148 protein-coding genes, 1 pseudogene and 1 riboswitch are annotated in these 173,128 nt (G+C 70.7%); of the genes and pseudogenes, 112 read left to right on the forward strand and 37 right to left on the reverse strand.

Annotated features, from left to right (window positions below):
- Positions 1–205: 205 nt before the first annotated feature.
- The 4 genes from secD (at position 206) to relA (ending at position 6,623) form a co-directional block, all read left to right on the forward strand.
- On the forward strand, positions 206–1,951 hold the full coding sequence (gene secD / locus ACZ7L6_RS36940) for a protein translocase subunit SecD (protein ID WP_471931751.1): 1,746 nt from the start codon (positions 206–208) through the stop codon (positions 1,949–1,951).
- Between the two features lies 1 nt (position 1,952).
- Positions 1,953–3,074, forward strand: a complete 1,122-nt coding sequence (gene secF, locus ACZ7L6_RS36945) for a protein translocase subunit SecF (RefSeq protein ID WP_471931753.1) — start codon at positions 1,953–1,955, stop codon at positions 3,072–3,074.
- Positions 3,071–3,619 carry an adenine phosphoribosyltransferase gene (locus ACZ7L6_RS36950; RefSeq protein WP_471931755.1) on the forward strand — a complete coding sequence of 183 codons (549 nt, stop codon included), beginning with the start codon at positions 3,071–3,073 and terminating at the stop codon, positions 3,617–3,619. Before secF ends, ACZ7L6_RS36950 begins: the two co-directional genes overlap by 4 nt.
- Before the next feature lie 466 nt (positions 3,620–4,085).
- A complete protein-coding gene (gene relA / locus ACZ7L6_RS36955) occupies positions 4,086–6,623 on the forward strand; it encodes a GTP pyrophosphokinase (RefSeq protein ID WP_471931757.1) in 2,538 nt (845 codons plus the stop codon).
- 98 nt (positions 6,624–6,721) lie between these two features.
- Here the strand turns inward: relA and ACZ7L6_RS36960 are convergent, their stop codons facing one another.
- Positions 6,722–7,951 carry a DUF349 domain-containing protein gene (locus ACZ7L6_RS36960; protein ID WP_471931759.1) on the reverse strand — a complete coding sequence of 410 codons (1,230 nt, stop codon included), beginning with the start codon at positions 7,949–7,951 and terminating at the stop codon, positions 6,722–6,724.
- Positions 7,952–8,086: 135 nt separating this feature from the next.
- Positions 8,087–8,914, reverse strand: coding sequence for a peptidylprolyl isomerase (locus tag ACZ7L6_RS36965; RefSeq protein WP_471931761.1), 828 nt, complete (start codon positions 8,912–8,914; stop codon positions 8,087–8,089).
- Positions 8,915–9,094: 180 nt separating this feature from the next.
- On the opposite strand from ACZ7L6_RS36965, the gene ACZ7L6_RS36970 reads away from it, so the two are divergent.
- From ACZ7L6_RS36970 to nusB, 19 genes are all read left to right on the forward strand, one after another.
- Positions 9,095–9,802: an MBL fold metallo-hydrolase gene (locus ACZ7L6_RS36970; RefSeq protein ID WP_471931763.1), complete on the forward strand. Its 708-nt coding sequence runs from the start codon at positions 9,095–9,097 to the stop codon at positions 9,800–9,802.
- A 12-nt stretch (positions 9,803–9,814) separates the two neighbouring features.
- Entirely contained in the window at positions 9,815–11,077 is a 1,263-nt protein-coding gene (gene hisS, locus ACZ7L6_RS36975; RefSeq protein WP_471931765.1) for a histidine--tRNA ligase, read from the forward strand.
- Between the two features lie 187 nt (positions 11,078–11,264).
- Positions 11,265–11,921 carry a vitamin K epoxide reductase family protein gene (locus ACZ7L6_RS36980; protein ID WP_471931767.1) on the forward strand — a complete coding sequence of 219 codons (657 nt, stop codon included), beginning with the start codon at positions 11,265–11,267 and terminating at the stop codon, positions 11,919–11,921.
- Positions 11,922–11,969: 48 nt separating this feature from the next.
- Positions 11,970–13,325 carry a replication-associated recombination protein A gene (locus ACZ7L6_RS36985; RefSeq protein ID WP_471931769.1) on the forward strand — a complete coding sequence of 452 codons (1,356 nt, stop codon included), beginning with the start codon at positions 11,970–11,972 and terminating at the stop codon, positions 13,323–13,325.
- Between the two features lie 302 nt (positions 13,326–13,627).
- Positions 13,628–14,242, forward strand: coding sequence for a 30S ribosomal protein S4 (gene rpsD, locus ACZ7L6_RS36990; protein ID WP_433037720.1), 615 nt, complete (start codon positions 13,628–13,630; stop codon positions 14,240–14,242).
- 200 nt (positions 14,243–14,442) lie between these two features.
- Positions 14,443–14,880 (forward strand): DUF948 domain-containing protein, encoded by a 438-nt coding sequence (locus ACZ7L6_RS36995; protein ID WP_398827775.1) that lies wholly within the window; start codon positions 14,443–14,445, stop codon positions 14,878–14,880.
- A 16-nt stretch (positions 14,881–14,896) separates the two neighbouring features.
- The gene (locus ACZ7L6_RS37000; protein WP_471931771.1) at positions 14,897–15,244 is read left to right on the forward strand and encodes a hypothetical protein; all 348 of its coding nucleotides are present in this window, start codon (positions 14,897–14,899) and stop codon (positions 15,242–15,244) included.
- Positions 15,244–17,916 (forward strand): alanine--tRNA ligase, encoded by a 2,673-nt coding sequence (gene alaS / locus ACZ7L6_RS37005; protein ID WP_471931773.1) that lies wholly within the window; start codon positions 15,244–15,246, stop codon positions 17,914–17,916. The genes ACZ7L6_RS37000 and alaS overlap by 1 nt, the downstream gene beginning before the upstream one ends.
- A gap of 35 nt (positions 17,917–17,951) precedes the next feature.
- Complete coding sequence (gene ruvX, locus ACZ7L6_RS37010) at positions 17,952–18,416, forward strand: Holliday junction resolvase RuvX (RefSeq protein WP_126399301.1); 465 nt, start codon at positions 17,952–17,954, stop codon at positions 18,414–18,416.
- Positions 18,417–18,540: 124 nt separating this feature from the next.
- Positions 18,541–20,238: an endolytic transglycosylase MltG gene (mltG, locus tag ACZ7L6_RS37015; RefSeq protein WP_471931775.1), complete on the forward strand. Its 1,698-nt coding sequence runs from the start codon at positions 18,541–18,543 to the stop codon at positions 20,236–20,238.
- On the forward strand, positions 20,219–21,058 hold the full coding sequence (locus ACZ7L6_RS37020) for a shikimate dehydrogenase (protein ID WP_471931777.1): 840 nt from the start codon (positions 20,219–20,221) through the stop codon (positions 21,056–21,058). The genes mltG and ACZ7L6_RS37020 overlap by 20 nt, the downstream gene beginning before the upstream one ends.
- 73 nt (positions 21,059–21,131) lie before the next feature.
- Positions 21,132–21,551 carry a hypothetical protein gene (locus ACZ7L6_RS37025; RefSeq protein WP_471931779.1) on the forward strand — a complete coding sequence of 140 codons (420 nt, stop codon included), beginning with the start codon at positions 21,132–21,134 and terminating at the stop codon, positions 21,549–21,551.
- Positions 21,552–21,735: 184 nt separating this feature from the next.
- Entirely contained in the window at positions 21,736–22,920 is a 1,185-nt protein-coding gene (gene aroC / locus ACZ7L6_RS37030) for a chorismate synthase (RefSeq protein WP_471931781.1), read from the forward strand.
- Positions 22,917–23,435: a shikimate kinase gene (locus ACZ7L6_RS37035; protein WP_471931783.1), complete on the forward strand. Its 519-nt coding sequence runs from the start codon at positions 22,917–22,919 to the stop codon at positions 23,433–23,435. The genes aroC and ACZ7L6_RS37035 overlap by 4 nt, the downstream gene beginning before the upstream one ends.
- The gene (gene aroB, locus ACZ7L6_RS37040) at positions 23,432–24,523 is read left to right on the forward strand and encodes a 3-dehydroquinate synthase (RefSeq protein ID WP_471931785.1); all 1,092 of its coding nucleotides are present in this window, start codon (positions 23,432–23,434) and stop codon (positions 24,521–24,523) included. The genes ACZ7L6_RS37035 and aroB overlap by 4 nt, the downstream gene beginning before the upstream one ends.
- A gap of 168 nt (positions 24,524–24,691) precedes the next feature.
- Positions 24,692–25,618, forward strand: a complete 927-nt coding sequence (locus ACZ7L6_RS37045; RefSeq protein ID WP_471931787.1) for an AAA family ATPase — start codon at positions 24,692–24,694, stop codon at positions 25,616–25,618.
- Positions 25,619–25,811: 193 nt separating this feature from the next.
- Positions 25,812–26,918 (forward strand): aminopeptidase P family protein, encoded by a 1,107-nt coding sequence (locus ACZ7L6_RS37050; protein ID WP_471931789.1) that lies wholly within the window; start codon positions 25,812–25,814, stop codon positions 26,916–26,918.
- Between the two features lie 51 nt (positions 26,919–26,969).
- Entirely contained in the window at positions 26,970–27,536 is a 567-nt protein-coding gene (efp, locus tag ACZ7L6_RS37055; protein WP_285511385.1) for an elongation factor P, read from the forward strand.
- 2 nt (positions 27,537–27,538) lie between these two features.
- On the forward strand, positions 27,539–27,973 hold the full coding sequence (gene nusB, locus ACZ7L6_RS37060) for a transcription antitermination factor NusB (RefSeq protein WP_398827753.1): 435 nt from the start codon (positions 27,539–27,541) through the stop codon (positions 27,971–27,973).
- A gap of 174 nt (positions 27,974–28,147) precedes the next feature.
- Here nusB and bldD read toward each other — a convergent pair whose 3' ends face one another.
- A complete protein-coding gene (bldD, locus tag ACZ7L6_RS37065; protein WP_004002691.1) occupies positions 28,148–28,651 on the reverse strand; it encodes a transcriptional regulator BldD in 504 nt (167 codons plus the stop codon).
- Positions 28,652–28,903: 252 nt separating this feature from the next.
- Here bldD and pyrR point away from each other — a divergent pair, with 252 nt between their 5' ends.
- From pyrR to ACZ7L6_RS37135, 14 genes are all read left to right on the forward strand, one after another.
- The gene (gene pyrR / locus ACZ7L6_RS37070; protein ID WP_398827751.1) at positions 28,904–29,473 is read left to right on the forward strand and encodes a bifunctional pyr operon transcriptional regulator/uracil phosphoribosyltransferase PyrR; all 570 of its coding nucleotides are present in this window, start codon (positions 28,904–28,906) and stop codon (positions 29,471–29,473) included.
- Between the two features lie 152 nt (positions 29,474–29,625).
- Positions 29,626–30,612, forward strand: a complete 987-nt coding sequence (locus ACZ7L6_RS37075) for an aspartate carbamoyltransferase catalytic subunit (protein WP_471931792.1) — start codon at positions 29,626–29,628, stop codon at positions 30,610–30,612.
- 5 nt (positions 30,613–30,617) lie between these two features.
- Positions 30,618–31,904 (forward strand): dihydroorotase, encoded by a 1,287-nt coding sequence (locus tag ACZ7L6_RS37080; protein ID WP_471931794.1) that lies wholly within the window; start codon positions 30,618–30,620, stop codon positions 31,902–31,904.
- Entirely contained in the window at positions 31,901–32,482 is a 582-nt protein-coding gene (locus ACZ7L6_RS37085; protein ID WP_471931796.1) for a PH-like domain-containing protein, read from the forward strand. The genes ACZ7L6_RS37080 and ACZ7L6_RS37085 overlap by 4 nt, the downstream gene beginning before the upstream one ends.
- Positions 32,479–33,636, forward strand: a complete 1,158-nt coding sequence (gene carA, locus ACZ7L6_RS37090; protein ID WP_471931798.1) for a glutamine-hydrolyzing carbamoyl-phosphate synthase small subunit — start codon at positions 32,479–32,481, stop codon at positions 33,634–33,636. Before ACZ7L6_RS37085 ends, carA begins: the two co-directional genes overlap by 4 nt.
- The gene (carB, locus tag ACZ7L6_RS37095) at positions 33,629–36,937 is read left to right on the forward strand and encodes a carbamoyl-phosphate synthase large subunit (RefSeq protein ID WP_471931800.1); all 3,309 of its coding nucleotides are present in this window, start codon (positions 33,629–33,631) and stop codon (positions 36,935–36,937) included. The genes carA and carB overlap by 8 nt, the downstream gene beginning before the upstream one ends.
- Before the next feature lie 75 nt (positions 36,938–37,012).
- Entirely contained in the window at positions 37,013–38,128 is a 1,116-nt protein-coding gene (locus ACZ7L6_RS37100) for a quinone-dependent dihydroorotate dehydrogenase (protein WP_471931802.1), read from the forward strand.
- The gene (pyrF, locus tag ACZ7L6_RS37105) at positions 38,125–38,970 is read left to right on the forward strand and encodes an orotidine-5'-phosphate decarboxylase (protein ID WP_471931804.1); all 846 of its coding nucleotides are present in this window, start codon (positions 38,125–38,127) and stop codon (positions 38,968–38,970) included. Before ACZ7L6_RS37100 ends, pyrF begins: the two co-directional genes overlap by 4 nt.
- 289 nt (positions 38,971–39,259) lie before the next feature.
- Positions 39,260–39,583 carry an integration host factor gene (locus tag ACZ7L6_RS37110; RefSeq protein WP_003977346.1) on the forward strand — a complete coding sequence of 108 codons (324 nt, stop codon included), beginning with the start codon at positions 39,260–39,262 and terminating at the stop codon, positions 39,581–39,583.
- Positions 39,580–40,200, forward strand: coding sequence for a guanylate kinase (gene gmk / locus ACZ7L6_RS37115; protein ID WP_471932004.1), 621 nt, complete (start codon positions 39,580–39,582; stop codon positions 40,198–40,200). The genes ACZ7L6_RS37110 and gmk overlap by 4 nt, the downstream gene beginning before the upstream one ends.
- 84 nt (positions 40,201–40,284) lie before the next feature.
- Positions 40,285–40,557 (forward strand): DNA-directed RNA polymerase subunit omega, encoded by a 273-nt coding sequence (rpoZ, locus tag ACZ7L6_RS37120; protein ID WP_003988945.1) that lies wholly within the window; start codon positions 40,285–40,287, stop codon positions 40,555–40,557.
- 105 nt (positions 40,558–40,662) lie between these two features.
- On the forward strand, positions 40,663–41,865 hold the full coding sequence (coaBC, locus tag ACZ7L6_RS37125; RefSeq protein ID WP_471931806.1) for a bifunctional phosphopantothenoylcysteine decarboxylase/phosphopantothenate--cysteine ligase CoaBC: 1,203 nt from the start codon (positions 40,663–40,665) through the stop codon (positions 41,863–41,865).
- A gap of 239 nt (positions 41,866–42,104) precedes the next feature.
- A complete protein-coding gene (metK, locus tag ACZ7L6_RS37130; RefSeq protein ID WP_471931808.1) occupies positions 42,105–43,313 on the forward strand; it encodes a methionine adenosyltransferase in 1,209 nt (402 codons plus the stop codon).
- Between the two features lie 144 nt (positions 43,314–43,457).
- The gene (locus ACZ7L6_RS37135; RefSeq protein ID WP_471931810.1) at positions 43,458–45,641 is read left to right on the forward strand and encodes a primosomal protein N'; all 2,184 of its coding nucleotides are present in this window, start codon (positions 43,458–43,460) and stop codon (positions 45,639–45,641) included.
- 167 nt (positions 45,642–45,808) lie between these two features.
- Here the strand turns inward: ACZ7L6_RS37135 and ACZ7L6_RS37140 are convergent, their stop codons facing one another.
- A complete protein-coding gene (locus tag ACZ7L6_RS37140) occupies positions 45,809–46,351 on the reverse strand; it encodes a hypothetical protein (RefSeq protein WP_471931812.1) in 543 nt (180 codons plus the stop codon).
- A gap of 412 nt (positions 46,352–46,763) precedes the next feature.
- On the opposite strand from ACZ7L6_RS37140, the gene fmt reads away from it, so the two are divergent.
- Entirely contained in the window at positions 46,764–47,696 is a 933-nt protein-coding gene (gene fmt, locus ACZ7L6_RS37145; protein ID WP_471931814.1) for a methionyl-tRNA formyltransferase, read from the forward strand.
- 176 nt (positions 47,697–47,872) lie between these two features.
- The gene (locus tag ACZ7L6_RS37150; RefSeq protein WP_471931816.1) at positions 47,873–49,291 is read left to right on the forward strand and encodes an RsmB/NOP family class I SAM-dependent RNA methyltransferase; all 1,419 of its coding nucleotides are present in this window, start codon (positions 47,873–47,875) and stop codon (positions 49,289–49,291) included.
- 285 nt (positions 49,292–49,576) lie between these two features.
- Here the strand turns inward: ACZ7L6_RS37150 and ACZ7L6_RS37155 are convergent, their stop codons facing one another.
- On the reverse strand, positions 49,577–51,724 hold the full coding sequence (locus ACZ7L6_RS37155) for an MMPL family transporter (RefSeq protein WP_471931818.1): 2,148 nt from the start codon (positions 51,722–51,724) through the stop codon (positions 49,577–49,579).
- A gap of 168 nt (positions 51,725–51,892) precedes the next feature.
- Here ACZ7L6_RS37155 and rpe point away from each other — a divergent pair, with 168 nt between their 5' ends.
- The 3 genes from rpe (at position 51,893) to ACZ7L6_RS37170 (ending at position 54,113) form a co-directional block, all read left to right on the forward strand.
- A complete protein-coding gene (rpe, locus tag ACZ7L6_RS37160) occupies positions 51,893–52,579 on the forward strand; it encodes a ribulose-phosphate 3-epimerase (RefSeq protein WP_471931820.1) in 687 nt (228 codons plus the stop codon).
- A gap of 78 nt (positions 52,580–52,657) precedes the next feature.
- A complete protein-coding gene (locus ACZ7L6_RS37165; protein WP_433037660.1) occupies positions 52,658–53,701 on the forward strand; it encodes a sugar-binding transcriptional regulator in 1,044 nt (347 codons plus the stop codon).
- Between the two features lie 91 nt (positions 53,702–53,792).
- Entirely contained in the window at positions 53,793–54,113 is a 321-nt protein-coding gene (locus ACZ7L6_RS37170) for a barstar family protein (protein ID WP_471931822.1), read from the forward strand.
- Between the two features lie 403 nt (positions 54,114–54,516).
- On the opposite strand, the gene ACZ7L6_RS37175 is transcribed toward ACZ7L6_RS37170, so the two are convergent.
- On the reverse strand, positions 54,517–55,020 hold the full coding sequence (locus tag ACZ7L6_RS37175; protein WP_471931824.1) for a GNAT family N-acetyltransferase: 504 nt from the start codon (positions 55,018–55,020) through the stop codon (positions 54,517–54,519).
- 480 nt (positions 55,021–55,500) lie between these two features.
- Between ACZ7L6_RS37175 and ACZ7L6_RS37180 the strand changes: the two genes are divergently transcribed.
- The 23 genes from ACZ7L6_RS37180 (at position 55,501) to ACZ7L6_RS37290 (ending at position 80,140) form a co-directional block, all read left to right on the forward strand.
- Positions 55,501–56,436 (forward strand): fatty acid desaturase family protein, encoded by a 936-nt coding sequence (locus ACZ7L6_RS37180; protein ID WP_471931826.1) that lies wholly within the window; start codon positions 55,501–55,503, stop codon positions 56,434–56,436.
- Positions 56,429–57,364: a class I SAM-dependent methyltransferase gene (locus tag ACZ7L6_RS37185; protein WP_471931828.1), complete on the forward strand. Its 936-nt coding sequence runs from the start codon at positions 56,429–56,431 to the stop codon at positions 57,362–57,364. The genes ACZ7L6_RS37180 and ACZ7L6_RS37185 overlap by 8 nt, the downstream gene beginning before the upstream one ends.
- Positions 57,365–57,405: 41 nt before the next feature.
- The gene (locus tag ACZ7L6_RS37190) at positions 57,406–58,344 is read left to right on the forward strand and encodes a glycosyltransferase (RefSeq protein WP_471931830.1); all 939 of its coding nucleotides are present in this window, start codon (positions 57,406–57,408) and stop codon (positions 58,342–58,344) included.
- An 85-nt stretch (positions 58,345–58,429) separates the two neighbouring features.
- Positions 58,430–59,680, forward strand: a complete 1,251-nt coding sequence (locus ACZ7L6_RS37195) for a nucleotide sugar dehydrogenase (RefSeq protein WP_471931832.1) — start codon at positions 58,430–58,432, stop codon at positions 59,678–59,680.
- Positions 59,677–60,624: a sugar phosphate isomerase/epimerase family protein gene (locus tag ACZ7L6_RS37200; RefSeq protein WP_471931834.1), complete on the forward strand. Its 948-nt coding sequence runs from the start codon at positions 59,677–59,679 to the stop codon at positions 60,622–60,624. Before ACZ7L6_RS37195 ends, ACZ7L6_RS37200 begins: the two co-directional genes overlap by 4 nt.
- Complete coding sequence (locus tag ACZ7L6_RS37205) at positions 60,617–61,816, forward strand: DegT/DnrJ/EryC1/StrS family aminotransferase (protein ID WP_471931836.1); 1,200 nt, start codon at positions 60,617–60,619, stop codon at positions 61,814–61,816. The genes ACZ7L6_RS37200 and ACZ7L6_RS37205 overlap by 8 nt, the downstream gene beginning before the upstream one ends.
- On the forward strand, positions 61,813–62,853 hold the full coding sequence (locus tag ACZ7L6_RS37210) for an NAD-dependent epimerase/dehydratase family protein (protein WP_471931838.1): 1,041 nt from the start codon (positions 61,813–61,815) through the stop codon (positions 62,851–62,853). The genes ACZ7L6_RS37205 and ACZ7L6_RS37210 overlap by 4 nt, the downstream gene beginning before the upstream one ends.
- Complete coding sequence (locus ACZ7L6_RS37215; RefSeq protein ID WP_471931840.1) at positions 62,850–64,085, forward strand: DegT/DnrJ/EryC1/StrS family aminotransferase; 1,236 nt, start codon at positions 62,850–62,852, stop codon at positions 64,083–64,085. Before ACZ7L6_RS37210 ends, ACZ7L6_RS37215 begins: the two co-directional genes overlap by 4 nt.
- Positions 64,078–65,013 (forward strand): GNAT family N-acetyltransferase, encoded by a 936-nt coding sequence (locus ACZ7L6_RS37220; RefSeq protein WP_471931842.1) that lies wholly within the window; start codon positions 64,078–64,080, stop codon positions 65,011–65,013. Before ACZ7L6_RS37215 ends, ACZ7L6_RS37220 begins: the two co-directional genes overlap by 8 nt.
- Positions 65,010–65,693, forward strand: a complete 684-nt coding sequence (locus tag ACZ7L6_RS37225; protein ID WP_471931844.1) for a WbqC family protein — start codon at positions 65,010–65,012, stop codon at positions 65,691–65,693. The genes ACZ7L6_RS37220 and ACZ7L6_RS37225 overlap by 4 nt, the downstream gene beginning before the upstream one ends.
- On the forward strand, positions 65,690–66,433 hold the full coding sequence (locus ACZ7L6_RS37230) for a PIG-L deacetylase family protein (RefSeq protein ID WP_471931846.1): 744 nt from the start codon (positions 65,690–65,692) through the stop codon (positions 66,431–66,433). The genes ACZ7L6_RS37225 and ACZ7L6_RS37230 overlap by 4 nt, the downstream gene beginning before the upstream one ends.
- 3 nt (positions 66,434–66,436) lie before the next feature.
- Positions 66,437–67,891, forward strand: coding sequence for an aldehyde dehydrogenase family protein (locus ACZ7L6_RS37235; protein ID WP_471931848.1), 1,455 nt, complete (start codon positions 66,437–66,439; stop codon positions 67,889–67,891).
- Between the two features lie 112 nt (positions 67,892–68,003).
- Positions 68,004–69,086: an LLM class flavin-dependent oxidoreductase gene (locus tag ACZ7L6_RS37240; protein WP_471931850.1), complete on the forward strand. Its 1,083-nt coding sequence runs from the start codon at positions 68,004–68,006 to the stop codon at positions 69,084–69,086.
- A complete protein-coding gene (locus ACZ7L6_RS37245; RefSeq protein ID WP_471931852.1) occupies positions 69,083–70,252 on the forward strand; it encodes a LuxE/PaaK family acyltransferase in 1,170 nt (389 codons plus the stop codon). The genes ACZ7L6_RS37240 and ACZ7L6_RS37245 overlap by 4 nt, the downstream gene beginning before the upstream one ends.
- 41 nt (positions 70,253–70,293) lie before the next feature.
- Positions 70,294–71,196, forward strand: coding sequence for an alpha/beta hydrolase family protein (locus ACZ7L6_RS37250; protein WP_471931854.1), 903 nt, complete (start codon positions 70,294–70,296; stop codon positions 71,194–71,196).
- A 5-nt stretch (positions 71,197–71,201) separates the two neighbouring features.
- Positions 71,202–72,002 (forward strand): class I SAM-dependent methyltransferase, encoded by an 801-nt coding sequence (locus ACZ7L6_RS37255; protein WP_471931856.1) that lies wholly within the window; start codon positions 71,202–71,204, stop codon positions 72,000–72,002.
- Positions 72,003–72,058: 56 nt separating this feature from the next.
- The gene (locus tag ACZ7L6_RS37260; protein ID WP_471931858.1) at positions 72,059–73,609 is read left to right on the forward strand and encodes an alpha/beta hydrolase; all 1,551 of its coding nucleotides are present in this window, start codon (positions 72,059–72,061) and stop codon (positions 73,607–73,609) included.
- The gene (locus ACZ7L6_RS37265; RefSeq protein ID WP_471931860.1) at positions 73,606–75,216 is read left to right on the forward strand and encodes an MFS transporter; all 1,611 of its coding nucleotides are present in this window, start codon (positions 73,606–73,608) and stop codon (positions 75,214–75,216) included. Before ACZ7L6_RS37260 ends, ACZ7L6_RS37265 begins: the two co-directional genes overlap by 4 nt.
- A gap of 28 nt (positions 75,217–75,244) precedes the next feature.
- Positions 75,245–75,784: a flavin reductase family protein gene (locus tag ACZ7L6_RS37270; protein ID WP_471931862.1), complete on the forward strand. Its 540-nt coding sequence runs from the start codon at positions 75,245–75,247 to the stop codon at positions 75,782–75,784.
- Positions 75,785–75,915: 131 nt separating this feature from the next.
- Positions 75,916–77,358: a GuaB1 family IMP dehydrogenase-related protein gene (locus tag ACZ7L6_RS37275; RefSeq protein WP_471931864.1), complete on the forward strand. Its 1,443-nt coding sequence runs from the start codon at positions 75,916–75,918 to the stop codon at positions 77,356–77,358.
- A gap of 90 nt (positions 77,359–77,448) precedes the next feature.
- Positions 77,449–77,946 (forward strand): GNAT family N-acetyltransferase, encoded by a 498-nt coding sequence (locus ACZ7L6_RS37280; protein WP_471931866.1) that lies wholly within the window; start codon positions 77,449–77,451, stop codon positions 77,944–77,946.
- 231 nt (positions 77,947–78,177) lie between these two features.
- Positions 78,178–79,677, forward strand: coding sequence for an amino acid permease (locus ACZ7L6_RS37285; protein WP_471931868.1), 1,500 nt, complete (start codon positions 78,178–78,180; stop codon positions 79,675–79,677).
- 10 nt (positions 79,678–79,687) lie between these two features.
- Positions 79,688–80,140, forward strand: a complete 453-nt coding sequence (locus tag ACZ7L6_RS37290; protein ID WP_433037648.1) for an Lrp/AsnC family transcriptional regulator — start codon at positions 79,688–79,690, stop codon at positions 80,138–80,140.
- Positions 80,141–80,217: 77 nt separating this feature from the next.
- Here ACZ7L6_RS37290 and ACZ7L6_RS37295 read toward each other — a convergent pair whose 3' ends face one another.
- Positions 80,218–80,679 (reverse strand): hypothetical protein, encoded by a 462-nt coding sequence (locus ACZ7L6_RS37295; RefSeq protein ID WP_471931870.1) that lies wholly within the window; start codon positions 80,677–80,679, stop codon positions 80,218–80,220.
- A 290-nt stretch (positions 80,680–80,969) separates the two neighbouring features.
- Here ACZ7L6_RS37295 and ACZ7L6_RS37300 point away from each other — a divergent pair, with 290 nt between their 5' ends.
- Positions 80,970–82,169 (forward strand): MFS transporter, encoded by a 1,200-nt coding sequence (locus tag ACZ7L6_RS37300; protein ID WP_471931872.1) that lies wholly within the window; start codon positions 80,970–80,972, stop codon positions 82,167–82,169.
- On the opposite strand, the gene ACZ7L6_RS37305 is transcribed toward ACZ7L6_RS37300, so the two are convergent.
- A complete protein-coding gene (locus ACZ7L6_RS37305) occupies positions 82,138–82,680 on the reverse strand; it encodes a Repetin (protein WP_471931874.1) in 543 nt (180 codons plus the stop codon). The two genes, ACZ7L6_RS37300 and ACZ7L6_RS37305, sit on opposite strands and share 32 nt — an antisense overlap.
- 296 nt (positions 82,681–82,976) lie before the next feature.
- Here ACZ7L6_RS37305 and ACZ7L6_RS37310 point away from each other — a divergent pair, with 296 nt between their 5' ends.
- Both ACZ7L6_RS37310 and ACZ7L6_RS37315 read left to right on the forward strand, forming a co-directional pair.
- Positions 82,977–83,765 (forward strand): carbon-nitrogen hydrolase family protein, encoded by a 789-nt coding sequence (locus tag ACZ7L6_RS37310; RefSeq protein WP_471931876.1) that lies wholly within the window; start codon positions 82,977–82,979, stop codon positions 83,763–83,765.
- A gap of 56 nt (positions 83,766–83,821) precedes the next feature.
- A complete protein-coding gene (locus tag ACZ7L6_RS37315; RefSeq protein WP_471931878.1) occupies positions 83,822–85,522 on the forward strand; it encodes a flavin monoamine oxidase family protein in 1,701 nt (566 codons plus the stop codon).
- Between the two features lie 65 nt (positions 85,523–85,587).
- On the opposite strand, the gene ACZ7L6_RS37320 is transcribed toward ACZ7L6_RS37315, so the two are convergent.
- Together ACZ7L6_RS37320 and ACZ7L6_RS37325 are read right to left on the reverse strand one after the other, a co-directional pair.
- Positions 85,588–86,517, reverse strand: a complete 930-nt coding sequence (locus tag ACZ7L6_RS37320; RefSeq protein WP_471931880.1) for an LLM class F420-dependent oxidoreductase — start codon at positions 86,515–86,517, stop codon at positions 85,588–85,590.
- A gap of 82 nt (positions 86,518–86,599) precedes the next feature.
- Positions 86,600–87,286 (reverse strand): DUF5995 family protein, encoded by a 687-nt coding sequence (locus ACZ7L6_RS37325; RefSeq protein ID WP_471931882.1) that lies wholly within the window; start codon positions 87,284–87,286, stop codon positions 86,600–86,602.
- 190 nt (positions 87,287–87,476) lie between these two features.
- Here ACZ7L6_RS37325 and ACZ7L6_RS37330 point away from each other — a divergent pair, with 190 nt between their 5' ends.
- Together ACZ7L6_RS37330 and ACZ7L6_RS37335 are read left to right on the forward strand one after the other, a co-directional pair.
- Positions 87,477–88,604, forward strand: a complete 1,128-nt coding sequence (locus tag ACZ7L6_RS37330; protein ID WP_471932006.1) for a glycoside hydrolase family 6 protein — start codon at positions 87,477–87,479, stop codon at positions 88,602–88,604.
- A 91-nt stretch (positions 88,605–88,695) separates the two neighbouring features.
- Positions 88,696–89,154, forward strand: a complete 459-nt coding sequence (locus ACZ7L6_RS37335) for an acyl-CoA thioesterase (protein WP_471931884.1) — start codon at positions 88,696–88,698, stop codon at positions 89,152–89,154.
- Here ACZ7L6_RS37335 and ACZ7L6_RS37340 read toward each other — a convergent pair.
- Positions 89,114–90,325, reverse strand: coding sequence for an MFS transporter (locus tag ACZ7L6_RS37340; protein ID WP_471931886.1), 1,212 nt, complete (start codon positions 90,323–90,325; stop codon positions 89,114–89,116). The two genes, ACZ7L6_RS37335 and ACZ7L6_RS37340, sit on opposite strands and share 41 nt — an antisense overlap.
- A 117-nt stretch (positions 90,326–90,442) precedes the next feature.
- Here ACZ7L6_RS37340 and ACZ7L6_RS37345 point away from each other — a divergent pair, with 117 nt between their 5' ends.
- Positions 90,443–91,747 (forward strand): ROK family transcriptional regulator, encoded by a 1,305-nt coding sequence (locus ACZ7L6_RS37345; RefSeq protein ID WP_471931888.1) that lies wholly within the window; start codon positions 90,443–90,445, stop codon positions 91,745–91,747.
- 532 nt (positions 91,748–92,279) lie between these two features.
- Here the strand turns inward: ACZ7L6_RS37345 and ACZ7L6_RS37350 are convergent.
- Complete coding sequence (locus ACZ7L6_RS37350) at positions 92,280–93,035, reverse strand: SDR family oxidoreductase (protein WP_471931890.1); 756 nt, start codon at positions 93,033–93,035, stop codon at positions 92,280–92,282.
- A 103-nt stretch (positions 93,036–93,138) separates the two neighbouring features.
- On the reverse strand, positions 93,139–94,026 hold the full coding sequence (locus tag ACZ7L6_RS37355; RefSeq protein WP_471931892.1) for an RNA polymerase sigma-70 factor: 888 nt from the start codon (positions 94,024–94,026) through the stop codon (positions 93,139–93,141).
- Between the two features lie 276 nt (positions 94,027–94,302).
- Positions 94,303–94,433: riboswitch (FMN riboswitch) on the forward strand.
- Between the two features lie 146 nt (positions 94,434–94,579).
- Here ACZ7L6_RS37355 and ACZ7L6_RS37360 point away from each other — a divergent pair.
- The 9 genes from ACZ7L6_RS37360 (at position 94,580) to ACZ7L6_RS37400 (ending at position 102,099) form a co-directional block, all read left to right on the forward strand.
- A complete protein-coding gene (locus ACZ7L6_RS37360; protein ID WP_471931894.1) occupies positions 94,580–95,197 on the forward strand; it encodes a riboflavin synthase in 618 nt (205 codons plus the stop codon).
- A complete protein-coding gene (locus ACZ7L6_RS37365; RefSeq protein WP_471931896.1) occupies positions 95,194–95,835 on the forward strand; it encodes a nicotinamide mononucleotide transporter family protein in 642 nt (213 codons plus the stop codon). Before ACZ7L6_RS37360 ends, ACZ7L6_RS37365 begins: the two co-directional genes overlap by 4 nt.
- Positions 95,832–97,196, forward strand: coding sequence for a bifunctional 3,4-dihydroxy-2-butanone-4-phosphate synthase/GTP cyclohydrolase II (locus ACZ7L6_RS37370; protein ID WP_471931898.1), 1,365 nt, complete (start codon positions 95,832–95,834; stop codon positions 97,194–97,196). The genes ACZ7L6_RS37365 and ACZ7L6_RS37370 overlap by 4 nt, the downstream gene beginning before the upstream one ends.
- A gap of 27 nt (positions 97,197–97,223) precedes the next feature.
- Positions 97,224–97,709, forward strand: a complete 486-nt coding sequence (gene ribH / locus ACZ7L6_RS37375; RefSeq protein ID WP_398827677.1) for a 6,7-dimethyl-8-ribityllumazine synthase — start codon at positions 97,224–97,226, stop codon at positions 97,707–97,709.
- Positions 97,710–97,743: 34 nt separating this feature from the next.
- Positions 97,744–98,016 carry a phosphoribosyl-ATP diphosphatase gene (locus ACZ7L6_RS37380; protein ID WP_031486114.1) on the forward strand — a complete coding sequence of 91 codons (273 nt, stop codon included), beginning with the start codon at positions 97,744–97,746 and terminating at the stop codon, positions 98,014–98,016.
- A gap of 75 nt (positions 98,017–98,091) precedes the next feature.
- Positions 98,092–98,943 carry an ATP phosphoribosyltransferase gene (gene hisG, locus ACZ7L6_RS37385; protein WP_471931900.1) on the forward strand — a complete coding sequence of 284 codons (852 nt, stop codon included), beginning with the start codon at positions 98,092–98,094 and terminating at the stop codon, positions 98,941–98,943.
- A gap of 19 nt (positions 98,944–98,962) precedes the next feature.
- Positions 98,963–99,466, forward strand: coding sequence for a PH domain-containing protein (locus ACZ7L6_RS37390; protein WP_471931902.1), 504 nt, complete (start codon positions 98,963–98,965; stop codon positions 99,464–99,466).
- A gap of 222 nt (positions 99,467–99,688) precedes the next feature.
- Positions 99,689–101,014, forward strand: a complete 1,326-nt coding sequence (locus tag ACZ7L6_RS37395) for a hemolysin family protein (protein WP_471931904.1) — start codon at positions 99,689–99,691, stop codon at positions 101,012–101,014.
- Positions 101,011–102,099: a hemolysin family protein gene (locus tag ACZ7L6_RS37400; RefSeq protein ID WP_471931906.1), complete on the forward strand. Its 1,089-nt coding sequence runs from the start codon at positions 101,011–101,013 to the stop codon at positions 102,097–102,099. Before ACZ7L6_RS37395 ends, ACZ7L6_RS37400 begins: the two co-directional genes overlap by 4 nt.
- A gap of 101 nt (positions 102,100–102,200) precedes the next feature.
- Here the strand turns inward: ACZ7L6_RS37400 and ACZ7L6_RS37405 are convergent, their stop codons facing one another.
- The gene (locus ACZ7L6_RS37405) at positions 102,201–104,066 is read right to left on the reverse strand and encodes an AAA family ATPase (RefSeq protein WP_471931908.1); all 1,866 of its coding nucleotides are present in this window, start codon (positions 104,064–104,066) and stop codon (positions 102,201–102,203) included.
- Positions 104,067–104,694: 628 nt separating this feature from the next.
- Positions 104,695–105,315 (reverse strand): uridine kinase family protein, encoded by a 621-nt coding sequence (locus ACZ7L6_RS37410; protein WP_471932008.1) that lies wholly within the window; start codon positions 105,313–105,315, stop codon positions 104,695–104,697.
- A 264-nt stretch (positions 105,316–105,579) separates the two neighbouring features.
- On the opposite strand from ACZ7L6_RS37410, the gene ACZ7L6_RS37415 reads away from it, so the two are divergent.
- From ACZ7L6_RS37415 to ACZ7L6_RS37435, 5 genes are all read left to right on the forward strand, one after another.
- Positions 105,580–106,533 carry a hypothetical protein gene (locus tag ACZ7L6_RS37415; RefSeq protein WP_471931910.1) on the forward strand — a complete coding sequence of 318 codons (954 nt, stop codon included), beginning with the start codon at positions 105,580–105,582 and terminating at the stop codon, positions 106,531–106,533.
- 36 nt (positions 106,534–106,569) lie between these two features.
- Positions 106,570–108,111 (forward strand): amino acid permease, encoded by a 1,542-nt coding sequence (locus ACZ7L6_RS37420; RefSeq protein ID WP_471931912.1) that lies wholly within the window; start codon positions 106,570–106,572, stop codon positions 108,109–108,111.
- Positions 108,112–108,352: 241 nt separating this feature from the next.
- Positions 108,353–109,726: a peptidase C39 family protein gene (locus ACZ7L6_RS37425; protein ID WP_471931914.1), complete on the forward strand. Its 1,374-nt coding sequence runs from the start codon at positions 108,353–108,355 to the stop codon at positions 109,724–109,726.
- A gap of 46 nt (positions 109,727–109,772) precedes the next feature.
- On the forward strand, positions 109,773–109,916 hold the full coding sequence (locus tag ACZ7L6_RS37430; protein ID WP_471931916.1) for an SCO1431 family membrane protein: 144 nt from the start codon (positions 109,773–109,775) through the stop codon (positions 109,914–109,916).
- Between the two features lie 146 nt (positions 109,917–110,062).
- Positions 110,063–110,734, forward strand: a complete 672-nt coding sequence (locus ACZ7L6_RS37435; RefSeq protein ID WP_471931918.1) for a TetR/AcrR family transcriptional regulator — start codon at positions 110,063–110,065, stop codon at positions 110,732–110,734.
- A 98-nt stretch (positions 110,735–110,832) separates the two neighbouring features.
- Here ACZ7L6_RS37435 and ACZ7L6_RS37440 read toward each other — a convergent pair whose 3' ends face one another.
- Complete coding sequence (locus ACZ7L6_RS37440) at positions 110,833–112,071, reverse strand: glycoside hydrolase family 18 protein (protein WP_471931920.1); 1,239 nt, start codon at positions 112,069–112,071, stop codon at positions 110,833–110,835.
- A 348-nt stretch (positions 112,072–112,419) separates the two neighbouring features.
- Between ACZ7L6_RS37440 and ACZ7L6_RS37445 the strand changes: the two genes are divergently transcribed.
- From ACZ7L6_RS37445 to ACZ7L6_RS37455, 3 genes are all read left to right on the forward strand, one after another.
- Positions 112,420–113,592, forward strand: a complete 1,173-nt coding sequence (locus ACZ7L6_RS37445) for an acyl-CoA dehydrogenase (RefSeq protein WP_471931922.1) — start codon at positions 112,420–112,422, stop codon at positions 113,590–113,592.
- Positions 113,593–113,942: 350 nt separating this feature from the next.
- The gene (locus tag ACZ7L6_RS37450) at positions 113,943–115,052 is read left to right on the forward strand and encodes an Rv3169 family protein (RefSeq protein WP_471931924.1); all 1,110 of its coding nucleotides are present in this window, start codon (positions 113,943–113,945) and stop codon (positions 115,050–115,052) included.
- Between the two features lie 55 nt (positions 115,053–115,107).
- Positions 115,108–116,202, forward strand: a complete 1,095-nt coding sequence (locus ACZ7L6_RS37455) for a phosphotransferase family protein (protein ID WP_471931926.1) — start codon at positions 115,108–115,110, stop codon at positions 116,200–116,202.
- Positions 116,203–116,254: 52 nt separating this feature from the next.
- Here ACZ7L6_RS37455 and ACZ7L6_RS37460 read toward each other — a convergent pair whose 3' ends face one another.
- Positions 116,255–116,689 carry a hypothetical protein gene (locus ACZ7L6_RS37460; RefSeq protein ID WP_471931928.1) on the reverse strand — a complete coding sequence of 145 codons (435 nt, stop codon included), beginning with the start codon at positions 116,687–116,689 and terminating at the stop codon, positions 116,255–116,257.
- A gap of 268 nt (positions 116,690–116,957) precedes the next feature.
- On the opposite strand from ACZ7L6_RS37460, the gene ACZ7L6_RS37465 reads away from it, so the two are divergent.
- The 4 genes from ACZ7L6_RS37465 (at position 116,958) to fxsA (ending at position 121,317) form a co-directional block, all read left to right on the forward strand.
- Positions 116,958–117,398 carry an Lrp/AsnC family transcriptional regulator gene (locus ACZ7L6_RS37465; protein WP_039932055.1) on the forward strand — a complete coding sequence of 147 codons (441 nt, stop codon included), beginning with the start codon at positions 116,958–116,960 and terminating at the stop codon, positions 117,396–117,398.
- Positions 117,399–117,568: 170 nt separating this feature from the next.
- A complete protein-coding gene (locus ACZ7L6_RS37470) occupies positions 117,569–119,182 on the forward strand; it encodes an amidohydrolase (protein ID WP_471931930.1) in 1,614 nt (537 codons plus the stop codon).
- A gap of 576 nt (positions 119,183–119,758) precedes the next feature.
- Positions 119,759–120,577: a polyprenol monophosphomannose synthase gene (locus tag ACZ7L6_RS37475; RefSeq protein WP_471931932.1), complete on the forward strand. Its 819-nt coding sequence runs from the start codon at positions 119,759–119,761 to the stop codon at positions 120,575–120,577.
- Between the two features lie 185 nt (positions 120,578–120,762).
- Positions 120,763–121,317, forward strand: a complete 555-nt coding sequence (gene fxsA / locus ACZ7L6_RS37480; protein WP_471931934.1) for an FxsA family membrane protein — start codon at positions 120,763–120,765, stop codon at positions 121,315–121,317.
- 177 nt (positions 121,318–121,494) lie between these two features.
- On the opposite strand, the gene ACZ7L6_RS37485 is transcribed toward fxsA, so the two are convergent.
- From ACZ7L6_RS37485 to yczE, 4 genes are all read right to left on the reverse strand, one after another.
- Entirely contained in the window at positions 121,495–121,869 is a 375-nt protein-coding gene (locus ACZ7L6_RS37485) for an RNA polymerase-binding protein RbpA (RefSeq protein ID WP_003977404.1), read from the reverse strand.
- Between the two features lie 278 nt (positions 121,870–122,147).
- Positions 122,148–123,551 carry an MFS transporter gene (locus ACZ7L6_RS37490; RefSeq protein ID WP_471931936.1) on the reverse strand — a complete coding sequence of 468 codons (1,404 nt, stop codon included), beginning with the start codon at positions 123,549–123,551 and terminating at the stop codon, positions 122,148–122,150.
- A gap of 55 nt (positions 123,552–123,606) precedes the next feature.
- A complete protein-coding gene (locus ACZ7L6_RS37495; RefSeq protein ID WP_471931938.1) occupies positions 123,607–124,377 on the reverse strand; it encodes a glycerophosphodiester phosphodiesterase in 771 nt (256 codons plus the stop codon).
- A complete protein-coding gene (yczE, locus tag ACZ7L6_RS37500; RefSeq protein WP_471931940.1) occupies positions 124,374–125,117 on the reverse strand; it encodes a membrane protein YczE in 744 nt (247 codons plus the stop codon). The genes ACZ7L6_RS37495 and yczE overlap by 4 nt, the downstream gene beginning before the upstream one ends.
- Positions 125,118–125,181: 64 nt before the next feature.
- Between yczE and ACZ7L6_RS37505 the strand changes: the two genes are divergently transcribed.
- Positions 125,182–126,684 carry an SCO1417 family PLP biosynthesis transcription factor gene (locus tag ACZ7L6_RS37505; protein ID WP_471931942.1) on the forward strand — a complete coding sequence of 501 codons (1,503 nt, stop codon included), beginning with the start codon at positions 125,182–125,184 and terminating at the stop codon, positions 126,682–126,684.
- A gap of 81 nt (positions 126,685–126,765) precedes the next feature.
- Here the strand turns inward: ACZ7L6_RS37505 and ACZ7L6_RS37510 are convergent, their stop codons facing one another.
- The gene (locus ACZ7L6_RS37510) at positions 126,766–128,400 is read right to left on the reverse strand and encodes an ATP-binding protein (RefSeq protein ID WP_471931944.1); all 1,635 of its coding nucleotides are present in this window, start codon (positions 128,398–128,400) and stop codon (positions 126,766–126,768) included.
- Positions 128,401–128,441: 41 nt separating this feature from the next.
- Entirely contained in the window at positions 128,442–128,636 is a 195-nt protein-coding gene (locus ACZ7L6_RS37515) for a hypothetical protein (RefSeq protein ID WP_004002760.1), read from the reverse strand.
- A gap of 318 nt (positions 128,637–128,954) precedes the next feature.
- Between ACZ7L6_RS37515 and ACZ7L6_RS37520 the strand changes: the two genes are divergently transcribed.
- The 5 genes and pseudogenes from ACZ7L6_RS37520 to ACZ7L6_RS37540 all read left to right on the forward strand — a co-directional run.
- The gene (locus tag ACZ7L6_RS37520) at positions 128,955–129,347 is read left to right on the forward strand and encodes an ankyrin repeat domain-containing protein (RefSeq protein ID WP_471931946.1); all 393 of its coding nucleotides are present in this window, start codon (positions 128,955–128,957) and stop codon (positions 129,345–129,347) included.
- Positions 129,348–129,648: 301 nt separating this feature from the next.
- Positions 129,649–131,067 carry a HEAT repeat domain-containing protein gene (locus ACZ7L6_RS37525; RefSeq protein WP_471931948.1) on the forward strand — a complete coding sequence of 473 codons (1,419 nt, stop codon included), beginning with the start codon at positions 129,649–129,651 and terminating at the stop codon, positions 131,065–131,067.
- A 287-nt stretch (positions 131,068–131,354) separates the two neighbouring features.
- Complete coding sequence (locus ACZ7L6_RS37530; RefSeq protein ID WP_471931950.1) at positions 131,355–132,485, forward strand: glycosyltransferase family 4 protein; 1,131 nt, start codon at positions 131,355–131,357, stop codon at positions 132,483–132,485.
- Positions 132,482–133,642 (forward strand): glycosyltransferase, encoded by a 1,161-nt coding sequence (locus ACZ7L6_RS37535; RefSeq protein ID WP_471931952.1) that lies wholly within the window; start codon positions 132,482–132,484, stop codon positions 133,640–133,642. Before ACZ7L6_RS37530 ends, ACZ7L6_RS37535 begins: the two co-directional genes overlap by 4 nt.
- Positions 133,639–134,478, forward strand: a pseudogene (locus tag ACZ7L6_RS37540) (SGNH/GDSL hydrolase family protein); the annotation flags it as partial. The gene ACZ7L6_RS37535 and the pseudogene ACZ7L6_RS37540, both read left to right, overlap by 4 nt.
- A gap of 340 nt (positions 134,479–134,818) precedes the next feature.
- Here ACZ7L6_RS37540 and ACZ7L6_RS37545 read toward each other — a convergent pair.
- From ACZ7L6_RS37545 to ACZ7L6_RS37565, 5 genes are all read right to left on the reverse strand, one after another.
- The gene (locus ACZ7L6_RS37545; RefSeq protein ID WP_471931954.1) at positions 134,819–135,688 is read right to left on the reverse strand and encodes a 5-oxoprolinase subunit C family protein; all 870 of its coding nucleotides are present in this window, start codon (positions 135,686–135,688) and stop codon (positions 134,819–134,821) included.
- The gene (locus ACZ7L6_RS37550; protein ID WP_471931956.1) at positions 135,685–136,302 is read right to left on the reverse strand and encodes a 5-oxoprolinase subunit B family protein; all 618 of its coding nucleotides are present in this window, start codon (positions 136,300–136,302) and stop codon (positions 135,685–135,687) included. Before ACZ7L6_RS37550 ends, ACZ7L6_RS37545 begins: the two co-directional genes overlap by 4 nt.
- Positions 136,299–137,057, reverse strand: coding sequence for a LamB/YcsF family protein (locus tag ACZ7L6_RS37555; protein ID WP_471931958.1), 759 nt, complete (start codon positions 137,055–137,057; stop codon positions 136,299–136,301). The genes ACZ7L6_RS37550 and ACZ7L6_RS37555 overlap by 4 nt, the downstream gene beginning before the upstream one ends.
- 155 nt (positions 137,058–137,212) lie before the next feature.
- On the reverse strand, positions 137,213–138,064 hold the full coding sequence (locus tag ACZ7L6_RS37560; protein WP_471932010.1) for a putative hydro-lyase: 852 nt from the start codon (positions 138,062–138,064) through the stop codon (positions 137,213–137,215).
- 29 nt (positions 138,065–138,093) lie between these two features.
- Entirely contained in the window at positions 138,094–139,392 is a 1,299-nt protein-coding gene (locus ACZ7L6_RS37565) for an MFS transporter (protein WP_471931960.1), read from the reverse strand.
- 133 nt (positions 139,393–139,525) lie between these two features.
- On the opposite strand from ACZ7L6_RS37565, the gene ACZ7L6_RS37570 reads away from it, so the two are divergent.
- From ACZ7L6_RS37570 to ACZ7L6_RS37590, 5 genes are all read left to right on the forward strand, one after another.
- Positions 139,526–140,221, forward strand: a complete 696-nt coding sequence (locus ACZ7L6_RS37570) for a GntR family transcriptional regulator (RefSeq protein WP_471931962.1) — start codon at positions 139,526–139,528, stop codon at positions 140,219–140,221.
- A 128-nt stretch (positions 140,222–140,349) separates the two neighbouring features.
- Entirely contained in the window at positions 140,350–141,876 is a 1,527-nt protein-coding gene (locus tag ACZ7L6_RS37575; protein WP_471931964.1) for a hypothetical protein, read from the forward strand.
- 31 nt (positions 141,877–141,907) lie between these two features.
- Positions 141,908–142,789 carry a hypothetical protein gene (locus ACZ7L6_RS37580; RefSeq protein ID WP_471931966.1) on the forward strand — a complete coding sequence of 294 codons (882 nt, stop codon included), beginning with the start codon at positions 141,908–141,910 and terminating at the stop codon, positions 142,787–142,789.
- A 65-nt stretch (positions 142,790–142,854) separates the two neighbouring features.
- Complete coding sequence (locus ACZ7L6_RS37585) at positions 142,855–147,531, forward strand: coiled-coil domain-containing protein (protein WP_471931968.1); 4,677 nt, start codon at positions 142,855–142,857, stop codon at positions 147,529–147,531.
- Between the two features lie 125 nt (positions 147,532–147,656).
- Positions 147,657–148,061 carry a hypothetical protein gene (locus ACZ7L6_RS37590; protein WP_471931970.1) on the forward strand — a complete coding sequence of 135 codons (405 nt, stop codon included), beginning with the start codon at positions 147,657–147,659 and terminating at the stop codon, positions 148,059–148,061.
- A gap of 107 nt (positions 148,062–148,168) precedes the next feature.
- Here the strand turns inward: ACZ7L6_RS37590 and ACZ7L6_RS37595 are convergent, their stop codons facing one another.
- The gene (locus ACZ7L6_RS37595) at positions 148,169–148,705 is read right to left on the reverse strand and encodes a hypothetical protein (RefSeq protein WP_471932012.1); all 537 of its coding nucleotides are present in this window, start codon (positions 148,703–148,705) and stop codon (positions 148,169–148,171) included.
- Between the two features lie 421 nt (positions 148,706–149,126).
- On the opposite strand from ACZ7L6_RS37595, the gene ACZ7L6_RS37600 reads away from it, so the two are divergent.
- From ACZ7L6_RS37600 to ACZ7L6_RS37620, 5 genes are read left to right on the forward strand one after another with little or no spacing between them, the layout of a single operon-like run.
- Positions 149,127–151,976: a nitrate- and nitrite sensing domain-containing protein gene (locus ACZ7L6_RS37600; protein ID WP_471931972.1), complete on the forward strand. Its 2,850-nt coding sequence runs from the start codon at positions 149,127–149,129 to the stop codon at positions 151,974–151,976.
- Positions 151,973–152,410, forward strand: coding sequence for a roadblock/LC7 domain-containing protein (locus tag ACZ7L6_RS37605; protein WP_471931974.1), 438 nt, complete (start codon positions 151,973–151,975; stop codon positions 152,408–152,410). The genes ACZ7L6_RS37600 and ACZ7L6_RS37605 overlap by 4 nt, the downstream gene beginning before the upstream one ends.
- A gap of 9 nt (positions 152,411–152,419) precedes the next feature.
- Positions 152,420–152,815 (forward strand): DUF742 domain-containing protein, encoded by a 396-nt coding sequence (locus ACZ7L6_RS37610; RefSeq protein ID WP_471931976.1) that lies wholly within the window; start codon positions 152,420–152,422, stop codon positions 152,813–152,815.
- A 24-nt stretch (positions 152,816–152,839) separates the two neighbouring features.
- Positions 152,840–156,502 (forward strand): hydantoinase B/oxoprolinase family protein, encoded by a 3,663-nt coding sequence (locus tag ACZ7L6_RS37615; RefSeq protein WP_471931978.1) that lies wholly within the window; start codon positions 152,840–152,842, stop codon positions 156,500–156,502.
- Positions 156,483–157,088 carry a GTP-binding protein gene (locus ACZ7L6_RS37620; protein ID WP_471931980.1) on the forward strand — a complete coding sequence of 202 codons (606 nt, stop codon included), beginning with the start codon at positions 156,483–156,485 and terminating at the stop codon, positions 157,086–157,088. Before ACZ7L6_RS37615 ends, ACZ7L6_RS37620 begins: the two co-directional genes overlap by 20 nt.
- Positions 157,089–157,154: 66 nt before the next feature.
- Here ACZ7L6_RS37620 and glpK read toward each other — a convergent pair whose 3' ends face one another.
- From glpK to ACZ7L6_RS37645, 5 genes are all read right to left on the reverse strand, one after another.
- Positions 157,155–158,666, reverse strand: a complete 1,512-nt coding sequence (gene glpK, locus ACZ7L6_RS37625; RefSeq protein ID WP_471931982.1) for a glycerol kinase GlpK — start codon at positions 158,664–158,666, stop codon at positions 157,155–157,157.
- Between the two features lie 22 nt (positions 158,667–158,688).
- Complete coding sequence (locus tag ACZ7L6_RS37630) at positions 158,689–159,414, reverse strand: MIP/aquaporin family protein (RefSeq protein WP_471931984.1); 726 nt, start codon at positions 159,412–159,414, stop codon at positions 158,689–158,691.
- A gap of 482 nt (positions 159,415–159,896) precedes the next feature.
- Entirely contained in the window at positions 159,897–161,549 is a 1,653-nt protein-coding gene (locus tag ACZ7L6_RS37635; RefSeq protein ID WP_471931986.1) for an EAL domain-containing protein, read from the reverse strand.
- A 178-nt stretch (positions 161,550–161,727) separates the two neighbouring features.
- A complete protein-coding gene (locus ACZ7L6_RS37640; RefSeq protein WP_471931988.1) occupies positions 161,728–162,918 on the reverse strand; it encodes a lipid-transfer protein in 1,191 nt (396 codons plus the stop codon).
- A gap of 4 nt (positions 162,919–162,922) precedes the next feature.
- Positions 162,923–163,339, reverse strand: a complete 417-nt coding sequence (locus tag ACZ7L6_RS37645; protein ID WP_471932014.1) for a Zn-ribbon domain-containing OB-fold protein — start codon at positions 163,337–163,339, stop codon at positions 162,923–162,925.
- A gap of 156 nt (positions 163,340–163,495) precedes the next feature.
- Between ACZ7L6_RS37645 and ACZ7L6_RS37650 the strand changes: the two genes are divergently transcribed.
- The gene (locus ACZ7L6_RS37650; protein WP_471931990.1) at positions 163,496–164,302 is read left to right on the forward strand and encodes a M15 family metallopeptidase; all 807 of its coding nucleotides are present in this window, start codon (positions 163,496–163,498) and stop codon (positions 164,300–164,302) included.
- A gap of 50 nt (positions 164,303–164,352) precedes the next feature.
- The gene (locus tag ACZ7L6_RS37655; protein ID WP_471931992.1) at positions 164,353–164,889 is read left to right on the forward strand and encodes an NUDIX domain-containing protein; all 537 of its coding nucleotides are present in this window, start codon (positions 164,353–164,355) and stop codon (positions 164,887–164,889) included.
- 2 nt (positions 164,890–164,891) lie between these two features.
- Here ACZ7L6_RS37655 and ACZ7L6_RS37660 read toward each other — a convergent pair whose 3' ends face one another.
- On the reverse strand, positions 164,892–167,258 hold the full coding sequence (locus ACZ7L6_RS37660) for a glycoside hydrolase family 31 protein (RefSeq protein WP_471931994.1): 2,367 nt from the start codon (positions 167,256–167,258) through the stop codon (positions 164,892–164,894).
- 213 nt (positions 167,259–167,471) lie between these two features.
- On the opposite strand from ACZ7L6_RS37660, the gene ACZ7L6_RS37665 reads away from it, so the two are divergent.
- Together ACZ7L6_RS37665 and ACZ7L6_RS37670 are read left to right on the forward strand one after the other, a co-directional pair.
- The gene (locus ACZ7L6_RS37665) at positions 167,472–169,436 is read left to right on the forward strand and encodes an acetoacetate--CoA ligase (protein WP_471931996.1); all 1,965 of its coding nucleotides are present in this window, start codon (positions 167,472–167,474) and stop codon (positions 169,434–169,436) included.
- 117 nt (positions 169,437–169,553) lie between these two features.
- The gene (locus ACZ7L6_RS37670) at positions 169,554–170,447 is read left to right on the forward strand and encodes a hypothetical protein (RefSeq protein WP_471931998.1); all 894 of its coding nucleotides are present in this window, start codon (positions 169,554–169,556) and stop codon (positions 170,445–170,447) included.
- 68 nt (positions 170,448–170,515) lie between these two features.
- On the opposite strand, the gene ptsP is transcribed toward ACZ7L6_RS37670, so the two are convergent.
- Both ptsP and ACZ7L6_RS37680 read right to left on the reverse strand, forming a co-directional pair.
- Positions 170,516–172,186, reverse strand: coding sequence for a phosphoenolpyruvate--protein phosphotransferase (gene ptsP / locus ACZ7L6_RS37675; protein ID WP_471932000.1), 1,671 nt, complete (start codon positions 172,184–172,186; stop codon positions 170,516–170,518).
- 80 nt (positions 172,187–172,266) lie between these two features.
- On the reverse strand, positions 172,267–172,716 hold the full coding sequence (locus ACZ7L6_RS37680) for a PTS sugar transporter subunit IIA (protein WP_471932002.1): 450 nt from the start codon (positions 172,714–172,716) through the stop codon (positions 172,267–172,269).
- Positions 172,717–173,128 lie beyond the last annotated feature (412 nt).

The following is a 173,128-nucleotide window of genomic DNA, read 5'->3' on the forward strand; positions in this document are numbered from 1 at the left end:
GATGCTTGGCCCGCGAAGAGGAGGAGGAAAGAGAAACAGAAAAGAACCGCTGACCCCCCCACCACAACTCACCCCTCTCCCGCTCCCCCCAGCCCCCCCCCCCCCGCCCCCGGGCATGCCGATCTCGCACGGGGATCCCGACACCATGTCATGGCCGCCCGCCCGCTGATCCGGCGCGAGGCGGCCCGAGAGGGAGTACGAGAAGGTGGCAGCACCTAAGAAGGGCCGGAACGCGAGCGCCCAGAGCAAGCCAGGGCGCTCGCTGGCCCTGATCCTGATCGCCATCGCGGCGCTCACCGGGGGGATGTTCGCCTCGGGGCACACCACTCCGCGTCTTGGCATCGACCTGGCAGGCGGCACGAGCATCACGCTCCGCGCGGAAGCCGAGCCCGGTCAGGAATCCGCGATCAACAAGACCAACATGAACACCGCGGTCCAGATCATGGAGCGCCGTGTCAATGGTCTGGGTGTCTCGGAAGCGGAGGTTCAGACCCAGGGCGACAAGAACATCATCGTCAACATCCCCAAGGGCACGAACTCCAAGGAAGCCCGGGCACAGGTCGGCACCACCGCCAAGCTGTACTTCCGTCCGGTGATCGCCACCGAGGTGTCCGGCGGCGGCGCGACGCCCACCCCGTCGCCGAGCGCCTCCAGCAGCGCGTCGGGTGACTCCACCGACAAGGCCACCTCCTCCGCGTCCCCCTCCGGCAGCCCCTCGCCGAGCTCCACCACGCAGGGCCGCGCCGTCAGCGACGCCCTCAAGGCCGACTCCACGCCGTCCGCGAGCGCCTCGTCCAGCGCCTCCCCGTCCGCGAGCAGCAGCCCCTCGGGCGACGGCGCGAGCAGCAAGCTCGAAGCGCAGTACGCCGCGCTGGACTGCCGGAAGGAAGCAGTCCGCGCCAAGGCGGGAGAGAACGCCAAGCCCACCGACTACACGGTCGCCTGCGGTCAGAACTCGTCGGGTCAGTGGCAGAAGTACATCCTCGGCCCCGCCGAGGTCGACGGCACGGACGTCGACGACGCCAAGGCGGTCTTCGACACCCAGGGCGGTGCCGGCTGGATCGTGACCATGAAGTTCACGGACACGGGCAGCAAGAAGTTCGCCTCCATCACCGGCAAGCTGGCCAAGAACCAGCAGCCGCAGAACCAGTTCGCCATCGTCCTGGACGGCGAGGTCGTCTCCGACCCGTACGTCAGGCAGGCCCTGACCGGTGGCAGCGCCGAGATCTCCGGCAACTTCGACCAGGAGTCGTCCCAGAGCCTCGCCAACATGCTGTCGTACGGCGCCCTGCCGCTGACCTTCAGCGAGGACAGCGTCACCACGGTGTCCCCGGCGCTCGGCGGTGAGCAGCTGAAGGCCGGCCTGATCGCCGGTGCGATCGGTCTGGCCCTGGTCATCATCTACCTGCTGGTCTACTACCGCGGCCTGTCGTTGATCGCGATCCTCTCGCTGCTGGTCTCCGCGGCCCTGACGTACACGATCATGGCGTTGCTCGGCCCGACCATCGGCTTCGCGCTCAACCTGCCGGCCGTCTGCGGTGCCATCGTCGCCATCGGCATCACCGCGGACTCGTTCATCGTCTACTTCGAACGCGTCCGCGACGAGATCCGCGAGGGCCGTTCGCTGCGCCCCGCCGTCGAGCGGGCCTGGCCGCGCGCCCGGCGCACCATCCTGGTCTCCGACTTCGTGTCGTTCCTCGCCGCCGCAGTGCTGTTCGTCGTCACCGTCGGCAAGGTCCAGGGCTTCGCGTTCACGCTCGGCCTGACCACCCTCCTCGACGTGGTCGTGGTGTTCCTGTTCACCAAGCCGCTGCTGACGATCCTGGCGCGCAGCAAGTTCTTCGCGAGCGGGCACAGCTGGTCGGGCCTCGATCCCAAGCGACTGGGTGCCCAGCCGCCGCTGCGTCGCACCCGCCGTCCCTCCGCCCCCATCGAGACGAAGGAGGCGTGAGATGTCGAAGCTCGGCAACCTCGGCGCCCGACTGCACCGTGGCGAGGTCGGCTACGACTTCGTCGGCAACCGCAAGATCTGGTACGGCATCTCGATCCTGATCACCATCACGGCCATCGTCGGCCTGGCGGTGCGCGGCCTGAACATGGGCATCGAGTTCCAGGGCGGAGCCGTCTTCAACACCCCGAGCACCGTCTCGGTGGCCCAGGCGCAGGAGTACGCGGAAGAGGCGTCCGGCCACGACGCGATCGTCCAGAAGCTCGGCAGCGGCGACAAGGCCACGCTTCGCATCCAGGTCGCGGGCATCGACACCACCGAGGCCAACAAGGTCTCCGCACAGCTGGCCAAGGACCTGGGTGTCGCGGAGAAGGACGTCACCGGCGAACTCGTCGGCCCCAGCTGGGGTGAACAGATCGCCAACAAGGCCTGGCAGGGCCTCGGCATCTTCCTGGTCCTCGTGGTGATCTATCTGGCGATCGCGTTCGAGTGGCGCATGGCACTCGCCGCGTTCGTCGCCCTGATCCACGACATCACCATCACGGTCGGCATCTACGCCCTCGTCGGCTTCGAGGTCACGCCGGGTACGGTGATCGGTCTGCTGACGATCCTCGGTTACTCGCTCTACGACACGGTCGTCGTCTTCGACAGCCTCAAGGAGCAGACGAAGGACATCACCAAGCAGACCCGCTGGACCTACAGCGACATCGCCAACCGCTCGATCAACAGCACCCTGGTCCGCTCGGTCAACACCACGGTGGTCGCCCTGCTGCCGGTGGCCGGCCTGCTGTTCATCGGTGGCGGTTTCCTCGGCGCCGGCATGCTCAACGACATCTCGCTGTCGCTGTTCGTCGGCCTCGCGGCCGGTGCGTACTCCTCGATCTTCATCGCCACGCCGCTCGTCGCCGACCTCAAGGAGCGCGAGCCGCCGATGAAGGCCCTGAGGAAGCGCGTGCTCGCCAAGCGCGCCCAGACCGCGGCGCAGGGCGAGTCGCCGACCGCGCAGGTCACCGGCGAAGTGGACACCGACGAGCAGGATGACGCAGCCCCCGCGGTCGTCGGCCCGCGCAATCAGCCCGCGTCCCGCGGCCGGGGCCGTGGCCGACCCTCGGGGAAGCGCCGATGACCGAGCTCGCAGACGTCACGACGCTCCTGCTCAGCCGTATCCGTGACGTGGCCGACTATCCGGAGCCGGGCGTGATGTTCAAGGACATCACGCCGCTCCTGGCGGACCCGGCGGCGTTCACGGCGCTCACCGACGCACTGGCCGAGATCGCCGGGAACACCGGCGCCACGAAGATCGTCGGCCTGGAGGCCCGCGGCTTCATCCTCGGCGCCCCCGTCGCCGTCCGCGCGGGCGTCGGCTTCATCCCGGTGCGCAAGGCGGGCAAGCTTCCCGGTGCGACGCTCAGCCAGGCGTACGACCTGGAGTACGGCTCCGCGGAGATCGAGGTGCACGCCGAGGACCTGACGTCGGATGACCGCGTCCTGGTCATCGACGACGTCCTGGCGACGGGCGGCACCGCCGAGGCCTCGATCCAGCTGATCCGCCGGGCCGGCGCCGAGGTGGCCGGCTTGGCCGTCCTGATGGAACTCGGCTTCCTCGGCGGCCGGGCCCGCCTGGAACCGGCCCTGGCCGGAGCCCCCCTGGAGTCACTGCTCAAGGTCTGACCCAAGGCGCTTCGCATCACACGGGGCATTGACACCGCAACGTATGCCGCGCACCTCGCTCCGAGGCGCGCGGCATACGCATGTCCGGGACGCTCCGCCCGCGGGGTGGGCGAGTGTCACGCCTGGGACGTGAGGGTCTGCGTCACGCGCCAGGTGAGCACCACCCGTGACGCGCATTGATGCAACACTTGTGAGAGAGCCACCACCTGGCTCGAAATACGCGCCGCCCGCGCCGCATGCGCCGCCCCCGTGGAACGTGTGCAACCCCTGCGACAGCCGCAAGCAACGCTCGCGCCACCTCTGCCCCACCGCCCCGTCAGCGCCGCAGGAATCCCACCGCAGCCCCTCGCGTTTCACGGGTAGACGGCCCTCACATCGGCCTGAAGGCGATCCTGGGGCCCAGGATCGCTACCATGGGGTCTCCGGAGCCTGACCGGGGGACCCGGATCGCGCACGAGGAGCCCTCTTGCCAGACGAGGCCCAGCACCTGACCGCCGCCAAGCCCGAGTCCGCCTCGGCGCCCGCGGCGAAGCCCGCGCCGAACGCGTCGCACGCGAAGAACGACCCGCGCGGGACGGTCGAGCATGCCCAGTCCGCGCCCGTCGACAAGCCCGCCGAGCAGGCCCGCCCCAAGCCGGCACCGCCCGAGCGCTCCGCGACCCCACCGGTACGCCCTAACACCGGCCAGCCCGCCCGCACCGGCTCCTCCAACCGCGTCCGCGCCCGCCTCGCCCGCCTCGGCGTCCAGCGCTCCAACCCGTACAACCCGGTGCTGGAACCGCTGCTGCGGATAGTCCGCAGCAACGACCCGAAGATCGAGACGTCGACGCTCCGCCAGATCGAGCGCGCCTACCAGGTCGCCGAACGCTGGCACCGCGGCCAGAAGCGCAAGAGCGGCGACCCGTACATCACCCACCCGCTCGCGGTCACCACCATCCTCGCCGAGCTGGGCATGGATCCCGCCACCCTGATGGCGGGCCTGCTGCACGACACCGTCGAGGACACCGAGTACGGCCTCGACCAGCTCCGCCGCGACTTCGGCGACTCGGTCGCCCTGCTCGTGGACGGCGTCACCAAGCTGGACAAGGTCAAGTTCGGCGAGGCCGCGCAGGCCGAAACCGTGCGCAAGATGGTCGTAGCCATGGCCAAGGACCCGCGTGTCCTGGTCATCAAGCTCGCCGACCGCCTGCACAACATGCGCACCATGCGCTACCTCAAGCGCGAGAAGCAGGAGAAGAAGGCGCGCGAGACCCTGGAGATCTACGCGCCCCTCGCCCATCGCCTGGGCATGAACACCATCAAGTGGGAGCTGGAGGACCTCGCGTTCGCGATCCTCTACCCCAAGATGTACGACGAGATCGTCCGGCTGGTGGCCGAAAGGGCACCGAAGCGTGACGAGTACCTGGCCATAGTGACCGACGAGGTCCAGCAGGACCTGCGCGCCGCCCGCATCAAGGCGACCGTCACCGGCCGCCCGAAGCACTACTACAGCGTCTACCAGAAGATGATCGTCCGCGGTCGCGACTTCGCGGAGATCTACGACCTGGTGGGTATTCGTGTACTTGTCGACACGGTCCGCGACTGTTACGCCGCCCTCGGCACCGTGCACGCGCGATGGAACCCGGTCCCCGGCCGGTTCAAGGACTACATCGCGATGCCCAAGTTCAACATGTACCAGTCGCTGCACACGACGGTCATCGGCCCCAACGGCAAGCCCGTCGAACTCCAGATCCGTACGTTCGACATGCACCGCCGCGCCGAGTACGGCATCGCCGCGCACTGGAAGTACAAGCAGGAGGCCGTCGCCGGCGCCTCCAAGGTCCGCACCGACGCGCCCAGGTCGTCCGGCAAGGGCAAGGACGACCACCTCAACGACATGGCGTGGCTGCGCCAGCTGCTGGACTGGCAGAAGGAGACGGAGGACCCGGGCGAGTTCCTGGAGTCCCTGCGCTTCGACCTGTCCCGCAACGAGGTCTTCGTCTTCACCCCCAAGGGCGATGTCATAGCGCTCCCGGCCGGCGCGACCCCTGTCGACTTCGCGTACGCCGTCCACACCGAGGTCGGCCATCGCACGATAGGCGCGAGGGTCAACGGACGTCTGGTCCCGCTCGAATCCACCCTGGACAACGGCGACTTGGTCGAGGTCTTCACCTCGAAGGCGGCCGGCGCGGGCCCCTCGCGCGACTGGCTCGGCTTCGTCAAGTCGCCGCGTGCCCGCAACAAGATCCGGGCGTGGTTCTCCAAGGAGCGCCGCGACGAGGCGATCGAGCAGGGCAAGGACGCGATCGTCCGGGCGATGCGCAAGCAGAACCTGCCGATCCAGCGCATCCTGACCGGCGACTCGCTGGTCACGCTGGCGCACGAGATGCGCTACCCGGACATCTCCGCGCTGTACGCGGCGATCGGTGAGGGCCACGTCTCCGCGCAGAACGTCGTACAGAAGCTCGTCCAGGCGCTCGGCGGCGAGGAGGCCGCCACCGAGGAGATCGACGAGGCGGTCCCGCCGACCCGTGGTCGCAGCCGCAAACGCCGCTCCAGCGCCGACCCGGGCGTCATCGTCAAGGGCGTCGAGGACGTGTGGGTCAAGCTGGCCCGCTGCTGTACACCCGTACCCGGTGACCCGATCATCGGCTTCGTCACGCGCGGTAGCGGAGTATCGGTTCACCGCAGCGACTGCGTGAACGTGGAGTCACTGTCCCGTGAGCCCGAGCGCATCCTCGAGGTCGAGTGGGCACCCACCCAGTCCTCGGTCTTCCTGGTCGCCATCCAGGTCGAGGCCCTGGACCGCTCCCGGCTCCTGTCGGACGTCACCCGCGTCCTGTCCGACCAGCACGTCAACATCCTCTCCGCGGCCGTCCAGACCTCCCGCGACCGCGTCGCCACCTCCCGCTTCACCTTCGAGATGGGCGACCCGAAGCACCTCGGGCACGTCCTGAAGGCGGTCAGGGGCGTCGAGGGCGTGTACGACGTGTACCGCGTGACGTCGGCGCGCAGCCGGTCGTAAGGCAGACTACGAGGCAGCCGGCCAAGGCATACGACGAGAAGGGCCCCGTACACGAGGTACGGGGCCCTTCTCGTCGTAAAAGGCTGTCGTCCGGGCTGTCAGCCGCCGAACTCCTGCAGACCCTTCAGCGCCTGGTCAAGCAGCGCCTGGCGGCCCTCCAGCTCACGCTCCAGCTTGTCGGCCTTGGCGTTGTTGCCCTGGGCGCGTGCCTGCTCGATCTGGCCCCTCAGCTTGTCCACGGCGGCCTGGAGCTGACCGGTCAGACCCTCGGCACGCGCGCGTGCCTCCGGGTTGGTCCGGCGCCACTCGGCCTCCTCGGCCTCCTGGATGGCCCGCTCCACGGCGTGCATCCGGCCCTCGACCTTCGGCCGGGCGTCGCGCGGCACATGGCCGATGGCCTCCCAGCGCTCGTTGATCGAGCGGAAGGCGGCGCGTGCGGCCTTCAGGTCGCCGATCGGCAGGAGCTTCTCGGCCTCCTCGGCCAGCTCCTCCTTCAGCTTCAGGTTCTCCGCCTGCTCGGCGTCGCGCTCGGCGAAGACCGAGCTGCGGGCGGCGAAGAAGATGTCCTGGGCGCCGCGGAAGCGGTTCCACAGGTCGTCCTCGTGCTCACGCTGGGCGCGGCCCGCGGCCTTCCACTCCGACATCAGCTCGCGGTAGCGCGCCGCCGTCGGACCCCAGTCCGTCGAACCGGACAGCGCCTCGGCCTCCGCGACCAGCCGCTCCTTGGTCTTGCGGGCCTCCTCGCGCTGCGCGTCCAGCTGCGCGAAGTGCGCCTTGCGACGCTTGGAGAACGCCGACCGGGCGTGCGAGAAGCGGTGCCACAGCTCGTCGTCCGACTTGCGGTCCAGCCGCGGCAGACCCTTCCAGGTGTCCACCAGGGCCCGCAGCCGCTCACCGGCGGCCCGCCACTGGTCGGACTGCGCCAGCTCCTCGGCCTCGACGACCAGCGCCTCCTTGGCGTGGCGCGCCTCGTCCGACTGCTTCGCCCGCTGCGCCTTGCGCTCCTCGCGGCGCTTCTCGACGGTCTCGACCAGCTTGTCCAGGCGGGTCCGCAGGGCGTCCAGGTCGCCGACCGCGTGGTGGGCGTCGACCTGCTCCCGGATGTGGTCGATCGCTGCCTGGGCGTCCTTCGCCGACAGGTCGGTGGTCTTCACTCGCTTCTCGAGGAGGCCGATCTCGACAACCAGGCCCTCGTACTTGCGCTCGAAGTAGGCCAACGCCTCCTCGGGGGAGCCGGCCTGCCAGGAACCGACGACCTGCTCGCCGTCGGCCGTACGCACGTACACGGTCCCCGTCTCGTCGACGCGGCCCCACGGGTCGCTGCTCACAGCGCCTCCTCCACATGATGCCTGCGAGGGGCTTGTGTTCCCCCGGGCATCGTCCACAGTTTCGTCACGGCCAACATAGGCGACCGGCGGGTTGCCTGTCCGCATCCCGCGCGACCGAAATTTCCCAGCTGGCGGTCAGGATTTGGTGACCGTCGCCTTGTTGATCACGACCGTCGCGTTGGGTGCGGTGTTCTGGGTCGTGGGGTCGGCAGGCTGGGCCCCGGCGTCCGCAATCTTCTTGAGTACCTTCATGCCGGATTCGGAAACGGTACCGAACGGTGTGTAGCTCGGCGGAAGCTGACTGTCCTGGTAGACGAGGAAGAACTGGCTGCCGCCGGTGTGCTTCTGGCCGGTGTTCGCCATCGCGACGGTGCCCGCGGGGTAGATGTTGCCCTTGAGGCTTTTGTCCTTCAGGTTCTCGTCCGGAATCGTGTACCCGGGACCACCCGTGCCGGTGCCCGTCGGGTCGCCGCACTGCAGCACATAGATCTGGCTGTCGGTCAGCCGGTGGCACTTGGAGTGGTCGAAGTAGCCCTTCCCGGCGAGGAAGTTGAACGAGTTGACGGTGTGCGGCGCCGCCGACGCCTTGAGCGCGATGTCTATGTCACCGCATGTCGTCGCCAGCTTCATCGTGTACTTCGCCGACTTGTCGATGGTCATCTCCGGCTCCTTCTTCCAGGTGGCCTTCTTGACCTTGCCCGCGGCTGGCTTCTCGCACGGGTCCGGGGCCTTGCTGGTCGCGCTGGGCGTGACCTCCGCGTTCGCGTTCGTCTTGCTGTCGTCGTCGCCCTTGAGGACCCCGGTCGTGTACAGCGCGAGGCTGCCGATGATGACCACCGCGAGCGCCGACGCGATCGCCGCGTTGCGCGTGCGCGCCTTGCGCCGCGCGGCCGTGCGCCGCTGCTGCTGCCGCAAGAACTTCTCCCGGGCGAGCTGACGCCGCCGCTGTTCCTGGCTGACCACCGGGTTCTCTCCTCATGCGTCGTGTGTGTCGACCGGTACGCGTGCGCCCAATGAGCCGATCGCCCGCGTGTGCCCCGTACCGTATATGGGTTCGCTGAGGAATCGGCAGCGCCGGTAGGCTCTGACGACAGGCGGAGCCCGCCGACAACCCACCTGTGTCGACACAAACGAAGGACGATCGTGCTCATTGCCGGGTTCCCCGCCGGGGCCTGGGGGACGAACTGTTATCTCGTCGCCCCCGCCGCCGGTGAGGAGTGCGTGATCATCGACCCGGGCCACGAGGCGGCCCCAGGAGTCGAGGAAGCGCTGAAGAAGCATCGGCTCAAGCCCGTCGCCGTCGTCCTCACCCACGGCCACCTCGACCACGTGGCCTCGGTCGTCCCGGTGTGCGGTGCGCACGACGTACCGGCCTGGATCCACCCCGAGGACCGGTACATGATGAGCGACCCGGAGAAGGCGCTCGGCCGCTCCATCGGGATGCCGTTGATGGGCGAGCTGACCATCGGGGAGCCGGACGACGTCAAGGAGCTGACCGACGGCTCGAAGCTGGAGCTGGCCGGACTGGAGCTGACCGTCGCGCACGCGCCGGGCCATACCAAGGGGTCGGTGACCTTCGGCCTCCCCGAGGCGGCGGACATCCCGCCGATCCTGTTCTCGGGCGACCTGCTGTTCGCCGGCTCCATCGGACGCACCGACCTGCCCGGCGGCGACATGGCCGAGATCCTCGACTCGCTGGCACGCGTGTGCCTGCCGCTCGACGACTCGACCGTGGTGCTGTCCGGCCACGGCCCCCAGACGACCATCGGCCAGGAGCGCGCCACCAACCCGTATCTGCGGCAGGTGGCCGCCGGCCAGGGAGCTCAGCCGGCTCCCCGACGAGGAATGTGACGAGAGACCTCCGTGAGCACCTTTCAGGCCCCCAAGGGCACGTACGACCTGATCCCGCCGGACTCCGCCAAGTACCTGGCCGTCCGTGAGGCGATCGCGGCACCGCTGCGCAACTCCGGCTACGGCTACATCGAGACGCCCGGCTTCGAGAGCGTCGAACTGTTCGCGCGCGGCGTCGGCGAGTCCACCGACATCGTGACCAAGGAGATGTACGCCTTCGAGACCAAGGGCGGCGACAAGCTCGCCCTGCGCCCCGAGGGCACGGCCTCGGTCCTGCGCGCGGCGCTGGAGGCCAACCTGCACAAGGCGGGCAACCTTCCGGTCAAGCTCTGGTACTCCGGCTCCTACTACCGCTACGAGCGCCCCCAGAAGGGCCGTTACAGGCACTTCTCCCAGGTCGGCGCCGAGGCCATCGGCGCCGAGGACCCGGCGCTGGACGCCGAGCTGATCATCCTGGCCGACCAGGCCTACCGATCGCTCGGCCTCAGCAACTTCCGGATCCTGCTCAACAGCCTGGGCGACAAGGAGTGCCGCCCGGTGTACCGAGCGGCGCTGCAGGACTTCCTGCGCGGCCTGGACATCGACGAGGACACGCGCCGTCGCGCCGAGATCAACCCGCTCCGCGTCCTGGACGACAAGCGCGAGTCGGTCCAGAAGCAGCTCGGGGACGCCCCGCTGCTGCGCGACTACCTCTGCGACGCCTGCAAGGCGTACCACGAGGAGGTCCGCGAGCTGATCACGGCGGCGGGCGTCTCCTTCGAGGACGACCCGAAGCTGGTGCGCGGCCTGGACTACTACACGCGTACGACCTTCGAGTTCGTCCACGACGGTCTGGGCTCCCAGTCCGCGGTGGGCGGCGGCGGCCGCTACGACGGTCTGTCCGAGATGATCGGCGGCCCCGCCCTGCCGTCCGTCGGCTGGGCCCTCGGCGTCGACCGCACCGTCCTCGCCCTGGAGGCGGAGGGCGTGGAGCTCGAACTCCCGGCGTCCACCAGCGTGTTCGCGGTACCGCTCGGCGAGGAGGCCCGCCGGGTCCTGTTCGCCAAGGTCACCGAGCTGCGCAAGGTCGGCATCGCGGCGGACTTCTCCTACGGCGGCAAGGGCCTCAAGGGCGCCATGAAGAACGCCAACCGCAGCGGCGCCCGCTACACGATCGTCGCCGGCGAACGCGACCTCGCCGAGGGCGTCGTCCAGCTCAAGGACATGGAGTCCGGTGAGCAGACGGCCATCGGCGTCAACGAGATCGTGGCGGAACTGGAAGCCCGATTGGGCTGAATTCCCACAAGGAGGGGGACCGGGCCGGGTCCCCCTCCTTTGCTGTTCCGAGAGTGTCCTGAACCGAGCGCCTTCACGCGATCGCGCGTATTTCCTTATGCCCAGTGAACGGCGGGCACGCGTGCGTGTACGGCACAATGTGCCGTGCCCGGAGAAGGTCCAACTCTCAAGTGACGGAATCGGCGTGATGAGCAAGACGACAGTCAAAGACGTCTCCACCGAACCCGAGCCGGAGCGTGCCGAGCCCGCGTCCGGTTCGGTGGGCGGCAGCCGTGCGTTCGCCCTGATGCTGGTGATCACCGGCGCGGCGGGGCTTCTTGCTGCGTGGGTCATCACGATCGACAAGTTCAAGATCCTCGAGGCCAAGGTCGAGGGCAAGACCTTCACGCCCGGCTGCAGTCTCAACCCGATCGTCTCCTGCGGCAGCATCATGGAGAGCAAGCAGGCGTCCGTCTTCGGGTTCCCCAACCCCATGCTGGGCCTCGTCTGCTACGGCATCGTCATCTGCGTCGGCATGAGCCTGCTCGCCCGCGCCCGCTTCCCGCGCTGGTACTGGCTGACCTTCAACGCCGGCACGCTCTTCGGTGTCGTCTTTTGTACGTGGCTGATGTTCCAGTCGCTCTACCGCATCAACGCGCTGTGCCTGTGGTGCTCGCTCGCCTGGGCCGCGACGATCACGATGTTCTGGTACCTGACCTCGTTCAACGTCCGCAACGGTTTCCTGCCTGCCCCGCGTCCGCTGAAGAACTTCCTCGCCGAGTTCACCTGGGTGCTGCCGGTGACGCACTGCGGCGTCATCGTCATGCTGATCCTCACCCGCTGGGGCAGCCAGCTCTGGGCCTGACGACCCGCTCCGGCGTCGATGTCAGTGCCGTGATTTAGGGTTTCCAACGTGGAGCCCGACCTGTTCACCGCCGCCGCAGAAGAACGCCAGGAGAAGGACCCCGCCGGCAGTCCCCTGGCGGTGCGCATGCGCCCGCGCACCCTGGACGAGGTCGTGGGCCAGCAGCACCTGCTCAAGCCGGGCTCGCCCCTTCGCCGACTGGTCGGCGAGGGAGCCAAGGGCCCGGCTGGGCCGTCGTCGGTGATCCTCTGGGGCCCGCCCGGCACCGGCAAGACCACCCTGGCGTACGTCGTCTCCAAGGCCACCAACAAGCGCTTCGTCGAGCTGTCCGCCATCACCGCCGGGGTGAAGGAGGTCCGCGCGGTCATCGACGGCGCCCGCCGCGCCACCGGCGGTTTCGGCAAGGAGACCGTCCTCTTCCTCGACGAGATCCACCGCTTCAGCAAGGCCCAGCAGGACTCCCTCCTCCCGGCCGTCGAGAACCGCTGGGTGACCCTGATCGCGGCGACCACCGAGAACCCGTACTTCTCGGTCATCTCCCCCCTGCTGTCCCGCTCCCTCCTCCTCACCCTCGAACCCCTCACCGACGACGACCTGCGCGGCCTGATCAAGCGCGCCCTCACCGACGAGCGAGGTCTGGGCGGCTCCGTCACCCTCCCCGAGGACACCGAGGCCCACCTGCTGCGCATCGCCGGCGGTGACGCCCGCCGCGCCCTGACCGCCCTGGAGGCCGCCGCCGGGGCCGCCCTCGACAAGGGCGAGTCGCAGATCGCTCTCCAGACGCTGGAGGAGACGGTCGACCGGGCCGCCGTGAAGTACGACCGCGACGGCGACCAGCACTACGACGTCGCCAGCGCCCTCATCAAGTCCATCCGGGGCTCCGACGTCGACGCCGCCCTGCACTACCTGGCCCGCATGATCGAGGCCGGCGAGGACCCCCGCTTCATCGCCCGCCGCCTGATGATCTCCGCCAGCGAGGACATCGGCCTCGCCGACCCCAACGCGCTGCCCATAGCCGTCGCCGCCGCCCAGGCCGTCGCCATGATCGGCTTCCCGGAGGCCGCCCTCACCCTCAGCCACGCCACCATCGCCCTCGCCCTCGCCCCCAAGTCCAACGCCGCGACCACCGCGATCGGCGCCGCCCTGGACGACGTACGCAAGGGACTGGCGGGCCCCGTCCCGCCCCATCTGCGCGACGGGCACTACAAGGGCGCCGCCAAGCTCGGGCACGCTCAGGGGTACGTGTATCCGCACGACCTGGCGGAGGGCATCGCCGAGCAGCAGTACGCGCCGGACGCCCTCAAGGACCGCGAGTACTACACCCCGACCCGGCACGGCGCCGAGGCGCGGTACGCGGACGCCGTGGAGTGGACCAGGAAGCACCTCCGTCGCAGGCGGTCCTGAGCAGCCTGTAGACTCGCTCGAAGTGCTGTGTCCCGTGCAGTCAGAACGGGACGGTCAGCCGGAGCTCCGGTCCTCGGACCGGCTCCAGGAGCGTCGCGCACCGTTCGAATGGTGTCGCGGGCAGCCCACCACCACTCGTCGCACGACGGGAATGGTCGGTGGGCCACTCGCGTGCTGCACGTATGTGCCCAGACCAGGGGAGCGGCTGCCCGGAGGGTCCCCAGTGGACCCGATGGGTTTCCCCGGCTGCGGATGCGACCTCCCTCAACCCTGACAAGCCGAACACTGAGAAATGAGAGATTGTGGCGAACCAGTCCCGCCCCAAGGTCAAGAAGTCGCGTGCCCTCGGCATCGCGCTGACCCCGAAGGCCGTCAAGTACTTCGAGGCCCGTCCCTACCCGCCGGGTGAGCACGGCCGTGGCCGCAAGCAGAACTCGGACTACAAGGTCCGTCTGCTGGAGAAGCAGCGTCTGCGCGCGCAGTACGACATCTCCGAGCGCCAGCTGGTCCGCGCCTACGAGCGCGCGTCCAAGGTTCAGGGCAAGACCGGTGAGGCCCTGATCGTGGAGCTCGAGCGCCGTCTCGACGCCCTGGTCCTGCGTTCGGGCATCGCCCGCACCATCTACCAGGCCCGTCAGATGGTCGTTCACGGCCACATCGAGGTCAACGGCCAGAAGGTCGACAAGCCGTCCTTCCGCGTCAAGCCGGACGACGTCGTGATGGTCCGCGAGCGCAGCCGCGAGAAGACCCTCTTCTCGATCGCCCGCGAGGGTGGCTTCGCCCCCGAGGGTGAGACCCCGCGCTACCTCCAGGTGAACCTCAAGGCCCTGGCGTTCCGCCTGGACCGTGAGCCGAACCGCAAGGAGATCCCGGTGATCTGCGACGAGCAGCTCGTCGTCGAGTACTACGCCCGTTGATCCTTCAGCGGTCGTAGGACTTCTGCGCCTGAGCCCGTCGTCTCCCCCGCCCTTCCGGGTGGGGGAGGCGGCGGGCTTTCGCATGCTCGTAATGCGGTACGGAGCGCTGCGCCCGGCGCGATAGGCTCAGCCTCGGAACCAGGTTCAATACTAGGTTCAGAACCCAGGTTCAATGACAGGTACAGACGCTTAGGGAGCGGGTGCACACAGTGTCCGGTGGAGAAGTTGCCGGGATCCTGGTGGCTGTCTTCTGGGCGATCCTGGTCTCCTTCCTCGCCGTCGCCCTGGTGAGGCTGGCCCAGACGCTCAAGGCGACCACCAAGCTCGTAGCCGACGTGACCGATCAGGCCGTCCCGCTCCTGGCAGAGGCCTCCACGGCGGTGCGCTCCGCCCAGACCCAGATCGACCGGGTCGACGCGATCGCCTCCGACGTCCAGGAGGTCACGTCGAACGCCTCCGCGCTGTCGACCACCGTCGCCTCCACCTTCGGCGGCCCCCTGGTCAAGGTCGCGGCCTTCGGCTACGGCGTGCGCCGGGCCCTCGGCGGCCGCAAACAGGAGGACGCGCCTGCCGACTCTCCCCGGCGTACCGTGATCGTGGGCCGGACGGTCCCTGCCGCACGACGCAAGCGGAAGTAAGGACTGAGACCGAGCGATGTTCCGCCGTACGTTCTGGTTCAGCACGGGTGTCGCCGCCGGTGTGTGGGCCACCACCAAGGTCAACCGCAAGCTCAAGCAGCTCACCCCGGAGAGCCTTGCCGCCACCGCCGCGAACAAGGCCCTGGAGACGGGACAGCGGCTGAAGGACCGCGCGGTGGGCTTCGCCCTCGATGTCCGCGACAACATGGCCCAGCGGGAGGCCGAGTTGGAGGACGCGCTCGGCATCAAGGAGAGCCCCGAACTCCCCGCGCCCCGGCGGCACGCCGCCATCGAGAACGACCGAAGCAACCCGAAGTACATCGAGAACCCGACGTACTCGTACAACCGGAATGAGGACCACTGATGGAGTCGGCCGAGATTCGCCGCCGCTGGCTGAGCTTCTTCGAGGAGCGCGGGCACACCGTCGTCCCTTCGGCGTCGCTCATCGCGGACGACCCGACTCTGCTCCTCGTCCCCGCCGGCATGGTGCCCTTCAAGCCGTACTTCCTGGGTGAGGTCAAGCCGCCCTACCCGCGCGCCACCAGCGTGCAGAAGTGCGTGCGCACGCCCGACATCGAAGAGGTCGGCAAGACCACCCGGCACGGCACGTTCTTCCAGATGTGCGGCAACTTCTCCTTCGGCGACTACTTCAAGGAAGGCGCCATCAAGCTCGCCTGGGAGCTGCTCACCAGCCCCCAGGACAAGGGCGGTTACGGCCTCGACCCCGAGCGTCTGTGGATCACCGTCTACAAGGACGACGACGAGGCCGAGCGCATCTGGCACGAGGTCGTCGGTGTGCCCATGGAGCGCATCCAGCGCCTCGGCATGAAGGACAACTTCTGGTCCATGGGCGTCCCGGGTCCGTGCGGTCCCTGTTCCGAGATCAACTACGACCGCGGCCCGGAGTTCGGCGTCGAGGGCGGCCCCGCCGTCAACGACGAGCGGTACGTGGAGATCTGGAACCTCGTCTTCATGCAGTACGAGCGCGGCGAGGGCACCGGCAAGGACAACTTCGAGATCCTCGGCGACCTCCCGAGCAAGAACATCGACACGGGCCTCGGCCTGGAGCGACTCGCCATGATTCTGCAGGGCGTGCAGAACATGTACGAGATCGACACCTCCATGGCCGTCATCAAGAAGGCCACCGAGCTGACCGGTGTCGCCTACGGCGACGCCCACGCCTCGGACGTCTCCCTGCGCGTGGTCACCGACCACATGCGTACGGCCACCATGCTCATCGGCGACGGCGTCACCCCCGGCAACGAGGGCCGCGGCTACGTCCTGCGCCGCATCATGCGCCGCGCCATCCGCAACATGCGCCTGCTCGGTGCCACCGGTCCGGTCGTCAAGGACCTGATCGACGTCGTGATCGGCATGATGGGCCAGCAGTACCCCGAGCTCGTCACCGACCGCGAGCGCATCGAGAAGGTAGCCCTCGCCGAGGAGAACGCCTTCCTCAAGACGCTGAAGGCCGGCACCAACATCCTCGACACCGCCGTCACGGACACGAAGGCCGCCGGGTCGACCGTCCTTCCCGGCGACAAGGCGTTCCTGCTCCACGACACCTGGGGCTTCCCGATCGACCTCACCCTCGAGATGGCCGCCGAACAGGGGCTGTCCGTGGACGAGGACGGCTTCCGCCGTCTGATGAAGGAGCAGCGGGAGCGCGCCAAGGCCGACGCCCAGGCCAAGAAGACCGGCCACGCTGGCGCCGGTGCCTACCGTGAGATCGCCGACAAGGTCGGCGAGACCGACTTCATCGGCTACACCGACACCGAGGGCGAGTCCACCATCGTCGGCATCCTCGTCGACGGCGCCTCCTCCCCGGCCGCCACCGAGGGCGACGAGGTCGAGATCGTCCTCGACCGCACGCCGTTCTACGCCGAGGGCGGCGGCCAGATCGGCGACACCGGCCGCATCAAGGTCGACTCCGGTGCCGTCATCGAGATCCGCGACTGCCAGAAGCCGGTCCCCGGGGTCTACGTCCACAAGGGCGTCGTCCAGGTCGGCGAGGTGACGGTCGGCGCCAAGGCGCACGCCTCCATCGACGACCGGCGCCGCAAGGCCATCGCCCGCGCCCACTCGGCCACGCACCTCACCCACCAGGCGCTGCGCGACGCCCTCGGCCCGACGGCCGCCCAGGCCGGTTCCGAGAACCAGCCCGGCCGCTTCCGCTTCGACTTCGGCTCCCCGTCCGCCGTTCCCACGGCCGTGATGACCGACGTCGAGCAGAAGATCAACGAGGTCCTGGCCCGCGACCTCGACGTGCGCGCCGACGTCATGGGCATCGACGAGGCCAAGAAGCAGGGCGCCATCGCCGAGTTCGGCGAGAAGTACGGCGAGCGCGTGCGCGTCGTGACCATCGGCGACTTCTCCAAGGAACTGTGCGGCGGCACGCACGTCCACAACACCGCCCAGCTGGGCCTGGTGAAGCTGCTCGGCGAGTCGTCCATCGGTTCCGGTGTACGCCGTATCGAGGCCCTCGTCGGCGTCGACGCCTACAACTTCCTCGCCCGCGAGCACACGGTCGTCGCCCAGCTCCAGGAGCTGATCAAGGGACGCCCGGAGGAGCTCCCGGAGAAGGTCTCCGCCATGCTCGGCAAGCTGAAGGACGCCGAGAAGGAGATCGAGAAGTTCCGCGCCGAGAAGGTGCTCCAGGCCGCCGCCGGTCTCGCCGAGTCCGCCAAGGACGTCCGCGGCATCGCCGTCGTCACCGGCCGGGTCCCGGACGGTACGACCCCCGACGACCTGCGCAAGCTCGTCCTCGACGTGCGCGGCCGCATCCAGGGCGGACGGGCTGCCGTGGTCGCCCTCTTCACGGTCAACAACGGCAAGCCGCTCACGGTCATCGCCACCAACGAGGCCGCCCGCGAACGCGGCCTCAAGGCCGGCGACCTGGTCCGTACGGCCGCCAAGACCCTCGGCGGCGGCGGTGGCGGCAAGCCCGACGTCGCCCAGGGCGGCGGCCAGAACCCGGCCGCCATCGGCGACGCCGTCGAGGCCGTCGAGCGGCTCGTGACGGAAACGGCCAAGTGAGCGACGCCACACAGGCGAGTGGCGACGGCCGGGGCATGCGCCGCGGCCGCCGCCTCGCGATCGACGTCGGCGACGCCCGCATCGGCGTCGCCTCGTGCGACCCCGACGGGATCCTCGCCACACCGGTGGAGACCGTCCCGGGCCGGGACATCCCGGCAGCTCATCGCCGCCTCAAGCAACTCGTCGAGGAGTACGAGCCGATCGAGGTCGTCGTCGGACTTCCTCGCTCCCTCAAGGGAGGCGAGGGCCCGGCCGCGGTCAAGGTCAGGGGCTTCGCCCAGGAGCTCGCCCGCATGATCGCGCCCGTACCGGTCAGACTCGTGGACGAGCGGATGACGACCGTGACGGCCAGTCAGGGACTGCGCGCCTCGGGCGTGAAGTCGAAGAAGGGCCGGTCGGTGATCGACCAGGCAGCTGCCGTGATCATCTTGCAGCAGGCGCTCGAATCCGAACGGGTGTCAGGTAAAGCTCCCGGCGAGAGCGTCGAAGTGGTTATCTGATCGCGATACGGTAACGTTCCGCGCGATGCGCCGGTATTCGAACAGCCGGGGCACAGAGAGAGGCGGGACGGTAGCCGGATCTTCAGCAGCCGCGTGACCGCCGCCTCGCGGCTCTAGGGGATCGATGACTGAGTATGGCCGGAGCCCAGGCTCCGAACCGTGGCATCCCGAGGACCCGTTGTTCGGGGACGGCGGATGGGAAGGGCAGCAGGCCCCTTCGGGCGGGCAGGCTGCCTACGGCGGCCAGCCGCAGCACTATCCGGAGCAGCCGCAGCAGCCACAGCACTACGGCGACTGGGGCAACGGCCAGCAGGCCGCATACGGTCAGGCGCAGCAGCAGTACCCGCAGCAGGGCCAGAGCCAGCAGTACCAGCAGCAGTACGACCAGCAGCAGTACGGGGGCCAGGCGCAGCAGTCGTACGACAACAGCGGCTGGGGGACCGGCAACCACGGACACGTCCAGTACCCCGATCCGGGGGACCCCTACGGGCAGCAGGCCGCGGCGTACGGCGGTGGGCAGCACGACTACTACGGCACGCCCGAGGCCTATCCGCCGCCCGAGCCGCCGAGCCGGCGGCAGACCGAGCCGGAGCCACCTCAGACCGACTGGGATCCCGGGCCCGACCAGGGTGAACACGCGTTCTTCGCCGGTGGCGACGATGATGATGACGACGACTTCGACGACGAGTCGGGGAACGGCCGGGGGCGCGGCGACCGCCGGGGCAGGGGCGGCAAGCCCAAGAAGCGCCGCAGTGGATCCGCCTGTCTGGTCGTCGCGCTGGTGTTCGCCGGAGGCGTCGGCGGCGTCGGATATTTCGGGTACCAGTTTTACCAGGATCGTTTCGGCGCCGCGCCCGACTTCGCCGGCGAGGGCACCAGCGAGACGGTGACCGTCGAGATCCCCAGGGGCGCGCTCGGATCCGAGATCGGCCGGCTGCTGAAGGCGGCGGGTGTCGTGAAGAGCGTCGACGCCTTCGTCGCCGCGCAGCAGGACAATCCCGACGGGGGCAAGATCCAGGCGGGCGCTTACCTGCTCAAGAAGCAGATGTCCGCCGCGAGCGCGGTCGAGATGATGCTCGACCCGAAGAGCCAGAACAGCGTTCTGGTGAGGCCGGGCGACCGCAATGTGGCCGTCTACACGGCGATCGATAAAAAGCTCGAACTGTCGTCCGGCGCAACCAAGAAGATCGCTGAGGAGAAATACAAGAGCCTCGGACTTCCGAGCTGGGCGAACGACAACAGCAAGATCAAGGACCCGCTGGAGGGCTTCCTCTACCCGGGCACCTATGCCGCCGCCAAGGGCATGAAGCCCGAGGCGATCCTCAAGGAAATGGTGACCCAGGCCGCGAACAAGTACGAGTCGCTGGATCTGGAGGCCAAGGCCAAGGCGCTCAAGCTGGACAGCCCGCTGCAGGTCATCACGGTCGCCAGCCTCGTGCAGGCCGAGGGCAAGACCGACGACGACTACCGCAAGATGGCGGAAGTGGTCTACAACCGTCTCGACCTCGCGAATCCCGAGACCTACGGTGCTCTGCAGTTCGACTCGACCTTCAATTACCTGAAGGGGCAGAGCAACATCGACATCAGCGAGTCGGAGATCAAGAGCAACCCGGACCCGTACAACACGTACTACCACAAGGGTCTGCCGCCCGGCCCGATCGGAAACCCGGGGGACGGCGCGATCAAGGGAACGCTGAACCCGACCGACCAGGGCTGGTACTACTTCGTGGCGACCGACGGTGTGAACAAGACCGAATTCGCCAAGACCCACGATGAATTCCTCAGGCTCAAGGACAAGTTCAATGAGAGCAGGGGCAACTGACGCCCGCCGGGCCGCCGTCCTGGGCAAGCCCATCACCCACTCCCTCTCTCCGGTGCTGCACCGCACCGCATACGAGGAACTGGGGCTCGTGGACTGGTCGTACGACCGGTTCGAGATCGACGAGGCGGCTCTGCCCGGGTTCCTCGCCGAACTCGGGCCCGAGTGGGCGGGGTTGTCGCTGACCATGCCGCTCAAGCGGGCTGTCATTCCGCTGCTCGACGAGATCAGCGATACGGCGGCCTCGGTCGAGGCGGTCAACACGGTCGTCTTCACCGAGGACGGCCGCCGCGTCGGTGACAACACCGACATCCCCGGGATGGTCGCCGCCCTGCGGGAGCGCGGCATCGAACAGGTCGACTCGGCGGCCATCCTCGGCGCGGGCGCCACGGCGTCCTCCGCGCTGGCCGCGCTCGCACGCATCTGCACCGGCGAGGTCGTGGCGTACGTGCGCAGCGAGGCGCGTGCCGCCGAGATGCGGCAGTGGGGTGAGCGGCTGGACGTCGAGGTGCGGACAGCGGACTGGGCCGACGCGGACCGGGCGCTGCGCGCGCCGCTGGTCATCGCGACCACCCCGGCCGGCACGACCGACGCCCTCGCCGCCGCCGTACCGGAGCGCCCCGCCACCCTCTTCGACGTGCTCTACGACCCTTGGCCGACCGCTCTGGCGGCCCGCTGGTCCATGTTCGGCGGAGCCGTCGTCAGCGGCCTCGACCTGCTGGTGCACCAGGCGGTGCTGCAGGTGGAGCAGATGACCGGCCGTGCCCCGGCGCCCCTGGACGCCATGCGAAAAGCGGGAGAGCGCGCCCTCGCGGCCCGCTAAGATCCGCTGAGTTCCGCAGGGGCGGAGCAAGGTTCCGCAGGGGGCGGAGAAAGACAGAGGGGGAGCACGAACCGTGTCCACTGGTGTGCCGCTGGCGTCCGGCAAGAGCGAGATATTCGAGGTCATCCTGCAGTTCATGCCGGACTGGGTGCAGATCCCTGTGCTCGTTCTCATCGTGCTGCTCGTCGTCGGGTCGTGGGTCTTCAAGCTGAAGCGCAAGATCGCCCAGCGGCGCGCAAGGCGTCAGGGTCCGGCCGTGCAGGCCGCGGCGCAGACCGGGCAGGGACGGGGTGCCGACTACCTGGGTCCGTACGCTCCCCAGCAGCCCGCGCAGCAGCCGAGCGGTGCCGACTACCTCGGCTCCTACGCCCCTCAGCAGGCGCAGGCCACGCAGCAGCAGGCGCACGCCGTGCAGCCCGGCGCTCAGGGCAGCGGCGCCGACTACCTCGGCTCCTACGCCCCGCAGCAGGCGCAGGGCAGCGGCCCCGCGTGATCACTTCCGGCGCCCGGCACCGTCCATCGGCCGTCCGCTTGGTGGACCGACGGCCGGGCCGCGCCGCCGGACGTGGGAGGATCGGAGTTGGCGGGCCGGGGCCGCGCACCCGGTCGCGCCGTCGCCGTACGCGAGGACACGCGTACGCAGGGCAGTACCAGGGCGCGAGCATCGAGGAGCACCGTTGAGCAGGTTGCGCTGGCTGACCGCGGGGGAGTCCCACGGCCCCGCACTCGTCGCGACGCTGGAGGGTCTTCCCGCCGGCGTGCCGATCACCACGGAGATGGTGGCGGACCACCTGGCCCGGCGCCGTCTCGGTTATGGACGCGGTGCGCGCATGAAGTTCGAGCGTGACGAGGTCACGTTCATCGGCGGTGTGCGGCACGGTCTGACCCTGGGCTCCCCGGTCGCGATCATGGTGGGGAACACGGAGTGGCCCAAGTGGGAGCAGGTCATGGCGGCCGACCCGGTCGACCCGGAGATCCTGGCCGGGCTCGCCCGTAACGCGCCGCTGACCCGGCCGCGTCCCGGTCACGCCGACCTGGCGGGTATGCAGAAGTACGGCTTCGACGAGGCCCGGCCGATCCTGGAGCGTGCCTCCGCCCGTGAGACGGCGGCGCGGGTGGCGCTGGGTGCGGTGGCCCGGTCGTATCTGAAGGAGACGACCGGGATCGAGATCGTCTCCCATGTGGTCGAGCTGGCTGCGGCGAAGGCGCCGAAGGGCGTGTACCCGACGCCGGCCGACGTCGAGAGGCTGGACGCCGACCCGGTGCGCTGCCTGGACGCGGACGCGTCGAAGGCGATGGTCGCGGAGATCGACCAGGCCCACAAGGACGGCGACACGCTCGGTGGCGTGGTGGAGATCCTGGCGTACGGCGTGCCGGTGGGCCTGGGCTCGCATGTGCACTGGGACCGCAAGCTGGACGCCCGCCTCGCCGGTGCGTTGATGGGCATCCAGGCGATCAAGGGCGTCGAGATCGGGGACGGCTTCGAGCTGGCCCGGGTGCCCGGCTCCAAGGCGCACGACGAGATCGTGAAGACCGACGAGGGCATCCGGCGTACGTCGGGCCGCTCGGGCGGCACCGAGGGCGGTCTGACCACGGGTGAGCTGCTGCGGGTGCGGGCGGCGATGAAGCCGATCGCGACCGTGCCGCGGGCCCTGCAGACCGTGGACGTGACCACGGGTGAGGCGACGCAGGCCCACCACCAGCGCTCGGACGTGTCCGCGGTGCCGGCGGCCGGCATCGTCGCCGAGGCCATGGTGGCGCTCGTCCTCGCGGACGCGGTGGCGGAGAAGTTCGGCGGCGACAGCGTGGCCGAGACCCGCCGCAACGTGACCTCCTACCTCGACAACCTGGCCATCCGATGAGCGCAGCGCCTGTCGTCGTGCTGGTCGGGCCGATGGGGGTGGGCAAGTCCACCGTCGGTCAGCTGCTGGCCGAGCGGCTCGGGGTCGGTTACCGGGACACCGACGACGACATCGTCGCCGAGCAGGGCCGGACCATCGCGGAGATCTTCGTCGACGAGGGCGAGGGTGCCTTCCGGGCGATCGAGAAGCAGGCCGTCCACCGGGCGCTCGCCGAGCACGACGGCATCCTGGCGTTGGGCGGCGGCGCGATCCTCGACGCCGACACCCGCGCACTGCTCGCCGGACAGCGGGTCGTCTACCTCTCGATGGACGTCGGGGAGGCCGTCAAGCGCACCGGCCTGAACGCCGCCCGCCCGCTGCTCGCGGTCAACCCGCGCAAGCAGTGGCGGGAGCTGATGGAGGCCCGCCGTCACCTGTACGAAGAGGTCGCCACGGCGGTCGTGGCCACCGACGGGCGTACCCCCGAAGAAGTGACCCAAGCGGCCCTGGACGCACTGGAGTTGAAGGACGCATGAGCGAGGCAGTGACGCGGATCCAGGTCGGCGGCACCGCGGGATCCGACCCGTACGAGGTCCTGGTGGGCCGTCAACTCCTCGGCGAGCTGGGCGGGTTGATCGGCAACAAGGCCAAGCGTGTCGCCGTGATCCACCCCGAGGCGCTGGCCGAGACCGGCGAGGCGCTCCGTGCGGACCTGGCCGGGCAGGGCTTCGAGGCGGTCGCCATCCAGGTGCCGAACGCCGAGGAGGCGAAGACCGCCGAGGTGGCCGCCTACTGCTGGAAGGCGCTGGGTCAGTCCGGGTTCACCCGCAGTGACGTCATCGTCGGCGTCGGCGGCGGGGCGACCACGGATCTGGCCGGGTTCGTGGCCGCGACCTGGCTGCGCGGTGTGCGCTGGATCGCGATCCCGACCACGGTGCTGGCCATGGTGGACGCCGCGGTGGGCGGCAAGACCGGCATCAACACCGCCGAGGGAAAGAACCTCGTCGGCGCCTTCCACCCGCCGGCCGGTGTGCTGTGCGACCTGGCCGCGCTGGAGTCGCTGCCGGTCAACGACTACGTGTCCGGCCTCGCGGAGATCATCAAGGCCGGCTTCATCGCCGACCCGGCGATCCTTGAGCTGATCGAGGCCGACCCGCAGGCCGCGCGGACCCCGGCAGGCCCGCACACGGCCGAGCTGATCGAGCGGTCCATCCGGGTCAAGGCCGAGGTGGTCTCGTCGGACCTGAAGGAGTCGGGTCTGCGGGAGATCCTCAACTACGGCCACACGCTCGGTCACGCCATCGAGAAGAACGAGCGCTACAAGTGGCGGCACGGTGCCGCGGTCGCGGTGGGCATGCACTTCGCCGCCGAACTCGGCCGTCTCGCCGGGAGGTTGGACGACGCGACGGCCGACCGTCACCGCACGATCCTCGAATCGGTCGGCCTGCCGCTGCACTACCGCTACGACCAGTGGCCCAAGCTGCTGGAGACCATGAAGGTCGACAAGAAGTCCCGCGGCGACCTGCTGCGCTTCATCGTCCTGGACGGTCTGGCCAAGCCGACCGTACTGGAGGGACCGGACCCGGCCGTGCTCCTCGCCGCGTACGGCGAAGTCGGCCAGTAAGTCCAGCGAACCACCCTTCCGTCCGATTCGCCTGTGGCGATGGGCACTTCAGACCGCCACCGGCCGTTCACCAAACGGCGGCCGGTGGCGGTACCGTTCGGTAGCGAGGCGGGTTCGTGCCCGCTGCCAGCGCCAATGGCCATGGAAGACGAGACGGAGTGGCACCGGATGCAGCACGCAGTGGGTTCTCCGCTGCCGCCGCCCCACCAGTCGGGGCACGGCTGGTCACCGGCCGCACACCACCCGGGTCCGCATCACCCGGGCGCGCCCCAGGGACCCGCACCGCATCCGGGCCCTGCCCAGCATCCGGGCCCTGCCCAGCATCCGGGCCCTGCCCCGCACCAGGGGTCCGCCCCCGTGCCCCCTCCTCCTCCACCTCCGGCGCCGGGCTTCGCGCCCCCCGGCCCGGTCCCGCACACGCCGCACCAAGTCCCGGCCCCGCCGGCGCCTGAGACCACGGGCCACGTACAACTGCCACCCGGCGGCCCCGTCGGCATGCCGAGCACCCCGCCCGCCACCGCGGCGCCCGATCCGACGACCACGACCCTCGCGGTGCTGCTCATCGGACCGGCGGGCGCCGGCAAGACGAGCGTCGCCAAGTACTGGGCGGACCACCGCCGCGTCCCCACGGCCCACATCAGCCTCGACGACGTCCGCGAATGGGTCCGCTCGGGTTTCGCCGACCCACAGTCCGGCTGGAACGACCACTCCGAGGCCCAGTACCGCCTCGCCCGCCGCACCTGCGGCTTCGCCGCGCGCAACTTCCTGGCCAACGGCATCTCGTGCATCCTCGACGACGCGGTCTTCCCCGACCGCCCGGTGGTCGGCCTCGGCGGCTGGAAGCGCCATGTGGGCCCCGGCCTGCTCCCGGTGGTCCTCCTGCCCGGCCTGGAGATCGTCCTGGAGCGCAACGCCGAGCGCTCGGGCAACCGCCGCCTCACGGACGAGGAGGTGGCCCGCATCCACGGCCGCATGGCGGGCTGGTACGGCTCGGGCCTCCCGATCATCGACAACTCCCAGCTGGACGTCCCACAGACGGCCCAGGTACTGGACGACGTACTGGCCCGCTCAATCGCAAGCCCCCCGAACTGGTAGCCAACGGGGGTGGGGGTACCCAAGGGGCGCGGGGAACTGCGCGACCAACCCCCCACCGGCCCGCAGACGGCTGACAACCTCCGGTGGCACCCCGCTCCCCGAAACGGCACCTCACCAACCCGTACAATCCGGACACCGCCCACTCAGACGCCCTCAACCGGCGCCAAACCGGCGGAGCCCATACGCTCGGGTCATGTCAGAGGTGTACGCCGCCCGCCGGACCCGCCTACGTGAACGCTGCCAAGCCAGCGGCAGCGCCTCCGCGGTCGTCTCCCGCCCCGCCAACGTCCGCTACCTCGCGGGCGCCGCTCCGCAGGGCGCCGTACTGCTCCTGGGCAAGAGCGAGGACCTGCTGGTCTGCTCCGGCCCACTGGAGGACCGGCCGGCCGAGGGCCGCCCCGACGAGGCACTGCGGATCCACACCCTCCCCGGCGCCGGAGGCGATCCCGCCGTCGCCGCCGCCGACCTGGCGGCAGCGCAGGGCGGGGACTCCCTGGCCGTGGAGGAACACCACCTCACCGTGGCCCGCCACAGAGCCATCCGCTCGGTCGTCCCCCGACTGCGCCTCACCGACCTCGGCGGAGCCGTGGAGCAGCTCAGAGTGGTCAAGGACGAGGAGGAGATCTCCTGCCTCAGGATCGGGGCCGAGATCGCCGACCAGGCACTCGGGGAGCTCCTCGAATCCATCCTCGTCGGCCGCACCGAGCGCCACCTCGCCCTCGAACTCGAACGCCGCCTGGTCGATCACGGCGCCGACGGCCCGGCCTTCCCCACCTCCGTCGCCACCGGCCCGAACGCCGGCCGGCGCGCCCACCGGCCCACGGACCGCCGTGTCGAGGAGGGCGACTTCCTCTCCGTCTGCCTGGGTGCGACGTATCGCGGCTACCGGTGCGAGATCGGCCGGACCTTCGTCATCGGTACGTCCCCCGCCGACTGGCAGATCGAGTTGTACGACCTCGTCTTCGCCGCTCAGCGGGCTGGACGGGAGTCCCTGGCACCCGGCGCCGCCTACCGTGACGTGGACCGCGCCGCACGTCAGGTGCTGGATTCCGCCGGGTACCACGAGGGCCTGCCACCCCTCACCGGCCATGGTGTCGGGCTCGAAATCGACGAGGACCCGCAATTGGCTCCCGCGGCCATGGGTAAACTGGACGCTTGTGTGCCGGTCACCGTCGAACCGGGGGTCCACCTCCCGGGCCGGGGCGGCGTCCGGATCGATGACACGCTCGTCGTCCGCCCCGAGGCGGACGGCGGACCCGAGCTACTCACCATCACGACCAAGGAGCTGCTCGCCCTTTAGACAGGAGCGTGCGCCGGGGTCGTCCACGTCAGTCCAGGAGATTCCGCAACCGTGGCTTCCACGAACGACCTCAAGAACGGCATGGTGCTCAAGCTCGAAGGCGGCCAGCTCTGGTCCGTCGTCGAGTTCCAGCACGTCAAGCCCGGCAAGGGCCCGGCCTTCGTGCGCACCAAGCTCAAGAACGTGCTCTCCGGGAAGGTCGTCGACAAGACCTTCAACGCCGGCGTGAAGGTCGAGACGGCCACCGTCGACAAGCGCGACATGCAGTTCTCCTACATGGACGGCGACTACTTCGTCTTCATGGACATGGAGACGTACGACCAGCTGATGGTCGACCGCAAGGCCGTCGGTGACGCCGCCAACTTCCTGATCGAGGGCTTCACCGCCACCGTCGCCCAGCACGAGGGCGAGGTGCTCTTCGTGGAGCTCCCGGCCGCCGTCGAGCTGACCATCCAGGAGACCGAGCCCGGCGTCCAGGGCGACCGCTCCACCGGCGGCACCAAGCCCGCCATCCTGGAGACCGGTCACCAGATCCAGGTCCCGCTCTTCATCACCACCGGTGAGAAGATCAAGGTCGACACCCGCACCAGCGACTACCTCGGCCGGGTGAACAGCTAACCGTGGCTGCCCGCAACACGGCCCGCAAGCGCGCCTTCCAGATCCTCTTCGAGGGCGACCAGCGCGGCGCCGACGTCCTGACGGTCCTCGCGGACTGGATCCGGCTCTCCCGGGACGACACCCGGCAGCCGCCGGTGAGCGAGTACACGATGCAGCTGGTCGAGGGCTACGCGGAGCGCGCGAAGCGGATCGACGAGCTGATCGCGCAGTACTCGGTCGGCTGGACGCTCGACCGGATGCCGGTCGTGGACCGCAACATCCTGCGCCTCGGCGCGTACGAACTGATCTGGGTCGACGAGACCCCGGACGCGGTCGTGCTCGACGAGATGGTGCAGCTGGCGAAGGAGTTCTCCACGGACGAGTCGCCCTCGTTCGTGAACGGTCTCCTCGGCCGGCTCAAGGACCTGAAGCCCTCGCTGCGCCGAGAGGAAGCGTAAGGGCTTTCAAAGACGCCGGAGGGCCCGCAGCGGGGATGCTGCGGGCCCTCCGGCGTCTTGGTACTCATGCGGCCCTCGAGGCCCGTAGAAAGCCGCCGGGGTGGCCGGAACCGCATAGTTCCGGCCACCCCGGCGGCACGTTTCTGCTAAGTGGGGCGAACCCGTGGGGAGCGCTCAGCTCTCCTCTGCGTGGGAGACCGCGCGACGTGCGTCCGCGTCCAGCACACCCCAGCTGATCAGCTGCTCGGTGAGGACCGACGGCGACTGGTCATAGATGACGGCGAGTGTGCGCAGGTCGTCCTGGCGGATCGAGAGCACCTTGCCGTTGTAGTCACCGCGCTGCGACTGGATCGTCGCGGCGTACCGCTGCAGCGGACCCGCCTTCTCGGCCGGCACGTGGGCGAGCCGCTCCAGGTCCAGGACCAGCTTCGGCGGCGGCTCGGCGGCACCGCCCGGCGTGGTGCCCGGCAGCAGTTCCTGCACCGGAACGCCGTAGAAATCCGCCAGCTCGGCGAGGCGCTGCACGGTCACGGCACGGTCGCCGCGCTCGTACGAACCGACCACGACGGCCTTCCAGCGTCCCTGGGACTTCTCCTCGACACCGTGAAGGGAAAGGCCCTGCTGGGTGCGGATGGCCCGGAGCTTGGCCCCGAGCTGTTTGGCGTATTCGCTGGACATATAGCTCCCCGGCACTGGGTCGACGGCCTGGTGTGGGTTCCATGCCGCGCGGTTGGTAACTCACTGTGAGGTTACGCAGCGTTACTCTGGCGCGTCAAGCCGAATGGTCCACACCGACGCTTCCGTGCCGACGGTGGCCGATTGGGCCAAGGGGGTGAACGGTGCCGCGTCGCGGGCCTGCTACGGTGGATGGCGCAAACCAGACGTCCTTTAAGGTCCGTCCCGTGAGGCGGAGAAGGAGGTCCCTTTCGTATGGACAGGCAACAGGACACGCAAGCGTCCGATGCCCGGCCCGTTCTCGAAGGCCCTGACATCGCGCGGGTATTGACCCGCATCGCCCACGAGATCGTCGAACGCGCCAAGGGCGCCGACGACGTCGTGCTCCTCGGCATTCCCACCCGCGGCGTCTTCCTCGCCCAGCGGCTTGCCACCAAGCTCGAGCAGATCACCGAGCGCAAGATCCCGGTCGGCTCGCTCGACATCACCATGTACCGCGACGACCTGCGCATGCATCCCCCGCGTGCGCTGGCCCGCACCGAGATCCCCGGTGACGGCATCGACGGCCGCCTCGTCGTCCTCGTCGACGACGTGCTCTTCTCCGGCCGCACCATCCGTGCCGCCCTCGACGCCCTGAACGACATCGGTCGTCCGCGCGCGGTCCAGCTCGCGGTCCTCGTCGACCGCGGCCATCGCGAACTGCCCATCCGCGCCGACTACGTCGGCAAGAACCTCCCCACGTCGCTGCGGGAGACGGTCAAGGTCCAGCTCGCCGAGGAGGACGGTCGCGACACCGTGCTGCTCGGCGCGAAGCAGCCCCAGTAGCACGCAGAAGGCGTATGGCGCTGCCGTACGCCCGCTCGGTGCGCCTCCACGCGCGCGTGCCGAATGTGCCTTCCGGGGCCGTGACACAAGCGGCTACCGCCGCGGGCCCCAGACCCCGATCCCGACCTGAACTGCCTTACGGAGCCTGACAGATGCAGCGTCATCTCATCTCGGCCGCCGACCTCACCCGCGACGACGCCGTCCTGATCCTCGACACCGCCGAGGAGATGGCCCGGGTCGCCGACCGGCCGATCAAGAAGCTGCCGACCCTGCGCGGCCGCACCGTCGTGAACCTCTTCTTCGAGGACTCCACGCGCACGCGTATCTCCTTCGAGGCCGCCGAGAAGCGGCTGTCCGCGGATGTGATCAACTTCTCCGCCAAGGGGTCGAGCGTGTCCAAGGGCGAGTCCCTGAAGGACACCGCCCAGACCCTGGAGGCCATGGGCGTCGACGCCGTGGTCATCCGGCACGGCGCCTCCGGAGCCCCGTACCGCCTGGCCAACTCCGGCTGGATCGACGCCGCCGTCATCAACGCCGGCGACGGCACCCACCAGCATCCCACCCAGGCCCTGTTGGACGCCTTCACCATGCGCCGTCGCCTGGTCGGCCGGGACGCCGGGATAGGGCAGGACCTGTCCGGCAAGCGCATCACGATCGTCGGCGACGTCCTGCACAGCCGCGTGGCCCGCTCCAACGTCGACCTGCTGCACACCCTCGGCGCCGAGGTCACCCTGGTGGCCCCGCCGACGCTGGTGCCGGTCGGCGTCGAGACCTGGCCGTGCGAGGTGTCGTACGACCTCGACAGCACCCTTCCGAAGTCCGACGCGGTGATGATGCTGCGCGTCCAGCGCGAGCGCATGAACGCCGCCTTCTTCCCCACCGAGCGCGAGTACTCGCGGCGCTACGGCCTCGACGGCGACCGCATGGCGCGCATGCCCGAGCACGCCATCGTGATGCACCCCGGTCCCATGGTCCGCGGCATGGAGATCACCGCCGGGGTCGCCGACTCGGAGCGCTGCACCGCCATCGAGCAGGTCGCAAACGGAGTCTCCATCCGGATGGCCGTTCTGTACCTGCTGCTCGGTGGCAACGAACCCGCCGTCACCCACACCCGCCCCACCGGCTCCGAGGAGAAGTAAGACAGATGAGCAAGATCCTGATCCGTGGTGCGAAGGTGCTCGGCGGCGAGCCGCAGGACGTCCTGATCAACGGTTCCGTCATCGAGGCCGTCGGTGCCGGGCTCTCCGACGAGGGCGCCGAGGTCGTGGAGGCCGCCGGAAAGGTGCTGCTGCCCGGGCTCGTCGACCTGCACACGCACCTGCGTGAGCCGGGCCGCGAGGACTCCGAGACCGTGCTGACCGGCACGCGCGCGGCGGCGAGCGGCGGCTACACCGCGGTGTTCGCCATGGCCAACACCTTCCCCGTCGCCGACACCGCCGGTGTCGTCGAGCAGGTCTACCGGCTCGGGCAGGAGCACGGCTACTGCGACGTGCAGCCCATCGGCGCCGTCACCGTCGGCCTGGAGGGCAAGAAGCTCGCCGAGCTGGGCGCCATGCACGAGTCGGCCGCCGGCGTCACCGTCTTCTCCGACGACGGCAAGTGCGTCGACGACGCCGTGATCATGCGGCGCGCGCTGGAGTACGTGAAGGCCTTCGGCGGCGTCGTCGCCCAGCACGCGCAGGAGCCGCGGCTGACCGAGGGCGCCCAGATGAACGAGGGTGTCGTCTCCGCCGAGCTGGGTCTCGGCGGCTGGCCCGCGGTGGCCGAGGAATCGATCATCGCCCGGGACGTCCTGCTCGCCGAGCACGTCGGCTCCCGCGTCCACATCTGCCACCTGTCGACCGCCGGGTCGGTCGAGATCGTGCGCTGGGCCAAGTCCCGCGGCATCGACGTCACCGCCGAGGTCACCCCGCACCACCTGCTTCTCACCGACGAGCTGGTGCGGACGTACAACCCGGTCTACAAGGTCAACCCGCCGCTGCGCACCGAGCGTGACGTGCTGGCGCTGCGCGAGGCCCTCGCCGACGGCACGATCGACATCGTGGCCACCGACCACGCCCCGCACCCGCACGAGGACAAGGACTGCGAGTGGGCCGCGGCCGCCATGGGGATGGTCGGCCTGGAGACCGCGTTGTCAGTGGTGCAGGAGACCATGGTGGACACCGGGCTCCTCACCTGGGCCGGGGTCGCCGAGCGCATGTCCTTCAAGCCCGCCGAGATCGGGCAGGCGAAGGGCCACGGCCGTCCCGTCTCGGCTGGTGAGCCCGCCAACCTCACGCTCGTCGACACGGAATACCGTGGGTCCGTGGACCCCGCGGGCTTCGCCTCGCGCAGCCGCAACACTCCGTACGAGGGGCGTGAGCTGCCGGGCCGTGTCACGCACACGTGGCTCCGGGGCAAGGCCACGCTCGTCGACGGGAAGCTCACGTGACACCTGCAACACTGCTCGCAGCCGGGATCGCCGCCGAGAAGAAGTCGGCGGAGGTGACCGACTGGGCCGCCCGCGTCGGCTGGGTCGTCGGCCTCCTCCTCTTCGTCGCGCTCGTCTACTGGCTGATGCGCGAGGGCTGGAAGTGGCGCGGCACGCTCCAGGGCGACCTGCCCGAGCTGCCCAGCGCGCCGGACGACCCCGGCCCGGCGAGACTGAGCATGAGCGGCCGCTACCACGGCTCGACCACCGCAGGGCAGTGGCTGGACCGCATCGTGGCGCACGGCCTGGGCACCCGCAGCCGGGTCGAGCTCACGCTGACGGCCGCGGGACTGGACGTCGTACGCCCCGGGGCGACCGATTTCTTCGTACCCGCCGCCGCGCTGCGCGAGGCCCGGCTCGACAAGGGCATCGCCGGCAAGGTCCTCACCGAGGGCGGTCTGCTCGTCGTGACCTGGGCGCACGGCGAACGGCTGATCGACTCCGGGTTCCGCTCGGACCACGCGGCGGAGCACAACGAGTGGGTCGACGTCATTAACTCCATGATCAACACCAACAGCACGGAAGGCGCCGAACGATGACGACCTCCATCCAGGGGACCGCCTCGAAGAGGCACAAGGCGGCTCCCGCCGTACTCGTCCTGGAGGACGGCCGGATCTTCCGGGGCCGCGCCTACGGGGCCGTGGGGGTGACCTTCGGCGAGGCCGTGTTCTCCACCGGCATGACCGGCTACCAGGAGACCCTCACCGATCCCTCGTACCACCGCCAGGTGGTCGTGATGACCGCCCCGCACGTCGGCAACACCGGCGTCAACGACGAGGACCCGGAGAGCAAGCGCATCTGGGTCGCCGGATACGTCGTGCGCGACCCCGCGCGCGTGCCGTCCAACTGGCGTGCCAAGCGCTCGCTGGACGAGGAGCTGCGCCACCAGGGCGTCGTCGGGATCTCCGGCATCGACACGCGCGCGCTGACCCGCCATCTGCGTGAGCGCGGCGCCATGCGCGTCGGCATCTTCTCCGGCAACGCCCTGCCCGACGAGGGCACCATGCTCGCCGAGGTGTGCCAGGCCCCCGAGATGAAGGGCGCCGACCTCTCCGCCGAGGTCGCCACCAAGGAGGCGTACGTCGTCCCGGCGATCGGCGAGAAGAAGTTCACGGTCGCCGCGGTCGACCTGGGCATCAAGGGCATGACCCCGCACCGGATGGCCGAGCGCGGCATCGAGGTGCACGTGCTACCGGCCACGGCGACCGCCGACGATGTGTACGCCGTCAACCCGGACGGCGTGTTCTTCTCCAACGGCCCGGGCGACCCGGCCACCGCCGACCACCCGGTCTCCGTCATGCAGGCGGTCCTGGAGCGCGGCACCCCGCTCTTCGGCATCTGCTTCGGCAACCAGATCCTTGGCCGCGCGCTCGGCTTCGGCACCTACAAGCTCAAGTACGGCCACCGCGGCATCAACCAGCCCGTGCAGGACCGTACGACCGGCAAGGTCGAGGTCACCGCGCACAACCACGGCTTCGCCGTGGACGCCCCGACCGACAAGGTCTCCGACACCCCCTACGGCCGCGCTGAGGTCTCCCACGTCTGCCTGAACGACAACGTGGTGGAGGGCCTCCAGCTCCTCGACAAGCCGGCTTTCAGCGTCCAGTACCACCCCGAAGCAGCCGCGGGTCCGCACGACGCCGCCTACCTGTTCGACCGCTTCGTATCCCTGATGGAGGGCCAGCGTGCCTAAGCGCACCGATATCCAGTCCGTCCTGGTCATCGGCTCCGGCCCGATCGTCATCGGCCAGGCCGCCGAGTTCGACTACTCCGGCACGCAGGCGTGCCGCGTCCTGAAGTCCGAGGGCCTGCGGGTCATCCTCGTGAACTCCAACCCGGCGACGATCATGACCGACCCGGAGATCGCCGACGCCACCTACGTCGAGCCGATCACCCCGGAGTTCGTCGAGAAGATCATCGCCAAGGAGCGCCCGGACGCGCTCCTGCCCACCCTGGGCGGCCAGACGGCCCTCAACACCGCGATCTCGCTGCACGAGAACGGCGTCCTCGACAAGTACGGCGTCGAGCTGATCGGGGCCAACGTCGAGGCGATCCACAAGGGCGAGGACCGCGACCAGTTCAAGCTGGTCGTCGACGCGGTCAACGCCAAGATCGGCCACGGCGAGTCCGCCCGCTCGGTCATCTGCCACTCCATGGACGACGTCCTCGCGGGCGTCGAGACGCTCGGCGGCTACCCGGTCGTCGTCCGCCCCTCCTTCACCATGGGCGGCGCCGGGTCCGGCTTCGCCCACGACGAGGAGGAGCTGCGCCGCATCGCCGGTCAGGGCCTCACGCTCTCCCCGACCACCGAGGTGCTCCTGGAGGAGTCCATCCTCGGCTGGAAGGAGTACGAGCTGGAGCTGATGCGCGACAAGCACGACAACGTCGTGGTCGTCTGCTCCATCGAGAACTTCGACCCCATGGGCGTGCACACCGGTGACTCCATCACCGTCGCCCCGGCGATGACTCTCACCGACCGCGAGTACCAGATCCTGCGCGACATCGGCATCGCCGTCATCCGTGAGGTCGGCGTCGACACCGGCGGCTGCAACATCCAGTTCGCGGTGAACCCCGAGGACGGTCGCGTGATCGTCATCGAGATGAACCCGCGCGTGTCGCGCTCGTCGGCCCTCGCCTCCAAGGCGACCGGCTTCCCGATCGCCAAGATCGCCGCCAAGCTGGCCGTCGGCTACACCCTCGACGAGATCCCGAACGACATCACGCAGGAGACCCCGGCCTCCTTCGAGCCGACGCTCGACTACGTGGTCGTGAAGGCCCCGCGGTTCGCCTTCGAGAAGTTCCCGCAGGCCGACTCCACGCTGACCACCACCATGAAGTCGGTCGGCGAGGCCATGGCCATCGGCCGCAACTTCACCGAGGCCTTCCAGAAGGCGCTGCGCTCGCTGGAGAAGAAGGGCAGCCAGTTCACCTTTGTCGGCGAGCCCGGCGACAAGGAAGAGCTGCTGCGCGAGGCCGTACGGCCCACCGACGGCCGGATCAACGCCGTCATGCAGGCCATCCGCGCGGGCGCCACGCCCGAGGAGGTCTTCGAGTACACGAAGATCGACCCCTGGTTCGTCGACCAGCTCTTCCTCATCAAGGAGATCGCCGACGAGATCGCCGAGGCGCCGGAGCTCACCCCCGACCTGCTGGCCGAGGCCAAGCGGCACGGCTTCTCCGACCAGCAGATCGCCGAGATCCGCGGCCTGCGCGAGGACGTCGTGCGCGAGGTGCGGCACGCGCTCGGCATCCGCCCGGTCTACAAGACGGTCGACACCTGCGCCGCCGAGTTCGCGGCGAAGACGCCGTACTTCTACTCCTCCTACGACGAGGAGACGGAGGTCGCTTCTCGTGAGAAGCCGGCCGTCATCATCCTGGGCTCGGGTCCCAACCGCATCGGCCAGGGCATCGAGTTCGACTACTCCTGCGTCCACGCCTCCTTCGCGCTGAGCGACGCCGGGTACGAGACCGTGATGGTCAACTGCAACCCGGAGACCGTCTCCACGGACTACGACACCTCCGACCGCCTGTACTTCGAGCCGCTGACGCTGGAAGACGTGCTGGAGATCGTCCACGCGGAGTCGCTCGCCGGTCCGATCGCCGGTGTCGTGGTCCAGCTGGGCGGCCAGACCCCGCTGGGCCTGGCGCAGGCGCTCAAGGACAACGGCGTGCCGATCGTCGGCACGTCCCCCGAGGCCATCCACGCCGCCGAGGACCGCGGCGCCTTCGGCCAGGTCCTGCAGGAGGCCGGCCTCCCGGCCCCCAAGCACGGCACCGCCACCACCTTCGCCGGGGCCAAGGCCATCGCCGACGAGATCGGCTACCCGGTCCTGGTGCGGCCGTCGTATGTCCTCGGCGGGCGCGGCATGGAGATCGTGTACGACGAGGCCCGCCTCGAGTCGTACATCGCCGAGTCGACCGAGATCAGCCCCTCGCGGCCGGTCCTTGTCGACCGCTTCCTCGACGACGCGATCGAGATCGACGTCGATGCCCTCTACGACGGCGAAGAGCTCTACCTCGGCGGCGTCATGGAGCACATCGAGGAGGCCGGCATCCACTCCGGCGACTCGGCGTGCGCCCTGCCCCCGATCACGCTCGGCGGCTTCGACATCAAGCGCCTGCGCGCCTCCACGGAGGCCATCGCCAAGGGCGTCGGCGTCCGCGGCCTGATCAACATCCAGTTCGCGATGGCCGGCGACATCCTGTACGTCCTGGAGGCCAACCCGCGCGCGTCCCGTACGGTCCCCTTCACCTCGAAGGCGACCGCGGTGCCGCTGGCGAAGGCAGCCGCCCGGATCTCACTGGGCGCCACCATCGCCGAACTCCGTGCCGAGGGGCTGCTTCCGGCCACCGGCGACGGCGGCGAGCTCCCGCTCGACGCGCCGATCTCCGTCAAGGAGGCCGTCATGCCGTGGTCGCGCTTCCGTGACATCCACGGCCGTGGCGTCGACACGGTCCTCGGCCCGGAGATGCGCTCCACCGGCGAGGTCATGGGCATCGACAGCGTCTTCGGCACGGCGTACGCCAAGTCGCAGGCCGGCGCCTACGGCCCGCTGCCCACCAAGGGCCGCGCCTTCATCTCGGTCGCCAACCGCGACAAGCGCTCGATGATCTTCCCGGCGCGCGAGCTGGTCGCCCACGGCTTCGAGCTGCTCGCCACCTCCGGCACTGCCGAGGTCCTCAAGCGCAACGGCATCAACGCCACGGTCGTGCGCAAGCAGTCCGAGGGCACCGGCCCGGGCGGCGAGAAGACCATCGTCCAGCTCATCCACGACGGCGAGGTCGACCTCATCGTCAACACCCCGTACGGCACCGGCGGCCGCCTCGACGGCTACGACATCCGTACGGCGGCCGTGGCGCGGTCGGTCCCGTGCCTGACGACGGTTCAGGCGCTCGCCGCCGCCGTCCAGGGCATCGACGCCCTCAACCACGGTGATGTGGGCGTCCGTTCGCTCCAGGAACACGCGGAACACCTGACCGCGGCCCGCGACTAGCAGCCCTGAGGGGGACACCGGAAACGGTGTCCCCCTCTTCATGAGGGTGACGAGGCTTCAAGAGGACACTGACTGATGTACAAGCTTTTCTTCCGTCTGGTTTTCAAACGGATGGACCCGGAGCAGGCCCACTATCTGGCGTTCCGCTGGATCCGACTCGCCGTCAGGATCCCCGTGCTGCGCACCTTCGTCGCCGCCGCGCTCGCGCCGCGCTACAAGGAACTGCGCACGGAGGCCTTCGGTCTGCGCATGCACGGCCCCTTCGGGCTCGCCGCCGGATTCGACAAGAACGCGATCGCCATCGACGGCATGTCGATGCTGGGCTTCGACCACGTCGAGATCGGCACGGTCACCGGGGAGGCGCAGCCGGGCAACCCCAAGAAGCGGCTCTTCCGGCTCGTGCAGGACCGGGCGCTGATCAACCGCATGGGCTTCAACAACGAGGGCTCGCTGGCCGTCGCCGCCCGCCTGGCGTCCCGTACACCGGTCTTCAAGACCGTCGTGGGCGTCAACATCGGCAAGACCAAGGTCGTCCCGGAGGAGGAGGCCGTCGGCGACTACGTGAAGTCGACGGAGCGGCTGGCGCCGTACGCCGACTACCTGGTGGTCAATGTCTCCTCGCCGAACACGCCCGGCCTGCGCAACCTGCAGGCCACCGAGGCACTGCGCCCGCTGCTGACCGCCGTGCGCGAGGCCGCCGACCGCACGGTCGCGAACCGCCGCGTCCCGCTCCTGGTGAAGATCGCGCCCGACCTCGCCGACGAGGACGTCGACGCGGTCGCCGACCTGGCCGTCGAGCTCGGCCTGGACGGCATCATCGCCACGAACACGACCATCGTGCGCGAGGGGCTCGGTTTGAAATCCGAACCCTCGCTGGTGAAGGAGACCGGGGGGCTCTCGGGGGCGCCGCTGAAGAAGCGCTCCCTGGAGGTTCTGCGGCGCCTGTACGCGCGCGTGGGCGACCGGATCACCCTCGTGGGCGTCGGCGGCATCGAGAACGCCGAGGACGCCTGGGAGCGCATCCTGGCGGGCGCCACGCTGGTCCAGGGATACAGCGCCTTCATCTACGAGGGGCCCTTCTGGGGCCGTGCCATCCACAAGGGCCTCGCCGCCCGCCTCCGCACCAGCCCGTACGACACCCTCGCCGACGCGGTCGGCGCCGACGTCAGGAAGGCAAGGAAGACCGCATGAGCCCTCTGGAACCCTTTGGCGCACGACTTCGCCGGGCCATGGACGAGCGTGGCCCGCTGTGCGTCGGCATCGACCCGCACGCGTCCCTGCTCGCCGAGTGGGGCCTGAACGACGACGTGACCGGCCTGGAGCGGTTCAGCCGCACCGTCGTCGAGGCGATGGCCGACCGGGTCGCCGTGCTCAAGCCGCAGAGCGCGTTCTTCGAGCGCTTCGGCTCGCGCGGCGTCGCCGTCCTGGAGAAGTCGGTCGAGGAGGCACGGGCGGCCGGGGCGCTGGTCGTGATGGACGCCAAGCGCGGCGACATCGGCTCGACCATGGCCGCGTACGCCGAGTCTTTCCTCAGGAAGGACTCCCCGCTCTTCTCGGACGCACTGACCGTCTCGCCGTACCTCGGCTACGGCTCGCTCTCACCTGCCGTCGCGCTGGCCCGGGAGAGCGGCACCGGCCTGTTCGTGCTCGCGCTGACCTCCAACCCGGAGGGCGGGGAGGTCCAGCACGCGATCCGCGCGGACGGCCGCACCGTCGGCGCGACGATGCTGGGGCACCTGGCCGTCGAGAACGCGGGGGAGGAGCCGCTGGGCTCCTTCGGGGCGGTCGTCGGCGCCACCCTTGGCGACCTGTCGACGTACGACCTGGACATCAACGGCCCGCTCCTCGCGCCCGGCATCGGCGCGCAGGGAGCCACGCCGGCCGATCTCCCCCGGGTCTTCGGCGCCGCGGTGCGCAATGTCGTCCCCAACGTCAGCCGGGGCGTGCTGCGACACGGACCCGACGTCGTCGCGCTGCGTGAGGCCGCGTCACGCTTCGCCGACGAAGTCCGGGTCGCTGTGTCGGGCAGCTGACCGCCGTCAGGGGTGTTCGAGGTGGTCGCACGAGACCTCCGATGAGTGACTCCGGGCCGACTTGAGTCTGAATACATCCTCAAATCCGGGGCATTATGTCCTAAATGTCCGGCCTGACGGAGGCTGACCAGGACTTTTCCGCTGTTCTCGCTGACTCTGGCGGACTTGGCCGCTAGTCTCCGACGCAGAGTGAACGGGCAAGCGTGTTGCTCGTGGCTCCCCAGGTGTGGGGCGACTAGGTTCCTCACCGGTCCGTATCCGACAGTTCGACATCCGAGGTGACGTAGGCGTGGCTCTTCCGCCCCTTACCCCTGAACAGCGCGCAGCCGCGCTCGAAAAGGCCGCCGCGGCTCGCCGGGAGCGGGCCGAGGTCAAGAATCGACTCAAGCACTCCGGCGCCTCCCTGCACGAGGTCATCAAGCAGGGCCAGGAGAACGACGTCATCGGCAAGATGAAGGTCTCCGCCCTGCTCGAGTCCCTGCCGGGCGTGGGCAAGGTCCGCGCCAAGCAGATCATGGAGCGACTCGGCATCTCCGAGAGCCGCCGCGTGCGCGGTCTCGGCTCGAACCAGATCGCTTCCCTGGAGCGTGAGTTCGGCAGCACCGGCTCCTGAGTCCGGGTCCTCCGGACCGGGAGTCCCGGGCACTCCGGGATTGCTGGAATAATCGCTGCATGAGTGAACGTCCGCGGCTGACCGTGCTCTCCGGCCCCTCCGGGGTCGGCAAGAGCACGGTCGTCGCCCATATGCGCAAGGAACACCCCGAGGTCTGGCTCTCGGTGTCGGCGACGACCCGCAAGCCCCGCCCCGGCGAGCGGCACGGAGTCCACTACTTCTTCGTCACCGACGAGGAGATGGACAAGCTGATCGCCAACGGCGAGCTGCTGGAGTGGGCCGAGTTCGCCGGCAATCGCTACGGCACGCCGCGTGCGGCCGTGCTGGAGCGGCTGGAGGCGGGCGAGCCCGTGCTCCTGGAGATCGACCTCCAGGGCGCCCGGCAGGTCCGTGAGTCCATGGCGGACGCCCAGCTGGTGTTCCTGGCTCCTCCCTCCTGGGAGGAGCTGGTGCGCAGACTCACCGGACGTGGCACCGAGCCGCCCGAGGTGATCGAGCGCCGCCTGGACGCGGCGAAGGTCGAGCTGGCGGCCGAGCCCGAGTTCGATGTGACCTTGGTCAACACCTCCGTCGAGGACGTGGCGCGCGAGCTGCTAGCCTTGATGGACGTTGTGTGATCGTGGCTGATCGTCCAAGTTTGATCGTTTCGCTCAAACTTGATCATTCACACTGAATCTTTCCCATCCATCGGAAGGTAGAGCGTGTCCTCTTCCATCTCCGCGCCCGAGGGCATCATCAACCCGCCGATCGACGAGCTCCTCGAGGCCACCGACTCGAAGTACAGCCTCGTGATCTACGCGGCCAAGCGCGCCCGCCAGATCAACGCGTACTACTCGCAGCTCGGCGAGGGTCTCCTCGAGTACGTCGGTCCGCTCGTGGACACCCACGTTCACGAGAAGCCGCTCTCGATCGCCCTGCGCGAGATCAACGCGGGTCTGCTGACGTCCGAGGCCGTCGAGGGCCCGGCGCAGTAAGTACGATTTGCAGCTTGCAGCTGACTTTTCCACAGGCCCGGCAGCGCGACTGCCGGGCCTGTGGTGTGTAGTGGAGTCGTACGTTGCCGAGTCCGGGGAGAGACGGTGGACAAGCCGAAGGTCGTTCTGGGGGTCAGCGGTGGCATCGCCGCCTACAAGGCCTGTGAGCTGCTGCGACGGCTGACGGAGTCGGGCCATGACGTCCGCGTCGTCCCGACGGCCTCCGCGCTGCACTTCGTGGGCGCCGCCACCTGGTCCGCCCTCTCCGGCAACCCCGTCTCGACGGAGGTGTGGGACGACGTCCACGAGGTCCCGCACGTCCGTATCGGCCAGCAGGCCGACCTGGTCGTCGTCGCCCCGGCCACGGCCGACACGCTCGCCAAGGCCGCGCACGGCCTCGCCGACGACCTGCTGACCAACACCCTGCTCACCGCCCGCTGTCCGGTGGTCTTCGCCCCCGCCATGCACACCGAGATGTGGGAACACCCGGCCACGCAGGAGAACGTGGCGACGCTGCGGCGGCGCGGCGCGGTCGTCATCGAGCCCGCCGTCGGCCGTCTCACCGGCGTCGACACCGGCAAAGGCCGGCTGCCCGACCCCTCCGAGATCTTCGAGATCTGTCGCCGGGTCCTCGCCCGCGGCGTCACCGAGCCGGACCTCAAGGGCCGGCACGTCGTCATCAGCGCCGGCGGCACCCGCGAGCCCCTCGACCCCGTCCGCTTCCTCGGCAACCGCTCCTCCGGCAAGCAGGGATACGCCCTCGCCCGCACCGCCGCCGCACGGGGTGCCCGCGTCACCCTGATCGCGGCGAACACCGGGCTGCCCGACCCGGCAGGCGTGGACGTCGTGCAGGTGGGCACGGCCGTGCAGCTGCGGGAGGCGGTCCTCAAGGCGGCCGCGGAAGCCGACGCTGTGGTGATGGCGGCGGCGGTAGCGGACTTCCGCCCGGCGACGTACGCCGCCGGAAAGATCAAGAAGAAGGACGACCAGGACCCGGAGCCCATCGTTCTCGTGCGGAATCCGGACATCCTCGCGGAGATCTCGACCGACCGCGCCCGTACCGGCCAGGTGGTCGTCGGCTTCGCCGCCGAGACGGACGACGTCCTGGCCAACGGCCGCAGGAAGCTGGAGCGCAAGGGGTGCGACCTCCTCGTGGTGAACGAGGTGGGCGAGCGCAAGACGTTCGGCTCCGAGGAGAACGAGGCGGTCGTCCTGGGCGCCGACGGCAGTGAGACACCCGTGCCGCACGGACCCAAGGAAGCACTGGCCGAAATCGTGTGGGACCTGGTGACGCGGCGACTGGTGTGAATGTTTGATGCGCTGCGGCTCTCTCCTGAGCATCGCTCGATTCGGGTGTGGCGCCCCTGGCCAAGGGCGCGTGGCATTGGGCAGAATGCCCGTGCCGCAGGTCACAGCGCTCCCGAGAGGCGAGACAGGGGGTCCGTGACCGAGCACGACAGATAAACTGTCCTCGGACGACGCCGGGCGCAGCCCCCGTCCCGTCCACAAATGATCAGCCAGCAGCCGCTGCAACCACAGGGAGCGTTGTGTCCCGTCGCCTGTTCACCTCGGAGTCCGTGACCGAAGGTCACCCCGACAAGATCGCTGACCAGATCAGCGACACCATCCTCGATGCGCTTCTGCGTGAGGACCCGACCTCCCGGGTCGCCGTCGAGACCCTCATCACCACCGGCCTGGTGCACGTGGCCGGCGAGGTCACGACCAAGACGTACGCGGACATCGCGACACTGGTCCGCAACAAGATCCTCGAGATCGGCTACGACTCCTCGAAGAAGGGCTTCGACGGCGCCTCCTGTGGTGTCTCTGTCTCGATCGGCGCGCAGTCGCCGGACATCGCCCAGGGCGTGGACACGGCGTACGAGACCCGGGTCGAGGGCGACGAGGACGAACTGGACCGCCAGGGCGCCGGTGACCAGGGCCTGATGTTCGGCTACGCCTCGGACGAGACGCCGACGCTGATGCCGCTGCCGATCTTCCTGGCGCACCGCCTGTCCAAGCGCCTGTCCGACGTCCGCAAGAACGGCACGATCCCCTACCTGCGCCCCGACGGCAAGACGCAGGTCACCATCGAGTACGACGGCGACAAGGCCGTACGCCTGGACACCGTCGTCGTCTCCTCGCAGCACGCGTCCGACATCGACCTGGACTCCCTCCTGGCGCCCGACATCCGCGAGTTCGTGGTCGAGCCGGAGCTGAAGGCGCTCGTCGACGACGGCATCAAGCTGGACACCGACGGCTACCGTCTGCTGGTCAACCCGACCGGCCGTTTCGAGATCGGCGGCCCGATGGGTGACGCGGGTCTGACCGGCCGGAAGATCATCATCGACACGTACGGCGGCATGGCCCGCCATGGCGGCGGCGCGTTCTCCGGCAAGGACCCGTCCAAGGTGGACCGTTCGGCGGCTTACGCGATGCGCTGGGTCGCCAAGAACGTCGTCGCGGCCGGTCTGGCCTCGCGCTGCGAGGTGCAGGTGGCGTACGCGATCGGCAAGGCCGAGCCGGTGGGCCTGTTCATCGAGACCTTCGGCACGGCCAAGGTCGACGCCGAGAAGATCGAGAAGGCCATCGACGAGGTCTTCGACCTCCGTCCGGCCGCGATCATCCGCGACCTGGACCTGCTCCGCCCGATCTACGCCCAGACCGCGGCGTACGGCCACTTCGGCCGTGAGCTGCCGGACTTCACGTGGGAGCGGACGGACCGCGTGGAGGCGCTGCGGAAGGCTGTGGGGCTGTAAGTCCCGGCGATACGGCTTCGCCGAGGCCCGGTTCCCTTCGGGGGCCGGGCCTCGTCGTTTGTCAGTCCGGAGGAGGGTGCGTTCCGTCGCCGTAGGGGACTCGGGCGGCGTCGGCTGTCAGTGGTGTTTGGTAAGAATGCAAGCGTGAGCAGCGAGAACGGGCAGACGGGTGGTGGGGCCGAGGGGGCGCCGCCCGAGCAGCTTGCGCTCATTCGGGAGAGCGTGCGCAAGGCGAAGGTGCCCAAGGCCAAGCCGCGGACGTGGCGCGGGTCCGCGCTGGCCAGGGAGCTGCCTGTCGCGCGGGTGCTGGTCGACAAGGGTGTGCTGCATCTTGACCGGTACTTCGACTACGCCGTGCCCGAGGAGCTCGACGCCGACGCGCAGCCCGGGGTGCGGGTGCGAGTGCGGTTCGGGGCCGGCCGGCATCGGGTGCGGGAGGGGCGGCGTGAGGGTGGGGGGCTCATCGACGGGTTCCTCGTGGAGCGGCTTGCGGAGTCGGACTACTCCGGGCCTCTGGCGGCTCTCGCGCAGGTCGTGTCGCCCGAGCCGGTCTTGAGTGAGGAGTTGCTGGGGCTTGCGCGGGCCGTTGCCGACCGGTACGCCGGAGGGCTGGCCGATGTGTTGCAGCTGGCCGTGCCGCCGCGGAGTGCCCGGGCCGAGCAGCGGCCTTCGCCGGAGCCGTTGCCGAGGCCCGGTGCTCCTGAGGCGGGGTCCTGGGGGCGGTATGAGCAGGGGCCCGCTTTTCTGGCGGCACTGGCTTCCGGGAGTGCGCCGCGGGCCGTGTGGAATGCGCTGCCCGGCCCCGAGTGGAGTGAGGAGCTGGCCCGGGCCGTCGTGGCGACGCTGGCCTCCGGGCGCGGGGCGCTCGTCGTGCTGCCGGACGGAAGAGCTGTTGCGCGCGTTGACGCTGCCCTGACCTCGCTCATGGGGGAGGGCCGGCATGCGGTGCTGACCGCCGACGCCGGGCCCGAGAAGAGGTATCGGGAGTGGCTCGCGGTGCGGCGGGGCAGCGTACGGGCGGTCGTGGGGACTCGTGCTGCCATGTTCGCGCCCGTGCGGGATCTCGGGCTGGTCGCCCTCTGGGACGACGGCGACGACAGCCACAGTGAGCAGCATGCCCCACAGCCCCATGCGCGGGAAGTTCTCCTGCTGCGCGCCGCGCAGGACAAGTGCGGCTTTCTGCTGGGGAGTTGGAGCTGCACCGTCGAGGCCGCCCAGCTCGTGGAGAGCGGATGGGTCCGGCCCCTGGTCGCCGGGCGGGAGCAGGTGCGGGGTGCGGCTCCGCTCGTACGGACCGTGGGGGACGGGGACCTCGCGCGGGACGAGGCCGCTCGGGCCGCTCGGTTGCCCACGCTGGCATGGCAAGCGGTGCGCGAGGGGCTGCGGCACGGGCCGGTGCTCGTGCAGGTGCCTCGGCGCGGGTACGTGCCGCGGATGGCCTGCGCCAACTGCCGGGCGCCTGCTCGGTGCCGGCACTGCTCCGGGCCGTTGGAGGCGCAGGGCTCCGGGGCTGATCTGCGGTGCGGGTGGTGCGGGCGTGAGGAAGGTGCGTGGCACTGTCCGGAGTGCGGTGGGTTCCGGCTGCGGGCTCAGGTCGTGGGGGCCCGGCGGACCGCCGAGGAGTTGGGGCGGGCGTTCCCATCGGTTCCGGTGCGGACCTCCGGGCGCGAGCATGTGCTGGACACCGTGCCGGGGACGCCTTCGCTGGTCGTGAGCACGCCGGGGGCCGAGCCCGTCGCCGAGGGCGGGTATGCCGCGGCCCTGCTGCTGGACGGCTGGGCCATGCTGGGGCGGCCCGATCTGCGGGCGGGTGAGGACGCGCTGCGGCGGTGGATCGCGGCTGCCTCGCTGGTACGGCCGCAGGGTGCCGGGGGAACGGTGGTCGTTGTCGCCGAGCCCACGCTGCGGCCCGTGCAGGCGCTCGTGCGGTGGGATCCCGTCGGGCATGCGGTGCGCGAGCTCGCCGAGCGAGCCGAGCTCGGATTTCCGCCGGTGTCCCGGATGGCCTCCGTGGCCGGGCCGGGGGAGGCGGTCGCCGAGTTCCTCCGTGCCGTCGAACTGCCGCCGGAGGCCGAGGTCTTGGGGCCCGTGCCCTTGCCTGTCACGCCGGTGGGGCGGCCGCGGCGGACGGGGGCGCCGCCGCCGGGGGAGCACTGGGACCGGGCGTTGATCCGGGTGCCGCCGGGGCGCGGGGCCGCGCTGGCGTCCGCGTTGAAGGCGGCGCAGGCGGCGCGGATGGCTCGTGGGGCCGGGGGCGGGGGCGGCAACGGAGGCGGGGAGGCCGTGGTTCGCGTGCGGGTTCGGATTGATCCGCCTGATATTGGGTGAGCCGGGTGCCCGGTGCCGGTGCCGGTGCCGGTGCCGGGGCTCGGGTGAGTGGCGTGTGCGTGGTGTGCAGGCCCAAGCCGGTCCGCTGCCCGTGCGGTCGGCTCTTCCGGATCCCGGCATGGCTCTGCCCTCCCGGGTGCGCTCCGGGAGGGCAGAGTGATGGGGTGTCAGCCGTTGCGAGGGCCGGGGAAGGCCGTGGGCCTGGCCTCGTCGCGAAGGCCGGGGCTGCCTGCCGTCGGCTGTGTCGGCATCGAGCGGGCCGCGGGGACCGTAGGAACGGTGGGGATGGCGGTGGTGACGTTGACCGAACGGCTTCCCGAGGGCTCGGTCGTACGCTCGGTCTCGGCTGCCGCCTGGGCGGCGGCGCGGCGTGCGCCGTAGCGGCGGTGGACCGCCTGCTTGGTGACGCCGAGGGCCGAACCGACCGCGTCCCAGGAGAAGCCGAGTGAGCGGTCGAAGTCCACGGCCGCCGTGACCAGGGTCTCGACACTGTCCCGCAGCTCCTGGGCGAGACGGACCGTCGGGGCGGGGGCGCGTCCGTAGACGACGAAGCCCGTGGAGGGACCGGAGCGGCGCGGGCGGTAGACGTTGCCCAGTTGCGCGGTGAGCGTGCGCAGTGCGTCCACCTGCCGGCGGACCCGCTCGATGTCCCGCACCAGCAAGTGCAGGCTGGCCCGAGCCTGGGCGTCGTGGGTTGCGTGGTCGGCCATGAACAAGCCTCTCGAACCGGCGTGAAAAGGAGTGGGCCGCGAGTACGGCGGGTGCGGCCCGTTGTGGTCAACTCTTTCTTGACCAACGCGGGATCGCTCCGCGGGTCACGCATTGGGGGCGTGTGGGCATATGCCTACGCTCCCTGTGTGGGGGTGTGCGCCTCGGCCGTCGGCCTCGGGTGCTTGCCCGCCCTCGCACGACCCGTTTCCAGTCGGCCACGAGGCTGGGCTCTCCCGTGGCGGTTGCTCGTCGTCGGCGGCTCTCCGTCCGTGGGCATGGCTTGCTGTCGTTCGTGGCTTCCGGGACCTGCGCCCCGCCCGCGCGCGCATGTACCGCGCAGCCCTCGACCGCGGCCACATAAACTTGTGCGTTGCCCGCAACAACCCCCGCCCGAGAGGCCCGAACCCACCCATGAAGCTTGTCTTCGCCGGTACCCCCGAGGTCGCCGTTCCCGCTCTGGACGCTCTGATCGCCTCCGGGCGGCATGAGGTGGCCGCCGTCGTCACGCGGCCCGACGCGCCGGCCGGGCGTGGGCGCAGGCTGGTGGCGAGTCCGGTGGCCGAACGGGCCGAGGAGGCCGGGATCGAGGTGCTCAAGCCCGCCAGGCCGCGGGACCCCGAGTTCCTCGAGCGGCTCAGGGAGATCGCGCCCGACTGCTGTCCCGTCGTCGCCTACGGCGCCCTGCTGCCGCGCGTCGCCCTCGACATTCCGGCCCACGGCTGGGTCAACCTGCACTTCTCGCTGCTGCCCGCCTGGCGGGGGGCCGCGCCCGTGCAGCACGCCATCATGGCCGGTGACGAGATCACCGGGGCCTCCACCTTCCTGATCGAGGAAGGGCTCGACTCCGGCCCCGTCTACGGCACCGTCACCGAGGAGATCCGGCCCACCGACACCAGCGGCGACCTGCTGACCCGGCTCGCCTTCGCGGGCGCCGGGCTGCTGGCCGCGACCATGGACGGGATCGAGGACGGCACCTTGAAGGCCGTTCCGCAGCCGTCCGATGGGGTCACCCTGGCCCCCAAGGTCAACGTCGAGGACGCCCGCATCGACTGGAACGCGCCCTCCCTGCGCGTCGACCGTGTCGTGCGCGGGTGCACCCCTGCCCCGGGTGCCTGGACGACCTTCCGCGGTGAGCGGCTCAAGCTCATCCACGTGCAGCCGGTGCCCGGGCGGGACGATCTCGCGCCCGGTGCGCTCTCCGTCGGGAAGAACAATGTGTACGTCGGGACCGGGTCGTACGCCGTCGAGTTGCTGTGGGTGCAGGCTCAGGGCAAGAAGCCGATGCGGGCGGCCGATTGGGCGCGGGGTGTGCGGATCGCCGATGGTGAGGTCCTCGGCGTCTGATCGGCCGACTGTCGCTGTCGCTTGCTGACTGCCCGAATGCCGGGTGCGTGGAGGCCGGCTGCCGGGTGGTGTGCGGCTGGCCCCTGCGCTGATCGCCGGACCGCCCTGCGCGGCGGGTGCCCTGTGCGACGTACGCTGTGTGCATACCTCATCCAGCAATCCGGAGCACCTTTTTCGTGAGCGACACCTCCCGTCGGCCCCGCAAACCCGGCAAGCCGTACCGACGGCCCCAGAAGGACCCCGTCCGCATCCTCGCCTTCGAGGCGTTGCGTGCCGTGGACGAGCGGGACGCGTACGCCAACCTCGTTCTGCCGCCGCTGCTGCGCAAGGCGCGGGAGAAGGGTGACTTCGACGGGCGGGACGCCGCGCTCGCGACCGAGCTGGTGTACGGGACGCTGCGGCGGCAGGGGACGTATGACGCCGTCATCTCCGCCTGTGTGGACCGGCCGCTGCGTGAGGTCGATCCGCCGGTGCTCGATGTGCTGAGCCTCGGTGTGCATCAGCTGCTCGGGACGCGGATTCCCGCGCATGCCGCGGTGTCCGCGTCCGTCGAGCTGGCTCGTGTCGTGCTCGGTGACGGGCGGGCCAAGTTCGTCAACGCCGTGCTGCGCAAGGTCGCGCAGGACGATCTCGACGGGTGGATCGAGCGGGTCGCGCCGCCGTACGACGAGGATCCCGAGGACCATCTCGCCGTCGTGCACTCGCATCCCCGGTGGGTCGTGTCGGCGCTCTGGGACTCGCTCGGTGGTGGGCGGGCCGGGATCGAGCGGTTGCTGGCGGCCGACAACGAGCGGCCCGAGGTGACTCTGGTCGCGCGGCCGGGGCGGGCCACGACCGAGGAACTGCTCGGTGAGGAGGCCGCCGTGCCGGGGCGCTGGTCGCCCTTTGCCGTGCGGCTTGCCGAAGGCGGGGAGCCGGGGGCGATCGAGGCCGTGCGGGAAGGGCGTGCGGGGGTGCAGGACGAGGGGAGTCAGCTGGTTGCCCTCGCCCTCGCGAACGCTCCGCTGGACGGGCCCGATGCGCGGTGGCTCGACGGGTGTGCCGGGCCCGGGGGCAAGGCGGCGCTGCTCGGGGCGCTTGCCGCCGAGCGGGGGGCCGTGTTGCTCGCCTCCGAGAAGCAGCCGCATCGGGCCGGGCTTGTGGCCAAGGCGCTGGAGGGCAATCCGGGGCCGTATCAGGTCATCGCTGCCGATGGGACGCGGCCGGCCTGGCGGGCCGGCAGCTTCGACCGGGTGCTGGTGGATGTTCCGTGCACCGGGTTGGGGGCGTTGCGGCGGCGGCCTGAGGCGCGGTGGCGGCGGAGGCCGGAGGATCTGGAGGGGTTTGCGCCTCTGCAGCGGGGGTTGTTGCGGGCGGCTCTTGATGCTGTGCGGGTGGGTGGGGTGGTGGGGTATGCCACCTGTTCGCCGCATCTTGCTGAGACGCGGGTGGTTGTCGAGGACGTGTTGAAGCAGCGGGGGGACGGGGAGCTGGTGGATGCCCGGCCCTTGTTGCCTGGGGTGCCGGAGCTGGGGGAGGGGCCTGATGTGCAGTTGTGGCCTCATCTGCATGGGACTGACGCGATGTACTTGGCGCTGATTCGGCGGGTGGGCTGACGGGGGCTGCGACCGGCTGTCGGGCGTCTGCCGGCGGGTGGTGGGGTGCCGTTGTGGTTCGCCCCCGCCGCCCCTACCCGTCGCATCCCCAGGGGCGCTGCCCCTTCGGCCCCGCCAGGGGGCTCCGCCCCCTGGACCCCCGTCGGCCCTGAAGGGGCCTTGTCCTCAAACGCCGGACGGGCTGGGATGCCCGGATCGGCGTCGTGAGGTGGCCGCCCCCTGTGGGTGGGTGGGGGACAGGGATGGCTGTATGGCCGGCGTGGCCGCCACCCCGCCGAACCTCGCTCACCCGGTGCGCTTCGCGACGCTTTCCTCCCGCGCCAGGCTGTGGGGCCACCACACCCGCGGTCCCACGTCCAGGAACAGCGCCGTCACCAGTACCGAGCGCACTATGAACGTGTCCAGCAGGACTCCCAGGGCGACCGCGAAGCCGATTTCCGCGAAGGCGACCATGGGGAGGGTGCCGAGGGCGGCGAAGGTGCCGGCGAGGACCAGGCCCGCCGAGGTGATCACGGCGCCTGTTGCCGCGAGGCCCGTCACCACACCTGGGCGGGTGCCCTGGTGGGCTGCCTCCTCGCGGATGCGGGTCGTGAGGAAGATGTTGTAGTCGATGCCCAGGGCGACGAGGAAGACGAAGACGAACAGGGGGAAGTCGGTCGACTCGCCCGCGTAGTCGAAGAGGTGGCGGAATGCCAGAGCGCTGATGCCCAGGGCGGCCGTGAAGGACAGGATCACCGTGCCGATCAGCAGGAGCGGGGCGATCAGGGCGCGGAGCAGCGCGCACAGGATCAGCAGGACCACCAGCAGGACCAGCGGGATGATCAGTACGTTGTCGTGCGTCGTCGCCCTGTCCATGTCCAGCAGGGCCGCTGTACCGCCGCCCACCTGCGCGTCGGCGTCCGGCACCGCGTGCACGGCGTCGCGGACCCGTTCGACGGTCTGCTTCGCGGCCTCGCTGTCGGCCGGAGCGGTCATCGTCGCCTCGAAGAGGACCTTGCCGTCGTACGACGGTTTCGTGCCCGGCGGCAGGCCCAGGGAGTCGGCGACCACGCCTGGTGTCCCGGCGACCGCGCGGCCCACCTGCTGAGCCTGTGCCTGGTTGCTGACGATGACCAGCGGGTCGCCGCTGCCGGCCGGGAAGTAGCGGGCGGAGACCTCCTGGCCGGTGATCGAGTCGGGTTTGTCCGTGAACGCGTCCGCGTTGCTCAAGCCCTCGGCGCGCAGCTGGATCAGGCCCAGGGAGCAGACCGCGAGGGCGATCGCCGTCACGGCCCAGACCATGCGCGGGCGGTGGGCGATACGGCGGCCCATGCGCGCCCAGATGCCTCGCTTGTCCGGGTTCTCGGTACCCAGGTGCGGGATCACCGGCCAGAAGATCCAGCGGCCGACGATGACGAGGAGGGCGGGGAACAGGGTCAGCATCGCCAGGAGGCCGACCGCCACGCCGATCGCCGCCACCGGGCCGAGGCCGCGCGTCGAGTTCATCTCCGCCGCCAGCAGCACCAGCATGCTCAGGACGACGGTCGCGCCGGATGCGATCACTGCCGGGCCCGCGCGGTGCAGGGCCAGGGCCATCGCCTCGTGGCGGTCCTCGTGACGGCGTAGTTCCTCCCGGTAGCGGGCGACCAGCAAGAGGGCGTAGTCGGTGCCCGCGCCGAAGACCAGGACGGTGAGGATGCCTGCGCTCTGGCCGTTGACGGTCAGGCCCGCGTGCTCCGCCAGGAGGTAGATGAAGGCCTGCGCGGTGAACAGGGCCGCGATCACGGAGAGGAGGGGGATCAGGAGAAGGGTCGGGCTGCGGTAGGTGAGGAGGAGCATGACGATGACCACCGTCATCGCCGAGAGCAGCAGGGTGGAGTCGATGCCCTCGAAGGCCTCCGAGAAGTCCGCGGACGTGCCGCCCGGGCCCGTGATGTGCACGGCGAGTCCGCCGCCGCCCTCACCCACGACGTCCCGGATGGAGTCGACGGCGGGCGCGATGCGCTCCCAGCCCTTCTCGTCCATCGTGATCGGGACCTGGACCTGGGCGGCGCGCGGATCCACCTCGCGGTCGAGGACCGGGCCCCGCGTCTCGGCGCCCCGGATGCCGTGGTCGGTCAGCTGCTTGAGCCGGCCCACGTCCTCGGTGATCGCCGCCCGGTCCTGTGCCGTCAGGCCGCCGTCACGGGCGTAGACGACGACCGCGGGGATCTGTTCCGGCCTGAAGTTCTCGGAGATCTCCAGGACTTGAGTGGATTCAGCGGACCCCGGCAGCCAGGAGGCCGCGTCGTTGTCCTGCGCGTCGGTCAGCTTCTGGGCGAACGGCGCCGTCACGAACAGCACCACCAGCCACAGGACGAGCACCACCCACTTGGCGCGTCGCCCGCAGACCAGATGCGCCACGCCCCGCTGTCCCGATGGCGTCTGCCGCTTCTTCTCCTGGATCTCCGTCATGGCCACCCCCGCAGCCGAACAACGATCCGGTCAACCAGTACAAAAGATCCGGTCAACCATCCGGTCGGCCGCCCAGCATGGCACGCGCGAACCGGACACAACATCCGATGAACGTCTTAGGTCTGTACCGGCGCGAACATTCGTGCTCCGGCATGGCAGTCTTGGGTCATGGCCGTGCAGATCAACCCCAGCATCCTGTCCGCCGACTTCGCCCGCCTCGCGGACGAGGCGAAGGCGGTCGAGGGAGCCGACTGGCTCCACGTCGACGTCATGGACAACCATTTCGTCCCGAACCTCACGCTCGGCGTGCCGGTCGTAGAATCCCTGGCCCGTGCGACGGACACCCCGCTGGACTGCCATCTGATGATCGAGGCCCCCGATCGGTGGGCACCCCAGTACGTCGAAGCGGGGGCCTCCTCCGTCACCTTTCATGTCGAGGCCGCCGCGGCACCCGTGCGGCTGGCCCGGGAGATCCGGGCCAAGGGCGCCCGTGCCTCCATGGCGCTCAAGCCCGCGACGCCCATCGAGCCGTACGAGGATCTGCTCCCCGAACTCGACATGCTGCTGATCATGACCGTCGAGCCGGGCTTCGGTGGTCAGGCGTTTCTCGACATCATGCTTCCGAAGATCCGTCGCACCCGCGAGTTGATCAGCAAGCACGGCCTGCAGCTGTGGCTCCAGGTGGACGGTGGCGTCGCCGCTTCCACCATCGAGCAGTGTGCCGAGGCGGGCGCCGATGTCTTCGTCGCCGGTTCGGCGGTGTACGGGGCCGAGGACCCGGCCGAAGCGGTCCGAGCGCTGCGTGCTCAGGCGGAGGCGGTCACGAAGACCGCAGCCTGGGCATGCGACCACTGAGCCAAGACAACGTGAACGGCGCCCATCAGGGCGGATCAAGAGCGCCGGATCTGCAAGGATGAACGGCGAATCCAGAGTGTGAACAGCAGTGAGGAGATCGCCGTGTCGGGTATGTCGGCGGGCCGGTCAGCCATGCGGATGGGACCCGCTGAGCTGGTGCAGGCGGCGGCCATGGCCCGCCGCTTCTACCTCGAGGGCAAGTCCAAGATCCAGATCGCGGAGGAGTTCGGCGTCAGCCGCTTCAAGGTGGCCCGGGTCCTGGAGACCGCTCTCGAACGGGATCTGGTGCGCATCGAGATCCGTGTGCCGGCCGAGCTGGACGCCGAGCGCTCGGACGCGCTGCGTGCCCGGTACGGCCTCAGGCATGCCGTCGTGGTCGAGTCGCCGGCCGAGGCCGAGGAGACGCCCGACCCCGAGAACCTGGGAGAAGTGGCCGCCGACCTGCTCGGCGAGCTGGTGAACGAGGGCGATGTGCTGGGCCTGGCGTGGGGCCGGTCAACCATCCACATGGCGGCCGCCCTCGACCGGCTGCCGCCCTGCACCGTGGTGCAGCTGACGGGCGTGTACGACGCCGGGACCGCCGAGCGCGGTTCGGTCGAGGCGGTGCGCCGTGCCGCGCAGGTCTCCGGCGGCGACGCGCACCCCATCTACGCGCCGATGCTGCTGCCGGACGCGGCCACCGCGGCGGCGCTGCGCCACCAGACCGGGATCGCCCGGGCCTTCGAGTACTTCGACAAGGTCACGGTCGCCTGCGTCTCCATCGGCTCCTGGGAGCCGGGCATCTCTACGGTGCACGACATGCTCAGCGACGAGGAGCGGGCGCACTACGCCTCCCTCGGCGTCGCCGCCGAGATGTCCGCGCACCTCTTCGACGCCGAGGGACGCCGGGTCGGGCGGGACCTGGGGGAGCGGTGCATCACCGTCAAGGCCGACCAGCTCCGCCGTATCCCCGAGGTCGTCGCCATCGCGGGCGGGGCGCGCAAGGCGTCCGCGATCGACGCGGTGCTGCGCTCGGGGCTCGTCACCAGCCTGGTGACGGACACCTCGGCGGCGGACGTCCTGATGACGGCGGGGCCGACTCCGAAGCCCGCGCTCAACAGGGCGGATCCTGACGGACACTGACGGAGACTGACAGGACGTCAGGAGGGGGCGGCCACGGTGCCGTCCCCTCCTTTCTTTCATCGACGATCACTACGACCTGGGCGGTACCGAGATGACGGAACTCGTGGTCACGCTGGACCTCGACGGGGTCGCGGACAAGGCGGGCCTGATGGACCGCTGTGTCCAGGCCCTGGAGCTGCCCGACTGGTTCGGCCGCAACTGGGACGCCCTCGCCGACAGCCTCGCCGACCCCTCCGTGTGGCCCGCCGAGGCTGCGGACGGACTCCTGGTCGTCGTACGGAACTGGCAGCCGTACGCGAAGGCGCGGCCGGAGGAGTGGGAGATCGCCCAGGAGGTGTTCTCCGCGGCTGTGGACCGGGCACCGTCGCTCACCGTGATGCTCGCTCTGGGAGGACCGGGCGCCGGGCGGTGAGCCGCCAGGACAGGCCGTGACATGCCGCGGCGCCCCCGCCAGGGTCCTCTCCTCGCGGGGGCACCGCCGTGTCGTGCGGGCTCCGTGTCACGCGACCCGTTCCGCCTCGGCCGACGGCAGCAGCCGTAGCACCGTCCGTCCGACTGCCCACCCATGACCGTGCCGCTCACCAAGCGCCGGCAGCCCGCTGCGCTCGACGGGCCACCGGCACGGCAGCGCACCGAGCGCGCTTCGGCCGGCACGACGCCTCAGGGGCGTCGGCGGGCCCCATGAGCCCGATGGGCGGTCACGGCGACGCGATGCGCCGGACTCGCCGCAGGGCACCCCCGCTGTGCTCACGAGACCGTGTCGTCACACTGCCGGGCATGCGGGAATGTGACGACACGGCCTGAGGCGCGGCTGTTCAGAGTTCCTTGCGCATGCAGGCCCGCGGCCACCTGTCCAGTCCGTGCGCGGCTTCCGCGGCCCGGATTTCGCGGAGTCCCGCAGTCCACTCCGTCTCTGGCAGCAGTCGGAATCCGAGCTTCTCGTAGTACGGCCCGTTCCAGACCACCTCGGTGAACGTGGTGAGGGTGAGTGCCGGGGCACCCTGCGCTCTGGCCCATTCCGCGGCATGGTCGATGAGCGCCTTCCCGATCCTCTTCCGGGCGTGGCCGGGGTGCACGGACACCTGCTCGACGTGTCCGTTGCCGTCCACCAGTTCCGCGATCAGGTAAGCGACGGGGAGATCGCCGTCGGCCGCCCATACCCATGCCCGCCCGTCCCGCTCGTACTCGCCGAGGACCTTGAGCGACGGCGGCTCGTCCTCCGCGACCGCGACCATGCCGATGTCGGCGAAGACCTTTCCGGCTGCGCGCTCGATGTCCTGCAGAATCGGCAGCTCCGCCGCTCTGGCCAACCGGATCATGACTCTCCCTCGTCCAGCCCGTGTGGTCGTGGAACGCAGCGTAGCCGCCCGTGGCCGAGCCGACCTGACCTTGGTTGGACAACGTCCAATCAGCAGAAGTGAGTAGTGACTACTCAGGCGGCCCGTCGGCCCTCGTGCTCTGCTTGCCGTCAGGTGAACGAGCCGCGCAGGAAGTGTGAGCGCGACGAGGTGCGAGTGCCTTCGTCGGCTGCTCAACGGGGGATTCAGGGATATCGGGGGCTTTTAGGGGGGGCGGGGGTTTCTGGGGATTCCCGGGTTGCGGGGGATTCTCATGTCTTGATCGCTGTCGCGATTTCCGGAGTGGGCCCCTGCTGCGGCCCCACCGGAAAGGCCCACGACTTCGGACGGCCCACAACAACGGGACGGGCTCACAACAAAGGGCGGGAAGAATTAATGGACTCGGCAACGGGCGGAACCCGGCGGAAGGGGAATCCGGGGTCCCCCCACCTACCGTCGATCGTGTCCGAGGACGGCGTACGGTGGGTCGACTACCGCAAGACGCTGCAGCCGCGCTACGGAATCGTGTGGCGTGACATCGGCTTCTGCTATCTGTTCCTGGCCGTCGGCCTCCTCGCCGTTCCGCTCACGTCGCAGGCGCTGTCCGCGCGAGCGGCCGCCGTACTCGTCGTCCCCGCGGCCTGCTGGACCGGGTTCTGGCTGCACTCGCTGTTCCTGTTCGGCCACGAGGCCGCGCACGCCAACCTCGCGCCACGCCGCAAGGTCAACGACCGGCTGGGTGACTGGTTCGTCTGGATCCTCTACGGCTCCACGACCGTCAACTACCGCTACACGCACATGACGCACCATGCTCACCTCGGCGACCACGAGGACACGGAAACCACCTACCACCTCTGTCTTTCCGTACTGAACATGCTGAAGGCGGTCACCGGAATCCACGTGTTGGAGGTCCTGCTCCGCAACCGGGGGCACAGCGACGGACGGAAGAAGTCCAGTCGTACGTCCAGCGGTCTGCTGGCCTCCCTGCGCTCGTTCGCCGTCCACGCGGCGATCGTCGCCGGGCTGATCGTGGCCGGCTCCGGGCTCGGCGCACTGACCTGGGTCATCGCAGTAGGAGCGGTGTTCCCGCTGCTGGCGACCGTACGAACGATCGTCGAGCACCGGCACCTCGATGCCCCCTGCGACGTCGACTTCTCGGTCGAACTGCACGGGCCGGTGAACCGGTTGTTCGGCACGGGACCGGTGTCGCGGACCTTCGGCTCGGCCGGCTTCAACCAGCACCTGCTGCACCACTGGGATCCGGCGATCTCGTACACCCGCTTCGCGGAGATGGGGGAGTTCCTGTCCCGTACCCCGCTCGCCGCGGAGATGGAGGCCAGTCGCACCGGATACGGCGCGGCCATCAGGACGCTGATAATGGAGGCCCGTCATGGCTGAGAATTTGATGGCTTGTCCGGTCTGCGGGGAAACCGCGGTCGAATTGTTCGCCAAGGCGTACGACAAGGAATACTTCACCAGCGACAAGGAATACAGCTACGCGCAGTGCCCCTCGTGCACCGCGGTCTATCTGGACTCGCCGCCGGCGGACCGACTCGACGAGATCTATCCGCCCAACTACTACTCCTACGGCGGCATCGCCGAGTCGACCACCTTCACCGAGCGCATCAAGGAATGGCTGGACGGGCGCATGCTCGCGAAGCTGCTGAAGGCCATTCCCGGCGAAAAACTGCGGGTGCTCGACGTCGGCGGCGGTGCCGGCTGGCTGCTCACCACCGTGCGCCGGGCGGACAAGCGGGTGACGGAGACCCACGAGGTCGATCTGCAGGCCGCGGCCGCACCGCTGGCCGAAGCGGCGGGACACGTCTACCACTGCATGCCCATCGAGGAGTTCACGTCGGACGAGCCGTTCGACCTGATCCTGATGATGAGCATCATCGAGCACGTGCCCGACCCGCGGAAGGTCATGGCCGCGATGGCCGGCCTGCTGTCGGAGAACGGCGTCCTGCTGATGAAGACGCCCAACACCGCCACCGTCGACGCCCGTATCTTCCGGCACCGCAACTGGGGCGGACTGCACTGCCCCCGCCACTTCGTGCTGTTCACCGAGCCGGGACTGGACCGGCTCGGCTCCGAGGTGGGTCTCACCAAGGCGGACAGCTACTACACCCAGGGTGCGCCCCAGTGGGCGATCAGCGTGATGGCGTGGCTCAGCGACCGCGGCTGGATCAAGGTCAGCCCGCAGCGGCCCGCCTACATGAACCGCGTGTACGAGCCGCTGACCGCGTTCTTCGCCGGCATCGACTTTCTGCGCGCCAAGTTCAGCCCCACCGCCCAGATGATGATCAGTTTCAAACGAGCCGCCTGACGGCGGAGGCCGTCAGAGCGGGCCACGACCTTAGGGACAACATGAGCCGCACACTCGACGAGCACCACACCGACTCCGCCGACAGCGTCGACCTCAGCTTCGTGATCCCCATGTACAAGGAGGAGGCCATCGCCCGGGAGGCCGTGGAACGGGCGGTGCGGGTCGGCAAGAACTGGGGCCGTTCCTTCGAGGTGCTCGCCGTCGACGACGGCAGCACGGACTCCACCCCGCGCATCCTCGCCCAACTGCGGGCCACCACGCCGGAGTTCCGCTGGGTCCAGCTGCGCCCGAACTGCGGGCAGCCCGCGTCGAGCAAGGCGGGCATGCTCGCCGCTCGCGGCGCGATGGTCTGCGTGCTCGACGCCGATATGCAGACCCCGCCCGAGGTGGTACCGCAACTGGTCGCCGCGCTGGAGCAGGAAGGGCCCGAGGTCGCCGCGGTGTTCGGCGTGACGTCCACCCGCAAGCGCGACGATCCGGCGCGGCTGCTGGTCGGCCAGGCGGTCTTCTACTTCCTGGAGACCCGGTTCGGCCGGCACCCGATCCCGCACGGTGCCAGTTCGTTCTTCGTGATGCGCCAAGACGTCGCCCGCAGACTGGGCGACCTGACGTTCACCAAGGGCAATGTCGGCGCGATCATGGCCGCGCTCGGGCTCGGCATGCGCACGGTCACCTACGTCAAGCCCAAGAGCTACCGCGACGACTCCCGGCTGGGCCTGCGTGGCCATGTCGAGGAGGCGGTGGGCTCGCTCGCGCTCACCGGTGTGCTGAGCCGGTTCGGTGTGGCGGGCGGGGCGGTCGCCGCGCTCGCGGGCGCCCGGTCCGGGTCGCGATGGTTCCGCGTGGCCGCCGGGCTGGCGGCGGCGACGTCCCTGGGGTCGGTGGTCGCCGCGGAGCGGTTCAACCGGCGCTCCCTGCAGGTTTCCACCACCGAGCTGCCGATCTTCGAAGGCGATGCGGCGGTCGCGGAGCAGGTCTGAACACCCGGAAGTCCACCACGGGCAGTGCCCTCGCCACGTCCAGGGCCGGACGCTGCCACAACCGATTACGACGAAAGGGGGGAACGTGCGAGTCGCAGCCATCGGGCAGGGGTACGTAGGTCTGCCGCTTTCCATCGCCATCGCGTCCTCGGGCCACACCCTGTACGCGGTCGAGATCGATCCCGCCCGGTACGAGTCACTGCGGGCCTGCCGGTCGTACCTCGTCGACGTCACCGACGAGGAACTGCGCAGAGAGACGGAGAACAACCGCTACCTGCCGGTGTCGGACCTGGCCGACGTGCCGGAGGTCGACATCTACGTGATCTCCACGCCCACTCCGCTGACCGAGGAGAAGAGGCCCGATCTCACCTACCTCGACCGGGCGCTGGCGCAGGTCGCCGAGGTCGCCAGGCCGGGAGCCCTGGTCGTGATCGAATCGACGATCTTCCCCGGCGCGACACGCACGCACATCGCACCGCTCTTCGAGCGGCTCTCCGGGCTGAAAGCGGGCGTCGACGTGTTCTTCGCCTACAGCCCGGACCGGGTCGACCCCGGCCGCGACGCCGTGCTCAGTGACGTGCCCAAGCTGGTCTCCGGCCTCGACGCCCAGTCCCTGGAAGCGATCAAGAATTTCTACGGGACGGTCTTCAAGGAGGTCGTACCGGTCTCCAGCTGCGAGGTGGCCGAGTTCACCAAGCTCTTGGAGAACACCTTCCGCTATCTGAACATCGCCTTCGTCAACGAGCTGAGCAAGGCGACGTCGGAGATGAACATCAGCCTGCGCGAGGTGATCTCCGCCGCCTCGACCAAGCCGTTCGGATACATGCCGTTCCACCACGGTCCCGGCGTCGGCGGGCACTGTCTGCCCAACAACGTGCACTACCTCAACCACGCCCTGAGCTCCGCGGGACACAAGAGCGAGCTGCTCAACGCGGCGGCCGAGATCAACGACTCGATGCCGCGGCATGTGATGCAGCGCTTGGCCGCGTCACTGGAGCGGCAGGGCAAGAGTCTGCAGGGCGCGACCGTGCTCATCCTCGGTGTCGCGTTCAAGTCGGGCGTGGCGGACTCGCGCAACTCGCCGGCGTTCGCCATCGCCGCCGAACTGGTCAGCATGGGCACCACGGTCAAGGTCACCGACCCCTGGCTGGGCATCGACATGGTCTCCGACACGTACACCGCCGTCGAGCTGACCGCGGAGGAATGCCGCGGCGCCGACGCCGTACTGCTGGTGACCGACCACGAGGAGATCGACTACGAGACGGTGCTCGCCTCGTCGAATCTGATCTTCGACTGCCGGGGCATGCTCAACGCGGCGGAGGTCGAGCAACTGTGAGCGGCGCACCTGCGACGCTGCGGCTGACCTTCGACGGCCTGCGGCGCGCACAGATCGACACGCAGTGGGCCCGCGAACTCGGCGGGCTGGAGGCCTACGTCTTCGACGGCGACGACATCGCGGACGAGGACCAGTGGCGGGTGCTGGGCGAGAACCTGCGCCACGCCCTCGACATCGGCGCACGGGCGCTGACCATGCATTTCCCGACGGAGAACGCTAACTGGGTCGCCGACCGGGCCGCCTACGACCGACTGCGCCGGTTCTGCGACCTGGCCGCCGAGGTGGGTGCGCGCGGGGTCGTGCTGCACGCGAACCAGTTCGTCTCCCTGGACGACTGGCCCGCGTTCGATCTTCCCGGGGCCCGAGCCAGGGTGGTGGACCGGGTCGCCGAACTCGACGATCACCTGGGCGACGCGCCGATCTGGATCGGTGTGGAGAACATGCCGATCATCGGTGCGCAGGGGATCGACTTCGACTCGGTGTTCGTGCGGCCGGAGGACTTCGCACCGCTCGCCGACCTCGGTTCGCGCCGCATCGGGGCCACTTGGGACGTCTGCCACTGGGCGGTGTCGTACTCGACGCTCACCGCGATGGCGCGGCTGGAGCAGCGAGCGGACCCCGTGCCGCCGTTCGAGCTCCCCGCCCTGCCGATCAAACACGTGCACTTCGCGTCCTTCTCCGGGCACGCCATGCCGACCTGGCCGGGGGAGTGCCTCGAAGGCGTGCCGCCGGTGGCCGGCGACATCTCGCCCGACCTGCTCGCGGGCATGCTCGCCGCCGCACTCGACGCGGCGACCGCCGCCGGGGGAGAGGTCGGAGTCGTCCTCGAGGTGCAGGAGAGCGACTACGAGAGCCGGAAGAACTGCTGGGCGACCTACGACTGGCTGGCGTCCGAACCCCGACTGGCCGCGCGGCTCGACTGTACGAGGAGGGCCGATGTCTGAGCCCGAACTCCCCTACGCCCGCCCCCACTGGGACGCCGAGGAAGCCGCGGCCCTGATGACGACGCTGGAGTCCGGGTTCTGGACCAACGGCAGCCAGGTGCTGCGGTTCGAGGCGGAACTCGAGCGGGTGACCGGCGCGCCCACGGTCACGCTGTCGAGCGGAACGGCCGCGGTCTTCGCGCTGCTGCACGCGCTGGGGCGTTCGGTGCCCGGGCCGAAGCTGCTGGTGTCACCGGCACTCAACTTCGCCGCGGCGCCCGCGTCGGCAAAGCTGCTCGGCTGGGACGTGGCCCTGTGCGACGTGTCCGCCGACGACCTCACCGTGTGCCCCGCGAGCCTCGGTGAACTGCTGGACCGCGTACACCGCGACTACGCCAGGATCGTGGTGCTGCCCGTGCACTACGCGGGCCACAGCGCCGACATGCCCGCGCTGTCGGCACTGTGCGGGCGCTACGGGGCGGACCTCGTCGAGGACGCCTGCCACGCGGTCGGCGGCACCTACGACGGCACACTGCCGGTGGGCTCCTGGCCGGACTCCCTCGCGGCGTACTTCAGCTTCCATCCGACCAAGCCGATCGCGACAGGCGAGGGCGGCGCGGTGAGCACGGCGGACCCGCGTCTGCTGCGGGAGCTGCGCGGGCTGCGCAACCACAACATGTCGCCGGTCGAGTCACACACCGGCGATCACGATCCATGGCCGTACTCGATCCCGGAGCCCGGCCTGAACCTGCGCCTGTCGGAGTTCCACGCGGCCGTCGGGGCGGTGCAGGCGGGCAGGACGGAGGAGTCCCGGCGGGAGCGCGCCCGGCTGGCCGCCCGCTACCACGACCGGCTGCAAGGACTGCCGTTCGTACGCGCCGTGCCCGCGCGGCAGCGCGCCGGGTCCGCGCACCATCTGTTTCCCGTCGTGTTCGACGTCGACGGCCTGAAAACGTCCAAGAAGGATCTGCTGGCCGCTTTTCTCACCCGGCGGATCCGGTGCCAGGTGCACTACACGCCGCTGCACCGGCTGCCCGCGTTCGCCGGCATCGCCCCACGGCTGACCACGTCGTTCACCACCGTGGACGCCGCCCTGCCCGGGCTGGTCTCGCTGCCGCTGTGGCGCGGGATGACCGACGACGACTGCGACCGGGTCATCGACGCCGTCGCCGGCATCGTGCACGGATCGACTCACGCGAGGGGGAGGGCATGAGCAACGGGCACACCGCGCCGCGCACTTTGATCACCGGGGGATTCGGCTTCCTGGCCACCTGGGTCGCCGCCGGCCTGGTCCGGTCGGGCCACCAAGTGGTGCTGGTCGACAACCGGGAGCCCGAGGGCACGCCCGTGTGGCTGTCGGGGCTGCTGGGCGAAGCCGCTGTGCAGACCGGCAGGGCCGACATCACCGAGCGCGGGTCGCTCGACCGGTTCGGCGAGGTCGACCACGTGATCCACGCCGCGGCGCTGCTCGGCGTGAACAAGGTGCGCAGCGCGCCCCGCGAGACCCTGCGGGTCAACGTGGACGGCACCGCCGTCGCCCTGGACTACGCCGCCCGCAATCCGCGCCTGCGCCGCTTCCTGCTGCTGAGCACCAGCGAGGTGTACGGCAGCGAGGCCAAGGGCGCCGAGGAGGGCGAGTGGCTGTCGGTGCGCACCGACGACCCGCGCTGGTCCTACGCCGTCAGCAAGGTCACGGCCGAGTCGATGACCGCGGCCTGGGGCACCGAGGACGAGCTGCCGTTCGCGATCGTGCGGCCCTTCAACGTCTACGGTCCGCTGCGCACCGGCGCCTACGCGGTCGGGGCCCTGGCGGCACAGGCCGTGGCCGGGCGGCCGATCACCGTGCACGGCGACGGCTCGCAGTCGCGGGCATGGTGCCACGCCGAGGACTTCGCCGCAGGCCTGGTCCGCGCGCTGCACGCGCCGGCGGCCGTCGGACAGGCCTTCAACATCGGCGACGACACCAACGACGTGACCGTGGCGGAACTGGCCAGGCTGACCCGCGACATCAGCGGCTGCCAGGCCGGCATCCGGCAGATACCGCACACCGGCCCGGACATCCAGTCGCGCAAGCCGGACCTGACCAAGGCCCGCACCCTGCTCGGCTACCGGCCGCGCCGCGACTTCCGGACGGGACTGCAGGAGACGATCGAGTGGGTTCGCGGGGGCTGCGGCGAACTGCCGCTGCGCCTGGAGCGCACCGACTGGCCGCAGTGGACCGGCGACATGGCGGGGGCACGGCAGCCGTGATCCTCGACCAGACCGAGCTGTCCGACCTGTGGTACGCGCCCCCGCCGCGCCGCCCGGTGGGCTACCTCCACCCGTCGCGCATGGCGGCGGGCCGCTTGGCCGCGACCGTGTGCGCGGCGGCCCGCCCGCGGCGCACCCGGACGGGCCTCGCCGCCCGGCTGCGTGAGCACGCCGGACGCAAACGGTGCGTGCTGACCGCGACCGGACGCGCCGCGCTCGCGCTCGCGGTGCGGCAGACCGGCGCGGACGAGGCCGTGCTCTCCACCTTCAACTGCCCGGCCGTGGCGGACGCCGTCCTGGCGGCGGGTGCGCGGCCGGTGCTGGTCGACGCGGACCCCGTGCGGGGCCCCGCGTTCACCTCGGTCGACCTCACCGGCCGCGCGGTGGTGCTGACCAACGGGCTGGGCCTGGACGAGTGGTCGGCCCACGCGGCGCGGATCGCCGAGCGCGGCGGCACGGTGGTGCTCGACCTGGCCCAGGCCAGTGTCTCGCCCGCGGTGCTGCGCCGGTTCCGCGAGGCCGGCTGCCCGATCGTGCTGAGCTTCGGCGAGGGCAAGCCGCTCGGCGGACTCGGCGGCGGCGCGCTGCTCACCTCGGCGCCGGTCGCCGACACGGGAGGGCTGCGGCACGGCGGGGAACTCGCCCCCCTGCGGCGGGCGGTGGCCTCGCGGCTCGTGGCTCACGCGCCGGGTGCCGTCCGCGGCGCGGTACAGCGCGCCCAGACCCGCACGCCCGGCTGGTCGTACACCAAGGCGGACCATCTGCCGACCGAGGCGGGCCGGGTGCGCCAGGACGATCCGTCCCGCTGGGAGGTCGCGTCGGCGGCCGCACTGCTGCGCACCGCGTCCGGTGTGGCGGAGGATGCCGCGGCCCTGCACGAGCGGGTCCGCGCCGCGGTGTCAACGAAGCTGACCACTTGTCAGCCAGTCGCTGCCGACCCTGACTTGGGGCCCGGTATCGAGCTGCTGTTCCGGCGGCCCGGACAGCGGTTCCTGTTCGCGCGGGCGCTGGCCGAACAAGGGGTGCCCAGCACATGGAACTACTACCCGCTGCACCGGCTCGCCCCGTACGCCCGGTTCGCGCCCGGGCCGATGCCGGCCGCGGACGCGCTGTGGCCGCGGGTGCTGACGGTGGCCAAGCAGCCGCAGCCGCGGCTGACGGCAGGGCTGTTGGTGAACGCGCTGATCGCGGCCGACCGGTCGGTGCGGGACCAGGAGGCCGATCGTGGCTGAACTGCGGGAGAAGGCCACCGTGTCGGTGCTGTCGGAGTCCGCGTGGGACGCTCGGCTGGCGGCCGCGCGGGCGGCGCTGCCGTTCGCGCAGCGGCGCTGGCTCGCCCTGGGACTGGCGGACGCGCCACAGCTGCGGTTCGTGCCGACGGCGGTGCGGTGGGGCCAGGCGGACGAGGTGCTGGTGCCGTTGTGCGTATCCGGCCGGCGGGCGCAGATCGGCTGCTACGGCTACGGGGCGCCGGCCGGGTCCGCCATCCGGCGGGGCGGGCCGGTCGGTTTCGCCGAGCTGGCCGAGGCCGTGTGCCGCGACCAGGGACTGGCGGAGCTGACCACGCTGCTGCCGCCGGCCGGCGCTTGCCCCGACTTGGAGCGGCAGATCGGGCACTGGCCCACCCGGCCCGGCCGGGATACCTACCTCCTGCGCCTCGCCGAGGGCGCGCAGGCGTTGTGGCAGGCGGCCAGGGGCAGTTGCCGGACGGCCGTCCGGCGGGCGGACGCGCTCGGTCTCGTCGCGTCCCCCGCGGCGGACGGGCACGAGGCCGACCTGCTGCGGCTGCACCGGCAGACGCTGGCACGGCACGGCGTGGAGTCGGCCGTGAGCGCCTCGGACCTGGCCTTCCTCATCGGCGGCGACCACGCCGTCACCACGGTGGTCGCCGACGACGACGGGGTCCACGCGGCATCGGTGTTCGCCGTGGGCGGGACGGGCGCGTTCCACATCATGCAGCTGACCTCCGAGCGCGGGCGCAGCGCCAACGCAGGACACCTGGCGTTCTGGTCGGCGGTCACCGAGCTGGCCGACCGCGGCGTCGGCACGGTCGATCTCGGCGCGGCGGCCGGCGAGGGCCACAAGAGGTTCAAGACGGGCTGGGGTGCGGTGCCCGCGGCGGCACGCGCCGTCCACTGGCGGAACGGGGCGGCCCGATGATCATCAGCGCACATCAGCCGGCCTACCTGCCGTGGCTGGGCTACTTCGCCAAGATCGCCCGCTCGGACCTGTTCGTGCTGCACGACCGCAGCCGGATCGGCCGGCGGAACATGCTCAACCGCAACAAGATCGGCGGCCCGTGCGGCGAACTCCTCCTGACCATTCCCCTCGCCCATGAGGACCTGCGGGCCGAGCGGCCGATCGACGAGGTGCGGCTGGTCGACGACGGCTGGCGGCGCAGGCACTGGAAGGCCGTCCAGATGGCCTACCGCCGGTCCCCGTACTTCCGGCTGCACGCGGACTTCCTGGAGACCTACTACGCAACGGAGTTCGCCACGCTCAACGACGTGTGCCTGCCGTTCATCGACTACTGCCTCGACCAGCTCAAGATCGACTGCCCGGTGCACCGGATCTCCCGGCTTCAGCTGCCCGAGTTCGATCGCCAGACGATCATCCCGCTGCTGTGCGAGAAGTTCGGCGCCGACACGTTCATCGCGGGGCCACAGGCGGTCAACTACCTGGATCCCACAGGTCTGGAGGGCATCCGGATCGACTACTTCCACTACGCGCACCCGGTCTACCCGCAGGCGGGCGACAGCTTCCTCTCACATCTGTCCGTGCTGGACCTGTTGATGAACTGCGGGCCGGAGAGCGCCGACATAGTCAGGGGGACGCCATGAGCACGGTGCTCGCCGTCGTCGCGCACCCCGACGACGAGGTGATCGGCCCGGGCGGCACGCTGGCCCGGCACGCCGAGGCAGGCGACGAGGTCCACGTACTGATCCTCGCCGAGGGCAAGACGTCGCGGACCGACGACCCCGATCCCGAGGCCAGCGCGGCACTGTCGGCCCAGGAGACGGCACAGTCCTGCGCGGCCCTGGGCGGCACCGCCGTTCACCGGCTCGACCTTGCCGACAACCGGCTCGACACCTACCCGCTGCTCACCCTGGCGCAGCAGGTCGGCGCGCTCGTCGAACGGCTCGCCCCGCACACCGTCTACACCCACCACAGCGGCGACCTCAACATCGATCACGAGCTGACGGCCCGCGCCTGCATGATCGCTTGCCGGCCGCACGCGAGTCCGGTGCGCTGGCTCCTGGGCTTCTCCACGCTGTCGGCGACCGACGCCGGCTACGCGGGCCGCGACCCGTTCGTGCCCGCGCTCTACAGCGACATCACCGACACGCTGGAGCGCAAGCTCGACGCGATGCGCTGCTACGCGTCGGAACTACGGGACTTCCCGCACCCGCGCTCACTGAAGGCGATCGGTCTGCAGGCCGAACTCTTCGGCGCGCACGCCAACACCGCCGCGGCGGAGGCATTCAGCGTGCTGCGCGGCACCTGGGACCCGCACCGCGGCGGTTGGGACCCGCCCAGCGGCACCTCGGGACCACACATCAGTCAGTCGAAGGAGGTGTGACCTGTGATCGGTCACGCGGCGCCGGTGGCGCCGACGAAGGTGAAGAACCATCCGTTCATGGTGTGGGGGGAGCGTGTCGAGCCCGACGCCGACGCCCGCGTACTGGAATTCCCCAACGGCGCGAAGACCGCGATCCCGCGGCTGACCCCGGCGCTCGCCGACCGGCTGCACCGCCCTCCGACCGACCTCGCCGAGACCCCGCTGCAGGAGATCGTCGCCTACCTCAACCGGATCGGTCACCTGTGGAACAACGAGGAGTACGCGCGCCGCAGGCTCTACATCCGCGAGCTCAAGCGGATGCACGGCTACTCGCAGCAGATGGCCGACGCCGAGGCCGACCTGATCTCGGCGACGCTGCGGGCCCACGGACACCTGCACGACATGGTGGCCGTGGAGCTGGGCCACCGGCAGATCATGGACCGCTGGATTCCCCGTGAGGACGCCGAGGTGCGGGCCTATCCGCGCGGTCGCAGCGTGCACATCCTGCCGGGGAACGTGCCGTACTCGACCACGGTTTCGCTGGTCCGCGCGCTGCTGACCAAGAACACGTCGGTGCTCAAGTACGCCGCGGGCGAGCCCGTCACCGCGGTGGTGCTGGCGCAGAGCTTCACCGACATCGACCCTCAGCACCCGGTGACCCGGTCGGTGAGCGCGGTGTTCTGGGAGCGGGACAGCGAGTTGGGCCGGCAGGTCCTCGCGGACGCCGAGGTGATCTGTGCGTGGGGCGGTGCCGAGGCGGTGAACGCGGCCTACCGGAACTGCTCGCCCGAGGCGATCGTGGTCCCCTACGGCCCGCGGCGCAGCTTCACCGTCGTCGGCAAGGACGCCGACCTGGCGCGGGCCGCCCGCGGCATCGCGCACGACGCGTCGATGTACGAACAGCGCGCCTGCTTCTCCACGCACCAGGTGTTCACCGACGCCGACCCCGAGGAGTTCGCCGACCGGCTCGAGAGCGAACTGGTGCGCTACGAGGACATGCTGCCGCGCACATCGGTCACCCCCGACGAGGCCGCCCAGGCGTCGATGGAGGTCGCCGCCCAGCAGTTCCTCGGACAGCGGGCCCGTACCGGCTCCTGGGGGTCGATCCTGATCACCGACCCGGCCACGGTCACCGAACTGCCCAGCGCCCGCACGGTGTTCGTGCATCCGGTGGCGGACCTGGCCGAGGTGGCGCAGTGGGTCGATCCGACGGTGCAGACCGTCGGTCTGGCCCCGTGGTCGCTGCACGAGCGGCTGCGGGACGAGCTGGCCCGACGCGGCGCGTGCCGATTCGTCGAGGCCGGGCTGTCGCCGCTGTTCCGGCTCGGCGGCTCGCACGACGGCCTCCAGCCGCTGCAGTTGATGACCCGGATGGTCTCGGTCGAGGCTCCACGACTCGACTACGGCAAGGGGATGGTCGTGCCGATCGACCAGTCGGAGTTCCTCGAGCACCGCCGGCTGCGCGATCTGCTGATGTGACGGACCACATCCAAGTCCCGCCCGCACGCAGCCGGTTCATGCCCTTCCACAGGCCCCTTCCCGGCCCTTTCGAGGGCCCTTTCCACGGACGACTGACCAGAGGAGAAAAGTGATGGACATCGGTGTGATGCTGACGACGGCCCACCCCGACCACTGGACCGAGACCGAGGTCTTCGACAACTCGATCGACTTCGCCGTAGCGGCCGACGAGCTCGGCTACCAGTCGGCGTGGCTCCTGGAGCACCACTTCACCCGTTACGGCCTGTGCCCGAACACGCTGACCATGGCCGGCTACGTGCTCGGCAAGACCAAGCAGATCAAGGTCGGCACGGCGGTGGTCATCCTGCCGCTCGACCACCCCATCCGGATCGCCGAGCAGACCAACATGCTCGACCAGCTCAGCCACGGCCGGTTCATCCTGGGTGTGGGGCGCGGTTACTTCCCGAAGGACTTCGAGGCCTTCGGCGTCGACCCGGCCAAGTCGCACGTCCTGCAGACCGAGTACGTCGACGTCATCCGCAGCATCTGGGAGACCGGCAGCGCCAAGTGGGAGGGCCAGGAGATCACCCTGCCCGACGTGACGCCGTACCCCACGCAGTACACCCGGCCGAACCCGCCGATGTACGGCGTGGGCCAGTCCCCGTCGACGATCGAGTGGGCCGCCTCCCGCGGACTGCCGCTGATCATGCCGGTCATCGGGACGTACGAGGCGATGCGCTCCATCCTCGACCTCTACAACGAGACCGCGGACAGCCACGGCATCGACCCGACCACCGTGCCGCACGCCATGTGCACCGTCGCCCACGTCGCCGAGACCACCCAGAAGGCGCGGGACGAGATCTGGAAGCACATGTGCTGGTGGGAGCAGGAGCACGACGACGCCGCGTTCACCATGGAGCAGCTCCAGAAGCTGCCGAACTACCGGTTCCAGTACGGCGAGTGGCAGGCCGCCGCGCTGCGCGGCGACCGCACCAACGCCGACTTCACCAACTACATGCTGGACAACAGCATCGTGGGCAGCGTGGAGGAGTGCGTGGACCGCATCGGCCGCACCATGGAGGCCACCGGTGTGCGCAACTTCCAGCTCGGCGTGGAGGCCACCCTCAACCACGACCGGATCATCGAGAACATGAACATGTTCGCCGAGGAAGTTCTGCCCCGGATCGGCTGGAAGCCGAGCGGAGCCGCCTCGTGACCACCCCGACCGGCGCCGGGCCGCGCCCGGCCGGCCCCCTGACCGGCTCCGAGTTCGCCGAACTCGACCGGCTGGTCTTCGAGGAGGACGACTGGTGGGCGATGTCCAGCGCGGAGCAGGCCGCGCTGCGCCACCGGTTCATCACCGCGGCGGTGGCGCACCACCTGGAGCACAACGCGGACTACCGTCGGTTCGCCGAGGCCGCTGGGTTCACCCTCGCGGACCTCGGCGACCCCGCCGCCCTGCCGCGCGTGCCGCAGTTCCCGACCCGGATGTTCAAACGCGCGGAGATCCGCAGCGTGCCCGCGCACGACTGCGACGTCTTCAAGTCCAGTGGCACCAGCGGCATCCAGAGCATGGTCTGGCGGGACGAACCGTCCCTGGAGCGGCTGGCCGGCTCGCTGCGTCCCGAGGGGGACATCTGGCGCACCCTCTACGGCGACATCGATCTCGACGACGACGGCGAGATGGTGCACCTCGGTCCGCACCGGCACGAGGCCGACGGCGTGTGGATCAGCTACCTCATGACGCTGGTCGAGATGTTCGCCGCCACCCGCTCCTACGTTCACGACGGGGTGCTGCGGCTGCAGGACGCCGTCCACGACGTGAGCAGCTCACTGGCCGACGGCCGGTTCGTCTGTGTGGCGGGTCCGCCGGTGTTCGTGGCCGAACTGCTGCGGCACATGTCGGACAACAGCATCAAGCTGTCCGCGGGCGAGAGGATGGCGGTGATCACCGGCGGCGGCTGGAAGAAGAACGAGTCCACCAAGCTCGACCCGGACGAGCTGCGCTCGCTCGCGATGGACACTTTCGGGCTGGCCTCGGCGTCCCAGGTGCGCGATGTGTTCAACCAGGTCGAGCTGAACACGGCGTTCATCGAATGCGAGTACCACCGCAAGCACGTGCCGCCGTGGGTCGAGGTCATCGTGCGCGACCCGTACGACCTGTCCCCGGCCCCCGCCGGGCAGGTCGGTCTCATGTCCTATCTGGACCCGACGGCGCGCAGCTACCCGTGCTTCCTGCTGGCGGAGGACTTCGGAACCGCCGAGACCGACACCTGCCCGTGCGGGCGCAACGGCACCACGGTCGACATCCACCGCAGGATGCGGACCTCCAGCCACCACGGCTGTGCCCTGCGCCTCGCCGAGACGGTGCGGACCGCCTGACCGGCAGGACGGACAACCCACACATCAACGGAGGGAGAGCCATGTCGACCGAGTGCTTCGACGTGAAGACCAAGGACGGCCGGACCGTCGCGGTATGGCGGGACAGCCCGCCGGACAAGGACGCCACCGGGCCCGTCGTCGTCATGGCGCCGGGGTTCGGCCAGCGGATGCGCAGCTCCGGGGTGCTGGCCCTGATGCTCGTGTACAACGGCGCCACCGTGTACCGGTTCGACGCGCTGGACCACGTCGGGCTCAGTGACGGCGAGATCGTCGACTACTCCATCACCCAGCTGATGGAGGCCCTCACGGCCGTGGTCGACACCGTGTGCGCACGCGAGGGGGTGGAGTCCGTCTCGATGGTCGCCACCAGCCTGTCGGCACTGCCGGTGCTGCAGCTCGCGGCGGACAAGAAGTGCGCGGACAACATCGCGCTGATGCTCGGCGTCGTCAACGGCAGGCAGACCCTGGTCAAGGTGCTCGACGTCGACTACCTGGACTGGGAGTTGGACGCGCTGCCCGCTCGGGTGCAGATCGACAAGCACTCGGTGGACCCGCGCCCGATCGTCGCGGAGACCAGGACCGTCGACTGGTGGGAACTGTCCGCCACGATCGACGCGCTGTCGGTGCTCAACGTCCCGGTGCGCAACTTCGTCGCCGCCGACGACGACTGGGTGGACATCGCAGACGTGCGCAAGGCGTTCGAGGCCGCGGGCCTCGACCAGCACCACATCGTCGAGGTCGCGGTCTCGGGCCATGCGCTGCTGCGCAACCCGGTGGCACTCAAGGCGTTGCTGACGGACGTCACCCGCAGCCTGGTCGGCGGTGACGACGAGCCGGTCATGCCGAGCTTCGAGGAGATCGTGTCGCTGCGCGGCTCCGAACGCGAGCTCGAGCGCCGCCATCTGGCCTCCCGCACCGGCGGCCGGACAGAACCCACGGAGTAGGGCTGATGAAGGTGGATCCGGCAACGCATGACGGCGGCGGGACGGCGGCCGACCCGGCAGGAGACTCGACCCTCATGGATGCCGCGTACAGCGGTGTCTACGGCGAGATCTACCGTACCCACTGGTGGTGGCGTGCTCGCGAACACCAGGTGCTGCACTACGTCGGCAAGCACGGCCGGTGGAACGGCCGCCGCGCGAAGATCCTCGACGTCGGTTGCGGCGACGGGTTCATCTGGCGGCGGCTGGAACCCTTCGGCGACCTGGAGGGGATAGAGCCGGACCGCGTGCTCGTGGCGCCCGATTCACCGCGGCGCGACCGCATCGAGGTCGCGGACTTCGTGCAGGGGCGGCCGCGCGGCGCCGACCACGACCTGGTGCTGATGCTCGATGTGCTGGAGCACATCGACGACCAGGGCGCGGCGCTGCGCAGGGTGGCATCCCTGCTCGGCCCCGACGGCCGGGGCGTCATCACCGTCCCCGCGCTCATGGCGCTGTGGAGCGAGTTCGACGAACTGAGCGGCCACTTCCGGCGCTACACCCGCGCATCCCTGCGGACCGCGCTGGAGAGCGCGGGGCTGCGCGTGCTGGAACTGCGCTACTACTACGCGTGGACGGTGCTGCCGCTCTTCCTGCGCCGGCTGTTGTTCAAGGCGGACGCCTCGGAGCACAGCCACTTCGTGAAGGCCCCGGCGCGGCCGGTCAACCAGCTGATGTACCGGCTGAGCCGCATCGATCACTGGCTCACCCGCCGACTGCCCGCGCCCGCCGGCAGCTCACTCATCGCCGTGGTCGCCAGAGCCCGCTGACACCGGATCCGGGAGACGGCGAACCGATGAAACGACACAAGGACGAAGGAACAGACATGTCCGAAGAACCTGTGCGGTGGTCCCGGCGCGTCCGGGCGGTCACCGTCGCGGCGTGCACCGCCGCACTCGCAGTGGTGCTGCCGGGTTCGGCCGGGGCCGAGGAGCCGAGCGCTGCCACCGCGGAGGCTATCGCCTGGGCCGACTGCGGCGAGGGATCGGTGCCCGGCGCCCAGTGCGCGGCGATACAGGTGCCGCAGGACTGGACGAAGCCCGACGGGAGGAAGATCACCCTCGCCCTCTCCAGGCTCCCCGCCCGGGACCAGGAGAACCGGATCGGCCCGCTGCTGTTCAACCCCGGCGGTCCGGGAGGCTCCGGCGCGGCCGTGGTGGCCTACAGCGACCTGCTCACCGCCGCTCCCGAGTTCGAGGCGCTGCGGGACCGGTTCGACCTGATCGGGTTCGATCCGCGCGGCGTCGGTCGGAGCACGCCGCTCACCTGCCCGAAACCGCTGCACGACCCCGCGGTCAGCAAGTTCCCGCGCACCCGCGCCGCGTTCGAGGAGCTGAAGCGGTTCAACCGTACGGCGGGGCAGGCATGCCGTGACGCGACCGGCCCGCTGATCGACCACGTCGACACCGCGAGCGTCGTCTCCGACGTCGAGGCCCTGCGCCAGGCCCTCGGCGCCGAGAAGATCTCCTGGCTGGGACTGTCGTACGGGACCGAGATCGGCTCGCTGTACGCCCAGCGCCATCCGGACCGGGTCCGGACGATGGTGCTCGACGGCGTCGTCGACCACAGCCGGCCGGCCCGCCTGGCCGCGGTCGACGAGGCCCGCGCCACCGAGAAGGCGCTGCGGCGCTTCGCCGACTGGTGCCGGGGCGACGGGAGTTGCGCACTGCGCGGCACCGACGCGGTCGCCGTGTACGACGCGGTCATGCACCGGGCCGGGACATCGGGCATTCCCGCGGCGGCCCTCGGCCGCGACGCCAACGCGGAGGAACTCGCGGCCGGCGCGTACACCTACCTGACCCAGCCGTCGACGTGGCCGCACCTGGCCGGTGCGCTCGCGGCAGCTTCAGGACAGGCCGGGGCCGCCGACGCCACGAACCTGGTGGCCCCCGCGTCGTTCCTCCAGCCGGAGTACCCCGCGTACCGGACCGTGGGCTGCCACGACTTCGCGCCGAACACCCGCGGATTCCTCGACATGCGGACGCAGGCCGCCCACCTGCGGGCGATCGCCCCGCACACCTGGCGCTACTCGGAGTTCTGGGACTGGACCAGCGGCTGTCTGGACTGGCCGGTGGCCGCCGCCAATCCGCCCGCCCCGCTGAAGGTCCGCGGCGCACCGCCGATCCTGCTGGTCAACACGCGGTTCGACCCGGCAACCCCGTACCGGTGGGCCCAGCGGGTCGCGGCGAAGATCGACGGCGGCCGGCTGCTCACCGTCGAGGGCGACGGCCACACCGGCATCCTCAACTCCGCCTGCGCCCGCGCCCACGAAGCCGAGTACCTGCTGACCGGGAAGACGCCCGCGGCGGGTACGACGTGCGCCGCGTCGCAGTCGGCCGCGGTCACCCGGGCGATCACCGGAGGCGGTCCGCGGTGACCGGGACCCCCGGCGCACCCTCCGCCCGAGATGCCGAGGTCACGCACGGCAAGGCCACGCACGAGGAGTGGCTCGGCCTCGTGGTGATCGTGCTGTGCTGCGTGCTCGTGGCGATGGACATCAGTGTGCTGTTCTACGCGGTGCCCTTTGTCGCGGCCGATCTCGCCCCCACCACCTCCGAGGTGCTGTGGGTGATGGACATCTACGGATTCCTGCTGGCGGGCCTGCTGATCACGATGGGTGCGCTGGGGGACCGGATCGGGCGGCGCAGACTGCTCCTGTTCGGGGCGGCCGGGTTCGGTGTCGCGTCGGTTCTCGCGGCCTACTCGAGCAGTCCCGGACTGCTCATCGCCAGCCGGGCCCTGCTGGGGGTGGCCGGCGCGACGCTGGCGCCGTCCACGCTGTCCCTGATCCGCAACATGTTCCACGACGAGGGACAGCGCCGCGCGGCGATCGGTCTGTGGACCGCGGGGTTCGCCGCCGGCGCGATGCTCGGCCCGATCACCGCCGGCCTGCTCCTCGAGCACTTCTGGTGGGGCTCGGTGTTCCTCATCAACGTGCCGGTCATGCTGCTGGCGATCGTGCTCGGCCCGATCCTGCTGCCGGAGTACCGCAGCCCCAGCCCGGAGCGGTTCGACCTGCTCAGTGCGGCACTGTCGCTGGCGGCGGTCCTCCCCGTCGTCTACGGCGCCAAGCGGTTCGCCGAGGGCCACCTCGACGGGAGGGCGGTCGTGGCGGTCGTCGCCGGATTCGCGGTCGGGGTGCTGTTCATCCGCCGCCAGCGCCGCTCACCCGACCCGCTCATCGACACCAGGCTGTTTCGTGACCGTGCGTTCAGCACCGCCATCGCCACCACCACGGTGGTGCAGTTCGCGATGCTCGGCATGATGATGCTCACCTCGCAGTACGCGCTGTCGGTGCTGGGGCTGCGGCCCTTGGTCGCGTCCCTGTGGCAACTGCCGGCGGTCGCCACGCTGTTCCTCGGGCTCACCGCGGCGGGAGTGCTGGCCCAACGGCTGCGGCCGGTGTTCGTGATGTGCACCGGTCTCACCCTCGCCGGTGCGGGCTTCGCGGTGATGAGCCTGGTGGAGTCGGACGACGGGCTCGCCGTCATCGTGACCGGCGCGAGCATCATGACCTTCGGCGTGGGCATGGTCGTCCTGCTCGCGACCGATGTCGTGGTCGCCACCGCGCCACGGGAGCGCGCGGGGTCGGCGTCGGCACTGTCGGAGACCAGCAACGAGTTCGGCGGCGCCGTCGGCATCGCGATGCTCGGAAGCATCGCGCTGACGGTGTACCGCCGCGAGGTGACGGACGTCATCCCTCCCGGTCTGCCGCCCGAGGCGGCTGAGGCGACGCGCGCCACGCTGCAGGCGGCGGTGAAGGTCGCCGAGACCCTGCCGGACCCGGCGGGCGCGGCACTGAGGCAGGGCAGCATCGAGGCGTTCACCGACGGCTTGCAGGTCGCGGTGCTCACCGGATCGGCGATCTTGCTGGTGGTCGCGGTGGCGGCAGCGATCGCACTGCGACCGGTGCACATCGACGCGCACCGACGGCAGGAGGACGCGCACCAAACCAAGGAAGTCGCGCACCGACCAGAGGAATGACGAGGAACGACATGAACGGGACCCGGCCATGACCATCGACGGGACGGCCCTGCGTACCGCCCTGCGACCCTACGCATCAGGGGTCGCGGTGCTCACCGCCGCGGACTCCGCCGGCCCCGCAGGGGTGACCGTCACCTCGCTGACGTCGATCAGCACCGAACCCGCACTGGTCTCCTTCGCCCTGGCCGACACCTCCTCGACCTGGCACCGGATCAAGGACAGCCGCTGGTTCGCCATCCACATCCTGGCCGGGGACCAGGTGGAGCTGGCCAGACGCTTCGCCGCCCGCGGCGTCGACCGGTTCGCCCTTCCCACCCGCTGGCACACCGGGCCCCATGGCGTCCCCCTCCTCGACGACTGCCTGTCCTGGCTGGTCTGCTCCCGCTACGACCGCATCCGGCTGGGAGACCACCACCTGGTCGTGGGCGCCGTGGACCACGCGCAGAGCGGCGCGAGCGGGGACAGCCTGGTCCACCTCCATGGGGCCCTGCAGCCGGTCGCCCCTGTCGCCCTCACCGAGGCGAGCGTTCTCGCCCGTCCCGCCTCCCCGCTTGGAGGTTCCTCCTAACGCACCTCTGACCTGCTCGTATGAAGCGACCGTGCATCGCATTCCGGTCAGCATGGGACAATGAAGTACGTGCTCTTCCCCCTGGCTGACCTGTCCGGGGGCCACCTCTGATCGACTGGGATGTGCAGCACGTGCGTTTCCTCAATGACATCCAGCCCGCGTACGACCTGACGTACGACGACGTCTTCATGGTCCCGAGCCGCAGTGCGGTCGGCTCGCGGCAGGGCGTGGACCTCAGCTCCCCGGACGGCACGGGCACCACGATCCCGCTGGTCGTCGCCAACATGACCGCCATCGCCGGCCGCCGTATGGCCGAGACGATGGCCCGGCGCGGCGGCCTGGTGGTCATCCCGCAGGACATCCCGATCGACGTCGTCACGGACGTCATCTCCTGGGTGAAGAGCCGCCACCACGTCCTCGACACCCCGATCGTGCTGGCCCCGCACCAGACCGTCGCCGACGCGCTGGCCCTGCTGCCCAAGCGCGCGCACAACGCCGGTGTGGTCGTCGACGAGGACTTCAAGCCGATCGGCGTGGTCACCGACTCCGACCTGTCCGGCGTGGACCGCTTCACCCAGCTCGAAGTGGTCATGTCCCGTGACCTGCTGCTCCTCGACGCGGACCTCGACCCGCGCGAGGCCTTCAACACCCTCGACCACCACAACCGGCGCTACGCCCCGGCCGTCGACAAGGACGGCCGCCTCGCGGGCATCCTCACCCGCAAGGGCGCCCTGCGCGCCACGCTGTACACGCCCGCCGTCGACGCCAACGGCAAGCTGCGCATAGCGGCCGCCGTCGGCATCAACGGCGACGTCGCGGGCAAGGCCAAGCAACTGCTCGACGCGGGCGTCGACACGCTCGTCATCGACACCGCGCACGGCCACCAGGAGTCGATGATCTCCGCGATCAGGACGGTGCGCGCGCTCGACCCGCAGGTGCCCATCGTCGCCGGCAACATCGTCGCCGCCGAGGGTGTCCGGGACCTCGTGGAGGCCGGCGCCGACATCATCAAGGTCGGTGTCGGACCGGGCGCCATGTGCACGACCCGCATGATGACCGGCGTCGGCCGGCCGCAGTTCTCGGCGGTGCTGGAGTGCGCGGCCGAGGCGAAGAAGTACGGCAAGCACGTGTGGGCCGACGGCGGTGTCCGGCACCCGCGTGACGTCGCCATGGCGCTGGCCGCCGGTGCTTCCAACGTGATGATCGGGTCCTGGTTCGCGGGCACGTACGAGTCGCCGGGCGACCTTCAGCACGATGCCCAGGGGCGCGCGTACAAGGAGTCCTTCGGTATGGCCTCCGCGCGTGCCGTGCGCAACCGCACCTCCGAGGAGTCCGCCTACGACCGCGCCCGCAAGGCGCTGTTCGAGGAGGGCATCTCCACCTCCCGCATGTTCCTCGACCCGGCCCGGCCGGGCGTGGAGGACCTGATCGACTCGATCATCGCGGGCGTGCGGTCGTCCTGCACGTACGCGGGTGCGGGCTCCCTCGAGGAGTTCGCCGAGAAGGCCGTCGTCGGCATCCAGAGCGCGGCCGGGTACGCGGAGGGCAAGCCGCTGCACGCCAGCTGGAGCTGATGGCTCAACGCCCTTGGAAACGGCCCCCGTTGACCCGCTCGCCGGGAAAGCCGGGGGCCGTTTCGCATGCCCAGGCCCTACGGTCGGGGCATGGAGATCACCGTCTGTACCGCCCCGGATGTCGCCCTGCTCGACCGGCACATGGGCTCGCCCGGCAGGACCTCGTTCCACGCCCGGCGATTCGCGCGCCAGGAGGTGGGAGAGTGCACGTATCTCGTCGCCTGGCTGGACGGGCGTCCGGTGGGGCACACCGAGATGCGCTGGATCGGCTGCGACGCTCCCGAAGTGCGCGAGGTACGGCCCGGATGTCCTGAGATCGGCGGGCTGGCCGTCTGGCCCGAGGAACTCCGCTCGCGAGGTATCGGCAGCGAACTGATCCGAGCAGCCGAGGGCCTGGCCCGGGAGCGAGGTCTGGCGCAAGCCGGTATCGGCGTCGCGGTGGACAACCCGCGAGCAGCCGCCCTCTACGCCCGCCTCGGTTATCGGCCCCTGATCGAGTACCTCGACCGCTACTCGTACGAGGACGTCGACGGCGCGACCCGTGAGTGCGTCGACCCCTGCACGTTCCTCGTCAGAGAACTTCGCTGAGCACCCTGTATGCAACGGTCGAAAGTCACCGCGCAACGAACCCCCACCCAGCCCCGATGAACGCAATGATCTTGCGGGCACACGCAAGGTTGCTGCATTACAACGGCAACGCCCCTCCTCATAGGCTGTCGCCTCGTACGTGGCGTGGCGGGAACCCCGCTCGTGGGTTCCTGCTCGCAGGGATGCCGTCGGTTCCCGCCGCCCTGAATGGCAGCGATAAGGAGCCAGCGCGTGCTCGACCAAGGCGCACCCCCGCAGAACAGAAGCCAGACCGCCGCCCCCGCGTCCCCCGGCGTCGGCGCGCGCCTGATGCGTCGCAAGCCCGTGGAACACCTGGTCGCAGAGGGTGGCCAGGGCGAGGGAGGGTCCCTGCGGCGCTCCCTGGGCCTGTGGCAGCTCACCATGATCAGCATCGGTGCCACGCTCGGCACCGGCATCTTCGTCGTCCTCGGCGACGCCGTCCCCGAGGCCGGCCCCGCGGTCACCCTGGCCTTTGTGATCGCCGGTCTCACCGCGCTGTTCTCGGCCCTGTCGTACGCCGAGCTGGCCGGCAGCATCCCGGTCGCCGGCTCCTCGTACTCGTATGCGTACGCAACGATGGGCGAGCTCGTCGCCTGGGTCTGCGGCTGGTGTCTGGTGCTGGAGTACGGCGTCTCGGTGGCCGCCGTCGCCGTCGGCTGGGGCGAGTACCTCAACGAACTGCTCGACGGGACCATAGGCGTCACCATCCCCTCCGTGCTGTCCTCGGCGCCCGGTGAGGGCGGCATCATCAACCTGCCCGCCCTGATCGTCGTCCTGCTGGCGATGGTGTTCCTGCTCGGCGGTGTCCGCGAGTCCGCCCGCGCCAACACGATCATGGTCGCGGTGAAGATCGCCGCGCTCGTGCTGTTCTGCGCCGTCGGCTTCATGGGCTTCAAGTCCGGCAACTACGCCGACTTCATGCCGCTCGGCATGGCGGGCGTCAGCGCCGCGGGCGCCACGCTCTTCTTCTCCTACATCGGCTTCGACGCCGCCTCCACCGCCGGTGAGGAGGCGAAGGACCCCAAGCGGGACCTGCCGCGGGCGATCATGCTGTCGCTGATCATCGTGACCGCGCTGTACGTGCTCGTCGCGGGTGTCGCCGTCGGTGCCTGGAACTGGAAGAAGTTCGAGGGCTCCGAGGCCTCCCTCGCCGCGATCATGAATGACGTCAGCGGCAAGTCCTTCTGGGGCACCCTGCTCGCCCTCGGCGCGGTCATCTCCATCGCGAGCGTCGTCCTCACCGTGCTCTACGGCCAGACCCGCATCCTCTTCGCGATGTCCCGCGACGGCCTGGTGCCCAAGGCGCTCGGCAAGGTCAACGCGAAGACCGGCGCGCCCCGCCTCAACACGGTGATCGTGTCCCTGTTCTGCGCCGCGCTCGCTGCCCTCATCCCGCTGGGCAAGCTCGTCGACGCCACCAGCATCGGCACACTGTTCGCCTTCGCGCTGGTCAACATCGCCGTCATCGTGCTGCGTTACAAGCGGCCGGAGCTCGAGCGCACGTTCAGGGTGCCGTTCGGGCCGGTGCTGCCGGTGCTGGGCTTCCTGTTCTGCGCGTACAACATGTTCAGCCTCGACACCGTCACCTGGGTCGTCTTCGGGTGCTGGATGGCCGCCGGTCTCGTGTTCTACTTCCTGTACGGCTATCGCCGGTCCCGTCTTGCCGCGGCAGACGCAGCAGACGTACCAGTCGCATCAGAAGTGAAGTGAACCACCCGCAGTGCTGAACGATCTCGACGAACGCATCGTGCACGCCCTCGCCGAGGACGCCCGCCGCTCCTACGCGGACATCGGGCAGCTCGTCGGCCTGTCCGCGCCCGCCGTGAAACGGCGCGTGGACCGGCTGCGCGCCACCGGGGCCATCACCGGCTTCACCGTACGGGTGGACCCGTCGGCCCTCGGCTGGGAGACCGAGGGGTTCGTCGAGATCTACTGCCGGCACAACACCTCTCCCGACACCATTCGGCGGGGGCTGGAGCGCTATCAGGAGGTCGTGGCCGCGTCCACCGTCACCGGGGACGCGGACGCGATCGTGCAGGTCTTCGCCTCCGACATGCGTCACTTCGAGCGGGTCCTGGAGCGGATTGCGGGGGAGCCGTTCGTGGAACGGACCAAGTCGGTGCTCGTGCTGTCGCCGTTGCTGCGGCGGTTTTCTTCCGGGTCGCCGACGTAGTGTTTTGTCCGCGGGCTGGTGGGGGCTTGTCGCGCCCGCGCGGCGGTAGCCGCATATTCAATGCAGCCCCGCGCCCCTCATAGGGCGCTGTCCGACCGCAGCCGTTTCAGCATGCGGCGTACGAGCACTGCGTGGCCGCCCGTGCCGATGACGAGCCGTCGGTACACGGCTCCCGCCGGGCCGGGAAAGCTTGCCCGGGTCTCGGCCCGCACCCGGGTTCGTCCGGGGCCTGCCTCGTCCAGGCGGAAGACCAGGGCGTACGACGAGAAGCGGTGACCTCCCACGAGGGCCAGCTCCCGGCCCGGGTCCGCCACGGCCACCCGGAAGCCGCGCAGAGTCGATCCCACGGCCAGTGGGCGGGGTCCGGAGGGCGTGCGGTCGGCGCAGCCGAGCCAATGCACGACGCCCACGGATCGTCCGCGCGAGAAGGTGCGGTCCATCATGTCGGCCAGCTCCCGCCACACCTTGTCGGCGTCAGAGGCGACGACCGTCGTGTGCTCGTCGACGAACGGCAGGGCGGGGATGTCAGTGGCGTCCATGCGGGTCCCTTCGGCAGGCGGGTGGGGCTTCCGATCGGCAGTCTTGTACGCGGACACGGGCGACGGCCTCCTTCGCCGGGCCGATGCTCGTCGCCGCTCGGCGGAGCCGTGCCTCCTCCCCGGCGGAGGGCGCCAGGGCGGACGGCCCCCGATTTTCCCTGCACAGCCGAGCCCCATCCGCCTACCATCGGTGTCATGACCTGGCGACATTGATCCACCAGCCGTGCCTCCCGAGGGCCGCCTCGGATGCCGTACCTCCGGCGTCCGAACCGCCCTTACGGGAAGGCCTCATGACACTCTCACCTGCACGCGTGCCCACCGCCGGAGTCCGGCGCCTCGCGGCCACGCTGTACGGCTACATGTTCCTGGACGACTTCGTCCTGCTCTACCCGGTGTACGCGCTGCTCTTCACCGACACCGGACTGTCGCTCTGGCAGATCTCCTCGCTGTTCGCCCTGTGGTCGATCACCGGCGTCCTGCTGGAGGTGCCCTCCGGCGCCTGGGCCGACGCCGTCTCGCGCCGGCTGCTGCTGTGGCTCGGCCCGCTGCTCACCGCCGTGGGCTTCGCCCTGTGGGTGCTGGTCCCGTCGTACTGGGCCTTCGCGGTCGGCTTCGTCCTGTGGGGCGCGCGGGGCGCCCTGGGTTCCGGTGCGCTGGAGGCCCTGGTCTACGACGAGCTGGACCGGCTCGGCGCGGCCGGGCAGTACGCGCGCGTCATAGGCCGGGCCAGGGCGGCGGGCCTGATCGGCGTCATGGCGGCGATGGCCGCCGCCGGGCCGGTGTTCGCCTTCGGCGGCTACCCGGCCGTGGGCGCGGCCAGTGTGCTGGCCTGCCTCTCGACGGCGGCGATGGGCGCTCGCTTCCCGGAGAACCGGGGTTCGGCGAGTGAGGGCGACGGGGAGGACTGGGCCGCGACGCTGCGGGCCGGACTCGCCGCCGCCCGGGGTGACCGCTCCCTGCGGGGAGCGGTGCTGCTCGTGCCGGCCGTCGGCGCCGTATGGGGCGCGCTCGACGAGTACACGCCGCTCCTGGTGCGGGAGACCGGCGTGACCGACGGACTGGTTCCCTATCTGCTCCTGCTGATCTGGACCGGAGCCACGGCCGGTGGTCTGCTGGCCGGTCCGGCCGAACGCCTCAGTACCGGCGGACTGGCGTGGCTGCTCACGGCCGCCGCGCTCGCCCTGGCCATGGGCGCCCTGTCCGGTACACCGGTCGGCATCGGCCTGGTGGCCCTCGCCTTCGGCGGCTTCCAGCTGGCGACCGTCCTCGCCGACGCCCGGCTCCAGCACTGCATCGAGGACACCGGCCGGGCCACGCTCACCTCGGTCGCGGGGCTGGGCACCGAGCTTGCGACGGTCGCCGTGTACGGCAGCTACGCGGTCCTCGGCGGAGCGGCCGCCCACGGCACCGTGTTCGCGCTGCTCGCGGTGCCCTACCTGCTGACCGCGCTGCTGCTGACTAGAGCTCGGGACGCCAAGGCACGACCGTGAAGTCACCCGTCCCCTTCTCGACCTTCTCGAAGGGGGCGGAGCTCACGCACTTGGGCGGCTCCTGCCCGGCGCCGGGACGGCCCGTCGCGGCCCAGCTGTAGCCGAGCCGGTCATGGCGGCCGAGGTCGTGGACGGTGACGCCGACCCGCTTGCCCTTGGCGCCCGGCAGGTCGGAGTCGGTGATGACACCGGAGACGACGGCCACCTTGCCGCCGGTGATCAGGCAGTCGACCTCGGCCCTGGCCCAGGCGCCGAAGTCGTCCCGGTAGTGGCTGAACTCGAAAGTGCCGGCGGCCTTCATCGGGTCGCCGGTGTCCTTCGCCGCCAGATGCGCATCGAAGGAGAACGTGATGTCGTCCCCGGCCGAGCGGTACAGCTCGGCGGTGCCGGTGAGGGCCGCCGCCTCCCGCTGCTGCGGCCCGTCCGTCGCGGTGGCGGCGGGGCCGACGGTTCCGGCGGTGAGCAGCAGCAGCGCACAGCAGAGCACGACAGTCCTCGTACGGCGGTTCATGGCGGTCCTTTCCGCAGGTCAACCGGACAGTCACCACTGTCGCGGCAGCGCGCCCCGGCCACATCGCACCGAGGACGGGACCCCGCCTCCGCCGTACGGCGGGGACACCCGCGCGCCCCTCCGCTGCGAGGAGGACCGGACCTCCGCCCGAGGGCGCGCAACGAATCACCGCCGGACGCATGACCGACGCAACAAACCGCTCACCGGCGCGCAACGGCTCCTTCTTGTCCGGCCTGGTCAGCCGCCCGTACCTTCTAGATGGCTCCCCAACCACTTCCGCCCGGTGAGGATCACGCATGCGCACCGCCCTGCTCCAGAGCTCCGGCCGCCCCGGCTCGACCGTCGAGAACCTCAAGGTCCTCGACGAGGCCGCGGGACGGGCCGCCGCCGCGGGGGCCGGGCTGCTGGCGGCGCCGGAGATGTTCCTGACCGGGTACGCGATCGGCGACGACATCCGCCGCCTCGCCGAGCCCGCCGACGGGGACTCCGCGGACGCGATCGCCGCCATCGCCTCCCGGCACGGCCTCGCGATCGCGTACGGCTACCCCGAGCGGGCCGGCGACACGGTCTTCAACTCGGCCCAGCTGGTCTCCGCCGACGGCGACCGCCTCGCCAACTACCGCAAGACGCACCTCTTCGGCTGCTTCGAGCGGGACCACTTCACGCCGGGGGACCAGCAGGTGGTCCAGGCCGAGCTCGACGGCCTCCGCGTCGGCATCCTGATCTGCTACGACGTCGAGTTCCCGGAGAACGTCCGCGCCCACGCCCTCGCCGGCACCGACCTGCTGGTCGTGCCGACCGCGCAGATGCACCCGTTCCAGTTCGTCGCCGAGTCGATGATCCCGGTGCGGGCCTTCGAGAACCAGATGTACGTCGCGTACGTCAACAGGGTCGGCCAGGAAGGGGAGTTCGAGTTCGTCGGACTGTCCACGCTGGCCGGCCCCGACGGGGTCGCCCGCACCCGCGCCGGCCGCGGTGCGGAGCTCGTCCTCGCCGACGTCGACCCCGCCTTCCTCGCCGCCTCCCGCGAGGAGAACCCGTATCTGAAGGACCGCCGCCCCGGTCTGTACGGGTCCCTGGTCTGAAACCCCCTGAGCCTCCCCCCGCTTTCTTTGTCGCAGTCGCAAGGAGTCCGTACCCCATGACGTCCACCGTGCCCAACGCCGTCGAGCACGCCGACTCTCAGCAGCCGCCGATCACCATGTTCGGCCCGGACTTCCCGTACGCGTACGACGACTTCCTCGCCCACCCGGCGGGGCTCGGCCAGATACCCGCGACCGAGCACGGCACCGAGGTCGCGGTCATCGGCGGCGGGCTCTCCGGCATCGTGGCCGCCTACGAGCTGATGAAGATGGGCCTCAAGCCGGTCGTGTACGAGGCCGACCAGATCGGCGGGCGACTGCGGACCGTCGGCTTCGACGGCCAGGGCACCGAGGGTCTGACCGCCGAGATGGGCGCGATGCGCTTCCCGCCCTCCTCCACGGCCCTCCAGCACTACATCGACCTCGTGGGGCTCGAGACCCGTCCCTTCCCCAACCCCCTTGCCGAAGCGACGCCTTCGACCGTCGTCGACCTCAAGGGCGAGTCGCACTACGCCGAGACGATCGACGACCTCCCGCAGGTCTACCGCGATGTCGCCGCGGCCTGGAACAAGTGCCTCGAAGAGGGCGCCGACTTCTCCGACATGAACCAGGCCATGCGCGAGCGCGACGTGCCGCGCATCCGCGAGATCTGGTCCAAGCTCGTCGAGAAGCTCGACAACCAGACCTTCTACGGCTTCCTCTGCGACTCCGAGGCCTTCAAGTCCTTCCGGCACCGCGAGATCTTCGGTCAGGTCGGCTTCGGCACCGGCGGCTGGGACACCGACTTCCCGAACTCCATCCTGGAGATCCTGCGCGTCGTTTACACCGAGGCAGACGACCACCACCGCGGCATCGTCGGCGGCTCCCAGCAACTGCCGCTCAGGCTGTGGGAGCGCGAGCCGGAGAAGATCGTCCACTGGGCCTACGGCACCTCGCTCGCGAAGCTGCACGAGAACGGCGCGCCCCGCCCGGCCGTGACCCGGCTGCACCGCACGGCCGGCCACCAGATCACGGTGACGGACGCGAACGGCGACATCCGCACCTACAAGGCGGCCATCTTCACCGCCCAGTCCTGGATGCTGCTGTCGAAGATCGCCTGCGACGACTCGCTCTTCCCGATCGACCACTGGACGGCGATCGAGCGCACCCACTACATGGAGTCCTCGAAGCTCTTCGTCCCGGTCGACCGGCCTTTCTGGCTGGACAAGGACGAGGAGACCGGCCGGGACGTCATGTCGATGACCCTGACGGACCGGATGACGCGCGGCACCTACCTGCTCGACGACGGTCCGGACAAGCCCGCGGTGATCTGTCTGTCGTACACCTGGTGCGACGACAGCCTGAAGTGGCTGCCGCTGTCCGCGAACGAGCGGATGGAGGTCATGCTGAAGTCGCTCGGCGAGATCTACCCGAAGGTCGACATCAGGAAGCACATCATCGGCAACCCGGTGACCGTGTCCTGGGAGAACGAGCCTTACTTCATGGGTGCGTTCAAGGCCAACCTGCCCGGCCACTACCGCTACCAGCGACGCCTGTTCACGCACTTCATGCAGGACCGGCTGCCCGAGGACAAGCGCGGCATCTTCCTCGCCGGTGACGACATCTCCTGGACGGCCGGCTGGGCCGAGGGTGCCGTCCAGACGGCGCTGAACGCGGTCTGGGGCGTGATGCACCACTTCGGCGGGGCGACCGACGCGACCAACCCGGGTCCGGGTGACGTCTACGACGAGATCGCGCCGGTCGAGCTGCCGGAGGACTGAGCCCGCAAGGGCTGCGATCAAGGGCTGCGCTCAAGGACTGCGATCAAGGGCTGCCCCAAGGGCCCTCACAGCCCGGCGGCCCGTGCCTTCTCGTACACCTCCGCGGCGACGTCCTTGAGTTCCCGGGCGTCGCGTGGAGTGGTCTGCAGGTCGAGCAGGACCTCGTCCATGCCGACCTCGGCGAGGGCCGCGAGGTCCTCCACGAGCTGCTCGGCGTTGCCCTGGTACGGCTGGCGGTCGGCCCCGTCGTACGCCTTGGCCGAGTACAGGGCGTTCACCCGCGGCACCCGCTCGATCGGCTGCGCCCGGCCCCGCTCGGCGGCGATGTCCTGGAGCCGCTGCCACCCGTCGGCGTACGCCTGCGCGCCCATGGCGACCGGGATCCAGCCGTCGCCGTGGTCCACGACCCGCGTCATCGCCTTCTTGCCCGACGCGGCCACCAGGATCGGGATCGGCCGCGCGGGCTTGGGACCGACCACGGCCGCGTCGATCTTCGTGGTGCGGCCCTCGTACGACACCGGGTCCGGGCCCCACACCGCCCGGCACACGTCGATCACCTCGTCCAGCGCCTCGCCGCGCTCCTCGTAGGGCCGTGCGGCCGCGGCGGCGAACTCGTCGGTCGACCAGCCCGGCCCCAGCCCCGCGATCACCCGCCCGCCGCTCGCCGCGTCCAGCGTGGCGAGGGCCTTGGCGAGCTGGGCGGGCCCGTGCAGCGGCGCGACCACGATGCCGGTGCCCAGCCGGACCCGTTCGGTGACCGCCGCGGCCAGGGTCAGCGTGACCAGTGAATGGGCCATGCCGCGGTACCAGTCCGGCCAGGGCAGGCCCGGGATGCCGTACAGGCCCTGGGACGGGGACTCCGGGACCAGCAGCCGCTCGTACACCCACAGGCTGTCGTAGCCGATCTGCTCGGCGGTACGGGCCACGTCCGTCACGTCCTTGGCGAGGTCGTACTGCCGGAGCTGGGGAAGACCGAGTCCTAGACGGATGGCCATGACTGCGCGCTCCTTCGCGATCGGTGTCCGCCCCCACCGGCCAACGTACTGCGAGCCCGGGGAAGTGCCAGTCGGATCCGGATCAGTCCGGCAGCGGCGTGAGCAGCATGCGTCCCGCGAACCCCACCGCCGCGTCCAGCCGCTCCGTGAACTCCTCGGCGACGTCCGGCAGTCGGCGCAGCGCCCACAGCGCCCGCGCCGCCGACCAGGTCGCGTCGCGGGCCCGCTCCAGGCTCCAGGAGCCGAGCAGATGGGTGAGCGGGTCGGCGATCTGGAGCAGGTCGGGACCCGGCATCAGATCTTCGCGGATGCGCTCCTCCAGCGAGGCGAGGAGATCACCCACCCGATCGAACTCGTCCTCCAGCTCGGCGGGTTCGCAGCCGAGGCTACGACAGGCGTCCACCACGGCGAGCGCCAGATCGTGCCCGATGTGCGCATTGATGCCCGCGAGCGCGAACTGCAGCGGTCGTACGCCGGGATGCCGGCGCATCTGGAACAGGGGCCGCCAGCAGGCCGGCGGGCGCCGCTCGTCCTCGGCCGTCTCCACCGCCGCGAGATACCGCTCCGCGAACCGCACGTCCAGCGTGATCGCCGCCCCCGCGTCCGGGAACCGGCCGCCGTCGATGTGCCGGTCCACCGCCTCCGTGACAGTGAGGTAGACGCGGTTGAAGACCGCGACTCCGTCGCCTTCGGGCAGGGCCGCGTCGAGGGCGCGCATACGGGAGACGACCGCGTCCACGGCTGTGGTGAATTGTTCGCATTGCGCCATGGGGGCAGAGTCCCAGCTTTAGGCTGGCCGGAGTGTCGGCGGGCCCGGCGCTTCCCCAGAACGGGGGAATGCGCTCGCTGTGGGGGCGGGGCTCGCCGTGGGGAGGGGGAGCAGGACCGTGGCAGGCTTACGTGCCCAGCGACTGGCCGCGCGCAGGTCCGCGCGCAGGAAGGCGGCCCGGCGCCATGCGATGGTCGTGGCGGCCTCGGTGGTGGTCGCCGTCGGCAGCGCGACCGGCATGATGTCCGCGCTCGACGACGGACGCGGCTCCGACGAGGCGAGGCCGCCCGAGGTGACGCGTTCGCCGGGCCTGGAGACCCTGCCGCTCGTGCCTTCGCCCTCCGCATCCACGACGAAGTCCCCTGCGCCCACGCCTTCGCCGACTCCGAAGAAGAAGGCGAGCCCCACGTCCTCGCCGACGAAGACGGAGAGGAAGCAGCAGTCGGCCGTGGTGTCCGCCCGTCTCTACCGCCACCCCGACTCCCAGGTCCTCGACTGGGTCCGTGACCACGCCGGCGACCCGCGTCATGCCGTCATAGAGTCCCGGATCGCCGCCCAGCCGGCCGCGGTGTGGTTCGCCGACTTCACGCCGGACACCATCACCGCGCGGGTCCGTGCGGTGACTTCGGGTGGGTCGGCGCTCGGCCGGGTGCCGGTCGTCGTGCCGTACGCGATCCCGGACCGCGACTGCGGCGGGGCCTCCCAGGGCGGGGCGCCCGACCTCGACGCCTACGACGCCTGGATCGACAGGTTCGCCGCCGGGCTGGGCTCCGGCGACGTCATCGTCGTCCTGGAGCCCGACTCCGTCGCCCAGTCCGAGTGCCTCTCCGACCGTGAACGCGCCGACCGCTTCGCCTCGCTGGCCCGCGCGGGCCGCGCCTTCAAGGCCGCGAACCCCAAGGCGCGCGTCTACTACGACGCCGGGCACTCCGGCTGGCACGCGCCCGGAAAGCAGGCGGAGTGGCTGCGGCAGGCAGGCGCCGCCTCGACCGCGTCCTCCGACGGCGTCTTCAGCAACGTCTCCAACTTCCACACCACGGCCAACGAGATCGCCTACGACCGCCAGGTCCTGGACGCCCTCGGCGGTCCCGCGAGCCTGGGTGCCGTCATCGACACCAGCCGCAACGGCGCCGGGGCCCCGGCCGACGGGCAGTGGTGCGACCCGGCCGGGCGCAAGCTGGGCCGGGCGCCGACGCTCAGCACGGGAGAGGCGCGGATCGACGGCTATCTGTGGGTGAAGCTGCCGGGGGAGTCGGACGGGTGCAAGGGTGAGCCCGGCACCTTCACGGCGTCGTACGCCTACGAGTTGGCGCGCTGACCCTCGCTGTCGTGGGAGGGCTCGTCGTAGGCGGGGTGAGCGACCGCTTAGCATGGTCGTCCGTACTTCAACCGTCCCAGGAGCCCCACCCGTGACCGCCGAAGCCTCCCTCGCCCCCGCCGTGTCGTACGGCCGGCTGATCCCCGTCACCGTCCACTTCGACGACCTCGACGCGCTCGGGCTGCTCCACAACGCCCGCTACCCGCTCATGGTCGAGCGGGCCTGGACCGAGCTGTGGCAGGAGCACGGCGTCGGCTTCGCCGGGGACTGGGTCGCCGCGGGCGATGCCTGCAACGCCGTCAAGGAACTGCGCATCAGCTACGAGGCGCCGGTCACCGCACCGGGCACCTACGCCGTGCACCTCTGGCTGGAACGGCTCGGCAACACCGGGCTCACCTACGGCTTCCGGTTCTGCTCGGCGGACGGTGCGGTGACGTACGCCCACGGCACCCGGGTGCTGGTCCGGCTGGATGCCGGGACGCTGCGGCCGGCGCCGTGGAGCGACGGCTTCAGGGCCGTGGGTCGGGAACTGCTGCGTCCGGTCGGCTGATCTTCGGGCGGTCGTGGTCGGCGGTGCGCAGGACGCGCGCGAACACGGCGACCCCCGAGGCCAGCACGGTGACCAGGCAGAAGGACACCGTCAGGCTCGTGGCCTGGGCGAGCCCGCCGATCGCGCTCGGGGCGATCAGCCCCGAGGTGTACGTGATCGTCGCGACGCCCGCGATGGCCAGCGAGGGGTTGGAGCCGCTGCGGCCCGCCGCCGCGAAGCACAGCGGGACGACCACCGCGATGCCCAGGCCCAGCAGGGCGAAGCCTGTCATCGCTACGGCCGGATGTCCCGCGACGACGATCAGCAGGCCGCCGAGAGCGGCCAGGACACCGCCGAACCGGACGGACCGGACGGCGCCGTACCGGTCCACCACCTTGTCGCCGACGAGCCGGGCGAGAGCCATGGTGACCGTGAAGCCGGTCGTGCACGCGGCCGCGAGGCCGGCGGACGTGTCCAGCTGGTCGCGCAGATAGACCGCCGACCAGTCCAGGCTCGCGCCCTCGGCGAACACCGCGCAGAACCCGACCGCGCCGATGAGCAGCGCCGACCGGGGCGGCAGGGCGAACCGGGGCGGCGGCTCCTCGTCCTCGGCCGGCTGGAGGTCGAGCACCCAGGAGCAGGCGGCCACGCCCAGCACGGTCAGGACCGCGGCCGCCAGGGCGTGGTGCAGGCGGGCGTCCGCGCCCAGATGGGCCGCGAGTGTGCCGCCGAGCGAGCCGGCCACGGTGCCCACGCTCCACATGCCGTGCAGGCCGGACATGATCGACCGGCCCAGGCGGTTCTCGACCTCGACGCCGAGCGCGTTCATCGCCACGTCCGCCATGCCGGCCGTGGCGCCGAAGGCGAACAGGGCCAGGCAGAGCGTCAGCAGGTTCGGGGCGAGCGAGGGCAGCGTGAGGGCGATCGTCCACAGGGCGATCAGTCCGCGCAGTGCGTTGCGGGCGCCGAACCGGTGGCTGATACGGCCCGCGAGCGGCATGGCGACGGAGGCTCCGAGCGCGGGGAAGGCGAGCGCCAGCCCCAGCTGGCCGGCGCTGACCCCGGCGTGGTCCTGGATCCAGGGCACGCGGGTCGCGAACGAGCCGGTGACGGCGCCGTGCACGGCGAAGACGGCGGCCACGGCGTACCGGGCCCGCCTCACCTCGCGCTGCTCGTAGACCACTGCGCTCATTCTGCGGCCCCCCCTGCCTCTCGGTCCCCTGTCGGTTCCCTGCGGTCGTCGCGCGGTAAACTATCAGGAACCCTGCCTGATAGATAGCGGATAAACCAGCCGTGGGAGGATCCCGGCATGCCCGCATCCCCGAGCACCGCCCGGGCCATCAACGACCGGCTCGCCCTGCGCCTGCTGCAGCAGGAAGGCCCGCTGACGGCAGGGCAGTTGAAGCAGCTGACCGGCCTGTCCCGCCCGACCGTCGCCGACCTCGTCGAACGCCTCTCCGCCGCCGGTCTGATCGCGGTGGTCGGCGAGGCGGGGGAGCAGCGGCGCGGACCGAACGCCAAGCTGTACGGCATCGTCGCCGACCGCGCCCATCTTGCCGCGCTCGACGTCCGCACCGAGGGCGTCTCCGTGGTGGTGTCCGACCTGGTCGGGGCGGTGCTCGCCAAGGCGTCCGTACCGATCGGCGGCGACACGGGGACGGGGCCCGCGGTGGAGCAGGCGGTGGCGCTGGTGGAACGGGTCGTGAAGGAGGCCGGCGCCGACCGGCTCCATACGGTCGGCATCGGCGCCCCGGGCCTGATCGACCCGGCGACCGGGGAGCTGCGCAACTCCACGGGCCTGCCCGCATGGCACCGCCGCCTGGTGGCGGCCCTGCAGGAACGGCTCCCCGAAGCCCGCGTCAGCGTCGAGAACGAGACCAACCTCGCCGCCCTCGCCGAACAGCGCGACGGGGTGGCCCGGGACCGGGACACCTTCGTACTGCTGTGGCTCGGCCACGGCACGGGGGCGGCCGTCGTCCTCGACGGCGCACTGCGCCGCGGGGCCTCCGGCGGGACCGGCGAGATCGGCTTCCTGCCGGTGCCGGGGACGACGGGGCTGCCGTCGGCGGTGGACTGCGAGGGCGGCTTCCACTCGCTGGCGGGGTCGGCGGCGATCGTGGAGCTGGCGGGGGCGTATGGGTTGGCCACCGAGGGCGTCGCAGCGCACGAGCCGCTTGCGGCGGGGATCGTCGGGCGGGCCGCGGTGTCGGTTGCGGGCGAGGAGGGGGCGGGCAATAAGGGGGCGGGGAGAGGCGCGGCGCGGGAAGGGCCGACACAAGCTTCAGCCGCCCACGTCGACGCGGCACCCGCCGGCCCGCCCCAGGCTGCGGAGCCCGCCGACCGTTTCCTCGACGCCCTCGCAGATCGCCTCGCCGTAGGCGTCGCCTCCGTCGTCGCCGTCCTCGACCCCGGCTGTGTGGTTCTCGGTGGCGAGGTCGGGCAGGCCGGCGGAGAGGTACTCGCCGGGCGGGTGGAGGAGCGGGTCCGGCGGATGTCGCCGTTGGCGACCGTGGTGCGGCCCAGCAGCCTGGGCGGCGATGCCGTCCTGCGCGGAGCGCTGCTGACCGCGAGGGACGCGGCGCAGGACGAGCTGTTCGCGCCGCCGGAGCGCTGACCGAGCGGTCGCCCTGAGCGGTCCGGCTTGTCCGGGCGACTGGTCGCCCTCCCACCCGGCGCGGCGAGCCCCTTCCGGCGTTCGAGGACGGGGCCGCAGCCGCAGCCGCCCCTGACCCTCGCCGCCCGGCAGGGGGCTGCCATGTCTCGACGCGGGTCCAGGCAACTCGGTCTGTTCGGCATTTGCGGACAAGACCGCAACCCTCCCTAACCCCCACCCACCCGCGGAGGGATCCGCCTCACGGCACCAGGCGGTCACCTCTCGACGCCGGTCCGCATTCTTCAGCCCGTCCGGCGTTTGAGGACGAGGCCCCTTCAGGGCCGAAGCGGGGGTCTGGGGGCCGCAGGCCCCCAGGGGTGCGGGGTCGAAGGGGCGGCAGCCCCTGGAGGACGGGACGGGTAGGGGCGGCGGGGGCGAGAAAAGCAAGCGCTCAGAAAAAGTGCCGCAAGAGTCAGACCCCCCAACGGCCACCCTGGACGTACGTCCACCGGGCCACCCGGTTCACCCGGCCGCCCCCCCGCAGACCCCGCGGTCAGACGCCCCGCCCGCCCCCGACCCGCCGCCCCAGGTACTCCTCGAACGTCCCCTTGCCCACCGCATGCCCCGGCGCCAGATGGCCGCCCGAGCGGAAGCCCGCGTACGCCTTCCCCCGCAGCGGCACGCTGACCACGAGCCGCCTGCGACCCGTCGCCTTGAGATACGCGCGGGCCAGCGAGTCGAGGGTCCGCACCTCGGGACCGCCCATGTCCTCGACCCGCCCGGCCGGGGCGCCCGGGGCCAGCTCGGCGAGCCGGGCCGCGACCTCCGCCACCTCCACCGGCTGGTCCTTCACGCGGGCCGGCAGCAGCATGACCGGCGACTTGGACAGGATCCCCAGCACCCGCACGAGCAGGTCGTGGAACTGCGTCGCGCGCAGCACGGTCCAGCCCAGCCCCGACTCCTCGATCAGCTTCTCCACGGCGAGCTTGGTCCTGTAGTAGCCGAACGGCACCCGGTCGATGCCGACGATCGAGATGTACACGAGGTGCCGTACGCCTGCCGTCCGCGCCGCCGCGATCAGACGCGCCGCCGCCTCCTCGTCACCGCCGCCCGTGGACGTCGCGCAGTGCACGATCGTGTCCACGCCCTCCATCGCCGCGTCCAGACCCGGGCCACCCTTGCGCAGGTCGACGGCGTACGGCTGGGCGTGCCGGCTGAGCACCCGCACCTCGTGCCCGTCCGCGCGCAGCCGCTCGGTGACGAGCCGGCCGAGCGTTCCGGTGCCGCCGGTCACCAGGATCGTGGTCATGTCGTTCAGTCCCTTCGGACGCCGGGCACTCCCGGGCGGAGCGCCCCTCGTCAGCTGGGACCGAATACCCGGTGCGGAATGTGACAGACAGCCTCGGGATCTTCTACGCCCCGGCCAGCTGACGGCCCGCGAACGCCAGTTTGTCCGGGTTCACCACGGCTCGGACGTGCACGACGAGACCGTCGCCCAGTTCGAGCGCGACCACGCCGAGGAGCGTGTCGCCCGCCCATGCGGCCACCCCCGGCTCGCCGTTGACCTCGGCCGACGTGAAGTGCACGCCCTCCATGAACCGCTCCACCAGACCCACCAGGAAACGGGACACCTTCTCGCGGCCCTCGACCGGCCGCCGGGCCGCCGAGACCTTGCCGCCGCCGTCGCTCGACCAGACCACCTCGGCCGCCAGCAGCTTCTCCAGCCGGGCCAGATCACCGTCCCGGGCCGCGGCGACGAAGGACGCCACGAGCTCCTCCTGCCGCTCGGGAGCCGGCTCGAACCGCGACCGCGGCTCACCCACGTGCTGAGCCGCCCGCCGGTACAGCTGCCGGCAGTTGGCCTCGCTCAGATCCAGCACCTCGGCGATCTCCCGGTGGCCGTACGCGAACGCCTCCCGCAGCACGTAGACGGCTCGCTCGGTCGGTGTGAGCCGCTCCAGCAGCACCAGCATCGCCATGGACACGGCGTCCCGCTGCTCGGCGGACTCCAGGGGCCCGAGTGCACCGTCCGAGGTGACCACGGGCTCCGGCAGCCAGGGGCCGACGTACCGCTCCCGGCGGGCCCTGGCCGAGGTCAGCCGGGTCAGGCAGAGGTTGGTGACGACCTTGGCGAGCCAGGCCGCGGGATGCTCGATCGCGCCGCGGTCGGCACCGCTGAAGCGCAGATACGCGTCCTGGACGGTGTCCTCGGCCTCCTCGGCGGAGCCCAGCATGCGATAGGCCAGGCCGAACAACCGGGAGCGGTGCGCCTCGAACTCGTCGGCGGTCGCGGTGGTCATGCCCCTCACCCTGCCAGAACCGCGGTCGGCGCGAGTTGGGAGACCCGGCGGCGGGCAAGGGCCGTCGTCACCGCCGCCGGGCCGTCCGCCCCGACCGGCAACGGCGTGCCTGTCCAGGCGAGTTGGGCCGACTGTAGGAAGGACTAGACCAGTGAGTCAATAGGTATGGACCAATCTCGAATCGAGGAAATCCAGCCACGCGGCCTGTGAGGCACCCCACAGCATTCGCCCGCATGGACGCCGATCAGGCGTGGCACACTGGCCCTGTACCAGAAGCAGCGCACTCCGGGGTCGGTGAAAGTCCGAACCGGCGGTTACAGTCCGCGACCCGGTCGCCTCCAGCGGCCGGTTGACCAGGTGAAATTCCTGGACCGACGGTTAAAGTCCGGATGGGAGGCAGTGCGCGGCGGGCGGGCATTCGTGCGCGCCGCCGTACCGGTTCGTCGTAGTGGCGAGCCCTGTCCGGCGTCGCCCCCGGTGTTCCTGCTCGTACATTCTGTCGTCATCGACAGCCCCGGAGTCCGTGCCCGAATGAGGCAGGAGGACCCGGGAAGTGTTCACCGGAATCGTCGAAGAGCTGGGCGAGATCACCGCTGTCGAGACCCTCGACGACGCCTGTCGCTTCCGCGTGCGCGGCCCCGTCGTCACCGACGGCGCGAAGCACGGAGACTCCATCGCCGTCAACGGCGTCTGCCTCACGGTCGTCGACCACGAGGGCGGCGAGTTCACCGCGGACGTCATGGCCGAGACCCTCAACCGCTCCAGCCTGGGCGCACTCGTCGTCGGCTCACGCGTCAACCTCGAACGCCCGATGGCCGTGGGCGAGCGCCTCGGCGGCCACATCGTGCAGGGGCACGTCGACGGCACCGGCCAGGTGCTGGAGCGCAAGCCGTCCGAGAACTGGGAGATCGTGAAGATCTCGCTCCCCGCGGACCTCTCCCGGTACGTCGTCGAGAAGGGCTCCATCACCGTCGACGGCATCAGCCTCACCGTCGTCGACGCCGGGCCCGACTACTTCACCGTCAGCCTCATCCCGACCACCCTCGACCTGACCACGCTCGGCCACAAGCAGCCCGGCGACCCGGTCAACCTCGAGGTCGACGTCATCGCCAAGTACGTCGAGCGGATGCTGGGCGACCGCGCCTCCTCGGAAGGGGCGGCGGGCCGGTGAACTCGCTGAACTCGGAGGCCTTCGCCCTCTTCGGCCAGCACATCCTCTGGTCGGACATGATCGGCAACCTCTTCGGACTGGCCGCCCTCGCCCTCGGCTGGCGGCGCTCCATCTGGACCTGGCCCGTGCAGTTCCTGGCCGGCCTGATCCTCTTCGGTGCCTTCTTCGGCCATCTGACCGGCAGCGCCGGCAAGCAGGCGGTCGTCATGCTCGTCGCCCTGTACGGCTGGTGGCAGTGGCAGCGTGGCAAGGGCCAGGCCGAGGACGGGCACATCAGCGTCCGGTTCGCCACCTGGCGCGAGCGCGCGGTCATGGTCGCGGCGGCCGCCGCCGGCACCGTCGCGGTGGCGCTGCTCTTCGAGGCGTACCCGACCCTGTCCTGGGACCCCTGGCCGGACGCCTACATCTTCGTCGGCACCATCGTCGCCATGTACGCCCAGGCGCGCGGCATGGTCGAGTTCTGGTTCGCCTGGCTGCTCGTCGACCTGGTCGGCGTGCCCCTCAACTTCGCCAACGGCTACGCCTTCTCCGGCTTCGTCTACGTCATCTACGGCGCACTCGTCCTGTGGGGCATGCGCGACTGGTGGCTGCGCTCCCGCAAGGACGCGCGGCCCGTCCTGGAAGGAGCGCCGGCATGACCGCGGCACCGATTCTGTACAGCCCCGACGGCGTCGAGGACCTCACGCTCGACCCGATCGAGCAGGCCATCGCCGACATCGCGGCGGGCCGCCCGATCGTGGTCGTCGACGACGAGGACCGCGAGAACGAGGGCGACCTCGTCATCGCCGCCGAGAAGGTCACCCCCGAGATCGTCGCCTTCATGATGAGCGAGTGCCGCGGCCTGATCTGCGCCCCCATGGAGGGCGAGGAGCTGGACCGGCTGGAGCTGCCGCAGATGGTCGGTGACAACACCGAGTCGATGAAGACCGCGTTCACGGTCTCCGTGGACGCCTCCGCCGCACACGGTGTGACCACGGGCATCTCGGCCTCGGACCGGGCGACCACCCTTCAGCTCCTCGCGAGCGGCAAGGCCGAGCCGTCCGACCTGGTCCGCCCCGGCCACATCTTCCCGCTGCGCGCCAGGCCCGGCGGCGTCCTCGTCCGCAACGGCCACACCGAGGCCGCCGTCGACCTCGCCCGGCTCGCGGGACTGCGCCCGGCCGGCGCGATCGTCGAGATCGCCGGTGAGGACGGCGAGATGCTGCGGCTGCCCGAGCTGATCCCGTTCGCCCGCAAGCACGGCCTGACGATCATCTCCATCGAGGACCTGATCGCCTACCGCCGCAGCACCGAGCTGCGGCAGGCGGCCGAGCAGGAGCCGGCCGAGCAGGCACCGGCCCCCTCCGAGGCCACCGTCGAGCCGACCGTCCGCCGTGAGGCCGAGGTCCACCTGCCCACCGCCCACGGCACCTTCACGGCGTACGGCTACCGCTCCACCGTCGACGGCGTCGAGCACGTCGCCCTCGTCCACGGCGAGATCGGCGACGGCGGGGACGTGTTGGTCCGCGTCCACTCCGAGTGCCTCACCGGCGACGTCTTCCACTCCCAGCGCTGCGACTGCGGCCCCCAGTTGGAGGCGTCCCTGGAGCGCATCCAGGCCGAGGGCAGGGGAGTGGTGGTCTACCTGCGCGGACACGAGGGCCGGGGCATCGGCCTGATGTCCAAGCTGCGGGCGTACGAGCTCCAGGAGCGCGGCCGCGACACCCTCGACGCCAACCTCGAACTCGGCCTGCCCGCCGACGCCCGCGACTACGGCGCCGGCGCGCAGATACTCGCCGACCTCGGCGTGCGCAGCGTGCGCCTGCTGACCAACAACCCCGACAAGTCCGACGCGCTGCTCGCCCACGGCATCGAGGTCACCGAGCGCGAGCCGATGCCCGTACAGGCGGGCGAGCACAACCTCCGGTACCTGCGCACCAAGCGCGACCGGATGGGACACGACCTGCCCTGGCTGGACGCGGCCCCCGTGGCCTCCCTGGCCACCTGCACCAACCAGTAAGAGAACACACCGAGGAGACCTGAGAACGTGAGCGGCAAGGGCGCACCGGAACTGTCCGTACGCAATGTGGGCGACCTGCGGGTCGCGGTCATCGCGGCGCAGTGGCACGAGAAGGTGATGGACGGTCTGGTGGACGGCGCCCTGCGCGCCCTGCACGACCTGGGGATCGACGAGCCGACGCTGCTCCGGGTCCCCGGCAGCTGGGAACTCCCGGTGGTCGCCAAGGTCCTCGCGGGCCGCGGCTACGACGCGATCGTCGCCCTCGGCGTCGTCATCCGCGGCGGCACCCCCCACTTCGACTTCGTGTGCCAGGGCGTGACCCAGGGCCTCACCCAGGTGTCGGTCGAGACCGGCGTGCCGGTCGGCTTCGGCGTGCTGACCTGCGACACCGAGGAGCAGGCGCTGGACCGGGCGGGCCTGGAGGGCTCCAACGAGGACAAGGGGCACGAGGCGGTGACGGCGGCCGTGGCCACGGCGGCGACGCTCCGCTCAGTATCTGAACCCTGGCACTGACGAAACGGGTATGTGGCATAGGCTGAGCGTCACCATGTCCAAGAAGACGTTCGAGGAGCTCTTCACCGAGCTCCAGCACAAGGCCGCAAACGGCGACCCCGCCACTTCCCGCACCGCCGAGCTGGTCGGCAAGGGCGTCCATGCCATCGGCAAGAAAGTCGTCGAGGAGGCCGCCGAGGTCTGGATGGCCGCCGAGTACGAGGGCAAGGAGGCGGCCGCCGAGGAGATCTCGCAGCTGCTGTACCACGTCCAGGTGATGATGGTCGCCCGCGGGATCTCCCTGGACGACGTCTACGCCCATCTCTGAGCACCTGGGCACCTGAGCACTCAGAGCCGCAAGAAAACCCGCACACCGTAAGAGCGAACGAAGGAAGCCGACCTCATGCTGCGCATCGCCGTCCCCAACAAGGGTTCACTGTCCGGCCCTGCGGCGGAGATGCTGCATGAGGCCGGCTACCAGCAGCGCCGCGAGTCCAAGGAACTGCGGATCGTCGACCCCGAGAACGACGTCGAGTTCTTCTACCTCCGCCCCCGCGACATCGCCATCTACGTCGCCTCCGGCCAGCTCGACATCGGCATCACCGGCCGTGACCTGCTGATCGACTCCGGCGCCAACGCCGAGGAGATCCTGCCGCTCGGCTTCGCCCGCTCCACCTTCCGCTTCGCCACCAAGCCGGGCACCGTCGGCGCCGACCTGGCGGACCTGAACGGCAAGACGGTCGCCACCTCCTACGAGGGCATCGTCGCCAAGCACCTCGCCGACCACGGCATCGACGCCTCCGTCGTCCACCTCGACGGCGCCGTCGAGACCGCCATCCAGCTCGGTGTCGCCCAGGTCATCGCGGACGTCGTCGAGACCGGCACCTCGCTGCGCAACGCCGGCCTGGAAGTCGTCGGCGAGCCGATCATGAAGTCCGAGGCCGTCGTCATCCGCCAGACCGGCGCGGACGGCGAGGAGCCCAAGGTGCAGCAGTTCCTGCGCCGCCTCCAGGGCGTCCTGGTCGCGCGGACCTACGTGATGATGGACTACGACTGCCGCGTCGAGCAGCTGGAGAAGGCAGTCGCCCTCACCCCGGGCCTCGAATCCCCGACCGTCTCGCCGCTGCACAACGAGGGCTGGGTCGCCGTCCGCGCGATGGTCCCGGCCAAGGAAGCCCAGCGGATCATGGACGACCTGTACGACATCGGCGCCCGGGCCATCCTGACGACGGCCATCCACGCCTGCCGCCTCTGATCCGAGGGGCCGTACTCCGATGTCCTCCGAACTGCCCACCCTGCCCGTCACGTTCCGGCCGGGCCGCACCCGGGCCGTCCTGCTCACCGCCGGCGCCGCGATCTTCGTCGTCATCACGGCGATCGCGCTGCTGCTGGAGAAGCTCGGCCCGGGCGAGCGCCTCAGCTTCGTTCTCACCGGAGCGCTGATGTTCGGCGTGCTGGCCATGCTGGCCCGCGTCAGGGTCGTCGCCGACGAGTCCGGTGTCACCGTGGTGAACATCGCCAGCAGGCGCCGTCTCGACTGGGCCGAGATCCTCCAGGTGACCCTCCGCCCGGGTGACCCCTGGGTGTTCCTCAACCTCAGCGACGGCACCAGCCTGCCCGCGCTCGGCATCCAGCCCGGCATCGCCAAGCAGCGCGCCATCGCCGACGCACGCGCCCTGCGGGCCCTGGCCGAGGCGCGGTCCTCCGTCAAGGAGCCCGCTGACCGTCAGGGCCGACCCGGTGACGATGAGGGCCGACCCGGTGACCATGAGGGCTGAGTCGGGGACCGTGCGGGCTCACTCGGGGGCGTTCACCCTGCCGTAAATCCCCATGTCTTGATTAATCTGTTGGCGGAGGCGTTTGTGTGGCGCCTCCGCCGCTGATGTTCCGACCGGTCCTCAGAGGCCCCTGCTACCCGAGGAGTGATTCCCTCCAGCGATGGACGGATCGTCCTGTAGTACCTGCGCCGCCCCCTCCCGACATACCGGGGCGGCGGCATCATGAGCATCCCCTTGCTGCTGCTGGCAGCCGCGTTCCTCCTTATCCTCGCCAACGGCTTCTTCGTGGCCGCCGAATTCGGCCTGGTCACCGTCGAGGCGACGGACGCCGAGAAGGCCGCCGCCGAGGGCGACCGACGGGCCCACCGGGTCGTCGAGTCGCTCAGGGAGCTGTCCTTCCAGCTCTCCGGCACCCAGCTCGGCATCACCATCACCTCCCTCGTCGTCGGCATGCTCGCCGAGCCGGCGCTCGCCGAACTGCTGGGCGGCCCCTTCACCGCGATCGGGGTCCCCGAGGGCGCGGTGCCCGGCGTGGCCGTGATCGTCGGCATGCTGCTGGCCTCGGCCGTGCAGATGGTGATCGGCGAGCTCGTGCCGAAGAACTGGGCGGTGTCCCGGCCGATGCAGGTCGCGCGCTTCGTCGCCGGCCCGCAGCACGTCTTCGCACGCCTGTTCCGCCCGGTGATCGCCGCGCTGAACTCCGTCGCCAACCGCCTCGTCCGCGCCATGGGCATCGAGCCCACCGAGGAGCTGGCCTCCGCCCGCACCCCCGACGAACTGGTCTCCCTGGCGCGGCACTCCGCACAGGCCGGCGCCCTCGAGCAGGACACCGCGGATCTCTTCGTACGGACGCTGTCGCTCGCCGAACTGACCGCGCAGCACGTGATGACCCCGCGCGTGAAGGTCAGCGCGCTGCAGTCGTCGGCCACGGCCGAGGACGTGGTGAACCTGACGCGCGCCACCGGTCTGTCCCGCTTCCCGGTCTACCGGGAGAAGATCGACGAGATCGTCGGCATGGTCCATCTGAAGGACGCGCTGGCGATCCGTTCGAGTGACCGGCTGCGCACCCCGGTCGGCCGCATCGCCCGCCCGGCGCTGCTGGTCCCCGAGACCCTGCCGGTCCAGCCCCTCCTCGCCCAGCTGCGCAGCGAGCAGCCCATCGCGGTCGTCGTCGACGAGTACGGCGGTACGGCCGGAGTGGTCACGCTGGAGGACATCGTCGAGGAGATCGTGGGCGAGGTCCGCGACGAGCACGACGGCCAGGACCTGCCCGAACTCGCCGCCGCCCCGCCGGAGGACGGCCGCCCCGCCTGGGACGCCGACGGCAGCTGCCGTGTCGACATCCTCCAGCGCATAGGGCTCGACGTGCCCGAGGGGCCGTACGAGACCGTCGCCGGACTCGTCGCCGACCTGCTCGGGCGCATCCCGGCCGTCGGTGACAAGGCGGAACTGCCGGGCTGGCGGCTGTCGGTGCGCCGGGTCGGCCACTACCGGGCCGAACGGGTCCGCCTGGTCAGGACCGGGTCCGTGGTGGAGGTCGCCCGATGAGCGTGCTCCAACTCCTCTTCGCCGCGCTGCTCGTGCTCGCCAACGGCTTCTTCGTCGGCGCCGAGTTCGCCCTCGTCTCGGTCCGCCGCAGCCAGATCGAACCGCTGGGCACCGCCCGCGCCCGGCAGGTGCTGTACGGCTTGGAGCGGCTGCCGCAGATGATGGCGGCGGCCCAGTTCGGCATCACCGTGTGCTCGCTGACGCTCGGCGCGGTCGCCGAGCCGACGGTGGCGCATCTGCTGGAGCCGCTGTTCGAGTGGATCCATCTCCCGGAAGGCGTGATCCACCCGCTCACCTACGTCATCGCGCTGGCCGCGGTGGTCTTCTTCCACCTGGTCATCGGCGAGATGGTGCCGAAGAACCTGGCGATGGCGGCGCCCGAGAAGGCCGCGCTGTGGCTCAGCCCCGGCCTGGTCTGGTTCGCCCGCTTCTGCAAGCCGATCACCGTGGCCCTGGGCGCGGTCGCCCAGGCCATCCTGCGGCTGTTCCGCGTCGAGCCGAAGGACGAGATCGAGGCGGTGTTCACCAGCGAGCAGCTCAACCGGCTCGTCGAGGACTCCGGCCAGGCGGGCCTGCTCGATCCCGAGGAGCAGGAACGTTTGGAGGACGCGCTGGAACTGGGCTCGCGCCCGGTGACGGACGTGCTGCTGAAGCGCGAGTCCCTGGTCACGGTCAGCCCGTCGGTCACCCCCGGCCAGATCGTCGCGCTCACCGCCCGCACCGGGTACTCCCGCTTCCCGGTGGCGGCGGAGAACGGCGCCTTCATGGGCTACCTGCACGTGAAGGACGTACTCGACCTGGAGGAGTCGGAACGCGCGGTGCCGCAACACGTATGGCACCCCATGACGACCCTCCGCTCCGAACTCCCTCTGGACGACGCCCTGACGGTGATGCGCCGCGCCGCGACCCATCTGGCTCAGGTGGCCGACGCGTCCGGCAAGGTGCTGGGGCTGGTCGCGCTGGAGGACGTACTGGAGCTGCTGGTGGGCGAGGTACGGGATCCGGCGCATCGGGAGTTGCCTGAGGTGCGGGTGACGGGGCCGCGGGTGAGTGCCGGGGAGCCAGAAGAGGTGTTGGCGACCTAGCTGCGGGCAGTCGTGCCGCTGGGGCGGCACGGGTGGGCGCAGCGGCACCCCGCTAGCGCGGGCGAGCGAACCCACCCGGCGCCGGCCCCAGCCCGCGGCACCTACATGGCCGACGGATCCTGAGGCCCCCGCCCCGACAGCACTTCCCCGTACGCCTGCATCAGATCCGGCAACCGAAGTGTCGACAAGTCGTCCCTCGTCAGCGCCCCCGGGTACGTCGACAACCGCAGATCCCGATAAGCACAGCTCTTCTCGTACAGCGTCCGCAGGAACCGCCCGTTGCCCAGCTCGTCGATCCACCCCTGATCGACCACATGCCCGGCGATGGACCGCAGCTCGTCCAGCGCCTCCTCGTCCCACACGTCCCCGTTCTCCGCGGCGAGCACTTCACCGATCGAGGTGAGCTCAAGGGGCCGGTACGAGGGGAAGTCCACCCGAGTGGTGAAGCGGGACGACAGCCCGGGGTTCGCGGCCAGCAGCCGGTCCATGCCCTCCGGATAGCCGGCGAGGATCACCACCAAGTGGTCGCGGTTGTCCTCGGCCCGCTTCAGCAGCACCTGCAGCGCCTCGTCGCCGTACGCGTCGCCCTTGCCGTAACCGGAGTTGGAGAGCGAGTACGCCTCGTCCACGAACAGGACGCCGCCGAGCGCGGAGTCGATGAGCTCGTTGGCCTTCACGGCCGTCTGCCCCAGGTACTCGCCGACGAGGTCGGCCCGCTGGGCCTCCACGAGATGGTCGCCGCCGAGGAGTCCGAGGGCGTAGAACACGCGCCCCAGGATGCGCGCGACCGTGGTCTTGCCGGTGCCGGAGGGCCCGGAGAAGACGAAGTGCCGTTTGGGCGGCTGGACCGGCAGACCCTGCCCGGCCCGCAGCCGGGCCATGTTCAACTGGGCGGACAGCGCCTTGACCTGCCGTTTGACGGGCTCGAGACCCACCATGCGCTCCAGCTCCGCGAGCGCCTCCTCGAGCAGCTCGGGATCGGTGGGCCCGGCGGGCAGCTGCTGCGACGGCACGGCCGTCTTCTCGCGCACCGCCGGATCCAGCACCGACGGCAGCGGACCGGCCGGCGGCAGGTCGGCGTCCGGCAGCCTGAGGTCCCGGCCGTCGGTGCCGAAGAGCGGATCGAGCCCGTCGGGGCCGTCGGCGGCATCCTGCCCGACCCCGGTCAGCGTGATCGCGGCGAGGTCGTCGGAGTCTTCGTACCCGTCGCCCTCGGCGATCGCCGCGAGCCGGGCGGAGGTGTCCATGAACGCGGGGTCGACCCGGTGCACGGCACGGTAGAGCGGTAAGGCGGCGGCGGAGCGGCCCGTGCCCTCGTGCGCCCGGGCCAGCCAGTACCGCAGCTCCTTGCGCTGCGGCTGCTCGCTGCGGCACCGCATCAGCGCGGCCGACAGCAGCGGCTCGGCCTGCCCGTACATCTCCAGCCGTACCCGGGCCATGCCGCCGAACAGGCCCGCCTCGATGCCGAGCATCGGATCGTCGAGCAGCGGATCGGTGTGCCGCACCAGCTGCTCCCAGTCCTTGACCAGATAGGCGCGGCAGGCGTGCAGGAAGCGGACCTGGTGATCGGTGTCCACGGGCGGGAGCCCGGCCAGGGCCCGGTCCAGCTCCGGGACGTGCCGACCGTCCAGCCAGTGCGAGGCGTGGGCCAGCAGCAGGTCCCGCGGGCTCTCCAGGACCGGCTGCACCCACCAGCCCAGCCAGTACCAGGAGTTGAGCGTCCGCCGGTGCCGGGTCCGCTGTTCCCCGAAGCGCTCCCGGTGCCGGAACATCCGCAGCAGCGCGGTCGTCGTGTCGATGCGCAGCGCGTGCAGGCCGAGCCAGCCGTCGGCCATCCCGGGATCGATCCGCACCGCGGTGCGGAACTCCTCCTCCGCCTGGGGATAGGCCCCCATCGTGTAGGCGTCCACACCTCGCAGCCAGGCGAGGTCGGCCGGGGCCTCGGGGCCCTGCATGCCGAAGTCCATCACGTCCCCCACAAACCGTGCCCCCGTCGGTCAGGGGGTGGCTGGTGGATCAGGCCGGGCTCGCGGGCCCTGGCACGCGCATCTGCGGCGTTGTCGTCGGTCGCCGACGCTCCGCGTCGACTCCCTCCTCCGCCTTGCAGCTGCACGCTCCCCCACGCTCGAACAACCTCGCGCGGGGGGACCCCCATGACCCCGCTCCCTGATCCGGCCTGATCCACCAGCCACCCCCAAGCCGCCGGGCCGTCGCCCGCAGCCGCCTTGTTCGAACCGCCGTACCGCGGACCGGAGTTGCAACGGTGCGCAGAGCAGCCGTCCGTAGGTCGCACCGAGGGCATCGTACCTGCGAGGGCGTGGCCCGCCCCAGGGTGCCGCACCGGCCGTTTGACGAGGTGGGAGCGGATCGGGCGCACGCGCTCGGTGACCGAGGGTGAGCAAACAACGCCTCTCGGCGCCCGGGGGGAGAGTGTGAGGGCAGAACGAAGCCCCCGATCACGGGGGAACAACCGGGGGCTTCGCGTATGGGGCGACCTCGATTGGCCGCACATTGAGAACGTAAGTCCTGTACGGCCCCCGGGTCAAGCCGAGTTGAAGCACTCCGGGAACTTCTCCCGCAAGGCTCTTCACAGGTTCAGCACATTGCCGCTGGGTCGTCACCCTGCGTGAGGAACTGGTCCGGTCCAACCGTCCCGGCAGGCCCAGTGAGCACCTCATACCCCGTGTTGCACTGCCGAATCAGAAGGTCGGCGAACGGCCGGGACGGGTCGCCGGCGAAGTGCTTCAGTTCCGCCCTGACCCACCCCTCCCAGAACTCCCGCTGCTCCGCCCCGTCCCGCGAGCGGCCGCGGGTCCACGACTCCTCGCGCGGCAACTCCATCCACAGCAGCTGGGCGAGATACGGGCGCAGGGCGCGGCGGCCGGCCCCGACTCCCTCGACGACGATCAAGGGGGCGGGCGGCACGGGGAGGGGCGGCCCGAAGCGGCGGGCCCGCCAGTCGTAGGGGGTGTAGTGGGCTGTTCCGCCCTGGGTGAGCGGTTCGATCACCTGGGTCAGCAGGCGATCGGTCCACTCGAACAGCTCGTCGTGGCTGGCGATGTCGTCGAGGTGGAGCACCGGCGCGTCGCCCAGGGCCCGGGCCAACTGCCCGGCGAACGTGGACTTTCCGGAGCCGGCGTGGCCGTCGACGCCGATGAGGCGGACCGGGCCGCAGGACGGGGGGAGCCGGCGGAGCCGGGTGGCGAGGTCGTGAATCGTTTTTCCCGGAGTGGAGCGGCGATGGGCATATTTCGTTGGAACATTCTAGTAGAGGGTTAAAGCGGATGCTGGGGCTGGAGGGCATGGTGAGATGAGAAAAGGTGTCGCTTTGAACTAGACGGGGTTGTCCGGGGGCTGTCCGCAATGCCGCCGAAAAACTCCGGCCGTCGCTGCGAAATGTGCGTTCCGGTTGAGTCCTGCGATGAGTAAGGTGCTTGGTGTGCAACTGTGAGGTGCCGTAACGGGGATGGGCTGGGACAGATGGCCGCGGGGTTATTCGAAGGGCAGTATGTGTGGCATCCGGCGGCCGACGACCGCTTGCTCGCGAGCGTATGCGTCGATGTCCGGGCCGGCCGTTGTCTGAGCGCCCGCGACGCCCTGGCCGAAACCCACGGTGACTTCGGTCTGCGCGCCCATCGCTCCCTCGTCCTCGCCTCGGAGGCCGCCGACTCCGACCTCGTCGAGCGCTGGCTGGCCGAGGAGCCCGGCCCCGAGGCGGCGCTGCTGTGGGCGCGGGTCGCCGTGCTGCGGGCGCTGCGCGCGGCCGACGCCCGCGACCCGCGGACCGAGGCGCTGGAGCGGATAGCGCTGGCCGCCTGCGACCGGGCCGCGACGGCCGACCCCGCCGATCCCACGCCCTGGGTGGCCAAGCTGGCGATGGCCCGGCTGCACCGACTGCGCGACCAGGCGCCGCGCGGCCTGCTCACGGCGCCGCCCGGGCCATGGCGGCTGTTCGCGCACATCCTCTCCCTCGACCCCTGGCACCGCGAGGCCCACCACCGCTTCCTGGCCTGCTTCTTCCCCCGGCACGGCGGCTCCGTGACCGCCGCCTGGGACGTCGCCGCCTTCCTCGGGCAGCGTGCGCCCGCCGACTCACCGCTGCGCCTGCTGCCGCTGGTCGCCCTGGTCGAGTGCTACGACCCGACCCAGCTGCTCGCCGACCGGGTCTGGGAGCAGCCGCAGTGGCGCTCGACCGCCCTGTCGATCCACGAGAACTGGTTGCCCGCGGTGGCCGAATACCGGTTCACCCCCGTCCTCGACCTGGCCTACCTCGCACACGCCCTGGTCATGGCCCGGCGCGAGGAGGAGGCCCGCGCCGTCTTCGCGGCGATGGGGCCCTACGCCTCCCGTATGCCCTGGTGCGTCTTCGGCGACCCGGCCGAGCAGTTGTCCCGGGCGCGCCGCGCCTGCGGCCTGCCCGTGCCGGCCGCCTGACACACCGCAACCCCCCACCAAGAGAGAGGTCCGACCGTGTCAGAACGGATATCGGCTCCCCGTGCCCGAGCGCGCGGCGGAGCGGTTCCGATCGAGCTCGACGACGACGCGACCCTGCACGCGATGGGTTATCCGAGAAAACTCACGCGTCGTTTTCAGGCGTTCGACAATTTCGCCATCTCATTCACCATCATCAACATCATCTCGGGTATCTTCTCGGGATTCGGGTTCGGTCTGAACGCGGGCGGCCCGAGTATTCTCGTCTTCGGCTGGATCGGCGTCTCCGTCATGGTGCTCTTCGTGGGAGCAGCGATGGCGGAAGTCGCCTCGGCCTATCCGACGAGCGGCGCGCTGTATTTCTCCGCCGGCAAGCTCGCCAAACGGCACAAGGGCGCCTGGTCCTGGTACACCGGCTGGCTGAACTTCGTGGGCCAGGTCGGCGGTACGGCCGCCACCGGGTACGCCGCCGCCACCTTCGTCCAGGCCTTCATGGCCCTGCAGTGGCCCTCGTACGAGCCGACCCCGCACCGGACGGTGCTGATCACGGCCCTGATCATCGTGGTGCAGGGGCTCGCCAACACCTACACCGTGCAGCTGGTCGCCGTACTGAACCGGATCTCCGTGTGGTGGCTGCTGAGCGGACTCGTGGTGATCGTGAGCGCGCTGATCGTCATGCCCGAGCATCATCAGTCGGCTTCCTTTGTCACGCATTTCGCGAACAACACCGGTTTCACGAGCGGCCTTTACGGCGGGATGCTCGGACTGCTGGTCACGAGCTGGACCTTCACCGGCTTCGACGGCAGCTTCCACATGTCCGAGGAAACGGTCCGGGCGACGGTCAACGCGCCGAAGGGGATCACACGGGCGATCGGTTACTCGGCGATCGCGGGGCTGCTGCTGATGCTCGCATTGGTCTACAGCATTCGTGACTACGACCGGGTGGCGAGCGCCGACGCACCTCCGGTGCAGATCCTGATCGACGGGCTCGGAGTCGGCACCGCGAAGGTACTGCTGTTGATCGTGATCGGGGCCATGCTCTTCTGCGGCCTCGCCAATCTCACCAGCAACACCCGGCAGATCTTCGCCTTCTCCCGGGACGGCGCGATGCCCGGCTCCCGCTGGTGGCACTCGGTCTCGCCCCGCACGCGCACCCCCGTCAAGGCGGTGTGGCTGGCGGTCGCCTGCTCGCTGGCGCTCGTGGTGCCCGGCTGGTGGTCGCACACGGCGTTCACCGCCATCGTCAGCGTCAACGTCGTCGGACTCTTCCTCGCCTACGCCGTCCCGATCCTGCTCAGGCTGCGGCTGGGCGACGAGTTCGAGCCAGGACCCTGGCACCTGGGCCGCTGGGGACGGCCGGTCGGGGTCGTCGCGGTGACCTGGATCCTGCTCAGCAGCGTCCTGTTCATGCTGCCGCAGGCCTCGCCGATCACCGCCGACTCCTTCAACTACGCGCCGGTCGCCCTGGCCGTCGTCCTGGCCGTGGCCACGGTCTGGTGGTTCACCACCGCCCGCCGCCGCTTCCACGGCCCGGTCAGCTACGGCCGCCCTGACGAGGTCGCGGCCATGGACCTCGTCTGACGGGCCGTCACTCGTCTCGGCGTACGTCGTCACGGCGGCGTACGCCGAGACCCGCCCGCTCGGCCCACCTCGCTCGCACAGGCGGCCGGTCGCCCCAGGTCATGCCAGTGGTCGACACCAATATTCGTGGGCGCGCCAGGCTCCGAAGTGCTGGCAGACGCTCCCTCCTGCGGCCATAGTTGGCGGACAGCCGTGCAATGGACCTGCCTGCCCGACTCGGACACCTGGGGGTCTTCCGCCCATGAGCAGAGCCGAACAGCCGTCCCGGAGAACCGTCCTGACCGCCGCGGTCGCCGCAGCCGTCGCCGGCACCGCGGGCCCGGCCGCCGCCGAGACCGGCGCCGACCGGATCGCCGACGCCGTGGCCCCCGTCCCGACCCAGGCCCGCACCGTCGACAACCGCGCCTGGACCACGTACTCGGACTGGCGCTCAGGTGCCGCACAGGGGACCCGTGCCGTCGCGGGCGCCCGCCCCGGCATCGTGATCGCCGCGCCCGCCGGCACCACCGACTACACCGACCCGCACACCGGCAGGACCGCCCGCTGGGAGTACGCGACCTGGACGTCCCCCGTCCACCGGCTCTCCGTCCCCGCGACCGAGGCCATCGCGTCCTGGAACGCCCACACCCCCGCCGGCACCTGGCTCCAGATCGAGCTGACCGGCACCTACTCCGACGGCACCGCCACCCCTTGGTACGTGATGGGCCGCTGGGCGGCCGGCGACCAGGACATCAGGCGGACCTCGGTCGACGACCAGAGCGACGGCAGGAGCAGCATCTGGACGGACACCTTCGCCATCGACGACCCCGCGACCGGGCTGCGCCTCACCTCGTACCGACTGCGGCTGACCCTCTACCGCACGCCCGGCACGCAGCTCACGCCCAAGGTCTGGCGGGCCGGCGCGATGGGCTCCGACGTCCCCGACCGCTTCACCGTCCCGGCCTCCACCCCCGCTCTCACCCACGAACTGATCGTTCCGCGCTACTCGCAGGAGATCCACGCGGGCCAGTACCCGGAGTACGACAACGGCGGCGAGGCCTGGTGCAGCCCCACCTCCTCGCAGATGATCATCGAGTACTGGGGCGGCCGGCTCACCCCGGAGCAGCTGGCCTGGGTCGATCCGTCCTACGCCGACCCCCAGGTCTGCCACGCGGCCCGGTTCACCTACGACTACCAGTACGAGGGCTGCGGCAACTGGCCGTTCAACGCGGCCTACGCGGCCACCTTCGAGGACCTGCGGGGCGTGGTCACCCGGCTCGGCTCGCTCACCGATCTGGAGACGCTGATCGCGGCCGGCATCCCGGCCATAACGTCCCAGTCCTTCCTGAAGGAGGAGCTGACCGGGGCCGGGTACGGCACCGCCGGGCACCTGATGACGGTCATAGGGTTCACCGCCGACGGCAACGTGATCGCCAACGACCCGGCGTCGCCGAGCAACGAGGCGGTGCGACGCGTCTACAAGCGGCGGGAGTGGGAGAACATCTGGCTGCGGACCAAGCGGTACAACGCCAGTGGCAAGGTCGTCTCCGGCACCGGCGGCGTCTGTTACCTCTACTTCCCGGCATGCCCCACGCCGCGCCAGCGGGCGGCGCTCGCCGCGGTGGGGGTGCTGTGAGCAACGTCTCCGCCATGCATGCCGCTCCCGGTGGCAAGGTGGGCATATGACCACGCACTCAGCCACGGTCGCTCGTGTCCGCACCGGCGGCCCCAAGGACGACGACGGCCCGAAGATCGTCGAGCACGTCATGGGCTGGATCCTCGTTGTGCTTGTCGCGATGCTCGTGACACAGCTCGGTCTGCTGTGACCTGACACACATCGGTCCACTTGTCGGACATATGCCGACCCCGTTGTCCAGCGGTCCAACCAAAGTCGATCAGACTCGAACGAGCAGCTGGTGAAGGTCTGCCATACTGCGGATGTCCCGCCGCCCGTTGGATAACAGGGTCGAAATTGAATATCAGTCAACAGCGCGACGCTGCCCGTCCCCGGGCCCGCGGCACCGAGCGTTCGCTGGCGCGTCGTGCCGAACTCATCACCATCGGGCGGAAGTTGTTCGCCGACACGTCGTACGACGCGCTCTCCATGGACGACATCGCCCGGCAGGCCCATGTCGCCAAGGGGCTCATCTACTACTACTTCCACTCCAAGCGCGGCTACTACCTGGCGATCATCCAGGACTCCGTCGCCGACCTGGTCACGTACGCGGCCGGCGGCGTCGAGCTGCAGCCGGTGGACCGGGTCCACCGCACCATCGACAGCTATCTGCGCTACGCCGAGCACAACCAGGCCGCCTACCGCACCATCGTCAGCGGCGGCGTCGGCTTCGACACCGAGGTGCACGCCATCCGGGACGGCGTGCGGGAGGCGATCGTGGCGACCATCGCCGAGGGGGCGTACGGCCGCACCGACATCGCTCCGCTGGCCCGCATGGGCCTGGTCGCCTGGGTGTGCAGTGTCGAGGGAGCCGCCCTCGACTGGATCGACCGCCCCCAGCTCTCCCGCGACCAGATGTGCGAGCTGCTGGTGAAGACACTGGGCGGCGCCATGCGCGCCATCGAGGAGATGGACCCCGCCTACCCGGCCCCGGAGCCCGCCCGCCGCGACGGCTGCCCCGACGCCTGACGCGAGGCCTGACGCGACAAGGGGCGGAGGCTCGTGGTCCTCCGCCCCAAGTCCCCTGTGAACCGGGCTGGTTGATCGCCTCGATCAGCTTCCGTGGGCTAGTTGATCGCCTTGATCAGCTCGCCGCCCGCGGTGTCACCGCTCAGCTCCCAGAAGAAGGTGCCGCCCAGGCCCTGCTGGTTCTTGTACGTCATCTTGGTCGCGATGGTCGCCGGGGTGTCGTAGCTCCACCAGTTGTTTCCGCACTTGGCGTACGCGGTCCCGCCCACCGTGCCGGTCGCCGGGCACTTCGACTTGAGCACCTTGTAGTCCTCGATGCCCTGCTCGTACGTCCCCGCCGCCGGGCCGGTCGCCGTGCCGCCGGGCGCCGACTGGGTGACGCCGGTCCAGCCCCTGCCGTAGAAGCCGATGCCGAGCAGCAGCTTGGACGAGGGGATGCCGAGGCCCTTGAGCTTGGCGATGGTCGCCGAGGCGTGGAAGCCCACCTTCGGGATGCCGGCGTAGGAGTTCAGCGCCGAGTGCGGGGCCGTCGGGCCGGTCGCGTCCCAGGCGCCGAAGAAGTCGTACGTCATCGGGTTGTACCAGTTGACGTACTGCGCCGCGCCCGCGTAGTTCGCCGCGTCGATCTTGCCGCCGCTCGTCGCGTCGGCCGTGATCGCCGCGGTGACCAGGTTGCCGGAGCCGAACTTGGCGCGCACCGCCGCCATCAGGTTCTTGAAGGCCTCCCGGCCGCTGGTGTCACAGGTGGCGCCGCAGGCGTTCGGGTACTCCCAGTCGATGTCGATGCCGTCGAAGACGTCGGCCCACTTGGAGTTCTCGACCAGGTCGTAACAGGACTGGGCGAAGGCGGCGGGGTTCCGCGCGGCCTCACCGAAGCCGCTCGACCAGGTCCAGCCTCCGAAGGACCACAGGACCTTCAGGCCCGGGTGCTTCTTCTTCAGTTCGCGCAGCTGGTTGAAGGTGCCGCGCAGTGGCTGGTCCCAGGTGTCGGCGACGCCGTCCACGGACTCGGCCGCGGTGTAGGTCCGCTCGGTCGCCGCGTAGGAGTCGCCCATCGCGCACTTGCCGCCGGTGACGTTGCCGAATGCGTAGTTGATGTGGGTGAGCCTGGCGGCCGAGCCCGACGTCTCGATGTTCTTGACGTAGTACTTGCGGTCGTAGGTGCCCCATTCGGTGAAGTAGCCGACGACCTTGGAGCCGGCGGCGAGCTTGGGCGAGGTGGCGGGTTCGGCGGTGGCGGTGCCCGCGCCGGCGAGCAGTCCGGCACCGAGGACGGCCGCGCAGGCGGCGGACACGAGGGTCCGGAGCCGGGTGCGCGGGCGGTGCGAAGTGTGCATCGGGATTTCTCCTCCGTGGGGGAGAGGGGAACGAGTGCCGATTGGCATGAACGCGATGACGAGAAGCGCTCCGTCAAGGTAGGAGGACTAGACCAGTACGTCAATGGTTCGGACCAATTTTGCCGCCGTGCGCATCGGCCCGGTGTGTCGCTCGATACTTCTTGAAGTAAGCGGTCGTTAACTGGTGACTCGATGTCCCCGATCGGGCATACTCACCGCAGAGCCGCTGGTCAGCAGCTTCCGCAACCCGGGAGCGGAGCACCTGCCGGCATCCCGAGAGCCCCGGCGGAGCCGCCCCACCCAAGGCGTGCGACCGCCGACGTTCCCGAAAGGGAGGAGAGCGTCGCCATGCCCGACCGCGCCCCGCAGCCGGTGGACCGTCAACTGCCCACGGACGAGGCCCGGGATCTGATCTCGCTCGTCCGTGACATCGCGCAGCGCGAGATCGCCCCGAAGGCGGCCGAGGAGGAGGACGCCGGACGCTTCCCGCGCGAGGTCTTCACCCTGCTCTCCGAATCCGGGCTGCTCGGCCTGCCGTACGACTCCGAGTACGGCGGCGGCGACCAGCCGTACGAGGTCTACCTCCAGGTCCTCGAAGAGCTCGCTGCTGTCCGCCTCACCGTCGGCCTCGGCGTCAGCGTGCACACCCTCGCCTCGTACGCCCTCTCCGCCTACGGCACCAAGGAGCAGCAGGTCGAGCACCTGCCCGCGATGCTCGGCGGTGGGCTGCTCGGCGCGTACTGCCTCTCCGAGCCGGCGTCGGGATCGGACGCGGCCTCTCTTCGCACCAAGGCGGTGCGCGACGGCGACGACTGGGTGATCACCGGCACCAAGGCGTGGATCACGCACGGCGGCATCTCCGACTTCTACACGGTCATGGCGCGCACCGGCGAGGAAGGGCCGCGCGGGATCACCGCCTTCCTGGTGCCGGGTGACGCGCAGGGGCTGAGCGCGGCGGCGCCCGAGAAGAAGATGGGCATGAAGGGCTCGCCCACCGCGCAGGTCCACTTCGACGGTGTCCGCGTCCCCGACGACCGGCGCATCGGCGACGAGGGCCAGGGCTTCGCGATCGCCCTGTCCGCGCTCGACTCCGGGCGGCTCGGCATCGCGGCCTGCGCGATCGGCGTCGCCCAGGCGGCGCTGGACGAGGCGGTGGCGTACGCCACCGAGCGCCGGCAGTTCGGCAAGCCGATCGCCGACTTCCAGGGCCTGCGCTTCATGCTCGCCGACATGGCGACCCAGATCGAGGCCGGACGCGCGCTGTACCTGGCGGCCGCGCGGCTGCGCGACGCGGGCCGGCCGTTCGCCAAGCAGGCGGCCATGGCCAAGCTGCACTGCACCGACACCGCGATGCGGGTCACCACCGACGCCGTCCAGATCCTCGGCGGGTACGGCTACACCGCGGACTTCCCGGCCGAGCGGTACATGCGCGAGGCCAAGGTCCTGCAGATCGTCGAGGGCACGAACCAGATTCAGCGGATGGTCATCGCCCGTCACCTGGCAGGTCCCGAAGGACGCTGAACTGACCACGCCTGACCTGCGGCGCCGTGAGCTCGATCCACTCCGGGTCATGGCGTCCGGGCAGGGTGCGGCCGCGGTCGGCCCACATACGCATCAGATCGCGGTAGATCGGCGGGTCCGACTGCTGCGCAGGCGCAGGCGGAACCGTCCCTGCCGGCCGCGGAACGAAGATGCGGCGCTGCGGCCCGGTCGCTGAATAGGTGGGGGGCATACCAGGGCAACGCGGAGGCACGGGGACAAGTCACCGCCTACGGGAATCGGGCGTTCGTTCACGGACGTCCGGCTCCCTCTCTGGCCACCCCACGCTGTCTGACGTACCGTCAGCCCAGCCGCCTCCAGGGAGGTTTGCCGTGGCCGACGACGAACGCCCCGTACCGCTCGACGAGTACCCCGTGCACCAGGTCCCGCTGTCCATGAAGTACGTCGCGACCAGCGACCGGAACGCCTACGACCGCTGCATCTTCCACGTCCTCGACCACGAGGGGCGTGCCCTGCTGATCCTGGGCCTCGGGGTGTACCCGAACGTCGGGGTGATCGACGCGTACGCGACCCTACGGGGCGGGGACACCCTGCACGCGGTCCGGGCGTCGGACGCGCTCGGCGAGGACCGGATGCGCCTGGCCGTCGGGCCGCTGCGGATCGAGGTGGGGGAGCCGCTGCGACGGCTGCGGCTGATCTGCGACGACGACACGTTGTCGTACGACATCACCTGGACCGCCGGCTTCCCCGCCCTCTGGGAACCCCACCACCTCCAGCGCCGCGGCGACCGGCTCAGCCTCGAAGGGCGCCGCTTCGTCCAGGCGGGCGGGGTGGAAGGCGTCGTACGCGCGGGTGGCCGGGAGTTCCGCGTCACACCGGACGACTGGACCGGCACCCGCGACCGCAGCTGGGGTGTGCGGCCCATACCGGGGGAGGAGGGCGGGCGGTTCGCCGAGGAGCGGCCGACCGAGGGCTTCCACTGGATCTGGTGTCCGGTGCGCTTCGATGACCGGTTCCTCATGGTGATCGTCCAGGAGGACGCGGACGGATACCGCTCGCTGAGCGACGCGACGATGGTCCGCCCGGGTGATCGCGACCGCCAACTCGGCTGGCCCCAGGCCGAGATCACCTACCGCTCGGGCAGCCGCCACCCCGAACGGGCCCTCATCCACCTCGGCGACGTACGCAAGCCCCAGGAACTGGACGTGGAGATCCTCACGTCGTCCCCGCTCGCCGTCGGCGCCGGCTACCCGCCCGCCGACGACTGGCAACACGGCACCTGGCGGGGGCGCGGCTGGACCGACCGCCGCACCTACGACCTCTCCGACCCCACCGCCCATCCCCTCGCCAGGTACGGAGTCACCGACCACGCCGCGCGCTTCCGGCTGGACGGCCGGGTCGGCCACGGCATCTTCGAGCACGGCTCGTTCGGGCGGCACGACCCGAGCGGGTTCACGGACTTCGGTTCGGTCGCGCCATGAGGTCATGGCTCCGTCGGCGGAACGAAGGCCCCGCGACACGAAGGGAGTCGGCCCCATGACCGCGGCACCTCGCCCCCGCACGACGACGCGCGACCCGGACGAACTCGCCCGCCGCCTCACCGCCTGGCTCGACACCCGGCTGCCCGGCGCCAAGGCGGTCGGCGTCACCGTCCCCACCTCGAACGGCATGTCCAGCGAAACCCTGCTCTTCGACATCGAGCACCCTCAAGCGCCCTTGCGCGCCTGCGCGTTGCGGCTCGCGGCGGATCCGTCGGCGTACACGGTGTTTCCGGAATACGACATGCCCCGGCAGTACCGCACGATGCGCCTGGTCGCCGACCGCTCCGACCTCCCCGTGCCGAAGGTGCAGTGGCTGGAGGAGGACCCCGGCCCGCTGGGGGCGCCCTTCTTCGTCATGGAGCGCGTCGCAGGCCGCGTGCCGCCGGACGTGATGCCGTACACCTACGAGGGCAACTGGCTGCACGCGGCGAGCGACGCCGAGCGCGCGCACCTGGAGGCGGCCACGATTGGGCTGCTGGCCCGGTTGCACGACCAAGTCCCGGCGCAGGAGGCCGAGTTCCTCACCCTGTCGGGTGAGGGTGACGCGCTTCGGCGGCACGTCAGCGCCCAACGTGCGTACTACGAATGGGTGGTTGACGGACTCGCCCGCTCACCGCTCATCGAGGACGCGTTCGACCGCCTTGAGGAGCTCTGGCCCCGTGACCCGGGCACGCCGGTGCTCAACTGGGGCGACGCGCGCATCGGGAACGTCGTCTACGACGGTTTCGAACCCGCGGCCGTCCTCGACTGGGAGATGGCGGCCCTGGCCCCGCGCGAGGTCGACCTCGGCTGGACCGTCTATCTGCACCGCTTCTTCCACGACCTGACGGTCGCCTTCGGGCAGCGCGGGCTCCCGGACTTCCTGCGCCGCGACCGGATCGAGGCCCGCTATGCCGACCTCACCGGCCACACCCCGCGTGACATGGACTTCTACACGCTGTACGCCGCCCTGCGGCACGCCGTCGTCATGCTGCGGATCGCCTACCGCCAGGCGTACTTCGGCGAAGTCGCCGTACCTGCGGACCCGGACACACTGATCCTGCACCACGGCAGCCTGCGAGCCATGGTGCAGGGCAGCTACTGGGATTGAGCGACGCGGGTGCGAGCGCGGCTGAGGCCAGGTGCGCTCAGGTGGCGTGCGCTCAGGCGGCCTCGCGGCGCATCGCGGGGACCCTGATGGGGCGCGAGCCCGGGCCGCCGACGTGCGAGAAGGGCTGCGTCCGCCAGTCGAGTCCCTGAGGGAGCGTCAACAGAAGGGCCGTGTCCTGTTCCTGGGGCTCCGCCGACTCGTCGGCGGAACGGGCCTCGGAGGCCTTGCGGCCCGTACCGGCGCAGACCGTGAGGCCGAACGGGTTCCACGGTGAGGCGCACAGCGCGTGCTCCGGCAGGACCTCCTCGTCCGCCAGCAGGGCGATGGGCTGCGCGCAGTCCGGGCAGATGACCCGGTACATCTCGAAGGTGTCGTACGCGTCGAGCTCGTCGTCGAAGTCGTCGGGTTCGACGCCCTCCGGAGCGGGCTCGACGACCGGCTGAAGGCGCTTGGGCGCGGTACGACCAGGGCGCTTAAGACTCTGCATGGATTTCTCCCCCTCGGGCTGGGCCGTGAAGGCGCTGCGGCCTCGACCACAGCAAGCACTTCCCGCCCGGTCTCGGCGGTAATCACGAGAACATCACGGAGCCTGTTCGAGGCCTGTGGCGTTCGTCACATGCCGCTCGCAGGTGCCCGAGGCGGCCGGTTTGTCCCTCGGTCGGCTCACAGCCGTCCGACCGCCACATCACAAACCGGGCATGACCTGGGCTGCTCAGGTATCCGAGGAGATCAGCCGCACTGTAGGTTCTTGCGCCATGGAGGAGCTGGACCGGCAGATCGTGCAGCTGCTCGTCAAGGACGGGCGGATGAGTTACACCGACCTGGGCAAGGCCACGGGCCTGTCCACATCGGCCGTGCACCAGCGGGTGCGGCGGCTGGAGCAACGTGGCGTCATCCGTGGGTATGCCGCGGTCGTGGACCCCGAGGCCGTGGGGCTGCCGATGACCGCGTTCATCTCGGTGAAGCCGTTCGATCCCAGCGCTCCTGATGACATCGCGGAGCGGTTGGCGGGGGTGCCGGAGATCGAGGCCTGCCACAGTGTCGCGGGCGACGAGAACTACATCCTCAAGGTTCGGGTGGCCACGCCGCACGAGCTGGAGGAGCTGTTGGCTCGGGTGCGGTCGCTGGCGGGGGTTTCGACTCGGACGACGGTGGTTTTGTCTACGCCCTATGAGGCTCGGCCGCCGAGGATCTGAACGTCGCATTGACGCCGTTGAGGTGTTGGTTGTTCGGCGGCTGCGGGTGATTTGTGGCTGGTCGCGCCCGCGCGGCGGAGCCGCATATCGACACGGCCCCGCGCCCCTTCGTCGGCGTTGCAGTAACCCCCTGACCAGAGCTGACGGCGTCAGGCGCGACACTGTTCCTCATGAGTGAGTCCACCGATCAGCCCAAGACCGTCCTTCTCCGCCGCGGGGAGGTGCACAGCCCCGCCGACCCCTTCGCCACCGCGATGGTCGTGGAGCGTGGGCAGGTTGCCTGGGTCGGGTCCGAGGGGGCCGCCGACGCCTTTGCGGACGGTGTGGACGAGGTCGTCGATCTGGACGGTGCCCTGGTCACCCCGGCGTTCACCGACGCCCATGTGCACACCACCGCCACCGGGCTCGCGCTGACCGGCCTCGACCTGTCCGGTGCGCCCTCCTTGGAGGCGGCCCTCGCCCTCGTACGGGACTTCGCCGCCGCCCGTCCGCAGGACCGTGTCCTGCTCGGGCACGGCTGGGACGCCTCCCGCTGGCCCGGTGGCCGCCCCCCGACGCGTGCCGAGCTCGACGAGGCCACCGGCGGCCGGCCCCTCTACCTGTCCCGCATCGACGTCCACTCGGCGGTCGTCACGACGGCCCTGCTGGACATGACGCCGGGCGGCCTCGGCGCGGTCGACGCGCCGCTCGTCGCCGACGCCCACCACGCCGTACGGGCCACCGCGCTGGGCGCGATCACGCCCGCCCAGCGCACCGAGGCCCAGCGCTCCGCCCTCGCCCACGCCGCCTCCCTCGGCATCGGCACCGTCCACGAGTGCGGCGGGCCGGACATCTCCTCCGAGGACGACTTCTCCGGGCTGCTGCGGCTGGCCGCCGAGGAACCCGGTCCGCGGGTCGTCGGCTACTGGGCCGAGCAGGGCGAGGAAGGGATCGCCAAGGCCCGGGAGCTCGGCGCGATCGGCGCGGCCGGAGACCTCTTCGCCGACGGCGCCCTCGGCTCCCACACCGCCTGCCTGCACCAGCCGTACGCCGACGCCGCCCACACCGGCACCGCCTACCTGGACGCGGCCGCCGTCGCCGCCCACGTCGTCGCCTGCACCGAGGCAGGCCTCCAGGCGGGCTTCCACGCGATCGGCGACGCCGCCGTGACCGCCGTCGTGGAGGGCGTGCGGGCCGCCGCCGACAAACTCGGCCTCGCCCGCGTCCGCGCCGCCCGCCACCGCGTCGAGCACGCCGAGATGCTCACCCCGGAGACCGTCGCGGCCTTCGCCGAGCTGGGCCTGACCGCCTCCGTCCAGCCCGCGTTCGACGCGCTGTGGGGCGGCGAGGACGGCATGTACGCCCAGCGCCTGGGCGCCGAACGGGCCCGCACCCTCAACCCCTTCGCGGCCCTGCTGCGGGCCGGCGTCCCGCTCGCCTTCGGCTCCGACAGCCCGGTCACACCCCTCGACCCCTGGGGCACGGTCCGCGCGGCGGCCTTCCACCACACGCCCGAGCACCGAGTCTCCGTACGCGCCGCGTTCACGGCGCACACGCGTGGCGGCTGGCGGGCGATCGGGCGCGACGACGCGGGCGTCCTGGTGCCGGGAGCGCCCGCCGACTACGTCGTCTGGCGCGCCGACGAACTGGTGGTCCAGGCGCCCGACGACCGGGTCGCGCGCTGGTCCACCGACCCCCGCTCCGGCACCCCTGGCCTGCCCGATCTGACCCCGGGCCGTGACCTCCCGGTCTGCCTGCGCACGGTGGTGGGCGGACGAACGGTCTTCGTACGGCCGGGCGAGTGATCTACCGGGGTGGCGCGCATGGGATCGCTTCGCGCGACCCCGGCGCGCGACCTGCGCATCCTCTGCGCTGACCAGCGCATTGGGTGAAGACCTGCAGGTCAAACGGCTGTTGACAGGTCAAGGCCCGGGGCCGGTAGGTTCGGCCGAGTCCACCACCGGACGCCCGACCGGGGAACCGCGGAACTTCCGGGAACCCGTCGCAACGCCGCTGGGTCAGGGACGGTGTGCCGCACCGGGGCACCGCCACTGGGAGCCAGGCTCAGCGCCCGCGCGGCGACGACGGAACGTCGCGGCCGATCGGGGAGGTGTGACCCGGGTGGGGCCCGGGCGCTCAGTAGACAACGGCTTTCGGTCGACCCGCAGCCAGCGGGTCCCAGGTCGGCCCGAAGGGCGCCGGGCCCCCATCCGCAGAGGCATGAACATCCGCAGAGGGTGCGAAACCGGCGCACCGGCCCCGAAAATCAGAGCCTTACCCCGCTCTTGTGGAATCGACACCACCATACGAACGTGCTGTCGCCTCAGCGCAGGCCGCGCCCACTATGGTGGACGTCTGCGTACGGATGTGAAGGGGCAGCAGTGAACGACGGCGACGGGACCCTCGGGGCACAGGACCGCGAGAGGCGGTTCGGGCCGCTCGGCACGGCGTTGGTGATCATTCCGACCTACAACGAGGCGGAGAACATCAAGGGCATCGTCGGCCGGGTCCGCAAGGCGGTGCCCGAGGCGCACGTGCTCGTGGCCGACGACAACAGCCCCGACGGCACCGGCAAGCTCGCCGACGAACTGGCCGCCGAGGACGACCACGTCCAGGTCCTGCACCGCAAGGGCAAGGAGGGCCTCGGCGCCGCGTACCTCGCGGGCTTCCGCTGGGGCATGGAGAACGGCTACGGCGTCCTGATCGAGATGGACGCCGACGGCTCCCACCAGCCCGAGGAACTGCCCCGCCTGCTGACCGCCCTCAAGGGCGCCGACCTGGTCCTCGGCTCGCGCTGGGTGCCGGGTGGCCGGGTCGTGAACTGGCCCAAGTCCCGCGAGTTCATCTCCCGGGGCGGCAGCCTCTACTCCCGTCTGGCCCTGGACCTCCCGCTCCGCGACATCACCGGCGGCTACCGCGCCTTCCGCCGCGAGACCCTCGAAGGCCTAGGCCTCGACGACGTCGCCTCCCAGGGCTACTGCTTCCAGGTCGACCTCGCCCGCCGCGCGGTCAAGGCCGGCTTCCACGTCGTCGAGGTGCCGATCACCTTCGTCGAGCGCGAACTCGGTGACTCGAAGATGAGCCGCGACATCCTGGTCGAGGCGCTGTGGCGGGTCACGTCGTGGGGGGCACAGGAGCGGGTGGGCAAGCTGCTGGGCCGCACGAAGCCGTCCTCGCCGACGCGGCCACGGCAGCCCTAGCCTGCGGCCCTTGCCATCACTGTGGGCAGTCGTTCCGCAGGGCGATGGGGGAGGGTGGGCACAGCCTGCAGCGCCGGGTGCCGCCCGAGCACGCCCCGGCAGCCGCGGGCATTGCCCACGACCGCGCAGACGCCGTCGGCCGTCCGCTTATCCCGCTCTGAGCCGGGCCCAGGCACACTGGACGCATGACGACTGGCGCATCGACCCCCACCTATCCCGCCCGGCCCCGGCGCTCACGGCTGCGTACCTTCCTGCCGCTGGGTGTCGCCGCGTGGCTGGTGCTGGAGATCTGGCTGCTGACCGTGGTCGCGGACGCGGCGGGTGGGCTCACGGTCTTCCTGCTGCTGGTCGCCGGCCTGGTGCTCGGCTCGGTGGTCATCAAGCGGGCGGGCCGACGCGCCTTCCAGGCCCTGAACGAGTCGCTGCAGCGCGGCGGCGCGCCGACGAGCGGCGGCGGCAACGGCCTGATGATGCTGGGCGGCCTGCTGATCATGCTGCCGGGGCTGATCTCGGACGCGCTGGGCCTGCTCCTGCTGATCCCGCCGGTCCAGAAGGCCCTCAGCGCTCACGCGGAGCGCACGTTCGAACGAAAGCTGCGCGCGGCGGCGCCGGGTTCGTTCGGCGACGCTTTCCAGCAGGCGCGCATCCACCACCCCGACGGGAAGATCGTGCAGGGTGAGGTCATCAGGGACGAGCCGGGGGACACTCCGCGGGAGCCGAGGCCGCCGCTGACGGGCTGACGACGAGCAGACATCGTAAGAGCCCGGCGCCCGCTGAGCGCCGGGCCTCTTTCGGGCACAGCAAATTTTCGGGCACAGCAAACCGCGGGCGCCGTACGTCACCTTCACGTACGGCGCCCGCGGTCACACGCGTTGCCGGGTCAAACCCGCCCGAGCCCCCGCAGGGACTCGCAGGGACTACGCCGACTTACGGCTGTCCCGGGGGTGAACCGCGATGTTCATCGCCCCCGAGCGCAGAACGGCAAGACGCTCCTCGAGGACCTCTTCGAGTTCCTCGCGGGTACGCCGCTCCATCAGCATGTCCCAATGTGTACGCGCGGGCTTGGCCTTCTTCTCCTCAGGGCCGTCGCCATCCACGAGGAGTGCCTGGGCCCCGCAGACCTTGCACTCCCACTCCGGCGGGATCTCCGCCTCGACCGAGAAGGGCATCTCGAATCGGTGCCCCTTCTCGCATGCGTACTCCACGGCCTGGCGCGGGGCCAGGTCGATGCCGCGGTCCGTCTCGTAGCTGGTCACCACGAGGCGCGTGCCGCGAAGAGCTCGCTCACTCATGAATCGTGCCTCCCGGGCTTGTCGCCCACAGGACAGGTGTCGCTGTCGTCGTCATCCGGTCAACGTCCGGTCGGCGGTAAAGATTCCCGATCGGTGTCCCGTTCCGGGTGATGCGTCGCCGTCGTAGCCGCAGCCTTGCTGACCAATGTCGTACCCACCGGCGCCCGGTTTGTCACATCTGCTAGCAGATGTGACCCAGCGTTTCGGCATCTTTGACGCGCAGTAACGGTACGCCTGGCAGGCCAAACGCGTACACTACCGCCCTTTCGCTCCGAACGCTAAATCGTCGGCGGGACCGGATTGCCCGCGTCGCTGATCGCCCGCCGCACCGGAACCCTCGCGAGCAGGGCGAATCCGAGGACGAAGAAGGCCACGAGGGAGATGATTGCGTCCCGGTAACTTCCGGTGAGCTGGTAGGTGACCCCGAAGAGCAGGGGGCCCAGCCAGCTCATGCCGCGGTCGCTCATCTCGTACGCGGAGAAGTATTCGGCCTCCTTCCCCGGCGGCACGAGATGGGAGAACAGTGACCGGGACAGGGCCTGACTGCCGCCCAGGACCAGCCCGATGCCTGCCGCCAGCACGAAGAACCACACCGGCGCCCCGGCCGGGAGGAAGTACCCGGCGGCCAGCGTCACCGTCCATGCGACGAGTGAGCCGAGGATCGTGCGCTTGGCGCCGTAGGTCCGCGCGAGGCGCCCCATCGTCAGTGCCCCCGCCACCGCCAGCACCTGGACCAGCAGCACGGCGCCGATGAGGGTGGACTGTCCGAGGCCCAGTTCCTCGGAGCCGTAGACCGACGCCTGGGAGATCACCGTCTGGATGCCGTCGTTGTAGATGAGGTAGGCGAGCAGGAACGCGAGCGTCAGCGGGTGGCGGCGCATGTCACGGACGGTCGCCGCGAGCTGCCCGAAGCCCATCGCGCTCGGCGCCTTCGCGCTCGCCGCCTTAGAGGTCGGCTCCTTCGGAGTCGGTTCCTGCTCGTCTCCGTCGCTCGTGGACCGGCGGTCGCGCAGCCGGCGGAGCGGGATGAGCGCGAAGGCGCCCCACCACAGGCCGGCCGACGCCAGGCAGATGCGGACGGCCATGCTCTCCGAGACGCCGAAGGAGTCGTGCGCCAGATACAGGACCAGATTCACGATCAGCATCAGCGAGCCCGACGCGTAGCCGAAGGCCCAGCCCCGGGAGGAGACCGCGTCGCGCTCCTCGGGCGGGGCGATCTGGGGGAGGTAGGAGTTGTAGAGCATCATCGCGACCGACTGCGCCGCGTTCGCGACGATCAGCAGGACGCCGCCGAGCAGATAGCGGTCGCCGTCGAGGAAGAACATGGCCGTTGTGGCCGTGGCCCCCAGGTAGGCGGCCACCGCGAGGAGGGGCTTCTTGCGGCCGGTGCGGTCGGCGGCGGCGCCGACCAAGGGCATCACCAGGACGGCGACGATCACCGACAGGGACACCGAGTAGGCGAAGAAGGATCCCGCGCGCACCGGGATGCCCAAGGGATGGACGAACCCGTCCGCGTCCGCCGCGTCCTTGGCGACCGACGTCAGATAGGGGCCGAGGAACACGGTGAGCACGCTCGTCGAGTAGACGGAGCACGCCCAGTCGTAGAAGTACCAGCCGCGCTGCTCGCGCCGTCGCCCGGCGGCCTCGTCGGCCGCGTCCGTCCGCACGGTGTCGGTCCCCACCCGTGCCCTCGCTTCCCCGTGGTGATCCCGCGCGAGGGCGGAGCCCGGACGGGGGTCAGACCCAGACGCCCCGGTCCTCCATGACCTTGCGCAACGTGTCGATGTGATCGGTCATGATGCCATCGACTCCCAGATCCAGGAGCCGGTGCATCGCATCGGGATCGTTGATGGTCCACACGTGCACCTGCAGCCCGCGCGCGTGGGCGGCCCGTACGAAGCGGTGGTCCACCACCTGGATCCCGGACTGCGTCTCGGGAACCTGGGCGGCGACCGCCGAGCGGCGCAGCGCGGCCGGCACGCCCCAGGAGCGCAGCCGCAGATTGAGGACGCCCCGGGTGCCGTACGAGGTCGCGAGGCGGGGCCCGGCCAGCCGCTGAGCGCGGATCACGCGGGCCTCGGAGAAGGAGCCGACGCAGATACGCTCCCAGGAGTTGGTGCGCTCGATCAGCTCCAGGAAGGGGTGGAGCGCCGGTTCCGCCTTGAGGTCGACGTTCCAGCGCACCTCGGGGAAGGTCTTCAGGAGCTCTTCGAAGAGGGGCACCGGTTCCTTGCCCGCCACGCGCGCGTGCCGTACGTCGTCCCAGGGCAGGTCCGCGATCCGGCCCGCCCCGTCCGTCACCCGGTCCAGGGTCGAGTCGTGGAAGGCGACGAGCTTGCCGTCGCGCGTGGTGTGGACGTCGGTCTCGATGTACCGGTAGCCCAGTTCGACCGCGCGCCCGAACTGCAGCACGGTGTTCTCCAGGCCGTCCGCCGCCCCGCCCCGATGGGCGAAGGGGATCGGGCCGGGGTGGTCGAGGTAGGGGTGGCGTATCCGCGTGGTGCTCACGGACGCAGTATCGCGCGCCGGGGTTGCCCGGTGGCAACGACCGTGCTGCCGTCGGATGCCGAGGGGACGGCGAACACCCGCAGGAAGAGCTGGGCGAGCGGGCCGATGGACAGCGCGTAGAGGACGGTGCCGACGCCGACCGTGCCGCCCAGCACGAAGCCCGTCACCACGACCGCGATCTCGACGGCTGTCCGCATCAGGCGGATCGAGCGGCCGGTGCGCCGGTGCAGGCCGGTCATCAGGCCGTCCCGGGGGCCCGGGCCGAAGCGGGCGGCGATGTAGAGGCCGGTGGCCACGCCGTTGAGCAGGATGGCGGCCAGGAGGAGCGGAATCCGTACGGCAAGGCTGTGCACCTCGGGAACCAGGGCGAGCGTGCCGTCCATGGCGATGCCGATGACGAAGACGTTGGAGACCGTGCCGAGCCCCGGCCGCTGGCGCAGGGGGATCCACAGGAGCAGCACCGCCGCGCCGACGACGATCGACACGACCCCGATGGTCAGACCGGTGCGCTCGGCGAGGCCCTGGTGCAGCACGCCCCAGGGCTCCAGACCCAGGCCCGCCTCGACGAACAGCGCCGCGCTCGCGCCGTACAGCGCGAGCCCGACGTAGAGCTGAGACAGCCGTCGTATGACATGCCCCTGCGACAGCCGCCGGATGAGTCGCCCTTGCGGCAGCTGTCGAACGGGATGCCCCTGAGTGGACAAGACGTGCCCCCCTGTGGTGGTAGTGGCCTGCTGCATGACACCCTGTGGCTTGGGAAGCATCGCCCTCCATGGCCAATTCGGGGAAGGTGGACTGGAAATCATGGCGCAGTGGACTTCTGCGGTGGGTGCCGCGCAGCTCGCCCGGCTCCTCACCTCTCAGCAGGACCGCCCTGCCGGCCCCGGCTCCAAGCGTCCGCCCGCGTACCGGGCGCTGGCCGACGGCATCAGGCTGCTGGTGCTGGAGGGCCGCGTTCCGGTCGCCGCCCGGCTGCCCGCCGAGCGTGAGCTGGCCCTGGCACTGTCCGTGAGCCGCACGACCGTGGCCGCCGCGTACGAGGCGCTGCGCAGCGAGGGGTTCCTGGAGTCCCGGCGCGGGGCCGGCAGCTGGACCGCCGTGCCGGCCGGGAACCCGCTGCCCGCGCGCGGCCTGGAACCCCTGCCGCCCGAGGCGCTCGGCTCGATGATCGACCTGGGCTGCGCCGCGCTGCCCGCGCCCGAGCCGTGGCTGACCCGTGCCGTACAGGGAGCCCTGGAGGAACTGCCCCCGTACGCCCACACCCACGGCGACTATCCCGCCGGGCTGCCCGCGCTGCGCTCGATGATCGCCGACCGGTACACGGCGCGGGGGATCCCGACCATGCCCGAGCAGATCATGGTGACGACCGGGGCGATGGGCGCGATCGACGCGATCTGCCATCTCTTCGCGGGCCGCGGTGAGCGGATCGCGGTCGAGTCGCCGTCGTACGCCAACATCCTGCAGCTGATGCGGGTGGCGGGCGCCCGGCTCGTGCCCGTGGCCATGGCCGAGGGGCTGGCGGGCTGGGACATGGACCGGTGGCGGCAGGTGCTGCGGGAGGCCGCTCCCCGGATCGCCTATGTCGTCGCCGACTTCCACAACCCGACCGGCGCGCTGGCCGACGAGGACCAGCGGCGTCGGCTGGTGGACGCGGCCCGGTCGGCGGGGACGGTACTCGTCGCCGACGAGACGATGAGCGAGCTGTGGCTCGACGAGGATCTCGAGATGCCGCGACCGGTGTGCGCCTTCGACCCCGCCGGGTCGACCGTCATCACCGTCGGATCGGCCAGCAAGGCCTTCTGGGCCGGGATGCGGATCGGCTGGGTGCGGGCGGCTCCGGATGTGATCCGCAGTCTCGTGGCCGCGCGCGCGTACGCCGATCTGGGGACGCCCGTGCTGGAGCAGCTGGCCGTGAACTGGCTGTTCGGCACCGGGGGTTGGGAGCAGGCGGTGGACGTGCGGCGGGGGCAGGCCCGGGAGAACCGGGACGCCCTTGTCGCGGCCGTGCGGCGGGAGCTGCCCGAGTGGGAGTTCGAGGTGCCGAAGGGCGGGCTCACGCTGTGGGTGCGGACCGGGGGACTGTCGGGGTCGCGGCTCGCGGAGGCGGGGGAACGGGTCGGGGTTCGGGTGCCGTCCGGGCCTCGGTTCGGGGTGGACGGGGCCTTCGAGGGGTATGTGCGGTTGCCGTTCACCGTGGGGGGCGCGGTGGCGGAGGAGGCCGCGGTGCGGTTGGCCGCGGCGGCGCGGTTGGTGGAGAGCGGGGGGAACGGGGCCGCCGCGGAGTCGGTGCGACCGTTCGTTGCATGACGGCGCCCGGCGTGAGGGCTGGGCAGGGCGGTGCGCAGCCCGGTGCGACGGGGTGCCGCCTTCCTTGGGCTGCGGTGACTGCTACGAGGTCTCTGCGACCACAGCTTCCGCCGGCACCGGCTCCGGCTCTTCCTCCGCCTTCTCCAGCTTCGCCAACGGCTCCGCATCCACCGGCGTAGTCCGCTCCGGCAGCAGGTCCAGCACCGCCTGCCGATGCGCGTCGCTCGTCGCGTCGTCGTACGGGTCCGGGGTCGCCGGGACCTGCAGGCGGTGGACGGGGCCCGTGCCCAGGCGGGCGTAGCCGCGGCCGGGTGGGACCTCGGCGACCGGGGTCGTGTGCGGGGAAGCGCCGAGGACCGTCTCCAACTGGTCGGCCGTTGCGGGGCCGAGCACGACACGCGCGCGCGTGTGCTGTCGTACGGCATCGCTCAGCGCGTCCATGCCGTCCCACTGGTCGGCCACGACCACCGTGACGTTGACCGCGCGGCCGTGCCGGAGCGGGACCTGGAGCAGGGACTGCGGGTCCTTGCGGTGGTCCGCCGCGGCGAGGTGGGTGAACGCGGTAGGGCGGTCCAGGAGGATCCACAGCGGGCGCTTGGTGTCGTCCGGTGGGGGATTGCCGGCCTGACGGGCGCGGTTCGTGGCGATCAGGCGTCGCTCCGTCTCCGTCGCCGCCCACTCCAGACTCGCCAGCGCCCCGGTCAGGCCGCACTCGACGGCCAGGACGCCGTCGCGTCCGATCAGGCAGGCGTACTCGCCGGTGCTGCCGCCCTCGACGATGACGACGTCGCCGTACTGCAGGGCCTGCAGGGCGATGGAGCGCAGCAGGGTCGAGGTGCCGCTGCCGGGCTGGCCCATGACCAGCAGGTGGGGTTCGGTGGAGCGGATGCCGGTGCGCCAGACGACCGGCGGTACGTCGCGCTGTTCCTGGCCGTGGGTGAGGGGGAGCGTGCGCTGGACCAGGGTGTGGTCGGTGAAGCCGAGGACCGTCTCGCCGGGGGCCGTGACGAATCGCTGGGCGGCGATGCCGGTGGGCAGTGGCGCGAGGGCCGTGACCGTGAGCTCGTTGCCCATCTCGTCCCACATGAAGTAGTACTCCCGGCCGCGGCCGGACTTCGCGGCCAGCAGGTGCTCGATCCGCGCGCGGGCCTCCGCCTCGCCGTCGGTGAAGTAGGCCGGGTAGCGGATCAGCAGGGTGCTGACCCGTCCCGTGCCGTCGAACTCGTACTCAGGGAAGGCCTTCTCCCACTCGCCGCCGTGGGCGTACAGCGGTGCCGGGTCATCGGCGGCGGAGAAGTAGGGGACCAGTGCCTCGTACAGCGACCTCAGCCGTTCCGTCTGCGACTCGTCGGGGCCCTCGGGCGCCGACGGCCCCCGGTCCCGGCCCTGCCAGGCCGCCGCCGCCATCAGTGTGATGACGGCGAGCAGCGGGCCGTACGGAACGAGCGCCACGACCAGGATCACCGAGGCCACCAGGAACAGCAGCATGCTGCGCCTGTCCTTGGGCGTGTCGGCCCACTTGCGCCGCCCGGCCGAGGCCAGCCGGCGCAGCCCGCGGGTGATCGTGATCAGCGGGTGGAGGACGTCAGAGGCGCTGTCGGACGCCGTCCGGGCCAGCTCCCGGCTTCGGGCGAACTGTGCCCGGGCCAGATCCCGGCTCCGGGCGATCTGCGCGCTGCCTGTGCTCAGGATGCGGGGGAGGGGGCGGCGGGCCACTGCTGTCTCCTGGAGGTGCGTACGGTCGGGAGGGGGCGGCGTCAGAACTGGATGCCGCCCAGGAGGCTCGCCAGGCTCTCGCCGCCGGCCTTGATGCTCGGGGCGATCGCCGTGCTCGCCAGGTAGAAGCCGAACAGGGCCGAGATCAGGGCGTGCGACGCCTTCAGTCCGTCCTTGCGGAAGAAGATGAAGACGACGATGCCGAGCAGGACGACGCCTGAGATGGAGAGGATCATGTGAGTGCTCCTGGTTGGGTGGGGACAGTCACCATGAGTACTTCCAGGCTCACAGGATGTATCCATACGATAAAAGGTGCAACTGGGTGAAATTCGGCAGATTTCCCTCGGGTGGCGGAGTGTCCTTGGCCGGATGAACTGGGGTGGTGCGTCCGACCGTGTCTGCGATGATCTTTGCCGCGGACGCAGCGGGTCATGTGCCGCGCGAGCCAGTACCCTGGCGAATCACTCGTACGGCCGACACCGCTCGCCGGTCGTACCCTTGCTCCCCGCAGTCCCCAGCAGTCCCCGAGTGTGTAGTGAGAGGCGGTCCGGCCGATGACTGAAGCCCCCGACCCCGAGGTCGTGGAGCTGGCGACCAAGATCTTCGATCTGGCCCGGCAGGGGCAGACGGAGGCGCTCGTGGCGTACGTCGACGCGGGTGTTCCGGCCAACCTCACCAACGACCGCGGCGACTCGCTCGTGATGCTCGCCGCCTATCACGGCCACGCCGACGCGGTGCGTGCCCTGCTCGCCCGGGGTGCCGAGGCGGACCGTGTCAACGACCGGGGGCAGACGCCACTCGCCGGTGCCGTCTTCAAGGGTGAGACGGACGTCATCAAGGCCCTTCTTGAGGCCGGTGCCGATCCGGCCGGGGGGACCCCCTCAGCCGTCGACACGGCTCGGATGTTCGGTAAGACGGAACTGCTCGAACTGTTCGGCGCTCAGTGAGCCGAGCGCTCTGACCAGCTGAAACACGGAAAATGGGGGAGGCGGTACAGGGCCGCCGAAATTTCGGTCGCGGCAGATGGAAGTGCCGAGTCATCATGACGTCGTGATTCACGGACGCGATGGCTGGGCAGGTGTTGCCGCACCGCGCGGGCCGTGATGCGGTCCGCGAGGGCCACTGACGAGAGGCAGAGGAAAATGGTCTACAGCAAGCAGGAAACGGCGGGCGCCCCGACGTGTTGTCACGCGGCCAGGTGAAGCAAGAACCCCGGTTGCGTCGACGCTTGATGTGAGGCTGTTTCCCATGTTCGAACCGGTCATAGCGCCCAGCGGTACGCTGCTCGGCCTGCTTCAGCGGGGCCGCGGCGACGGCACACTGCACGCGCTCACCGCCCCGCGCGCCGAGGCGCTCGCGGCCCTGAACCACTGCGTGCTGCGAGATCCCCGCCACGACTGGCAGGTGGAGAACCGCTCCCTGTACTACGCCCGTCTCTTCCTCGACCTGAACGGCGAGCTGGACGAGATCGAGGCCCACCTCTTCGACGTCGAGGACGCCCTCGACACAGACGAGTCACGCACCGGGCTGGCTTTGGCCGTCCTCGGCCACCTCGCCTCCTACGGCAGGCGGGACGCCCTCGAACTGCTGCGCAGGTACGCCGCCACGGGCTCCAACTGGGCCTGGGCGCTGGACGAACTGGCGCTCAGGGACGACGACGCGGGCCTGCGTGCCCTGGCCGCACCCGTCCTGGCGCGTTTCCCGGCCGATCCCGAGGGCGAGGCCGAGTTGGCCGTCGCCGTACGCGATGCTTTTGAGCCACGGCCCTGGCGGCTGTGGGCCGAGGATCCGCGCGAATCGATCGCCACGCGCGTGCGTGCCGCTCAGGAGGCCGGCTGTTTCGACCGCTGGCAGCGGCAGATGCGACCGACCGGGCCCCGTCCGGGGTGGAGCGTGCAGGCGGTCTTCGAGTGGGCCCAGCAGGGCATGGAGCGCGGTGCCGCGCTCCATGTGCCCGCCGCCCGGTGCCTCACGGCCGTCGCGGGGCCCGAGGACCGGCCCGAGATCGTCGCCGCCGCCAAGGACGGCACCGACGGAGCCCGCTGCACCGCCCTGCGCTACCTCGCCGACAGCAATGATTCGGACGCCCTCGACCTGATCGAGGCGGCCGTGGTCACCGGCTCACCGGCCGTCGTGGAGGCCGCCGTCGACGCCTTCGAACGGATGCGCAGTGTGGCCGCCGTCGACCGCGCGCGCGGCTGGGCTCGACGGCCCGACGAACTGGGCGCCGCCGCCGGACGCATGCTCGCCTGCCGTGGCGGGACCGAGGACAAGGACCTCGTCCTCGCGGCGCTACGGGAGGCCGTACGCGGCGAAGGCCCGGACGCGCCGACCCTGTGGACCCTCGTCGACGGCACCGGACGGCTCGGCATCGCCTGCGCCGCCCCCGTCCTGCGCCATATCTACCGCGAGACCGCCTCCTCCCATCTGCGCTGCCGCACCGCCCGCGCTCTCGCCGCCACCGACCCCTCCTTCGCGTCCGGCTTCGCCGTCGAGTGCCTCTGGGACTGCGAGGAGTCCACCCGGGAGATCGCCGCCCGGCACGCCGAGACCGGTGACACGCGTGTCGTCGAGCGGCTGCGCCGGCTCGCCGCCGACCCGGCCGAGGAGGACGAGGTGCAGACGGCCGTACGCAGCCGGATCGGGCCGGACACGGCGAACGGCTGATCATCGGGTTTCGGACGCGAAGGCCGGCTGATCACCGGGCCCGCCACGAGAGCCGGCTGATCATCGGGAGGCACACGGCCCCCGGCTGATCACCGGGCGGGACATGTGCTCACGCGGTGAAAGTCGGGGAGATCCGGCCGCCGGGTGAACGCGGGATGACCTGCGGGTCAGGCGCGCATGGACGTGATCTGACCCGCTCGGGGGCGCAGCGGAACGCTCATGGGACGTTTGTCGTTCGGAAAGATCCACTTTGACGCGGCCACGTCCGGTGCGGCGACAACACCGGTATGCGTGTCGTCATCGTGACCGAATCCTTTCCCCCCGATGTGAACGGCGTGGCCCATTGCGCGCTCCAGACCGCCCGACACCTCGTCGACAGCGGTCACGCTCCCCTCGTCGTCGCACCGGCTCCCGCTCCCGGGAACAAGGCGGCCGCCTCTCTGGCGCCCTGCCCAGTCGTCCATGTCCCCTCCCTCCCGCTCCCCGGCTATCCCCAGGTCAGGGTCGCGCTCCCCAGCCGCCGCCTCGCCGCCGCGCTGATCCAGCACCAGCCCGACGTCGTCCACCTGGCCAGCCCCTTCGTCCTCGGCGTCCGCGGCATGGCCGCCGCCGCCCGGCTCGGCATCCCCGCCGTCGCCGTCTACCAGACCGACCTGGCCGGCTACGCCCGCACCTACATGGGCGCCGGCGAGGCCGCGGCCTGGCGGCGCATACGTTCCGTCCACTCCGCCGCCGACCTCACGCTCGTCCCCTCCAGTGCTTCCATGAACGACCTCGAGGCACACGGAGTTCCCCGGCTCAAGCTCTGGGCACGCGGCGTGGACACCGCCCGCTTCCGCCCCCGACTCCGCGACGAGGCGCTGCGCCGTGAACTCGCCCCGAACGGCGAGGTCATCGTCGGCTACGTCGGGCGGCTCGCCCCGGAGAAGCACATCGAGCTGCTCTCCGGCGTGTGCGGCATCCCGGGCGTGAAGGTCGTGATCGTCGGCGACGGTCCGAGCCGGCCCGCGCTCGCCGAGGTGTTGCCCGGCGCGGTCTTCCTGGGCCGTCGCGGCGGGGACGACCTCGCGCGGATCTTCGCCTCGTTCGACATCTTCGCGCACACCGGCCCCTTCGAGACCTTCTGCCAGACCGTGCAGGAGGCCATGGCCAGCGGCGTGCCCGTCGTCGCGCCCGCCGCGGGCGGTCCGCTCGACCTGGTCGACCACGGACGCACCGGCCTGCTGGTGCCGCCGCGCGACGCCTCGGCCGTACGGGACGCCGTCCAGGCCCTGGTCGCCGACCCGGCGCTGCGGGCCGCGTACGGGGCCACGGGACGCGCCACGGTCGAGGGCCGCACCTGGGCGGCCATCGGCGACCAGCTGATCGGGCACTACACGGACGTGCTCGCCGCCCGCCGGGCGGTGGTGGCGGCATGACCGGCCTGCGCATCGTCCGACTCGCGAACTTCGTCGCCCCGGCCTCCGGGGGCCTGCGCACCGCGCTGCGCGAACTGGGCAAGGGCTTCAAGCTGGCGGGCCACGATCCCGTCCTCGTCGTGCCGGGCGAGAAGTACAGCGACTGCGACACCGAGCAGGGCCGTGTCATCACCCTGCCCGGCCCGATGCTGCCCGGCACCGGCGGCTACCGCGTGCTCCTCGACAAGCGGCGGGTCGCGTCCCTCCTGGAGGAACTCGCCCCCGACCGCCTGGAGGTCTCCGACCGTACGACGCTGCGGTGGACCGGCAAGTGGGCCCGCCGCGCCCGGGTGCCCGCCGTGATGGTCTCCCACGAGACCGCCGACGGCGTGCTGCGCACCTGGGGCCTGTCGGAGAAGCTGTCCCGGCGCGCCGCCGACGCCCTCAACGTCCGTACGGCCCATACGTACTCGAAGGTCGTGTGCACCACCGAGTTCGCCGAGCGGGAGTTCGTGCGGATCGGCGCCCGCAACGTCGTACGGGCTCCGCTGGGCGTCGACCTGATGAACCGGCGTCCCACCCTGCGTGACGCTGCGCTGCGCGCCACCCACGCGCGCGCGGACGAGACGCTGCTGGTGATGTGCTCCCGGCTCTCCGTGGAGAAGCGGCCCGGCACCGCGCTGGACGCCCTGGAGTCGCTGCGCGGGCGCGGTGTGCGGGCGGTGCTCGTGGTGGCCGGGAACGGGCCGCTGCGCGCGCGGCTCGAACAGCGGGCGCAGGAGCGCGACCTGCCGGTGACCTTCCTCGGACACGTCGCCGACCGCAGCCTGCTCGGCGCCCTCCAGGCCTCCGCCGACGTGTGCCTGGCTCCCGGGCCCGCCGAGACGTTCGGGCTCGCCGCGCTGGAGGCCATGGCCTGCGGCACGCCCGTCGTGGCGAGCGCGTCCTCCGCGCTGCCGGAGGTGATCGGATCCGCCGGGGCCACCGCGGCGGACCACGGGGACGCCTTCGCGGACGCCGTGGAGATGCTGCTCGACCGTCCCGAGCGAGAGCGCCGGGACGCGGCACGCGCGCGTGCCGAGTGCTTCGGCTGGGGCACGGCGGTGGACGCCTTCCTCACCGCGCACGACGCGGCGGTGCCGGCGCGTCCCTTCGCGCGTGCGGAGGGCGCGGCATGAGACCGCTCCGTTACGTCGCCCTCGGGGACTCGCTGACCGAGGGGGTGGGCGATCCCGTGGGGAACGGGTGGCGCGGCTGGGCCGCGCTGCTCGCCGGCGGGCTGTCCGGACCGCCCGCCGAGTTCATCAACCTCGCGGTCAGCGGGGCCCAGACGCGGGACGTGCTGGAGAGTCAGCTGCCCGCCGCGCTGGCCCTGCGGCCTGACATCGCGTCCGTCCTCGTGGGCGTCAATGACACGCTGCGCAGCACCTTCGACATAGAGAAGATCGCCGAACGCCTGGACAAGGTCTACGCGGCGTTCACCCGGCAGGGCGCTGCCGTCCTCACGGCCTGCCTGCCCGACCCGGGCACGATGCTTGGCCTGCCGGGGGTCCTGGGCAACCCGCTGGCCCGGCGGCAGAGAGCCGTCAACACGGTGGTCCACACGCTCTCCGAGCGGTACGGGGCCGTGCATCTGCACGCGGTCGACGACGCCTGGATCATGGAACGCTCGATGTGGAGCTCCGACCGGCTGCATCCCGGGGAGCGCGGGCACCGGCAGATCGCCCTGCGCTTCCACGCGATGCTGGCGCACAGGGGCCTCGCGTCGGAAAGGGCGCCCTCGCCCGAGCCCGAGTTCCCGCCGCCCACCAAGTCGGCGAGCCTGCTGTGGTTGGCCACCGCGGGTACCGCCTGGGTGGTCCGGCGGTGCAACGACCTGCTGCCTCAGCTGCTGCGCCTCGCCGTCGATGAGATGCGGCACCGCGCGCGGGGCACCAGCGGCCGGCTCGACCTGCGGGCGGCGCAGGAGGTGTCCAGGGTGCTGGCCTCGCTGTCGGCACCGGCCTCGCTGCCGGCGCCGGTGCCCGAGCAACGGGGGGTGCCTGGGCAGCGGGCGGTGCCTGAGCGTCCGGCGGTGCCTGGGCATCGGGCCGTGTCCGTAGACGATTGGGTAGTGCCGGAGCGTCAGGTGGTGCCTGAGCGGCGGCCCATGCCTGAGTATCGGCCTGTGTCCGGGCAGCCGTCCCTGCCGGAGGGGGCGGCGGTGCCGGGCCGACTGTCCCTGCCGGAGGGTTTGTCTGTGCCCGGGCAGCGCTCGGTTTCGGGGCAGCAGCCCGCACCAGAGGCGGCGTAGCGCGCGTGTGCGGGGCGCGCGTGTGCGGGGCGCGCGTGCGTGGCATCGTGCGTGCCGGGGATCAGCGGCGACGTACGGCCACGAAGCGCAGCGGCGTGCCCGGTGCCGCCTGGGCGGCGGCCGGGAGGTCGGCCGCGCGGACGACGGCGATCACCGGGTAGCCGCCCGTGGTCGGATGGTCGGCCAGGAACACGACCGGCCGGCCGTCGGGCGGAACCTGGACCGCGCCCAGGACCATGCCCTCGCTGGGGAGTTCACGGCTGAGGGCCCGTTCCAGGGCGGGGCCTTCCGTGCGCAGTCCGATGCGGTTGCTGGCGGAGGACACGCTGTATGCGCGGGAGGTGAAGGCGCGCACCGCCTCCGGCGTGAACCAGTCGTCGCGCGGGCCCAGCGTCACGCGCAGGACGAGTTCGGCGGGGGGCGCCGGTTGCGGGGCGACGTCCACGCGCGCGTGGAGCCCCGTAGGGCGGCCCAGAGGCAGCACCGCGCCGTCCGTGAGCGGCGGTGGGCCGAGACCCGACAGGAGGTCCGTGGAGCGGCTGCCGAGGACCGGCTCGACGGCGATGCCGCCGGAAACAGCCACATAGCTGCGTACGCCGGAGACGGCCGCGCCTACGTCCAGCAGCGCACCGGCGGGCACCCGCACCGGAGCGCCCCAGGCGACCGGGCGCCCGTTCACCGTGACCCGGCAGGGAGCGCCGCCGACCGCCACGGTGACCGTCGAACGAGGCCGCACCGCACAGCCGTTGAGCGTCGTCTCCAGTACTGCGGCCTCGGGGCTGTTGCCGACGAGACGGTTGACCAGCGCCGCTGCGGGCCCGTCGAGCGCACCCGAGCGGGGCACGCCGAGGTGGGCGTGGCCGGGGCGGCCGAGGTCCTGCACGGTGGTGAGCGCCCCGGCGCGTACGACGGAGAGCGCGCGGTCGGTCATGAGCTCCTCACCGGAACGAAGCGCACGCGCGTGCCCGGCGACAGGAGTGCGGCCGGCACGCGCGTGTGGTCCCACAGGACGGTGTCCGTGGTCCCGATCAGCTGCCAGCCACCCGGCGACGAACGCGGGTACACGCCCGTGTACGGGCCCGCCAGCGCCACCGCACCCGCAGGTACGGCCGTGCGTGGCGTGGCCCGCCGGGGGACGTCGTAGCGCGGGGGCAGGCCGGTGAGGTAGCCGAATCCGGGGGCGAAACCGCAGAAGGCGACGCTGAATTCGGTGTCCGCGTGGATGCGGGCCACCTCGTGCGGGGAGACGCCCCAGTGCGCGGCGACCTCGGCCAGGTCCGGGCCGTCGTAGCGCACCGCGAGTTCGACGACGTCACGCGCGCGTGGGGGAGCGGGCGGCACGTCGGACGTGGAGAGTTCGGCGGCCAGGCGGGCCGGGTCGGCGAGGCCGTCGAGCAGGACCGTGCGGGCCGCCGGGACGATTTCGCGGACCGAGAGCGAGCCCGCGGCGCGGCGCCGCAGCAACTCGGCGTGCAGCGCCTGGGCCTCCTCGCCCGAGGACACCTCGACGAGCAGGGCGTCGTCGCCGACGGGCAGCGCCCTCATACGAAGGCCTCCACCCGGACCCCCGACTCCTCCAGCCGCGCCCGCACCCGCCGGGCCAGCTCGACGGCGCCGGGCGTGTCCCCGTGCAGACACAGGGAACGCGCGCGTACCTCCACCCGGCACCCCGAGTGGGAGGTGACCACGCCGGAGCGGGCCAGGCCGACCGAGCGCTCCACGACGGCCTCCGGATCGGTGACCACGGCGCCGTCCTGGCCGCGTGGCACGAGCGTGCCCTGCTCGGTGTACGCGCGGTCCGCGAACGCCTCCGTGACGGCCGGGAGACCGGCCTTGGCGGCCAGTTCCAGCAGCCGCGAGCCGGGCAGGCCGAGCACGGGCAGGGCGGCGTCCGCGAGGAGCACACCGTCGACGACCGCGCCGGCCTGCTCCTCGTCGTGCACCACGCGGTTGTAGAGCGCGCCGTGCGGTTTGACGTAGGACACGCGCGTGCCCGCCGCTCGCGCGAAGACCTCCAGGGCGCCGATCTGGTAGGCGACTTCGGCCGCGAGCTCGGCGGGCGGCACGTCCATCGCGCGCCGCCCGAACCCCGCCAGGTCCCGGTAGGAGACCTGGGCGCCGATCCGTACCCCGCGCTCGGCCGCCTGCTCGCACACCCGCCGCATGGTGGCCGCGTCCCCGGCGTGGAAGCCGCAGGCCACGTTGGCACTGGTGACGACGGACAGCAGCCGTTCGTCGTCGGTGAGCTGCCAGCGGCCGAAGCCCTCACCGAGGTCGGCGTTGAGATCGATCGACGTCATGGTCCTTCAGGGTCTCTCGGGACGGGGTCTTGTCGGGGACTTGGTGTCGGGGGTTTGCCAGGGGACTTCGGGCTTTGTGCCGGGGGCTTGTCATGGAGCCTCGGACTTTGTGTCTGGGCTTGTCAGGGGATTTCATGCCGGTGCCCTGCCCCGCGTCAGGCGACCGCCCCGACGCGGAACTGTTCGTCGCGGGCGTCGGTCAGGAACATCTGGCCCGGTGCATGGGTGATGGCGAACGGCGGGCGGGAGGCCATCACCGCGGCCTGGGGGGTCACTCCGCAGGCCCAGAACACCGGGATGTCGTCCGGCTCGGCGTCCACCGGGTCGCCGAAGTCGGGGCGGCCGAGGTCGGCGATGCCCAGCGCCCACGGGTCGCCGCAGTGCACGGGGTCGCCGTGCACCGCCGGGAGAAGGCTGGTCTCCCGGAGCGCCGCCGCCAGATGCTCCGGCGGCACCGGGCGCATGGACACCACCATCGGGCCGCGCAACCGCCCTGCCGGACGGCACTGGCGGTCGGTCACGTACATCGGCACATTGCGGCCCTGCTCGATGTGGCGGATCGGGACGCCCGCCGAAGCCAGCGTCCACTCGAAGGTGAAGCTGCAGCCGATCAGGAACGACACGAGGTCGTCGCGCCAGTGCGCGAGCACGTCCGTCGGCTCGTCCACCAACTCGCCGTCCCGCCACACCCGGTAGCGGGGCAGATCGGTGCGCAGATCCGCGCCGTCGGCGAGGACAGTGGTCCAGGAACCGGCGTCCGTGACGTCGAGGACCGGGCAGGGCTTGGGGTTGCGCTGGCAGAACAGCAGCATGTCGTACGCCCAGTCGGCGGGCACCGAGATCAGGTTGACCTGGGTGTGGCCCGCCGCGACCCCGGACGTCGGACCCGTGAGGCCTTCCCGGAAGCGGGCGCGTGCCGTTTTCGGGCTCCACGCGTGCGCGTGCTCGTCGACGAGGGTGAGCGGGCGGTCTTCGGCCACGACGGGGAGCGGAGCGTTTTCGGCCATGAAGGTGAGCGAGCGGTCCTCCGTACGGTTCACACCAACTCCTTCCCGCGCGTTTCCGGCAGTCCGAGCAGCGCCAGCGCCGCGATGGCGTAGCCGATCGCGCCGAAGACGAGCGCGCCGCCCACGCCCCAGCTGTCGGCCAGGAAGCCGACCGTGGTCGGGAAGACGGCGCCCACCGCGCGGCCGGTGTTGTACGTGAAGCCCTGTCCTGTGCCGCGCACCGCCGTCGGGTACAGCTCGCTCAGGTAGGACCCGAAGCCGCTGAAGATCGCCGACATGCAGAACCCGAGCGGGAAACCGAGCACCAGAAGCAGGGTGTTGGCGCCGCTCGGGATGTTCGCGTACGCCAGGATGCAGACCGCCGACAGCAGGGCGAACAGCCAGATGTTGCGCCGGCGGCCCAGCCGGTCTGTGAGGTAACCGCCGGTCAGGTAACCGATGAAGGCGCCCGAGATCAGGAACGTCAGATAGCCGCCGGTGCCGACGACCGACAGCTCGCGCTCGGTCTTCAGATAGGTCGGCACCCAGGTTGCGAGGGTGTAGTAGCCGCCCTGGACGCCGGTGGAGAGCAGCCCGGCGAAGACCGTCGTACGCAGCAGGCCGGGCTTGAAGATCGCCGCGAACGACCCCTTCTGCGCGCTCTGTTCACGCACGGCCACTGCCTCGGGGGCGTCGTGCACCCGGCGCCGCATCCAGATGACGAGGAGCGCGGGGAGTGCGCCGGTCCAGAACATCACGCGCCAGGCCAGGTCGGCGTCGGCGAGCGAAAAGACCAGCGTGTACATGATCGCGGCCATTGCCCAGCCGACGGCCCAGGAGCTCTGGATCGCGCCGAGCGTGCGCCCACGGTGCTTGGCGCTCGCGTACTCGGCGACGAGGATCGCGCCGACCGCCCATTCGCCGCCGAAACCGAGGCCCTGGAGGGCGCGGAAGACCAGCAGCGTCTCGTAGTTGGGCGCGAAACCGCAGGCGACGGTGAAGACCGCGTAGGTGATCACCGTGATCATCAGTGCCCTGACCCGGCCGATCCGGTCGGCCAGCACTCCCGCGAGGGCGCCGCCGATCGCGGAGACCACGAGCGTGACGGTGGTGAACAGGCCGGTCTGGCCGCTGTCCAGGCCGAAGTACGCGGCCAGCGCGACCATGCTGAGCGGCAGGGTGAAGTAGTCGTACGAATCCAGGGCATAACCACCGAAAGCGCCCGCGAAGGCGCGGCGGCCGCGCGGGCCCAGGGCGCGCAGCCAGCCGAACGCGCCGTCGTCGGCGGCGCGTTCGTCAGTGGTGGGGTGGGTGTTCGTCATGGCCTGCGGTGGAGGGGTCGTGCTCATGGGCACCTCGCAGAGAGGGGACGGAGGGTGCTGTGGATTGAGCCGTGCCGGTTCGTAGCACCGTAGAGGATTGTTCAACGATCCCTCAATACCCATGTTGGTTCGTTCTTGGTATCTGCGATTGAATTCCGGCATGGCAGAGCAGCTGACCTCACTCGCCGAGGACCGCGCCCTCCTGGGGCGCACCAGCACCGCGGAGCGCGTTGCGGACATCCTCCGCAGCCGCATCGCCGAGGGCTTCTTCCCGCCCGGCACCCGGCTGTCGGAGGACAGCATCGGCGGCGCGCTCGGCGTCTCCCGCAACACACTGCGCGAGGCGTTCCGGCTGCTCACCCATGAACGCCTCCTCGTGCACGAGCTGAACCGAGGCGTGTTCGTCCGGGTCCTGACGGTCGAGGACGTCGAGGACATCTACCGGACGCGCGGGCTCGTCGAGTGCGCCGTCGTACGGGGGCTCGGCGAGCCGCCGTACGGTCTCGACGGCCTCGCAGCGGCCGTCGAGGAGGGCCGCCGGGCGTCTGCCGAGGATGACTGGAAAGGTGTGGGTACGGCCAACATCCACTTCCACCGGGAACTGGTAGCCCTGGCGGGAAGCGCCCGCACCGACGAGCTGATGCGCAGCGTCTTCGCGGAGCTGCGGCTCGCCTTCCATGTCGTGGACGACCCGAGGCGGCTGCATGAGCCATACCTCGCCCGGAACCAGCAGATCCTCCAGGCCCTGGAGGCGGCGGACAAGGCCGAGGCCGAGAAGCTGCTGCGGGTGTACCTCGAAGACTCGCTCCAGCGGGTTGTGGAGGTCTATAAGAGGCGGGTGACAAGCGCCCCGTAGGGGCGCGGGGAACTGCGCGATCAGCCCCGTACGGCCCGCAGCCGAAACACAACCGGCAGTTCCCCGGCTCAAGCAGCGTCGCGCCGTCGTTTGGGCCGTTGTCAGACCGAGGACCTAGTCTGTGCACCGTGACTTCACCCGCACCGACGGACCGTGTTCCGCCCCAGCTCAGCGCGGGGCCGCGCCCTGCTCCGGGCCCGGCCGCCGACGAGGGACTGGCGCGGCGGCTGCGCGCGCTCGCCTGCACCGCGCCGCTGCACGACCTCGACGCACGCAAGGCCAACCTCGCGGGCGAGTACTCGGTGTACGGCATGGCGGAGGTGGCGCTCGCCGCCATCGACCTGGTCACGCTCAACATGGACTTCGACACGGGCGCCGACCACGACCAGATCGTCGCCCGGCTGATCCCCCGCATCGCCGCCCAGGCCCCACAGCGCCCCGTGGCCGAGCACGAGCGCGTGGCCCGCTGGGTCCTGGAGAACCTGATCAACGTCGGCAGTGTGGACCGCGGCTTCCGGGCGGTGTACGGCACGTTCGCGCCGGACGGCAGCTATGTCCGCCGTGACTACGACTTCAAGCTGATCGAAGAGGTGCCGGGACCGGGCGGCACGGTGTACCTGCGGACGACCGACGAGGCGGTCAACGTCCTCGTCGGCGCCCTGGACACCGATGTCACCAGCGCCCAGATCGCCGCCGAGGTCAAGCTGGAGGTCCTGATCAACCGCGGCCGCCTCGCCGATGCACAGCTGGCCGCCGAGCAGGCCCGGTACCGGACCGTTCAGTACTCGGAGACGCTCCGCAAGGCGCTGGATGCCACCCGGCGCAACGTCCGGGCGGTGGACTGGCTGAACGCCGTACCGGACATGATCGCCGAGGCCCTCGACCACGTCGCCGACCGGTACCGCCACGAGAACGCGATCCTCACGAACATCCGCAAGGCGCGCGACGAGACCGAGGACCCCGAGCACAAGCGCCGCGCGGCCGAGCTCGTCGACATCGTCAAGGACTGCATCCGGCGGCACACCCAGCTGCAGTCCCGCCTGCTGGAGGCCGGGCCCCTGTTCCGCGCCGAGCAGGACCGGCAGGCCTTCGCGACACCCATGACGACGTCGGGGATAGACCTGTACGGGCATCTCGTCGCGCCCGTGCTGCCGTTGCCGCTGGAGCAGGCGGTCCGGGTCACGGATGCCTTCTTCGCGCGGGGGACCGGGCTGCGTACACCGGCGTCGGTCCGGGTGGGCGACCTTGTCGACCTGCTGCTGACGCCGCCGGTGGAGCGGGAACATCTGGGGGCCGAGATGCCCGAGCCGGATCTCATCGCCACGCCGGACGACAGCCGGTTCAGCGAGGAGCAGTTGGCCGCCGCGATGAACCTGCTGGACCTGCCGGCCGACGCGCCGCGCCGATTGTCGGGTCTGCTGGCAGAGGCGCGTCGCCAGGACCCGGATCTCCCGTACCTGGTGGCCCTGCTGGCGGTTCACGCGGCCAGTCCACCGGTCGGGACCGCCTACCGGCAGGGGGAGGAGAAGCTGCTGTTCGCCGTGGACGACGGAACGGAGCTGGACGATCCCGAGTTCGGCGGAGCCGACCTGATCGTGGGGACGGCCCTGCTGGACGCGGCCGGGATGGCCGCCGACAGGACGGAGGCAGCATGAGTGAGCAACAGCAGAGCAAGGAGCACCAACCGTGAGCGAGCACGTCGAGTGGAGTGACCAGGAGGCGCCTGCCCCGTCGGCGACCGCCGCCGTCACCCCCGCGGACGCCGCCGACGCAGCCCGGCTCGTTGCTTTCGGCCTGCAGCCCAAGCTGCAGCCCGCTCGGGACCAGGAGTACACCGAGCTGCTGCGGCGCTATCGCGAGGACCCTCCGTTCGCGCGGCTCGCGGACGCCGTGGCCGCCGGGCTGGGACTGGTCGTGCTGGAGGTGTCCCCGCGCGCGGGGATGGCGGTGACCGCCGCCGAGGACTCGGTGTTCGCCGTACGGATGGGCGACTACGCGCGCCGTACCTCGGCCGACGGCAGCGACCGGTTCCTGCACGGGCTGGCGCATCTCGCCGTCGCCGCCATGGCGTTCCCCCGGCCCGAGGACCTCGCCGACGACGGTTACATCGGGCGGGTCACCGTCAACGGCGTGGACGCCTTCGTACGGCAGGCCTGCCGTCGGTTGGAGGAGCGGGCGGCCGAGCAGGGGGAGAACACCGACCCCGCCACGGACGCGCCCGGCCTGGAGGCAGCCTGGCGCATCTGGGTCAGACGCAGCGCCACCGGCGCCACCAAGGACGCCCGCCGGCTCGCGGGCTCCACGACCGGCATCATCGGCAAGGCGGTGGCGTTCCTCACCGACTCCGGGTTCCTGCAGCGGACGGGCGACGACAACGGCGGCACGTACCGGACGACCGCCCGTTACCAGCTCCAGGTGCGTGACATGGCGGGCAGCGCCGCCATGGCCGAGTTGCTGGAGCTGGGCGTGGTCCCGGTCACCGACGGCACGCCGACCCTGCTGCCCGCGGAGGACACGGACGACCAGGAGCTGGTGGCCGACGCCGGCCTGCCGTTCCACTCCGCCTGAACCCCACGACCTGCCCCGAGTTCATCGAACTTCCCTGATCTGCCGAAGACTTACGAGAGTCCGCCATGTACGAGCTGTCCCGGGTCCGCCTCTACTCCATCGGACCGGCCGGTGCGCGCTACGCCGACACCGTGCTTGACCTGCGCGGTGTGGGCGAGCCCGTGCCCGACCCCGCGCCGACGCAGGCGGAGTTCTTCGAGGAGGAGCCCGTCGGTCCGCCGCGCCGGCCGGCGCCCGCCGGGGTGCTCTTCCTGGAGAACGGCGGTGGCAAGTCGGTCCTGCTCAAGCTGATCTTCTCCGTGATGCTGCCGGGCCACCGCAACACGCTCGGCGGTGCGAGCTCCGGTGTACTGCGGAAGTTCCTGCTCGCCGACGATTGCGGGCATGTCGCGCTGGAGTGGCAGCACACACTCACCGGCGAGTGCGTCGTGGTCGGCAAGGTGAGTGAATGGCGCGGACGCCAGGTCTCCAACGATCCCCGGAAGTTCGCCGAGGCCTGGTACTCCTTCCGGCCGGGTCCCGGGCTGTCCCTGGACAACCTGCCCGTCGCCGAGTCCACCGCAGTACGGCCGCCTGTCGAGGGCCAGTCGGGCGCTCAGGGGCGCCGCCGCACCATGAAGGGCTTCCGGGACGCCATCACGGAGGCAGGAAAGGCGTATCCGCATCTGGAGGTGCATTGGGAGGAGATCCACGACCGCTGGATCGAGCACCTCGGCGACCTCGGCCTCGACCCCGAACTCTTCCGCTACCAAAGGGAGATGAACGCCGACGAGGGCGAGGCTGCCGGCCTCTTCGCGGTCAAGAAGGACTCCGACTTCACCGACCTGCTGCTGCGGGCCGTGACGGACACGCGCGACACCGACGGCCTCGCCGACCTGGTCAGCGGCTTCGGCAACAAGCTGGGCCGGCGCGCCGAGCTGATCGCCGAGCGGGACTTCACCGCAGGGTCCGTGGACCTGCTCGGGCGGATCGTCGAGGCCGCCGAGGCACGCTCACGCGCGCGTGACATCCATGCCGGTGCCGAGCGGCGGACCCGGACCCTGGCCCGGCGGCTGTCCGCTCGGGGAGCCCAGGAGCGTGTGCGCGCCGCCGACCTCGCCCAACGGGTCACCGCCGCCGCGTACGCCGTCACGCACGCCGAGGCGGCGCGCGAGCGCAGCGCGCTGATCGCAGCCGAACTCGCCTACAGGCACGCCTCATTGGCACTCGCGGCGGCCGAGAGGTCCGCGGCCGCTCAGAAGCGCGAGCTCGCCGACGCGCGCACCCTGCACTCCGCCTGGCAGGCCGCCGAGGCCGTGCTGCGGCACCGCGCCGCCGCCGACCGCGTCGCACGCGTGGCCGCCGCGATCCAGGAGGCCGAGCGGGACGCGGCCCCCGCGCTGGCCGCCCGCGCCAAGGCCGCCGTCGATCTCGTACGGGCCCTGCACTCGGCCGCCGAGAGCGCCGAGACCCTCGCCAACGAGGAGGAGGAGCGGTCCGCCGCCCTCCAGGAGGTCAGCGAGTCCGCCTACCGCGACTCCACCGCCGCCGCCACCGAGGCGCAGCGCGCCCGCAGTGAGATCGGGCATCTGCGGCAACGGCTGTCCGAGGTCGAGCAGGAGACCGCCGAGGCCGTCCGCGCGGGTTGGCTCGACGACAGCGCGCCCGACGCCGACCCGGCCCGCGCGGCTCTCGCCGCCAGCGACGCCGAGAAGACCGCGGTCGCCGCCTGGGACACCGCCCGCGAAGCCTCCCGTCGCGCCTCGGAGCACGCGCGCGAGGCGGCCTCGGCCGAGTCCCGCGCTGAGCTGACGGCGGCTCGCGCGGCGGACGCCGCCACGGCGGCCGAGCGGTCGTACGAGGCGGAGCGCCGTCTCGCCGAGAGCTTGGCGGCGGAGGAGCGGCTCACGGAACTGCTCGGCCTGTCCGGCGAGTCAGGCACGAAGCGCGGGGCCGTTCCCGCTCCTCGCACGGGCGACGACGGAAAGGGGAGCACGACCGCGCGCGACGGTGCCCAGGCGCCCGCCCCGAGCGCCCTCGTCGAAGGCGCCCTCACACCGGAGGACCTGGACCGGTTCGCCGACGAGCTGCGCGAACTGCTCGACGACGCCGTCTCCGGCGCCGAGCGTCATCTCTTCGAACTGCGTACGGCAGCTGCCGACGACGCCCGGATCCTCGGCGCGCTCGGTGACGGCGGGCTGCTGCCGCCGGGCCCCGACGTGCTGGCCACCGTGGAGTTCCTCGGCGAGCAGGGCATCCCCGCGCTGCCGGGCTGGCGCTACCTCGCCCAGGCCGTGGACCCTGCCGACCACGCGCGCGTGCTGGCCGCACGGCCTGAACTGGTCGACGGCGTGATCATCACCGACCCGGACACACACGCGCGTGCCCGCGAGGTGCTCAGCGAAGCAGCGCTGCTGCCACGGTCGGCTGTGGCGGTGGGTACGGCCGCCGCCCTGCTGGCCCCGACACCGGCACCCGATTCCCAGAGCGGCGACGTCTTCCTCGTACCGCCGAACCCCGCCATGCACGACGAGCACGCCGCCGACGAGGAGCGGCAGGCGCTGCGCGCGCGGGCGACCGAGCGGGACGAGGAGATCCGCACGCTGGCCGCGCGGCTCGGCAAGGACCGGGAGCTGGCGGCACGCCTCGCCTCGTGGCGGACCGGCTGTCCGGCGGGGCGGCTGGTCGAGCTGGCGCAGGCGGCCCGGGAGGCGCGCGCGTTCGCCGAGGAGTCCGAGGCCGAGCTGGCCGAGGCACGGACCGTGCGGGCCGAGGCCGACGAAGCCGCCGCCGAGGCCGCACAGGCCCGCGACGAGCGACAGGAGGCCGCGCAGAAGGCCCGGCGTGCCGCCGACGCCCTGGCCGGGCTGGCCTTCCGGCTGCGTGAGCGGGCCGGCTGGCAGGTCAAGCTGCGCGAACTCGCCGACGAGGCCACCGAGTCCGAGGCCCGCGCCCAGGCCTGCCTGGAGCGCGCCCGCGCGGCCGACGAGGACCGCCGCGCCGCCCAGCGCGCCGCCGACGACGCCCGCCGCACGGCACGTGCCCTGCGCGCCGAGCGCTCGGAGATCGCGGGCGCCCCCGACGACGTTCCGGACACCGAAGCGGATGCCCCCAGGGCGTCCCTGCCCGCACTGCGCGAGGCGTACCGGGCCGCTTCCCAGGTGTACGAGAAGGTCGGCGTCGGCGCCGATCTGCGCGCGGAACAGGCCCGCGCGGAGAGCGACGAGAGCGCGGCGCGCGCCGAGCTGGACCGGCTGAGCAACAAGGTCCGTACCCGGGCCGAGCAGCTCCTGGAGTCGCCCGACGGCTCCGACGGGCCCTCCCGGCAAGCGGCCGCCGCGCGCGCGGAGGAGCTGGTCCAGCTCCTGGAGACCCGTATGTCCAGCGCCAGCGAGCAGCTCGGCCGGCTGCGCGGCGAGGCCGAGCGGCACGCGCCCGAGGACGGCGAGGCGCACACCGAGCTGTCCGAGGAGCTCCAGCCGCGCGACGCCGAACACGCGCAGGCGCTGCTGCGCACGGCGACCGCCGAACTCGCCTCGCGTACCGAGGCGTTGACGCAGACCCGCGAGGCCCACGCGGAACTCCTCGAAGCACACCGCGCCGCCGAGGACGCGGCGGGCGGCTTCGACGAGATCGCCGCGATGCTGCGCGACCTGCTGCGGGAACACGCCACGGACGAAGACCAGGAGGCACCGGAGCCCTACCCCGGCAGCCTGGAGGAGGCCCGGCACTCCGCCGCCGAGGCCCGACGGTCGCTGCGCGGATGTGCAGCCGACCTGTCCGCCGCCGAGGCAGCCGTCCGTGAGGCGAGCGACGTGCTCGTACGGCACGCCAACTCCACGCGTTACGAACAGGTCCGCACCCCCGCCCGCCAGCAGATCCGCGAGCTGCCCGCCTCCGCCCTGCCCGAGCACGCGCAGAAGTGGGCGGACGCCTTCGCGCCGCGACTGCGCGTGCTCACCGACGAGTTGGCGCAACTGGAGCGCAACCGCGACTCGATCGTCGACCGGCTCCGCGGGCTGGTCGAGTCGGCGCTGGCGACCCTTCGGTCCGCCCAGCGGCTCTCCCGGCTGCCCGAGGGGCTCGGCGAGTGGTCCGGACAGGAGTTCCTGCGCATCCGCTTCGAGGAGCCCGACCAGGCCACCCTCACCGAACGGCTGGGCGAGGTCATCGACGAGGCGACACGGGCGGCGGTGAAGAAGAACTCCGACCTGCGGCGGGACGGTATGTCCCTGCTGCTGCGCGGTGTCGCCGCGGCCCTTCAGCCGAAGGGCGTCGCCGTCGAGATCCTCAAGCCGGACGCCGTACTGCGCGCGGAGCGCGTGCCCGTCGGGCAGATGGGCGACGTCTTCTCAGGCGGACAGCTGCTCACGGCGGCCATTGCCCTGTACTGCACGATGGCCGCCCTCCGCTCGAACGACCGGGGCCGGGACAAGCACCGGCACGCCGGCACGCTGTTCCTCGACAACCCGATCGGGCGCGCCAACGCGACCTACCTGCTGGAACTCCAGCGCGCGGTGTCGGACGCCCTGGGTGTCCAACTCCTCTACACCACCGGCCTGTTCGACACGACCGCACTGGCGGAGTTCCCGCTGGTCATCCGACTGCGCAACGACGCCGACCTGAGGGCGGGCCTGAAGTACATCAGCGTGGAGGAACATCTCCGTCCGGGACTGCCGCAGCAGCCTCGCACGGAAGAGGCGGTGCACAGCGAGATCACGGCGACACGGATGTTCAAACGCCCGGCACCTGCAACGCCTTGAGGGCGGCGGCGATGGCATGCGGCACCTCCTGGCGCACCGTCGGACAGCGAAAATTCAGCGATGAACTCCCTTTCCTCTCAGGTAAGTTCAGGCTCGATCAGTTGTCCGAAGAGAGGAACCCCGCCTTGCTCAAGTCCCACCGTCGTCTGACGACCGTCCTCGGCATGGCCGCGGCCTCCGCGTCGGCGCTCGTCCTGGCCGCCGCCCCGGCACAGGCCGACGGCTACGTCTACGAGGCCTCCAACTCCATCATCTCGTCGGAGGTGACCGCGAAGACGTACTTCGCCCAGGATGGAGAGATCCTCACCGCACTCGACATGTTGAAGGACGGCCACGGCACCGCCGCTCAGTGGCGCTACAACTCGAGCTCCGCCACCCACTCGTACTACAACGGCAACGGTTACGCCGTCCCCAAGGACTGGAACCTCTCCTTCGCGGAGGGCACCACCCTGCAGATCCGCGCCTGCCTCCAGGACGGGTCCAGCGGCACCCCGTACAGGTGCGGCGGCTGGGAGTACGCCAAGGCCTGACCGTCACAGGTCGGCGAACGGGGCGGGCCCTCGGGCCCGCCGCATTCGTCTGGAGCAAGTCCCGGAGTGAGTGAGCTGCCGCCCGGTCCTCGAGGACCTCGACTCTCTCAAGGGTGCGACAACTGCCCCGTCCCGCCCCGCCGGCGTATGCGCTCCTGAGCCCGCTCCACGGCCCGTGCCTGCCGTCGTACCCTGCGCCGCTCGTGCCGCAGGGACCGGGCGGTGCTGCTCGGTGCCGACACCACGCCGTTGCGCTGGTTCCACACCTGGCGTGTCACCCAGACGTCGAGCGAGGCCCACGTCGCGACCACTGTGCTCGCCACGCTGCTGAGGACCATCGGGAACGCCAGCCAGGAACCGGCCAGCGTGCACAGGAACGCCACCATCGCCTGGACCAGAGTCACGGCGACGATCAGCACTGCCCGTACCGCCGCCGTGCGCACCGGATCGGGCATCCGGCGCCGCCGCGCGGGCTCCTCTGTCCACAACGGCTGGTAGCGCGGCGGCTCCTGAGCCGTGGCGCGCTCCACGGTCCCCTCCCCGTGCGCCGGAATGTCGCGATCCAGTGCGTCGGGGTCCCGCCGCGCCGTCTGGTGCGCCGCCTCGCCGTCCTCAGGCGCCACGTACCGCTCCGCCGTGCCCATCACCGTGTCACTCCCCACCGTCAGCAGACCGCTCTCCCGCATCCGAAGACTCAGCTCCCCAGCGGTTGCCCGGCTTGCGCTGCTTTACGCCACCCAGAGGCGGGATGCGGCTCCTGTGGCCCAATCCGCCCCCATTTCCTGTAGAGAAGGACGATCGACGTGTCCTGAAGATTCCCAAGGAAGGTAGATTTCCGGCCAACTGGCCAGGCATATGAGCCGGATCCGTCCTCCGGGGCGTCGAGGGATCGCGGGAGGCAATCTCCCGCAATGGGGGGACAACTCCCCATGTCTCGCCGCGGGTACGGAAGTTCAGATTCCGGATGGCTCTTCGAGTTACCTGTGCGTCGGTAGTAGGCTCGCGCCAATTGTTGACGCACATGTGTGCCCCCTGACCGGGTGGGGGTTTGAGCTGGGGGAGGCCATGCACTTTCGCGGGAAGTCGATCCGCCGGAAGATGGTGGCGCTGCTTCTCGTGCCGCTGGTGTCCCTGACCGCGATCTGGGGCTTCGCCACGGTACTCACGGGGCGAGGTGTGGCCCAGCTGTTCACGGTGTCGTCCCTCGTCGAGAAGATCGGCTATTCCACCGAGGACGCAGTCCGCGTCCTGCAGCAGGAACGCCGCCAGGCGCTGGTCTATCTCTCCGACCGCCGGGCGTCGGACGCGTTGTCCGCGCTGCGGGTCACCCGTAAGGCCACCGACGCCGCCGTCGCCGAGATCCGCAAGAACGCCAAGGACCCCGACGTCCGCGACGGGTTGGACCAGGGCGACAGCGAGCGCCTCACCGCCGTACTGGACGCCTTCGACGGGATCGACCTCCTGCGTCGCAGCGTCGAGGACGGAACGGTGACGCGTGCCGGGGCCCTCAACCAGTACAACCTTCTCGTGGACCCCTGCTACGCCCTACTGGCCTCCCTCGACGGCGTCGACAACGTGGCGATGGACAAGCAGGCCCGCGCCCTCCTCAACGTCACCCGCGCCCGGGAACTCCTCTCCCGCGAGGACGCGTTGCTCAGTTCCGCCCTCGTGGTCGGCAAGCTCTCCCGGTACGAGATACGCGACGTCTCCGATCTCATTGCCCAGCGCACGCTCTTGTACGAGATCAGCCTGACGGACCTGCCCTCGTCCGAGCGTGAACGCTACGAGCGCTTCTGGAAGAACGCGTCCTCCGCTCCGCTGCGCGACGCCGAACAGGCCGTCATCGCCTCCCAGCCCGGCAAGCCCAGTACGGTCGACGCCAAGCGCTGGGACACCGCCGCCGGCAGCGTCCTCGACGAGCTCAGCAAACTCAACGACGAGGCGGGCGCGCGCTATCAGGAGCGCGTCAGCCCTGTCGCGATGAGCGTCATCATGAAGGCGGCGATCGCCGGTGTCCTCGGTCTGCTCGCCCTGCTCTTCTCGCTCATCCTGTCCGTGCGCATGGGCCGCGGCCTCGTCCGCGACCTGCGACAGCTGCGCCTGGAGGCCCACGAGGCGTCCGGCGTACGGCTGCCCAGCGTGATGCGCCGTCTCTCCGCCGGTGAACAGGTCGACGTGGAGACCGAGGTCCCCCGCCTGGAGTACGACAAGAACGAGATCGGCGAGGTCGGACAGGCCCTCAACACCCTGCAGCGCGCCGCCGTCGAAGCCGCCGTCAAGCAGGCCGAACTGCGCGCCGGTGTGTCCGAGGTCTTCGTCAACCTCGCCCGCCGCAGCCAGGTCCTCCTCCACAAGCAGCTCACCCTCCTCGACACCATGGAACGCCGGACCGAGGACACCGACGAACTCGCCGACCTGTTCCGCCTCGACCACCTCACCACCCGCATGCGGCGGCACGCCGAGGGCCTGGTGATCCTCTCCGGCGCCGCCCCCTCCCGGCAGTGGCGCAAGCCCGTCCAGCTCATGGACGTCGTGCGCGCCGCCGTCGCCGAGGTCGAGGACTACGAGCGCATCGAGGTCCGTCGCCTGCCCCGGGTGGCCGTCACCGGACCGGCCGTCGCGGACATCACCCACCTCGTGGCCGAACTCCTGGAGAACGCCACGGTGTTCTCCCCGCCGCACACCGCCGTCCAGGTCCTGGGCGAACGGGTCGCCAACGGCTTCACCCTCGAAATCCACGACCGCGGCCTCGGCATGGCGGCCGACGCCTTGCTGGACGCCAACCTCCGACTCGCCGAGACGCCCGAGTTCGAACTGTCCGACACCGACCGGCTCGGTCTGTTCGTGGTCAGCCGGCTCGCCCAGCGGCAGAACGTCCGCGTCTCGCTGCAACCGTCGCCGTACGGCGGCACCACCGCCGTCGTCTTCATCCCCGACACGCTGCTCACCGACGACGTGCCGGACACCAACGGCATCGGGTTCCGTCTCGACCGGCCCACGCCTTCGAAGGAGGCCGAGCTGGAGGAGGCACGCCGCGCCGCCCTGGCCCAGGTGCCGGCCCGCGTGCCCGGCCTCCCCGCGTCGCTCCTGGACGGCCCGGTCGAGCTGGAGGCCCCCGTCGATCTCGACGCCCTCAGCGACTTCCCGGACGCCCTCGACGACGAGGACGGCGAACGCGGCGGCCTCTTCCGCCCGCGTCGCAGCCTCGCCGAAGTGGAGAACGAGGCGAAAGGCCCGCTCGGCGCCCACCCGGTCTCCGGCATCCATGGCGGACCGGACCAGGCCGACCCCGACGACGACATGAGCGCCCCCGTCCCGCTGCCCCGTCGTAGGACGCCCAAGCTGGTCAGCTCGCACGGACGCCCGGTCACCGAGCAGCGTTCCCGGCGAGAGGAGGCGGACACGGCGCCTCCCGCCGGCCCGACCCGCCCGGAGCCGAACGGCCTCGCCCCGCTGCCGACCCGTCGGCGCGGCAGCGGATCCCACGGCGACCTGCCCGGCGTCCCGAGCCGGACAGGTGACCGCACCGGCCCCCCGCCCTCCGCCGGACACGACCGCGCTGAACGGCCGGAGCCCGCAGCCCTCCCGAGGCGCACCCGACGGCCCGCGATCGCGTCGAGCGGCCCCGACGACTCCTTCCCGAGCACGGCCGCCGCACAGCGGGACACCGGCTCCGGCACGGCGCCGCTGCCCCGGCGCGTACGGCAGGCCAATCTGGCTCCGCAGCTCAAGCAGGGCCCCGCTCGGCGCACCGAGGAGGGGACGGAGCTCGCCGAGCGGGACGCGGACGAGGTACGCAGCCGCATGGCCTCGCTCCAGCGCGGCTGGCAGCGCGGTCGCAAGGAGAACGCCGCGGGCGATGACGCCCACAGCGGCACAGCACCACGAGGAACGACTAAGGGGGACGGTCGATGACCGCACCGAAGGCGACCGGCCACACCGCGACCAACCAGTCCGGCGAGCTCAACTGGCTCCTCGATGACCTGGTGGACCGCGTCGCCAGCATCCGCAAGGCCCTCGTCCTCTCCGGCGACGGCCTGCCGACGGGGGTGTCCAAGGACCTGACCCGCGAGGACAGCGAGCACCTGGCTGCCGTCGCGTCCGGCTTCCACAGCCTCGCCAAGGGTGTGGGCCGCCATTTCGAGGCGGGCAACGTCCGGCAGACCGTCGTCGAGCTCGACGACGCCTTCCTGTTCGTGACGGCCGCCGGCGACGGCAGCTGCCTCGCGGTGCTCTCGGCCGCCGACTCGGACGTCGGCCAGGTCGCGTACGAGATGACGCTCCTCGTCAAGCGGGTCGGCGTGCATCTGGGCACCGCTCCGCGCACCGATCTGCCCTCGGGCGGGTAGTGGGATGGCATGAGCGCTGAGGGTCAGGGAAGAAGCCACTGGTTCGACGACGAGGCCGGACCGGTCGTCCGCCCGTACGCCATGACGCGCGGCCGCACCACCAGTGCGGCCCAGCACCGCCTCGACCTGATCGCGGTGGTCGTCGCCGAGCCGCACGCGGACGATCCGGAGGCGGACTCGATGCTGTCCCCGGAACACGTGGACATCGTCGATCTGTGCCGGGACACCCCGCAGTCCGTCGCCGAACTCTCCGCCGAACTCGACCTGCCCATCGGAGTCGTCCGAGTCCTCATCGGGGATCTCGTGGACGGGGAATTCGTCCATGTGAACCGGCCCGTACCGCCTGCCGAGCTGGTGGACGAGAGTATTCTGCGCGACGTGATCAACGGCCTGCGGGCGCTGTGAGCGGCGCGGAAGCGGGGTAGTGACGTGACAGGCTGGCAGTTCTGGGTCGACCGAGGCGGCACGTTCACGGACATCGTCGCGCGACGCCCGGACGGCCGGCTGCTGACGCACAAGCTTCTGTCGGAGAATCCGGCGCGATACTCCGACGCGGCCGTCGCGGGCGTACGCGAGCTCCTGGGCGGCTCCCAGGACCCCGTCGAGGCCGTCCGCATGGGGACGACCGTCGCCACGAACGCCCTCCTCGAGCGCAAGGGCGAGCGGACCCTGCTGGTCATCACCCGCGGCTTCCGCGACGCCCTGCGCATCGCCTACCAGAACCGGCCCCGCATCTTCGCCCGCCGTATCGAACTCCCCGAGCTGCTGTACGAACGTGTCGTCGAGGTCGACGAACGCATCGCCGCCGACGGCACCGTCCTGCACGAGCCCGCCCTGGACGGGCTCGTCGGCCCGCTCCAGGAGGCGTACGACGACGGCATCCGCGCCGTCGCCGTGGTCTGCATGCACAGCCACCTCCACCCCGCCCACGAACAGGCCGTCGGAAGACTCGCCGCCCGTGTCGGCTTCCCGCAGATCTCGCTGTCCAGCGAGGTCAGCCCCCTGATGAAACTCGTCCCGCGCGGGGACACCGCCGTCGTCGACGCCTACCTCTCGCCCGTGCTGCGCCGCTACGTCCGGCACGTCGCCGACGAGCTCGAAGGCGTACGGCTGATGTTCATGCAGTCCAACGGCGGACTCGCCGAAGCCGGGCAGTTCCGCGGCAAGGACGCCATCCTCTCCGGACCCGCAGGTGGCATCGTCGGCCTGGCCCGTATGTCGCAGCTCGCCGGCTTCGACCGTGTCATCGGCTTCGACATGGGCGGCACCTCCACCGACGTCTCGCACTTCGCGGGCGAGTACGAACGCGTCTTCACCACGCAGATCGCCGGCGTCCGGCTGCGCGCCCCCATGCTGGACATCCACACTGTCGCGGCCGGCGGCGGCTCCATCCTGCACTTCGACGGGTCCCGCTACCGCGTAGGGCCGGACTCGGCGGGCGCGGACCCGGGGCCGGCCTGCTACCGAGGCGGCGGCCCGCTCGCCGTCACCGACGCCAACGTCATCCTCGGCCGCATCCAACCCGCCCACTTTCCCAAGGTGTTCGGCCCCGACGGCGACCAGCCCCTCGACGACGCCCTCGTCCGTGACCGCTTCGCCGCACTCGCGCGCGAGATCCGCGAGCAGACCGGCGACGACCGCACTCCCGAGCAAGTCGCCGAGGGCTACCTCCAGATCGCGGTCGCCAACATCGCCAACGCCGTGAAGCGGATCTCCGTCCAGAAGGGCCACGACGTCACCCGCTACGCCCTCACCACCTTCGGCGGTGCGGGCGGCCAGCACGCGTGCATGGTCGCCGACTCGCTCGGCATCCGCACCGTCCTCGTGCCGCCCATGGCCGGTGTCCTCTCCGCACTCGGCATCGGTCTCGCCGACACCACCGCCATGCGTGAACAGTCCGTCGAGGCACCCCTGCAGGCCGCCTCGATGCCCGGCGTGCTCAAGACGGCGGACGACCTGGAAGCCGCCGCCCGGACCGAACTCCTCGACGAGGACGTCCCCGAGGACCGCATCGAGGTCACCCGCCGCGCCCAACTCCGCTACGACGGCACCGACACCACCCTCACCGTCGAGCTCACCGAGCCCGACACGATGAGGCGCGCCTTCGAAGAACGTCATCGTGCCACGTACTCCTTCACCCTCGACCGCCCGATCGTCGTCGAAGCCCTCTCCGTCGAAGCCACCGGCATCACCGAACCCCCCGATCTCTCCGCTCTCGCCCTCCACCAAGCCACCTCTGAAGCCGCCCCTGAAGGCGGCCCCGCCGCCCCGGAGACCGTCCGCCTCCACACGGGCGGCACCTGGCGCGACGTACCCCTCCACCGCCGCGAGGACCTGCCTCCCGGCGAAACCGTCACCGGCCCGGCGATCATCACCGAGGCCAGTGCGACGACCGTCGTCGACGACGGCTGGGAAGCGGCGACGACGCACGACGGGCATCTGCTCATGGAACGCGTGGCGATTACGCAGAGTTCCGATCTCGACACGAAAGCCGACCCGGTCCTTCTCGAGGTCTTCAACAACCTCTTCATGTCCATCGCCGAACAAATGGGCGCCCGGCTGGAATCCACGGCCCAGTCCGTCAACATCAAGGAGCGCCTGGACTTCTCCTGCGCGCTCTTCGACCCGGACGGAAACCTGGTGGCCAACGCCCCCCACATCCCCGTCCACCTGGGCTCGATGGGCACGAGCGTCAAAGAGGTCATCCGGCGTCGCAGCTCTGGGATGCGCCCCGGCGACACCTACGCCGTCAACGACCCGTACCACGGTGGCACCCACCTGCCCGACGTCACCGTGATCACCCCGGTCTTCGACACGGGAGCCACGGCGAACACGGAGGGTGATCCAGAGATCCTCTTCTACGTCGCCTCACGCGGCCACCACGCCGAGATCGGCGGCATCGCGCCCGGCTCCATGCCCGCCGACAGCCGCACCATCGAAGAAGAGGGAATCCTCTTCGACAACTGGCTGCTCGCCGAGAACGGCCGCTTCCGCGAGGAGGAGACCCTCCGCCTGCTCACCGAGGCGCCCTACCCCTCCCGCAATCCGAAGACCAACCTCGCCGATCTGCGCGCCCAGATCGCCGCCAACCAGAAGGGCGTCGACGAAGTCGCCCGCATGATCGAGAACTTCGGCCTGGATGTCGTCCAGGCCTACATGAAGCACGTCCAGGACAACGCCGAGGAAGCGGTGCGTCGCGTCATCGACGCCCTGGACGACGGCGAGTACGCCTATGAGACGGACTCCGGCGCTGTCATCCGGGTACGCGTGCGCGTGGACCGCGAAAACCGCTGCGCCACCGTCGACTTCACCGGCACGTCCCCGCAGCTGCCCACGAACTTCAACGCCCCCTTCTCGGTCGTCAACGCCGCCGTCCTCTACGTCTTCCGCACCCTTGTCGCCGACGACATCCCGCTCAACGACGGCTGCTTGCGGCCCCTGCAGATCATCGTGCCGCCAGGTTCCATGCTGGCACCCGAACCCCCGGCAGCGGTCGTCGCGGGCAACGTGGAGACCTCACAGGCGATCACCGGCGCTCTCTACGCCGCACTGGGGGTCCAGGCCGAGGGCTCCGGGACCATGAACAACGTCACCTTCGGCAATGAACGCCACCAGTACTACGAGACCGTCGCCTCCGGATCCGGGGCGGGCGACGGATTCCCCGGTGCGCCCGTCGTCCAGACCCACATGACCAACTCGCGGCTCACCGATCCCGAAGTGCTGGAGTGGCGACTGCCCGTACAGCTGGACGAGTTCGCCGTACGGCGCGGCAGCGGCGGCGCCGGGCGGTGGCGCGGGGGGGACGGCGCCGTGCGCCGCATCCGGTTCCACGAGCCCATGACCGTGTCCACGCTGTCACAGCACCGCAGGGTCCCGCCGTACGGCATGGCGGGCGGTGAACCGGGCGCGCTGGGAGCCAACCGCGTCGAACGCGCCGACGGCACGGTCACCGCACTGGCCGGAAGCGACTCGGCGGACGTCGGCCCCGGCGACGTACTCGTCATCGAAACCCCCGGCGGCGGAGGCTACGGCCCACCGTCGCGCGACCCCCATCAAGCAGGAGAAGAGATCGATGATCTTCGGGCGTTCTGAGCGCGGGAAGCCTCCGGTCGAGCCCGTCACGCTCAAGATCCTGGTGGCCGGCGGCTTCGGCGTGGGCAAGACCACCCTCGTCGGCGCGGTCAGCGAGATCAGGCCGCTGCGCACCGAGGAACTGCTCACCGAAGCCGGGCGCCCGGTCGACGACACGAGCGGTGTCGAGGGCAAGCGCACCACCACCGTGGCCATGGACTTCGGCCGCATCACCCTGCGCGAGGACCTGGTGCTGTACCTCTTCGGCACGCCCGGCCAGGAGCGGTTCTGGTTCATGTGGGACGAGCTCTCCGAGGGCGCGCTCGGGGCCGTGGTCCTCGCCGACACCCGCCGCCTCGAGGACTGCTTCGCGGCCGTCGACTACTTCGAGCGGCGCTCCATACCCTTCCTCGTCGGCGTCAACTGCTTCGAGGGAGCCGCCCGTTATCCGGCGGACGACGTCCGGCAGGCCCTCGACCTCGACGACGACGTACCGCTGCTGCTGTGCGACGCCCGCGACCGTGAGTCCGTCAAGGAGGTGCTGATCGGCGTCGTCCAGCACGCGATGGCCTATCAGGCGGACCGCCGCCAGACCGTGACCACCTGACGCCCACCGCCGCACGGCCCGTACCCCCGCCGACCGGGGTACGGGCCGTGGCTCATGGAGGGACGGTCAGTTGTCGCCGTCCTCTTCCCAGCCGAAGCTCTTCTCCACCGCCTTGCGCCACTTGTGGTACTCGCGGTCACGTACCTCCGCCGTCATGGAGGGCGTCCACTCGGCGTCCTTCGCCCAGTGCGCCTTGAGTTCATCCAGGTCGTTCCAGACGCCGGTGGCCAGCCCCGCCGCGTACGCGGCCCCCAGACAGGTCGTCTCGGACACCTTGGGCCGGATCACCGGCACGTCGAGCACGTCCGCCTGGTGCTGCATGAGCAGGTTGTTCTTCGTCATGCCGCCGTCGACCTTCAGGGTCGTGATCTCCACCCCGGAGTCCTGGTACATGGCGTCCACGACCTCGCGCGTCTGCCAGCTCGTCGCCTCCAGCACCGCGCGCGCGAGATGCGCTTTGGTGACGTACCGCGTCAGACCGGTGACGACACCGCGCGCGTCGGAGCGCCAGTACGGCGCGAACAGACCGGAGAAGGCGGGCACGATGTACGCGCCGCCGTTGTCCTCGACGCTCGCCGCCAGGGGCTCGATCTCGTCGGCGGTGCGGATGATGCCGAGCTGGTCGCGGAACCATTGGACCAGCGCGCCCGTTATCGCTATCGCCCCCTCCAGGCAGTACACCGGCGCCTCACTGCCGATCTTGTAGCCCATCGTCGTCAGCAGCCCGCTCTTCGACTGCACGGGCCGGTTGCCGGTGTTGAGCAGCAGGAAGCTGCCCGTGCCGTAGGTGTTCTTCGCCGTGCCCACGTCGTAGCAGGCCTGTCCGAACACGGCCGCCTGCTGGTCGCCCAGTGCGGAAGCGACGGGCACCCCGGACAGCTGGCCCACGGCGGTCCCGTACACCTCAGAGGAGGACTTGATCTCCGGGAGGATCGCCTCGGGCACGTTCATGGCGGAAAGGATCGACGGGTCCCACTGGAGGGTCCCCAGATTCATCAGCATGGTGCGTCCGGCGTTCGTCACGTCAGTGACGTGGTGCCCGCCGTCCGTGCCGCCGGTGAGGTTCCAGTTCAGCCAGGAGTCGATGGTGCCGAAGGCGATCTCGCCGCGTTCGGCGCGCGTCCTGAGACCGGGCACGTTGTCCAGCAACCAGGCGGCCTTGGGGCCAGAGAAGTAGCTGGCCAGCGGCAGTCCGGTCTGCTCACGGAAACGATCCTGCCCGTCCGACCCACCGAGTTGGTTGCACAGCGCCGCGGTACGCGTGTCCTGCCACACGATCGCGTTGTGCACCGGTTTGCCCGTCGCGCGGTCCCACAGGACCGTGGTCTCGCGCTGGTTGGTGATGCCGAGGGCACTGAGCTGGTCGGCTCGCAGCCCGGCCTTGGCGATCGCGCCGGCCACCACCGCCTGCACCTTGGACCAGATCTCGGTGGCGTCGTGCTCCACCCAGCCGGGTTTGGGGAAGATCTGGCGGTGCTCACGCTGGTCGACGGCCACGATGGCGCCGTCCTGGTTGAAGATGATGCAGCGGCTGGAGGTGGTGCCTTGGTCGATAGCGGCGACGAACTTGTCCGTCATGACGTCCCCTTCGTCGGTTCCTTCAGAAGGCTGCGTTGAAGATGAGCCCGGACAGCGCCCCGCCGATCAGCGGTCCCACCACCGGGATCCACGCGTAACCCCAGTCCGAGGTGCCCTTGTTGGGGATCGGGAGCAAGGCGTGGGTGATGCGCGGGCCCAGGTCGCGGGCCGGGTTGATGGCGTATCCCGTGGGACCGCCGAGCGACAGACCGATGCCGACCACCAGGAACGAGACGATCAGAATCGCGGTGCCGGACTCGCCCAGCCCCTCGGTCAGACCGAACGCCAGGATCGGCAGTACCAGCGCGACGGTCGCGATGATCTCGGTGATGAGGTTCGCCACGGTATTGCGGATCGCGGGCGCCGTGGAGAAGATCCCGAGGGTCGGCTGAGCGATGTCGTCGTCGGCGTTGGCTTGGAACTGGGCGAAATAGACCAGCCAGCACAGGATCGCGCCGAGGATCGCGCCGACCATCTGCCCGGCGACGTAGACCGGGACCTGGTCCCAGTCCCCGGTGTCGATGGCGATCCCGAGCGTCACGGCCGGGTTGAGGTGCCCGCCGGACAGCGGTGCGGCGGTGTAGGCGCCGGCCATCACGCCGAAGCCCCAGCCGAACGCGATGACGACCCAGCCCGCGTCCTTCGCCTTCGAGAAGTTCAGTACGACGGCGGCGACCACTCCGGCCCCGAAGAGGATCAGAATCGCGGTACCGATGACCTCACCGAGAAATACGTCTCCGTTGCTCATGGCGGCTCCTAGGCCCTGGCCGGGACGATCGGCCCCGGTTCTCCGTGCGGGGTGCGTTTCCCATGGCGACTTCAGCCGAGGGCAGGGAGAGTCCCGCGCCCCGCCCGGCGTCCGTGACGAGCGTGCCGTCGCAGCCGACTCGCCCGTGGGGGGAAGACGCCTTGGTGCAGGCGGAACCGCGCGGCGCAGTGCGTGGATACGCCGAGAATGTACGGCGATGTCGACCGACACCGGGAAGTGTTCACCGGTGTCCAGGGGGCGTCAAGGTCGCCGACGCCAATGGTTGGGGGCGCACCGACGGGTCACGAACCGTTGCCGACGCGGCTCGTGGCACGCCCGTTCGGTTAGGGACGGACACCGAGGCCCTGCTGAGGCCGGCAGGGAGGCCGGCTCCTGCTGAACCCGGCAGGGGTCGAAGGCCATGGCTGCACTGGGGCCGTACGGACACCTTTCGGCGCCGCCGACCCGGTAGGAAAAGAGTCTCACCCCTTACCGCGGTCCGCCACCGCCCACTCGGCCCGGGCCGGCTCCGCCGCCACACCGCGAAGGATCTCGTGCCCGGACAGTCCCGCGCGGCCCAGAACCCAGCTCGCCCCGCTGAGCGACTTCGCGGCCTTCTTCAGGGGAGCCAGACAGGCGGCCGCCTGCCGGTGGTCCGTCACGCTACCTGGCTCGCACAGCACCGTGGCCAGGGACAGCGTCACGGGACGCCCGCCCGCCGACCAGGGTGCGTCCAGTACGGAGGCGGCCAGCGGGCTCAGCCCTTCCGGGTCCGCGAGCACCAGGAAGTCGTCCCCGCCGATGTGGCCCACTCGGGTGGTGCCGGACGCCGCGTGCTGCAGCGCCCGTCCGACCGACCGGATCAGCTCGTCGCCCGCCGCGAAGCCGGCACCGTCGTTGACCTGCTTGAAGTGGTCCACGTCCAGCCAGCTCAGCGCGAACGTCCGCCCGTCCGCGATCCGGCGGTCCACCTCATCGGTGATCACGTCGGAACCGGGCAGCCGGGTCAGCGGATTGAGCCCTGCGGCCTCTTCGACCCGGCTCTCGGCGAGAGCGCGTATGAGATCGGCGAGCCGTACGACGCCCACACACCGGCCGTACCGGTCGACCACGGCCACATCGTCCGACGTGCGGTCGCGGGCGCCGACAGCGACCACGTCCAGTACCTCCCACGCGGTGGCGTCGACGCCCACCGTGCGCGGGGGATCTCCGAGCTTGGCCGCGGGCCGGTCGGCGTACAGGGCATGGCCGTAGCGGCCCGACATCGACAGCAGGAAGCGGGAGCGGTGCACCGACCGCACCGGGACGCCGTTCGGGTCCACCAGCAGCACCCCGGACACGTCCGGCGACCCGGTGAGCAGCGCCCGCACCTGGCCTGCGGACGCGGTGGCCGGCAACAGTGCGGCCGGCCGCACGAACTCCAGCACCGACGGCCCCGAGCGTGGCGGCACCGCCACACCGGGGGAGCGCGGCGGAACGTATACCTCCGCGGCGGGCAGCCGAGCCGGTGGAGCGAACAACTCCCCCTGAGCCAGCTGCGCACCGGCCGACTGCGCGGATGCGCACTGCAGCTCCGTCTCCACGCCCTCGATGCACAGCAGGGCCGCCAACTCGTCGCACAGCGTTCGCATCGCTCGCACCGCAGCCGGGCGCGCCAGCATGGACGCGTCGAGTTTCAGCAGGTCAGGCGCCATGTCGGTGAGCAACCGCAGCGGCACGTCCCCGTCTCCGACGCCGTCCGCGCTGATCCGGAAGCCCTGCTCCCGCAGCGAGCCGATCGCCTCCAGCAACGCATGCTGAGGCACATGCGTGTACGGCGGGCCGACGTCGACCGTCACCTCCCACGGCAGCCGCCCCGCCGCTCGCACGGCGTCGTGCAGCGGTGTGAGCCCGCCGAGGTCGGCGAGGGTCCCGGCGAACACGTTGACGTACAGAGGCAGCAACGTCTCCTTGCGTGCCGCCGCCCGGAACGCCAACACGGCGAGCCGTCCGTCGAGTTCGGGATCGCGGCGGGCCTCGGCCAGGACGTCGCCGGTCTCCGGGCGGGCGAGTATCTCCAGCCCCGCCACTCCGCCGGTTGTCAGATTGACCACCGGTTGGAAAGCGAAGCGGAGAGTATCCGTCCAGGAGTCCACGGGAGCATGATGGCGACCGCCGGAGCACGCCCGAGCCCAGTTCATGAGACGTTCACGCAGGATTCCAGGCTGGTCACACAGCGTAGGTGGACGCCTGGCCGTGCTCGGCCACCGTTGTCCGTACGACAGTGATGTCACGTTCGCCGAACCACACGCGCGGGCCCGTCGCGCCGCCGCCTCACCGCACCGCGATCACCGCCGATCCGTGCCCGAACAGCCCTTGGTTCGCCGCGATCCCCGCGCGAGCCCCAGCAACCTGCCGGTCGCCCGCAGCGCCCCTCAACTGCCATGTCAGCTCGCAGACTTGGGCGATCGCCTGGGCAGGCACCGCCTCCCCGAAGGAGGCCAGCCCGCCGCTCACGTTCACGGGTATACGTCCGCCCAGCGTCGTCACGCCCTCCCGCAGTAACTTCGCGGCCTCGCCCTCGCCGCACAGCCCCAGATCCTCGTACCACTGCAGCTCAAGAGCGGTGGACAGGTCGTAGACCTCTGCCAGGGAGAGTTCCTCCGGACCGATGCCCGCTTCCTCGTAGGCGGCCCGTGCGATGGACTCCCGGAACGTCTCGGCCGCCGGCTGCACCGCCACCGCGGAGTCCGTCGCGATGTCGGGCAGATCCAGGACGGTGTTGGGGTAACGGGGCGTCACAGTGGAGACCGCCCGGATCCGTACAGGATGCCTGGCGCCGTGCCGATGTGCGAACTCCATGCCGGCCAGCACGAGCGCCGCTCCTCCGTCCGAGGTCGCGCAGATGTCGAGCAGCCGCAGGGGATCGGCCACGACGGCGGACGCGGCGACCTCCTCGGCGGTGACCCGCTTTCGGTAGCGCGCGTAGGGATTCAGTGCGCCGACCGCGGCGTTCTTCACCTTGACCTGAGCGAAGTCCTCCGGGCTGTCCCCGTGCACGGCCATCCGGCGGCGCGCGTACAGCCCGAAGTACGCCGGGTTGGTCGCACCCAGGACGCGGAAACGCAGCCAGTCCGGGTCGTCCGGCCGGTCGCCGCCCGCAGGGCGGAAGAACCCCTTGGGAGCCGCATCCGCACCCACCACCAGCACCGCATCCGCCAGTCCCGAAAGTATCTGAGCCCGCGCGGTGTTGACGGCCTGCGCCCCTGACGCACATGCCGCGTACACGCTCGTGACCCGGGCGCCCTGCCAGCCGAGCGCCTTCGCGAACGTAGCCCCGGCGACATATCCCGGGTAGCCGCCCCGTACGGTGTCCGCGCCGACGATCGACCCGATGTCCCGCCACTCCAGGCCCGCATCGGCGAGTGCCGCGCGGGCCGCGACCGCCCCGTACTCGACAAAGCCGCGCCCCCACTTGCCCCAGGGATGCATGCCCACGCCGAGCACCGCAACCTCTTCCGTCATGCCGTCACCCCGTCGGCCGCCACTGCCACGTCGTCCAGATCGTCTCCGCGTCCTCATGCAGCACGCCCGGAACGACCTCCACCTCCATGCCCACCGTCAGATCGGCGACGGTGACCTCGGGTACCGCCTGCCCGAGCACCACGAGGCGCTCGGCTGCCAGCTCCACAGCGATCAACGTGTACGGCTCCCACGGAAGTTCCGGATCGGTCACATAGGGTGACGGAGGCCGGTACCGGCTGTCCGTGTACGACCAGACGCGCCCGCGCCGTGAGAGCGGCACCTCCTCCAAATCGCCGCCCGGGCAGTCCGGGTTGCGGCAGTGCGTGTCCTCGCGGGGAAAGAAGACCGAGGTGCAGATCGAGCAACGGGTGCCGAGCAGTCGGAAGTCGTCCTCGTCACCGGCGAACCACCCGGCGACCACAGGTGTGCGCGTGCGTGGCATAGCCCCTCCTGGCCAGGATCTGACGGGTCGTCAGAAGTGTGCCACGGGCAACCGGAAAGCGGCAGGCGGCCCCGACCGCTCGACTGCATCCGATCGCTTCCCCGACAGAACACATTCCTGATAGATGCAGGAGGCATGACACGACTCTCCACCGCGGTACGGGGACTGGTCATCACGCTCGCCACCTTGCTGGCCGTGACCGTCGCCCCCGCCACCGCCCAGGCGAAGACCGAGCCCAGAGCGCCGAAGGACTTCGTGGCGCTGAGAACCGTGGACCCCACCATCCTCCAGGAGATGCGGTACTTCACCCCGCACAACTTCGTCGGTGAGCGCATCGACGGCTACCGGCAGCCCCTCTGCATCCTCACCCGGCCCGCCGCCGAAGCGCTCCACAAGGCCCAGAAGCAACTACTTCGCCAGGGCTACACGCTCAAGGTGTACGACTGCTACCGGCCACAGCGCGCCGTCGACCACTTCGTGCGCTGGGCCGAGGACCTCGACGACCAGGCCATGAAGGACGAGTTCTATCCGAACGTCGACAAGACCCGTCTGTTCGTGGACGGTTACATCGCGGAGAAATCCGGCCACAGCCGCGGCTCGACCATGGACCTGACGATCGTCCGTCTGCCGACGAAGCCCACCAGGCCGTATGTGCCGGGAGAGCCCCTCGTGCCCTGCTACGCCCCGCAGAGTGAGCGCTTCCCCGACAACTCCGTCGACATGGGCACCGGCTTCGACTGCTTCGACACCCTTTCGCGCACCCTCGACCCGCGCATACAGGGCGAACAGCGTGCCAACCGGCTGCTGCTCAAGAGCACCCTCGAAGCCCTCGGCTTTGTGAACCTCGCCGAAGAGTGGTGGCACTACACCTACAAGCCGGAGCCCTATCCGGACACCTACTTCGACTTCCCCGTGTCCTGGAAATCCCTCACCAGGCAGTAGTGACCGGCCCCCGGAAGACGCCCTTCCCCTGATCGGATACAGTCCGCCGCGTGTCCGAAACTCAGCACTCCGCCCCCAACTCCGCAGCAGACTCCCACTGTTCAAGCTGCGGCGCGCCCTACGGAGAGGGCGTCTCCGGCTGGCCCCGCACCTGCCCGGCGTGCGCCACCGTGGCCTACCGCAACCCGCTGCCGGTAGCGATCGCGCTCCAGCCCGTGTACGACACGAAGGGCACCGCCCTGGTCGTCATCACCCGCACCGTCGCCCCCGCGCGCGGAGGCATCGCACTGCCCGGCGGCTACATCGACGACCGCGAGGACTGGCGCCAGGCCGTCGTCCGCGAACTCAAGGAAGAGACCGGCATCGACGCGGCCGGCCGCGACGTACGGCTCGTCGACGCCATGAGCTCTCCCGACGGGCACCTGCTGTTGTTCGGCCTCCTTCCGGAACGGCCCGCCGACCGCCTGCCGACGTCGGCCGCCACGGACGAGACCGAAGGCTGGCACCTCCTGCGCAGGCCGCAGGAGCTCGCCTTCCCGCTGCACACCCTGGCCGTACGGGCGTTCTTCGAGGGCCGTTACGTCTGAGCTCAACGCTCGCCGAGCCCTCGTATCCGCACCGGACGAGGTGACGTGATCACGCCGTCCTCATGCTCCCGCTCGACGACCAGCTTCCGGCCCTCCCAACGGGTGACGTAGCGCTCGATCTCCGGTTCGTCCCAGCCGTCACCCGCATCCGGTACCACCAGCCCGCCCCCGGTACGTCCCGGGGCGGGCGCCCACACCTCCAGCTCCAGCCCGCCGTCGTCCCCACGTACGGGGACAACGGCACCCGCGCGCGCGAGCACCGGAATCCGGGACAGGGGCGCCTCGACAAGGACCTGCCCCGGACCCTCGTACGTCCGCTCCGTCACCGTGTCGTACCAGCGCCCTCGCGGCAGCTGCACCGTACGTCGCTCAGCGCCCGGATCCAGCACCGGAGCCACCAGCAGGCAATCGCCCAGCAGAAACGCATCCTCGCAATCGCGCAGCGGCCGCTCCTCGGGCGCCGACCACCACAGCGGACGCACATACGGCGCCCCTGTCCGCCGGGCCAGGTGTGCCAGCGTCACGAAGTACGGCAGCAGCCTCCGGCGCTCGATGACCGCCACGCGCGCGTGCTCCAGCACATCGGGACCGAACTCCCAAGGTTCCCTGCGCCCCGCCCGCAGGCTCGCGTGCGTACGGAACAGCGGCAGGTAGGCGGCCAACTGGAACCACCGCAGATACAGCTCCGGCGAAGGACTCCCGTCGAACCCGCCCACGTCCGGCCCCGAGTAGGGCACCCCGCACAGCCCGAGGCCCATGACCAGCGACAGCGCCGCCCGCAGCCCGGGCCAGCCCGTGGCGACATCACCGGACCAGGTGCCCCCGTAGCGCTGCATGCCGGCCCACCCGGAGCGGGAGAAGACGAAGGGGCGCTCCTCGGGCACGAGTGCGCGCAGTCCCTCGTATCCCGCCCTGGCCATGCACAGGCCGTAGACGTTGTGCGCCTCCTGATGATCCCCGCCCCGGCCCTCCAAGGAGTGCCGGGCAGAACGCGGCAGAGTCGACTCCCCGAAGGCAGCGAACGAGGTCGGCTCGTTCATGTCATGCCAGAAACCCGAGAAACCCTGCCCCAGCCGCTCCTCGTACAGACCACCCCACCACTGCCGCACGCGCGCGTGCGTGAAATCGGGGAACACCGCCTCCCCGGGCCAGACCACTCCCCGAACGAGTCGCCCTGAGGCGTCCCGGACGAACACGTCCTCGGCGGTCCCGCTGTCGAACACGGCGTTGCCCGGCGCGGCCTTGACCGCCGGGTCGACGATCGACACCAGGCGGATCCCGTCCCGCCGCAAGTCCTCGGCGAGCTGCGGCAGTTTGGGAAAGTGCTCCTGATCGACCGTGAACACCTGATGCTCGTCGTAGTGGTCGATGTCCAGATGGACCGCGTCCAGCGGCAGGTCCCGCTCCTGGTAACCCGAAACGATCCGCCGCACCTCCTGCTCGCTGCCGAAGCCCCACCGCGCGTGATGGTGGCCCAGCGCCCAGGTGGGCGGCAGCGCGGCAGCGCCGGTGAGGGAGGCCCAGACGAGCAGCACGCGCGCGGGAGTGCCCACCACCACCCAGCAGCGCAGCGGGCCCCCGTCCATCCGCAGTTCGCTGGTCCCCGCGCGGTCATGCCCGGAACCGGCACCTTCCTCGCCTTCCCGCAGCGTCACGGTGCCGTCCCACGAGGAGTCGTGGAACACCAGGTGTGTGGCCGCGTCGGACACCACCAGCTGCACCGGCATGGTGATGTACAGCGGGTCGTCGTCAGGGCCGAACGCATGGCCCGGGTCGGTGTTCCACAGCCTGTACGTCCCGTCCTTCAGCCGGGGCCCCGACGCCCGGCCGCCCAACCCGAAGAACCGCGCGTCCGCGGCCACCTCCGAGCGCTGCATCCAGCGCGCCGACCCACCGCCGACCGGCTCCCACCAGCGCGGCGGCAGATCGCGCCGCAGCGTCACACCACCCGGTGTCTGCACCTCCACGGCGCCGTGCCGTGACACCACGACCGTCACCCGCTCGGCCACGACCCGCCAGCCACCGTCCTTGTCGGGCTCGAGCACGGCCCGGGGATCCGGTTCGGGACAGCGGCCCGCGAGCGCGTACGACGGCTCGGGAGCGGCCCCGTCCCAGCCCCAGAAGACGGCCCCGTTCACGGTGACGACGACCCGCAACTCGGACCGGCCGAACCGGATGACGCCCCCGCCCGGACCGGGCTGCACCTCCCGCACGGCGCCGGGCACCCGAGCGCGCTCGGCCCCCCGGGGTGGCAGCCCCAGCGCGTCGGCGCGCTTCCTGCGCCACGCCGCTTGTACGGTACGCAACCCCTGGGCCGCCCCAACAGAACCGACCGCCAATATCGAACGCACCAGGTCACGACCGTCCATGCTGCTCAGCCTGCCATTGACCGCCCCACGCCCGCGTGCCGTTCAACTTCCGTTCACCCGTGTCGGGGCCACATCTTCACGACACGGACTATGTGGGGCGCACCCTGGTGCAGAAGTCGATCACATGGCATCGTCCGTGTCATCCGCGTCACGCGCACACCCCAGCCGTGCGCGGAAGACGCACACGACGCGCACAGTCCGGGAGCCGCCCCAATGTCGACCAATCCCCAGCCGCTCTGGCAGCCAGATCCGCAGCGCATCGCACAGGCACAAGTCAGCAGGTTCCAGGCCTGGGCCGCCGAAAACCACGGCGCCCCCGCCGAAGGCGGCTATGCGGCCCTGCACCGCTGGTCGGTCGACGAACTGGACACCTTCTGGAAAGCCGTCACCGAGTGGTTCGACGTACGGTTCTCCACCCCCTACGCGCGCGTGCTGGGCGACCGCACCATGCCCGGGGCCCAATGGTTCCCCGGCGCCACCCTGAACTACGCCGAGCACGCCCTGCGCGCCGCAGCGACCCGCCCCGACGAACCCGCACTCCTGTACGTCGACGAATCCCACGAGCCCCGCCCCGTCACCTGGTCCGAGCTGTGCCGCCAGGTCGGCTCCCTCGCCGCCGAGCTGCGCGCCCTCGGCGTACGCCCCGGAGACCGCGTCAGCGGCTACCTCCCGAACATCCCACAGGCCGTCGTCGCCCTCCTGGCCACGGCCGCCGTCGGCGGCGTCTGGACCTCCTGCGCCCCCGACTTCGGCGCCCGCAGCGTCCTCGACCGCTTCCAGCAAGTCGAACCGGTCGTCCTCTTCACCGTCGACGGCTACCGGTACGGCGGCAAGGAGCACGACCGCCGCGACATCGTCGCCGAACTCCGCCACGAACTGCCCACCCTGCGCGCCGTCGTGCACATCCCCCTCCTCGGCACCGAGGCACCCGAGGGCGCACTGGATTGGTCGGCCCTCACCACAGCCGACGTAGAACCCGTCTTCGAGCAGGTGCCCTTCGACCACCCCCTCTGGGTGCTCTACTCCTCCGGCACGACCGGCCTGCCCAAGGCCATCGTCCAGTCCCAGGGCGGCATCCTCGTCGAGCACCTGAAACAACTCGGCCTGCACTGCGACCTCGGCCCCGAGGACCGTTTCTTCTGGTACACCTCGACGGGCTGGATGATGTGGAACTTCCTCGTCTCCGGCCTCCTCACCGGCACCACGATCGTCCTCTACGACGGCAGCCCGGGCTATCCCGACACGGGCGCCCAGTGGCGAGTCGCCGAACGCACGGGAGCCACCCTCTACGGAACCTCGGCCGCGTACGTCATGGCCTGCCGCAAGGCCGGCGTGCACCCCGCCCGCGACTTCGACCTCTCCAAGGTCCAATGCGTCGCCACCACCGGGTCACCGCTGCCGCCCGACGGCTTCCGCTGGCTGCACGACGAGGTCCGCGACGACCTCTGGATCGCCTCCGTCAGCGGCGGCACCGACGTGTGCTCCTGCTTCGCGGGAGCCGTGCCCACGCTGCCCGTGTACGTCGGCGAACTCCAGGCCCCCAGCCTCGGCACCGACCTGCAGTCCTGGGACCCCAGCGCCAAACCGCTCATCGACGAGGTGGGCGAGCTCGTGGTCACCAACCCCATGCCGTCCATGCCGATCTACTTCTGGAACGACCCCGACGGCAACCGGTACCACGACAGCTACTTCGACACGTATCCCGGCGTATGGCGCCACGGCGACTGGATCACCGTCACCTCACGCGGCTCCGTCGTCATCCACGGCCGCTCCGACTCGACCCTCAACCGCCAGGGCGTCCGCATGGGGTCGGCCGACATCTACGAAGCCGTGGAGCGCCTCCCCGAGATCAAGGAGTCCCTCGTCATCGGCATCGAACAGCCCGACGGCGGCTACTGGATGCCCTTGTTCGTGCACCTGGCCCCCGGAGCGGTTCTCGACGAGACCCTCTTGAACCGCATCAAACAGACCATCCGCGAACAGCTCTCACCCCGCCATGTCCCCGACGAGATCATCGAGGTCCCCGGCGTCCCCCACACCCTCACCGGAAAGCGCATCGAAGTCCCGGTCAAGCGACTGCTGCAGGGCACACCCCTTGAGAAGGCGGTCAATCCGGGCTCCATCGACAACCTCGACCTCCTGCACTTCTACGAGGATCTGGCCCGCAAGCGCGCCTGACCGACACACGCCGGCCTCGGACTCCCAAACCGCGGTGACGTCCGAGGCCGAGGCCGTTGTCAGTGCCCCCGGTTACTGTGAGTGAGCATTGATCGACTGTGCAGCACAGGGGGAAACATGGCGCACACCGACCACCAGACGATGCGACGCGTCCTGCGCCGCGAAATCGCCGGCACGATCGGCCTGCTGACCGACGAGCACGACTTCCGTGCGATGCGGCGCTACCGCAGCTTCACCTTCGACGACCACAAGAAGTATCTGGAACAGATGGAAGCCCTCCTCAGGACACGGGCCTCCCAAGGCAGCCACACGACGATCGCCCTCTTCGATCCGCAGGAGTACGCCGAGTACTGCGCGGAAACGGGCCTCGACCCCGACATCCCGTCGAGCCGCACCCGCTTCACCGCCGAACTCGCGAGCACCGGACCCACCGTCCTCTACGAGGGCCAGCCCCTGGCAGACCTCGTACCGGCCCTCGTCGACGAAGCCGTCCGGCAAGCCACCTGGGAGTACGCCTCCACACTCCTGGCACGAATCGGCACCTGCGCCACCTGCGGCGAGGACATCGGCCGCGCGGCCTTCATCCGTGCCTCCAACCTCCTCGTCCGGATCCTGGACACGGCCCAGCCGGGCAGCCGGCACCTCGTGTGCAGCGTCACGGGAACACCGGAAACACTCGTCGCCGTCCTGCACGCCGACGAAGGCGCCGAGGGCGCCACCCACCTCGACGAGGCGGAAGCCCTGGAATTCACGACGGTTCTCGCCCTCGGCCTCGCCACCAAGAGCCCCGGCGGACTCGTCATGCGCACCAGCGCCCCCGGCACATCCGACCGCATCTACGGATGGCGGCTGCGCGGAGACGGTCTGGAACCCCTCACGGCAGGCGAGGTCTTCGACGCCTACTGCACCGACATCGAATCCGGAGATCTCATCGCCCCGGAATCGGGCGTCGACTACTGCGTGCCACCGCATCTCGGCGATGAGGAGGCGGCTCGGGGCCACGACCACTGAACGCAAGGGGGCGCTCCACCCTCAGGCGGAGCGCCCCACGAGAACGTCATGCAGCCCGTCGGCTCCGGCTACTCGCCGGACAGCACCGCCTGAGCCGCGTTGCGCGCCTCCTCGGCGCTGTCCGCCGCCCGCGCGGCTGCAGCGGCACGCTCACACTGCGCCAGCGTGAACTTCGCCAGCGTCGCCCGGACGTAAGGAATCGACGCCGACCCCATGGACAGGGAGGTGACCCCCAGACCGGTCAGGACACACGCCAGCAGCGGGTCGGACGCCGCCTCACCACAGACACCGCAACTCTTGCCCTCGGCCTTCGCCGCCTCGGCGGACAGCGCGACCAGGTCGAGCAGCGCGGGCTGCCACGGATCCTGCAGACGGGACACCGCACCCACCTGACGGTCCGCGGCGAAGGTGTACTGCGCGAGGTCGTTCGTCCCCAGCGACAGGAACTCGACCTCCTGCAGGATCGAACGCGCCCGCAGCGCGGCCGACGGAATCTCCACCATCGCACCGAACTTCGCCTGCAGCCCGGCCGCACGGCACGCGTCCGCGAACGCCTTCGCATCGGTACGGTCCGCCACCATCGGGGCCATGACCTCGAGGTAGACCGGCAGCCCCTCCGCAGCCTTCGCGAGCGCCGTCAGCTGGGTGCGCAGCACCTCGGGGTGGTCCAGCAGCGTCCGCAGACCGCGCACACCCAGGGCCGGGTTCGGCTCGTCGGCCGGCGTCAGGAAGTCGAGCGGCTTGTCCGCACCCGCGTCCAGGACACGCACGACGACCCGGCCCTCGGGGAAGGCCTCCAGAACCTGCCGGTAAGCCTCGACCTGCTTCTCCTCCGACGGAGCCTTCTTGCTGTCGTCGAGGAAGAGGAACTCGGTACGGAACAGACCGACGCCCTCAGCACCCGCCTCGACAGCGGCCGCAACGTCGGACGGCCCGCCGACGTTGGCCAGCAGTGGCACCTTGTGACCGTCGGCGGTGACACCCGGACCAGTCGACGCCGCGAGCGCGGCCTTGCGCGCGGCGGCAGCCGCTTCGAGCTCAGCCTTCTTCTCTTCGCTCGGGTTCACGAAGATGTCACCGGTGCTGCCGTCGACGGCGATGACCGTGCCCTCGGTGAGCTCACCGGCACCCGGCAGCGCGACGACGGCCGGCACACCGAGCGCCCTCGCCAGAATCGCGCTGTGGCTGGTAGGCCCACCCTCCTCGGTGACGAAGCCGAGAACCAGGGCCGGGTCCAGGAGGGCCGTGTCGGCCGGGGCGAGGTCGCGCGCGACCAGGACATAGGGCTCGTCGCTGTCCGGGACACCCGGCATCGGAACCCCGAGCAAACGAGCGACGATACGATTCCGCACGTCATCGAGGTCCGCCACTCGGCCGGCGAGGTACTCACCGGCACCCGCCAGCAGCTCCCGGTACGCGGCGAAGGCGTCGTACACAGCACGCTCAGCCGTGCTGCCGACGGCGACACGTCGGTCCACGTCCGCCATCAGCTCGGGGTCCTGGGCCATCATGGCCTGCGCCTCGAGCACGGCCTGGGCTTCGCCCCCCGCGAGATTGCCGCGGGCCATCAGGTCTGCTGCCACAGCCTCCACGGCCTTGCGAGCGCGCCCCTGTTCACGCTCCGCCTCCTCGGCCGGAATCTGCTTGGCAGGCGGCTCGAGGACCGCCGTTCCCATGTGCCGAACCTCGCCGATCGCCACACCGTGGCTCACGCCGACGCCTCGCAGCGTTGTCTCCATCTCACCGTCTCCGATAGTGCGGCGGGTCCCGCCGCCGCGATGGTTGTCGTCCCTACTTGCCGTCATAGAACGGCGCCGTGTCACTTCCAGACGAAGAGACTGTCGCCGGCCTTCACATCGCCGTCATCACGCAGATCGGAGAGGGCCTCGGCCGTGGCTTCGAGCGCCACGATCGGGCACACCGCGGACTTGCCGGCTTCTTCGACCGCCGCCGGGTTCCAGCGCACGATGCCCTGGCCGCGCGTCACGGTGTCGCCCTTGTTCACGAGCAGCTCGAAGCCCTCGCCGTTGAGCTGCACCGTGTCGATGCCGAGATGAGTGAGCACACCGTGACCTTGCTCGTCGACGACGACGAAGGCGTGCGGATGGAGAGAGACGATGACTCCGTCCACGGGGGACACCGCCTCGGACGGCTCACGCACGGGGTCGATCGCGGTGCCCGGGCCGACCATGGCCCCGGAGAAGACAGGATCGGGTACGGATGCCAGTCCGACGGCGCGTCCTGCCAGTGGGGACGTCACGGTGGTCATGGGAAGCCTCCCAGGGATGGAGATCGATAGGGGCCGTCGCTGCCTGTGCCGGACGGCACACTGTTCAGCAGGGTATGTCACGTGAAGTGCCGGTTCCGCTCCGCCCTCGCGGAGTGGTCTAGACCATACCCCATATCGATTTGCACCCGCTCCGTGGCCGCGTGTACAGTCGTACTCCTGCGGGGGGCTGAGTGACGCGACCAAGTGTCCTCGCCCAGCAGCACCCAACTTGTCAGATCCTATCTCGGGGTCACTTTCTGCATGCCTGCAGGACAGTGGTCAGAGAGCCGGAAAAACACTGATAGAGTTGGAAACATCGAAGGGAAGCGCCCGGAGGAAAGCCCGAGAGGGTGAGTACAAAGGAAGCGACCGTTCCTTGAGAACTCAACAGCGTGCCAAAAGTCAACGCCAG

It is taken from the genome of Streptomyces sp. NPDC107522, assembly GCF_055657525.1.

What these genes read in the sequence shown, in the direction of transcription:
- ACZ7L6_RS37140 (WP_471931812.1), bottom strand. Translation starts at nt 46,351, where the DNA reads ATGGCCGACCACGCAACCCACGACGCCCAGGCTCGGGCCAGCCTGCAC.
- ACZ7L6_RS37020 (WP_471931777.1), top strand. Translation starts at nt 20,219, where the DNA reads ATGAGAGCAGGGGCAACTGACGCCCGCCGGGCCGCCGTCCTGGGCAAG.
- ACZ7L6_RS37190 (WP_471931830.1), top strand. Translation starts at nt 57,406, where the DNA reads ATGAGCCGCACACTCGACGAGCACCACACCGACTCCGCCGACAGCGTC.
- ACZ7L6_RS37405 (WP_471931908.1), bottom strand. Translation starts at nt 104,066, where the DNA reads ATGGACTTCGGCATGCAGGGCCCCGAGGCCCCGGCCGACCTCGCCTGG.
- ACZ7L6_RS37340 (WP_471931886.1), bottom strand. Translation starts at nt 90,325, where the DNA reads ATGAGCGCAGTGGTCTACGAGCAGCGCGAGGTGAGGCGGGCCCGGTAC.
- ACZ7L6_RS37665 (WP_471931996.1), top strand. Translation starts at nt 167,472, where the DNA reads ATGTCGACCAATCCCCAGCCGCTCTGGCAGCCAGATCCGCAGCGCATC.
- ACZ7L6_RS37035 (WP_471931783.1), top strand. Translation starts at nt 22,917, where the DNA reads ATGAGCGCAGCGCCTGTCGTCGTGCTGGTCGGGCCGATGGGGGTGGGC.
- rpe (WP_471931820.1), top strand. Translation starts at nt 51,893, where the DNA reads ATGGCCGTGCAGATCAACCCCAGCATCCTGTCCGCCGACTTCGCCCGC.
- ACZ7L6_RS37355 (WP_471931892.1), bottom strand. Translation starts at nt 94,026, where the DNA reads ATGACCACCGCGACCGCCGACGAGTTCGAGGCGCACCGCTCCCGGTTG.
- ACZ7L6_RS37505 (WP_471931942.1), top strand. Translation starts at nt 125,182, where the DNA reads ATGGCGCAGTGGACTTCTGCGGTGGGTGCCGCGCAGCTCGCCCGGCTC.
- ACZ7L6_RS37610 (WP_471931976.1), top strand. Translation starts at nt 152,420, where the DNA reads ATGAGCGCTGAGGGTCAGGGAAGAAGCCACTGGTTCGACGACGAGGCC.
- ACZ7L6_RS37295 (WP_471931870.1), bottom strand. Translation starts at nt 80,679, where the DNA reads ATGGACGCCACTGACATCCCCGCCCTGCCGTTCGTCGACGAGCACACG.
- alaS (WP_471931773.1), top strand. Translation starts at nt 15,244, where the DNA reads ATGGAGTCGGCCGAGATTCGCCGCCGCTGGCTGAGCTTCTTCGAGGAG.
- ACZ7L6_RS37650 (WP_471931990.1), top strand. Translation starts at nt 163,496, where the DNA reads ATGACACGACTCTCCACCGCGGTACGGGGACTGGTCATCACGCTCGCC.
- ACZ7L6_RS37415 (WP_471931910.1), top strand. Translation starts at nt 105,580, where the DNA reads ATGGCCGCGGGGTTATTCGAAGGGCAGTATGTGTGGCATCCGGCGGCC.
- ACZ7L6_RS37170 (WP_471931822.1), top strand. Translation starts at nt 53,793, where the DNA reads ATGACGGAACTCGTGGTCACGCTGGACCTCGACGGGGTCGCGGACAAG.
- ACZ7L6_RS37155 (WP_471931818.1), bottom strand. Translation starts at nt 51,724, where the DNA reads ATGACGGAGATCCAGGAGAAGAAGCGGCAGACGCCATCGGGACAGCGG.
- ACZ7L6_RS37470 (WP_471931930.1), top strand. Translation starts at nt 117,569, where the DNA reads ATGAGTGAGTCCACCGATCAGCCCAAGACCGTCCTTCTCCGCCGCGGG.
- mltG (WP_471931775.1), top strand. Translation starts at nt 18,541, where the DNA reads ATGACTGAGTATGGCCGGAGCCCAGGCTCCGAACCGTGGCATCCCGAG.
- ACZ7L6_RS37445 (WP_471931922.1), top strand. Translation starts at nt 112,420, where the DNA reads ATGCCCGACCGCGCCCCGCAGCCGGTGGACCGTCAACTGCCCACGGAC.
- ACZ7L6_RS37225 (WP_471931844.1), top strand. Translation starts at nt 65,010, where the DNA reads ATGATCATCAGCGCACATCAGCCGGCCTACCTGCCGTGGCTGGGCTAC.
- ACZ7L6_RS37515 (WP_004002760.1), bottom strand. Translation starts at nt 128,636, where the DNA reads ATGATCCTCTCCATCTCAGGCGTCGTCCTGCTCGGCATCGTCGTCTTC.
- ACZ7L6_RS37320 (WP_471931880.1), bottom strand. Translation starts at nt 86,517, where the DNA reads ATGGCCATCCGTCTAGGACTCGGTCTTCCCCAGCTCCGGCAGTACGAC.
- ACZ7L6_RS36950 (WP_471931755.1), top strand. Translation starts at nt 3,071, where the DNA reads ATGACCGAGCTCGCAGACGTCACGACGCTCCTGCTCAGCCGTATCCGT.
- pyrF (WP_471931804.1), top strand. Translation starts at nt 38,125, where the DNA reads ATGAGCCCTCTGGAACCCTTTGGCGCACGACTTCGCCGGGCCATGGAC.
- ACZ7L6_RS37310 (WP_471931876.1), top strand. Translation starts at nt 82,977, where the DNA reads ATGCGCACCGCCCTGCTCCAGAGCTCCGGCCGCCCCGGCTCGACCGTC.
- ACZ7L6_RS37605 (WP_471931974.1), top strand. Translation starts at nt 151,973, where the DNA reads ATGACCGCACCGAAGGCGACCGGCCACACCGCGACCAACCAGTCCGGC.
- ACZ7L6_RS37270 (WP_471931862.1), top strand. Translation starts at nt 75,245, where the DNA reads ATGACCATCGACGGGACGGCCCTGCGTACCGCCCTGCGACCCTACGCA.
- ACZ7L6_RS37525 (WP_471931948.1), top strand. Translation starts at nt 129,649, where the DNA reads ATGTTCGAACCGGTCATAGCGCCCAGCGGTACGCTGCTCGGCCTGCTT.
- ACZ7L6_RS37670 (WP_471931998.1), top strand. Translation starts at nt 169,554, where the DNA reads ATGGCGCACACCGACCACCAGACGATGCGACGCGTCCTGCGCCGCGAA.
- ACZ7L6_RS37465 (WP_039932055.1), top strand. Translation starts at nt 116,958, where the DNA reads ATGGAGGAGCTGGACCGGCAGATCGTGCAGCTGCTCGTCAAGGACGGG.
- hisG (WP_471931900.1), top strand. Translation starts at nt 98,092, where the DNA reads ATGCTGCGCATCGCCGTCCCCAACAAGGGTTCACTGTCCGGCCCTGCG.
- fmt (WP_471931814.1), top strand. Translation starts at nt 46,764, where the DNA reads ATGAAGCTTGTCTTCGCCGGTACCCCCGAGGTCGCCGTTCCCGCTCTG.
- ACZ7L6_RS37440 (WP_471931920.1), bottom strand. Translation starts at nt 112,071, where the DNA reads ATGCACACTTCGCACCGCCCGCGCACCCGGCTCCGGACCCTCGTGTCC.
- ACZ7L6_RS37210 (WP_471931838.1), top strand. Translation starts at nt 61,813, where the DNA reads ATGAGCAACGGGCACACCGCGCCGCGCACTTTGATCACCGGGGGATTC.
- ACZ7L6_RS37185 (WP_471931828.1), top strand. Translation starts at nt 56,429, where the DNA reads ATGGCTGAGAATTTGATGGCTTGTCCGGTCTGCGGGGAAACCGCGGTC.
- glpK (WP_471931982.1), bottom strand. Translation starts at nt 158,666, where the DNA reads ATGACGGACAAGTTCGTCGCCGCTATCGACCAAGGCACCACCTCCAGC.
- ACZ7L6_RS37045 (WP_471931787.1), top strand. Translation starts at nt 24,692, where the DNA reads ATGCAGCACGCAGTGGGTTCTCCGCTGCCGCCGCCCCACCAGTCGGGG.
- ACZ7L6_RS37620 (WP_471931980.1), top strand. Translation starts at nt 156,483, where the DNA reads ATGATCTTCGGGCGTTCTGAGCGCGGGAAGCCTCCGGTCGAGCCCGTC.
- fxsA (WP_471931934.1), top strand. Translation starts at nt 120,763, where the DNA reads ATGACGACTGGCGCATCGACCCCCACCTATCCCGCCCGGCCCCGGCGC.
- ACZ7L6_RS37485 (WP_003977404.1), bottom strand. Translation starts at nt 121,869, where the DNA reads ATGAGTGAGCGAGCTCTTCGCGGCACGCGCCTCGTGGTGACCAGCTAC.
- ACZ7L6_RS37680 (WP_471932002.1), bottom strand. Translation starts at nt 172,716, where the DNA reads ATGACCACCGTGACGTCCCCACTGGCAGGACGCGCCGTCGGACTGGCA.
- ACZ7L6_RS37550 (WP_471931956.1), bottom strand. Translation starts at nt 136,302, where the DNA reads ATGAGGGCGCTGCCCGTCGGCGACGACGCCCTGCTCGTCGAGGTGTCC.
- ACZ7L6_RS37395 (WP_471931904.1), top strand. Translation starts at nt 99,689, where the DNA reads ATGAGCATCCCCTTGCTGCTGCTGGCAGCCGCGTTCCTCCTTATCCTC.
- ACZ7L6_RS37630 (WP_471931984.1), bottom strand. Translation starts at nt 159,414, where the DNA reads ATGAGCAACGGAGACGTATTTCTCGGTGAGGTCATCGGTACCGCGATT.
- ACZ7L6_RS37520 (WP_471931946.1), top strand. Translation starts at nt 128,955, where the DNA reads ATGACTGAAGCCCCCGACCCCGAGGTCGTGGAGCTGGCGACCAAGATC.
- ACZ7L6_RS37350 (WP_471931890.1), bottom strand. Translation starts at nt 93,035, where the DNA reads ATGACCACGATCCTGGTGACCGGCGGCACCGGAACGCTCGGCCGGCTC.
- ACZ7L6_RS37390 (WP_471931902.1), top strand. Translation starts at nt 98,963, where the DNA reads ATGTCCTCCGAACTGCCCACCCTGCCCGTCACGTTCCGGCCGGGCCGC.
- ACZ7L6_RS37230 (WP_471931846.1), top strand. Translation starts at nt 65,690, where the DNA reads ATGAGCACGGTGCTCGCCGTCGTCGCGCACCCCGACGACGAGGTGATC.
- ACZ7L6_RS37400 (WP_471931906.1), top strand. Translation starts at nt 101,011, where the DNA reads ATGAGCGTGCTCCAACTCCTCTTCGCCGCGCTGCTCGTGCTCGCCAAC.
- ACZ7L6_RS36980 (WP_471931767.1), top strand. Translation starts at nt 11,265, where the DNA reads ATGAGCAAGACGACAGTCAAAGACGTCTCCACCGAACCCGAGCCGGAG.
- bldD (WP_004002691.1), bottom strand. Translation starts at nt 28,651, where the DNA reads ATGTCCAGCGAATACGCCAAACAGCTCGGGGCCAAGCTCCGGGCCATC.
- ACZ7L6_RS37640 (WP_471931988.1), bottom strand. Translation starts at nt 162,918, where the DNA reads ATGACGGAAGAGGTTGCGGTGCTCGGCGTGGGCATGCATCCCTGGGGC.
- ACZ7L6_RS37600 (WP_471931972.1), top strand. Translation starts at nt 149,127, where the DNA reads ATGCACTTTCGCGGGAAGTCGATCCGCCGGAAGATGGTGGCGCTGCTT.
- ACZ7L6_RS37585 (WP_471931968.1), top strand. Translation starts at nt 142,855, where the DNA reads ATGTACGAGCTGTCCCGGGTCCGCCTCTACTCCATCGGACCGGCCGGT.
- ACZ7L6_RS37560 (WP_471932010.1), bottom strand. Translation starts at nt 138,064, where the DNA reads ATGGCCGAAAACGCTCCGCTCCCCGTCGTGGCCGAAGACCGCCCGCTC.
- ACZ7L6_RS37325 (WP_471931882.1), bottom strand. Translation starts at nt 87,286, where the DNA reads ATGGCGCAATGCGAACAATTCACCACAGCCGTGGACGCGGTCGTCTCC.
- ACZ7L6_RS37545 (WP_471931954.1), bottom strand. Translation starts at nt 135,688, where the DNA reads ATGACCGACCGCGCGCTCTCCGTCGTACGCGCCGGGGCGCTCACCACC.
- ACZ7L6_RS37535 (WP_471931952.1), top strand. Translation starts at nt 132,482, where the DNA reads ATGACCGGCCTGCGCATCGTCCGACTCGCGAACTTCGTCGCCCCGGCC.
- ACZ7L6_RS37050 (WP_471931789.1), top strand. Translation starts at nt 25,812, where the DNA reads ATGTCAGAGGTGTACGCCGCCCGCCGGACCCGCCTACGTGAACGCTGC.
- secF (WP_471931753.1), top strand. Translation starts at nt 1,953, where the DNA reads ATGTCGAAGCTCGGCAACCTCGGCGCCCGACTGCACCGTGGCGAGGTC.
- ACZ7L6_RS37460 (WP_471931928.1), bottom strand. Translation starts at nt 116,689, where the DNA reads ATGCAGAGTCTTAAGCGCCCTGGTCGTACCGCGCCCAAGCGCCTTCAG.
- ACZ7L6_RS37205 (WP_471931836.1), top strand. Translation starts at nt 60,617, where the DNA reads ATGTCTGAGCCCGAACTCCCCTACGCCCGCCCCCACTGGGACGCCGAG.
- ACZ7L6_RS37595 (WP_471932012.1), bottom strand. Translation starts at nt 148,705, where the DNA reads ATGGGCACGGCGGAGCGGTACGTGGCGCCTGAGGACGGCGAGGCGGCG.
- ACZ7L6_RS37300 (WP_471931872.1), top strand. Translation starts at nt 80,970, where the DNA reads ATGACACTCTCACCTGCACGCGTGCCCACCGCCGGAGTCCGGCGCCTC.
- ACZ7L6_RS37080 (WP_471931794.1), top strand. Translation starts at nt 30,618, where the DNA reads ATGAGCAAGATCCTGATCCGTGGTGCGAAGGTGCTCGGCGGCGAGCCG.
- ACZ7L6_RS37330 (WP_471932006.1), top strand. Translation starts at nt 87,477, where the DNA reads ATGGTCGTGGCGGCCTCGGTGGTGGTCGCCGTCGGCAGCGCGACCGGC.
- ACZ7L6_RS37430 (WP_471931916.1), top strand. Translation starts at nt 109,773, where the DNA reads ATGACCACGCACTCAGCCACGGTCGCTCGTGTCCGCACCGGCGGCCCC.
- ACZ7L6_RS37240 (WP_471931850.1), top strand. Translation starts at nt 68,004, where the DNA reads ATGGACATCGGTGTGATGCTGACGACGGCCCACCCCGACCACTGGACC.
- ACZ7L6_RS37555 (WP_471931958.1), bottom strand. Translation starts at nt 137,057, where the DNA reads ATGACGTCGATCGATCTCAACGCCGACCTCGGTGAGGGCTTCGGCCGC.
- ACZ7L6_RS37455 (WP_471931926.1), top strand. Translation starts at nt 115,108, where the DNA reads ATGACCGCGGCACCTCGCCCCCGCACGACGACGCGCGACCCGGACGAA.
- ACZ7L6_RS37345 (WP_471931888.1), top strand. Translation starts at nt 90,443, where the DNA reads ATGCCCGCATCCCCGAGCACCGCCCGGGCCATCAACGACCGGCTCGCC.
- ACZ7L6_RS37315 (WP_471931878.1), top strand. Translation starts at nt 83,822, where the DNA reads ATGACGTCCACCGTGCCCAACGCCGTCGAGCACGCCGACTCTCAGCAG.
- ACZ7L6_RS37425 (WP_471931914.1), top strand. Translation starts at nt 108,353, where the DNA reads ATGAGCAGAGCCGAACAGCCGTCCCGGAGAACCGTCCTGACCGCCGCG.
- ACZ7L6_RS37565 (WP_471931960.1), bottom strand. Translation starts at nt 139,392, where the DNA reads ATGAGCACGACCCCTCCACCGCAGGCCATGACGAACACCCACCCCACC.
- pyrR (WP_398827751.1), top strand. Translation starts at nt 28,904, where the DNA reads ATGGACAGGCAACAGGACACGCAAGCGTCCGATGCCCGGCCCGTTCTC.
- aroB (WP_471931785.1), top strand. Translation starts at nt 23,432, where the DNA reads ATGAGCGAGGCAGTGACGCGGATCCAGGTCGGCGGCACCGCGGGATCC.
- ACZ7L6_RS37075 (WP_471931792.1), top strand. Translation starts at nt 29,626, where the DNA reads ATGCAGCGTCATCTCATCTCGGCCGCCGACCTCACCCGCGACGACGCC.
- ACZ7L6_RS37570 (WP_471931962.1), top strand. Translation starts at nt 139,526, where the DNA reads ATGGCAGAGCAGCTGACCTCACTCGCCGAGGACCGCGCCCTCCTGGGG.
- ACZ7L6_RS37370 (WP_471931898.1), top strand. Translation starts at nt 95,832, where the DNA reads ATGACCGCGGCACCGATTCTGTACAGCCCCGACGGCGTCGAGGACCTC.
- yczE (WP_471931940.1), bottom strand. Translation starts at nt 125,117, where the DNA reads ATGCAGCAGGCCACTACCACCACAGGGGGGCACGTCTTGTCCACTCAG.
- ACZ7L6_RS37100 (WP_471931802.1), top strand. Translation starts at nt 37,013, where the DNA reads ATGTACAAGCTTTTCTTCCGTCTGGTTTTCAAACGGATGGACCCGGAG.
- ACZ7L6_RS37280 (WP_471931866.1), top strand. Translation starts at nt 77,449, where the DNA reads ATGGAGATCACCGTCTGTACCGCCCCGGATGTCGCCCTGCTCGACCGG.
- ACZ7L6_RS37000 (WP_471931771.1), top strand. Translation starts at nt 14,897, where the DNA reads ATGTTCCGCCGTACGTTCTGGTTCAGCACGGGTGTCGCCGCCGGTGTG.
- ACZ7L6_RS37305 (WP_471931874.1), bottom strand. Translation starts at nt 82,680, where the DNA reads ATGAACCGCCGTACGAGGACTGTCGTGCTCTGCTGTGCGCTGCTGCTG.
- carA (WP_471931798.1), top strand. Translation starts at nt 32,479, where the DNA reads ATGACGACCTCCATCCAGGGGACCGCCTCGAAGAGGCACAAGGCGGCT.
- ACZ7L6_RS37660 (WP_471931994.1), bottom strand. Translation starts at nt 167,258, where the DNA reads ATGGACGGTCGTGACCTGGTGCGTTCGATATTGGCGGTCGGTTCTGTT.
- ptsP (WP_471932000.1), bottom strand. Translation starts at nt 172,186, where the DNA reads ATGGAGACAACGCTGCGAGGCGTCGGCGTGAGCCACGGTGTGGCGATC.
- ACZ7L6_RS37530 (WP_471931950.1), top strand. Translation starts at nt 131,355, where the DNA reads ATGCGTGTCGTCATCGTGACCGAATCCTTTCCCCCCGATGTGAACGGC.
- ACZ7L6_RS37260 (WP_471931858.1), top strand. Translation starts at nt 72,059, where the DNA reads ATGTCCGAAGAACCTGTGCGGTGGTCCCGGCGCGTCCGGGCGGTCACC.
- ACZ7L6_RS37175 (WP_471931824.1), bottom strand. Translation starts at nt 55,020, where the DNA reads ATGATCCGGTTGGCCAGAGCGGCGGAGCTGCCGATTCTGCAGGACATC.
- ACZ7L6_RS37380 (WP_031486114.1), top strand. Translation starts at nt 97,744, where the DNA reads ATGTCCAAGAAGACGTTCGAGGAGCTCTTCACCGAGCTCCAGCACAAG.
- ACZ7L6_RS37255 (WP_471931856.1), top strand. Translation starts at nt 71,202, where the DNA reads ATGAAGGTGGATCCGGCAACGCATGACGGCGGCGGGACGGCGGCCGAC.
- ACZ7L6_RS37250 (WP_471931854.1), top strand. Translation starts at nt 70,294, where the DNA reads ATGTCGACCGAGTGCTTCGACGTGAAGACCAAGGACGGCCGGACCGTC.
- ruvX (WP_126399301.1), top strand. Translation starts at nt 17,952, where the DNA reads ATGCGCCGCGGCCGCCGCCTCGCGATCGACGTCGGCGACGCCCGCATC.